This window comes from Solibacillus sp. FSL W7-1324, assembly GCF_038008025.1.
Classification (GTDB): domain Bacteria; phylum Bacillota; class Bacilli; order Bacillales_A; family Planococcaceae; genus Solibacillus.
This window is the reverse complement of record NZ_JBBOYH010000001.1, coordinates 2,141,868-2,372,553: the sequence shown is the minus strand read 5'-3', so window position 1 is coordinate 2,372,553 and position 230,686 is coordinate 2,141,868. Positions and strand designations below refer to the sequence as shown.

Annotated in this window: 235 protein-coding genes, 1 other RNA gene, 1 pseudogene, 2 riboswitches and 2 other annotated features (1 of these 241 running past the window's edge); of the genes and pseudogenes, 196 read left to right on the top strand and 41 right to left on the bottom strand. The window is 39.9% G+C overall.

The window, feature by feature from the left end; genetic code table 11:
* Positions 1-535 carry the 3' portion of a DUF421 domain-containing protein gene (locus MKY71_RS11765; protein ID WP_339172156.1) on the top strand. 113 nt of this gene lie to the left of the window's left edge, so 535 of the gene's 648 nt are visible here — the last part of the coding sequence; its start codon lies off the left edge, out of view; the stop codon is at positions 533-535.
* Here the strand turns inward: MKY71_RS11765 and MKY71_RS11760 are convergent.
* The gene (locus MKY71_RS11760) at positions 509-1,978 is read right to left on the bottom strand and encodes a putative polysaccharide biosynthesis protein (RefSeq protein WP_340732729.1); all 1,470 of its coding nucleotides are present in this window, start codon (positions 1,976-1,978) and stop codon (positions 509-511) included. The two genes, MKY71_RS11765 and MKY71_RS11760, sit on opposite strands and share 27 nt — an antisense overlap.
* 132 nt (positions 1,979-2,110) lie before the next feature.
* On the opposite strand from MKY71_RS11760, the gene MKY71_RS11755 reads away from it, so the two are divergent.
* From MKY71_RS11755 to MKY71_RS11715, 9 genes are all read left to right on the top strand, one after another.
* Positions 2,111-2,419, top strand: coding sequence for a post-transcriptional regulator (locus MKY71_RS11755; protein WP_339195118.1), 309 nt, complete (start codon positions 2,111-2,113; stop codon positions 2,417-2,419).
* 215 nt (positions 2,420-2,634) lie between these two features.
* A complete protein-coding gene (gene secDF / locus MKY71_RS11750; RefSeq protein WP_340732728.1) occupies positions 2,635-4,908 on the top strand; it encodes a protein translocase subunit SecDF in 2,274 nt (757 codons plus the stop codon).
* A 105-nt stretch (positions 4,909-5,013) separates the two neighbouring features.
* Complete coding sequence (locus MKY71_RS11745) at positions 5,014-5,379, top strand: LapA family protein (RefSeq protein ID WP_340732727.1); 366 nt, start codon at positions 5,014-5,016, stop codon at positions 5,377-5,379.
* 210 nt (positions 5,380-5,589) lie between these two features.
* On the top strand, positions 5,590-7,911 hold the full coding sequence (gene recJ / locus MKY71_RS11740) for a single-stranded-DNA-specific exonuclease RecJ (RefSeq protein ID WP_340732726.1): 2,322 nt from the start codon (positions 5,590-5,592) through the stop codon (positions 7,909-7,911).
* Positions 7,912-7,927: 16 nt separating this feature from the next.
* On the top strand, positions 7,928-8,440 hold the full coding sequence (locus MKY71_RS11735) for an adenine phosphoribosyltransferase (protein WP_008407673.1): 513 nt from the start codon (positions 7,928-7,930) through the stop codon (positions 8,438-8,440).
* A 196-nt stretch (positions 8,441-8,636) separates the two neighbouring features.
* On the top strand, positions 8,637-10,832 hold the full coding sequence (locus MKY71_RS11730; protein ID WP_340732724.1) for a RelA/SpoT family protein: 2,196 nt from the start codon (positions 8,637-8,639) through the stop codon (positions 10,830-10,832).
* Between the two features lie 18 nt (positions 10,833-10,850).
* Positions 10,851-11,297, top strand: a complete 447-nt coding sequence (gene dtd / locus MKY71_RS11725; protein WP_340732723.1) for a D-aminoacyl-tRNA deacylase — start codon at positions 10,851-10,853, stop codon at positions 11,295-11,297.
* 70 nt (positions 11,298-11,367) lie between these two features.
* Entirely contained in the window at positions 11,368-11,574 is a 207-nt protein-coding gene (locus MKY71_RS11720; protein WP_251689991.1) for a YuzF family protein, read from the top strand.
* A gap of 65 nt (positions 11,575-11,639) precedes the next feature.
* Positions 11,640-12,533 carry a manganese catalase family protein gene (locus MKY71_RS11715; protein WP_339195107.1) on the top strand — a complete coding sequence of 298 codons (894 nt, stop codon included), beginning with the start codon at positions 11,640-11,642 and terminating at the stop codon, positions 12,531-12,533.
* Positions 12,534-12,652: 119 nt separating this feature from the next.
* Here MKY71_RS11715 and hisA read toward each other — a convergent pair whose 3' ends face one another.
* Entirely contained in the window at positions 12,653-13,414 is a 762-nt protein-coding gene (gene hisA / locus MKY71_RS11710; protein ID WP_340732722.1) for a phosphoribosylformimino-5-aminoimidazole carboxamide ribotide isomerase, read from the bottom strand.
* A 160-nt stretch (positions 13,415-13,574) separates the two neighbouring features.
* On the opposite strand from hisA, the gene recD2 reads away from it, so the two are divergent.
* Together recD2 and MKY71_RS11700 are read left to right on the top strand one after the other, a co-directional pair.
* Positions 13,575-16,070 (top strand): SF1B family DNA helicase RecD2, encoded by a 2,496-nt coding sequence (gene recD2 / locus MKY71_RS11705; RefSeq protein ID WP_339172136.1) that lies wholly within the window; start codon positions 13,575-13,577, stop codon positions 16,068-16,070.
* Positions 16,071-16,402: 332 nt separating this feature from the next.
* Positions 16,403-17,614 (top strand): NupC/NupG family nucleoside CNT transporter, encoded by a 1,212-nt coding sequence (locus MKY71_RS11700; protein WP_339172134.1) that lies wholly within the window; start codon positions 16,403-16,405, stop codon positions 17,612-17,614.
* Between the two features lie 42 nt (positions 17,615-17,656).
* Here MKY71_RS11700 and yeiL read toward each other — a convergent pair whose 3' ends face one another.
* The gene (gene yeiL / locus MKY71_RS11695; protein WP_340732720.1) at positions 17,657-18,325 is read right to left on the bottom strand and encodes a transcriptional regulator YeiL; all 669 of its coding nucleotides are present in this window, start codon (positions 18,323-18,325) and stop codon (positions 17,657-17,659) included.
* A 103-nt stretch (positions 18,326-18,428) separates the two neighbouring features.
* Between yeiL and MKY71_RS11690 the strand changes: the two genes are divergently transcribed.
* The 14 genes from MKY71_RS11690 to mtnN all read left to right on the top strand — a co-directional run bounded on the left by MKY71_RS11690 (position 18,429) and on the right by mtnN (position 31,759).
* Entirely contained in the window at positions 18,429-19,577 is a 1,149-nt protein-coding gene (locus tag MKY71_RS11690; RefSeq protein ID WP_340732719.1) for an MFS transporter, read from the top strand.
* A 398-nt stretch (positions 19,578-19,975) separates the two neighbouring features.
* Positions 19,976-22,648, top strand: coding sequence for an alanine--tRNA ligase (gene alaS, locus MKY71_RS11685; protein WP_340732718.1), 2,673 nt, complete (start codon positions 19,976-19,978; stop codon positions 22,646-22,648).
* Between the two features lie 117 nt (positions 22,649-22,765).
* Complete coding sequence (locus MKY71_RS11680) at positions 22,766-23,038, top strand: IreB family regulatory phosphoprotein (protein ID WP_014823361.1); 273 nt, start codon at positions 22,766-22,768, stop codon at positions 23,036-23,038.
* Positions 23,035-23,451, top strand: a complete 417-nt coding sequence (gene ruvX, locus MKY71_RS11675; RefSeq protein ID WP_340732717.1) for a Holliday junction resolvase RuvX — start codon at positions 23,035-23,037, stop codon at positions 23,449-23,451. The genes MKY71_RS11680 and ruvX overlap by 4 nt, the downstream gene beginning before the upstream one ends.
* A 107-nt stretch (positions 23,452-23,558) precedes the next feature.
* A complete protein-coding gene (locus MKY71_RS11670; protein WP_014823362.1) occupies positions 23,559-23,849 on the top strand; it encodes a DUF1292 domain-containing protein in 291 nt (96 codons plus the stop codon).
* 73 nt (positions 23,850-23,922) lie between these two features.
* The gene (locus tag MKY71_RS11665) at positions 23,923-24,435 is read left to right on the top strand and encodes a DUF1292 domain-containing protein (protein ID WP_340732715.1); all 513 of its coding nucleotides are present in this window, start codon (positions 23,923-23,925) and stop codon (positions 24,433-24,435) included.
* A 188-nt stretch (positions 24,436-24,623) separates the two neighbouring features.
* Positions 24,624-25,742 (top strand): endolytic transglycosylase MltG, encoded by a 1,119-nt coding sequence (mltG, locus tag MKY71_RS11660; RefSeq protein ID WP_340732714.1) that lies wholly within the window; start codon positions 24,624-24,626, stop codon positions 25,740-25,742.
* 216 nt (positions 25,743-25,958) lie between these two features.
* Positions 25,959-26,591: an O-methyltransferase gene (locus tag MKY71_RS11655; RefSeq protein ID WP_339172120.1), complete on the top strand. Its 633-nt coding sequence runs from the start codon at positions 25,959-25,961 to the stop codon at positions 26,589-26,591.
* A 5-nt stretch (positions 26,592-26,596) separates the two neighbouring features.
* On the top strand, positions 26,597-27,529 hold the full coding sequence (locus MKY71_RS11650; RefSeq protein WP_339172118.1) for a peptidase U32 family protein: 933 nt from the start codon (positions 26,597-26,599) through the stop codon (positions 27,527-27,529).
* Between the two features lie 19 nt (positions 27,530-27,548).
* On the top strand, positions 27,549-28,826 hold the full coding sequence (locus MKY71_RS11645) for a peptidase U32 family protein (protein WP_339172115.1): 1,278 nt from the start codon (positions 27,549-27,551) through the stop codon (positions 28,824-28,826).
* Positions 28,827-29,462, top strand: coding sequence for a uridine kinase (udk, locus tag MKY71_RS11640; protein ID WP_339172113.1), 636 nt, complete (start codon positions 28,827-28,829; stop codon positions 29,460-29,462). It abuts the gene before it with no gap.
* A 268-nt stretch (positions 29,463-29,730) separates the two neighbouring features.
* The gene (greA, locus tag MKY71_RS11635; RefSeq protein ID WP_339172111.1) at positions 29,731-30,216 is read left to right on the top strand and encodes a transcription elongation factor GreA; all 486 of its coding nucleotides are present in this window, start codon (positions 29,731-29,733) and stop codon (positions 30,214-30,216) included.
* Between the two features lie 133 nt (positions 30,217-30,349).
* A complete protein-coding gene (locus MKY71_RS11630) occupies positions 30,350-31,030 on the top strand; it encodes a YrrS family protein (RefSeq protein ID WP_340732712.1) in 681 nt (226 codons plus the stop codon).
* Positions 31,031-31,066: 36 nt separating this feature from the next.
* Positions 31,067-31,759 carry a 5'-methylthioadenosine/S-adenosylhomocysteine nucleosidase gene (gene mtnN / locus MKY71_RS11625; protein WP_340732710.1) on the top strand — a complete coding sequence of 231 codons (693 nt, stop codon included), beginning with the start codon at positions 31,067-31,069 and terminating at the stop codon, positions 31,757-31,759.
* 89 nt (positions 31,760-31,848) lie between these two features.
* Here the strand turns inward: mtnN and sigK are convergent, their stop codons facing one another.
* Positions 31,849-32,550 carry an RNA polymerase sporulation sigma factor SigK gene (gene sigK / locus MKY71_RS11620; RefSeq protein WP_339172101.1) on the bottom strand — a complete coding sequence of 234 codons (702 nt, stop codon included), beginning with the start codon at positions 32,548-32,550 and terminating at the stop codon, positions 31,849-31,851.
* An 85-nt stretch (positions 32,551-32,635) separates the two neighbouring features.
* Complete coding sequence (gene pssA, locus MKY71_RS11615; protein ID WP_251686729.1) at positions 32,636-33,175, bottom strand: CDP-diacylglycerol--serine O-phosphatidyltransferase; 540 nt, start codon at positions 33,173-33,175, stop codon at positions 32,636-32,638.
* 207 nt (positions 33,176-33,382) lie between these two features.
* Between pssA and MKY71_RS11610 the strand changes: the two genes are divergently transcribed.
* From MKY71_RS11610 to MKY71_RS11555, 12 genes are all read left to right on the top strand, one after another.
* Entirely contained in the window at positions 33,383-34,165 is a 783-nt protein-coding gene (locus MKY71_RS11610) for a phosphatidylserine decarboxylase (protein WP_340732708.1), read from the top strand.
* Between the two features lie 34 nt (positions 34,166-34,199).
* Complete coding sequence (locus MKY71_RS11605; protein ID WP_008407628.1) at positions 34,200-34,715, top strand: YqeG family HAD IIIA-type phosphatase; 516 nt, start codon at positions 34,200-34,202, stop codon at positions 34,713-34,715.
* A gap of 57 nt (positions 34,716-34,772) precedes the next feature.
* Positions 34,773-35,876 carry a ribosome biogenesis GTPase YqeH gene (gene yqeH / locus MKY71_RS11600; RefSeq protein WP_340732706.1) on the top strand — a complete coding sequence of 368 codons (1,104 nt, stop codon included), beginning with the start codon at positions 34,773-34,775 and terminating at the stop codon, positions 35,874-35,876.
* A gap of 53 nt (positions 35,877-35,929) precedes the next feature.
* Entirely contained in the window at positions 35,930-36,772 is an 843-nt protein-coding gene (gene aroE, locus MKY71_RS11595; RefSeq protein WP_340732705.1) for a shikimate dehydrogenase, read from the top strand.
* Positions 36,759-37,064: a ribosome assembly RNA-binding protein YhbY gene (gene yhbY, locus MKY71_RS11590; RefSeq protein ID WP_339172088.1), complete on the top strand. Its 306-nt coding sequence runs from the start codon at positions 36,759-36,761 to the stop codon at positions 37,062-37,064. The genes aroE and yhbY overlap by 14 nt, the downstream gene beginning before the upstream one ends.
* 11 nt (positions 37,065-37,075) lie before the next feature.
* Positions 37,076-37,669, top strand: coding sequence for a nicotinate-nucleotide adenylyltransferase (locus MKY71_RS11585; RefSeq protein ID WP_340732704.1), 594 nt, complete (start codon positions 37,076-37,078; stop codon positions 37,667-37,669).
* Entirely contained in the window at positions 37,638-38,198 is a 561-nt protein-coding gene (gene yqeK, locus MKY71_RS11580; protein ID WP_339172083.1) for a bis(5'-nucleosyl)-tetraphosphatase (symmetrical) YqeK, read from the top strand. The genes MKY71_RS11585 and yqeK overlap by 32 nt, the downstream gene beginning before the upstream one ends.
* Positions 38,199-38,204: 6 nt before the next feature.
* The gene (rsfS, locus tag MKY71_RS11575) at positions 38,205-38,558 is read left to right on the top strand and encodes a ribosome silencing factor (RefSeq protein ID WP_339172082.1); all 354 of its coding nucleotides are present in this window, start codon (positions 38,205-38,207) and stop codon (positions 38,556-38,558) included.
* Positions 38,551-39,288 carry a class I SAM-dependent DNA methyltransferase gene (locus MKY71_RS11570; RefSeq protein WP_339172080.1) on the top strand — a complete coding sequence of 246 codons (738 nt, stop codon included), beginning with the start codon at positions 38,551-38,553 and terminating at the stop codon, positions 39,286-39,288. Before rsfS ends, MKY71_RS11570 begins: the two co-directional genes overlap by 8 nt.
* Before the next feature lie 123 nt (positions 39,289-39,411).
* Entirely contained in the window at positions 39,412-40,059 is a 648-nt protein-coding gene (locus tag MKY71_RS11565) for a helix-hairpin-helix domain-containing protein (RefSeq protein ID WP_340732701.1), read from the top strand.
* 85 nt (positions 40,060-40,144) lie between these two features.
* The gene (locus MKY71_RS11560) at positions 40,145-40,720 is read left to right on the top strand and encodes a ComE operon protein 2 (protein ID WP_340732699.1); all 576 of its coding nucleotides are present in this window, start codon (positions 40,145-40,147) and stop codon (positions 40,718-40,720) included.
* Positions 40,689-43,007 carry a DNA internalization-related competence protein ComEC/Rec2 gene (locus MKY71_RS11555; RefSeq protein WP_340732698.1) on the top strand — a complete coding sequence of 773 codons (2,319 nt, stop codon included), beginning with the start codon at positions 40,689-40,691 and terminating at the stop codon, positions 43,005-43,007. Before MKY71_RS11560 ends, MKY71_RS11555 begins: the two co-directional genes overlap by 32 nt.
* A gap of 51 nt (positions 43,008-43,058) precedes the next feature.
* Here the strand turns inward: MKY71_RS11555 and MKY71_RS11550 are convergent, their stop codons facing one another.
* Complete coding sequence (locus MKY71_RS11550; RefSeq protein WP_339172073.1) at positions 43,059-43,232, bottom strand: YqzM family protein; 174 nt, start codon at positions 43,230-43,232, stop codon at positions 43,059-43,061.
* Between the two features lie 245 nt (positions 43,233-43,477).
* Between MKY71_RS11550 and holA the strand changes: the two genes are divergently transcribed.
* Positions 43,478-44,488: a DNA polymerase III subunit delta gene (holA, locus tag MKY71_RS11545; protein ID WP_340732695.1), complete on the top strand. Its 1,011-nt coding sequence runs from the start codon at positions 43,478-43,480 to the stop codon at positions 44,486-44,488.
* A 70-nt stretch (positions 44,489-44,558) separates the two neighbouring features.
* Here holA and rpsT read toward each other — a convergent pair whose 3' ends face one another.
* Positions 44,559-44,807: a 30S ribosomal protein S20 gene (rpsT, locus tag MKY71_RS11540; RefSeq protein ID WP_251686766.1), complete on the bottom strand. Its 249-nt coding sequence runs from the start codon at positions 44,805-44,807 to the stop codon at positions 44,559-44,561.
* A gap of 164 nt (positions 44,808-44,971) precedes the next feature.
* On the opposite strand from rpsT, the gene gpr reads away from it, so the two are divergent.
* From gpr to MKY71_RS11465, 15 genes are all read left to right on the top strand, one after another.
* Positions 44,972-46,006, top strand: coding sequence for a GPR endopeptidase (gene gpr, locus MKY71_RS11535; protein ID WP_340732693.1), 1,035 nt, complete (start codon positions 44,972-44,974; stop codon positions 46,004-46,006).
* An 83-nt stretch (positions 46,007-46,089) separates the two neighbouring features.
* Positions 46,090-46,911 carry a stage II sporulation protein P gene (gene spoIIP, locus MKY71_RS11530; RefSeq protein ID WP_340732692.1) on the top strand — a complete coding sequence of 274 codons (822 nt, stop codon included), beginning with the start codon at positions 46,090-46,092 and terminating at the stop codon, positions 46,909-46,911.
* A gap of 35 nt (positions 46,912-46,946) precedes the next feature.
* Positions 46,947-47,081: a hypothetical protein gene (locus MKY71_RS11525; RefSeq protein ID WP_340732690.1), complete on the top strand. Its 135-nt coding sequence runs from the start codon at positions 46,947-46,949 to the stop codon at positions 47,079-47,081.
* A gap of 165 nt (positions 47,082-47,246) precedes the next feature.
* Positions 47,247-49,076, top strand: a complete 1,830-nt coding sequence (lepA, locus tag MKY71_RS11520) for a translation elongation factor 4 (RefSeq protein WP_340732689.1) — start codon at positions 47,247-47,249, stop codon at positions 49,074-49,076.
* Positions 49,077-49,167: 91 nt separating this feature from the next.
* Complete coding sequence (locus tag MKY71_RS11515; protein ID WP_340732688.1) at positions 49,168-49,512, top strand: hypothetical protein; 345 nt, start codon at positions 49,168-49,170, stop codon at positions 49,510-49,512.
* Between the two features lie 76 nt (positions 49,513-49,588).
* A complete protein-coding gene (gene miaB / locus MKY71_RS11510; RefSeq protein WP_340732687.1) occupies positions 49,589-51,124 on the top strand; it encodes a tRNA (N6-isopentenyl adenosine(37)-C2)-methylthiotransferase MiaB in 1,536 nt (511 codons plus the stop codon).
* Positions 51,121-51,558 (top strand): RicAFT regulatory complex protein RicA family protein, encoded by a 438-nt coding sequence (locus MKY71_RS11505; RefSeq protein WP_339172056.1) that lies wholly within the window; start codon positions 51,121-51,123, stop codon positions 51,556-51,558. Before miaB ends, MKY71_RS11505 begins: the two co-directional genes overlap by 4 nt.
* Positions 51,559-51,930: 372 nt before the next feature.
* Complete coding sequence (locus tag MKY71_RS11500; RefSeq protein WP_340732685.1) at positions 51,931-54,120, top strand: bifunctional diguanylate cyclase/phosphodiesterase; 2,190 nt, start codon at positions 51,931-51,933, stop codon at positions 54,118-54,120.
* A gap of 223 nt (positions 54,121-54,343) precedes the next feature.
* Positions 54,344-54,925: an outer spore coat protein CotE gene (gene cotE / locus MKY71_RS11495; RefSeq protein WP_340732684.1), complete on the top strand. Its 582-nt coding sequence runs from the start codon at positions 54,344-54,346 to the stop codon at positions 54,923-54,925.
* A gap of 179 nt (positions 54,926-55,104) precedes the next feature.
* On the top strand, positions 55,105-57,717 hold the full coding sequence (gene mutS, locus MKY71_RS11490) for a DNA mismatch repair protein MutS (protein ID WP_340732682.1): 2,613 nt from the start codon (positions 55,105-55,107) through the stop codon (positions 57,715-57,717).
* Positions 57,718-57,734: 17 nt separating this feature from the next.
* Complete coding sequence (gene mutL / locus MKY71_RS11485; protein WP_340732680.1) at positions 57,735-59,651, top strand: DNA mismatch repair endonuclease MutL; 1,917 nt, start codon at positions 57,735-57,737, stop codon at positions 59,649-59,651.
* Positions 59,652-59,674: 23 nt separating this feature from the next.
* Positions 59,675-60,592 carry an alpha/beta fold hydrolase gene (locus MKY71_RS11480; protein ID WP_340732679.1) on the top strand — a complete coding sequence of 306 codons (918 nt, stop codon included), beginning with the start codon at positions 59,675-59,677 and terminating at the stop codon, positions 60,590-60,592.
* Positions 60,585-61,493, top strand: a complete 909-nt coding sequence (miaA, locus tag MKY71_RS11475) for a tRNA (adenosine(37)-N6)-dimethylallyltransferase MiaA (protein WP_340732677.1) — start codon at positions 60,585-60,587, stop codon at positions 61,491-61,493. The genes MKY71_RS11480 and miaA overlap by 8 nt, the downstream gene beginning before the upstream one ends.
* A 77-nt stretch (positions 61,494-61,570) precedes the next feature.
* Positions 61,571-61,795 carry an RNA chaperone Hfq gene (hfq, locus tag MKY71_RS11470; RefSeq protein ID WP_079527893.1) on the top strand — a complete coding sequence of 75 codons (225 nt, stop codon included), beginning with the start codon at positions 61,571-61,573 and terminating at the stop codon, positions 61,793-61,795.
* A gap of 79 nt (positions 61,796-61,874) precedes the next feature.
* Entirely contained in the window at positions 61,875-62,177 is a 303-nt protein-coding gene (locus MKY71_RS11465) for a rhodanese-like domain-containing protein (protein WP_340732676.1), read from the top strand.
* 50 nt (positions 62,178-62,227) lie between these two features.
* On the opposite strand, the gene MKY71_RS11460 is transcribed toward MKY71_RS11465, so the two are convergent.
* Positions 62,228-62,836, bottom strand: coding sequence for a trimeric intracellular cation channel family protein (locus MKY71_RS11460; RefSeq protein WP_340732675.1), 609 nt, complete (start codon positions 62,834-62,836; stop codon positions 62,228-62,230).
* A gap of 117 nt (positions 62,837-62,953) precedes the next feature.
* Between MKY71_RS11460 and MKY71_RS11455 the strand changes: the two genes are divergently transcribed.
* The 3 genes from MKY71_RS11455 to glnA all read left to right on the top strand — a co-directional run bounded on the left by MKY71_RS11455 (position 62,954) and on the right by glnA (position 66,143).
* Positions 62,954-64,201 (top strand): methionine gamma-lyase family protein, encoded by a 1,248-nt coding sequence (locus MKY71_RS11455; protein WP_340732674.1) that lies wholly within the window; start codon positions 62,954-62,956, stop codon positions 64,199-64,201.
* Positions 64,202-64,365: 164 nt separating this feature from the next.
* A complete protein-coding gene (locus MKY71_RS11450) occupies positions 64,366-64,746 on the top strand; it encodes a MerR family transcriptional regulator (protein WP_340732672.1) in 381 nt (126 codons plus the stop codon).
* 62 nt (positions 64,747-64,808) lie between these two features.
* Entirely contained in the window at positions 64,809-66,143 is a 1,335-nt protein-coding gene (gene glnA / locus MKY71_RS11445; RefSeq protein ID WP_340732670.1) for a type I glutamate--ammonia ligase, read from the top strand.
* Positions 66,144-66,265: 122 nt separating this feature from the next.
* On the opposite strand, the gene MKY71_RS11440 is transcribed toward glnA, so the two are convergent.
* Positions 66,266-66,685, bottom strand: coding sequence for a gamma-type small acid-soluble spore protein (locus MKY71_RS11440; protein ID WP_340732669.1), 420 nt, complete (start codon positions 66,683-66,685; stop codon positions 66,266-66,268).
* A gap of 272 nt (positions 66,686-66,957) precedes the next feature.
* Here MKY71_RS11440 and MKY71_RS11435 point away from each other — a divergent pair, with 272 nt between their 5' ends.
* The 3 genes from MKY71_RS11435 to MKY71_RS11425 all read left to right on the top strand — a co-directional run bounded on the left by MKY71_RS11435 (position 66,958) and on the right by MKY71_RS11425 (position 69,100).
* Positions 66,958-67,665: a DNA alkylation repair protein gene (locus MKY71_RS11435; RefSeq protein WP_340732667.1), complete on the top strand. Its 708-nt coding sequence runs from the start codon at positions 66,958-66,960 to the stop codon at positions 67,663-67,665.
* 78 nt (positions 67,666-67,743) lie between these two features.
* Entirely contained in the window at positions 67,744-68,289 is a 546-nt protein-coding gene (locus tag MKY71_RS11430) for a 5' nucleotidase, NT5C type (protein WP_340732666.1), read from the top strand.
* Between the two features lie 115 nt (positions 68,290-68,404).
* Positions 68,405-69,100, top strand: coding sequence for a gamma-glutamyl-gamma-aminobutyrate hydrolase family protein (locus tag MKY71_RS11425; protein WP_340732665.1), 696 nt, complete (start codon positions 68,405-68,407; stop codon positions 69,098-69,100).
* 83 nt (positions 69,101-69,183) lie between these two features.
* Here the strand turns inward: MKY71_RS11425 and lexA are convergent, their stop codons facing one another.
* Positions 69,184-69,807: a transcriptional repressor LexA gene (gene lexA / locus MKY71_RS11420; protein WP_340732663.1), complete on the bottom strand. Its 624-nt coding sequence runs from the start codon at positions 69,805-69,807 to the stop codon at positions 69,184-69,186.
* A 161-nt stretch (positions 69,808-69,968) separates the two neighbouring features.
* Here lexA and yneA point away from each other — a divergent pair, with 161 nt between their 5' ends.
* The 6 genes from yneA (at position 69,969) to MKY71_RS11390 (ending at position 74,849) form a co-directional block, all read left to right on the top strand.
* Positions 69,969-70,316, top strand: a complete 348-nt coding sequence (gene yneA / locus MKY71_RS11415; RefSeq protein ID WP_340732662.1) for a cell division suppressor protein YneA — start codon at positions 69,969-69,971, stop codon at positions 70,314-70,316.
* Positions 70,303-70,959, top strand: a complete 657-nt coding sequence (locus tag MKY71_RS11410; RefSeq protein WP_340732661.1) for a YneB family resolvase-like protein — start codon at positions 70,303-70,305, stop codon at positions 70,957-70,959. The genes yneA and MKY71_RS11410 overlap by 14 nt, the downstream gene beginning before the upstream one ends.
* A 64-nt stretch (positions 70,960-71,023) precedes the next feature.
* A complete protein-coding gene (locus tag MKY71_RS11405) occupies positions 71,024-71,260 on the top strand; it encodes a DUF896 domain-containing protein (RefSeq protein WP_079527868.1) in 237 nt (78 codons plus the stop codon).
* Positions 71,261-71,399: 139 nt separating this feature from the next.
* Positions 71,400-73,394, top strand: a complete 1,995-nt coding sequence (tkt, locus tag MKY71_RS11400; protein ID WP_340732660.1) for a transketolase — start codon at positions 71,400-71,402, stop codon at positions 73,392-73,394.
* A 230-nt stretch (positions 73,395-73,624) separates the two neighbouring features.
* On the top strand, positions 73,625-74,188 hold the full coding sequence (locus tag MKY71_RS11395) for a DNA helicase (protein WP_340732659.1): 564 nt from the start codon (positions 73,625-73,627) through the stop codon (positions 74,186-74,188).
* A 13-nt stretch (positions 74,189-74,201) separates the two neighbouring features.
* On the top strand, positions 74,202-74,849 hold the full coding sequence (locus MKY71_RS11390) for an alpha/beta hydrolase (protein ID WP_340732658.1): 648 nt from the start codon (positions 74,202-74,204) through the stop codon (positions 74,847-74,849).
* A 23-nt stretch (positions 74,850-74,872) separates the two neighbouring features.
* Here the strand turns inward: MKY71_RS11390 and MKY71_RS11385 are convergent, their stop codons facing one another.
* The 3 genes from MKY71_RS11385 to MKY71_RS11375 form a co-directional block, all read right to left on the bottom strand.
* A complete protein-coding gene (locus MKY71_RS11385) occupies positions 74,873-77,056 on the bottom strand; it encodes a sensor domain-containing protein (protein ID WP_340732656.1) in 2,184 nt (727 codons plus the stop codon).
* Positions 77,057-77,257: 201 nt separating this feature from the next.
* A complete protein-coding gene (locus tag MKY71_RS11380; RefSeq protein WP_339172000.1) occupies positions 77,258-77,458 on the bottom strand; it encodes a CsbD family protein in 201 nt (66 codons plus the stop codon).
* 103 nt (positions 77,459-77,561) lie between these two features.
* Complete coding sequence (locus MKY71_RS11375) at positions 77,562-78,053, bottom strand: 23S rRNA methyltransferase (protein WP_340732655.1); 492 nt, start codon at positions 78,051-78,053, stop codon at positions 77,562-77,564.
* 526 nt (positions 78,054-78,579) lie between these two features.
* On the opposite strand from MKY71_RS11375, the gene MKY71_RS11370 reads away from it, so the two are divergent.
* The 11 genes from MKY71_RS11370 (at position 78,580) to MKY71_RS11320 (ending at position 90,325) form a co-directional block, all read left to right on the top strand.
* Complete coding sequence (locus MKY71_RS11370; RefSeq protein ID WP_340733642.1) at positions 78,580-79,626, top strand: P1 family peptidase; 1,047 nt, start codon at positions 78,580-78,582, stop codon at positions 79,624-79,626.
* A 307-nt stretch (positions 79,627-79,933) separates the two neighbouring features.
* Positions 79,934-80,728 carry a M55 family metallopeptidase gene (locus MKY71_RS11365; protein WP_340732654.1) on the top strand — a complete coding sequence of 265 codons (795 nt, stop codon included), beginning with the start codon at positions 79,934-79,936 and terminating at the stop codon, positions 80,726-80,728.
* 13 nt (positions 80,729-80,741) lie between these two features.
* Complete coding sequence (locus tag MKY71_RS11360) at positions 80,742-81,827, top strand: dipeptide epimerase (protein WP_340732653.1); 1,086 nt, start codon at positions 80,742-80,744, stop codon at positions 81,825-81,827.
* A 64-nt stretch (positions 81,828-81,891) separates the two neighbouring features.
* Positions 81,892-83,670, top strand: coding sequence for a peptide ABC transporter substrate-binding protein (locus MKY71_RS11355; protein ID WP_445683744.1), 1,779 nt, complete (start codon positions 81,892-81,894; stop codon positions 83,668-83,670).
* Positions 83,671-83,848: 178 nt separating this feature from the next.
* Positions 83,849-84,793: an ABC transporter permease gene (locus MKY71_RS11350; RefSeq protein ID WP_340732651.1), complete on the top strand. Its 945-nt coding sequence runs from the start codon at positions 83,849-83,851 to the stop codon at positions 84,791-84,793.
* Positions 84,793-85,779, top strand: coding sequence for an ABC transporter permease (locus tag MKY71_RS11345; RefSeq protein WP_339171986.1), 987 nt, complete (start codon positions 84,793-84,795; stop codon positions 85,777-85,779). Before MKY71_RS11350 ends, MKY71_RS11345 begins: the two co-directional genes overlap by 1 nt.
* 15 nt (positions 85,780-85,794) lie before the next feature.
* Positions 85,795-86,841, top strand: a complete 1,047-nt coding sequence (locus MKY71_RS11340) for an ABC transporter ATP-binding protein (RefSeq protein WP_339171983.1) — start codon at positions 85,795-85,797, stop codon at positions 86,839-86,841.
* Complete coding sequence (locus tag MKY71_RS11335; protein ID WP_339171980.1) at positions 86,834-87,784, top strand: oligopeptide/dipeptide ABC transporter ATP-binding protein; 951 nt, start codon at positions 86,834-86,836, stop codon at positions 87,782-87,784. The genes MKY71_RS11340 and MKY71_RS11335 overlap by 8 nt, the downstream gene beginning before the upstream one ends.
* A gap of 3 nt (positions 87,785-87,787) precedes the next feature.
* A complete protein-coding gene (locus MKY71_RS11330; protein ID WP_340732650.1) occupies positions 87,788-88,726 on the top strand; it encodes a S66 peptidase family protein in 939 nt (312 codons plus the stop codon).
* Positions 88,727-88,730: 4 nt separating this feature from the next.
* Entirely contained in the window at positions 88,731-89,516 is a 786-nt protein-coding gene (locus tag MKY71_RS11325) for a serine hydrolase (RefSeq protein WP_340732648.1), read from the top strand.
* On the top strand, positions 89,513-90,325 hold the full coding sequence (locus MKY71_RS11320) for a C40 family peptidase (RefSeq protein WP_340732646.1): 813 nt from the start codon (positions 89,513-89,515) through the stop codon (positions 90,323-90,325). The genes MKY71_RS11325 and MKY71_RS11320 overlap by 4 nt, the downstream gene beginning before the upstream one ends.
* Positions 90,326-90,404: 79 nt before the next feature.
* On the opposite strand, the gene MKY71_RS11315 is transcribed toward MKY71_RS11320, so the two are convergent.
* The 4 genes from MKY71_RS11315 to MKY71_RS11300 all read right to left on the bottom strand — a co-directional run bounded on the left by MKY71_RS11315 (position 90,405) and on the right by MKY71_RS11300 (position 93,158).
* Complete coding sequence (locus MKY71_RS11315; RefSeq protein ID WP_340732645.1) at positions 90,405-90,980, bottom strand: 5' nucleotidase, NT5C type; 576 nt, start codon at positions 90,978-90,980, stop codon at positions 90,405-90,407.
* 18 nt (positions 90,981-90,998) lie between these two features.
* Positions 90,999-92,114, bottom strand: coding sequence for a flavodoxin-dependent (E)-4-hydroxy-3-methylbut-2-enyl-diphosphate synthase (ispG, locus tag MKY71_RS11310; RefSeq protein ID WP_340732644.1), 1,116 nt, complete (start codon positions 92,112-92,114; stop codon positions 90,999-91,001).
* A gap of 128 nt (positions 92,115-92,242) precedes the next feature.
* A complete protein-coding gene (locus tag MKY71_RS11305) occupies positions 92,243-92,578 on the bottom strand; it encodes a hypothetical protein (protein WP_340732643.1) in 336 nt (111 codons plus the stop codon).
* A 73-nt stretch (positions 92,579-92,651) separates the two neighbouring features.
* Positions 92,652-93,158: a DUF1189 family protein gene (locus MKY71_RS11300; protein WP_340732642.1), complete on the bottom strand. Its 507-nt coding sequence runs from the start codon at positions 93,156-93,158 to the stop codon at positions 92,652-92,654.
* Between the two features lie 146 nt (positions 93,159-93,304).
* Here MKY71_RS11300 and MKY71_RS11295 point away from each other — a divergent pair, with 146 nt between their 5' ends.
* The 3 genes from MKY71_RS11295 (at position 93,305) to MKY71_RS11285 (ending at position 95,337) form a co-directional block, all read left to right on the top strand.
* A complete protein-coding gene (locus MKY71_RS11295; protein ID WP_339195022.1) occupies positions 93,305-93,784 on the top strand; it encodes a DUF456 domain-containing protein in 480 nt (159 codons plus the stop codon).
* 237 nt (positions 93,785-94,021) lie between these two features.
* Positions 94,022-94,627: a superoxide dismutase gene (locus tag MKY71_RS11290; RefSeq protein WP_079527822.1), complete on the top strand. Its 606-nt coding sequence runs from the start codon at positions 94,022-94,024 to the stop codon at positions 94,625-94,627.
* A 272-nt stretch (positions 94,628-94,899) separates the two neighbouring features.
* A complete protein-coding gene (locus MKY71_RS11285) occupies positions 94,900-95,337 on the top strand; it encodes a DUF1801 domain-containing protein (protein ID WP_339171958.1) in 438 nt (145 codons plus the stop codon).
* Between the two features lie 257 nt (positions 95,338-95,594).
* Here the strand turns inward: MKY71_RS11285 and MKY71_RS11280 are convergent, their stop codons facing one another.
* A complete protein-coding gene (locus MKY71_RS11280) occupies positions 95,595-96,167 on the bottom strand; it encodes a TetR/AcrR family transcriptional regulator (protein WP_340732641.1) in 573 nt (190 codons plus the stop codon).
* 151 nt (positions 96,168-96,318) lie between these two features.
* On the opposite strand from MKY71_RS11280, the gene MKY71_RS11275 reads away from it, so the two are divergent.
* The 14 genes from MKY71_RS11275 (at position 96,319) to MKY71_RS11210 (ending at position 109,051) form a co-directional block, all read left to right on the top strand.
* The gene (locus MKY71_RS11275; RefSeq protein WP_340732640.1) at positions 96,319-97,077 is read left to right on the top strand and encodes an SDR family oxidoreductase; all 759 of its coding nucleotides are present in this window, start codon (positions 96,319-96,321) and stop codon (positions 97,075-97,077) included.
* A gap of 132 nt (positions 97,078-97,209) precedes the next feature.
* On the top strand, positions 97,210-97,647 hold the full coding sequence (locus MKY71_RS11270; protein ID WP_340732639.1) for a universal stress protein: 438 nt from the start codon (positions 97,210-97,212) through the stop codon (positions 97,645-97,647).
* 190 nt (positions 97,648-97,837) lie between these two features.
* Positions 97,838-100,048, top strand: coding sequence for a peptidoglycan D,D-transpeptidase FtsI family protein (locus MKY71_RS11265; protein ID WP_339171949.1), 2,211 nt, complete (start codon positions 97,838-97,840; stop codon positions 100,046-100,048).
* 53 nt (positions 100,049-100,101) lie between these two features.
* On the top strand, positions 100,102-100,515 hold the full coding sequence (locus tag MKY71_RS11260) for a response regulator (protein WP_339195009.1): 414 nt from the start codon (positions 100,102-100,104) through the stop codon (positions 100,513-100,515).
* A 160-nt stretch (positions 100,516-100,675) separates the two neighbouring features.
* Positions 100,676-101,644 (top strand): PstS family phosphate ABC transporter substrate-binding protein, encoded by a 969-nt coding sequence (locus MKY71_RS11255; RefSeq protein ID WP_339171945.1) that lies wholly within the window; start codon positions 100,676-100,678, stop codon positions 101,642-101,644.
* A gap of 106 nt (positions 101,645-101,750) precedes the next feature.
* Complete coding sequence (pstC, locus tag MKY71_RS11250; RefSeq protein ID WP_340732638.1) at positions 101,751-102,695, top strand: phosphate ABC transporter permease subunit PstC; 945 nt, start codon at positions 101,751-101,753, stop codon at positions 102,693-102,695.
* Between the two features lies 1 nt (position 102,696).
* Positions 102,697-103,575: a phosphate ABC transporter permease PstA gene (gene pstA, locus MKY71_RS11245; RefSeq protein WP_340732637.1), complete on the top strand. Its 879-nt coding sequence runs from the start codon at positions 102,697-102,699 to the stop codon at positions 103,573-103,575.
* Between the two features lie 84 nt (positions 103,576-103,659).
* Positions 103,660-104,403 (top strand): phosphate ABC transporter ATP-binding protein PstB, encoded by a 744-nt coding sequence (gene pstB / locus MKY71_RS11240; RefSeq protein ID WP_340733641.1) that lies wholly within the window; start codon positions 103,660-103,662, stop codon positions 104,401-104,403.
* 22 nt (positions 104,404-104,425) lie between these two features.
* Entirely contained in the window at positions 104,426-105,079 is a 654-nt protein-coding gene (phoU, locus tag MKY71_RS11235) for a phosphate signaling complex protein PhoU (protein WP_340732636.1), read from the top strand.
* Between the two features lie 154 nt (positions 105,080-105,233).
* The gene (locus MKY71_RS11230) at positions 105,234-105,662 is read left to right on the top strand and encodes a GatB/YqeY domain-containing protein (protein ID WP_339171935.1); all 429 of its coding nucleotides are present in this window, start codon (positions 105,234-105,236) and stop codon (positions 105,660-105,662) included.
* A gap of 118 nt (positions 105,663-105,780) precedes the next feature.
* The gene (locus MKY71_RS11225) at positions 105,781-106,344 is read left to right on the top strand and encodes an NUDIX hydrolase (RefSeq protein WP_339171933.1); all 564 of its coding nucleotides are present in this window, start codon (positions 105,781-105,783) and stop codon (positions 106,342-106,344) included.
* Positions 106,345-106,537: 193 nt separating this feature from the next.
* Positions 106,538-106,759 (top strand): phosphate-starvation-inducible protein PsiE, encoded by a 222-nt coding sequence (locus MKY71_RS11220; protein WP_340732635.1) that lies wholly within the window; start codon positions 106,538-106,540, stop codon positions 106,757-106,759.
* A gap of 167 nt (positions 106,760-106,926) precedes the next feature.
* Positions 106,927-107,712 carry a vWA domain-containing protein gene (locus MKY71_RS11215; RefSeq protein ID WP_340732634.1) on the top strand — a complete coding sequence of 262 codons (786 nt, stop codon included), beginning with the start codon at positions 106,927-106,929 and terminating at the stop codon, positions 107,710-107,712.
* 139 nt (positions 107,713-107,851) lie between these two features.
* Positions 107,852-109,051: an iron-containing alcohol dehydrogenase gene (locus MKY71_RS11210; protein ID WP_340733640.1), complete on the top strand. Its 1,200-nt coding sequence runs from the start codon at positions 107,852-107,854 to the stop codon at positions 109,049-109,051.
* A 72-nt stretch (positions 109,052-109,123) separates the two neighbouring features.
* On the opposite strand, the gene MKY71_RS11205 is transcribed toward MKY71_RS11210, so the two are convergent.
* Positions 109,124-110,728: an N-acetylmuramoyl-L-alanine amidase gene (locus MKY71_RS11205; protein WP_340732633.1), complete on the bottom strand. Its 1,605-nt coding sequence runs from the start codon at positions 110,726-110,728 to the stop codon at positions 109,124-109,126.
* 149 nt (positions 110,729-110,877) lie between these two features.
* Positions 110,878-111,115 (top strand) — a binding site (T-box leader).
* 86 nt (positions 111,116-111,201) lie between these two features.
* On the opposite strand from MKY71_RS11205, the gene hisS reads away from it, so the two are divergent.
* From hisS to MKY71_RS11175, 6 genes are all read left to right on the top strand, one after another.
* Positions 111,202-112,470, top strand: coding sequence for a histidine--tRNA ligase (hisS, locus tag MKY71_RS11200; RefSeq protein ID WP_340732632.1), 1,269 nt, complete (start codon positions 111,202-111,204; stop codon positions 112,468-112,470).
* Positions 112,471-112,484: 14 nt separating this feature from the next.
* The gene (gene aspS, locus MKY71_RS11195; protein WP_339171923.1) at positions 112,485-114,257 is read left to right on the top strand and encodes an aspartate--tRNA ligase; all 1,773 of its coding nucleotides are present in this window, start codon (positions 112,485-112,487) and stop codon (positions 114,255-114,257) included.
* A gap of 160 nt (positions 114,258-114,417) precedes the next feature.
* Positions 114,418-114,615, top strand: a non-coding RNA gene (gene ssrS, locus MKY71_RS11190) — 6S RNA.
* Positions 114,616-114,809: 194 nt separating this feature from the next.
* Complete coding sequence (locus tag MKY71_RS11185) at positions 114,810-115,571, top strand: tRNA threonylcarbamoyladenosine dehydratase (RefSeq protein WP_079527771.1); 762 nt, start codon at positions 114,810-114,812, stop codon at positions 115,569-115,571.
* 314 nt (positions 115,572-115,885) lie between these two features.
* Entirely contained in the window at positions 115,886-116,290 is a 405-nt protein-coding gene (locus MKY71_RS11180) for an aminopeptidase (RefSeq protein ID WP_340732631.1), read from the top strand.
* Between the two features lie 144 nt (positions 116,291-116,434).
* A complete protein-coding gene (locus MKY71_RS11175; RefSeq protein ID WP_339171917.1) occupies positions 116,435-116,929 on the top strand; it encodes a GTPase in 495 nt (164 codons plus the stop codon).
* Positions 116,930-116,985: 56 nt separating this feature from the next.
* On the opposite strand, the gene MKY71_RS11170 is transcribed toward MKY71_RS11175, so the two are convergent.
* Positions 116,986-118,266: a replication-associated recombination protein A gene (locus MKY71_RS11170; RefSeq protein ID WP_339194975.1), complete on the bottom strand. Its 1,281-nt coding sequence runs from the start codon at positions 118,264-118,266 to the stop codon at positions 116,986-116,988.
* 132 nt (positions 118,267-118,398) lie between these two features.
* Here MKY71_RS11170 and cymR point away from each other — a divergent pair, with 132 nt between their 5' ends.
* The 11 genes from cymR to MKY71_RS11115 all read left to right on the top strand — a co-directional run bounded on the left by cymR (position 118,399) and on the right by MKY71_RS11115 (position 128,152).
* Positions 118,399-118,818 (top strand): cysteine metabolism transcriptional regulator CymR, encoded by a 420-nt coding sequence (gene cymR / locus MKY71_RS11165; protein ID WP_008408540.1) that lies wholly within the window; start codon positions 118,399-118,401, stop codon positions 118,816-118,818.
* A gap of 25 nt (positions 118,819-118,843) precedes the next feature.
* The gene (locus tag MKY71_RS11160; protein ID WP_340732630.1) at positions 118,844-119,989 is read left to right on the top strand and encodes a cysteine desulfurase family protein; all 1,146 of its coding nucleotides are present in this window, start codon (positions 118,844-118,846) and stop codon (positions 119,987-119,989) included.
* 59 nt (positions 119,990-120,048) lie between these two features.
* A complete protein-coding gene (gene mnmA, locus MKY71_RS11155) occupies positions 120,049-121,167 on the top strand; it encodes a tRNA 2-thiouridine(34) synthase MnmA (RefSeq protein ID WP_340732628.1) in 1,119 nt (372 codons plus the stop codon).
* Positions 121,168-121,224: 57 nt separating this feature from the next.
* Positions 121,225-121,890, top strand: coding sequence for a tetratricopeptide repeat protein (locus tag MKY71_RS11150; RefSeq protein WP_340732627.1), 666 nt, complete (start codon positions 121,225-121,227; stop codon positions 121,888-121,890).
* Positions 121,891-122,044: 154 nt separating this feature from the next.
* Positions 122,045-122,686: an ATPase gene (locus MKY71_RS11145; RefSeq protein ID WP_340732626.1), complete on the top strand. Its 642-nt coding sequence runs from the start codon at positions 122,045-122,047 to the stop codon at positions 122,684-122,686.
* Entirely contained in the window at positions 122,683-124,050 is a 1,368-nt protein-coding gene (locus MKY71_RS11140) for a hypothetical protein (protein WP_340732625.1), read from the top strand. The genes MKY71_RS11145 and MKY71_RS11140 overlap by 4 nt, the downstream gene beginning before the upstream one ends.
* Before the next feature lie 50 nt (positions 124,051-124,100).
* Positions 124,101-124,308: a binding site (T-box leader), on the top strand.
* Positions 124,309-124,362: 54 nt separating this feature from the next.
* Positions 124,363-125,751: an anthranilate synthase component I gene (trpE, locus tag MKY71_RS11135; protein ID WP_340732624.1), complete on the top strand. Its 1,389-nt coding sequence runs from the start codon at positions 124,363-124,365 to the stop codon at positions 125,749-125,751.
* Positions 125,748-126,329: an aminodeoxychorismate/anthranilate synthase component II gene (locus MKY71_RS11130; protein ID WP_340732623.1), complete on the top strand. Its 582-nt coding sequence runs from the start codon at positions 125,748-125,750 to the stop codon at positions 126,327-126,329. Before trpE ends, MKY71_RS11130 begins: the two co-directional genes overlap by 4 nt.
* Positions 126,326-126,697: a DUF5071 domain-containing protein gene (locus tag MKY71_RS11125; RefSeq protein ID WP_339171894.1), complete on the top strand. Its 372-nt coding sequence runs from the start codon at positions 126,326-126,328 to the stop codon at positions 126,695-126,697. The genes MKY71_RS11130 and MKY71_RS11125 overlap by 4 nt, the downstream gene beginning before the upstream one ends.
* A 107-nt stretch (positions 126,698-126,804) precedes the next feature.
* Positions 126,805-127,299: an RNA polymerase sigma factor gene (locus MKY71_RS11120; RefSeq protein WP_339171891.1), complete on the top strand. Its 495-nt coding sequence runs from the start codon at positions 126,805-126,807 to the stop codon at positions 127,297-127,299.
* Positions 127,292-128,152: a TIGR04104 family putative zinc finger protein gene (locus tag MKY71_RS11115; RefSeq protein WP_340732622.1), complete on the top strand. Its 861-nt coding sequence runs from the start codon at positions 127,292-127,294 to the stop codon at positions 128,150-128,152. The genes MKY71_RS11120 and MKY71_RS11115 overlap by 8 nt, the downstream gene beginning before the upstream one ends.
* A gap of 52 nt (positions 128,153-128,204) precedes the next feature.
* On the opposite strand, the gene MKY71_RS11110 is transcribed toward MKY71_RS11115, so the two are convergent.
* The 4 genes from MKY71_RS11110 to MKY71_RS11095 all read right to left on the bottom strand — a co-directional run bounded on the left by MKY71_RS11110 (position 128,205) and on the right by MKY71_RS11095 (position 131,336).
* Positions 128,205-128,675: a glutathione peroxidase gene (locus MKY71_RS11110; RefSeq protein ID WP_340732621.1), complete on the bottom strand. Its 471-nt coding sequence runs from the start codon at positions 128,673-128,675 to the stop codon at positions 128,205-128,207.
* A gap of 426 nt (positions 128,676-129,101) precedes the next feature.
* Positions 129,102-130,307 (bottom strand): MFS transporter, encoded by a 1,206-nt coding sequence (locus MKY71_RS11105; protein ID WP_340732620.1) that lies wholly within the window; start codon positions 130,305-130,307, stop codon positions 129,102-129,104.
* 76 nt (positions 130,308-130,383) lie between these two features.
* Positions 130,384-130,872, bottom strand: a complete 489-nt coding sequence (locus MKY71_RS11100) for a hypothetical protein (RefSeq protein WP_340732619.1) — start codon at positions 130,870-130,872, stop codon at positions 130,384-130,386.
* A complete protein-coding gene (locus tag MKY71_RS11095) occupies positions 130,872-131,336 on the bottom strand; it encodes a hypothetical protein (RefSeq protein ID WP_339171881.1) in 465 nt (154 codons plus the stop codon). The genes MKY71_RS11100 and MKY71_RS11095 overlap by 1 nt, the downstream gene beginning before the upstream one ends.
* Before the next feature lie 220 nt (positions 131,337-131,556).
* On the opposite strand from MKY71_RS11095, the gene rpmG reads away from it, so the two are divergent.
* The 4 genes from rpmG to MKY71_RS11075 all read left to right on the top strand — a co-directional run bounded on the left by rpmG (position 131,557) and on the right by MKY71_RS11075 (position 134,842).
* Entirely contained in the window at positions 131,557-131,706 is a 150-nt protein-coding gene (rpmG, locus tag MKY71_RS11090; protein WP_008408521.1) for a 50S ribosomal protein L33, read from the top strand.
* A 143-nt stretch (positions 131,707-131,849) separates the two neighbouring features.
* Positions 131,850-132,413 (top strand): 5-formyltetrahydrofolate cyclo-ligase, encoded by a 564-nt coding sequence (locus tag MKY71_RS11085; RefSeq protein WP_339171879.1) that lies wholly within the window; start codon positions 131,850-131,852, stop codon positions 132,411-132,413.
* A 17-nt stretch (positions 132,414-132,430) separates the two neighbouring features.
* Positions 132,431-132,631: a YqgQ family protein gene (locus tag MKY71_RS11080; protein WP_251686925.1), complete on the top strand. Its 201-nt coding sequence runs from the start codon at positions 132,431-132,433 to the stop codon at positions 132,629-132,631.
* A gap of 309 nt (positions 132,632-132,940) precedes the next feature.
* The gene (locus MKY71_RS11075) at positions 132,941-134,842 is read left to right on the top strand and encodes an LTA synthase family protein (protein WP_340732618.1); all 1,902 of its coding nucleotides are present in this window, start codon (positions 132,941-132,943) and stop codon (positions 134,840-134,842) included.
* Between the two features lie 89 nt (positions 134,843-134,931).
* Here the strand turns inward: MKY71_RS11075 and MKY71_RS11070 are convergent, their stop codons facing one another.
* Positions 134,932-135,108, bottom strand: a complete 177-nt coding sequence (locus tag MKY71_RS11070) for a DUF2759 domain-containing protein (RefSeq protein ID WP_008404364.1) — start codon at positions 135,106-135,108, stop codon at positions 134,932-134,934.
* A 173-nt stretch (positions 135,109-135,281) separates the two neighbouring features.
* Between MKY71_RS11070 and MKY71_RS11065 the strand changes: the two genes are divergently transcribed.
* Positions 135,282-135,926, top strand: a complete 645-nt coding sequence (locus MKY71_RS11065; protein ID WP_339171869.1) for an MBL fold metallo-hydrolase — start codon at positions 135,282-135,284, stop codon at positions 135,924-135,926.
* A gap of 54 nt (positions 135,927-135,980) precedes the next feature.
* Here the strand turns inward: MKY71_RS11065 and MKY71_RS11060 are convergent, their stop codons facing one another.
* The gene (locus MKY71_RS11060) at positions 135,981-136,223 is read right to left on the bottom strand and encodes a DUF2626 family protein (protein ID WP_008404362.1); all 243 of its coding nucleotides are present in this window, start codon (positions 136,221-136,223) and stop codon (positions 135,981-135,983) included.
* Positions 136,224-136,340: 117 nt separating this feature from the next.
* Positions 136,341-137,039, bottom strand: coding sequence for a helix-turn-helix transcriptional regulator (locus tag MKY71_RS11055; protein ID WP_340732617.1), 699 nt, complete (start codon positions 137,037-137,039; stop codon positions 136,341-136,343).
* A 184-nt stretch (positions 137,040-137,223) separates the two neighbouring features.
* Between MKY71_RS11055 and comGA the strand changes: the two genes are divergently transcribed.
* The 10 genes from comGA (at position 137,224) to gcvPB (ending at position 146,209) form a co-directional block, all read left to right on the top strand.
* Positions 137,224-138,240, top strand: a complete 1,017-nt coding sequence (comGA, locus tag MKY71_RS11050; RefSeq protein WP_339171864.1) for a competence type IV pilus ATPase ComGA — start codon at positions 137,224-137,226, stop codon at positions 138,238-138,240.
* Entirely contained in the window at positions 138,221-139,294 is a 1,074-nt protein-coding gene (gene comGB / locus MKY71_RS11045) for a competence type IV pilus assembly protein ComGB (protein ID WP_339171861.1), read from the top strand. The genes comGA and comGB overlap by 20 nt, the downstream gene beginning before the upstream one ends.
* A 15-nt stretch (positions 139,295-139,309) precedes the next feature.
* Positions 139,310-139,636 (top strand): competence type IV pilus major pilin ComGC, encoded by a 327-nt coding sequence (gene comGC, locus MKY71_RS11040; protein ID WP_339171858.1) that lies wholly within the window; start codon positions 139,310-139,312, stop codon positions 139,634-139,636.
* A 2-nt stretch (positions 139,637-139,638) separates the two neighbouring features.
* The gene (locus MKY71_RS11035) at positions 139,639-140,127 is read left to right on the top strand and encodes a prepilin-type N-terminal cleavage/methylation domain-containing protein (RefSeq protein WP_339194936.1); all 489 of its coding nucleotides are present in this window, start codon (positions 139,639-139,641) and stop codon (positions 140,125-140,127) included.
* The gene (locus MKY71_RS11030) at positions 140,099-140,392 is read left to right on the top strand and encodes a type II secretion system protein (protein WP_340732616.1); all 294 of its coding nucleotides are present in this window, start codon (positions 140,099-140,101) and stop codon (positions 140,390-140,392) included. The genes MKY71_RS11035 and MKY71_RS11030 overlap by 29 nt, the downstream gene beginning before the upstream one ends.
* Positions 140,389-140,844, top strand: a complete 456-nt coding sequence (comGF, locus tag MKY71_RS11025; RefSeq protein ID WP_339171852.1) for a competence type IV pilus minor pilin ComGF — start codon at positions 140,389-140,391, stop codon at positions 140,842-140,844. Before MKY71_RS11030 ends, comGF begins: the two co-directional genes overlap by 4 nt.
* A 304-nt stretch (positions 140,845-141,148) precedes the next feature.
* Positions 141,149-141,661 carry a shikimate kinase gene (locus MKY71_RS11020; RefSeq protein ID WP_340732615.1) on the top strand — a complete coding sequence of 171 codons (513 nt, stop codon included), beginning with the start codon at positions 141,149-141,151 and terminating at the stop codon, positions 141,659-141,661.
* 126 nt (positions 141,662-141,787) lie between these two features.
* A riboswitch (glycine riboswitch) is annotated at positions 141,788-141,880 on the top strand.
* Between the two features lie 3 nt (positions 141,881-141,883).
* A riboswitch (glycine riboswitch) is annotated at positions 141,884-141,992 on the top strand.
* A gap of 162 nt (positions 141,993-142,154) precedes the next feature.
* On the top strand, positions 142,155-143,264 hold the full coding sequence (gcvT, locus tag MKY71_RS11015; protein ID WP_340732613.1) for a glycine cleavage system aminomethyltransferase GcvT: 1,110 nt from the start codon (positions 142,155-142,157) through the stop codon (positions 143,262-143,264).
* 124 nt (positions 143,265-143,388) lie between these two features.
* Complete coding sequence (gcvPA, locus tag MKY71_RS11010; RefSeq protein WP_339171847.1) at positions 143,389-144,735, top strand: aminomethyl-transferring glycine dehydrogenase subunit GcvPA; 1,347 nt, start codon at positions 143,389-143,391, stop codon at positions 144,733-144,735.
* Positions 144,728-146,209, top strand: a complete 1,482-nt coding sequence (gene gcvPB / locus MKY71_RS11005; RefSeq protein ID WP_340732612.1) for an aminomethyl-transferring glycine dehydrogenase subunit GcvPB — start codon at positions 144,728-144,730, stop codon at positions 146,207-146,209. The genes gcvPA and gcvPB overlap by 8 nt, the downstream gene beginning before the upstream one ends.
* A 171-nt stretch (positions 146,210-146,380) precedes the next feature.
* Here gcvPB and MKY71_RS11000 read toward each other — a convergent pair whose 3' ends face one another.
* Positions 146,381-146,764 carry a rhodanese-like domain-containing protein gene (locus MKY71_RS11000; protein ID WP_079527702.1) on the bottom strand — a complete coding sequence of 128 codons (384 nt, stop codon included), beginning with the start codon at positions 146,762-146,764 and terminating at the stop codon, positions 146,381-146,383.
* Positions 146,765-146,917: 153 nt separating this feature from the next.
* Between MKY71_RS11000 and MKY71_RS10995 the strand changes: the two genes are divergently transcribed.
* From MKY71_RS10995 to ltrA (MKY71_RS10975), 5 genes and pseudogenes are all read left to right on the top strand, one after another.
* Complete coding sequence (locus tag MKY71_RS10995) at positions 146,918-147,697, top strand: lipoate--protein ligase family protein (RefSeq protein ID WP_340733638.1); 780 nt, start codon at positions 146,918-146,920, stop codon at positions 147,695-147,697.
* A gap of 263 nt (positions 147,698-147,960) precedes the next feature.
* Positions 147,961-149,907 (top strand): annotated as a pseudogene (locus tag MKY71_RS10990) (vitamin B12-dependent ribonucleotide reductase); the annotation flags it as partial.
* A 255-nt stretch (positions 149,908-150,162) separates the two neighbouring features.
* A complete protein-coding gene (locus tag MKY71_RS10985; RefSeq protein ID WP_340732611.1) occupies positions 150,163-150,990 on the top strand; it encodes an HNH endonuclease in 828 nt (275 codons plus the stop codon).
* Between the two features lie 65 nt (positions 150,991-151,055).
* A complete protein-coding gene (locus tag MKY71_RS10980; RefSeq protein ID WP_339171843.1) occupies positions 151,056-151,679 on the top strand; it encodes a response regulator SirA in 624 nt (207 codons plus the stop codon).
* A gap of 598 nt (positions 151,680-152,277) precedes the next feature.
* Positions 152,278-153,540 (top strand): group II intron reverse transcriptase/maturase, encoded by a 1,263-nt coding sequence (ltrA, locus tag MKY71_RS10975; protein ID WP_340733596.1) that lies wholly within the window; start codon positions 152,278-152,280, stop codon positions 153,538-153,540.
* A 90-nt stretch (positions 153,541-153,630) separates the two neighbouring features.
* Here ltrA (MKY71_RS10975) and MKY71_RS10970 read toward each other — a convergent pair whose 3' ends face one another.
* Both MKY71_RS10970 and MKY71_RS10965 read right to left on the bottom strand, forming a co-directional pair.
* Complete coding sequence (locus tag MKY71_RS10970; protein ID WP_340732610.1) at positions 153,631-154,407, bottom strand: YqjF family protein; 777 nt, start codon at positions 154,405-154,407, stop codon at positions 153,631-153,633.
* 55 nt (positions 154,408-154,462) lie between these two features.
* Positions 154,463-155,098 carry a 2OG-Fe(II) oxygenase gene (locus tag MKY71_RS10965; protein WP_340732609.1) on the bottom strand — a complete coding sequence of 212 codons (636 nt, stop codon included), beginning with the start codon at positions 155,096-155,098 and terminating at the stop codon, positions 154,463-154,465.
* A 302-nt stretch (positions 155,099-155,400) separates the two neighbouring features.
* Here MKY71_RS10965 and MKY71_RS10960 point away from each other — a divergent pair, with 302 nt between their 5' ends.
* Positions 155,401-155,763, top strand: coding sequence for a VOC family protein (locus MKY71_RS10960; protein ID WP_339171837.1), 363 nt, complete (start codon positions 155,401-155,403; stop codon positions 155,761-155,763).
* A 1-nt stretch (position 155,764) separates the two neighbouring features.
* On the opposite strand, the gene MKY71_RS10955 is transcribed toward MKY71_RS10960, so the two are convergent.
* On the bottom strand, positions 155,765-155,914 hold the full coding sequence (locus MKY71_RS10955; protein ID WP_339171835.1) for a hypothetical protein: 150 nt from the start codon (positions 155,912-155,914) through the stop codon (positions 155,765-155,767).
* Between the two features lie 183 nt (positions 155,915-156,097).
* Here MKY71_RS10955 and trhO point away from each other — a divergent pair, with 183 nt between their 5' ends.
* The 15 genes from trhO (at position 156,098) to MKY71_RS10880 (ending at position 170,195) form a co-directional block, all read left to right on the top strand.
* Positions 156,098-157,054, top strand: a complete 957-nt coding sequence (gene trhO, locus MKY71_RS10950) for an oxygen-dependent tRNA uridine(34) hydroxylase TrhO (RefSeq protein WP_339171834.1) — start codon at positions 156,098-156,100, stop codon at positions 157,052-157,054.
* A 417-nt stretch (positions 157,055-157,471) separates the two neighbouring features.
* A complete protein-coding gene (locus MKY71_RS10945; protein WP_339194923.1) occupies positions 157,472-158,302 on the top strand; it encodes a phosphate ABC transporter substrate-binding protein in 831 nt (276 codons plus the stop codon).
* Positions 158,303-158,323: 21 nt separating this feature from the next.
* On the top strand, positions 158,324-159,238 hold the full coding sequence (gene pstC, locus MKY71_RS10940; protein WP_340732608.1) for a phosphate ABC transporter permease subunit PstC: 915 nt from the start codon (positions 158,324-158,326) through the stop codon (positions 159,236-159,238).
* Between the two features lies 1 nt (position 159,239).
* A complete protein-coding gene (gene pstA / locus MKY71_RS10935; protein ID WP_339171828.1) occupies positions 159,240-160,064 on the top strand; it encodes a phosphate ABC transporter permease PstA in 825 nt (274 codons plus the stop codon).
* Between the two features lie 16 nt (positions 160,065-160,080).
* Entirely contained in the window at positions 160,081-160,893 is an 813-nt protein-coding gene (gene pstB, locus MKY71_RS10930; RefSeq protein ID WP_079527680.1) for a phosphate ABC transporter ATP-binding protein PstB, read from the top strand.
* 15 nt (positions 160,894-160,908) lie between these two features.
* Positions 160,909-161,562 (top strand): phosphate signaling complex protein PhoU, encoded by a 654-nt coding sequence (gene phoU / locus MKY71_RS10925; protein WP_340732607.1) that lies wholly within the window; start codon positions 160,909-160,911, stop codon positions 161,560-161,562.
* 129 nt (positions 161,563-161,691) lie between these two features.
* Positions 161,692-162,402 carry a response regulator transcription factor gene (locus MKY71_RS10920; protein WP_340732606.1) on the top strand — a complete coding sequence of 237 codons (711 nt, stop codon included), beginning with the start codon at positions 161,692-161,694 and terminating at the stop codon, positions 162,400-162,402.
* Between the two features lie 129 nt (positions 162,403-162,531).
* Positions 162,532-162,714: a hypothetical protein gene (locus MKY71_RS10915; RefSeq protein ID WP_008404313.1), complete on the top strand. Its 183-nt coding sequence runs from the start codon at positions 162,532-162,534 to the stop codon at positions 162,712-162,714.
* A gap of 105 nt (positions 162,715-162,819) precedes the next feature.
* Positions 162,820-163,296 carry an RNA polymerase sigma factor gene (locus tag MKY71_RS10910; RefSeq protein ID WP_339171822.1) on the top strand — a complete coding sequence of 159 codons (477 nt, stop codon included), beginning with the start codon at positions 162,820-162,822 and terminating at the stop codon, positions 163,294-163,296.
* Positions 163,289-164,170, top strand: coding sequence for a signal recognition particle (locus MKY71_RS10905; protein ID WP_339171820.1), 882 nt, complete (start codon positions 163,289-163,291; stop codon positions 164,168-164,170). The genes MKY71_RS10910 and MKY71_RS10905 overlap by 8 nt, the downstream gene beginning before the upstream one ends.
* A gap of 121 nt (positions 164,171-164,291) precedes the next feature.
* On the top strand, positions 164,292-165,551 hold the full coding sequence (gene kynU / locus MKY71_RS10900) for a kynureninase (RefSeq protein WP_340732605.1): 1,260 nt from the start codon (positions 164,292-164,294) through the stop codon (positions 165,549-165,551).
* Between the two features lie 11 nt (positions 165,552-165,562).
* Positions 165,563-166,423: a tryptophan 2,3-dioxygenase gene (gene kynA, locus MKY71_RS10895; RefSeq protein ID WP_340732604.1), complete on the top strand. Its 861-nt coding sequence runs from the start codon at positions 165,563-165,565 to the stop codon at positions 166,421-166,423.
* Positions 166,424-166,573: 150 nt separating this feature from the next.
* Positions 166,574-167,920, top strand: a complete 1,347-nt coding sequence (locus MKY71_RS10890; RefSeq protein WP_340732603.1) for a sodium-dependent transporter — start codon at positions 166,574-166,576, stop codon at positions 167,918-167,920.
* A 10-nt stretch (positions 167,921-167,930) separates the two neighbouring features.
* Entirely contained in the window at positions 167,931-168,551 is a 621-nt protein-coding gene (kynB, locus tag MKY71_RS10885; protein ID WP_340732602.1) for an arylformamidase, read from the top strand.
* 162 nt (positions 168,552-168,713) lie between these two features.
* Complete coding sequence (locus tag MKY71_RS10880) at positions 168,714-170,195, top strand: methyl-accepting chemotaxis protein (RefSeq protein WP_340732601.1); 1,482 nt, start codon at positions 168,714-168,716, stop codon at positions 170,193-170,195.
* A gap of 267 nt (positions 170,196-170,462) precedes the next feature.
* On the opposite strand, the gene MKY71_RS10875 is transcribed toward MKY71_RS10880, so the two are convergent.
* Both MKY71_RS10875 and MKY71_RS10870 read right to left on the bottom strand, forming a co-directional pair.
* Positions 170,463-170,912 (bottom strand): cAMP-binding protein, encoded by a 450-nt coding sequence (locus MKY71_RS10875; RefSeq protein WP_340732600.1) that lies wholly within the window; start codon positions 170,910-170,912, stop codon positions 170,463-170,465.
* A 14-nt stretch (positions 170,913-170,926) separates the two neighbouring features.
* Positions 170,927-171,559 carry a heat-shock protein gene (locus MKY71_RS10870; RefSeq protein WP_339171801.1) on the bottom strand — a complete coding sequence of 211 codons (633 nt, stop codon included), beginning with the start codon at positions 171,557-171,559 and terminating at the stop codon, positions 170,927-170,929.
* 229 nt (positions 171,560-171,788) lie between these two features.
* On the opposite strand from MKY71_RS10870, the gene MKY71_RS10865 reads away from it, so the two are divergent.
* On the top strand, positions 171,789-172,529 hold the full coding sequence (locus MKY71_RS10865) for a class I SAM-dependent DNA methyltransferase (protein WP_340732599.1): 741 nt from the start codon (positions 171,789-171,791) through the stop codon (positions 172,527-172,529).
* A 247-nt stretch (positions 172,530-172,776) separates the two neighbouring features.
* Positions 172,777-174,000: an IS110 family transposase gene (locus MKY71_RS10860; RefSeq protein WP_340732598.1), complete on the top strand. Its 1,224-nt coding sequence runs from the start codon at positions 172,777-172,779 to the stop codon at positions 173,998-174,000.
* Between the two features lie 472 nt (positions 174,001-174,472).
* Here the strand turns inward: MKY71_RS10860 and MKY71_RS10855 are convergent, their stop codons facing one another.
* From MKY71_RS10855 to MKY71_RS10840, 4 genes are all read right to left on the bottom strand, one after another.
* Positions 174,473-175,048, bottom strand: coding sequence for a PepSY domain-containing protein (locus MKY71_RS10855; RefSeq protein ID WP_340732596.1), 576 nt, complete (start codon positions 175,046-175,048; stop codon positions 174,473-174,475).
* Between the two features lie 90 nt (positions 175,049-175,138).
* Positions 175,139-175,669: a PepSY domain-containing protein gene (locus MKY71_RS10850; protein WP_340732595.1), complete on the bottom strand. Its 531-nt coding sequence runs from the start codon at positions 175,667-175,669 to the stop codon at positions 175,139-175,141.
* Positions 175,659-177,011 carry a sensor histidine kinase gene (locus MKY71_RS10845; protein ID WP_340732594.1) on the bottom strand — a complete coding sequence of 451 codons (1,353 nt, stop codon included), beginning with the start codon at positions 177,009-177,011 and terminating at the stop codon, positions 175,659-175,661. The genes MKY71_RS10850 and MKY71_RS10845 overlap by 11 nt, the downstream gene beginning before the upstream one ends.
* Positions 177,001-177,705, bottom strand: a complete 705-nt coding sequence (locus MKY71_RS10840; protein WP_340732593.1) for a response regulator transcription factor — start codon at positions 177,703-177,705, stop codon at positions 177,001-177,003. Before MKY71_RS10840 ends, MKY71_RS10845 begins: the two co-directional genes overlap by 11 nt.
* Before the next feature lie 161 nt (positions 177,706-177,866).
* Here MKY71_RS10840 and MKY71_RS10835 point away from each other — a divergent pair, with 161 nt between their 5' ends.
* Positions 177,867-178,739, top strand: coding sequence for a CPBP family intramembrane glutamic endopeptidase (locus MKY71_RS10835; RefSeq protein ID WP_340732592.1), 873 nt, complete (start codon positions 177,867-177,869; stop codon positions 178,737-178,739).
* Positions 178,740-178,812: 73 nt separating this feature from the next.
* Here the strand turns inward: MKY71_RS10835 and MKY71_RS10830 are convergent, their stop codons facing one another.
* From MKY71_RS10830 to MKY71_RS10820, 3 genes are all read right to left on the bottom strand, one after another.
* Positions 178,813-180,609 carry an ABC transporter ATP-binding protein gene (locus tag MKY71_RS10830; protein WP_340732590.1) on the bottom strand — a complete coding sequence of 599 codons (1,797 nt, stop codon included), beginning with the start codon at positions 180,607-180,609 and terminating at the stop codon, positions 178,813-178,815.
* Entirely contained in the window at positions 180,609-182,324 is a 1,716-nt protein-coding gene (locus MKY71_RS10825; RefSeq protein ID WP_340732588.1) for an ABC transporter ATP-binding protein, read from the bottom strand. Before MKY71_RS10825 ends, MKY71_RS10830 begins: the two co-directional genes overlap by 1 nt.
* Positions 182,325-182,490: 166 nt before the next feature.
* On the bottom strand, positions 182,491-183,429 hold the full coding sequence (locus MKY71_RS10820) for a DUF1385 domain-containing protein (RefSeq protein ID WP_339171780.1): 939 nt from the start codon (positions 183,427-183,429) through the stop codon (positions 182,491-182,493).
* Between the two features lie 178 nt (positions 183,430-183,607).
* On the opposite strand from MKY71_RS10820, the gene MKY71_RS10815 reads away from it, so the two are divergent.
* From MKY71_RS10815 to MKY71_RS10670, 30 genes are all read left to right on the top strand, one after another.
* Positions 183,608-184,015, top strand: a complete 408-nt coding sequence (locus MKY71_RS10815) for a DNA helicase (RefSeq protein ID WP_339171778.1) — start codon at positions 183,608-183,610, stop codon at positions 184,013-184,015.
* A gap of 239 nt (positions 184,016-184,254) precedes the next feature.
* The gene (locus tag MKY71_RS10810) at positions 184,255-185,313 is read left to right on the top strand and encodes a M24 family metallopeptidase (protein WP_339171776.1); all 1,059 of its coding nucleotides are present in this window, start codon (positions 184,255-184,257) and stop codon (positions 185,311-185,313) included.
* 17 nt (positions 185,314-185,330) lie between these two features.
* Positions 185,331-185,888: an elongation factor P gene (gene efp / locus MKY71_RS10805; protein WP_339171774.1), complete on the top strand. Its 558-nt coding sequence runs from the start codon at positions 185,331-185,333 to the stop codon at positions 185,886-185,888.
* A gap of 717 nt (positions 185,889-186,605) precedes the next feature.
* Positions 186,606-187,835, top strand: a complete 1,230-nt coding sequence (locus tag MKY71_RS10800; protein ID WP_340732587.1) for a M20 family metallopeptidase — start codon at positions 186,606-186,608, stop codon at positions 187,833-187,835.
* Positions 187,832-188,905, top strand: coding sequence for a tartrate dehydrogenase (locus MKY71_RS10795; RefSeq protein WP_340732586.1), 1,074 nt, complete (start codon positions 187,832-187,834; stop codon positions 188,903-188,905). The genes MKY71_RS10800 and MKY71_RS10795 overlap by 4 nt, the downstream gene beginning before the upstream one ends.
* A gap of 1 nt (position 188,906) precedes the next feature.
* Positions 188,907-189,623 (top strand): SDR family NAD(P)-dependent oxidoreductase, encoded by a 717-nt coding sequence (locus MKY71_RS10790; RefSeq protein ID WP_340732585.1) that lies wholly within the window; start codon positions 188,907-188,909, stop codon positions 189,621-189,623.
* A 15-nt stretch (positions 189,624-189,638) separates the two neighbouring features.
* The gene (locus MKY71_RS10785; RefSeq protein WP_340732584.1) at positions 189,639-191,084 is read left to right on the top strand and encodes an aldehyde dehydrogenase family protein; all 1,446 of its coding nucleotides are present in this window, start codon (positions 189,639-189,641) and stop codon (positions 191,082-191,084) included.
* On the top strand, positions 191,085-192,098 hold the full coding sequence (locus tag MKY71_RS10780) for an ABC transporter ATP-binding protein (RefSeq protein WP_340732582.1): 1,014 nt from the start codon (positions 191,085-191,087) through the stop codon (positions 192,096-192,098). It begins immediately after the preceding gene.
* A complete protein-coding gene (locus tag MKY71_RS10775; protein WP_340732581.1) occupies positions 192,088-193,074 on the top strand; it encodes an ABC transporter ATP-binding protein in 987 nt (328 codons plus the stop codon). The genes MKY71_RS10780 and MKY71_RS10775 overlap by 11 nt, the downstream gene beginning before the upstream one ends.
* Positions 193,067-194,029: a P1 family peptidase gene (locus MKY71_RS10770; RefSeq protein ID WP_340732580.1), complete on the top strand. Its 963-nt coding sequence runs from the start codon at positions 193,067-193,069 to the stop codon at positions 194,027-194,029. The genes MKY71_RS10775 and MKY71_RS10770 overlap by 8 nt, the downstream gene beginning before the upstream one ends.
* A 38-nt stretch (positions 194,030-194,067) precedes the next feature.
* Complete coding sequence (locus MKY71_RS10765) at positions 194,068-195,585, top strand: ABC transporter substrate-binding protein (RefSeq protein WP_340733637.1); 1,518 nt, start codon at positions 194,068-194,070, stop codon at positions 195,583-195,585.
* A 17-nt stretch (positions 195,586-195,602) separates the two neighbouring features.
* Positions 195,603-196,544, top strand: a complete 942-nt coding sequence (locus MKY71_RS10760; protein ID WP_340732579.1) for an ABC transporter permease — start codon at positions 195,603-195,605, stop codon at positions 196,542-196,544.
* A gap of 15 nt (positions 196,545-196,559) precedes the next feature.
* A complete protein-coding gene (locus MKY71_RS10755; protein ID WP_340732578.1) occupies positions 196,560-197,381 on the top strand; it encodes an ABC transporter permease in 822 nt (273 codons plus the stop codon).
* A gap of 67 nt (positions 197,382-197,448) precedes the next feature.
* On the top strand, positions 197,449-198,453 hold the full coding sequence (locus MKY71_RS10750) for an NAD(P)H-dependent flavin oxidoreductase (protein ID WP_340732576.1): 1,005 nt from the start codon (positions 197,449-197,451) through the stop codon (positions 198,451-198,453).
* A 105-nt stretch (positions 198,454-198,558) separates the two neighbouring features.
* Entirely contained in the window at positions 198,559-198,765 is a 207-nt protein-coding gene (locus MKY71_RS10745) for a hypothetical protein (protein ID WP_008404269.1), read from the top strand.
* A 4-nt stretch (positions 198,766-198,769) separates the two neighbouring features.
* A complete protein-coding gene (locus tag MKY71_RS10740) occupies positions 198,770-199,147 on the top strand; it encodes a pyruvate formate-lyase (RefSeq protein ID WP_340732575.1) in 378 nt (125 codons plus the stop codon).
* Positions 199,147-200,058, top strand: coding sequence for a stage III sporulation protein AE (locus MKY71_RS10735; RefSeq protein WP_340732573.1), 912 nt, complete (start codon positions 199,147-199,149; stop codon positions 200,056-200,058). The genes MKY71_RS10740 and MKY71_RS10735 overlap by 1 nt, the downstream gene beginning before the upstream one ends.
* Positions 200,055-200,189, top strand: coding sequence for a hypothetical protein (locus tag MKY71_RS10730; protein ID WP_340732572.1), 135 nt, complete (start codon positions 200,055-200,057; stop codon positions 200,187-200,189). Before MKY71_RS10735 ends, MKY71_RS10730 begins: the two co-directional genes overlap by 4 nt.
* A 66-nt stretch (positions 200,190-200,255) precedes the next feature.
* Positions 200,256-200,633: a hypothetical protein gene (locus MKY71_RS10725; RefSeq protein ID WP_339171766.1), complete on the top strand. Its 378-nt coding sequence runs from the start codon at positions 200,256-200,258 to the stop codon at positions 200,631-200,633.
* The gene (locus tag MKY71_RS10720) at positions 200,630-201,163 is read left to right on the top strand and encodes a SpoIIIAH-like family protein (protein WP_339171764.1); all 534 of its coding nucleotides are present in this window, start codon (positions 200,630-200,632) and stop codon (positions 201,161-201,163) included. The genes MKY71_RS10725 and MKY71_RS10720 overlap by 4 nt, the downstream gene beginning before the upstream one ends.
* A 193-nt stretch (positions 201,164-201,356) precedes the next feature.
* A complete protein-coding gene (gene accB, locus MKY71_RS10715; protein WP_339171762.1) occupies positions 201,357-201,860 on the top strand; it encodes an acetyl-CoA carboxylase biotin carboxyl carrier protein in 504 nt (167 codons plus the stop codon).
* 15 nt (positions 201,861-201,875) lie between these two features.
* The gene (accC, locus tag MKY71_RS10710; protein ID WP_339171759.1) at positions 201,876-203,240 is read left to right on the top strand and encodes an acetyl-CoA carboxylase biotin carboxylase subunit; all 1,365 of its coding nucleotides are present in this window, start codon (positions 201,876-201,878) and stop codon (positions 203,238-203,240) included.
* Positions 203,241-203,487: 247 nt separating this feature from the next.
* Positions 203,488-205,026, top strand: a complete 1,539-nt coding sequence (locus MKY71_RS10705; RefSeq protein WP_340732571.1) for an SH3 domain-containing protein — start codon at positions 203,488-203,490, stop codon at positions 205,024-205,026.
* A 267-nt stretch (positions 205,027-205,293) separates the two neighbouring features.
* A complete protein-coding gene (locus MKY71_RS10700) occupies positions 205,294-206,595 on the top strand; it encodes an NCS2 family permease (RefSeq protein WP_339171754.1) in 1,302 nt (433 codons plus the stop codon).
* A gap of 566 nt (positions 206,596-207,161) precedes the next feature.
* Complete coding sequence (gene ltrA / locus MKY71_RS10695) at positions 207,162-208,058, top strand: group II intron reverse transcriptase/maturase (RefSeq protein WP_339171590.1); 897 nt, start codon at positions 207,162-207,164, stop codon at positions 208,056-208,058.
* The gene (locus MKY71_RS10690; RefSeq protein ID WP_339171587.1) at positions 207,962-208,447 is read left to right on the top strand and encodes a group II intron maturase-specific domain-containing protein; all 486 of its coding nucleotides are present in this window, start codon (positions 207,962-207,964) and stop codon (positions 208,445-208,447) included. Before ltrA (MKY71_RS10695) ends, MKY71_RS10690 begins: the two co-directional genes overlap by 97 nt.
* Before the next feature lie 229 nt (positions 208,448-208,676).
* Positions 208,677-210,101, top strand: a complete 1,425-nt coding sequence (locus tag MKY71_RS10685; RefSeq protein ID WP_340732570.1) for a GntP family permease — start codon at positions 208,677-208,679, stop codon at positions 210,099-210,101.
* Between the two features lie 167 nt (positions 210,102-210,268).
* Positions 210,269-211,036, top strand: a complete 768-nt coding sequence (locus MKY71_RS10680; protein ID WP_340732569.1) for a polysaccharide deacetylase family protein — start codon at positions 210,269-210,271, stop codon at positions 211,034-211,036.
* On the top strand, positions 211,036-212,037 hold the full coding sequence (locus MKY71_RS10675) for a M23 family metallopeptidase (protein WP_340732568.1): 1,002 nt from the start codon (positions 211,036-211,038) through the stop codon (positions 212,035-212,037). The genes MKY71_RS10680 and MKY71_RS10675 overlap by 1 nt, the downstream gene beginning before the upstream one ends.
* Before the next feature lie 145 nt (positions 212,038-212,182).
* Positions 212,183-213,181 (top strand): VanW family protein, encoded by a 999-nt coding sequence (locus MKY71_RS10670; RefSeq protein WP_340732566.1) that lies wholly within the window; start codon positions 212,183-212,185, stop codon positions 213,179-213,181.
* A 29-nt stretch (positions 213,182-213,210) separates the two neighbouring features.
* On the opposite strand, the gene MKY71_RS10665 is transcribed toward MKY71_RS10670, so the two are convergent.
* Positions 213,211-213,555: a nuclear transport factor 2 family protein gene (locus tag MKY71_RS10665; protein WP_339171745.1), complete on the bottom strand. Its 345-nt coding sequence runs from the start codon at positions 213,553-213,555 to the stop codon at positions 213,211-213,213.
* Positions 213,556-213,670: 115 nt separating this feature from the next.
* On the opposite strand from MKY71_RS10665, the gene MKY71_RS10660 reads away from it, so the two are divergent.
* The 16 genes from MKY71_RS10660 to MKY71_RS10585 all read left to right on the top strand — a co-directional run bounded on the left by MKY71_RS10660 (position 213,671) and on the right by MKY71_RS10585 (position 230,365).
* Positions 213,671-214,744 (top strand): mechanosensitive ion channel family protein, encoded by a 1,074-nt coding sequence (locus MKY71_RS10660; RefSeq protein ID WP_339171744.1) that lies wholly within the window; start codon positions 213,671-213,673, stop codon positions 214,742-214,744.
* 132 nt (positions 214,745-214,876) lie between these two features.
* The gene (locus MKY71_RS10655) at positions 214,877-215,281 is read left to right on the top strand and encodes an Asp23/Gls24 family envelope stress response protein (protein ID WP_339171743.1); all 405 of its coding nucleotides are present in this window, start codon (positions 214,877-214,879) and stop codon (positions 215,279-215,281) included.
* 170 nt (positions 215,282-215,451) lie between these two features.
* Entirely contained in the window at positions 215,452-217,092 is a 1,641-nt protein-coding gene (locus MKY71_RS10650) for a glycerol-3-phosphate dehydrogenase/oxidase (protein ID WP_340732565.1), read from the top strand.
* A gap of 18 nt (positions 217,093-217,110) precedes the next feature.
* Positions 217,111-217,920, top strand: a complete 810-nt coding sequence (locus tag MKY71_RS10645) for an MIP/aquaporin family protein (RefSeq protein ID WP_339194839.1) — start codon at positions 217,111-217,113, stop codon at positions 217,918-217,920.
* On the top strand, positions 217,920-219,410 hold the full coding sequence (gene glpK / locus MKY71_RS10640; RefSeq protein WP_340732563.1) for a glycerol kinase GlpK: 1,491 nt from the start codon (positions 217,920-217,922) through the stop codon (positions 219,408-219,410). Before MKY71_RS10645 ends, glpK begins: the two co-directional genes overlap by 1 nt.
* Positions 219,411-219,520: 110 nt before the next feature.
* A complete protein-coding gene (locus MKY71_RS10635; RefSeq protein WP_340732561.1) occupies positions 219,521-219,787 on the top strand; it encodes an aminopeptidase in 267 nt (88 codons plus the stop codon).
* A 191-nt stretch (positions 219,788-219,978) separates the two neighbouring features.
* Entirely contained in the window at positions 219,979-220,365 is a 387-nt protein-coding gene (gene nusB / locus MKY71_RS10630; protein ID WP_339171735.1) for a transcription antitermination factor NusB, read from the top strand.
* Positions 220,366-220,482: 117 nt separating this feature from the next.
* On the top strand, positions 220,483-221,346 hold the full coding sequence (folD, locus tag MKY71_RS10625) for a bifunctional methylenetetrahydrofolate dehydrogenase/methenyltetrahydrofolate cyclohydrolase FolD (protein WP_339171732.1): 864 nt from the start codon (positions 220,483-220,485) through the stop codon (positions 221,344-221,346).
* Positions 221,347-221,540: 194 nt separating this feature from the next.
* Positions 221,541-222,899: an exodeoxyribonuclease VII large subunit gene (xseA, locus tag MKY71_RS10620; protein ID WP_340732560.1), complete on the top strand. Its 1,359-nt coding sequence runs from the start codon at positions 221,541-221,543 to the stop codon at positions 222,897-222,899.
* Positions 222,896-223,123, top strand: a complete 228-nt coding sequence (gene xseB / locus MKY71_RS10615; RefSeq protein WP_008404237.1) for an exodeoxyribonuclease VII small subunit — start codon at positions 222,896-222,898, stop codon at positions 223,121-223,123. The genes xseA and xseB overlap by 4 nt, the downstream gene beginning before the upstream one ends.
* Positions 223,124-223,126: 3 nt before the next feature.
* Positions 223,127-224,011, top strand: a complete 885-nt coding sequence (locus tag MKY71_RS10610) for a polyprenyl synthetase family protein (RefSeq protein WP_340732559.1) — start codon at positions 223,127-223,129, stop codon at positions 224,009-224,011.
* 89 nt (positions 224,012-224,100) lie between these two features.
* On the top strand, positions 224,101-225,996 hold the full coding sequence (dxs, locus tag MKY71_RS10605) for a 1-deoxy-D-xylulose-5-phosphate synthase (RefSeq protein ID WP_339194822.1): 1,896 nt from the start codon (positions 224,101-224,103) through the stop codon (positions 225,994-225,996).
* Positions 225,997-226,002: 6 nt separating this feature from the next.
* Positions 226,003-226,821 carry a TlyA family RNA methyltransferase gene (locus tag MKY71_RS10600; RefSeq protein ID WP_339194821.1) on the top strand — a complete coding sequence of 273 codons (819 nt, stop codon included), beginning with the start codon at positions 226,003-226,005 and terminating at the stop codon, positions 226,819-226,821.
* A gap of 271 nt (positions 226,822-227,092) precedes the next feature.
* Positions 227,093-227,542, top strand: coding sequence for a transcriptional regulator AhrC/ArgR (gene ahrC / locus MKY71_RS10595; RefSeq protein ID WP_079527588.1), 450 nt, complete (start codon positions 227,093-227,095; stop codon positions 227,540-227,542).
* A 16-nt stretch (positions 227,543-227,558) separates the two neighbouring features.
* A complete protein-coding gene (gene recN, locus MKY71_RS10590; RefSeq protein WP_340732558.1) occupies positions 227,559-229,250 on the top strand; it encodes a DNA repair protein RecN in 1,692 nt (563 codons plus the stop codon).
* 191 nt (positions 229,251-229,441) lie between these two features.
* Positions 229,442-230,365, top strand: a complete 924-nt coding sequence (locus tag MKY71_RS10585) for a SpoIVB peptidase S55 domain-containing protein (protein ID WP_339171713.1) — start codon at positions 229,442-229,444, stop codon at positions 230,363-230,365.
* Positions 230,366-230,686: the final 321 nt, after the last annotated feature.

Sequence of the window (230,686 nt, the reverse complement as noted above, 5' to 3'; positions counted from 1 at the left end):
GGCGATATTCGTGTTGATGGGTGAAATAGCTGCAATTGCTTTGGACGACTATGATCGACAGTTCTTTAAAGCCGTTTTGCCTATAATTTTATTGTTTTTAATTCAATACTTAAACTCATGGCTCATATTAAAAAATAAAAAATTACGTGACTTTATTGAAGGCGATCCCTCTCTTGTTATCCGCGATGGATTCATATGTGAAGTAGAAATGAAAAAGCAACGCTACAATCTTGATGACCTACTCCAGCAATTACGTGAACAAGGAGTTTGTTCTGTTCAGGATGTTGCCTACGCTTTTTTGGAACAATCCGGAAAGCTATCGATTTATCAAAAAAATTCTGGCGGGTTTATATTGCCCCTCATAATGGATGGCTATGTTGACAAAAGACACTTGAGAATTATTGGTAAGGATGAAGAATGGCTCGTTCGCGAATTACTGGTTAATGGCTATCCGAATATACGGGATATTTTTTACTGCAGCTATGAAGACGGAAAGTGGTTTGTCCAATTACGAGCGCGAAAAAATGGAACGTAGATACTGGAAATCATTGAAACGAATTTGTTTTGTAATGAAAAGTAACAGCAAGACAAACCCGATTGTAATTGCAACGCTGATCATAAGCGGCATTCCGGCAGCAATGATCGGCTGTACAAACGACGTGAGGATAAAAATTCCGTATGGCAGAACGAAAAATCTGAAACCGACATTGATTTTCTTTTGCTGTTTAATTGAAGCGATGTGTAAAAAGGATGTGATAAGAACACCAAAGCCGATTGCAATAATCGCGCCTTTTTCCTGAATGGCTGGTTGTGAGGCAAGGAAGAACAGTAAAAACAGTTTTCCTATACCACCATAAATAGAATTCATCATGGCAGCCTGGGCTTCATCCAATGCTTGTAAAATGGAGTGAAGCGGACTTTGAATATAGTAAAAATAAAAAATAGGTGCCAATATTTTCATATACCCACGATTTTCCTCTAGGTGAAACAGCACCATTGTCAACTCATCGCCGTGTATGAAAAACACAGTAGCGGCCATACAGCCGATTAATGAAGATAACCGTAATGAATGGGTGATTCGTTTATTCAGCAATGTGTAATTATTGCTCGCCAGTGCGCTACTTACTGCAGGAATCAGTACGATTGCCAATGCAGCAGGTATGAAAGCCGGGAACAGCAGTAATGGTATATGCACCCCGGAAATAATTCCATACAATGTAGTAGCGGCTCCTGCAGCCAAACCTGAAACCGTCAGTGCTTTTAAGAAAATGATCGGTTCCAAAAACCATGTAAAGGTCCCGAACAACTTACTGCCGGCTGAAGGCAATGCAATGTTAAAAATCGGTTTTGTAAAGGAAGTGCCTGTCGACCCCTTTTTGAACATTCTACTCGAACGTTTATAAAAAATCGCCAAAAACAGTAACGAGAAAACCTCACCAATTGCTGTTATTCCCATAGCGGCTGCGGCAGTCATTGCAGGCGATTCCGAAATGAAATAAGGCAATAAGACGACAATGAGGCCAATCCGTACAAGTTGCTCAAGAAGTTGTGCCCATGCAGTAGGGGCAATTTTTGCTAAACCTTGCAAATATGCTTTTATTAAGCTTGAAAAGATTACGATTGGAATTGTGAAAAGGCTAATATAAAGTGTGAAAATAAGGTTTTCATTATGTAAAAGCACTTTTGCAATATAAGGAATTGCAAAATAAATGAATGGACTAAATAAAATAATGGAAATGGCCGAAATTTTGATTGCTGTTTTCATTACGGATGTAACATGTTCTGTTTTTCGTTTCGCATGGTATTCTGCAATCAGCTTCGAGATCGCAATCGGAATACCTAATTGAATAAGCGAAATGAAAAATATAAATGTCGGATAAGCCGTCATATAGAGTCCGACCGCTTCCTCCCCGGCAATACGCATAAACTGCATTCGATACAAAAACCCAAGACATTTTGAAATAAATATGACAAACATTAAAAATAATGTTCCTTTTAGAAATGAGCCCAAATAACTTCTACATTCTCCCTTCTCAATTTAATTTCATTCATATACAATAAAGTATGCAGTAGTAATCGCAGTTAAAACCTAAGTTCAGGAGTGATCGACATGCAAATTCCATTTTTCGGCCTTTACGAAAAGGTCCAGCTTATATTGACGAACAAAATCGAGGAATTTCATTACTATGGATATGATTCGATAACAGAACAGGATTTATGGAAATATTGCATCGATAAGGCGTGGCGCAAAAAAGATGTGCAAAATATGCGGTTGCATGAGCTGACAGCAGGCATTTTCGGTGCAACGGCTTCGGAAGTGCTGAGCTATATGCAAATAAGGGATTTTAAGCGGAATGAATTAAACTTAAAACTTTCTAATGAAGAGCTCCAAAGTTTATTTCAACCGCTTAAGGAATAGGGAAAAATAAGAATTCTATAATAAATTATCTAGTAATAATTTGACAGTTTCCACTAGCTGTTTCATAATGAGAGTGTTGTGCTTTTCAAACTATCGGATTGTTATTTTTGAAAAGTAATTCAGAAAATTATTGAAATGAATACATAGTTTGTGGAAGGTAATTTTTACGTTTTACATCACACCGCTTTTAGTGTGATATTGAGGAGGATTTTTTAATGAAATTAGCAAACCGTATCATTACGTTCGTTCTTGTCGTAGCATTGCTATTTACAGGAATGGGCACAACGGTAGAGAAGGTTTTAAACGATGTAAAACTTGGATTGGACCTTCAAGGTGGATTTGAAGTACTTTATGAAGTGGAATCACTTGTTGATGGACAAGCGATTACCCAGAGTGTACTGGCGGATACAACGACGGCATTAAACAATCGTATAAATGCATTCGGTGTTAGTGAGCCAAGCATTCAAATAGAAGGGGAAGACCGAATTCGTGTCCAGCTTGCCGGCTTGGCGGATCAGGACTCTGCTCGTGAGCTATTATCGAGTACAGCGAATTTAACTTTCCGTGACGTAAATGACAATATTTTATTGGATGGTACAGATTTAAAGGAAGGTGGCGCAGCAGCGTCATTTGACCAACAGAACCAGCCAATCGTAACTTTAACATTGAAAGACGCGGCTAAATTTGCGGAAGTGACGCAAAAAGTTATGAGCATGGGTGCACCGAATAACTTATTAGTTGTTTGGTTGGATTTTGAAGAAGGCGTAGATTCATACGCTAAAGAAAAAGAAAAGCCACCTGCAGAACAGAAATTCCAGTCAGCTGCTTCTGTAACACAAGTTTTAAATACAACAGATGTTATGATTTCGGGTAACTTCACAGTAGAAGAAACGAAAAACTTTGCATCTGTATTAAATGCAGGTTCTTTACCTGTTAAGTTAACGGAAATCTATTCAACATCGGTTGGAGCACAATTCGGTAAAGATGCATTGAATGATACAGTATTTGCAGGGGTAGTCGGCGTACTGCTAATCTTCCTGTTCATGCTGATCTACTACCGTTTACCGGGCTTTATCTCAATCATTACATTATCGGTATTCACATATTTAGTATTAATCGTCTTTAATGGTATTAATGCTGTATTAACATTACCAGGTATTGCGGCGATTGTTTTAGGGATCGGGATGGCCGTTGATGCGAACATTTTAACTGCTGAGCGTATTCGCGAAGAATTACGTGTTGGCCATACTGTAAAAGATGCATTCAAATTAGGTTCTAAGCAATCTTTATCAGCAATTATTGATGCACAATTAACAACTTTACTTGCAGCTGCCGTATTGTTCTATTATGGTACAAGTTCAGTTAAAGGTTTTGCTACGACATTAATTATTTCGATTTTACTATCATTTGTAACAGCTGTATGGGGATCTCGTATGTTACAGGGATTACTTGTAAACAGTGGCTACTTCAATAATCCGGCATGGTTCGGAATCAGCAGATCGAAACAGCATTCACTTGATGAAGGAATTACTTCACTTGACTTAACAACGAAATTCGATAAATTGGATTTTGTTGGAAACCGTAAAAAATTCTATGCAATATCGACTTTTATTTTAGTTGCAGGGATTATTGTACTGGGTGTATTCAAACTGAACCTTGGAATCGATTTTTCACAAGGTACACGGGTGGAAATTAAATCCGATACGGAGCTAGTGCAAGAAGAAGTGGAAAATTATCTTGTTGAAATCGGTTTTGCAAATGATGATGTCGTAATTTCAGGCGACGATCACAATATTGCTGTAATGCGTTATAAAGATGACTTCTCTCAACAAGAAGTACTTGATTTTTCTGCGCAAGTAAAAGAAACATACGGTCATGAGCCAAGTTTGAGTACTGTATCAGCTACAGTCGGAAAAGAACTGGCGAAAAATGCAATCTATGCATTGGCATTGGCAGCACTAGGCATTATTATTTACGTAGCGATTCGCTTCGAATGGCGTATGGGTCTAGGTGCAATTGTTTCATTACTGCATGACGTATTCTTTATCATTGTGATTTTCAGTATGTTGCGTTTAGAGGTAGATATTACATTTATCGCTGCGGTGTTAACGATTGTCGGGTACTCGATAAACGATACAATTGTTACGTTTGACCGTATTCGTGAAAATATTGACCGTCAAGAAAAAATTACATCGAAAGAAGAGTTGGCTACGATCGTCAACAAATCGCTTCGTCAGACAATGGGACGTTCTGTTAATACAGTATTGACGGTTATTGTAGTAGTTATAGCATTGATTTTCTTAGGTGCTCCTTCTATTCAAAACTTCTCAATCGCTCTATTAATCGGATTAATTACAGGGATTTACTCTTCTATCTGTATTGCGGCACAAGTTTGGTATTCACTAAAATGCCGTGAAATGGACAAAAAAGGTACATCTGTTGTGAAAAAAGAGAAAAAACAATGGGGTTCAGACGAGCCACAAGTTTAAAACATATGAACCGCGTAATTGCATTTTGCAAATTACGCGGTTTTTGTTTACCCTTATTCAAAAAAAGGAATAAATTTCTTATATTATGTATGAGAGGAGACGAATATGAAAATTCAATGGACATTTGCAGTAGGACTCATTTTTGCTATTATCATTGCCATTTTTGCCACAGTAAATGTGGATAGCGTGCAAGTGAATTATGTCTTTGGTGAAGCGCGCTGGCCATTAATATTAATCATTTTAGGATCGGTACTCATCGGATTTATCATCAGCTTTTGCTTTTCAGCATTCCGTATGTACGGGGGAAAAAGGCAAACGAAAGCGATTCAGAAAGAACTGGATGCAGCACATGTATTGATTAACGAAAAGGATACAGAGATTGTCCGTTTAAAAAATGAACTCCACGAACTAGGTGCTTCCGCATTTGTGACAGAAGAAATACCGGATAATAACGAAATGCCGAAAAAATAGTGAAAACAGAAGATGACTAACTGAAGCAATTTTGAAACAGGAATACGTTTCAAATTGCTTTTTTATTTTCAGTAAAGAATTGCATATTATCTCATTTTTTCAAACTGTCTTCCTGAAATTACATATCAACTTTTCTATTAATATCAGAAGAAACTTTGGGAAACAAGATAGATTTCCGTTATAATGAACTGCGTGAGGAAGTGAATAGATATGATACAGTCACAAAAATTATGGACAATAACACAGCAAGATGAGCAACTTGTAAAACAATTTAGTGAACAACTGAATATATCAACGATCACAGCAAAAATTTTAATTGCCCGTGGCTGCACTTCGGTAGAACAGGCAAAGCCGTTACTGAAAATTGATGAAACCCAATATCATGATCCGTTTCTAATGGCTGGGATGGAAGATGCAGTGATGCGTATTGAGCAGGCATTGGATAATGGCGAAAAGATTCTCGTATACGGTGATTATGACGCCGATGGTATTACAAGTACAACTGTGCTGCTTAATGCTTTACTTGATTTGGGTGCTGATGTCAGCTTTGTTATTCCGGATCGGTTTATTCATGGATATGGACCGAATGAAGAACTTTTCAAAAAAGCATATGAAGATGGCGTAAATTTAATTATTACGGTCGATAATGGGATAAGTGGAATCGAACAAGTAAAAGTTGCAAGAGAGCTTGGAATGGATGTCATTATTACCGATCACCATGAGGCGGGGGATGTATTGCCTGATGCCAATGTGATTATTCACCCACGTGTGCCCGAAGGCCATTACCCGTTTGGTGAGCTTGCCGGAGTAGGTGTTGCTTTCAAATTGGCGCATGCATTATACGGTGAGTTGCCGGACCATTTGTTTGAATATGTGGCAGTGGGAACTATCGCCGATTTAGTACCGCTCGTTGGCGAAAACCGTTATTTAGTTCAGCGGGGTTTGCAGGCATTGAAACAGTCTCCGAATCCTTGGGTTAAGGCTCTTTGTGATGCTTCAGGGGCAAACCAAAGAGATATCAATGAAGAAACTGTCGGTTTTTATTTTGGCCCTCGTCTTAATGCAATCGGCCGTTTAGGAAGTGCCGAGCCTGGAGTGCATTTTTTAATGAGTGAAGATCCGCAACAGGCAAATGCATTGGCAACCCAACTAAATGATAAAAATACAGAACGAAAAAAAATAGTAGAAGACATTACCAATGAAGCAATGGCAATGATTGAAAATGACGTTACCTTAAAAGATTCCCTCGTATTAGTCGTAGCAGGTGAAGGCTGGAATCCGGGTGTTGTCGGAATTGTTGCATCGCGATTAGTCGAAAAGTATTACCGACCGACAATTGTTCTATCACTTAATCCGGAAAAAGCGATCGCAAAAGGATCCGCGAGAAGTATTGAAGGGTTCCATCTGTATAATGAGTTGGCGAAAAACCGGGATATTTTACCGCATTTCGGTGGACATCCGATGGCAGCCGGGATGACATTGCCGATTGAACATGTCGATTCATTGCGTACACGTTTAAATGAACAAGCTAGACTTTGTTTAACTGAAGAACAGCTCGTACAGAAGATGCAGATTGATGTGCCGATTGAGCTAAGTGAAATTACCGTTGATGCGATTGAAGAGCTGCGGCAGTTGGCTCCATTTGGCACAGAGTTTCCGAAGCCGGTCTTTGGCATCCAGGATGTAAAGGTAAAATCGATGCGCAAAATCGGTTCAGGCGAAAATCACCTTAAAATGGAACTGGAAGATCCGTACCGTTCTCTTGATGCAATAGGGTTCAATAAAGGTTTTTTACACGATGAAATTTCGTATGGTGTTGCGTTGTCGTTAGTAGGAGATTTGCAGGTTAATGAATGGCAGGGCAATAAAAAACCGCAGTTCATGATCCAGGATGTCCGGGTGAATGAATGGCAGCTATATGATTACCGCGGAAAAAGCAAGACGGCAAACTGGCTTGCAAAAATTAATGTGGAAAAAACCGATTTTATTGCTTTTTCAGAACAGACAAAGCTGCATTTTGAACAGGAGATACCGAAAGAAATAGTACATTTCACTGTTGGAACTGAAGCTGAAGAATTGTATAAAAATATCGTCTTGCTCGATTTGCCTGAAAATGTAGCCACATTGGAAAAATTACTGCAGGATGTTCAAATTGAACGAATCTATGCACATTTATATACCGATCAATCCGCCTATTTTAATGGTATGCCGACACGGGAACATTTTAAATGGTACTACGGATTTCTGAAAAAACGTCCGAATTTTAACCTGAAACAACATATTCGACAATTATCCGAACATATCGGACTAAATATAGAAGTAATTAAATTTATGACAAAAGTGTTTTTTGAGCTAGGATTTGTTACAATAGAGAATGGTTTGACGACCGTAAACGAAAATGCACCGAAAACAGCATTATCCGAAGCACCGTCATATAAATTGCGTTCACAACAAATTGAACTTGAGCAGAAACTGTTATATGCAACATACAGTGAACTGAAGCAATGGTTTAATGAACGATTGAGTTCTTGAGGAGGACATAGGAAGAATGGATTTAAAACAGTACGTAACAACAGTTGAAAATTGGCCGAAAGAGGGCATCAGCTTTAAAGATATTACAACGATCATGGACAATGGTCCGGCATATAAATATGCGACTGATGAAATTGTAAAATATGCAAAAGAAGTTGGCGCTGAAATTATCGTAGGTCCTGAAGCACGCGGATTTATTATTGGATGTCCAGTAGCCTATGCATTGGAAATCGGTTTCGCTCCAGTTCGTAAACCAGGAAAGCTTCCACGTGAAGTCATTTCTGCAGATTATGGATTAGAATATGGTACAGATACTTTAACAATGCACAAAGATGCAGTTAAACCAGGTCAGAAAGTTTTAATCTGTGATGACTTGCTTGCAACAGGCGGTACAGTAGAAGCGACTGTTCGCTTAATCGAACAATTAGGCGGCGAAGTAGTGGGTGCAGCATTCATTATCGAGCTTACAGAATTGAATGGCCGCAACAAAATCAACAATATTCCAATTAAAACGTTAATTCAATATTAATCCATAAAACTATCCCGTATAAACTTTGCGGGATAGTTTTTTTTCAATGAATTATCTTGTATAAGCTGTTCAATAATTCTACAAATTTCGACTTTCTGCAAAACTAAATGCCCGCGTGCCTTTACATTTAGTAGGCATTTTTTATACAATTGAACTTATACTTAAAGCGAAAATAGAAAGAACAGGTGGACTCATAATGGCGAAAGAACAAATATTGGCGCCCGAAGATGTTTTCGAGCTCGTCAAATCTTATATGAACGATGAACATGTTACCTTTGTTGTTAAAGCATATGAGGTAGCGAAAGAAGCACATAAAGAGCAGTTCCGCAGCTCCGGAGAACCATATATAATTCACCCGGTACAGGTAGCGGGTATTTTGGCTGAACTGCAAATGGATCCTGAAACGGTAGCCGCTGGATTTTTGCATGATGTCGTGGAAGACACGGAAGTGACACGCGAAGATCTAGTAAATGAATTTAGTGAAGAAGTAGCCAAGCTTGTGGATGGGGTAACGAAGCTCGGGAAAATTAAATATATGTCAAAAGAAGAGCAGCAGGCCGAAAACCACCGGAAAATGTTCGTCGCAATGGCTCAGGATATCCGCGTGATTTTGATTAAGCTGGCAGACCGTCTGCACAATATGCGGACTTTAAAGCACTTACCGGCTGAAAAACAACGTCGTATTTCTCAGGAAACACTTGAAATCTTCGCTCCGTTAGCGCACAGATTAGGGATTTCAAAAGTGAAATGGGAGCTGGAGGATACGGCATTACGCTATTTAAATCCGCAGCAGTATTACCGGATCGTCAGCTTGATGAAGAAAAAGCGTGATGAACGTGAAGCTTATTTGGATAACGTAATGGACGAGATCAATTCCCAGCTGAAAGAAGTGGAAATTGAAGCGGATATTTTTGGCCGCCCGAAACATTTATATAGTATTTACCGGAAAATGGTGCTTCAAAAAAAGCAGTTTAATGAAATTTACGATTTACTGGCAGTGCGTATTTTAGTTGATAGTATTAAAGATTGCTACGCCGTAATCGGGATTATCCATACTTTATGGAAGCCGATGCCGGGGCGCTTTAAAGACTATATTGCGATGCCAAAGCAAAACCTGTACCAATCCCTACATACAACTGTTATCGGGCCATATGGGGATCCGCTTGAGGTGCAGATCCGTACGAAGGACATGCATAAAATCGCAGAGTTCGGTATCGCGGCGCACTGGGCCTATAAAGAAGGTAAAACGGTTGAACAAAATGCCGAAACAATTGACCAGAAACTGACTTGGTTCCGTGAAATTCTTGAATTCCAAAATGAATCGTCGAATGCTGCGGAGTTTATGGAATCATTGAAATTCGATTTGTTTTCGGACATGGTCTATGTATTCTCGCCTAAAGGGGACGTTATTGAGCTTCCATCCGGTTCTGTGCCGATTGATTTTGCTTACCGCGTACACTCGGAAGTCGGGAACAAAACAATTGGTGCAAAAGTTAACGGGAAAATGGTACCGCTGGATACCCCGTTAAAAACAGGGGATATCGTTGAAGTACTAACATCGAAACAATCATTCGGTCCGAGCCGTGACTGGATAAAGATTGCACAAAGTTCGCAGGCAAAAAATAAAATCAAGCAATTTTTCAAAAAGCATGTGCGTGAAGAAAGTGTTGTTAAAGGAAAAGAACTCGTTGAAAAAGAAATTAAAGCACAAGAGTTTGATATGAAGGAAGTCTTAACAACAGAAAATATAAAACGTGTGATTGAAAAATATAACTATACTCATGAAGATGATTTATATGCGGCTGTCGGTGTCGGCGGGATTACAGCTCAGCAAATCGTCAATCGTCTTGCCGAAAAAATGCGTAAAGAGCGTGAGCAGGAAGAAGCACTCGAAAAAATCGTTAAAAGCATGAACAATCCGACACCGAAAAAGCGTACGGAATCGGGCGTTATTGTAAAAGGGATCGATAATTTACTAATTCGTTTATCCCGTTGCTGTACACCGGTACCGGGTGATGAAATTGTCGGCTTTATTACAAAAGGACGTGGTGTTTCGGTACACCGTGCAGATTGTCCGAACATTCAGGAAGACGGAAATTTGGAGCGTCTTATTGAAGTGGAATGGGAAAATGATGGCACACAGATCCGTAAAGACTACCCTGTGGATATCGAAATTTCGGCATATGACCGTCCAGGCATTTTAAATGATGTCATGCATGCGGTCAGTGAAGCGAAAACAAATATTTTGGCGGTTACAGGTCGTGCGGATCGTGAAAAAATTGCCACGATTCATTTAACGATTGCCATTTCGAATATTTCAGGATTGCATCGTGTTGTCGAAAAAATTAAACAGCTTCCGGATATATACTCCGTTCAGCGTGTAATTAATTAATAGATAGTAGGGGAAAAGATGCGCGTAATATTACAACGTTCAAAACAGGCTTCTGTTACAGTCGATGGACAAGTAACAGGTGCGATTCAAAAAGGCTATGTGCTGCTTGTCGGCATTACACATAGTGATACAGAAGAAGATATTAAATATGTAGCGAAAAAAATTACCGACTTGCGTATTTGGGAAGATGAGGACGGCAAGATGAATCGTTCCATTATTGATGCAGGCGGGGATATTTTATCAATTTCACAATTTACGCTTTATGCGGATACGCGTAAAGGGAAGCGGCCTAGTTTTGTGGAAGCAGCAAGACCGGAACAGGCAAAACCGATATGGGAAGCTTTCAATGAACAACTGAAGGCAAATGGGCTGCATGTTGAAACAGGTGTATTCGGGGCAATGATGGATGTTGCGCTGATTAATGATGGTCCTGTAACGATTACAATAGAGTCTAAAGGCAAATAATCAATGAACGAATCACTCCTTTTTCGCATATTGTACAGTATGCATACAAAGGAGTGATTTTTTGGTTCAAATGAACACATATCCAAACGCGTATTGGCTTGAAGCGATCCAAAACTATTTAGGGCAGATGGTTGCTGTCCAGCAAGAGGGGAATCGTGTTCAGCAAGGGATATTGGCCGCAATCTGTCCGGACTATATTGTCCTTGATGTGTGCCAGACACCGTTCTATATCCGTATCGACAAAATAGTTTGGATTATGCCATTTTTAAAAAAATGAAATGAATGTGGTCTACGCACCTTCTAATCGTCATAAGCTTACTATGACAATTAGGGGGTGCTTTATTGTTTCAACGCGTCAATCGATTACTTATTGATTTACCACAGGTAGAATATGGAGACGCAAATGCTGCGAGTGCGGTACAGGAATTATTAGGCGGAAAGTTTGGCGAAATGTCGACTTTGAATAACTATATGTATCAGTCATTCAATTTCCGCGGAAAAAAGAAACTAAAGCCTTTTTATGATTTAGTTGCGAGTATTACTGCCGAAGAATTTGGACATGTGGAACTCGTAGCGACGACAATCAATTTACTCGGCAAAGATACGACGTTTTCCGGAAACCCGAATCTGGGACCGATGATGAATGCGAAAAACATGCGCAATACGCAGAGTTTTATCGCTTCTGCACAGACCGCTTTACCTGTCGATTCGATGGGAAAACCGTGGAATGGGGAATATGTTTTTTCCAGTGGGAATTTAGTACTCGATTTGCTGCATAATTTCTTCTTGGAATGTGGGGCGCGGACACATAAAATGCGTGTGTATGAAATGACGGACCATCCGACTGCCCGAGAAATGATCGGCTATTTACTAGTGCGCGGCGGAACGCATGTTGTTGCCTATGCTAAAGCACTTGAAATGGCAACGGGCGTTGATGTAACGCGGATGCTTCCAATACCTAGTCTTGATAACCATGTATTTGACCACGCGAGAAAATATGAAGAGCGTGGTTATGGAAATGTATTATTTACGTGGAATTACGTAGGGGATTATCAGGATATAAATAAAATCTGGAAAGGGCCTCATCCGACAACGAATGCACCGCTCATCGTAGAAGAGGGGATGCCAAAAGGGGCAAAAATGCCGGATCTTGATGAATTGCCGGAAGAGTTTGCACCGGGAATCGGTCCGGAAGAGTTCCAGATGATTGCGAAACGTCTTATGTTTAATATGTAAGAGCATAATAAAAATTAAAAACCCATTTTTCGCTGAATGAAAAATGGGTTTTTGATGTTGCTAGCTACAGTAAGTATTGAGGTTCTATATTCCAACTGTCCAAGTAATTAAAAGACAAGCTATTCAATACCTTCGCAGTAATTCACCACTGTTTGGAAGTCCAGGTCACCACCGAAGATGGAAAGGGCACTGCCAATAGTGACATGTAATTTACCGTCTGAAAGTGATTCGAATTTTTTCAGGTCCTCAATTGAACGTACACCGCCTGCATACGTTGTAGGAATTGTTGTCCATTCCGCCAAATCACGAACTAAATCCTCCTGCATGCCACTGCGCTTTCCTTCCACATCGACTGCATGTATGAGCAGTTCGTCACAATAGGCTTCAATTTCCTTAATTGATTCCGCATTCACTTCGAAGTCGCTGAATTTTGTCCATTTATCTGTTACGACATACCATTTCCCATCACGTTTTCGGCAGCTTAGATCAAGGACAAGTTTTTCTTTGCCGATGTTTTTTACTAGTTGCTGCAGCCGGTCCATATCAAGCTGCCCGTCATGAAAAATATAGGAAGTCACAATGACATGTGAAGCGCCTGCATCGATATATTTCTGTGCATTGTCGGCAGTGATTCCGCCGCCTATTTGCAGACCGTTCGGGTAAGCTTTCAATGCAGAAATCGCCGCTTCCTCATTACCGGGACCAAGCATAATCACATGTCCGCCAGTCAGTTTATTTTGCAGAAATAATGAAGCGTAATACGAGGCATCCTGGTCAGATGTAAAATTTTCAACCACTTCTTTATTGTCATAGCCGAGAGTACTCCCGACAATTTGCTTCACTTTCCCATCGTGTAAATCAATACAAGGTCTAAAATTCATGTTCTTCACTACTTTCTCTTACATTCTATACGTATCATAACATTTCAGCGTGCTAAATTAATAGAAAAATCAGACGTGTAATCTATTGTTATATTGTAGGACAGGTTATTTCGGGTATGATAAAATAGGCATACTATTAATTAGAAAGCGTGGCATGGAAATGGCGGAAAATCTAAACTTGTTTGACATAAATAAGCTCTTTATTTTAGGTCGACCAATTGTAACAATTTTTCATAATGCAACGAATATGTACTCCATTGTTCGTGTCAAAATTCAAGAAACCAATATACAGCATGACGAAAAAGAAATTATCATCGTTGGTTATTTTCCTCAATTAGTAACTGATGAACTATACCGTTTTACAGGGCAGCTAAAAAGTCATCCGAAATACGGGATGCAGTTTCAAATTGATACATTTGAAAAAGAAGTGCCGACAACAGAGCAGGGAATTGTCCATTATTTATCAAGTGACCTATTTACAGGGGTCGGGAGAAAAACAGCAGAGACAATCGTAGAAAAGCTCGGAATGGATGCCCTCACGAAAATATTGGAGGATCCGTCAGCACTTGATGCAGTTCCCCGACTATCTGCTGAAAAGAAATTACATATTCGCCAAACAATCGAAGAAAATCTTGGTTTGGAACGGGTGATGGTACGCCTGAATGACTGGGGCTTTGGACCACAGCTCGGGATGAAAATTTATCAGGCTTACCGGGAAGAAACCATTCCGCTGCTGACAGAAAATCCTTATCGTTTAATTGAGGAAGTCGAAGGGGTCGGATTTATACGTGCGGATGAACTCGGTTCGAAGCTGGGGATCACGGGAAATCACCCGGACCGAATTAAAGCAGCCATTTTTCATGTGCTGACAAATGCAGCATTATCTGAAGGCCATGTTTATTTGGATGCGGAAATGGTGCTTCCGATGGTGAAAGATATACTTGAACAAAGTCAGCGCATTGAAATTCCGTATGAAGCGATTTCGAAAGCGGCAATCGAAATGCGAGAGGATTCGAAAATATGCGGTGAAGAAACACGCATGTACTTGCCTTCACTTTATTTTAGTGAAGTGGGCATTGCCAGTAAGATTAATGAACTGAAAGAAAAAAATAAAATGGCTGAAAGTTTTTCGAAAGATGAAATCCGAAAAGCGATTGGCGATATTGAAGAGCAGTATGATGTGACCTATGCGCCGACACAGGCACAGGCGATTGAAACGGCGATTAATTCCGCGGTAATGATTTTAACAGGCGGACCGGGAACTGGGAAAACAACGGTTGTCCGGGGTTTGGTCGAAGTATATGCTGAGCTTCACGGATTATCACTGAACCCGAAAACGTACGCGGAAAAAGAAGAACCGTTTCCGATTGTACTAGCTGCACCTACAGGACGTGCAGCGAAAAGGCTTGCGGAATCTACGGGATTGCCTGCAATGACCATACACCGCTTATTAGGATTTAATGGGCAGGAAAAGGATGAAGAAACGGAGCGTGAAGTTGTAGGGCGGCTCATCATTATCGATGAGATGTCAATGGTGGATACATGGCTCGCACATCAGCTTTTAAAAGCGCTGCATGAAGATGTACAAGTCGTTTTTGTAGGTGACCAGGATCAGTTACCGCCTGTCGGACCGGGGCAAGTATTAAAGGATTTGCTTGCATCGAAGCAAATTCCAACCGTTGAATTGACGGATATTTATCGTCAGGCTGAAGGGTCTACAATTATCGAAATGGCCCACCAAATTAAAAAAGGCAAAGTTCCGGATACGCTGACTGCCAAAACAACGGACCGTTCGTTTATCCAGGCAGGAGCCGGACAAGTGACAAGCGTTGTCACACAAATCGTAAAAGGGGCACTTGCAAAAGGACAGGCGATACGGGATATTCAAGTATTGGCGCCGATGTACAAAGGTCCTGCAGGCATCGACAATTTAAATAAAGAAATTCAGCAGCTTGTCAATCCGAATGACGGGTCGAGAAAAGAACTTGTTTTCGGTGATACGATTTACCGAATCGGGGACAAAGTGCTGCAGCTGGTAAATCAGCCGGATAATAATGTATTCAACGGAGATATGGGCGAAGTGATTTCCATCATCCGTGCAAAGGAAACAGTGGAAAAGCAGGATCTGCTTATTGTCAGCTACGATGGGATTGAAGTAACATACCAGCGTGCAGACTTAAACCAGATAACTTTGGCCTATTGCTGTTCAATTCATAAATCACAAGGTTCGGAATTTCAAACGGTCATTATGCCGATTGTTCGTGGCTATTCAAAAATGCTTCGCAGAAATTTACTGTATACAGGGATTACACGTGCTAAAAACTTTTTGATTTTATGTGGAGAGCCGGATGTATTAGCGAACGGATTAGCGAAAACAGATGATCTAACTCGATTGACAACCTTAAAGGCACGATTAAATCCGGAATTTATCACTGCAGAAAAGATGAAAGAATTACCGGAAACAGAAGAAAAACAAGTGGCTGTTAAGGAAGAGAAACAAAATCCTTCCACAGAACAGCTTGGTCTGTTGAATGTCTCGGATTCGCATAAGATCGGTGAATCACTGCCAAATCACTTAACAGCTGAAACAGCACCATATATTCATCCATTAATTGGTATGGCAAATATTTCGCCATACGACTTCAATGAAGAATAGAACTAGCCATTTTCGTTCATGTTTGAATGGGAATGGCTAGTTTTTTATGTACATAGAAATGTACTATTTTGGACAAATTTATTAAATGATGTGTTTACGTTCAAAGGGAGAGGGAAAATGTTTTAAATATAATAAAAAGTTGAAACAAGTAGGATTATAATGGAAAATAATAATTTTTTGCGGAAAAAATCAGAAATTTTAAAAGAAACTATTAATTAATATTAATTGTCCAGATATGTTAGTATGAAAAAAACTTATATGACGTCCGAAGTTTGATGTCAAATATTACAAAATGAAAAGGTTTTCAAAACTAAAAAAGAAGGTGCACATACATGGATTTCGTATGGGGAATCATAGGTATTCTGGGAATCGTACTGATTGCCATCGGGTTATCTAATAACCGTAAAGCAATTCAATGGAGAATTATTATTTCAGGATTAGTTGTCCAACTGATTTTTGCATTTATCGTATTGAAGTGGTCTTTCGGCCGCGAGAAGCTTATGCAACTTTCAGAAGGTGTTCAGAAGCTGATTGGTTATGCCAATGAGGGGATTAACTTCGTATTCGGCGGTTTAGCAAATCCGGATAATGTTGGTTTTGTATTCGCGATGAGTGTATTAACTATTATTATTTTCTTCTCATCTTTAATCTCTGTGCTTTACTACTTAGGTATTATGCAATTTATCATTAAGATTATTGGTGGTTTCTTATCAAAAGTATTAGGTACAACAAAAGCGGAATCGGTAAATGCTGCTGCCAATATTTTCGTTGGACAAACAGAAGCACCGCTTGTAATTCGTCCATTTTTAAATAAAATGACGAAATCGCAAATGTTCGCTGTTATGACAGGTGGACTTGCATCGGTTTCAGGTTCGGTCTTAATCGGTTATTCAGTATTAGGTGTTCCTCTTGAATACCTACTGGCGGCTAGTTTCATGGCTGCTCCAGCAGGATTGGTTATGGCGAAATTAATGATTCCTGAAACAGAAGAAGTAAATGAAGATGACTTTAAATTAGAACGTAATTCTGAAGCGACAAACGTTATTGATGCAGCTGCATCAGGTGCATCTGACGGTTTGAAATTAGCTGTAAACGTTGGTGCAATGCTATTAAGTTTCATCGCATTAATTGCGTTATTAAATGGTATTTTAGGTGGCATTACAGGATTATTCGGTTTTGATAATGTAACGCTTGAAGGTTTATTGGGCTATGTCTTTGCGCCATTAGCATTTTTAATTGGTGTTCCTTGGGATGAAGCAGTACGTGCAGGTTCATTTATCGGTCAAAAATTAATTTTAAATGAATTTGTTGCATATTCTAACTTTGGTCCGGTTATCGGCGAACTTTCTGACAAAACAGCCATTATCATTTCGTTTGCACTTTGTGGTTTTGCAAACTTAAGTTCAATGGGTATTTTAATCGGTGGTTTAGGTGGTATGGCACCGGATAAACGTCCAATCATTGCAAAACTTGCGATTAAAGCAGTAGCTGCAGGAACATTGGCATCTTTATTATCAGCTGCAATTGCTGGTATGTTTATATAATATCTTTCAAAGACTGTGCTAAAAATTTAGCGCAGTCTTTTTTTAGTACGTAATTTCTGCAGCAAGCTTTTCCAGTTCAGAACGATTTGTCAGAACGTATCCGCGGTTTTGCTTCGTTATATAGCCTGCTTCACTGAATTGTGCAAGAACAAATAACAGGTGGCGATAAGATACCCCTAAGTAATCACATACTTCTGTATGTTTTTCTTTATAGAATTGCTGATCCGAAGATAGTAAAATGAATGAGGCTAACCGGTTTTCAAGTGGATAAGCCTGATTTTGCGTATATTTCGCCGTTGCTGTCGTTGCTTTATGACTTAAAAAAATACAAAGCATTTTCAGAAACACAGGATCTGCCAATAATTTTTCTTTCACTTCCTGAATCGAAATCGCAAAACATACGGACTTGGATAAAGTTTGAATGCCTTTTGAGTAACGTTCAGCATTTAATAATTCCATTTCCCCCATAAATGTAGGCGCTGTAATAAAATCAATGAGCGAAATTTTACCGTTTTTATGGGTAATATACAATTTAGCTTTTCCCTCAACCATGTAATACAAATAATCGGGGAATGAATGCTCATGAAAAATAAATTCGCCTTTATCGAATTCATACACGTGGATAAATGGAACAATATCAAACGAAAAATACTGGGAAATCGGGTATTGTTCGATATATTTGAGACTTTCATCTATTGGTAACTTTCTCAAAGTATAAAGCAACTCCTTCCAATAAAATATGAGATTTCTCACATTATTGTAGTATTTCTCGTGTTAATATTCAAATTAATAAAAATGAAAAAGGATGAAGACAATGAATAATCAGCGCTGGCTCGCGAAAAATTTCTTTATGTTCTTTATTACATGGGGGATTTTTCTTCCATATTGGACAGGTTGGCTTATCAACGATAAAGGGCTTACGGTATCAGAAGCAAGCATTATAATGGGCTTTGGGCTAGTTGCACGGGCTGCCTCAACGATGTTTATCTTCCCGTTTGTGTCAAAAGTAATGAGCAACAAAAATGTGCTGATCTTTTTTACGGCAAGTTCATTAATTGTGACACTGCTGTACATACCGATTAATTCATTTGCCGGCTTATTTTTAATGACATTGCTGTTCAGTGCTTTTTACCCGGCATTGTTACCGGCTGTTGAGAGCAGTGCCTCCACACTAATGCAACATGGATCCATCCATTACGGGAGAGCTCGTTCTTTCGGGTCGTTCGGATTTGTCGTCGCAGTATTAATCATCAGTATGATCAGCGGAATGTACGGGGAGCGAATGATTTTATGGATGATGATTTTAGGTTTAACGTCATTACTCATTATTCAGTTCATGCCTGCGCCTCAAGTATTAAATATCGTGACGGTTAAAGAGGAGCGAAAAACGCTCTCCATGAAGGGTCTCTTTGAAGTAAAGAGCTTTATCATCGTATTGTTTGTCGTCATTCTGCTTCAGGGGGCGCATGCATCGTACTATAACTACGGATATATTTATCTGCAGGATCTGAATGTCAATCCGTTTTATATCGGAATGATTTTAAATGTTGCAGTAATTTTTGAAGTTCTTTATTTTTATAAGGCCGATACAATTTTAACAAAATGGAAGCCGTCTTCTTTATTGCTTATCGCGGCAATTGGTTCGACCGTTCGATGGATACTTGTATATGCATTTCCGAATATGCCGATGTTTATCTTCTCTCAGGCACTTCATGCACTGTCGTTTGCGATGGCACATTATGCCTTTATACGCTATATTTCCAAAGCTTTACCGCAGGAGCAGATTCCAAATGCACAAGGGATCTATTCAGCACTAGCGATGAGTTTAAGTGCAGCGGTTCTAACATTATTAGGTGGTGCACTTTATGAAATCGAGCCAGGTTTGGCGTTCTTAGGAATGATTATATGTACAGTACCTGCAATCCTTTTAATTTTACTGACGAAAAAACGTTTCAATTATTAAGGAATGCCGATTGACAGCGCGATGTCTATTTTTTATAATGAAGAGCATAATAAAATGAAAACGATGATGGAACAAGTACGTATGGACTTCGTGAGCAGAAAGAGATTTCCCGGCTGAAAAAATCTCCCCGAATAAATACTGAAAGCTACTCCAGAGTGCAGCTAATCCCTGCCGTCTGCTTACGTTACAAGCACTTGAGATATAATGCATAGCGCATTATAAATTAGGGTGGTACCACGAGATAATAGTCTTCGTCCCTTTACCGGGATGAGGGCTTTTTTTGTTTTCTTCAGCGAATTATTAATATAACCGGTGAAAGAATCAATTATTTACGTGCAGCTGTTATTAAGATGTACCAAAACTCATCGACTTCAACAAAAATTAGGAGGAAAAAAATCATGACAACAAAAATTATGACAGGTTCTGAAATTCGTCGTCTTTATTTGAATTTCTTTAAAGAAAAAGGGCATCATATTGAACCATCAGCACCATTAGTTCCAATCAATGACCCATCACTATTATGGATCAACTCGGGAGTAGCTACATTAAAACCATATTTTGACGGACGTATCATTCCCGATAACCCGCGCATTACGAACGCACAAAAATCAATTCGTACAAACGATATCGAAAATGTAGGGAAAACAGCGCGTCACCATACATTCTTTGAAATGTTAGGGAACTTCTCAATCGGGGATTACTTTAAAAAAGAATCAATTCATTACGCTTGGGAATTTTTAACGGATCCAAAATGGATGGGCTTCGATCCTGAAAAGTTATCGGTAACAATCCACCCTGAAGACCAGGAAGCATATGACGTATGGCACAATGAAATCGGAGTGCCGAAAGAGCGTCTAATCCGACTTGAAGGCAACTTCTGGGATATCGGTGAAGGTCCATCTGGTCCAAACTCTGAAATCTTCTATGACCGCGGTGAAGAGTACGGTGTTGGTGCGCCGGCGGAAGAAATGTATACAGGCGGGGAAAACGAACGTTATCTTGAAATTTGGAACCTTGTATTTTCTCAATTCAACCACAATCCGGATGGCACATATACACCACTTCCAAAGCAAAATATCGATACAGGTATGGGTCTTGAACGTATCGTTTCTGTAGTACAAAATGTACCGACAAACTTTGATACAGATCTTTTCATGCCAATCATCGAAAAAACAGAAACGTTTGCAAACCGTACGTACAAACGTCCGCATGAAGTGGATTTAAATGAAATTTTCGGATCAACTGAAGATGTGAATACTCCATTCAAAGTAATTGCCGACCATATCCGTACAGTAGCGTTTGCTATCGGTGACGGTGCATTACCATCAAATGAAGGCCGTGGCTATGTATTACGCCGTTTATTACGTCGTGCTGTCCGCTATGCGAAAAAAATCGGCATCGAAAAGCCGTTCATGTTCGAATTAGTGCCGACTGTCGGAGAGATTATGGAAGATTTCTATCCGCAAGTAAAAGAGAAGGAAGCATTTATTCAACGTGTTATCAAAAATGAAGAAGTGCGTTTCCATGAAACACTTGATGGCGGTTTAGCAATTTTCAATGAAGTAGCAGAAAACCAAAAAGCTAAAGGCGAAACAGTGATTCCTGGTGCTGACGCATTCAGACTATATGATACATTCGGTTTCCCGATTGAGTTAACGGAAGAATATGCTGAAGAAGTTGGCATGACAGTTGACCATGAAGGTTTTGAAGCTTCTATGGAGCAACAGCGTGAACGTGCACGTAATGCACGTGCTGATGTGGATTCAATGCAAGTGCAAAATGAAGTGCTTTCAAACTTAACTCAGCAATCGACATTTATTTATGATGCATTTGAAGCTTCTGCAAAAGTTGCTGCAATAGTTGTCGATGGACAAGAAACGTCAACTGCTTCTGAAGGTGAAGAAGCGTTAGTTATTCTAACTGAAACACCGTTCTATGCTGAAATGGGTGGACAAATTGCCGATACAGGTATCATTCAAGCAGACGGATTTACGGCGATCGTAAAAGATGTTCAAAAAGCACCAAATGGTCAGCCACTGCACACAGTAGTAGTGGAATCAGGTGAAATGAACGTCGGCGATGCAGCTACAGCAAAAGTAGATGAAGCAAAACGTAAATTGATCCTTAAAAACCATACAGCAACACACTTAATGCACCGTGCCTTAAAAGACGTATTAGGTGACCATGTAGCACAAGCGGGATCTTATGTAGGTCCAGACCGTTTACGCTTTGACTTCTCTCATTTTGGTGCTGCAACGAAAGAAGAGCTTGCACAAGTTGAGCGTGCAGTGAACGAAAAAATTTGGGAAGATATCGAAGTTGTTATTCAGGAAATGGATATCGATTCTGCAAAAGCGATGGGCGCAATGGCATTGTTCGGTGAAAAATATGGTGATGTTGTCCGGGTTGTAGCCGTTTCAGATTACTCGATTGAACTTTGCGGTGGACTGCATGTCAGCCGTTCATCTGAAATCGGTATTTTCAAAATCGTATCCGAAAGCGGAATCGGTGCAGGTACACGCCGTATCGAGGCTGTTACAGGTAAGGCGGCATATGAAGCGATTAAAGAGGAAGAAGCTATCTTAAATGAAGCAGCCGGCCTTTTAAAAGCGAATGCTAAAGATGTAGCAACTCGTGTGGCAACACTTCAAGCGGACTACAAAGAACTGCAACGCGAAAATGATTCATTGTCTCAAAAAATTGCAAATGCACAAGCGGGTGCTGTATTGGATGCTGCCCAAAAAATCGGTGATGTAACAGTACTTGCAACGCGTGTAGAAGCAAAAGACAACAATCAATTACGCCAAATGATGGATGATTTAAAAGAAAAAATGGAATCAGCTGTTATTGTTCTTGGTGCAGTCGATGGCGAGAAAGTCATGCTGTGTGCAGGTGTGACGAAAGATATCGTAGGTGGAAACTATCACGCCGGGAACATCGTGAAGCAAGTTGCTGAAGCTTGCGGCGGTAAAGGCGGCGGTCGTCCGGATATGGCAATGGCTGGTGCAAAAGATGCTGCAAAACTTGAAGAAGCATTAAATGCTGTTTACGAACATGTAAAATCTTTCTAAACATCTAAAATTTACTACTGGCATATTTGAAGTGCTTACAGGAATAAGTTATAATGATATAAATGGAGATGGAAGAGTGTGCTTCATCTCCTCATTGCTGAAAGCGAGGTGCTGGTCTTGAGTTCTTTCGATAAAACAATGAAATTCAGTTTTCCAGAAGAATCCATGGAACAAGAAGTAAAGCAAGTGATGCTGAAGGTGTATACGGCTTTAGAGGAAAAAGGGTATAATCCAACAAATCAAATTGTAGGGTATTTATTATCTGGCGACCCGGCATACATCCCTCGCCACCAGGACGCACGTAATTTAATCCGCAAGCTTGAACGTGACGAGATTTTAGAAGAACTCGTTAGATTTTATATTAGAAAGAATACTGAGGCGGATAAATGAGAATTATGGGTTTAGACGTCGGCTCGAAAACAGTCGGCGTTGCAATTAGTGATGCGCTAGGGTGGACAGCGCAAGGTATCGAGACGGTTAAAATCAATGAAGCGGTAGGCGAATTTGGTATTGAGCGTATTAAAGAGCTTGTGAAGGAACACAATGTAACTGAATTTGTTGTAGGCTACCCAAAAAACATGAATAATACAATCGGCCCTCGAGGTGAAGCTTCCGAAAGTTACAAGAAGTTGCTGGAAGATACATTCGGTTTTCCTGTTAAGCTTTGGGACGAGCGTATGACAACGATGGCTGCTGAGCGTATGCTGATCGAGGCAGACGTAAGCCGTAAAAAAAGAAAGCAAGTTATTGATAAAATGGCTGCTGTCATGATTTTACAAGGCTATTTAGATAGTAAAAACTAAAGTTGCTCCATATAAGGCTTTTTTGTACTTATCCGAAAAGGCTTTATGTATAATGAATTGAGCAGCAACAGGCACCAATGCCTAAATATTATGAAGAGGTGACGATCATGTCAGAACAACAAAATCACATTACAGTAGTCGATGAAAACGGCAACGAACAACTTTGCGAAATTTTACACACTTTCGATTCAGAAGAGTTCGGTAAATCATACGTATTATATTCTTTAGTAGGTGCAGAAGAAGATGAAGATGGCGCAGTTGAAATCTTTGCCTCTGCATTCGTTCCTGCTGAAAATGGTGAAGATGGCGAATTAACGCCAATCGAAACAGAAGCAGAATGGGATTTAATCGAAGAAGTATTAAACCAGATTGAAGACGAATTAGGCGAAGAAGAATAATTCATTTGACACGATAAAAACAGAGCAGGTGATTTGCCTGCTCTGTTTTATTCATTCAACGGGAGGCAACAGTATGGAAGAAAATATTTTTATTTTACAAAAAGAAGACGGCGGAGAGCAGCAATGCCGCGTTGTATTTACATTTGATTCGGAAGAGCATTCTTATGTCTTATTCTCGTTAATCGGTGATGAAGAAGCAGGTATTTCTGCACTTCGCTATGTACTCGATGAAAACGGCGAAATGAGCGGCTTTTCGGATATTGAAACTGATGATGAATGGGCAATGGTTGAAGAAGTTATGAATACCGTTCTTGCTGAATTTGGCACAGATCAGACAAATTACTTCACAATCACAAATGAAGATGATGAAGAAATTATGTGCCAAATATTACACCGCTTCGAAAACAACGGCAAAAATTATCTGTTCTATGCAATTATGGAAGACGATGAGCCTGTATTGGAGGAAGTATATGCTTCAGCCTACATCGCTGGCGATAACGGTGAAGTAACGGACTTGCTTCCTATCGAAACAGACGAAGAGTGGGAAATGGTAGAACAAGCTTTAAACTCACTAGCACAAAATTAATTACAAGGACCTTACTGACGATGTAATACGACAGTAAGGTTTTTTTATTGTTCAAAAATAGACAAAAACGAACATTTTATTTTATAAAACGTCGCAAATAGTGAGAAATTACATACCTTTCGTGGCTCTATATTGTGTCGAAAGAGATTTTTATGTATCATTATGGAAGAGAAAAAGGGGGGACTCCCGTGCTAGACGAAAATAAGAAGCAAGAAATGTTCAATAAGATGAAAGAGCGTAAAGGAGAAGTTAAAACGGTGCGTAAAATTGTGGGAATCATCGCGCTTGTCGCTCTTCTTATTATTGCCATTGTCGGTTTCGCAGGATACAACTACGTGACATCGGCATTAAAACCAATGGACCCGGAGTCGAATGAACAAGTTGAAGTCGAAATTCCGATGGGCTCAGGGATTACCTTAATATCAACTATTCTAGAAGATAAGGGTATTGTAAAGAATGCAAAGATTTTTAAATATTATACTAAATTTAAAAATGAATCGGAATTCCAAGCCGGCAGTTATTCTTTAACGAAATCCATGACACTTGACGAAATTATTGAAAGTTTAAAGACAGGGCGAGTATATCGTGAGCCTGTATTTACAATGACGGTGCCAGAAGGATTAACACTCGAGCAAGTAGCTGATGTTGTACAGAAAAATACTTCGCACAAAGCAGAGGACTTTATGAAAAAAGTGACGGATGCTGCTTATGTGGAGCAATTGATCACTGAATATCCTGATCTATTATCAGAAGATATCTTAAAGGAAAATATACGTCATCCGTTGGAAGGCTATTTATATCCTGCAACCTATCCGTTCTTTGAGGATAACCCATCGATTGAGGAAATTATCAGTACAATGCTAACTGCGATGAATACAATTGTTTCTGAATATACGCCAATATTGGAAGAACGTAATACATCGGTTCATGAATTGCTGACATTTGCTTCATTGCTTGAAGAAGAGGCAACTGCGCAAACGGACCGTGAAACAATTGCGAGTGTATTCTATAACCGTATCGAAATTGATATGCCTTTACAGACAGACCCAACAGTACTGTATGCATTAGGATCGCATAAGGACCGTGTACTGTATGAGGATCTGGAAGTAGACAATCCGTATAATACGTACCAAAATGTCGGATTGCCGCCTGGACCAATCGCAGGAGCCGGCAAGACATCAATCGAAGCTGCGCTGAACCCTTCGCAAACTGATTATTTATACTTCCTGGCAGATAAAGATGGCACAAACCATTTTGCCAAAACGTATGATGAGCACTTAGCGAACATCGAAAAGTATTTACGATAAGAAAGATAAGTTGTAGAAAAGGAATCGAATGGCTTGAAATTTCCGTTTTAAGACGGAATTCATTAAATTGTTCGCATTCCTTTTCTTTTCATGCTATTATAAATTGTGATTTTTTGTCCTTATATAACAATTTTGTAGGCGCAAACAACTTCGTTTCGTCTTTTTTCTTGTGAAAGAAAGATGTGCGCAAACAACCAGGTAAAGGGAGAATGACAAATGGAATTATCAGACGCTTATATTGCTTCCTTCATTCCTGAACGTGATGAATTATTAATGGAAATGGAACGCTTCGCAGAACAGAATCATGTCCCGATCATGCAGCTGGCGGGGATTGAGTCATTGAATCAAATTTTGCGTATTCAAAATCCAAAATCAATTTTAGAAATTGGCACGGCAATTGGCTATTCTGCGATACGAATGGCGCAAGCGCTGCCACAAAGTCATATTGTGACGATAGAACGCGATGTATCGCGAGTTCAGTATGCCAAGGAATTCATTGCAAGGTCAGAGGTGGCAAACCGCATACAAGTAATTGAGGGCGATGCGTTAGAGGTAGACATGGAAACACTTCCTACTACTTTTGATGCTGTTTTTATTGATGCGGCAAAAGGGCAATACATGAAGTTTTTCGAAAAGTACGCATCACTCGTTCCTTCGGGTGGCGTTTTATACATCGATAATATGTATATGCACGGACTATCGGATTTAGATATAAAAGAAGTACCTAGAAGAAAAAGAACGATGATCCGCAACTTAAAAACATTTTCAGACTGGATCATGGCACATCCGGATTATTCGAGTGCCTTTTTCCCTGTCGGTGATGGTTTGTTAATTTGTTTGAAGAGGTGATTAGTGTGAAAAAACCAGAATTATTAGTAACACCACAATCTATTGAGCATATTACAGCACTACTTGAGGCGGGTGCAGATGCTTTTGTGATCGGTGAACAGAAATTTGGCTTGCGCTTAGCTGGAGATTTTACAGTAGCACAGGTAGAAGAAGCAACTAAGCTGATTCATGCTGCAGGTAAAAAAGTTTATGTAGCGGTCAATGCACTATTCCATAACGATCGTTTAGACGCATTGGATGACTATTTAGTGCAGATGCAACGTATTGGCGTAGATGCATTATTGTTTGGGGACCCTGCAGTCATTATTGCTGTACGTGAAAACAATGTTACGATACCGTTGCATTGGAATCCGGAAACGACGGCAACAAACTTCTTCCAAGTGAACTATTGGGGTGAACGCGGAAGTAAGCGTGCAGTACTGGCTCGTGAACTTTCAGTCGATGAAGTGATTGAAATAAAAGAAAATACAAAGCATGAAATCGAAGTGCAAGTACATGGAATGACGTGTATGTTCCAATCTAAGCGTTCACTTTTAGGAAACTACTTCCTGTACCGTGATGAAGCGATGGAAATCGAAAATCGTAAAGAAAACAAAAATATGTTCCTTCACGATAAAGAGCGTAAAAATAAATATCCGATCTATGAGGATATGAACGGTACACATATTTTCTCACCGAATGATATGTGCATTATCGAAGAGTTAAATGAGCTGTTTGAGGCAGGTATCGATTCATTGAAAATTGATGGTGTTCTTCAAACGTTTGATTATACGGTAACTGTTACAAAACTTTACCGTCAAGCAATTGATGTGTATTTCGATCAAGGCGAAGATGCGTACGATGACATTAAATCCGAGTTATTCGAGCAAATCGAAGCGATTCAGCCAGCGTTACGTCCACTGGATACTGGCTTCATCTACAAGGAAACAGTTTACTAGGAAGGAGAACGAACGCAGTATGCTACAATTAATTCAAAATGAAAAAATCCGTCAAACAGTTAACGGAAAGACAGTAATTACGAAAAAACCGGAGCTTTTGGCGCCAGCTGGAAGTCTTGAAAAGTTAAAAGTAGCTGTCCATTACGGTGCTGATGCAGTATTTATCGGTGGTCAGGAATTTGGTTTACGTTCAAACGCAGGTAACTTCACAATTGAAGAAATGAAGGAAGGCGTTGAATTTGCAAACAAATACGGAGCCGTTGTCTATGTCACAACAAATATTTTCGCGCATAATGAAAATATGGATGGTTTGGAAGAATACTTGCAGGCAATCGAAGGCGCAGGCGTAAAAGGGATTATCGTTGCAGACCCGTTAATCATTGAAACATGTAAAAAGTGTGCACCATCTCTGGAAATCCATCTTTCTACACAACAGTCACTATCCAACTGGAAAGCGGTAAAGTACTGGAAAGAAGAAGGTTTGGAACGTGTTGTATTGGCACGTGAAGTAGGCGGAGAAGAAATGCGCAAAATGAAAGAAGAGGTAGACATTGAAATCGAGGCATTCGTACACGGTGCAATGTGTATCGCTTATTCAGGACGCTGTACACTTTCAAACCATATGACGGCCCGTGATTCAAACCGTGGCGGCTGCTGTCAGTCTTGCCGTTGGGATTATGATTTATATGAAAATAACGACGGTGAAGAAGTAGCATTGTTTAACGAAGGTGAAGCACCGTTTGCAATGAGCCCGAAAGACTTGAAATTAATCGAATCCATTCCTCACATGATTGAGCTGGGGATTGATTCATTGAAAGTCGAAGGACGCATGAAGTCTATTCACTATATTGCAACAGTTATTTCCGTTTATCGTAAAGTAATTGATGCATACTGTGCAGATCCGGAGAACTTTACATTCGAAAAAGAATGGCTGGAAGAATTGGCACGCTGTGCAAACCGTGCAACTGCTTCGTCATTCTTTGAAGGTGAGCCAAGCTATAAACAACAGATGTTTGGTTTCCATTCACATAAAATGAAGTGGGATTTTGCCGGATTTGTGATGGATTATGATGCCGAAACGCAAATGGTCACATTGGAACAGCGTAACTATTTCAAGACAGGCGATACGGTTGAATTTTTCGGCCCGAATATGGATACATTCAAAATGACGGTTGGCCAGCTTTGGGATGAAAAAGGCAATGAACTTGATGTTGCCCGCCACCCACTACAAATCGTTAAATTTAAAGTTGATCGCTCATTATCACATTTTGATATGATGCGAAAGGAGAATAATTAAATGTCAAACCGTCCAGTTGTAATCGGAATTGCCGGTGGATCATGCTCAGGTAAAACGAGTGTGACACGTTCTATATACGATGTGTTCCGTGAACATTCAGTAGTTGTTATCGAACAGGATTATTATTATAAGGATCAAAGCCATATGACGTTTGAACAGCGTCTGGAAACGAACTATGATCATCCGCTTGCATTTGACAATGATCTACTGATCGAGCATATCCATAGTTTACTTGCCTACAAATCAGTGGAAAAACCGGTCTATGATTATGTGCAGCATACACGTTCAGACGAGGTAATTCACGTAGAACCGAAAGAGGTAATCATTGTCGAAGGAATTTTAGTGCTGGAGGACGAGCGTCTGCGTGATTTAATGGATATTAAATTATTCGTGGATACAGACTCTGACTTACGTATTATCCGACGCATTCAACGTGACATTAAAGAGCGTGGCCGTACAGCTGATTCGGTAATCGAACAGTATTTAACAGCAGTGCGTCCAATGCACAATATGTTTATCGAACCGACTAAGCGATACGCTGATGTCATCATCCCTGAAGGCGGGGAAAATAACGTTGCAATTGACTTAATGGTAACGAAAATAAAAACAATTCTTGAAACTGAATCGAACTTGTAATATGATGATGTAGTATTTACATTAATTACATTTTAAATTGATAGAACAACATAAATAATTAATCATAAAATTCGGCTGCCCGTATTACGGTGTAAACTTCTTCTAAAAGAAGGGATTTACACATACCGTAAACTAGTAGCCGGGTTTTCTGTTATTTATGAACAAAATACGTGAGAATAACTTTTAAATTTATCCGTATTTTTTTAGAAATAGAAATAGAAAACGCCAAAAGTAAACGTTTTCAAGTTAATATTAAGGAGTGGGAATAATGTCAAATGAAAAACAATATCCAATGACACTTGATGGAAAACAAAAATTAGAAGAAGAATTAAACACATTAAAGACAGTAAAGCGTCCGGAAGTAGTAGAGCGTATCAAAATAGCTCGCAGCTTCGGTGACCTATCTGAAAACTCTGAGTATGATTCAGCAAAAGAAGAGCAAGGATTTGTGGAAGGTCGTATTTCATTGATCGAGCAAATGCTGCGCAATGCTGTCATTATTACAGAAGATGAAACATCAAATACAATCTCTTTAGGGAAAACTGTTACATTTGATGAGCTGATCAATGGTAAACGTGCAAACTTTGAAGAATCTTACACAATTGTTGGTTCTGCTGAAGCAGATCCGATGGAAGGTAAAATTTCAAATGACTCTCCGATTGCGAAAGCATTAATGGGCAAGCATGTAGATGATGTTGTTAAACTGACAACACCAGGCGGAGAAATGGAAGTAATAATTTTAGAAGTAAAATAATTTTAGGAGCAGTTAGCATCGATTGCTAGCTGCTTTTATTATGTTAATAAATTTGGAAGAGCTTCCAATGTTCGATTTTCGTGCAACCATTGCGGTTCTAATGCTAAAATAGGTGTGCATAGGAGGAATTGAAATGGACCGAAAAAGACGATTTCAAACACGACAACAGTATGCTGAACAAAAAACAAAACAGACGAAATTTCAAAAAGCGGACAAAAGATTAAATTATCTAATCGCTATTGTCGCTGTGTTAATTGTGGCAACATTAATTTTTATAATTACTCAAGAGCCAGAGCCGAAAAACGAGGCAGAGCAGGAAGATTCAGCTGAAGAAGTAGCAACGGATGTCCAGGATGAAGATAATGGACAAGAATCGGAAGAAAATGAAACAGAAACTAATGTACCGGAAGAAGTAGAAGAGGAAGATAACTCTACGGATGAATCCGAACAGCCAACTTCCGAATCAGGTGAAATCGTAAGTCCTTCCGACGATCCGTCAGTAAAAGAAGTCATTACAAATCCGAATTGGCCGGCCTATCCGACGGCACAAACAGGTAATCATGTGTCGACATATGAAAAAGGACATATTGATTACGAAGAAAAACTAAAAGCAATTTTTAGTGTGATTGATTTACAGCAGGAAAACAGTATTGTGCTGCGCGTGAATAATAATGGCAGTGCGGAAAGTGCAATTGCCGTTGTCACATCGATGGACAAAGAACAAAAATATCGAGTGAGTATAGAATGGGTTGACAATGAAGGCTGGAAACCGGTCCAAGTGGAAGTTTTATCGACATTGGAAGGTTCCCGGTAAAAAATAGTTATCAAGATTAATTGGAGGAATAAATAAATGACTATAGCAGTAATCGGTGCAATGGAGCAGGAAGTGGAGTTATTACGCGGTGCTCTGCAAAATACGAAAACAGAAACAATCGCAAACAGTGAATACACAACAGGTACATATGAAGGCAAAGAAGTTGTACTGTTAAAAAGCGGGATCGGTAAAGTAAACGCGGCAATGTCTACGACGATCCTATTGGAAAAGTATAATCCGAAAGTTGTCATCAATACAGGATCTGCAGGCGGTTTTGATGCTGTATTAAAGGTTGGGGATATCGTTATTTCGGATGAAGTACGTCACCATGATGTGGATGTTACGGCTTTTGGCTATGAAATCGGTCAAATGGCAGGAATGCCGGCCGCCTATAAATCGGACGAAAAATTAATGGAAGTTGCGAAACAGGCTGTTGAAGAAGTGGGAGAGCATAATTACAGTGTCGGTCTTATTTGTTCGGGCGATGTATTTATGAGCAACCCTGAGCGTGTCGAGGCAGTGCGAAAAGATTTCCCTACAATGAAGGCCGTTGAAATGGAAGCGGCTGCTGTAGCGCAAGTATGCCACCAATTCAACACACCATTTGTTGTAATTCGTGCACTATCAGACATTGCAGGTCAAGAATCGAGCATGTCATTTGATGAATTTTTACCGGTTGCAGCGAAACACTCAACAGAAATCGTATTAAACGCAATTACAAAATTATAATTTAAATCACCATAGAAATGCCCAATCACTAAAAGGATTGGGCATTTTACTTTTGGGATGTGGAGAACAGGTTTACCTTTCTAACTGGTTTATTCTTTCTCGCCATGCTTAAACTGCTGATATAGCTTAATAAGGGCCCGTTTCTCAATGCGTGAAACATAGCTTCGTGAAATATTGAGCCTTTTGGCAATTTCTTTTTGGGTATGCGGATCAAAGTTTTGAAGCCCATAACGGTAGGAAATAATTTCGAGCTCTCGTGGATCTAAAGTATCCAAATAGCGATACAGCTGGGCAAAATCCTCCTGTCGTTCGATTTTTTCAATTGTTGAAGGTTCGTCAAGCTGCAGTAAATCACGGATTTGAAGAGACTGCCCATCTTTATCGACACCAATCGGCTCAAATAAAGAAACATCTTTTTGCACTTTTTTTTGTGCACGGAGATGCATCAGAATTTCATTTTCGATACATCGGGCGGCGTAAGTGGCAAGACGGGTCTTTTTTTCTGGTGTGAAGCTGCTGACGGCTTTCATCAGACCGATCGTGCCAATTGAGATATAATCATCAAGTAAATCATGGGAGGGATGGAATTTCTTAACAACGTGCGCAACTAAACGCATATTTCGCTCGATTAATTCAATACGAGCACTTTCATCCCCCTTGATAAAACGATTGATGACTTCTTCTTCTTCCTCGCGTGATAACGGTTTATAAAACGTCTGCCCTTTTAAATAGCCTAATAATGCGGGAAGCTCAAGCCAAAGTTGAACCAAAGCTGTTACGAAACCGCTCAAGCAATTAACATCCTTTCATCTTTTCGACAGTATATGATGAATTTTGCGCAGAAATGAAAAAAGTGTAAGAGCGATATTTCTGCTCTTACACTTTTTTTAATGTAAACGTACTTACCATCAATAATGCCAATACCGGGAAAAGAATTAAATAAAACGTTTCCGATAGCATGTTTGTAAAGAAATAAGAAAAAGTGAGTAATGTACCCGCCGCTGTAATCGGCAGTCCTACGAAATAACCTGTTGAATCCATCACATTGAATCGTGCTAGACGTAACGCCCCAGCAGCGATAAATAATACGGGCATCATCATCCCTGTAAATCCTGCATTCATTAATGCCATTTCATACATTAACAAGGCAGGTGCTACACCGAAAGAAATTATATCTGCCATGGAATCGAGCTGTTTTCCCAATTCGGATTCCTGATTGAATTTACGGGCAACCTTACCATCATACCGATCTAAAAAAGCAGCGATAAAAATTAATAATACACTGTAGCTATGATACTCATTCAGTGTAGCCATAATTGCAGCCCCACCAAACGACATATTTGTAATTGTAATAATATTAGCAGCATTTGCTTTTATTTTTTTAAACGTTGAATCAACTTTTTGAAGTAGAAACATTGGAAAACACTCCCTTGCACATCGGCTATATTCTATTATACTTGTTCTATTAAAAAAAGGTAATAGTTAATTCATATTAAGACCTATCTTTGTATGGCCAGTCATTATATAATTTACTTTTATCCTGCATTTGCAGGTGATCATTAATCTGCTTCCAGAGCGTAGCAGCAAAAGCTTCAATATTTAATCAAAACCGGAGGACCTAGAATGAAGGAAAAATTATACCGGAATATGATAGAACTATCAAATGGTAAGATCTCTTCGAAAATTTTACAACAAATTGCACAATCCCGTTTAAGTAAAAATTTTATTCGTAGCTATAGTCAAATATACGGAATTAACATACAAGAAGTTTCAAAATCTCCCAAAGAATTTACGAGCCTGCATGATTTTTTTGTTCGCCAGTTAAAAGAAGAAGTACGTCCTGTCGATATTCGTGAAAATATATTTACCAGTCCTGTTGACGCAAAAATAGAAGCATTCGGCAATATTGAGGATCAGAAAATGTTTACTGTGAAAAATAAACCGTATTCGTTAAATGATTTAATGGGAAATGAAACACAGGCAAAGAGGTATAATAATGGCAAATATATTGTTTTCTACTTGAGTCCTGCAGATTATCACCGAATTCATAGTCCGATCGATGGTATTGTGAAGAGACAGTACATACTTGGACAAAAATCGTATCCAGTAAATCAGATGGGCTTACAATACGGAAAAAAACCGATCAGTCATAATTATCGTATGATTAGCGAAATTAACTATGAAAAACAACATTATACAGCATTCATTAAAGTAGGAGCGACATTTGTAAATTCAATTGAGCTTACAAACACGTCAACACAGTGGAAAAAAGGGGAGGAAGTCGGCTATTTTGCTTTCGGCTCAACCGTTGTCATGTTATTTGAACAAAATGCAATTGAATTTACCGAGAATGTTACAAATGGGGCGAAGATAAAAATGGGAGAAGCCTTTGCTACTATGGTATAATGAATAAATAAATTTTGAGTTAGGGGTTACGGCTTTGTACAACTTTTTATTACCAGATGAATTTATTCGCAGTGTATATGAAATTACACCGGAAAAATTAAAGGATTTAGGCATTAAAGGGATCATAACAGATTTAGATAATACGCTTGTTGAATGGGACCGTGCTGATGCGACGGAAGAGCTTGTACAATGGTTTGAAATGATGCGTGAAGCAGGGATAAAAATTATCATTGCCTCAAACAATCATGAAGCGCGGGTGCGCCAGTTTGCGGAACCGCATGGCATACCGTTTATTTTCCGTGCCAAAAAACCATTAGGTGCAGCATATTATGCGGCCCTTGTTCAGCTGCGTCTACGTCGCCATGAAGTTGCGATGCTGGGTGATCAGCTATTAACAGATGTGATGGGTGCAAAACGTCAAAAACTTTATACGTTTTTAGTTCGTCCTGTAGCTGACTCTGATGGACTCGTTACAAAATTTAACCGCTTCGTAGAACGTCGTGTATACAACGATTTAAAGCGAAAAGGAAAGTATCCTTGGGAAGACTAATAAGCGACCCGAGTTTTTTTGCATGAATGTGCAATAGTAGTTAGGAGGAAATAGTGAATGAATGAAATGCCACAATGTATTGGCTGTGGAACAGTGATTCAAACTGAAGATAAAAATGGATTAGGGTATGCACCTGCATCCTCGCTTGAAAAGGAAATGATTATTTGTCAACGTTGTTTCCGTTTAAAAAACTATAATGAAATCCAACCTGTTAGCTTAACGGATGATGATTTTTTACGTATTTTAAACGGTCTTGGACAACAGCAAGGTCTGATCGTGAAAATCGTGGATATTTTCGATTTCAATGGCAGCTGGTTACCAGGTTTACACCGATTCGTTGGAAATAATCCGGTTCTTTTAGTAGCAAATAAAGCAGACCTTTTACCAAAATCGGTAAAAGAAAAGAAAGTGATCAACTGGTTAAAACGAGAAGCGAAAGCACTTGGATTAAAGCCGGTTGATGTGAAGCTTGTTTCGGCACATAAAGGAATGGGCATGCAGGAAGTCGTGGAAGCGATTGAAGAATACCGTAACGGCAAAGATGTATATGTCGTAGGTTGTACAAATGTCGGCAAATCGACGTTTATTAACCGTATTATTAAGCAAGCTACAGGTGAGGGCGAAATTATTACAACTTCCCATTTCCCTGGAACTACGCTTGATATGATTGGCATTCCGCTTGATGACGGATCATCTTTATACGATACGCCTGGTATTATCAATCACCACCAAATGGCACACCATATCGATTCGAGTGAACTAAAATATATTATGCCTAAAAAAGAAATTAAACCAAAAGTGTATCAGCAAAATCCTGGACAAACACTATTTATCGGTGCTCTTGCCCGTTTTGATTTCATTCAAGGTGAACGTTCGGCATTTACAGTACATGTTGCAAATGAATTACCGATCCACCGTACGAAGCTGGAACGTGCGGATCAATTATATGAAGAACATAAAGGCGAGTTACTGGCACCTCCAACGTCTAAACATATCGATCAATTACCGCCATTAGTGCGTCATGAGTTCTCGATTAAAGAGCCGAAAACGGATGTAGTTATTTCAGGATTGGGCTGGATTACAGTACAGCATGCCAATGTTGTCGTAGCAGCACACGCACCTAAAGGCGTAGAAGTATTCATTCGTCCATCACTGATTTAACGGAATCGTTATTTTGAAGTGAATGCGCGGTAGCAGGAAAGAGGGAAATATTGATGAAAAAGTGGTTTGCGGTTATTGGGGATCCGATTGCACAGTCAAAATCTCCGGAAATGCACAATGCATGGTATGAAGAAGCGAATGTGGATGCAACGTATATCCCAATCCACGTGAAACCCGAACATCTACAACAAGCTGTTGCATCATTCAAACTGTTAGGGACAAGCGGCTGGAATGTAACGATACCACATAAACAATCGATCATTCCGTTCCTCGACGAGCTGGACGAGCTTGCCGAAAAAATGGGAGCGGTCAATACGGTCGTGCGCACTGCAGAGGGGAAATTAAAGGGCTATAATACGGATGGTCCTGGTTTTGTGAAGTCACTCGAGCATGTAATCGGTACAGAGAAACGCGAGGCACCGGTATTACTGATCGGAGCAGGCGGCGCAGCTCGCGGAATTGCATTTGCCCTTCAAATGGCAGGTTATACGAATATAACAATAGCCAACCGGACAGTTGAAAAAGCACAGCAGATTATTAATGAACTACATGCCGGCCAAGCTGTTTCGATGCAAGAAGCAGAACAAAGTCTGGCGAATTATAAGATTTTTATTCAAACAACACCAGCTGGAATGACTACGGGCGACTTTGCATTACCATTTTCGCTTGAAAAGTTCCCGGCAGGCGCAATTGCTGCAGATATTGTGTATAATCCATTAATGACGCCATTTTTGCAAGCGGCTGAGCAAAAAGGGGCGACGATTGTCAATGGGTTAGGCATGTTCGTGCATCAAGGTGCGATTGCCTACGAACACTGGTTAGGTCATTATCCAAATACAAATGCAATGATTGCCCGTTTAACGGCGCAATTAGGAGGAAATTATGTTAACAGGTAAACAAAAACGTTTTTTACGTGCTGAGGCACATCACTTAGATCCAATTTTCCAAGTTGGGAAAGGTGGCGTAAATGATGCAATGATTGCACAATTACGCGATGTATTGGAAGCACGTGAACTTATTAAAGTACGCATTTTAGACAACTGTGAAGAAGACAAAAATGTCGTGGCGGAAGAACTGGCTGAAGGTACACGTGCCGAGCTTGTTCAACTGATCGGATTGACTGTTGTTTTATATAAAGAGTCACGCAATAACAAAAAAATCGTGTTACCAAAAGTAGCTACGAAATAAGGTGAATTGTAATGAAGAAAGTCGGTCTTTTTGGCGGAACTTTTAATCCACCGCATATTGGACATTTGATGATGGCCAATGAAGTATATGCAGCACTTGATTTGACGGAAGTGCGCTTTATGCCGAACGCAAAACCGCCGCATAAGGATCTTGCCCGCTCAGCTACAAATGCGCAGCGTCTGCGGATGGTTGAGCTGGCGATCGAGGACATTCCTTATTTTCAAGTGGAAACATATGAACTTGAACGCGGAGGGGTATCCTATACTTTCGACACAATGAAAGCATTGTGTGAACGTGAACCACAAACACAGTTTTATTTTATTATCGGCGGGGACATGATCGATTCATTGCATACATGGCACCGTATCGATGAATTAATGGAACTTGTCACATTTGTTGGAGTGAAGCGCCCGGGCAGTGAAGCGAAATCTTCCTACGACGTGTGTATGGTGGAAGCTCCGCAAATTGACCTTTCTTCAACATATATTCGAAACCGACTACAGCAAACGAAGGCACCGTTACAGTTTCTATTGCCTGCTGCAGTTGAACAGTATATTCGAAAGGAAGGTTTGTATGGAACGTCAAACGATGCTGGCAGCGATTAAGGATCGAATGCCTGAAAAAAGGTATATTCATACAATCGGTGTAATGGAAACAGCGATCCGTTTAGCTCATCAATATGGTGAAAATCCACAAAAAGCAGAGATAGCGGCTATCTTTCATGATATCGCTAAATATGCGGACGTTGACTGGATGAAACAAGTCGTGATTGATCAGCAGTTGGATGCACGTCTGCTTGACTGGAATGCAGAAATATTGCATGGTCCTGTCGGGGCCTGGATTGTCGAGACGGAATTCCAAATTCATGATGAAGCCATCTTAAATGCAATACGTTACCATACTACCGGACGTGCGAATATGACAACTTTTGAGAAAATTATTTATGTAGCAGATATGATTGAACCAAATCGTAAGTTTCAGGGTGTTGAGGAATTAAGAACGCTGGCAGACAGCAGTTTAGAGGATGCATTCCGAGCATGTGTGACACACACGCTCAGTTTCTTAGTTTCGTCACAGCAGGCAATTTACCCTGTTTCAATTGAATGCTACAACAGCTTACTAAGAGAGGAATAAACATACATGAATGAAACGTTATTAAATATTACGTACAAAGCAATCGATGACAAGCGAGGAGAGGATATCGTTGCATTAAATATGCAGGGGATTTCACTTTTAGCTGATTATTTCATTATTGCTGAAGGTAGCTCAGAGCGCCAAGTGCAGGCAATTGCACGTGAAATTAAAGAAAAAGCAGAAGAAGCGGGCTACACAGTACGTAAGCTTGAAGGCTTTGATACTGCACGATGGATTTTAGTCGATATGGGTGATGTGGTTGCACATATTTTCCATAAAGATGAGCGTGCTTATTATAACCTAGAGCGTCTATGGGGAGATGCACCACAATTAGACGCGCCACAAATGGAAAATGAATAGTTATGATCGATTTGCGGAAGTTTATGATGAATTGATGACAGATATCCCTTACGCGGAATATGTGGAATGGATTCAAACATATGCACCTGCACAGAACTATAAAAATCTGCTCGATATCGGCTGTGGGACAGGAACGCTGGCATTAATGCTGCATAAAGCGGGTTACGCTGTATCAGGTATTGACTTATCCGAAGAAATGCTTGCCATTGCAAGTGCCCGTATGGAGGATGAAAAAGTTTCAATGCCTCTATATGCGATGTCAATGGACGAACTGGACGGTTTTAGCGAGTTGGATGTTGCGATTATTCCAATTGACTCGATCAATTATGTAAAAGAACAGCAAAATGTCTTGGAAACATTGAAACGGGTATTTGACAGTCTTCGTGAAGGCGGACAACTATTCTTTGATGTACATTCGTTATTTAAAATGGACGATATTTTTCTGGATGGTCCATTTACCTATGACGACGGCGAAACTTCATATGTCTGGCATACGGAGCCGGGTGAAGAACCCCATTCTGTATACCATCAGATGACGTTTTTTGTACTAACAGAAAGCGGTCTGTATGAACGTTTTGATGAAGAACATTATCAGCGCACATTTGCGTATGAGCAATATGTGACATGGCTGAAAGAAATCGGTTTTTCTCATGTTGAAGTGACGGCAGACTGGATGCCAACACAACCTGCCGATGAGAGCGAACGAATTTTTATTCGGGCGGTTAAATAAAATAGCTGAAAAAGTAAGTTTCGGCAGTTTTGATGGAAATACCTTTTCATAAAGAAGCGGAATTTGTATAGTGGATGTAAGCTCCATATATAAAACCTTCTTTATGAAAGGGTGTTTTTTATTTTGCAGCCATTTCTGGAGAAGTATAAAAAGCAACTCGCCATCCTGGGCGGAGTCGTTGCTGTAGTATTAATCTATTTCCTATTCCTCAATGATTCCCCGCATAGTGCATCCATTGAAACAATCGACCAAATGACAATTCCTGCTATTGATGAACATTCCACAAATCCTGAAACAGAAATCGAAACTGAATATAACCGAATAATGGTTGATATAAAGGGAGCGGTAAAATATCCGGGTGTGTACACATTATCGGAAGAGCAACGGATTGTCGATGCCGTCGAAGCAGCAGGAGGCTACACAGACGATGCCAATCCGGTGCTCATTAACCATGCTCAAAGGCTTCAGGATGAAATGGTCATCTATATACCTAAAACGGGTGAAGAGCCGGCAGAAGTAATGGAACAGGTGTTACAGGGCAGTCCGTCAACCGGCTCAGGCAGTGGAAGTACATCCGGGAAGATTAATATAAATAAAGCGGAGGAAGCAGAGTTAACCCAGCTTCCGGGAATTGGTCCATCCAAAGCGGGGGCAATTATTCAGCATCGATCTGAACACGGGAATTTTCAAGTCATTGATGATTTAAAAAAGGTAACGGGAATCGGTGATAAAACATTTGAGCAGTTAAAGGGCTTAATCGATGTAAAATAAGCCGAAATTTCTGAACGATCTTATATTGCGAATGTCAGGAACTACGTATAAACTGATAGGTGACAAAACATTTGGGGGTTATCATATGGAGCGAATTACTTGGGATCAATTTTTTATGGCACAAAGTCATTTACTCGCATTAAGAAGCACGTGCAGCCGTCTTGCGGTAGGTGCGACAATTGTACGGGAAAAGCGCATTATTGCCGGCGGATATAATGGATCGATTTCAGGTGACGAACACTGTATCGAAGAAGGGTGCTATGTTGTGGACAACCATTGTGTCCGCACAGTGCATGCAGAAACGAATGCTTTATTGCAATGTGCGAAATATGGTACGCCATCAAATGGAGCGGATCTGTATGTCACGCATTTCCCATGCTTGCCATGCACAAAAACAATCATTCAGGCCGGCATCAAAAATGTGTACTATGCAAAAGATTATAAAAATAATTTATACGCAATGGAACTGTTTAAAAAAGCAGGTGTCCATGTTGCACATATTCCATTTGATGAAGCGAAAATCGACTTTCTGCAGGACGAAAAGTTCGCATTGACAGCTGAAATGCTCGAAAAGCTTCGTGAGTTAGGTGCAAGCCGCGATCAGTTGCTCCCATTAGAGGAGAAGATGCATGCTTTATTTGGTAAACTTATTCAAGCATAAGTGGATATTTTACGCCTTGTCGATTTGCATCAGTGCACTTGCTGCATTTGAATCGGGAAGGCTTCTTTTTCTGATTGCGTTATTGTTGATATTTAGTCTTTATAAACGATTGGCAAACATACATCTGTTGTGTATAGTAATTGTTGGCATTGGGAGTTACAGCTATTTTTCCTTTGAAGTCAATAAGCTTTCAAGACCTGTTGAACTGCCGGCATTGTTAACATGGACCTATGAGTACAATATCAATGGTGTGATGTTGAGAGGGTTCATGCATGATGATTCCGGCGACAAAGTATATGTCACCTATGAATTGAAAAATGAAAACGAAAAGCAGCGTTTCGAGGCTCAGCAGCTTGCTGGTACAAGTTTTCTTGTGACCGGGGAGCAAGTATCCCCATCAATCCCTTCACACCGCTATGGCTTTTCTATGGCCCGCTATTTGCAAAGCAAAAATGCAAGAGGGATCATTGAAATTCATCAACTCCAATATTTAAGGCAAAATAAAAACTTTATGCAACCAATCTATGAACAACGCTTTCGGTTAAAAAGACATATTGAAAAAACTTTTCCACCCGCACTTTCAGCAGAAGCACAAGCCCTTTTAATCGGTTACCAGGACAATGTCGATGAACAATTAAATCGCGCTTATCAAAAACTTGGGATTACCCATTTATTCGCGATTTCGGGATTGCATGTTGCGCTTGTTTCATTTCTGTTTTTCCAGATATTGTTCCGCTTAACGATACGTAGAGAAATCGCGACAATACTTTTGCTTATACTATTGCCTCTCTATGCAATTTTAGCAGGAGGAGCACCGTCTATTTGGCGCGCAGTTAGTGTCGTTGAATTTGTTTTACTTGCACAGTATGTTCGTTGGAGAATACCGATGGATGATGCATTATCGCTCAGCTTTATTGTATTTGTCTTATTAGAGCCTGGTGCAGTATTTCAAGTCGGCTTTCAGCTATCCTATTTGGCCACTTACAGCTTAGTTTATTCGAACCGCATTTTAGCCCGCTATTCAAATTTTTGGGTGCAGTCTTTTTACATTACATTTGTATGCCAAATCCTCGTTTATCCTTTATTACTGTTCCACTTTTACGAAATTAGCCTTTCCTCTTTTATCGCGAATATTATTTTTGTCCCTCTTTTTTCCTTTATTATTTTACCAGTCAATCTATTTGTTCTTGTTCTTACTTTTTTGCCATTCCCGGTTGATACCACTCTCTTTTTTATTTATGAGCCGCTACGTACAGCACTGACAAACTTCATACTCTACATTCAGCAGCCGATTGTTCAAATGTGGAATCCCGGTAAACCTTCAATTACGTGGCTTATTCTTTTATATAGTTCGGTTTTATTTGCTTTTTACTTACTTGACCAGCAAGCGCGTTTAAAGAAAGTAATCTTTGTTTTAGTACTGCCGGCATTAATATTCCATGGACAGCCATTTTTGAACAGTGATCTGAAAATTGCTTTTGTCAACGTCGGACAAGGGGACTGCATTGTCATTGAATTGCCGCGCAGAAAATCGGTCATTGTCATCGATGCAGGAGGCTTGCTGCGATTTGAACAGGAAAAGTGGAAAGAGCGAAAAACGCCCTATGAAATCGGGCGTCAAGTTGTCGTTCCTTATTTAAAAGGGCGAGGGATACAGACAATTGACACATTTGTACTGTCACATGCGGATGCCGATCATGTTGAGGGGGCTGAAGAGGTGTTGCGGGAAGTAATTGTAAACGAGGTGCATGTGACACCAGGTTCGTTCGGTAAGCCGGTTATGAATGATTTTTTGCAGGAACTTGAGAAAACGAATACAAAACTAATGGAGAAGATGGCTGGTCATAAGTGGCAAATCGGGGAAACCTCTTTGGAATATTTATGGCCATTGGATATCGAATATGAAGGCAATAATGATTCGCTCGTTCTATTTTTAAAGCACGGGGCATTCAGAGCATTATTTACAGGGGATTTGGAGCAGGAAGGCGAGAGAGAGCTCATTCGGCTTTATAACGGGAAATTACGTAATATCGATCTATTGAAGGCGGGGCATCATGGCAGTAGAACTTCAAGCTCTGAAGAATTTTTAGCCGTAACAAATCCTGAATTTGTTGTGTTTATGGCAGGCGAAAATAACCGCTATAATCATCCGCATACAGATGTTGTCAATCGATTTGAAGAGAAAAATATCCCATACGCGATAACAGGATTAGATGGGACAGTAGAAGTTTCCGTTTCACAAAGTCAAATGTACATTGAAAAATCGAATTCTATTTTTATGAAATAAAAAAGGGGATGGTTTCTAATTTTAACTAGAAACCATCCCGCTTTTAAGGAATTACATACGTGTAGCTGCTTCTACGATTGTTGCAATAATAAACAATACGATGAAGAAACCGCCACCAATGGCGAAACCGTAACCTGCATCCGGAAAGTCATTGCTTTTCATCGCACGGCCACGACCTTCAAATGGGTTTTCAGCTACATAGTTTGGATCTTGATGTCCTGCCATAAGTATCCCTCCTAATCTCCAATAATTATAGAATATTCTAACTTAAAATGCTATATGAAATGCTAATTATTCCTTTTATTGGTTTATGGAGTTGGGTTGAATTTCAAAAAAAATCCATAATTAAATATACAGGAGATAGAAACAATAAATACGAGTTTGAGGCATAAGGAGATATGAAACTGGACATCCTCAGTAACGTAAAAAATGGTATACTTAGAACTACGAAAGTAAAGGAGGTTCCCAGTATGATAACAAAAGTATGGCAAGATTTTAAAAAGGGGAATTTCGCACCGGTTTACTTGCTTGTAGGAGAAGAATCCTATTTTGTGGACGAAACAATTAAGCAGTTGAAGGCAGCTCTTCAAAAAAATGAGGAAGCGGAAATTATGACCTTTGACTTAAATGAACAGCCGATTGATTATGTTATTGATGAAGCGGATACGATTCCGTTTTTCTCGGAACGTAAATTAATAATAGCTAAAAATGCATCATTTTTAAAAGCGACTGAAAAAGGCAAAGAAAAGATAGACCATGATTTGAAGCGCCTTGAAAACTGGTTGCAGCATCCTACTGATACAGCCATCACGATATTTATCGCCCCGTATGAAAAGTTGGATGAGCGTAAAAAAGTTACAAAGCTTATGAAAGAAAAATGTACAGTAATCGCAGCAGAAACCCCGCAGAACAATGATTTGAATGTATGGGTGAAAAACGAAGCAGAGCAGCATGGAAAAGCGATTACCGATGAGGCAGTCGGCAAACTGCTTGAAATGGTCGGTCCGAATATGCTCCAGCTTCAGATGGAAATAGAGAAGATGGCCTTGTATTTAGGGGAAGATCATGAGATTACACGTGATCATGTAGAAGATTTAGTAGCGAAAACGCTTGAGCATGATGCATTTAAAATGCTGAATGCCTATTTGGACCACAATCAGGAAGAGGCGCTCAAAATCTACCATGATCTATTACGTCAAAAAGAAGAACCAATTAAACTTGTAGGTCTCTTGGCAAATAATATCCGAACGATGACAAATATTTTTTATTTGCAAAAAAAAGGATACCATCAGCAACAGATTGCAAAACAGCTTAAAATCCATCCTTATCGGGTGCAAGTTATTTCTGGCCAAAGAAACCGCCCATCCGACCAGCGTTTGCTTCAGGCCCTCTACAGTTTGGCGGAAGTGGATCTTCAGCTGAAAACAACGGGCGGAAACCGTGAACGCCACCTCGAGCTATTTTTAATGAAGAAACTATAGAAAATTTTATTCTAGGAAACAATGAAAAAAGCCAACTGTGCAGATGCACAGTTGGCTTTATAAGTTACAATTAAGCTTTTTTCGCTAAACGAGACTTTTTACGAGAAGCCGCGTTTTTGTGAATAAGACCTTTAGAAGCAGCTTTATCTAATGCTTTAGAAGCAGCAACTACTAATTCTTGTGCGTTTTCAGCACCTGTTGCGATCGCTTGCTCAGCTTTTTTAACTGTAGTACGCATAGCAGATTTTGCTTGTACGTTAGCAGCGTTAGCTTTTTCGTTAACTTTTACACGTTTGATAGCAGATTTAATGTTTGGCATTTCTTTCACCTCCTAGATTTAGGTACGAGATGAGTATTTTCTCACTTATTTCATGTGTCAATACAACAAAAATCATTCTACCAAAGGATTGAAGGAATTGCAATACATAAATGCAAAGAATATTTACTTGACAGTTTGAGCAAACTGAATTGTGGAGGTGCAATATGAAAAAAATTGACTGGAATCGAACAGATTTAATTGATGAAACAGCAGAAGTCGTCCAACATCAAACAAAAGAGCAAAAGGAAACATTGGAACATGAACGTGGCATTCACATGGAAGAATCTCAACAAAATCGTGTCAAAATCACAAAAGTAGAAGTGAATGCTGCGGGGGAAGAAAGAATAAGTAAAAAACAGGGCACGTATATAACGTTGTCGATCCCTACATTAACATCAGAAGACCGCCATGGTTTTGAACAAATGCAGGAGTCTCTGATCCATTACCTGCACGATCTGCACAAAGATATAAAAATTACGGCGGATTCAAAAATTTTAGTGATTGGCTTAGGGAACAAGACGATTACCCCGGATGCGATCGGTCCTTATACAATCGATGCCATGCATAAAAAACAGTCGGAACTGGATTCACCAAAGTTTATTTTGTATGCGCCGGGTGTTACCGGCCAAACAGGATTTGAAACAAGTGATTATATTCATGCATTGGCAGAAAGGATTAAACCTGCGCTCGTCATTATTATCGATGCGCTTGCAACAAGCGGAAGTGCCCGATTATGCCGTACTATCCAGCTTACTGATACAGGTATCCATCCAGGAGGGGGCGTCGGCAACCATCGCAAAGAAGTATCCAAGGAAGTGCTCGGTGTTCCGGTAACTGCAATCGGAGTTCCGACCGTTGTGGAAGCCCCGATTTTAATCGCTGATGCAATTGATGTTGCATTCAGATCAATTGCGGCTAAAATCCAGGAAAGAGGGAAACCGTCCGGCAAGCTTTCCGTAACAAGCTGGACACCTGTAAACGAAGAGGTCGATTTAACGACAGTCGAACCGATTTTCGGTCAGTGGGCGACATGGCCGACTGAAGACCGAAGACAATTATTTGAAGAAGTTTTCAGCACCCATCCCGAGCGATTGATGGTTACACCGAAAGAAGTCGACTTCTGGCTTAGTCAATATGCATTTCTACTAGGTGAAAGCTTGTTTACATGGCTTGATGAAAAACAAAAAGCCGGAAATTAGCCGGCAATTTTTTTCTGAACAATAAAAACTAGTTATACGTTCTAAGTTTTACTCTTTTCCCATATTGTATTGGAGAAAGGGTGATGTGTTTGCGGAAACTAAAACGCTTCTCATTATTGTTCTTATTTTTATTTTCACTGCCTATTATTATTGGGCAATTCCCTTTTCCAAATAATGAAATGACTACACAAAAAATTAAAAGTGAACGTCCGCACGTTGTTTATGCGGCGACAGAGCCAATAGACACAGTACCTGAAGAACCTAAAGTCGATCCATTCGATGTACTGCTGATGTTCACACATTCACACGAGTCCTATAAGCCGATCGTCAAGAAAACAAAAGGGATGCAGGCAGTTTATGATGAAGAAATGAATATCTTTTCACTTCAGGAAATGATGCAGCACTATCTTGAATTAAACGGTTTAACACCGCATATTGTTGATTTTGATGTTATGACCGAAATGAAACAGGTTGATGCGACATTTCACCAGGCATACAAAGTGGCGCGACCTGTATTGGCTGAGTATTTGGAAGGAAGCAAATATGATCTTGTCATCGATTTCCATCGGGATTCAGCACCTAAAAAAGTGACGACGCTTACAGCAAATAATGAACAATATGCAAAAATTGCTTTTGTCGTCGGTGCGGAACACCCTGCATATGAAGCGAATTTAGCTTATGCAACAATGCTAAGCGAGCAAGTGAATCGAATTGTGCCAGGCGTTTCACGCGGAATTATGAAAAAGTCGGGAACTGGTGTTGACGGTGTTTACAATCAGGATCTTGCGACAAATGTATTGCTGATTGAACTTGGAGGCATAGACAATACCGAAGAAGAGCTTCAACGTACGATGGCGATTTTAGCGCAGGCGATTCGGGTTGCTTTTGTTGAATCAGCAGCTTAAGTATTATTTGTAATACAAAATAGCAGGCGGGTAGTGTGAAGATGATGAGCCATATCAGTACGGCTGCCCGCTCGAATATGAAAAACCGCATTTCGCAAAAGTTTGGGGCGAAATGCGGTTTTCCTATTGCAGGTGAAGGTTCGCTGTTGTCGTTTCACTACAATTCATAGTATAATTTAAAATACGTTATGCCTCTATTGTTCCATTACTTCAAATTATGGAGAATAGAGGCTGTATTTTAGTAGAAAAGTAAATGGATGAATAACCTACATATGTAGTGACACCAAACCCTAAATGGGCTCAGGTGTTTTTTCTAATTAGGAGAGGAATTATACATGAACCGAGAACAACGTTTAAAACGACAAGAAAATATCCGAAATTTCTCGATTATTGCACATATCGACCACGGGAAATCAACACTTGCTGACCGTTTATTGGAAAAGACGCAAACTGTTACACAACGAGAAATGAAGTCACAGCTTTTGGATTCGATGGATCTGGAGCGTGAGCGCGGAATTACAATTAAATTAAATGCCGTACAATTAAAATATAATGCTAAAAATGGCGAAATCTATACTTTTCATCTGATCGACACACCGGGTCACGTCGATTTCACATATGAAGTATCACGTTCATTAGCGGCATGTGAAGGTGCCATTTTAGTAGTCGATGCCGCACAGGGAATTGAAGCGCAAACGCTTGCGAACGTATATTTGGCTCTGGACAATGACCTTGAAATTTTACCGGTTATCAATAAAATCGACTTGCCTGCTGCAGACCCGGAACGTGTCCGCGGAGAAGTGGAAGATGTAATTGGACTGGATGCTTCTGAAGCAGTGCTTGCATCAGCAAAAGCCGGAATTGGGATCGAGGATATTTTGGAACAGGTCGTTGAAAAAGTACCTGCCCCACAAGGTGATCCTGATGCTCCATTACAAGCATTAATTTTTGACTCTGTGTATGATGCCTATAAAGGTGTTATTATCTCGATCCGTATTGTAAATGGTACTGTGAAAGCCGGAGATACAATTAAAATGATGGCAACAGGTGCAGAATTTGAAGTAATCGAAGTAGGAATCCATACACCGAAAGCAATACCGCAAGCTGAACTGACAGTTGGGGATGTAGGTTATTTAACAGCATCCATCAAAAATGTTCAGGACACACGTGTAGGTGATACTGTAACTTTCGCGGGTAGCCGTGCCGCTACAGAACCGCTTCCGGGTTACCGTAAATTAAATCCGATGGTATATTGCGGTCTTTATCCGATTGATACTGCCAAATACAACGATTTACGTGAAGCACTTGAAAAACTGGAATTAAACGATTCTGCCCTACAATATGAGGCAGAAACTTCTCAGGCATTAGGCTTCGGTTTCCGATGCGGATTCTTAGGGCTATTGCACATGGAAATTATTCAGGAGCGTATTGAGCGTGAGTTCAACATTGATTTAATCACGACTGCGCCTTCTGTAATTTATGAAGTGACAAAAACTGATGGTTCGGTATTAAAAGTCGATAACCCGTCAATGATGCCGGATCCGCAAAAAATCGACCGCATTGAAGAGCCGTACGTAAAAGCAACAATTATGGTACCAAACGATTATGTAGGTGCTGTAATGGAACTATGCCAGAAAAAACGCGGTAACTTCTCAGGGATGGACTACATCGATGACTCGCGTGTAAAAATCGTTTATGAAATGCCTTTAGCGGAAATCGTATATGACTTCTTTGATTTCTTGAAATCGAATACGAAAGGCTATGCGTCGTTCGATTATGAATTAATCGGATACCAGCCTTCTAAATTAAGCAAAATGGATATTCTATTGAACGGTGAACAAGTCGATGCGTTAAGCTTTATCGTACACAAAGATTTTGCATATGAACGCGGAAAAGTAATTGTAGAGAAATTAAAAGAGCTGATTCCACGTCAACAATTCGAAGTACCGGTACAAGCAGCAATCGGACAAAAAATCATTGCCCGCTCGACAATTAAATCAATGGGTAAAAACGTACTTGCCAAATGTTACGGCGGTGACATTTCACGTAAACGTAAATTACTTGAAAAGCAAAAAGCCGGTAAAAAACGTATGAAACAAGTAGGTTCAGTAGAAGTTCCACAAGAAGCATTCATGGCCGTACTGAAAATGGATGACAGTAAATAATATTTGTAAAGGCAGATAGAGCAATCTTTCTGCCTTTTATTTTTAGAAGGACAAGTTTACTGAAATGTTTTTTGAAAATGAGGTAGAAATAATGACCGATATTTTAAATTTTTTGCAATATAAAAATGAAAAACTGGAAAGTGAATTGAATAGATTGTTTGAACGTGCCAACTCTCCGGGGGGCCGTGTAGATGCACTGCTGGAAAACAAAGCGGTGAAGCTGGAGGACCACAAGCTGTTTTTGGCATTTTTAGCGTATTTAGCACAGCAGAACATTGAAGCGAAACGACTGTTTCAGGATGTTCTGCGCCTGCCAAAGCATCTATTTGAAGCGAAATATGAAATGAACTGGGCACAGGTAATCAAGTTGAGTGTCACATTTTTTACAATTTTACGTGATAATGACCTCAATAGTTATAAACAATTTATCGACTAGCTTGTAACAACCGGCAACAGTTCGCTATAATGATGAAATGAGTTAAGGTAATAAATGATAGGGGGGCAAGTAGTCGATGAATGAAGAACAACGACTAGCTAGTCAGCAGATTAAACAACCTAAGGAAGAAAAAGACTATAGTAAATATTTCGAAAAAGTATTTACAGCTCCTTCACTAAAAGACGCGAAAAAACGCGGTAAAGAAGAAGTGAAATATCATAAAGATTTTGATATTGAAGAAAAATTTCTAGGAATGGGACAGAATCGTAAGTTTTATATTCGAACATACGGCTGTCAAATGAATGAGCACGATACGGAAGTAATGGCTGGTATTTTCATGCAGCTTGGCTATACACCGACTGAAATGATTGAAGAAGCGGATGTTGTTTTACTAAACACGTGCGCAATCCGTGAAAATGCGGAAAATAAAGTATTCGGTGAGCTGGGCTTCCTGTTAAAATATAAACGTAAAAATCCGGAAATGCTGATCGGCGTCTGCGGATGCATGTCGCAAGAAGAGTCTGTTGTGAACAAAATATTAAAACAGTATCAGCATGTTGATATGGTGTTCGGGACACATAATATCCACCGATTACCGAATATTTTACACGATGCCTATATGTCTAAGGAAATGGTTGTTGAAGTATGGTCAAAAGAAGGCGATGTCATCGAAAACCTTCCGAAAAAACGTATTGGCTCGATTAAAGCTTGGGTGAATATTATGTACGGCTGCGACAAGTTCTGTACATATTGTATCGTTCCATATACACGGGGCAAGGAACGTTCACGTCGACCTGAAGAAATTATCCAGGAAGTGCGTGAATTGGCAGCACAAGGCTATAAAGAAATTATGCTTTTAGGCCAAAACGTCAATGCATACGGGAAAGACTTTGATGATATCGAATATCGACTGGGTGATTTAATGGACGAACTACGTAAAATCGATATCCCGCGAATTCGCTTTACAACAAGTCATCCGCGCGACTTTGATGATCATTTAATCGAAGTCTTGGCAAAAGGCGGAAATCTCGTTGATCATATTCATTTACCGGTACAATCGGGTTCAAATGAAATTTTAAAAATTATGGCTCGTAAATATACACGTGAGCATTTCCTGCAATTAGTCGATAAGATTAAAGCGGCTATTCCAGGCGTAACATTGACAACTGATATCATTGTAGGCTATCCGAATGAAACAGAAGAGCAATTCCAGGAAACGCTTGATTTGTATCGACAAGTTGGCTTTGATATGGCGTTCACATATATTTATTCGCCTCGTGAAGGAACACCGGCTGCTAAAATGGTCGATAATGTAACAGAAGAAGAAAAGAAAGACCGTCTGCACCGTTTGAATGCGATTGTCGGGGAGTATTCTGCAAAAGCACTCAAAGACTTGGAAGGTCAAACAGTAGAAGTTTTAGTTGAAGGCAGCAGTAAAAGACGCGATGATGTGTTAGCTGGCTATACGCGCAAAAACCGTCTTGTTAACTTTAAGGCTGATCCAAAATATATTGGAAAGCTTGTAAATGTAAAAATTTTAGAAGCAAAATCATACTCATTAATGGGTGAATTTGTAGAAGAAGTGATAAAAGAGGGGGAGTTCGTAAGATGACAACAAAATTATATACAAAAGATGAGATTGTAGAAAAAGCAAAAGAAATTGCCCATATGATTGCGAATACCGAAGAAGTTGAATTTTTCAAAAAAGCAGAAGAACAAATCAATGAAAACCAATTTGTACGCGAAAAAATTGCCTCATTGAAAGCACTTCAAAAACAGGCAGTTAACTTTCAGCACTTAGGGAAAGAAAAAGCACTTAAAATGATTGAAGGCAAGATTACAGGAATTGAAACAGAAATCGACGAACTACCAGTCGTTCAACAATTTAAACAATCGCAGACAGAAGTAAATGAACTGTTACAATTAGTATCAAATGCCATAGCGAACAATGTTACAGATGAAGTCATTGCTTCGACTGGCGGAGATTTACTAAAAGGCGAAACAGGCTCAAAGGTACGTAATAGTACACCAGGCTCATGCTCTTAAAATGATTTTAAGAGGCTGGGACATAAGTATAATTATTGCTAAATAAAAGGAAAGCCTTTATTAAGAAATGGATATATTGCAAAATTGATTGGAATGGAGGGCGACTCCTGCGGGAATAGCGTGACGCCTGAGACTACAGGCTCAGGCCACGCCCGCGGAAAGCGTCCCGGAATGGAAATCAATTTTAACGCTCAGCAAAAAAATGCTATTTTTCTTTCAGAGAAAAATAGCATTTTTGGGTTATGTCCCAACCTCTTTTTTAAATTTAATATTCTAAAACCTTAACAGTATGTGTAAATAATGATGTCGATATTCCTACTTTCTTTTGTTATAATTTAAGTTAGTTAGAACTATATGGGAAGGACTTTGCCTATGTACGAATATGACGATCTAAATGTAAGTGATGAAGGAATGTACGTTTGGTTATGTCAGATGGCCAGGCAGATAGATGCGGCAGTAGCAATTATCAACCCCAATAAAGGTTATACAATTGATTTTACCAATCAGCTCTTTCTGCAAACAACAGGGTACGATGAAGCTGATGTAATCGGGTCGACATTTTCATTACTGCAAGGGCCTCTTACAGATATGGTAAATGAAAATTCAATTCGGGAAAGTATTGAAAATGGACTCACTTTTAAAACTTCATCCTTTCATTACCGTAAAGATGGTTATGCATTCTGGAATGAAGTCCGTCATTTGCCAATGTTCAATCAGCAGGGAATACTCCAATATTGTGTCATCATTATGAAAGATGTAACAGACTCCATGAACATCGAATCATTGATTGAGTTGGAACGTGAAGTGTACTTCAGTCTGGAAACAGGACATCCAATCGAAAATGTCTTACGCAATATTTGCAGAACGGTTGAAATAACTTTCGGAAAGAAATGTCACTGCTCCATCGTACTTGTTGATGATAATGACCGGATGATTAATATTTACGGTGAAATGTGGAGAGATTTGAAAGAGCTCGATGAAAATATTTTATTATTAGATCTCAAAGACAAAAGAAAAAACAATAAACCGCTTATTATTAAAGATTTGGAGCAATCGGTCTATCATGAAGCATATCAGCCGATTATTGAAAAGTATCATTTAGTTTCAATGTGGAGCCAGCCAATTTTAAACTCGGAAGAAAAAACAATCGGCTTATTTACAATGTACTTTGAGCAACGGGCAGAACCAAAAGCGATTGAAATAAAATTTATGAATCGAATTGCACCCATTGTCACACTCGCATTAAAATATTTTGATCAGAAAAGTGCAATTCACCGTCTTGCTTTTCAGGATGTAGCATCCGGATTGAATAATTATGAGTGCTTTAAAATCGTATTAAAAGAGTTTGCTGCGGATCACCCAAATGGGCATTTATATATTATTGAACCGGGAGAATACCAAAATATAATTGATTTATATGGCCGCCAAGGCGGGGATGACGTGCTGCGTCAGCTTGCCAAACGAATTCAGAATATCTCGACATTCGGGGATTCAATCATTGCGAGATACACACATTCATCAATTATTGTAGCGACGTCACTGTCATTAAGGGAAATGAATATCCCACCCGTCGAAGCGGATCATGTTTTATCGGAGCCGTATTATATTGATGGAAAAGAAGTGTATTTAACTTTAAAAATAGGAACTTCATCTTTTAGTTCCAGTACTAACTACATAGAAGCAGTCCGCCAGGCGGATAATGCATTATCAAGTGCGCTGAAAGTAACGGGCAGTGCTATTAAAAGCTTTAATATGGGATTAATTGAGTCGGTCGAACAAGAGATGAAAATACTGGCCCATTTTACACGTGGTCTAAAAAACAGCGAATTTTTCCCGATGCTCCAACCGAAAGTGAACTTGATGACAGGGGAAATTGAAAGTTTTGAAGCATTGGCACGCTGGAATTCGGCCGAATTAGGTTTTGTTTCTCCAACGTTGTTTATTCCGGTTGCCGAAAATACCGGCAATATTTATAAGGTAGACCTCGAAATTTTCAAAAAGGTACTCCAATGGCAAAAACAGCGTCATGATGCGGGAATGAAATTGTATCAAGTATCGATCAATATATCACCGAGTCATTTTTATAATCCGGCATTTGTGGAAAGTTCCGTTGCCCTTATTGAAAGCTATAAAATCGATCCCAAATTCATAAAATTTGAAATTACCGAAAGTGTCGAACTGGAAGATGTATTACGGGCAAAAAAAATTATCGATGAGCTGCAACAGCTTGGTATTGAAACATCGATTGATGATTTTGGTGTTGGCTATTCCTCACTGAGTTATTTGCAGGAACTGCCGTTTAAAGAAATAAAAATTGATAAAAGTTTCGTCGATGATTTAGCGAATCCTCGGATGAATGCCGTTATAAAAACGATTATTCAGCTTTCGGATAATTTGAGCATGGTCTCGGTGGCAGAAGGAATCGAAACTGAAGAACAGCACCTTGAATTAAAGCGATTAGGCTGTCAGGTGGGCCAAGGATATTATTACTATAAACCGATGCCCATTAAACAAATTAATGAACTGCTTGATAACGAGATAAAAATTTCTTTCAACAAATAAAACTCTCAGTGGGACAAAAATATGGGCGAAACAACAAAAGGCTATGTAGGCCATATCCCGCAATAAATACAATCTACAAAAGAGACATTTGAGCGAAGGAATAGGAAAAGCGCTACTACAATTAAGGTTTGTAGTAGTTTTTTCTTTTCTAAAAACTCATTTCACCCTTTAGGCACCTGCCGCATACAATAAGTCGAGCAGTTGAAGAAAGGAGAGATGTTCGGTGAAGCGTTTACGTCAAATTGTGACGAAAGCAGTTATTGCGAAAGGGAAGAAGCGTACCGAATGTGTAGAAACGCTCTGTCCACCGAATGCGCCAACGAGCATATTAGGTTGCTGGGTGATTAATCATCATTATCAGGCAAAACGTAATGGTAAATTTGTTGAGGTGACAGGGAAGTTTGATGTGAATGTATGGTATGCATATAACAATCATTCAAAAACGGCAGTGCATACAGAGACGATTTCCTATAAGGATCGTGTCAAACTGTCATTCCGTGACGGTGAAGAAGTAGATTCGAATGATGTGAAAGTCCGTGTATTACAAGCGCCGAATTGTATTGAGGCAATTATTACAAAGCAAGGCGACAAAATTCAGGTAACGGTTGAACGTGAATTTTTAGTGGAAATTATTGGGGAAACGACGATTGTCATTAATGTACACCCGCTTGATTTTGAGGATGAATGGTCGTTTGAAGAAAGTTCACAACAGCCATCCAGCAGTTCATCATCTTCGTCATCATCGTCGTCCGATTCCGGCGGCAAAGATTTTGGCAAAGATTTTGATTCCTCATCTTTCTCATAAAAGAATCTATCGTTTAACAGCAAATGTTTCGTCATAAAAAATTGTAAAATCTATCGTAAACAGTTGGGAATTGTTTGAAGATTACTTTCAGACAATTCCTTTTCTTTGCGTTTGCAAGGCAAAATGCGAGTCAAATGGTATAATACTTGTACAAGTTTTAGCAAGTGAGGGAAATAAACATGACTACATATACACCGATGATGCAACAATATTTGCTCGTAAAACAAGATTACAAAGATGCTTTTTTATTTTACCGTCTAGGCGATTTTTATGAATTGTTTTTTGATGATGCCATTAAAGCGTCACAGCTGCTGGAAATTACATTAACAGCACGCGCGGGGAATACCGATAATCCAATACCGATGTGTGGGGTCCCGCATCATTCTGCACAAGGCTATATTGAAACACTTGTGGCAAAAGGTTTTAAAGTGGCCGTATGTGAACAGACGGAAGATCCAAAGCATGCAAAAGGTGTTGTAAAACGTGAAGTCGTACAAGTAATTACACCGGGAACGATTACAGAAGGGAAAGCACTCGACGGGAAATCAAATCATTTTATTGCAGCGGCTGAAAGTAATGAAGATGATGAGATCGTATTCGCCTATTTGGACGTATCGACAGGTGAAGCAAACTGTTCGGTTATTGAAGGAAGTGCAAAACAATTAATTCAGCAAGTCCAGGCCTATGCAATAAAAGAACTGATTGTGACCGAACAGCTGCAGTTACTGCTTGCCGATTATGCGGAAGCGGGAGGCATCGTCCTGTCACTTGAAACAGAAGAAATGGATACAGATAAGGCGGACCAGTATGTTGCACACTTGCCGGTTCAGCTGCAAGGTGTGGCAAAGCGATTATTACAATACGTTGAGCGGACGCAAATGCGTTCATTATCGCATATTCAGCCGTTTGCCTATACGGAAGCGGATAATTTCCTTCGCATCGATACGAATTCCAAACGTAATTTGGAGCTGATTCAGTCCATACGCGGCGGAGATTCTAAAGGGACATTGCTGTGGCTTTTAGACGAAACAGTAACAGCAATGGGCGGCCGAAAACTGAAACAGTGGATGCATCAGCCGCTCGCAAAGAAAAATGCGATTGAGGCGAGACAGGCGATTGTTACGGAATTGCTTGAAGACTTCTTTTTACGCGATGAATTAACGACACTGCTGAAAAATGTCTATGATTTGGAACGTCTGGCAGGGCGTGTAGCATTTGGTTCTGTTGGTGGACGCGATCTGGCACAGCTGCGCGAATCGCTACGACAAGTACCAATGATCCAGCAAATGCTTGTAAACAGCGGGTTGGAAAAGTGTATGGTACTTGGTCAAAAGCTGGACGTGTGCGCAGATATTGAACAATTGCTGGCAGAAGCGATTACCGAACATCCGCCCATTTCGATCAAAGAAGGCGATGTCATTCGCGACGGGTACAATGCACAGCTCGATGAATATCGTGATGCATCCCGCAATGGGAAGGACTGGATTGCCCAGCTTGAGCAGAAAGAACGCGAACTGACAGGGATAAAAAATCTGAAAATCGGCTATAACCGCGTGTTCGGCTATTATATCGAAATTACAAAATCCCATTTGAATAATGCGGACCTGGCACGCTTTGAACGAAAACAAACTTTGGCGAATGCTGAACGTTTTATTACCGAAGAATTAAAAGAAAAAGAGGCACTGATCTTGAACGCTGAGGAGCAGAGCCTTGCATTGGAATATGATTTATTTGTAGCATTGCGAGAACAGTTAAAAGGATATATACCACGTGTTCAGGCATTGGCTGCCCAGATCAGTGAGCTTGATGTACTGATGAGCTTTGCGACGGTAACAGACAAATACCGTTTTACAAAGCCGGTATTCCATGAAGGGCGTGCCTTGAAAATTATTGAAGGAAGACACCCGGTTGTTGAAAAAATGCTCAATAAACAAAGCTATGTCCCAAATGATTGTGTGCTGACAGATGAAAAAAATATGATGCTGATTACCGGTCCGAACATGTCGGGTAAAAGTACGTATATGCGCCAAGTGGCACTGATCGTCGTTTTGGCACAAATGGGGTGCTATGTACCGGCTGATGAAGCAATCCTGCCGATTACCGACCAGATTTTCACGCGCATCGGTGCAGCTGATGACCTGGCGGCAGGTCAATCGACATTTATGGTGGAAATGCTTGAATCACAGCATGCCATTACACATGCAACAAAAAACAGTTTGCTGTTATTTGATGAAATCGGACGCGGTACTTCAACATATGACGGAATGAGTCTGGCGCAGGCAATGATGGAATACATTCATGATGAAATCGGTGCGAACACATTATTTTCAACTCATTATCACGAACTGACTGATTTGGAAAACGAGCTGGCAAGGCTGCAAAATGTTCATGTCAGTGCAACCGAGCAGGACGGCCGAGTGGTATTTTTGCATAAAGTGAAAAAAGGTGCTGCGGATAAAAGCTACGGTGTGCATGTGGCAGAACTTGCGGAAATGCCGGAAACGATTTTACAGCGTGCCCGTATATTACTGGAGCAGTTTGAAGCTACGAATGCTGAAAAGCCGCAAGCGATCCATTACGAACAACAACCACCACAAAGTCCGCAAATAGCGGAACAGGTGGCAGAGGACGATTTGCAGCTTTCATTATTTTCAATAGAGGAAGAACCAGCAATCGCACCAGAACAACAAGAAGTGCTCGATGCATTGAAAAAACTGAATGTGATGGGGACAACACCAATGCAGGCGATGACATTATTGCATGAACTGCAGCAAAAATTATTAGGAAATTAATAAAGGAGGGAACGGCTTTGGGAAAAATTCAAATAATGGATGAGTGGCTATCGAATAAAATTGCAGCCGGTGAAGTAGTAGAACGCCCTTCATCTGTTGTAAAAGAGCTAGTAGAAAATGCAATCGATGCAGGCAGTACGTCAATCGAAATTTTCCTGGAAGAAGCTGGCCTTCAATCGATACAAGTCATTGACAACGGAAGTGGTATGGACGAAGAGGACGCACTTAAATCCTTTTCACGCCACGCCACATCAAAAATAGAAAAAGAACAGGATCTGTTCCGGATTCGAACACTTGGTTTCCGTGGTGAAGCATTGGCATCGATTGCTTCGGTTTCCAAGTTAACTTTACGTACATCGGACGGGAATGGAGGTGTGCACCTGTATATGGAAGGCGGTCATTTGAAGGAACATCAGCCGACCGCCCTACGCAGGGGGACTGATATTACGGTTGCCCAGCTGTTCTTCAATACACCGGCGCGCCTAAAATATTTAAAAACGATTCAGACCGAGCTTGGACACACAATCGATTTTGTGAACCGGATTGCACTTGGCTATCCAACAATTGCGGTTAAACTTGTGCATAATGGGCAAACATTATTGCAAACGAACGGGCGCGGTCAGGTCCAGCAAGTTTTGGCAGCTATTTACGGTGCCCATAATGCGAAGAAAATGCTGCCATTTGAAGGTCAAAATCAAGATTATAAAATTCACGGTTATGCAAGCTTGCCTGAGGTGACGCGTGCTTCGAAAAACTATATGTCGCTGTTCGTCAATGGACGCTGGGTCAAACATTTCGTGATTCAGAAGGCGATTACAGATGCATACCATACGTATTTACCGATTGAGCGATATCCGATCGTACTTTTGTATGTTGAGGGTGATCCGCAATTAACCGATGTCAATGTGCATCCGGCGAAACATCAGGTGCGCTTAAGTAAAGAACCGGAACTGCTGAAGCTTATTGAAGATACGATCCGTACTGCGATCCGCGATGTGATCCGCATACCACTCGCTGAAAAAAAAGAAAAGCCGGTTCGAACACCGACAGAGCAGATGAATATTTGGAATCCTGCCCCGGCATCCTCACAGCAGCCGACATTCAATGAAGATAAGCTGTCGACTATTGTTGAGCGATTATCAAGTGAAGCTTCTGTTGTAAAAGAGCCGTATGCTCCGGTTCCGACTTCGACTAAACAACAACCGGCCGTAGAGATTGATTCAACATCTATAACGGAAAGCGGTGAACAGCATAATCGGTCCGATTTCAATGAGCTTCCATCTGTTGAAGAGGAAATCTATCAACCTTATCCGGAAGAAACACCAATCGAAGAAACCGAATCAAAAAAGCATTTCCCACAAGTTGAAATTGTCGGTCAGATTCACGGAACGTATATTGTAGCCCAAATGGAAGACGGATTTTATTTAATTGACCAGCATGCAGCCCAGGAGCGGATCAAGTATGAGTATTTCCGGGATAAAGTCGGAGAAGTGAATGCAAATGAACGTCAGACACTCCTTATGCCGTTAACATTCCATTATGCGGCAGATGAAGCATTGCGTCTGATGGAGTCGAAGGAAGCACTTGAAGAAGTAGGGGTTTTCTTGGAAGAATTCGGGCTTTCTTCATTTGTTGTACGGGAATACCCAACATGGTTCCCGCAAGGCGAGGAACAGGAAATTATCGAGGAATTAATCGAACAAGTGTTAAGTGCAAGGAAAACGGATATAAAGAAATTACGGGAAGATGCGGCGATTATGATGAGCTGCAAAAAATCGATTAAAGCGAACCACTATTTAAACAAAGAACAGATGGAAAGACTGATCAATGATTTACGAAATGCCGACAATCCGTTTACATGTCCGCATGGTAGACCTGTACTGATTCATTTCACGTCATATGAAGTGGAGAAAATGTTTAAACGCGTAATGTAATTCATACACAAGGGGATGGTTTTATGGAGCAAAGGTCATTTTTTGTCACCATGTCAGACGGGCATGATATTTTCATCCGTACGTATGCACCGAGTAAAAAGCGTATTGGACATATTCATATTTTGCACGGGATGTCGGAACATAGCGGGCGTTATGAAAATTTCGCTGAAAAGCTTTGTGACGAAGGATATTTTGTAACTGCTCATGATCATCGGGGACATGGTTTTACAGCGCAAAAAAACGGCATGTTCGGTGATTTCGGACCTGAAAAGGGTTTTGAACGTGTTGTTGAAGATGTTGTAGAGGTGCTCTCCTATTTAAAGAAAGAAACAACAGAGCAGCCTATTTTATTCGGTCACAGTATGGGCTCGTTCATAGCCCGCCGTTTTATTCAACAATATAGCGATAAAATTGAACGGTTGATTTTATCGGGGACGGGATCACCGACATTGCTTCATAAGGCAGGACATATTATCGCGAAGCAGCTTGTAAACATGCAGGGGGCACAAATACAGAGTGACCTTATGAATGATCTTAGTTTTAGCAGTTTTAATCGAAAAATTAAGAATGCGAAAACAAACTTCGACTGGCTTACTACCGATGAAGAAGAGGTACAAAAATATATTGCCGATCCATTTTGCGGTGTAATCCCGACGAATCAATTTTTCGTTGATTTAACGGGAGGCATGCTGAAGATGGAAGATGAACAGGCTAATGCGCGTATCCGGCCTGACTTAAAAATACTCGTTGCAAACGGGACATACGATCCGATTGCAGGTCCTGAAGCAGAAGGAGCGTTTCGAGTCGGAAAGCTGTTTGCACGGGCAGGTGTAGAGCATGTGAAGGTGCATATATTTGAAGGAATGCGCCATGAAATCCTTAATGAAAAAAAGAAGGAACTAGTAAAAGAAATAATTGTACGGTGGTTAAAAGATGAATAATAAAATCGATGTCGTGGCCATTATCGGTCCTACAGCATCCGGAAAAACAGCGCTAAGTATCCGCTTGGCAAAAGAGATTGACGGTGAAATAATAAACGGGGATTCCATGCAGATCTATCGCCATATGGATATCGGAACGGCCAAAATTACCGAAGCCGAAATGGAAGGTGTGCCGCATCACTTACTCGATATTAAAGAACCGACGGAAGGATTTTCGGTTGCGGAATATCAGCAGCTAGTTCGCGGTAAAATCGAAGAGATCCAAGCCCGAGGAAAAATGCCGATCATTGTCGGAGGAACGGGGCTATACGTACAATCTGTGCTGTATGATTTTCAATTTGCCAAACAGGAAGTGGATGAAGCAGCACGCGAAAACTATTATAAAGAGCTTGAAGAACTAGGTCCTGAAGCGATGCATGCAAAACTTATGCAAATGGACCCGGCTGCTGCCGTATCCATTCATCCAAATAATACAAGACGTGTTATTCGGGCACTGGAAATGGCAGAACTGGCAGGGGTTTCTCGAGCGGAAGAGCAATTCAACCGGGGAGATATTCCGTTATATAACCATTTAATTATCGGGTTGGATATGGATCGTGAAAAGTTATATGAGAGAATTAATTTACGTGTGGATCTGATGATGGAAGCAGGTCTTGTTAAAGAAGTAAGGGCATTATATGATGCGGGAATTCGTGATGTCCAGGCGATTAAAGCGATTGGCTATAAAGAATTGTACGCGCATTTCGATGGACTTATTTCACTTGATGAAGCAGTGGAGCAGATTAAACAAAACTCCAGACGCTATGCGAAGCGCCAGCTTACCTATTTCCGAAACAAAATGGATATTGCGTGGATCGGAAATGATTGGAATAAAATAAAAAGTTTGTTTGAAACTCATTAAAAATAAAGGGAAATTTTGTCCGCATAACGAATAGGTAACTATTGCATGTATTTTATGGTAAGGGAGATTGAACAACGATGAAATCGATTAATTTGCAAGATACTTTTTTAAACAATTTACGTAAAAATAATGTTTTTGTAACGGTATTTTTGTTAAACGGCTTCCAATTAAAAGGACTTATAAAATCATATGATAATTTTACCGTACTATTGGAATCGGAAGGAAAACAGCAGCTTATCTATAAGCATGCAATTTCTACTTTTGTCCCGTCCAAAAATGTAGCATTATCGGAAGAAGAGTAACGACACAGCCAAACTTGTAGCGAATTTTGGTTTGATTGATTATAATGACTAAGACGCTATAAGTATTGGAGGATTTTTGATGAAAACGATGACAACAGATGAACTGATCAACTTACTCGATGCAAATGAAGATTTAAATGTGATCGATGTTCGTGAAGATTTTGAAGTGGAACACGGAATGATTCCAGGTGCTGTACATATTCCACTTGGCTCAATCCCTGAACGTACTAATGAATTGGATAATTCAAAATCCTATATTGTCGTATGTAAAGGCGGCGTACGCAGTGCAAATGCATGCGAATATCTGGCAGAACAAGGTTTTGATGTAACGAATTTAGATGGCGGAATGATGGTCTATGATGGAGAATTGGAATTTAAATAATCTCCAAGAGAAAGGGAGTGTCGAGAGATTCGACACTCCCTAAATTTATGCTACTTTGTATAATGGATTTTTTTCGATGGCAGGCTCCATCCTTTTGTGTAGGAACATATGCGCAGGAAGGTAATGATAACAAATAATATATATAAAAACAGATCGCCCGTAAAAATTTCAAGGCCGATTAAAAGTCCTGCACTGGCTGCCCAAACTCCATAAATTTCATGCCGTAATATAATGGGCCTTCTACCTGCCAGCAAGTCGCGAACAACCCCTCCTCCGGCACCTGTCAACACAGCCGCGACAATTACGGCCACAATCGGTAAATCCTGATGGACCGCGTGCATTGCCCCTTGAATGGCAAATGCTGATAAGCCGATTGCATCGGTCACATTTCCCCAACGATTCCAATGTTTAATCAAATGATGCGGAATTAAAAAGAAAATCGTAATCGCCAAAAGAGCCATTTGAAACAAAAACTCCTGATTCCATAATGTCGAGACAGGGAGGCCAATCAAAATATTCCGAATGGCCCCACCACCAAAAGCTGTGACTATCCCTAATATGTACACCCCAAATAAATCATACTCTTCTTCCATTGCCACAATGGCCCCGGAAACGGCAAAGGCAATCGTTCCGATCAAACTAAATACTTCCCAAGCCATAAACATCTCTCCCTTAATGTCCTTTCGACCATGACGATAGCAGTTTTTCAAACATTCGTCAAAACTATTTTTTTTCATGTATAATGGATACAGTTTGAACAGAATGGAGTAGTAAAAATGGCATTTCAATCAATATTAACAGCTGAAACATTAACGCTTGCAGCAAAAGTGGAAGAAAAAGTCCGCACTTATCATCAGGAAGTGGATGAACGTGCGTTTTATAATCAGCAAAAGGTGCTGGCAGCTTTTCGTGAAAATCAAGTAAGTGACTTTCATCTGCATCCTTCGACAGGGTATGGCTATGATGATGAAGGTCGTGATAATTTAGAGCGTGTGTATGCGCAAACTTTCGGGGCAGAAGCAGCTATCGTACGCCCACAGATCATTTCGGGTACACATGCAATTACATTAAGTTTATTCGGTGTATTACGTCCCGGTGATGAACTTGTCTATATTACAGGCAAGCCGTATGACACACTTCAATCGATTGTTGACGGGGGAGAAAAGGATACAGGTTCTTTGAAAGACTATAAAATCGGCTATTCCCATGTAGATTTAATCGAAAACAAGGAAATCGATTGGGAAGGTGTGAAAAAAGCAGTAAACGAAAATACAAAAATGATTGCGATTCAGCGTTCAAAAGGATATGCGACACGTCCATCATTTACGATTGACCAAATTGCCGAAATGGTTGAAAAAATACGGGCAATCGCACCCGAAGCTGTTATTTTTGTCGATAACTGCTACGGTGAATTTGTAGAGTTGCTAGAACCTACAGAAGTTGGTGCTGACTTAATGGCAGGTTCATTAATCAAAAATCCGGGTGGGGGCTTTGCAAAAATTGGTGGCTATATTGCAGGACGCACCGATTTAGTGGAAAAATGCGCATATCGTATGACGTCACCGGGAATCGGTGCAGAAGCAGGGGCTTCGTTAAATACGTTAGCAGATTTTTACCAAGGTTTCTTCATGGCACCACATATTGTTGCACAAAGTTTAAAGGGGGCAATTTTTACCTCGGCCATGCTTGAAGAAATCGGTATGACGACATCTCCGCATTACACGGATGTCCGCACAGATCTCATTCAATCAGTCTCTTTCCAAACGGCTGAACAAATGGTAGCATTTTGCCGTGAAATCCAGGCTGCTTCACCTATTAACGCCCACTTTGCGCCGGAGCCTGCCTATATGCCGGGCTATGAGGATGATGTCATTATGGCAGCAGGTACGTTTGTCCAAGGATCAAGTATTGAATTAACGGCAGACGGTCCGATCCGCCCTCCCTTTACGGCATTTATCCAAGGCGGTTTAACATATGAACATGTAAAATATGCCATTTGTTCTGCAGTCCAAAAACTGAAGTAATACTTAAGGAATCGTCCATTTAATGGGCGATTTTATTTATGTATAAAATTCGCTTTATTCTGTCAATTATCTGCTCATTTACAAAAGTTATGTTAGTTTTTCTGACATACATTTGACATTGTAAATAACAAGTCGTAATATAGCGGTAAGGGAGGTGAATTAAATTGAGTAGTGAAATTCGACGTTCAATGCCACTATTATCGATAAGTATCGTCATGCAATTAACGGATCTGACAGCAAGACAAATCCGTTATTATGAAGAGCATGATTTAATTCAGCCACACCGGACAGAAGGAAATCGACGCATGTTTTCTTTGAATGATGTCGATACTTTACTGGAAATTAAAGATATGCTTGAACAGGGTATTAATATGGCGGGAATCAAAAAAGTATTTGCTTTAAAAAACGATCCGGCAGCCCAGCAAGCGAACAAAGAAATTTCAGATTCGGACTTACGCAAAATATTACGTGAAGAAATGCGACAGGCACAGCGCATGCAAAAAACATCTATTCGACAAGGGGATTTATCACGCTTTTATCAATAGTGTGTAAATTATAAAAGATCGAGTAAAATCGGTACTGAACAAATTTAGGAGTGTGGAATTTAGTGGGCAAATATACAAAAGACGATATTAAACGTCTAGTAGAAGAACAACAAGTAAAATTCATTCGTTTACAGTTTACAGATATTTTAGGAACAATTAAAAACGTAGAAATTCCTGTAAGCCAACTAGATAAAGCATTGGACAATAAAATGATGTTTGATGGTTCATCAATCGAAGGTTTCGTACGTATTGAAGAATCAGATATGTACTTATATCCGGATTATGATTCATTCATGATTTTCCCATGGACAGCTGAAAAAGGGAAGGTAGCACGTTTCATCTGTGATATTTATAATCCGAACGGCACACCATTTGCAGGCGATCCACGTAACAACTTGAAACGTGTATTAAAGGAAATGGAAGAGCTGGGATTCACAGATTTCAACTTAGGGCCAGAACCGGAGTTTTTCCTGTTTAAACTGGATGCAAAAGGCGAGCCTAGCCTGGAAGTAAATGACCACGGCGGATATTTCGACTTGGCACCGACAGATTTAGGTGAAAACTGCCGTCGCGATATCGTATTGGAACTGGAAGAAATGGGCTTTGAAATTGAAGCTTCTCACCATGAAGTAGCACCGGGACAACACGAAATCGACTTTAAATATGCAGATGCGATTACAGCTTGCGACAATATCCAAACATTTAAATTAGTTGTTAAAACAATTGCACGTAAACACGGTTTACACGCAACATTCATGCCAAAACCTTTATTCGGTGAAGCCGGTTCGGGAATGCACTTCAACGTTTCATTATTTAAAGGAAAAGAAAATGCCTTTTATGATGAGTCTACCGAGTTAGGTCTTTCTGAAACAGCGATGCAGTTCATGGCAGGTGTACTTGACCATGTTCAAGGCTTTACGGCAATTACAAACCCGACTGTAAACTCTTATAAACGTTTAGTACCAGGTTATGAAGCACCATGTTACGTAGCATGGTCTGCACAAAACCGTTCACCATTAATCCGTATTCCATCTTCTCGCGGAGTTTCGACACGTGTAGAAGTTCGTTCGGTCGACCCATCAGCAAATCCATATTTGGCGATGGCGGTAATTTTAGAGGCTGGTCTGGAAGGAATTCGCAAAAAGTCAACGCCTCCACCAGCAATTAACCGCAACATTTATGTAATGAGCGAAGAAGAGCGTAAAGCGAACGGCATCGATAACTTGCCACCAGCTTTAGATGACGCATTAAACCTGCTTGCAAAAGATGAAGTTGTGCAACGAGCATTAGGCAACCACATCTATGCTAACTTTAAAGAAGCCAAAGAAATCGAGTTCGATATGTACCGTTCAACTGTCCATCAGTGGGAACGCGACCAATATATGAAAATGTATTAATAGAAAGCGCTGGGGTTTAAAATTCCAGCGCTTTTTTATCTGTATACATATTATTTAAAATTTTAACCAATATAATTGTTGAACTGAAAAAACCGGCAATAAAAATTGCCGGTGCGATATTTTTATTTATTGCCGTTTTGGAATTTGTTTTTACCAAATTGACCTGATGCTTGTTGTTTTTTAGCTTCAGCCTGTTGGTTTTGTTGTTTCACATGGTTAACATCTGTTTCCATGCCAAACTCAGCGCTCATTGAAGAAAGCTTCTTCTGTAAACCGCTGTTTGCGAACAAACCGGAAGACTGTTGCTTTTTAGATTCAGCTTGCTGGTTTTGTCGCTTCACTTGGTTAACGTTTGTTTCCATCCCGAATTCGGCATTCAGGGAAGTTGATTGCTTCTGTAAACCGCTGTTTGCAAACGCACCGGAAGCTTGCTGCTTTTTAGCTTCAGCTTTTTGGTTTTGCTGCATTACTTGATTAACGTCCGTTTCCATTCCGAATTCGACGTTTTTATTATTATTGATGTTGTTCTTATTTTTTGACATCAATATCACCTCCTGAGATTATTCTGTTCAGAGGCTGTTTTATTATTCGGTTAAATAATTTGCCAATTTTTTTAATCAGCTAAAAAGAGCAGCACATTAATAAGGGTACATTGTAGATTGAATATTTGTCGCAGTATACATCCCGTAAATACTATTTAAAATGAAATATATACTAGCAAGCTCATTATTGAGAAGAACGCTAGGTAAGACGGGCGTTTTAATCATATAATAGTAAGTGAAATGTAATTTTAATATCTTAAAAGGAGGAAATTATGGAACTCGATACAATGATGCAAGAGTTAGAAGCCCTCGGGAAAGAGCGTACAAAAAAGATTTATATGTCCAATGGGGCAAAGGAGCCGGTGTTCGGTGTAACGGTTGGCTCGATGAAACCGTATGTAAAACAAATAAAAATTGATCAGGAACTGGCTGAACAGCTCTATGCTACAGGCAACTATGATGCCATGTATTTTGCAGGAATTATTGCGGATCCGAAAGCTATGACTGAAGAAGATTATGACCGCTGGATGGAACAGGCCTATTTCTATATGATTTCCGATTATGTGGTTGCCGTAACATTGGCGGAATCCGATATTGCGCAAGAAGTGAGCGATAAATGGATCAATAGTAGTGAGGACCTGAAAATGTCGGCAGGGTGGCATTGTTACTGCTGGCTGCTCGGAAATCGTAAAGACGAGGAATTCTCAAAGGAAAAGTTAGTGGATATGCTTGAGTATGTAAAACAAAATATCCATCAGGCACCGCAGCGTACTCAAGTAGCAATGAACAATTTTGTCATGACAGTCGGTGTTTCATTTAAACCTTTACATGAGAAGGCCATGCAGATTGCTAATGAAATCGGACCGATTAAAACAAAACGTGAAGGGAAAAAACCGGGTGAGCTCCATGCATATGCGGAAATTGAAAAACAGGTGGAAAAAGGGCGAATCGGTTTTAAACGTAAATATGTACGTTGCTGATTGTAAAGAGTTAAACCTTGTTTTTTCACAATGAAATTGTATAAACTAAAATCAGGAAATTTCAAGGAGGCTTATTACATGAAAAAAAGTATTGCTATCGATATGGACCAGGTGCTAGCTGACTTTTATTCGAAATTACGTGTTACTTATAACGATAATTTTGGAACAAAATTTACAGACGAAGAATTTCTTCTGACGACACAGCGTGATTTGCCTCGAGAAGATGCGAAAAAATTATTTGCATTATTAAATGAGCCTGACTATTTCAGAGATTTAAAAGTACTGGATAACGATGCAATTGAAGTTATTCAAGATCTGCAGGAGCATTATGAAATTTATATTGCGACTGCTGCAATGGATGTACCGGGTTCATTTACAGCGAAATACGATTGGCTAATGGAGCATTTACCATTTATTAAAACACAGAACATTGTGTTTTGCGGAAATAAAGCGGTGATACATACCGATTATTTAATTGATGACAGCCCGCGTCAACTCGCAGCATTCAAAGGTACAGGTATATTATATTCCATGCCTTACAATCGATCTGAAGAAGGTTTCATGCGTGTTCATAACTGGAAAGAAATAAAACAGTATTTTATAAAACAAATGGAAATTGTATAAAGGTTAAAGGGTTGCGATTGGGCAATCCTTTTTTATTTTTGTAGTCATTTAGTGTAACGAAATAGTATAATTTAAATTGTTGGAATTATCTATAAATTATAAGGGGATAACAAGAATGAAACCGATTATTGGATTAACAATGTATGATTTTGACAAGAAATTGGATATTAACAACGGATATTTAACTTCAATCGAACAAGCGGGAGGCATTCCAATTTGTATACCGAATGCTACAGAAGAAAACATAGAGGCGTTATTAAACCTCATTGATGGTCTCGTATTAATTGGGGGAGCCGATATAGATCCGTTGCTGTTTGATGAAGAACCGCACCGACATATTGGAAGTGTTGTAAGAAAACGTGATGACAGCGATCTTTTATTAATGAAAGAAGCTTATAAAAGACAAATGCCTGTTCTCGGTATTTGCCGCGGACAACAGATTATGAATGTTGCATTTGGAGGGACGATCATTCAGGATATACCATCACAAGTAGAAAATACCATTTTACATAAACAACCTTCAAAGCGCGGGGAATTGGCACATACTGTTGAAGTAAAGACACCAAAGTTTCAAGAAATTTTTAAAGAGGACTTATTCCGTGTTAATACATTTCACCACCAATCGGTCGGAAAGCTCGGGGAAGGGCTCGTCGTTTCGGCAGCCGCTAAAGATGGTATCATTGAAGGGATTGAACATGAATCACATCCGTATTGTGTTGCGGTACAATGGCATCCGGAAGAATTGGCACCGAACGGGGATGTATATGCACAGCGCTTGTTTAATAGCTTTGTAGAAGCATGCAATAAATAATGAAAATCTCAGTCGTTCGCGGCTGGGCTTTTTATTCTGAAAATAAAAAACTTGCCGATTCTATGAGAATGGCAAGTTTATGATTAATGGATATTTCGATAGAGGCCGACTACTTTACCTAAAATAGAAACCTGGTTGACAATGATCGGCTCCATCGAACTGTTCTCAGGCTGCAGGCGGAAATGAGTTTTTTCTTTATAAAAGCGCTTGACAGTCGCTTCATCGTCTTCAGTCATGGCTACAACAATCTCTCCATTGTTCGCAGTGGACGTCTTTTTGACGATCACATAATCCCCATTTAATATCCCGGCTTCAATCATGGATTCGCCCATAATTTCAAGCATAAACAATTCCTCTTCCGGTGAGCCGTATGTATCGGGCAACGGAAAATATTCCTGAATATCCTCAATTGCGGAAATAGGCAGACCAGCTGTAACTTTACCGATCAACGGTACATGAATGACACCTTGTTTCGCGATGTTCAGTTCTTCCTGGTCCAATATTTCAATGGCACGCGGCTTTGTAGGATCACGGCGGATAAGCCCTTTACTTTCTAAACGAGCTAAATGCCCGTGGACAGTTGAACTGGAAGCTAAACCTACTGCTTCTCCAATTTCGCGAACTGATGGCGGATAGCCTTTAGCACGAACTTCCTCTTTTATAAAAGTTAGAATAGCTTGCTGCCGTTTTGAAATTTTTTGTGTCAACTAACTCACCTCTTTATCATGCTATTTTTCTTAAAGGTAAGTATAGCAGTATGCGAACATGAATGCAAACATAAGTTCGAAAAAACGGTTGACAAAAACATATGTTCGTATTATTATGAGAACAAATATTCCGAACATATATTCGAAAGAGGGTTTTTCTAATGAAAAAATTCAAATTAAACGGCTTCACATCAATGTTTCTACTATTCTCTGTACTTATGATGGCTTTATTTATGATGCAGGACGATAAAATTGAATTATACGAACACGTAAGCATAGAGCATGGCGATACTTTATGGTCGTTGGCAGAACAATATCGTGGTAAAATGGCTAAGCATGATTGGATCAATGAAGTAAAAAAAGAAAACGGAATGCTGGATGAAAAAGTTGCTTTAGGACAAGTATTGGTTGTACCTGTAGAAAAAGATTCACAATACATTGCCCAGCTGAATGAATCCTCCGATATGCAATCGATTAAAGTAGCGAGAGGGAACAATGATAAAAACTAAAGCAGTTATTTATTGCCGTGTCAGTACGGATAAAAATACACAAGAAACATCACTGGTGCGTCAGCAGGAGGAGCTGACGAAATATGCAAAATCATTCGGCTATAAAGAAGTAGAGATTTTCATGGATCAGCATAGCGGATATGATGTCGACCGGGACGGATTGCTCGACATGCTTGACTATATGAAAGAGTACGGCATTAAAGCACTATTTGTACAGGATGAGACCCGTTTAGGGCGTGGGAATGCCCGGATGGCAGTGCTCCACCTGCTGCAAAAATATGAAGCGACGGTATATACATTGAATGATGCAGGTCCAGTTGTATTAAACGAAATGGATACAATGCTGCTCGAAATCTTAGCGATTGTCGAAGAGTATCAGCGTCGTATGCATAACGCGAAAATCCGCCGGGGAATGCGCCGCGCTGTAGAAAATGGCTACCAGCCGCAAAATAATCTAAAAAATCGCGGCAATATTGAAGGGCGCGAACGAAAAGAAGTGCCAGTCGAAGAAATTGTTCAGCTGCGCCAGAAAGGCTTAACATTTGCGGAAATTGCGACAACTTTGTCGGGCTTGGGCATTTCTATCAGTAAAGCGACCGTACATAGAAGATATATTGAATATATGGAGCGACTTGAAGAGTAAACACTTGTTTTCAAGTCGTTTTTTTTATACCTTTGTAATAGGTAGGAAGAAAGGTGAGATTCAAATGTTATCAAAAGAAAAATTAGCTCGCATTAATGAGCTTTCTAAATTAGCGAGAGAAGGTAAATTGACGGAAGAGCAGGCAAAGGAACGTACAGCGCTGCGCAAAGAATATTTAGATACTTTCCGTACAACAATGCGCGATACAATCGAACATGTGAAAGTAATTGATGAAGAAGGCAATGATGTGACACCTGAAAAATTAAAACAAATTAAATCACAGAAAAAATTCTTAAACTAATAACTTTTCATTAATATGTCACATTTAATATAAAGTATGTCATATTTTTCGGGACGTTTTTAGAATTTATTGTTTTCTTGTGAAAATTTGTCTACACTATAAAATGTATAAATATCGTACGAGGAAAGGATGTCACATAATGACACAACAGTTGGATCAGTTAGCAATTAACGCAATCCGTACACTATCAATCGACGCAGTAGAAAAAGCAAATTCAGGTCACCCGGGTTTACCAATGGGTGCTGCACCTATGGCCTATACTTTGTGGACGAAGCAATTACGCCATAACCCGCAAAACCCTAATTGGTATAATCGCGACCGTTTTGTATTATCAGCTGGACATGGTTCCATGCTTTTATATAGTTTATTGCATCTTGGTGGCTACGGTTTAGAGATGGAAGAGATCAAAAACTTCCGTCAATGGAACTCAAAAACACCGGGACATCCTGAATATGGTCATACAGTTGGTGTAGAAGCGACAACTGGTCCATTAGGGCAAGGTATTGCAATGTCAGTAGGTATGGCTATGGCTGAACGCCACTTGGCAGCAACATACAATAAGCCAGGTAAAGACATCGTTGACCACTATACATTTGCATTATGTGGTGATGGAGATTTAATGGAAGGTGTTGCAGCAGAAGCAATTTCTCTTGCAGGCCACTTGAAATTGGATAAATTAATTGTACTATATGATTCAAATGACATTTCACTTGATGGTGATCTGGAAAAGTCATTCTCGGAAAACATCCAAAAACGTTTCGAATCATACGGATGGAACTATTTAAAAGTTACAGACGGTACAGACATTGTAGAAATTAATTCAGCAATTGAAAAAGCGAAACAAAATACTGGCGGTCCAACTGTAATTGAAGTGAAAACTGTTATCGGTTTTGGTTCTCCCAACAAATCCGGGAAAGCAGATTCACATGGTGCGCCATTAGGAATTGATGAAGTTACTTTAACAAAAGCGGCCTATGCTTGGGAGCATGAGCCATTCTTCGTTCCAACTGAAGTATATGATACATTCAAAGCGGCAAGCGAAGTGCAAGGTGTACAAGCAGAAGCGGCATGGAATGAATTATTCGAAAGCTACAAAAACGAATATCCGGAACTGGCAGCACAATTTGTCAACGCAATGGAAAACAAATTACCGGAGAACTTTGCTTCTGAATTACCTGTATATGAGGCAGGTACAGCAGTAGCTACTCGTTCATCTTCTGGTGATGCCATCAATGCAATTGCTAAAACAACACCATCATTCTTCGGCGGTTCTGCTGACTTAGCAGGTTCAAACAAAACGACTATTAAAGGAGCCGGCGATTTCTTTGCCGAAACTCCGGAAGGCCGTAACATTTGGTTTGGTGTTCGTGAATTTGCAATGGGTGCTGCGCTGAACGGTATGGCACTGCATGGCGGCTTAAACGTATTTGGCGGTACTTTCTTTGTATTCTCCGACTATGTACGTCCAGCAATTCGTCTATCTGCATTAATGGGATTGCCTGTAACATATGTGTTTACACATGACTCAATTGCAGTAGGGGAAGATGGTCCTACACACGAGCCTGTCGAACATTTAGCATCATTACGTGCAATGCCGAATCTTTCAGTAATCCGTCCTGCAGATGCAAATGAATCTGTAGCAGCATGGAAACTGGCTGTAGAGAGCAAGTCAACACCAACTATTTTAGTGTTATCCCGTCAGAACTTGCCGGTATTGGATGTTGCAACAGAAACAGTATATGAAGGTGTTGAAAAAGGCGCTTATGTTGTTTCAGCTTCATCTAAAGAAACTCCGGATGCCCTGTTAATTGCCACAGGTTCTGAAGTTGGCTTGGCAGTAGAAGCGAAAAAAGCATTGCTTGCAGAAGGAATTGACGCATCTGTTGTATCAATGCCATCAATGGACCGTTTTGAAAAACAGTCGAAGGAATACAAAGAATCGGTATTACCAAAAGCTGTGACAAAACGTTTGGCGATTGAAATGGGTGCATCACTTGGCTGGCATAAATATGTCGGCTTTGAAGGCGATGTTTTGGCAATCGATAAATTTGGTGCATCAGCTCCAGAGAAAATTGTGTTAAAAGAATACGGCTTCACAGTAGAAAATGTAGTTGCGAAAGTAAAAGCACTTTAATTCGAAGCTCAAAATGTCACTTGTCTACTATGGCAAGTGGCATTTTTTCATTTCTATACCCGTCAAGACACCGGTAAAATGTTTAGAGTGAAAAGAAAAAAGCTTTGGCAAAAGGGATAATTTCAGATACAATATGCCGTAGAAATAATTGGATAACGTGCGATTTTACTGAAGGAATGGTACGATAATAAAGAAATATGGAAGTATCAGATGAAGGATGTGGATGAATCATGACAGCAGAAAGTAAGCAAAAAGAAATTACTACATATATCGAACAGACACTTTATTTACTATCGAATAAAGCGGACCTTGAAAAATTCCAAACAATGCTTCAAAAAAATATTGATGAAAAAAGAGCTTCCTCCACGTCGACGACTGATTTTTATGATCGATTAATGTTAAATATTGCGTATTATGTGGAAAATAAAATGGCATGGACAGATCTTGTTCGGGAAACGTTCAGTTCAGGAAATGTACCAACCGTTTCTTATATCGAAAATGAACTAATGGCACAGCAAATGCAAATCCGCAATAGTGTCGGAGAGAAAATGGACGATTATAAGAAGGCATTCCATCAGCAGTATGAAGCATTAAAGGTAGAAGATGAAGATGTGATATACGATTATGCCTATGCATCCGTGGAGCATGCATACCGTATTGATTTTTTAACAGTTGCCTGTGCTAAAAATGCAAATATTTTAACAGAAGGCGATATCGAGGAAACAATCAAAATGCTGGATGGCTATATGGCTTACTACACAGACCAGCTTGTCAATAAAATGACGCTTTCTTAAAAGGAGACATAAAATGAACACACCATTTATTTATTTACACAAAGCACCTAAAGTAGATGCAGATAAACAACCTGCAATTTTCCTGCTGCATGGATTAGGGAGCGATGAAAACGATTTACTGCAACTTGTTGATTCGTTTTCAACAAATTGTCATATTTTTAGTTTGCAAGGTCCGATTAAACATCGTCCCGGCTATGCATTTTATACGTTTGAAGAAGAGGGTAAGCCGAATCGTGCCATTTTTGATAAAGTGCTGAAAGGTATTGAATTATTTATTAAAGAAGCTATTTGGGAATTCAATTTGGATGAACAGCAAATTTATGTTGTTGGCTTCAATCAAGGGGCAGCGATGGCACAGTCTATTGCAATGGTGATGGGCAATGCCATTCGGGGAACCGCAGCATTAAGCGGTTATTTACCGGAATTCGCTGCGCTTGAATACAGTAAAAAAACGATGGATAAATCGAAAATCTTTATTTCTCACGGGGAATATGATTATGATTTTCCGATTGAATGGGCAGAGCATGCCGTCCGTTTTTTCAATGACTATGGCACGGACGTAACATTCAGAACCTATCCGGTAGGCCATGGAGTGAGCGAACAAAATCTGCATGATTTAATCGCATTCATATCGAAAGATTTACCAAACACGATAAACTAAGAAAACAGCTGACGGAAGGTGAATTACTTCCCGTCAGCTGTTTTTTTTGTGTCCAGCAATTGTTCTGCTTCGGTAATAGACATCGGTTTGTAAAAATAATAGCCTTGACCGGCAGGACAGCCAAGTTGCTGAAGCATCGCCAATTGTTCTTCTGTTTCAATTCCTTCGGCAATGGGACGCATTTGAATGTTTTTCGCCAATTGGATGATCGTCTGTACAATGGCATACATCCCGGGTTCATTCATTGCGCTGACAAAGCTTCGGTCGATTTTGATTTCGGAAAAGGGTAACTGCGGCAAATAACTTAACGAAGAAAAGCCGATTCCAAAATCATCGATTGAGCACTCAATCCCCATACGTCTTAATTGATTCAGAATTTCTTTTGCTTTTTTGAAATCCACCAATTCGATGCTTTCCGTTACTTCCAGTTTTATATAATGTGGCGGGACATTATATTTGTAAAAGATGTCACTTATATTTTGCAGGAAATCCGGATCGTAGAAATGGTCCGGAGAAATATTGAGTGCAATCGGTAATATTCTTTTGTTCTCATTGATTCGATTTTGAAGCCAAATAAGGATCTGCTTGAAATTCAGTAAATCAATCGCTTTTATCTTACCGGTTTGTTCGGCAATCGGAATATATTTTACCGGTGAAATAAAACCAAGTTTGCTTGAGTTCCAGCGAGATAGTGCTTCAAAACCCTCCACTTCAATCGTTTGGAAGTTGATTTTAGGCTGCAGATAAACTTCGAACTCTTCATGTAAAAGCCCATAAGCCAATTGATTGAGAATATCCATTTCTTCCGTCAATTCTTTCGTACTATTATCTTCATAAATGGAATAGCTTGTCCCAGTACGTTTCTGTGCATTGGATAAGGCAATATCAGCCTGGTGAATGCTCTGTTCGACTGTCATCGACTGATTGAAAACCGTATAACCGATTTTTAAAGTAATATAGATTTCTTTACCGTCAATGATATAAGGTAATTGAGTGATCGATTCAAGATGCTGATTGTACGTAATGAAGCAATCCTTTTCGTCAACTATCCCTAAAATAAGCGAATTTGAAAATCGCGAAATCAGTGAATCATTTTCCGGAAAATAGATTTGCATTCGATCTGCCACTTGACGGAGTAAATCGGCTCCTGCGTTTCTGCCATACAAATCAACCACCTTATTAAATTCCGTAGGGTGCAGGATCGCGACTATTCCCGAATTACCATCATTAATCCATTCAGATAATTCTGACTTAAAATAATGGAGGTTCGGTAAATTTGTTTCGACATCAAAGAAGGCGAGTCTGCTAAGCTCAATTTTTTGTTCAGCATATTTAATTGCTAATTGGATCAGCAAGGCCAATCGGTTTAAGTAATTGATATCTATTTGCTTTAACTCTGTTGCATCCTGATTGAACAGTGTCAAAATGCCGCTTACTTCATTTTGAGGTGTCAAAATAGGCTTTGTCCATGAACCATGAACAACATTAAGGTCCCACTGTGTAAAAAGATCGATCTGTTGCTCTTCTTGTGCAAAGTCCTTTAAATAAACCGCATTCGAATTCAGATTCGTATTAGGGGTAATTTCTAATATGTCTAGTTGACTGAGAATCCTCTGTGGCAATGAATATGTACCTAACGATTTAATTTCTCCATGTTCATTAAAAATATGAATGGCACAATAGACATCACGAATGTAAAAAAGTTCAATCTTCTCGGTAATTAAATTTAAAATCGATTGCAGGTTATCCTCATGATCGATCGCTTCATACACTTCATGTTCCAATTTATAGACCATTTTATTTAACTCTGCTTCAGTCGTATCTTCGCAAGTTAGCAAAATATATTGAATGATATTATCTTCATTTCGAATCGGATGCAGTGTAATCGAGTTCCAAAAAGCGGATCCCTTTTTTGTATAATGCAAAATCGTGAATTTTTTTGCGACACCTGATTTTAAATGTAAATTTAATTCTTCAATAGATGTTTGATTCGTTCTGTGTCCATTAAAAATACTGATATTTTGATGCAATAATTCCTTCATTTCGAATGATGTAAACTTAAGAAACTGTGAATTAGCATGTAAAATAGATAAATTTTCATCATTTATATCAATGATGAGCGATCCTTTCGAAAGCTGGTTACTTAAGGTCTTTAGCCAATTAAATAAGCGGTCTTTAGATAGGGGTATAAATTGATCAATGGTCATTCTAACTTCCCCTTTAAAAAGTAGTGTGTATTTTAAAGTAAGTATAACAAAATTCCTATAAAATGAAAGTGGTATTATATTAATATAAAAAAATCCCTTTTATATAAGCCAAAAGTACTTATCATAAAATGGAGTATATTAACTATTTTAACGCAAAAAAAAGAAACTAGTAAATATAAAAATTACTAGTTTCTGTAAAAGCTATTTTCGATATTCATCGATTTTTGTTGTGATTTTATCTTTCACATCAGCAACTCTTTCCTGAGCTTCCCCTTTTAGCTGATCGCGTTGACCTTCCACTTGTAAAGATGGGTCATTAGTATTTTTGCCGATTTCTTCTTTTACTTCGCCTTTAATTTTGTTTCCTGCGCCTTTTAGTTTATCTGTAAATCCGTTTGACATAATATGACCTCCTAAATGTTTAGATGGTATATATATTCCCGCATATATTATTGCTAAACAAAATGGATAGAAAGGTCGGATTTAAGCAAAATAACCAATATATTTATTTTATGTAGATTTTATAAAAGTGATGAAGGGTTTCCTGACCTGCTTCTTTTATCAATGGCTGTCCATCCATGTTCAATGTTGCTTGTGTTTTTGTTTCATCAATTTTGTAATTGTTAAATGAAAGTATTACTTCAACTTTTCCATGTTCTTTTAGCCGTTCTTTTTGGTCGGCAGAAAATGAGTGCTGTGCAAATAATCCATTTTCTTGCCAAGTACCTGAGATTTTCAACAGTTTGGTTTTCCCGCTGTCGTCATATTCCCATTGGACATCGCGTAATATAGACTTAAATAAATCGTTAATTGTAAAAGTTTGATTGTCGAATTTGATTTCTGTAGCTCGAACGGAATGAACATCGATTGAAATTGCAGAAGCTGCTTCATTCGCTTTTGAATTAATCCCTGCTGCCGCCTCTTTTAAATCTGCTACCATATCACCACATCCAGCCAATAAAATAGAAGTAATTAATACTACGAAAAATCTTCTCATTAGAGTCCCTCCAATGTCGTCATTTCATTCATCTTACTAAATTGTGGTGAAAGATTCGTACTGATTTTTAAACAGTTTGTGAAAAAATTGTAACAGTTCGTTAAACAGAATTCCTTTTTTCGAAAATGTTTGTTTTTCTGTTCATGAATAACGTTTGCAACTGTGGGTATGATTAGAAATAGATACGTATCGCTTGGTACTGAAAAGTCCATCATCTAAATAATCGAAAGTGAGTGATTTTAATGCGGATTAATGATGAATTGCTAGACAAACTTGGAATTTACTTTGTTTATCATGAAGTGTATAACAAATACGGCATTACTTTTGAAAGCTTTGTTGATCGTTGGACAAGAGGAATATTGGAAATATAATTTAGCATGATTGAAAAGTAGAAATGGAAAACAAAATCGGTTCAAATAATGATAAAGATGCGGCCTTGGTAGTAGGACGTATCTTTTTTTCTGTTTTCTTTTTGGAAAAAGTTGTTTACGATGAAACGGAATACATAAATAAAGGAGAATCGACAATGAAAGTACGTGAACTGGGTATAACGATTGGAAAATTGTCTCCAGGGGATAAAAATTGCATAACGGATATTAAAGGTGTAAGCGTCGGGCATGTGACATTGGATTATCCGTTAAATGATGCAGGTGATGCAGCCTGTACCGGAGTAACCGCTATATTACCGCATTCAGGTAATCTGTTCCGGGAAAAGGTGACAGCGGCGAGCTATGTATTGAACGGTTTCGGAAAAACAACAGGTCTTGTTCAAGTGGACGAACTAGGTGTAATCGAGTCGCCGATAATGCTTACGAATACATTTGGAGTACCGAATGTAGCGCAAGGGACACTCGAGTATTTACTTGAACAGAATGAAGAAATAGGTATTTCAACCGGTACGGTTAATATCGTTGTCGGTGAATGCAATGATAGCCATTTAAACTCAATCCGTCATTTTCCTGTAAAACCTGAACATGCTGTTGAAGCGATACAGCGAGCAAAAACGGATGCTGTGGAAGAAGGAGCTGTCGGAGCAGGAAAAGGTATGGTTTGTTTCGGCTATAAAGGAGGAATTGGCAGCTCATCACGCATTGTTGAAGATAAGACTGGTCAAACATATACGGTTGGGTGCCTCGTACTTAGTAACTTTGGAAAGGCGAGCGAATTTTCAACAGACCGGTATAAGGTGACAGCTGACAACGGTGAATCGACAATTAGTCCAACAGACGGCTCTATTATAATTGTAATGGCGACAGATGCCCCATTAAGCAGCCGCCAATTGAAACGAGTTATAAAACGTTGTGGAATAGGTTTGGGGAGAACAGGCAGCCACTTTTCCCATGGAAGCGGAGACATTGTCATCGGTTTTACAACAGCTCGTACAGTACAGCATCAATTCGATGGAGAACTGGAAAATCGACAGCAAATTAGGGAAGATCATGACGTGATGAATGCATTGTTTATGGCAGCTGCTGAAGCGACAGAAGAAGCCATCTTGAATTCGTTGTCGCAAGCTACTACGACAACGGGCAGAAATAATAACAAAGTCGAAAATTATAATTTTGTCGAATAATGTATTTTTTTCATAAAGAAGTTTAGTGGGTCTTTTACACCATATCAGTGTAAAAGGCTTTTTCTTATGAAAATATAATACTATGGGGATAATATGTTTTGAATCTATTGTAGAAGATTGCTATTTATCAAGGTTTTAGCGCGATGAAAAATTAAAGTTTTATTTAGAAAACTATTAGAAAAAACTTCCACAATCGAAATAAGTATGGTATTTTATAGATTATAAATAAAAGACTGAAAAATCTAAATCTTTGAAATTATTATTCTAGACTGATGAACAAATAGCAATGAAAGGAGAATCGTTATAAATGAAAGTGTATATAAGTGCAGACATCGAGGGGATAACCGGCACAACGGTATGGAGTGAAACGGAACTGAACGCTCCGGATTACGCCCAGTTTCAAAAACAAATGACAAAAGAAGTGCTTGCCGCCATTGAAGGGGCATTTGCAGGTGGCGCTACGGAAATCCTTTTGAAAGATGCGCATGATTCCGGCCGAAATATTTTGATTGAAAATCTGCCTGAGAATGTAAAAATTATTCGTGGCTGGACGCAAGATCCGATGTGTATGGTTGCGGGGTTGGACAGCAGTTTTGACAGGGCAATTTTTATCGGCTATCACAGTGAAGGCGGCAGTGAAAAGAATCCTTTGGCCCATACACTAAGTTTATTGGCCGATGTCAAAATAAACGGCGAATATGCCAGTGAGTTTTTAATAAATACATATGCAGCAGCCCTCCATGATGTACCGGTTGCTTTTGTCAGCGGAGATCAGGCGTTGGCGGAACATATCGCCCGATATAATGACCAAATCGTCACCTTCGCAACAAAAGAGGGAATCGGTCATGCAACAATCAATGTAAGCCCGCAAACAACATTAAAACAGACGAAACAGCTTGTAGAACGGGCAATGAAGATCGAACGTACAAAGCTTCAAATAGAGTTGCCGAAACACTTTACAGTGGAAATTATTTATAAAGATCATATTAAAGCCTACCGGAATTCATTTTATCCAGGTGCAACATTTAAACCGCATAATACAGTCCATTTCGAAACGAACGATTATTTTGAAGTGTTGAGACTGTTACAATTTTTAACTTGAAGCAGGTGAATTTATGAAAATAACAAAGGTTGAAGTGGGGATTGTCGAGGCTCCTCTTATTACCCCATTTAAAACAGCTTTACGCACAGTACATAGTATACGAAATATTGCCGTATTCATTTATACCGACAACGGGCTGATCGGTATTGGCGAAGCTGCGCCGACCCATGTCATTACAGGGGAGACCCTTTCTTCAATCCGTTATGCAATAGAAGAAGTGATTGCACCATCAATTATTGGAATTGAAATTGATGAAATTGCACTGCTTTGTCAAAAGGTCGATGCGTGTCTCTACCAGAATACGAGTGCTAAAGCGGCGGTCGAAATTGCGCTTTATGATTTATGGGCGAAACAATACAATGCTCCCCTTTATAAATTGTTAGGGGGGTACCGAAAAAACATTACAACGGACATTACGATTAGTGTAAATGGAACGGATGAAATGGTGAAGGATAGTTTAGCGGCTGTTAAACGGGGCTTTTCCATTTTAAAAGTGAAGGTCGGAAAAAATCCGGTAGAAGATGTTGAACGGGTCATGGCAATTCGAAAAGCAGTAGGACCTGATATTACATTAAGGGTTGACGCCAACCAAGGATGGACAGCAAAAGAAGCTGTAAAAATTATTGGACAGCTTGAGGATAAAGGCGCGGCTATCGAACTCGTTGAGCAGCCTGTCCATTATAGTGATATAAAGGGCATGCAATATATTACAAACAACACGTATACAAATATTTTGGCAGACGAAAGTGTATTTTCTCCAAAGCAAGCGATCGAGGTCATTGAAAAGCGGGCCGCGGATTTAATAAATATTAAGCTGATGAAAACAGGGGGCATTTCTAAAGCGCAGCAAATTAACCACATTGCAGAGGCAAATGGTATCTCTTGTATGATTGGCTGTATGCTTGAAACAAAAATCAGTGTCAGTGCAGCTGCCCATTTTGCTGCAGCAAGCAAAAATGTCACAATGGTTGATTTAGATGGACCAAGTTTGTGCAGTGAAGATCCAATTGAAGGGGGGCCGATTTTCGAAGGGGAAAACATTCAAATGACCGATGCTCCCGGTATCGGGTTATTCATAGAGGCTTATTTAGCCAAATAGAAAAAGATAGAAAAGAGAAATGGGGGAAATGACTTTGAAAAAATCTTTGTTAGCATTACTTTGTATGTTCGTACTCGTACTCGCAGCTTGTGGTGATTCATCGGATTCTGGTGAAACATCGGAATATCGAACAGTGTACTCAGGTGAAATTAAAACACTGAACTATTTAAAAACAGCAGAAACAAATGAATTTGCATTATCGGCGAATTTAGTAGAAGGATTAATAGAATATGATGAATATGGCGTTGTTAAGCCAGGATTAGCAGAAAGCTGGGAATCCAATGAAGATGCAACTGTATGGACATTCAAACTTCGTGATGACGTAAAGTGGGTAGACCATGAAGGAAAAGATGTAGAAAATGTTGTAGCACAGGACTTTGTAGATGGCTTAAATTATGTGCTTGATGCGAAGAACGAATCTTCGACAGCGTGGATTGCAACAGTCGTGAAAAATGGTGATGCTTTTTACAATGGCGAAGTAACGGATTTCTCGCAAGTAGGTATTAAAGCGATTGATGAAACAACGCTTGAATATACATTGGAAGCTCCGACACCATACTTTTTATCGATGCTGAACTACGTATGTTTCTTCCCTGTAAACGGCGAGTTCTTAGCTGAAAAAGGCGAGGCATTCGGAACGACTCGTGAGAATATTTTATATAACGGCGCATATATTTTAGATAAATTCGAACCTCAAAATGAGCGTGTACTTGTGAAAAACGATGCTTACTGGGATAAAGAAACAGTGAAAATCGATCGTATCCGCTATAAGTATAATAAAGAAGCCGCAACAGTTGCACCTGAACTGTTCCTACGTGATGAGATTGACGGGGCATTAATCCCGACGTCAATTTTGGATGAATGGTTAAACAGTGATGACAAAAAAGATTTAGTACGCCAAAACACAAATAACTTCTACACATACTTCTATGCATTAAACTTTGATCCGCAATATGATGCAGAGTATGAGCCTGAAAACTGGAAAGTAGCAGTAAATAATAAAGATTTCCGTAAATCGCTTTATCATGCACTTGATCGTGTATCGGCAATGTTAACGATTGAGCCTTACAACCCGCAAGATTTACTGTCTAATACAATTACACCGAAAAACTTCGTGGATGTTGAAGGTGTAGATTACACAATGCTTGAGCCATTAAAAGAGATTACAGAAACAGATTCATTCAACAAAGATCTGGCGCTTGAGCATAAAGAAGCGGCAATGGCTGCATTAGCCGGGAAAGCTACATTCCCAGTCAAGGTATTATTACCTTACAACTCTGGTTCACCGGAATGGGCTAACCGTTCACAAGTAGTGGAACAACAGCTTGAAAATCTTTTAGGTACTGATTATATCGATGTGGAACTGTATGCAGGTCCTGCGACAGGATTCCTTAGTGAAGTACGTCGCCCTGGTAAGTTCTCGATGCTTGAAGCAAACTGGGGTCCGGACTTTGCTGACCCGTCAACGTATACAGATCCATTTTCAGAAGGCGGAACATATAACAAGCCGGAAATGGCTGAAGGCTATAACAGTGAATATAACAAGCTAGTTGAAGCTGCAAAAGCAGAAGTAGATCCGGCTGTTCGTTATGAATTGTTTGCAAAGGCAGAGGCATTTTTAATTGAGGAAGCATTTGTTATCCCGTACGCTGTAGGCGGCGGCGGTTATACTGCTTCAAAATTAAATCCATTTGAATCACAATATTCGCCATTTGGTGTTACATCCGAGAAGTTTAAAGGTCAGTCTATCCTAGAGAAGCCAATGAGTAATGAAGAATTCAAGTCTGCTAAAGAAGCATGGGAAAAAGAACGTGCGGAAGCATTAGCAAACACTTCTAATTAATACGAGGGCATTTTAAATGGAGGTAGATTAGGAGATGACAGGATGTTTCTGCATCTCCTTTCTGCTTTTATAAACTTTATTCGACCGATGTTACGGATTTATTAAGGAGTAATTGGCGCTTGAGACCAACAATCACCGGACGTCATTACACCGAGGAACTACTGAGGAGGGAACGTGTTTGTTAAAGTATATTGCGAAACGATTCGCGCAATCGATATTGACGTTATTTATCATCGTGACAATAGTTTTCTCCCTGTTACGATTAATGCCTGATGAAGGCTATTTAGGCGCAGCAGCAGAAAAAATGTCGCCGGAACAGCAGGAAATTTATTTAACGAATCTGGGCTTACGGGATCCGTTATTAGTCCAACTTAAAAACTTCTACATCAATCTTATTCAAGGCGATCTAGGAAAATCGATTACATACCGTACAGATGTACCAGTACTTGACATTATTCAGGATAAAATGATGTATTCTATATTGTTCGGATTAGGAGCTGTAGCACTATCCTTATTAGTCGGTGTACCGCTGGGCATTTTGATGGCTCAGTTTAAAGGGCGCTGGCTCGACAGGCTGGGCACAGGCTATATCGTAATAGTAGTAGCAGTACCGGCGATGGTATATTTCCTTATGATTCAAATGTATATTTCGGAGTTGTTCAACTTGCCGATGCTGTTTGATGAATACAATCCGCGGAGTTTTATTTTACCGTTAATCTGTTTGGCACTTGGACCGATTGCTTCCTATGCAATGTGGATGCGACGCTATATGGTGGATGAGCTAAATAAGGATTATATTAAGCTGGCACGGGCAAAAGGTGTGACAGAACGTACGATTATGTTCCGCCATGTGATGAGAAATGCGTTCATCCCGATGGCGCAATATTTACCTGCAACGATTTTATTTACGATTACCGGTTCGATTTATATTGAATCATTATTTTCAATTCCAGGTATGGGTGGATTGCTCGTAGATGCGATCCAGCGCCAGGATAACAATGTCGTACAAGGTTTAGTGCTTGTATTTTCTTCACTAGGGATCATTGGTTTAATTTTAGGGGACTTACTGATGGCAATTGTTGACCCTCGAATTAAACTAGGGAAAGGGGACAGTGTACGCTAATGGGAATTTTTACGAAAGAGATTCAGAATATTTCGGAAAAATCAACAGAGCAGCTGCATGATCACATGTTTGACTTTGCCGCTGTCGATGATGCAAAAGCGGAAGAAACAGCTTATTCCAATTACTCTTATTGGCGTTCGACCTTCCGCTCCTTCAGGAAAAATAAAATTGCTGTATTTTTACTTGTCTTTGTCATCGTCTTGATTGCATTTACATTTGTCCAACCTTATTTGCCAGATCAAAAATCACCCACACAAATTTATTTGAATCCGGACACTGGAATGCAGGACCGGAATGTTGCTCCTAATGATGAATATATCTTTGGAACAAACTCCATCGGTCAGGATTTATGGTCCCGAATTTGGGAAGGAACAAGAACTTCTTTATTTATCGGTTTTGCTGTAGCGATTATTGAAGTTCTGATCGGTTTTACAGTTGGGGCATTATGGGGTTACTCGCGGAAACTCGAGGCACCGATTACCCAGCTGTACAATATCGTGGATAATATTCCGACAACGATTGTACTCATTTTAATGGCGTATATTTTGCGACCTGGCATATCGACGATCATTATCGCCATGTGTATAACGGGATGGGTTGAAATGGCGAGGTTCCTGAGAAATCAGATCGTCATACTGCGTGACCGTGAATATAATCTGGCATCCAAAACTTTAGGAACACCCGGCTATAAAATCATCTTGAAAAACCTGCTCCCATATTTAATTTCAGTCATTATGCTGCGAATGAGTTTAGCGGTCCCGGCTGCAATTGGTGCAGAAGTATTTTTAACATATATCGGACTCGGATTGCCGGTAAGTGAGCCATCATTAGGTAACTTGATCAATGAAGGACGCGTACTGATGATGTCACCGGATTTACGTTATCAGCTTATTTTCCCAAGTATCGTGCTGAGTGTCATTACGATCGCCTTTTATATTATCGGGAATGCATTTGCTGATGCGGCAGATCCGAAAAATCACGTTTAAAGAGGAGGGCGTTATATGGAACAGGAAAAAATATTATCCATCGAAAATCTAGTCATAAAATTTAAACTGCGTGGACAAACCTTGACGGCTATCCGTGATATTTCGCTCGATCTATATAAAGGGGAAAGCCTTGCAATCGTGGGGGAATCAGGTTCAGGAAAATCCGTATTAGTAAAATCAATCATGGGTCTCCTTGATAAAAACGGCTATATTGCAAATGGACAAATTCACTTTGACGGCCATGATTTATCGAAATTTAAAACAGAGGCAGACTGGCTGAAGGTCCGCGGCAAAAAAATTGCCATGGTGACACAAGACCCGATGACATCGCTGAATCCGCTGAAAACAATCGGCAAACAGATCGAAGAAAGTGTCGTACTGCACCAAGGATTAAAAGGGAAAGAAGCATATGAAAAAACATTGCAGCTGCTGCGTGATGTTGGAATCCATGATGTGGCGCGCCGCTATAAGCAATACCCGCATGAATTTTCCGGTGGGATGCGTCAGCGGATCGTAATTGCGATTGCAGTTGCCTGCAATCCGCAAATCCTGATTTGTGACGAACCGACAACCGCCTTGGATGTAACGATCCAGGCACAAATCCTGCAGCTTTTAACGAATTTGCAGGAGAAGTATTTGCTGACGACGATTTATATTACGCATGATTTAGGGGTTGTTGCGAAAGTCGCGGACAGAATTGCAGTTATGTATGCAGGGGATATTATCGAAGTTGGACAAACAGAGGAAGTATTTTTCGATGCGAAACATCCGTACACATGGGCTTTGATTTCGTCACTTCCACAATTGGGCAATAAAGGCGAAGAACTGTATTCAATCAAAGGCACACCACCGAATTTATTTAAAGAGATTAAAGGGGATGCGTTTGCACCTCGGAATCAATATGCACTCAAAATCGACTTTGTTGAACGTCCACCTTTTTTCAAAGTTACCGATACCCACTATGCCCGCACATGGCTGCTTGATCCGAAGGCACCGAAAGTAGAGCCTCCTGAAGTGTTGCAAGCCTTTTTCGCAGAAGGGAGACAATATGCAAATGACTAATCTAAATAAAGAAAAACTGATTGAAGTAAAAAATATTGATATCGTTTTTGGACAAGGCAAAAAACAGTTCAAGGCGGTAGACAACGTGAGCTTCGATATATATAAAGGGGAAACATTCGGACTTGTAGGGGAGTCGGGTTCAGGAAAAACGACAATCGGCCGTGCGATTATGCGCATTAATCCGATAACAAACGGAGAAATCCTATTCCATGGAAAACCGATCAATGGCCGTATATCCAGTGCATGGGACCGTGAAATTACACAAAAGATCCAAATGATTTTCCAGGACCCGGGTGCTTCTTTAAATGAACGGGCAAAGGTTGATTATATTGTTTCAGAAGGTCTGATCAATAATAAAAGGTACGGCAATGAGCAGGAGCGGATCGATAAAGTAAAAAAAGCTTTACTGGAAGTCGGACTGCTGCCGGAATTTGCTTCACGTTTCCCGCATGAATTTTCGGGCGGGCAGCGTCAACGGATCGGTATTGCCAGAGCACTAGTCATGGAACCGGAGTTTATTGTAGCGGATGAACCGATATCTGCGCTGGACGTTTCCATCCGTGCCCAAGTATTGAACTTATTGTCCAGCTTACAGGAACATCGTGAGTTAACGTATTTATTTATTGCCCATGACCTGTCGATTGTGCGCTTCATAACAGATCGTACGGCGGTGATATACAAGGGGAAAATCGTTGAACTGGGTGAAACGGAAAAGCTGTTCAACAATCCGTTGCATCCTTACACGAAAGCATTACTGGCTGCTGTTCCGGAACCGAATCCGTTAAAAGAACGCAGAAAAAAACTGCAAGTGTATGATCCGACTGTCCATCAGTATGAAATGGATCCACCTGAATTTGTTGAAATTGAAGAAGGACATTTCGTATTGGCCAATCAAGAAGAGCAGGCACAATATCGGGCGGTGCTTGCCGGAAGTGGAGTGTAGACGATGGCAATGATAATCCCAAAATCTTTGAAAAAAGGCGATACTGTCGCATTGATCAGCGCATCGGGAGCAACACCTGAACACCGTATCGAACGGGCGATCCAGGCAGTGGAGCAGCTTGGTTTTCATGTAGTTGTAGGAGAAACGTGCAGAGCGCGACACGGGTATTTTGGGGGCAGTGATGAGCTGCGTGCCAAAGAATTGAATGCTATGTTCCGAAATCCAGAAATCGACGGTATCTTTTGTATTCGCGGAGGTTATGGCGCGACACGGATTTTACCGATGCTTGATCTGGAGATGATTAAGGAAAACCCGAAAGTATTTGCAGGCTATAGTGATGTGACGGCACTGCACATTGTATTCAATCAGCAATGCGGCTTTGTAACGTACCATACTCCGATGCCGTCGACTGAATTTATCCGTCCAGAAATGGATGACTATACATGGGAGTATTTCATCAGCAGTGTGACAAATACCGGGTGGAATGATTATTTCCTGGAAAATGCAAAAGGCCAGGATATGAACATGGTTGTTCCCGGGACGGCTACAGGTGAATTAGCTGGAGGCAACTTAACCCTTGTTGCAGCATCTTTAGGCACACCGTATGAGATTGATTTAAAAGGTAAAATTCTCTTTTTGGAAGACATCGATGAAAATGTGCAACGAATCGACCGAATGCTGACACAGCTGTCATTGTCGGGGAAACTGCAGCAACTTTCGGGAATTTTGCTCGGTGCTTGGACGGATTGCGGACCAATGGATTTAAAAAATACAGAAAATAATTTAAGTTTGGATACAGTATTTGAAGAGATTTTAGTGCCGTTGAATATTCCAATCATAAAAGATGTAACATGTGGTCATGTACTGCCGACGATGTCATTGCCGCTTGGTAAAACCGTAACAATCGATGCGACAAATAAATCTATTCGGGTTGTAGGTTAAGCTGATGCATAAACAACTGGATCGTATTATTGCACAGTGTCCATATAAAGTGCATGGCATTGTAGAAGATTACAATACTAATGAGATTGTATGGGAAAATCGGAACGAGGAAATTTTCAGCAGTGCCAGTATTATTAAAGTGCCGATACTGATCGCTATTTTGGCTCATCTGCAAAAAACGAACGGCAATTTGAATCGCAATTACGAAATCACACCGGATAACATGGTAGATTTCAGTGTTCTAACCGAGCAGAGACAAACGCAGGCTACACTGCACGAGCTGTTACTTTGGATGATCATTACGAGTGACAATACAGCCACAAACGTATGTATTGATCTTTTAGGCATGGATGCATTTAATGATTATTTTAAAGAAATCGGTTTACATAATACTCGGGTCCAGCGAAAGATGATGGATTTTGAACGTCAAAAGCTGGGCCTTGATAATGAAACGACAGCACAGGATATGCAGCACCTTTTCGGGCAAATATATAGAGGTACACTCCTTACAAAAGAGTGGAATGCAGTTGCACTCGATATTTTAAGCAGGCAGCGCAGTCACGAATCGCTCAAACGCTATATTGTAGATGACGTTAAAATGGCGCTTAAAACAGGCGGTCTCGATACGGTCGACCATGATGCTGGCATTGTATTTACAAGAAATCGAGATTATTTTATCGGGGTTTTCATTACAGAAGTGACCGATAACGACAAAGCAAGACAAACGATCGGCACGATTTCTAAAATCGTCTATGATCATTTTACAAAACAGGAGGAGGGAATCGATTGAATGCCGTTGTGAAAACACAGATTGCGAATTTACATGCAGCACCAGACCGACATTCTGAATTAATCGATGAGGCGTTGTACGGAATGCCGGTCGAAGTTCTAGAAGAAATTGATGAAAATTGGGTCAAAATCCTAACCTTTTACCGTTACGAAGGCTATACATTAAAATCCAATTTGCAAGTTGGAAGTGAACCTACTGTAAACTGGGTATATGAAGCAAATGATGTCGTTATTCAAAGCTTTGCGGATGTCCTTAAAGCACCAAAAATACAAAGCGAAAATATCCTGACATTGACACGGGGCGCTTTTATCAAAGTTGTTCTGGAGGCCGGGCTTGATCCAACTTGGGCAAAAGTACAGCTTGTAACAGGTGAAGAAGGGTATGTACGGTCGGCCTGGATTCAGGATCGTGTAAAAGTGTATACGACAAATGAAGAAGCATTCCGCAAGCAAGTCGTGGAAACTGCTTTTCGTTATTTAGGAACACCATACCGATGGGGCGGGAAAACACCTTTAGGCATTGACTGTTCAGGTCTTGTATCAATGGCGTATATGCTAAACGGTGCTTTTATTTACCGGGATGCGAAAATAGAGGTAGGTTTCCCGTTAAGGAAAATAGAAGGCGACAACTTAAAGCCGGGTGATCTGATTTTCTTCCCTGGCCATGTAGCAATGTATATTGGGAATGATGAGTATATCCATTCCTCGCTGGGTGGAAATGAGGTTAATGTAAACAGTCTGAACTTGCAGCATGACCATTACCGTGAAGATTTGGCGACAACGATTACGGAGTACGGCAGTATTTTTTAATTCAATAACAAATAAAAGGTCAACTCAGCAAGAAATCTGAGTTGACCTTTTTAGTTACATGAAAATTGGTTTCGTTCAATTAAAAGTTTTTAAGAATCCAATCGTTCGCTTCTACCCAATTATTAACGCGAATGACGTTATTCGGTACAGGCATTTGATTGTACGGCGTATCAAATAAAATAACAGGGATTTTTAGCTCTTCTGCAATTTCCACTGCATTATCATGTTTGTCTTCGAAAAAAGCTTCCACTGCATGCTTTTTAGCGATGGCAATTTTGTTGTGACTGCCGATACATTCGATATGATCGTAAGGAACTTTAAATTGATCAAACCAGTTTTTCGTAATATCGAAAACATTTTCTCCACGCGCAGAAATATAATAAAGCTCATACTGGTTTTGCCAGGCAGTTAAAATGCGGTGCGCGTCTGCAGCAAGCTCACTTACTTCATACATTCGTAGCTCGTTTTCTTTAAACCAGGCCTGAAACTGTGCGCGGTCTACAGGATGAGGAAAACCACTTAAAAAATCATATTCCGTTACATCTTGTAGCGTCATATTAATATTGTATTGTTTATTAATATGTGGAATCAATGTGGCAGGACATGTAACGGTCCCGTCAATATCGATGCCGAACCGATGTTTTAAGTTTGTCATTTCCATTACCTCTTTTCTTTACACAGTTGCATTTGCTTGTGCTTCTGCTTCACGCTTTGCTACCATTTCAGCAGCTAATTTATCGATTTCTTTCTTCAGTTCTTCCACCATTGTTTCTTCCGGAACTTTACGAACTGTTTTACCTTTCATGAATAAAAGCCCTTCACCACGTGCACCCGCAATACCGATATCTGCTTCACGTGCTTCACCAGGACCGTTTACCGCACAGCCTAAAACAGCTACTTTTAACGGAACATTCAATTTTGAAATGTATTCTTCTACTTCGTTGGCAATTGAAATTAAATCAATTTCGATACGGCCGCATGTCGGGCAAGAAATTAATGTCGCCATGTTAGATGCCAAGCCGAATGATTTTAATAATTCACGGGCTACTTTAATTTCTTCAACTGGATCTGCAGATAATGAAATACGTAAAGTATTACCGATCCCTTTAGATAAAATCGCGCCTAAACCGGCAGCTGATTTAACAGTACCGGCAAATAATGTACCTGATTCTGTAATACCTAAATGCAGCGGGTAATCGAATGCTTTTGATGCTTTTTCATAGGCTTCGATTGCCAGGTTTACGTCTGATGCTTTCATCGAAACAATAATGTCATGGAAATCCAAGTCTTCTAGAATTTTAATATGATGCAATGCAGATTCTACCATTCCATCTGCAGTAGGGTAACCGTACTTTTCAAGAATATGACGCTCTAAAGAACCGGCGTTAACACCGATTCGGATTGGTATACCTTTTGCTTTTGCCGCATTTACAACTGCTTCTACTTTTTCGCGGCGCCCGATGTTACCCGGGTTGATACGTACTTTATCGATGCCACCTTCAATGGCTTTTAATGCTAATTTGTAATCAAAGTGAATATCCGCTACTAACGGGATATTAATTTGTCTTTTTATTTCAGCTATTGCATTTGCAGCACGCTCATCCGGTACTGCAATACGTACGATTTGACAACCTGCCTCTTCTAAACGTTTAATTTCGGCAACCGTTGCTTCTACATCATGTGTTTTCGTCGTACACATACTTTGGATTACGACTTCGTTATTACCACCTATTGTTAAGTTACCGACACGCACAGGACGTGTTTTCGTACGGTGAACGATTTCACTCATGAAAAATTCTCTCCTTTTCAGGCTTTTGATGTGTTATATCTCCTAAAAGATATAACGATATGTAAGCCGTCACTGTTCCTTATTTTATCAGTGTATTTAAAGAAGAACAAGGAAGAAACATTATGAAATCAATTTAGACAGTTTTCCTTCGCGTTCGAGATGATTGGGATGAGAACAGTGTCTCCTGGTACAAGCGGCTGTAAATTTAAATGCGGATTAAGTTGGTAAAATTGTGCAAGTCTTTCTGGGAATGTGGTTTTAATAGGTGAGGGAGTTGCTGAAAATAGACTGTAAATGGTATCGTCCGGCTGGATTTTTACGACAACATAGTTTCCTTGTTCACCTTCCTGACATGATTGCGGATCAGTATAAAAGGATGCTAATGGGAGCGTACCTTCCTGTAAATCAACTTTAATGACAAATGCAAACAACAAAAGAACGATGGAAGCTATTAAAAAGCGCAAAAAAATCCTCCTTCTCTCTACAATTTAACTCGTTAATAGATTGTTAAACTATATGATTCAGAAGGAGAATTTATTATTTTTGTACGGGATATTTTGTTAAGGCAATAATTATAAAGAACATTGTGATAAAAATACTGATAAGGGTTATAACAGTTTGTGAGATTATAAACAGATTTCCGAAAATCATCAATAATGTTCCCCACGTGCTTGCAAAAACAGCTGTACGCCATATTTGTCTGTATTCGCCGCGTCGTTTCATCGGTTTAATGAAAAACAGACCTGCAAGCGCATATAAACTTACTTTAATAAAATAGATGGATGTATTCAGTACGAATAAAAAAACAATGGCGATCGGATAAACAATCCACTGTATATTTTGTGCATACTGTTCAATCTCCGAATAGCCGAAAATTTCGGCTGTTCCGGCATTAATAAATTGGCCGAATGAAAAAGCAGTAATGAGGGTAATCATTAAAAAGGCATACTGCATCACTTTACCGATGGATAGAATCCGGTATGCCCCCAGCTTTTTGGGACTGGTTAAACTATGTATGAATAACTGCATATGTGAAATTTTCATAATATTCGAATGCTCCTTTACAAAAGTAGTGTAACATGAAAAAAATTCGAATTGAACTCGGAAAATTAAATTGAATCTTTTCCTCGTACATTACGTATAATTTGTGAAAACATTATAGGAAGAAGATTAGAAAGGATGTGAAATGAATGGATATTATTGCATGGATACTTATTATCGCACTTTTTATTATTGCGTTTATCGGCTTAGTATATCCAATTATCCCATCCGTCTTATTTTTGCTCGGCGGGTTTATCGTTTATGGGCTATTTTATAGTTTTACCGATTTGCCATGGTGGTTCTGGGTAATTGAGCTATTATTTGTTGCGCTGTTATTTGTGGCAGATACAATCTCGAATATAATCGGAGTAAAAAAATTCGGCGGATCAAAAGCCGGGATGTGGGGAAGCACGATTGGTTTATTGATTGGACCATTTGTTATACCATTTGCAGGTATTATTGCGGGTCCGTTTATCGGTGCAATTATAGGTGAATTAATTGTGACGCGAAGTAATTTGAAGCAGGCAATTAAAGTCGGTGTTGGTTCAGTTGTAGGATTTTTAACATCGGTCGTCACTAAAGGGATTATTCAAGCAGTAATGATTATCATATTTTTTATGGCTATCTAGTTTCAAATTAAGTGCTATGAAATTATTGAAGAGCAAATATTTGTAAAATCAAATCATTATCGCTTACACTAGTAATGGAAAGATTACATACAACAGGTAAGACAAGTAATCCGAAGCCTTTCCGTCAAAAGACTGAAATGCAAATATTACGGTTTTTTTCATTGAATGAGGAATCATTTTTTGATAACCTAGTACTGTAATCAACATTAATTACTTGTTCCAGGGAGGAATATTATCATGGCATTCAAATTACCAGAATTAACTTACGCTTACGACGCATTGGAACCACATATCGATGCAAAAACAATGGAAATTCACCACACTAAACACCACAATACTTACGTAACAAACTTAAACGCAGCAGTAGAAGGTACTGAATACGCTGACAAAGACATCAACGAGTTAATCTCTAACATCGATGCATTACCAGCTGACAAACAAACTGCTGTACGCAACAACGGTGGCGGACATGCTAACCACACATTATTCTGGGAATTAATCGCTCCAGGCGGTTCTAACACTCCAGTAGGTGAAGTAGCTGCTGCAATCGATGCGAAATTTGGTTCATTTGACGCATTCAAAGAAGAATTCGCAAAAGCTGCTACAACTCGTTTCGGTTCAGGTTGGGCATGGTTAATCGTTGATGGTGACGGTGTAGCTGTTACTTCAACTCCAAACCAAGACTCTCCAGTAATGGAAGGTAAAACACCAATCCTAGGCTTAGACGTTTGGGAGCACGCTTATTACTTAAACTACCAAAACCGTCGTCCAGACTACATCGGTGCATTCTGGAACGTAGTGAACTGGGACGTAGTAGAAGCTAAGTTTCAAGCTGCAAAATAATAGCGCGAAGAATTAACTATATTCTAAACGGATACCAGTTTGCGACGAAAGCGAAGCGGCAGGAGCACTTCTGGGACGTAGTAGAAGCTAAATTCCAAGCTGCAAAATAATTGAAAATTAAAGCTAAACTGTACTGAAAGCAACGCGGCAGGTACAAAATACTTTAAACGTAAAACGCATGAGAAGTTTCATTACTTCCATGCGTTTTTTTATGTATTTTTTTCCAGTTATCTGCTACGCTCAAAATAATAAACAGAATTGGGGTGTAGTAGATGATTGATGAATTTGTCGCACAGATTGATGATAAGTGGCACGGGGCCTATATTAAATTAATGGAGACGATTGATGAAAACTTGCCGCCTGGATTTGAAAAGTCAATTGACCGGAATATGATCGTATATAATGTCCCATTAACAACTTATCCGAAAGGGTATCATGTCACCCCGAATACACCATTACCGTTTTTAGCACTTGCTCCACAAAAGCGCCATATTGGGCTATATCATATGGGGATTTACAGTGATCCGAAACTTCTGAAGTGGTTTCAGGAAGCCTATGCCGAAGCGGTGCCGACAAAGCTGAATATGGGAAAAAGCTGTATTCGCTGGACCTCGACAAAACATATCCCTTATGACCTGATAGGGGAACTGAGCAAAAAAATGACGGTAGAGCAGTGGATCGCTACTTATGAAAGTGAAGTACAGAGATAAAATAATAGGTTATATCACATAAAAAAATACCGGTGGATAAGAATAAAACTCTTTTTAGAAACGGGTATTTTGTAAAATTGATTGGAATGGAGGGTGACTCCAGCGGGAATAGCGTGACGCCTGAGACTACAGGCTCAGGCCACGCCCGCGGAAAGCGTCCCGGAATGGAAATCAATTTTTAACGCTCAGCAAAAAAAGCTATTTTTTTCTAAGGGAAAAATAGCTTTTTCGGTTATAACCACTCCTTATGTCATAAATTAAATCTTCTTTTTCAAAGTTTCATTCAAGCGATAAAAATCATAAATATATTTGTTTAATGTCTCGGGTGCAAGTACATAATCTTCCTTATGCCACTGAATAAGAATGCCCATAATCGAGTTCGCTGTATAGCTTGCCAAATATTCAAGCTGTTGATCGGATATATGTTCGGTTTCTTCTAAATGCGACTCCAATATAAAGGAACGAATCGTCTCTAATAATTTGTGATAATAAAGCATCGGTGTTTTTTCATCAAAAACAATCCTGTAAAAGGCTTCATGCTTTTTGACATGGTGAAAAATTTGAATCATTTCAGGTGTTAGCATGGATAAATTATCTTTCGTCACATCGTATGGAAAATCGTACGAAAACTTTAAATCTTTCACGATGTCATTGAAATAACGCTCAAATACTCCGTGGACATTTTTATAATGCAAATAAAATGTGCCCCGGTTAATTTGTGCAATGCGGCAAATTTCTGCTATCGTAATATTCTCCAAAGATTTCTCGTTCAATAAGACAAGAAGCGCTCTTTGCAGGCTGTCATGTGTCTTCTTTACACGTAAGTCCATAAATTTTCTCCTTTAATGAACAGAATATTAAAAAGTGTTGGATATTGTACAGAATTCCAAATAGCTGTTGTTTGTACAATAATTTGCTCTCAATTATAATTTTTATTGAACAGATGTACAATAACTTCTATTACAAAAGGAGAGATTTAAAATGAAATTACAGGATAAAGTAACAATCGTAACAGGTGCCGCTTCTGGTATGGGAAAAGCTATTGCGGAAGCTTATGCAAAAGAAGGAGCAAAAGTAGTTGTTTCGGATTTAAATGAAGAGGGCGCAAAAGCTGTTGCAAATGAAATTACTGCAAACGGTGGTACAGCATTTGCAATGGCAACGAATGTTACAAAAGATGAAGACTTGCAAAAATTATTTGATGCCACTATTGAAAACTACGGTCAGCTAGATATTTTAGTAAACAATGCTGGCATTATGGATGGATTCGAGCCTGTTAATGAAATTACAGATGCACGCTGGGATATGATTTTCGCTGTTAATACTACTTCAGTTATGAAGTCCATGCGTATCGCAACAGATATGTTCTTAAAACAAGGTCATGGAGTTATTGTAAATAATATTTCAGCTGGCGGTTTAAACGGTGGTCGTGCAGGTGCCGCATATACCGCTTCGAAACATGCTGTTGTCGGTTTAACAAAAAATACCGCATTCATGTTCTCTCAATCTGGTATTCGCGTAAACGGAATCGCACCAGGAGCTGTAATGACAAATATTCAACAGTCGATGCAAAATATTAGCCAATACGGTGCCGGCCAACAGCAAAAAGGTTCGGGACTGATTCCACGTGTTGGAAACCCGGATGAAATCGCGAAACTGGCTGTATTTTTAGGTTCGGAAGACTCAAGTTTCATCAATGGTCAAATTATTACAGCGGATGCTGGTTGGACAGCTTATTAAGTATATTTAGAGGCTTTGTAACTTCGGTTGCAGAGCCTTTTTTGCATATTTTATTCTCCTCCATCTAGTCGTAAGTACACCTAAACGAAGCTGCTTATGAATAAAGTATAAAGAGGTGAGGAATAAATGAGCATGACGTACAAAAATATACTAGTTGCCGTTGATGAAACAAATGAGTCGCTGGTTGCTTTTAGAAGAGCTGTGCAAGTGGCACTGAATAATGTCGGAAGTAGGCTGTATATTGTTCATGTAATTGATACTCGTTCCTTTGCATTTTCAGAAAGCTATAACTTTGAGATGGCGGAAAAGTTTACGAATAATAAAAAGGATCTTTTAGATTCTTTAGAGAAAAAAGCGCAGCAGTCCGGGTTAACAAATATCAAAAAAATTATTGAATATGGGACACCCAAACACGTTATCGCACGAGATATCCCTCAGCAAGAAGAAGTGGATTTAATAATTTGCGGTGTAAAAAGAAAAGGAGAGTTAGCCCGTTTTTTCCTAGGATCCGTATCAGAAGGGATTTTAAGAAATGCCCGCTGTGACGTCCTTGTTGTAAGAAATACTTAATAAAATGTCGAAGCTCCACAGAAATTTTCGTGAAGCTTCTTTTTTATGAAACTTTATAAAAGCACAGCCGTCTAAAAGATGAATAATTAAAATCTGGACTCTTTTTTCATAGAGTTTTCAGTGTTATACTAAAAGCTATGACTATACATTCATGTACTCGCTACATAAAGTAAGGAAGGGGAAGTGTTCTTTGCGCAAAATTACGCAAAATCGTCAGCAAAATCCGAAGGCAAAGCAACGGGCAAGTTTAACTTTTCGGATGAATGTCCTTTTCTTTTCAATATTTGTTTTGTTCTCATTACTAATTTTTCGTCTAGGATATATACAAATTGTAAAAGGCGAAGATTATGTGCGCGAATTGGAGCGTACAGAAGAAGTACGGGTGAATACAAGTGTACCCCGTGGCCGTATTTTTGACCGCTATGGTCGTATTTTAGTGGATAATCAGCCTGAAAATGCGATTACTTATACAAAAATGCAAACGACAAAATCTGCTGAAATGCTTGAAATTGCAGAAAAACTTGCACATCTCATCGAGCAGCCGACAGAAAAAGTAACGCAACGGGATAAACTGGATTTCTGGATTTTACGAAATCCGGAAAAAGCAAAAGAAAAAGTTACACAAAAGGAAATGACGAAATTCCAACTTGAAAATGAAGAGTTAGAAACGAAAGAAATCAATAAAGAGTATGATCGACGAATCCGTGATCGTATTACAGATGAAGAACTGGAACAGCTTTCCGATTTTGATTTGGAAGTTCTGGCAATTTACCGCGAAATGATGACAGGCTATAGTTTATCGCCGCAAATTATTAAAGGTGAAAATGTTTCACCAGAAGAGTTTGCCCGAGTTTCAGAACAATTGGCAGACCTGCCTGGCGTAAATACGACAACCGATTGGAAGCGGGTGCGCTTGTCTCCATTGGCGATTTTAGGTCGTACAACGGTACCAAGCAAAGGTGTACCAAAGTCAAAACTGGACTATTATTTAGCACGTGATTATTCTCGTAATGACCGTGTTGGAGAAAGTTATTTTGAAGCACAGTACGAGGAAATTTTGCAGGGTGAAAAATCGGTCGTTAAAAATATTACGAATAAAAAAGGTCAAGTCGTTGAAACGATGACGACTTTTGCAGGGGAGCCCGGCAAAGATTTAGTAACAACAATCGATGTGGAACTACAGCAAAAAGCCGATGAAATTTTGGAAAAGTATTTATTAGAACTGAAAGCGAAAAGTGGTTCCCAATTACTGGACCGTGGCTTTTTAGTTGCGATGAATCCCAAAACCGGCGAACTTTTATCGGTAGTCGGTAAAAAAATAGAAAAAGATAAAGACACGGGCAAACCTTATATTGTTGACTATTCATACGGTACGTTTACATCAGCCTATGAAGCAGGTTCTACTGTAAAAGCAGCAACCGTCCTAATGGGATACAATGAAGGCGTTATTAAGCCCGGAACGGTCATGCTCGATTCACCGATGCGAATCGGGAATATTACATTAAATACATTATTCAATAAGACAGGTAGTGTCATGCTGAATGATTTGACGGCATTAGAACGTTCATCCAACGTCTATATGTTCAAAATTGCGATGGGTATCGGTGGTCGTACGTATTCACCTGGTATGCGATTTAGTTTAAAGTCAGGTACATTGCAGACAATGCGAAATGAATATGCACAGTTCGGACTAGGTGTACCAACTGGTGTCGACCTTCCTGGCGAATCTACCGGATATCAGGCTGACCCGGATACCGATGTAAAACTATTAAACTTGGCAATCGGACAGTTTGATACGTATACAACGATGCAATTGGCACAATATATTTCAACAATTGCTAACGGCGGATACCGCATCCAACCGAGAATGCTAAAGGAAATTCGCAACCCTTCTAAAGATGGAGAATATTTAGGGCAAGTTGTGGAAGAAGTAACACCTAAAATTTTAAACAAAATCGAAAACAGCCAACAGGAAATTGATCATGTTAAAGAAGGTCTGCGCCGCGTATACTTTGGTGCAAATGGTTCTGCAAAACGTCAATTTGAAACAGCAGATTATACCGGAGCTGGTAAAACAGGTACAGCCGAGGTAGTTTACTATGGACCGCAGCGTGATAAGTGGAAAACAAACACAATCAACATTGTCCATGTAGGTTTTGCTCCATATGATGACCCGGAGATTGCCTATGCAGTCATTTATCCTTGGGCTACGACAATCTTTAACAATAACTATTTACCACAGGCGAACTTGACGGCCCGTGAATTAGTAGATTCGTATTTTGAGCTGAAAAACAAATATGCGGAAGAAGGCTTATCTACAAGTAAAGTAGAAAAACCAATCATTAAGCATTCTGATGAAAAACTGGATGAGGACGAAGAAGTCGAAACAGTAAATGAATAAAATAATGATCCCGTAGTTTCTGGCTACGGGATTTTTTTTAAGGGGAACATTTAATGCGAAAGAAAATCTTACATATTGTCGTCATAATCGGTGCTTTAAGTAATGCGGCAATTTTAGCTTTTATGGACATGCCGGTATGGCTCATCATTTTAATGTCGGTTATATATATCATAATGTTTGAAGGACTCCTGCTCATACTGGAACCACGCTTAGTCCGTGCTGAACGCGAACGGAATGTTAAAGCGTTTCCTTTTTTACGGGAACTGGTCGATGCCAAAAAAGCGACGGTTACTTTACGGGATGGTACGGTGTTATATAATGCGACGTTTGAAGGCTATGCCCACCCGAAAGATGCAAAAACGATTTTACTTTATGTACATAAAGTAAAGACAAAAAAGGAAAAGCCGACATTTACAGAACATTCTATTAAACTTATTAACATAAAAAGTGTAAAAAAGATTCAATAAGAAGAAAATGAGACAATTTGCAGGGGTTTCCTGTAAATTGTCTTTTTTATTTACAAAGCTTTACATTCAATTAACGGCTGAATTATATATGCTTAATAAATTGTCACTATAGTTGGAATTGTAAGAAAAAACATCTATTAAACAAGCGGAGGAATTACAAATGAAAAAGTGGCAGTACTTAACATCAACAGCTTTACTAGGTTCGGCAATTGTTTTAGGAGCATGCGGCGGAGAAGAAAATAATGATGAAACAGCTACATCTGCACAAACAACAGAACAAGCCGAAGCTGGCAGCGCACAGTTAACAGGTAATGTAGTAGGCGATGGTTCGTCAACAGTTGCTCCAATTACAGAAGCATTAGTTGAAGAATACGCGGGGGTACAAAAAGATGTACGCGTCGCAGTTGGTGTATCTGGTACAGGCGGCGGTTTCGAAAAATTCATCAATGGTGAAACAGATTTCTCAAACGCTTCTCGTCCAATCAAAGATAATGAAGTGGAAGAGCTGAAAAATGCAGGAGTAGAATATACAGAATTTGAACTTGCTTATGATGGTTTATCGGTAGTAGTACACCCTGAAAATACTTGGGCAAAAGATCTGACAGTGGATCAGTTAAAACAGATTTGGATTGAAGACGGGACCACAAAAAAATGGTCTGATATCGATCCATCATGGCCGGAAGAAGAAATCGTGTTCTATTCACCAGGTTCTGACTCAGGAACGTATGACTATTTCGATGAAATCATTTTAGATGGTGAAGACATCGTCAAATCGGCAACATTATCTGAAGATGACAACGTGTTAGTACAAGGGGTAACAGCTGACAAAAATGCAATCGGCTATTTCGGCTACGCGTATTACCTGGAAAACAAAGATAAATTACAAGTTGTAACTGTGGATGGAGTGGAACCAACTAACGAAACAATTGAATCAGGGGAATATTCTCCATTGTCCCGTCCACTATTCGTTTATGTAAATAATAGTGCAGTTAAAGATAATGAAGCAACATATGACTTCATGAAATTTACACTTGAAAACGCAGGGGAGATGGCAGAAGTCGTAGGATATGTTAGCTTGCCGGATGAAAAGTATGAAGAAGCTTTAAAAGAGTTGGAAGCACTGAAATAATTTCGATGTTTAATAGTGTGGGGTGGCTCTCATGCCCCCCGCACATTTTTTAATGTGAAAAATTTTGATCGTTTTATCTAGATGACACTGGAAGGAGTTTTCGCACATGGCTCTTAAACAACAGGAGCAGGTAAATGTCCAACAACTAATCGAGCGTTCGCGCAATCGCAAAGGAAAGAAGGTAATCGAAAAAATCGTGCCGTTCGGGTTATTTCTAGCAGCGGCGATTTCGGTACTTACGACGTTTGGGATCGTATTTACACTGATATTCGAGACATTTGAATTTTTTACGCGCGTGTCGATTACAGATTATTTATTTGGTACAGAATGGCTGCCATTCTCTAGTAAGGAGCCGTTGTATGGAATATTACCATTAGTATTCGGGACATTTAAAATAACGCTGATTGCGATTATTGTAGCCGTGCCATTCGGTTTAGGTGCGGCCATTTATCTCAGTGAATATGCGTCAGAACGTGTACGAAAAATCATTAAGCCGATTTTAGAAGTGCTTGCAGGTGTACCGACGATTATATACGGATTCTTTGCCTTGTCATTCATTACTCCGATATTACAGACGGTTATTCCCGATTTAAAAATTTTCAACGCGATCAGCCCAGGAATCGTTGTGGGTGTCATGATAATCCCCATGATCACGTCGATGTCAGAAGATGCAATGAGCTCGGTTCCGAGGTCGATTCGTGAAGGAGCGTTAGGGTTGGGTGCAACAAAATTCGAAGTGGCCGTTAAAGTTGTTCTGCCAGCTGCTTTATCAGGAATTGTCGCTTCTGTCGTATTAGGTATTTCCCGGGCAATAGGTGAGACGATGATAGTTTCCTTGGCAGGAGGCTCTACACCAAAATTCGACTTCGGATTTACCGATTCGATTCAAACGATGACTGCCTATATTGTGCAAGTGACGACAGGTGATGCCGGTTACGGTACAACAATCTACTATTCTATTTATGCTGTCGGATTCACATTGTTTATTTTCACGTTAGCGATGAACTTACTCGCAACCTATATTTCAAAACGCTTCCGAGAGGAGTATTAATATGCGCTATATTCAAGAAGAATTAGTAATGAAGCGAATGAATAAACGCCTCATTTCAAATAAATTGTGGAAATTCATTTTTATTGTTGCTACAAGTTTTGCGCTTGTTTCATTAGGCATGCTACTTTATCGAATTTTGACGCAGGGACTTGGTTTTTTAGATATCAATTTCATTACAAACTTTGCGTCGCGTATTCCTGAAAATGCAGGGATTAAAGCCGCATTGGTAGGATCTTTATGGCTGATGAGCGTAGTTGCACCTGTCTCGATTATTTTAGGGGTAAGTACAGCACTATATTTGGAAGAATACGCAAAACAAAATAAATTGAACGACTTTATCCGTATCAATATTTCTAACCTGGCAGGAGTACCTTCGATTGTTTTCGGTTTGCTGGGATTAACAATTTTCGTCCGGTTGTTCGGCTTCGATAAAAGTATTTTAGCTGCTGGTTTGACGATGAGTTTACTTATATTGCCGGTTATTATCGTAGCGGCACAAGAAGCGATCCGCGCGGTACCTAATGAACAGCGTGAGGCTTCATACGGGATGGGCGCGACGAAATGGCAAACGATTGTCCGTGTCGTGCTGCCGGCTGCGATTCCAGGAATATTGACAGGCAGTATTTTGGCGTTATCCCGAGCAATTGGTGAAACAGCGCCATTAGTCGTAATTGGTATTCCGGTAATATTGCAATTTTTACCAACAGGTTATCTCGATACATTTACCGCATTGCCGATGCAGATTTTCGACTGGGCAAAACGTCCACAAGAAGCATTCCAGCATGTGGCATCTGCAGGAATCATTGTACTGATGGTTTTCCTACTGACGATGAATTCCATTGCAATCTTTATCCGAAATAAATTCCAAAAACGATATTAGGAGGTAAATGGAATGGTACAACTATTAACGAAACATGAAGTGCGTCAATCTGCAAGGGGCATCGAAACAAATCAAGCGAATATCATGCAGTCTCATAACTTTAATTTATGGTATGGGGATCACCATGCTTTAAAAGATATCAATCTGGAAATGAAAGAGAACGAGGTAACCGCAATTATCGGTCCTTCTGGCTGCGGGAAATCGACCTATATAAAAGCATTGAATCGCATGGTGGAGCTTGTGCCGATCGTACGTACATCAGGACAGATCAATTACCGCGGCCGCAATATATTTTCGAACGGCTATGAAGTGGAGGAGCTTCGCACGAAAGTAGGTATGGTGTTCCAAAAACCGAACCCGTTTCCAAAGTCGATTTATGACAATATCGCATACGGACCACGTATTCACGGAATAAAAAATAAGAAAATCCTCGATGAAATTGTGGAAAAGTCACTGCGTGGTGCAGCAATATGGGATGAAGTGAAAGACCGTTTAAACCAAAATGCCTATAGTCTATCAGGTGGTCAACAGCAACGTATTTGTATCGCTCGCTGCCTGGCTATCGAACCGGATGTCATTTTAATGGATGAGCCGACATCAGCGCTTGATCCGATTTCTACATTAAAGGTTGAAGAGCTTGTACAGCAGATGAAAGCACAGTATTCAATCGTCATCGTGACACATAATATGCAGCAGGCGGCGCGAATTTCCGACAAAACAGCTTTCTTCCTGAATGGGGAAGTAGTAGAGTTTGATAAGACGGATATTATTTTCTCGACTCCATCAGATCAGCGCACCGAAGACTATATTTCCGGTCGTTTTGGATAATGGGAAAAGGAGAATGATACCGATGATTCGTGAACGTTTTGAACATGATTTAATGGCCGTACAACAAGATTTAATGGAACTTTGTGATTTGAGTATTCATTCTTTACAGGAGTCTTTCAAAGCTTTTTTGAAAAAGGATATCGATTTAGCATTACAAGTAATTGATACCGATCCGAAGATTAATCGGCTTGAAGAAATCATCAATGACCGCGTAATTTTACTGATTGCTAAACAGCAGCCTGTTGCGACTGATTTGCGTCGATTGATCGTTGTCATCAAAGCGGCCTCGGATATGGAGCGAATCGGGGATCATGCGGTCAATATTGCAAAGGAATCGATTCGTATTGGAAAAGTGCCATTTGTTACGAGTGTGGAGCCGATTGAGGAAATGTTTCATAAAACAATCTTAATGCTGCGCCAAATTGTCGACGCCTTTATAGAGGAAAATACGACAAAGGCAAAAGAAATTGCAAACCTGGATGATGAGGTCGACGAATTAACAGGTAATACGCTCAGTAACTTAATGAAGCTCTCTGTTTCCAACGAGCATGTTGCACAAGTGACGAGTTTATCTTACGTTTGCCGCTGTATCGAACGCGCGGCAGACCACGCAACAAATATTGCCGAGCATTTGTTCTACCTCGTAAAAGGAAAGCATTATGAACTGAATAATTAAATGATTAAAGTATAGGGGGAAACTTCCTATACTTTTTTGAAATTTTATTTAAACAATTTATTAATGAATAATTTATGAAATGAAGGGGTACATGGTACAATATAGGTAATTCAAATAAGTTGCGTACTTATTTAGATGTAAAGGGGTAGACAGCATGTTAAAAACTATTGTATTTGACCAATTAAAGCAAGCGATGAAAAACAAGGATGTATTAGCTAAAGGAGTGTTAACTTTAGTGAAGTCCGCTTTGGATGCTGCAGAAAAAGAAAAGGGCGCGGAATTGACGCCACAGGAAGAAACTGCTGTCATTAATCGTGAAATTAAGCAGACAAACCAGTCATTGGAAGGTGCTAAGCAAGCGGACCGTTCAGACTTAATTGAAAAGGAAGAAGCAAAACTAGTTATTTTGAAAAGCTTTTTACCAAAACAGTTAACAGAGGAAGAAATTTCAGCCGAGCTTCAGGCAGCTGGTATTACTTCAGGAATGAATATGGGAGACGCAATGAAAATTGCGAAACCATTATTAGATGGAAAAGCAGATGGCGCAACCATTTCAAAAGTTGTTAAAACGCTCATTTCCTAAATTTTAAGACTTAGAAAAGGAGGTGTGCCGCATTTATTTGGCGGTCACGTCCTTTTCGCTATATTTCTAAAACGAATCTATTGGCAATTCAAAAGGAATTAGAATAGGGAGGATTAAAATGACCTTACATGAACAGATTAATCTGTATGTACCATACAACGAACAGGAAGCGAAGGATCGGGACATCATTTTACGTGCAATGGCTACGTTATCAGATGTCCTGACACGTAATAATGAAGTTTTGCATTTTACTGCTTCTGCTTTTGTGTTCAACCCGGATCGTACACGTGTATTAATGGCGCATCATAATATTTATAATTCATGGGGCTGGATGGGTGGTCATGCAGACGGAGACCCTGATTTATTTAATGTAGCAAAAAAAGAGCTGATGGAAGAATCGGGTATTACGGAAGCAAAAGCAATTCAAGAAGATATTATATCACTGGATATCCTGCCGGTAATCGGTCATATGAAAAACGGGAAATATGTGGCTGCACATTTACATTTTAATGTGACGTATATATTTGAAGTCGAAGATGAAGCTACATTCCAAGCGAAGCTCGACGAAAATAGTGAAGTCGGATGGATCGGAATGGACGAAGTTGCCGTAAAATGTACGGAAGCGCATATGATTCCGATCTATGAGAAAATTATTGAGAAGGTCAAAAAAATTGGTTGTTAAAATGTTATTAAACAACACAGCTTTTCAAAACTTCATGCCAGCGGATGAAGTTTTTTCTTACGTAGATTTTCTGGATTCAACTGGCTGATGTACAGAAAAACACAAACGATTGCTGAAAATGAAATAATTTCACAAAACTAAACAGCCGTGTGCTAAAATAACGATGTATAAACAAAAGGGAGGCTATTTTCAAATGGCAAAAAAAGTAAAAGAATATAAAGTTAACCCAGACCGAGTGGAAGAAGCATTATTAATTCAAAATCGTATGCTTATCGAATTATTCGTTCAAGTTTTACATGAACAATTAGTAATCGAACGTCCTGTCTTACACGAACGTTTAGAAAACTTAATCGAGCTTTCAGATAACGATCGTGATTTGAAAGATACTTTACACGCTTTAACTCAAAAATTATAATTACATACATTTATGTGTGGTGCGGTATCCTAGAGATACCGCTTTTTTTATGCAAAAAAACGCAAATAGAAAGTCAGTTATTCACACGCAGTTTAAATTACTACTTTTTAATTTTGATTTTCGCTATACTATCGGTATTGATTTGAAAACAGATGGAGGGGTTTCACATGACAAATGAATATAAGACTGTTTTAACCGATGAAATTCTTCATTTTTTATATCGTAATGCATCTTTTCAAGCTTTGGATGAAAACCAGCAGCAACAGTTTCTTAAGAAATTTGGTCAGCAACCATTATTCATAGAGGTCATCGAAATTGCAATCGCACTTGAAGAAATGATTGCAGAAGTGGAAGCAACGATGCCAAAAATACAGGATAAAGATTATTTATTCCCGATTGAGCAACAAAAGCAATTGTTGAAAGAACGTACGGTTAGCGATGGCAATGTATTGTATGTCCCGTTTGAAGAGATGAAAAATCTTTATTCACCAATGGTTGTCATCATACAGCAATCTGGCGCCATGCAGGAGTATGAAGCCTTTACAAAAGGGACGATATTGCCGCTATTTAACTTATGTGCTGTCCAGAAGAGGGATTTAATCATCCTGCCATTTAGCAACATACCGTCTCCACCGCTTCTTTTTAAAAATGGAATAATGGATATTGAAATGTTTGATCAATTTTTGCAGCAGTACGAAATAGGAGACGCTCAGATTATGCCGGCGATTGACAAGGCAATTGAAATGTTTACGAAGGACAAAATTGATAATCAGCGGGATCTCATGATTATTACAGACAATCGATTTACCGATTTTTCTAAATTGAATCAACAAGTGATGGCAGGGAAAATGCAGGAGCTTGATATCGATCTGTCCGTTATTGCAATGAGCGAAAATGATTTTGAAAAACAGCCGATTGCGTTTGCCGACAAAGTATTTTTTGCAAACGATTAATAAAGTTTTCTAACGAATCCGTGACGGGTTCGTTTTTTTGTTGGCCGGATATTTAGTTATGGACAAGGAATTTTAAAAGGCTATGCGGAATATTTAAAGTAAGGATACATAATTAGAGAGAAATGGAGTGTTTCGATTAATGTATACAGCCTATTGCAGAACTGTCCAAAGTTCAATGCGTGTCGGTATGAAGCTTATGAACTGGAGAAAACCGGAATTACTCCAAGGTGAAAACAGCCTGGAAAAATTGCCGGATCTTGTGAAAAGTTTAGATTTAAATATGCTCTTAGTGATAACCGATGAAGGAATTCACAAGTTGGGGCTTATGGATACGTTATTAGAGGGCTTACAGCAGCAAAATATTGCATTTGTTGTCTATGATAAAACGGTTCCAAACCCGACTTTCACCAATATTGAAGAAGCGCTGGAATTGTATGATGCACATCAATGTGATGGCATTATAGCATTTGGCGGAGGATCACCGATGGATTGTGCAAAAGCGGTTGCAGCAAGAATCGCACGCCCTGAAAAATCATTGGCTGATTTAAAGGGTTTATTTAAAGTACGAAAAGAAATGCCGCCGTTTTTTGCAATCCCGACAACTGCCGGTACTGGGAGCGAAGGGACGATTGCCGCCGTCGTATCTAATAGTGAAACACATGAGAAATTCGCCATTATGGATCCGGTACTTGTACCGCACTATGCTGTACTGGACCCGGTACTGACAATTAATTTGCCACCACATATTACATCTACAACGGGAATGGATGCATTGACACATGCCGTTGAAGCATATATCGGTAAAAGCAATACGGAGGAGACGAGAAAATATGCCCGAGAGGCTGTTATTCTTATTTTTAAGTATTTAGTACGCGCCTATGAAGATGGAACAGATATGAAAGCGAGGACAGAAATGCAACGCGCGTCGTATTTGGCAGGGCTGGCGTTCACACGGGCATATGTAGGCTATGTTCATGCCATTGCTCATACACTCGGCGGATTTTATCAAGTTCCGCACGGTTTTGCCAATGCGGTAATTCTTCCGCATGTACTACGGTTTTATGGTGAGAGCGCGGCCAAACCGTTAGCAGAACTGGCGACAATTGTAGGAATCGGAAAAATAACAGATAGTGATGAAAAAAAGGCGGAATTGTTCATCGAAGCAATTGAAGAACTGAATAACAAAATGGAGATTCCACGCAAAATAACAGGAATCGTCAACCGTGATGTGCCGTTAATGGTGGAGCGCGCACTACAAGAAGCGAACCCGCTGTATCCGGTACCCCGCATTGTAAATAAAGATGAAATGTTTTATTTATATCAAATTATTCAGGAATAGTGGATAAGGATTTTAATCAAGTAAACCCCGATTTTCTATAGAAAATCGGGGTTTATGATTGGGTATATGTTATTAATCAAGCTGATCGTCGAAGTAGTTTAATAAGCCTTGATAGATGCCGAGTGTTGCTTGTTCCCGGTAATAATCTGTAGTAATGGCCCGTTCTTCAGAAGCGTTGCTTAAATAGCCAAGCTCCAGCAATATAGCATTTTGACGGTTTTCACGCAATACTAAATAGTTGCCGAAGCGTGGTCCGCGGTCTTTCAAGTTTACTTTCGATGCCAGGCCGTCATGTACATATTCGGCAAGCTTTTTCTGATAACCGTTTGTATAATAGGTCGTAAATCCGCTCACCGAGCTATCTTCGTTTGCATCATAGTGAATACTGATAAACGCATCCGCACCAGCCTGATGGGATACGGCAACACGTTTTCGTAAGTCGACAAAAACATCGGATTCACGTGTCATGACAACATTTGCACCGGCTGCCTGTAATTTGGAGCGGAGCAGTTCAGCTGTAAGAATATTAATATCTTTTTCGTCTGTTCCACGGACACCCGTAGTCCCGCGGTCGTTACCGCCATGACCGGCATCCAGTACGATTGTTAAGCCTTTTAATGTCCCTTTTTTACGTTCGGCTGCCTCGCTTGTATTGTTTTTTTTGGCTGTTGTTCCTTGTGAATTGTTTTCACTTACAACCCAGTTTGCGACGTATGCCGTTTGGCGATCGTTTACTGCAACTTTAAACCAGTCGCCTTCACTTTCCACTATCGGATATGTATGACCAGCATCTGCAATGACAACAACATTTGAAGAGGTCGAAGGGGATTCCCTTAAATTTGTTCCGTTATAAATAATCGTCACAAAGTTTTTCGTATCTTCTTTTTCAGATGAAGGATTTTGTTTCAATTGTTTTGTAAACGTTCCGTAAAAACTGTAGATCCAACCTTTTTTGCCTTTTTCATATTCAATTTCGACCCAATTATGATCTCGGCTGACTACTTTAAATTGTTGGCCTTCAGTGGCAAGCCCTAATTTTTTGGCTGTTAAATCCGGTTTTTTTCGGATATTGACAGCATTGACGTTAACAGTAAATGTATTTGGATCAATTTGTTGTAATGGTTCATTGGACTGATCCTGCTGTCCGTTATCGGAAGGGGCAGCCGGCACTTCTGTCTTCGCTTCTTTCACTGTGACGTATTCCGCAAATACCCAGCCTGTCATCTCGCCGAACTGAATTTGAATCCAGTCCTGTTCCTGTTTTAAAAATTTGCTTTCCGTCCCGGAAGAGATTTTCGTCAAAACAGAAGCTGATAGTGATGGTGCTACACGCACATTTAAAGCGTTTACCTGTGAAATGACTGTTTTTTCAATTGATGAATCTGATTGTCCATTGGCTGTTTTCACAAGCCATGCCGCAACCCATCCTTCCTGCTGACCGACTTGAACATGGTGCCAATCCCCTTGTTTTTCAATTGACATAATTTCGGTACCTTCTTTTAACGTATCGAGGATCGGATAGGAAAGACCTGGACCTTCACGCAAATATAATATTTCCGCGTTTACATACAACGGTTCACCATTGGCCAGTGCAGGGCGAGCGGAAAAATAATACGGAACAATTGCCGTGAATAATAATAAAAACGATAAACCTATTATTATTTTATTTTTTTTCATAGTTTCCTCCTTTTAATTTAGTTAAATGACCTTTCACTATATACTCCTATATTATAAAAGTATTTATGACAAAAAATATAGCGTTTTTTTGAAAATGGTTGACAACTTGTCACGACATCATTAAGATTAATGTTAATTTAACAAAAGTAACATTGCCAATGACCAAACAAGTAGCGGTTGCCAATGCTGAAAAGAGAGGGAAAGACTTAGGCTGTAATCTTTCCTGCAGTATGTAACATGTGAACAACAGTTGAGAGGCGTTTCCTCGAAAAAAATTTTTTTCTAGTAGGGGAAAACGGAGTCGGCCGTTATCCGAATTCGAGAGGATGTAGTCATACATCAATTAGGGTGGAACCGCGGAAGATTATACAAGCTTTCGTCCCTTGCAGTATTTGCAAGGGGCGGGGGCTTTTTTTATTTTCTTCTTAAATAGCACGCGAAAAGTTTGGTCAACTAAGAGAGGAGTGCTTTTTATGAATTTTAAAGTACCTAAAGGAACACAGGATATTTTACCGGGTCAATCCGAGAAATGGCAGTATGTAGAACGTGTCATTCGTGATTTATGTGATAAATATCGCTATAACGAAATTCGCACACCAATGTTTGAGTCAACAGAGCTATTCCAACGTGGTGTAGGCGATACAACAGATATCGTACAAAAAGAAATGTACACATTTACGGACAAAGGAAATCGTTCATTAACATTACGTCCAGAGGGAACAGCTTCAGCGGTTCGTGCATATGTGGAGCATAAAATGTTCGGTCAGGCAGATCAGCCAGTCAAACTTTATTACACAGGTCCAATGTTCCGTTATGAACGCCAACAGGCAGGCCGCTACCGACAATTCGTTCAGTTTGGTGTAGAAGCTATCGGTTCAGCCGATCCGGCGATTGACGCGGAAGTAATGGCACTAGCAATGGATGTGTATACAACACTTGGCTTGACGGACTTAAAATTAGTCATTAACTCATTAGGTGATAAAGAGACACGTGATGCTCACCGCAGCGCGCTAATCGAGCATTTCACACCGGTCATTGGTGAGCTTTGCAGCGATTGTCAAAGCCGTCTGGAGAAAAATCCATTACGTATTTTGGATTGTAAAGTGGATGCGAAACACCCGGCAATGGCAACTGCACCGGCTCTAACAAATTATTTAACGGATTCTTCAGCGGAATACTTCACGAAAGTAAAACAATATTTAGATGTACTCGGCATCTCTTACGAAGTCGACCCTAACTTAGTACGAGGACTTGATTACTACAACCATACAGCATTTGAAATTATGATTACAGGTGACGGATTCGGCTCAATTACGACACTTTGCGGCGGCGGTCGCTATAATGGTTTAGTTGAAGATATTGGCGGACCGGAATCACCGGGTATCGGATTTGCCTTATCGATTGAACGATTATTATTAGCACTGGAAGCAAAAAATATTGAGCTTGCGACAGGTAATGATCTCGAAATGTATGTTGTGGCAATGGGTGAAGAGGCAAAACTAAAAGCAGTGGAGCTTGTAAGTTCATTCCGTGCAAAGGGTATTTCAGCAGATATGGATTATTTGGACCGTAAAATGAAGGGACAAATGAAAGCTGCCGACCGTGCTAACGCTAAATTTGTCATTGTACTAGGTGAGTCAGAATTAGAAGAGCAAGCAGTAAACGTCAAAACAATGGAGACAGGCGATCAGACAAAAGTGGAATTCGGTCAGCTTGTCCAATACGTTTTAGAAAACAAATAGTGGAGGAATAAACAATGGCGCAAAGAACACACGCATGCGGTTTAGTAACAGCTGCAGAAGCGGGACAAGAAGTTGTATTAAAAGGTTGGGTACAAAAACGTCGTGACTTAGGCGGATTAATTTTCGTAGATATGCGTGACCGCGAAGGGATCGTACAAGTAGTTTTCGGAGATCAGGCGAAAGATGCTTTAGAACTAGCAAATAAAATTCGCAGTGAGTTTGTCATTGAAGTAAAAGGTAAAGTAGTTTTACGTGATGCAGCTCAAATAAATAAAAATATGAAAACAGGCGAAATTGAAGTGGCAGCTTCGGAACTGACAATTATTAATGAAGCTAAAAACCCGCCATTCGCAATCGATAACAATGTCGAAGTATCGGAAGAATTACGTTTAAAATACCGTTATTTAGATTTACGTCGTCCTGTAATGTATGACACATTTAAAATGCGCTCTGATGTAACACGTACAATCCGTAATTTTTTACAAAACGAAGGCTTCCTGGAAGTTGAAACACCAATTTTAACGAAATCAACACCAGAAGGCGCACGTGACTACTTGGTTCCATCACGTGTACATGACGGCGAATTCTATGCATTGCCGCAATCTCCACAGTTATTTAAACAGCTTCTAATGGTAGGTGGCTTTGAGAAGTATTTCCAAATTGCTCGATGCTTCCGTGATGAAGATTTACGTGCAGACCGTCAGCCGGAATTCACACAAGTGGATATTGAAACTTCATTCTTATCAATGGATGAAATTATCGAAATGAATGAGCGCCTTCTGACTCAAGTTATGAAAGATGTCAAAGGTATTGATGTCGTAACTCCATTCCCACGCATGAGCTATAAAGAAGCAATGGATCGTTTCGGTTCAGATAAACCGGATGTACGTTTCGGACTGGAATTAAAACAGCTTTCAGATATCGTGAAAGAATCTGCTTTCGGAGTATTTGCAAACGCAGTAGCAAATGGCGGCGAAGTGAAAGCAATTAATGTAAAAGGCGCGGCAGCAAACTATTCTCGTAAAGATATTGATGCTTTAGGCGAATTTGCGGGCCGTTACGGAGCAAAAGGTTTAGCTTGGTTAAAAGTAACAGAAGAAGGCTTGAATGGCCCAATCGCGAAGTTCTTTGAAGGAGAAGCAGCGGACGGCATCATCCAAGCAACAGAAGCACAAGCTGGTGACTTATTATTATTCGTTGCAGACAAATCTTCTGTAGTTGCAGATGCACTTGGCGCATTACGCTTAAAATTAGGAAAAGAGCTAGGCTTAATCGATGAGTCGAAATTCGAATTCTTATGGATCGTTGATTGGCCATTATTCGAATATGATGAGGCGGAAGGTCGTTATTATGCGGCTCACCATCCATTCACTCGTCCATTCGATGAAGACTTGGAGTTAATGAATACAAACCCTAAAGAAGTTCGTGCTCAAGCCTACGATATCGTATTAAATGGTTACGAGCTTGGCGGCGGTTCTCTTCGTATTTATGAGCCGGATTTACAAGCGAAAATGTTTGAACTGCTAGGATTCAGTGAAGAAGAAGCACGTGCACAGTTCGGTTTCCTACTAGAAGCGTTTGACTATGGCGTTCCTCCACATGGCGGATTAGCAATGGGTCTTGACCGATTAGTAATGCTTCTTGCAGGCCGTACAAACTTACGCGATACAATTGCATTCCCGAAAACGGCAACGGCAAGCTGTTTATTAACAGATGCACCATCACCAGTTTCCGATGCACAGCTTGAAGAGTTAAGCTTACGTATTGCAGCAACAGCAAAAAAATAAATCATAAAGGTATTTCTTCTCTCGGGAAGAAGTACCTTTTTTTATATTAAGTAAAATGGAACCATATATTTCTAAAAAGTTAGTACAATAATAATAATTTATGAGAATGCGATGTTTTCGATTGAATAATCAGAATATTGGTGTTAATATATCATTAATACGAATCCTGAAGTGTTCGTCGCTATATTTGTTACTAAACACTTTTGACCGAACAATAAATCGTTGGGAGCTACTATTACCGTAGAAGCAAACATGCCCCATTTGGAGCGGGAAGTTTAACGCTGCGATTAGTGCACCCCCTTGCTATAGACGCGGGATCAAAACGATGTTGTAGCAAGACGGCATATTTGGGATTCGTCAATTTTCTAATTTTACTCTTCTACTTTCATGTAGAAGAGTATTTTTATTTTGCCTTCATAACTGGAATGGAAGCATTTATAAAGTAAAAAATATTGCAAATGCTATTTTCTGTCATTATATTGTTGCTTGCATCTCGTAATTGATGTCGATATAATGCCTAGTAGAATGATAAAGATTGAGGGGTAAAATTAGATGTTACATCAATTTTCACGAAACGAATTAGCTATTGGAACAGAAGGCTTAGAAAAGCTTAAAGAAACGACAGTCGCAATTTTAGGTGTAGGCGGGGTAGGCTCGTTTGCTGCAGAAGCATGTGCACGCAGCGGGATTGGCCGAATCATATTAGTAGATAAAGATAATGTGGATATTACGAATGTTAATCGTCAATTAGTTGCCTATTTATCAACGGTCGGAAAATCAAAATCTGCTGTTATGAAAGAACGGATTGCAGATATCAACCCTGAATGTGAAGTAATCGATATGCATATGTTCTACACAGAAGAAACATATGAACAGTTTTTCGCACAAGGAATCGATTATGTCATTGATGCATCCGATACTGTAATGTACAAAATCCACATTATGAAAGAATGTTTAAAACGCAATATCCCAATTATCTCAAGCATGGGTGCTGCAAACAAAATGGATCCTACACGTTTCCAAATTGCTGATATTTCAAAAACGCATACAGATCCACTGGCAAAAGTAATTCGTACAAAACTTCGCAAAGAAGGCATTAAAAAAGGTGTAACTGTTGTATTTTCAGATGAATCCCCGATTGTCGTGCGTCCTGACGTTGCACAATATGTCGGAAAACCTGAAGCAGAAATCCGCAAAGCACAATTACCGCCTTCATCAAATGCATTCGTACCATCTGTAGCTGGCTTAATAGCTGCAAGCTGGGTAATAAATACGATTTTAAAAGATGTCCAAATTAACCGCGTTCAAGGTTAAATGAAGATTTCTTTAAATAAAAAGATGTGTAAAGAGGAGGTTCGTCTCTTTTTTACACATCTTTTTTAATGGATAATTGCTATAGATTGAAAAGTAATCTACACTACCTGGCCATATGGAATTTTCTGAGTAGACTGTTTTAGAATTAGAATAACCATTCCATCAATCAAATAGCGCCTAATAAATTACATAATTTAATTAGTTATACAATAATTCCCTTAAAATAGCTTAATTATGAATATCCATTCATTTATCTGAATAAGTAGTTATTATTGTGATAAAATAATAAATATGTTTTGGAAGGGAGTTTAAAGATGGTCATTCAACAATTGGAGTACAGGGGCTTGAATTTACATGATGTCATCGGGTCGGTTGAAATTGCAATTGATGCCAATTTAAATACGATCCACATTTATGATATTGATCATATTGTTGAACCCGAATATGATTTTTTAACGAAAAACTTCAAGTTAAGTGAAGGTTTCTGGAAAATGGCGGGTGTTATAAAAGGAAAGCAATTATTTTTGAACAATGATGAAAAAAGTCTAGATAGATGGATCGAATCATTTAAATGGATTTTTTACAGTTCTGGCCAATCCATTAAAATTTATTATCAAGGTGTAATGGTCGTTTATAAAACCGGTTCTATTGAAAATGAGAAGTTATTATATGAAAAATACTTTTCTCGTCTGACAGATGAATCTTTGAATAGCAAATGACATAATATTCTATAAAGAGATTAATTATGGCAAAAATATGGCAGGATTTTAATGATTTTTTCGTTTTTGCAGAAAAATTCCTTTTTTTTGCTATAGTTAATAAAGTATTGATAATATGCATGGGGATGCAAGGAGGACGATAGAATGACAATTGAAATGAAAAATGATTTATTGAATTTGCCGAGTCTACAGTTGAAAATGGATAGAATCGTTTTTGAAAATATCGATACGAAACCAAATTGGTCGAAAGCTTTTGAGCAGCTTGATGAATTATTGCATAAAGTAGCGAATAATTTTAATGAATACATCGCGAAAAATAACGGGGAACTGCCATCAAGCAATACTTATTGGATCCTATATATGGATATTACTTCAAAACTTTTATACTTTACAGGTTTAGCGCATGCTAATTTAATAGCAGAAAATGATGCAGATGCACGTGACCATGTCATCAAGCTATATGAATTAAGTGCGAGCTGTATTCCAAACGCACATACTGAGAGTAATGAAGAATTGCTATCGGAAATTCAAAAAAGTATTCATCAGTTAAATGGTGAAGAAGTTAAACTATCAGTTGCCGACAATGTGGAACAATGCATTAAAGCATTTAAGCAATTTGCTGAGTCATACGAAAAGTAATAGATAAAAGAGTCATTTTCACGAATGTGAAAATGACTCTTTTTGTGTAAAACCGCTTATTTCTTAAAAGATTTCAGTTTTTCATAGATGGCGGCCATTCTTTTTTCTTCCCCTGCAATGACGGGCTTGTAAAATTCCGTACCTGCAAGTTCATCCGGTAAATATTGCTGAGGGACCCAGCCGCCGAATGTTCCAATAGGGGAGTCATGCGGGTATTGATATCCGACATGGCCTAAAGTTGCCGCACCGGCATAGTGAGCATCTTTTAGGTGGTTCGGAATATCACCGGTTTTCCCTTCATGAATTGCTGCGATCGCCGCATCCAAAGCTTTATAGGCTGAATTTGATTTGTCCGATAAACACATTTCCACGACTGCTGTTGCGAGCGGGATGCGCGCTTCCGGCAACCCAAGTTTTACGGCTGCTTCTGTTGCTGCCTGTACATGTGCCCCGACACTTGGATTGGCAAGACCTATATCTTCATATGCCATGACGAGCAGTCTTCGACATACCGCAACCAGGTCACCATTTTCGAGTAAATGTGCCAAGTAATACAGCGCAGCATTCGGATCGCTGCCGCGTACCGACTTTTGGAGCGCCGACAATAGGTTGTAGAAATGGGAGCCGCCCTTATCCCCAAAAACCCCGATTCTTTTTGCAAGGGCATCGATCGCATTATCATTAATGATCGTGATCCCGTCTTTTTCATCTGAAGCATAATAAACCGATTCCAATAGAGTTAATGCTTTTCGGGCATCGCCATTTGAGGCATTCGCAATTTTTTCTATTTGCTGTTCCGTAATATCGATTTCCAAATGGCCAAGGCCGCGTTCTTTATCTGACATTGCCTGGTTAAGCAACTGGACGATATCATCGCCTGTTAAGCGTTCTAGCTGTAAGATTTCCCCGCAGCGTGAACGGATGGCAGGGTTTACATCATGGAATGGATTTTCCGTTGTTGCCCCGATCAAGACGATTGAACCGTTTTCGACATGCGGCAGTAAAGTATCTTGCTGCAGTTTGTTGAAACGGTGTATTTCGTCCAAGAACAAGAGGACTTTACCGCTCATTCGGGCATCCATCACGATTTGCTCGATATCCTTTTTTCCGGCATGTGTAGCGTTTAATGCAAAGAAAGGAAGTTTTGAACTACCGGCAATCGCATTTGCAATCGAAGTTTTTCCTACCCCGGGAGGCCCGTACAGCAGCATCGAAGGTACATGTCCTTTTTCAATCATTTTAAATAAGGGTGTTGCCGGTCCAATAATATGCTGCTGACCAACAACTTCACGAATAGTGCGAGGTCTCATTTTATAGGCGAGCGGTTCATTTTGCATAATTTTTCGCTCCTTTTCTTTTCAGTTGAATAAAATGGTTTTGTTAATAATCATAAAGTATTTCCGAGTGGTTTAAAAGGAGTTGTGTTATAATGAAGTATATTAAAGGACTAGAAAATAAGAGGTGTAACGATGAAAATATCGACTAAAGGACGTTACGGTTTAACGATTATGATTGAATTGGCGAAGCATTATGGTGAAGGACCGATTCCGCTTCGACAAATTGCTGCAGATAAAGATTTATCTGAAGCATATTTAGAGCAGTTAGTGTCACCATTGCGAAATGCAGGACTTGTCAAAAGTGTCCGCGGTGCATATGGCGGATATATGTTAGCACACAAGCCAAATGAAATTTCAGCAGCTGATGTTATCCGTGTATTGGAAGGGCCGATTCAGCCGGTTGAAGGAATTGAAAATGAAGAAGCGCCACAACGTGAATTATGGATGCGTATTCGCGATGCAGTAAAAAATGTATTGGATACAACGACGATTGACGATTTGGCTAAATATACGAATAATGAAGTATCTGACGGCTATATGTTTTACATTTAGTGTTATTTAAAGGAGTTAGTTTGTTTTGAAAAATACAATTTATCTTGATCATGCCGCAACTTCACCCATTGCACCGGAAGTAATCGATGTAATGGCACGTGCAATGGCCGAGGAAAGCGGTAATGCATCAAGTATTCACACAGTTGGACGCAGTGCACGTAAAGCACTGGATGATGCTCGGGCAAGTTTAGCAGCAAAGGTAAATGCGAAACCCTCTGAAATTATTTTTACAAGCGGTGGAACAGAAGCCGATAATATGGCTATTTTTGGAACAGCGTATGCGCGCCAAAAAGAAGGCAAACATATTATTACAACAGCAATTGAACACCATGCCGTTTTACATGCGTGTGAAAAGCTTGAAAAAGAAGGTTTTACGGTGACGTATTTACCTGTGGATAAAACAGGGCGAATCAGTGCTGAACAGGTGAAAGAGGCATTACGTGATGATACGATTTTAGTTACGATTATGTATGGTAACAATGAAGTCGGCACAATCCAGCCTATCGCCGAAATTGGAGCGATTTTAAAAGAACATTCCGCAACATTCCATATAGATGCCGTCCAAGCATTCGGACTGGAAAAAATGGATGTAGAAGCTCTTCAAGTTGATTTGCTCAGTGTTTCTGCCCATAAAATTAATGGTCCTAAAGGGATTGGTTTTTTATATGCAAAAACAGGAGTTAAATTAACCAATATCCTATATGGCGGTTCCCAGGAGAAAAAACGCCGTGCAGGAACGGAAAATGTACCGGCGATTATTGCATTTGCAAAAGCTGCCGAGTTAGCTGGACAATCTGCACTTGAGCGTATCGAGCAGTACAACGGATTCAAAAATATTTTAATCGAACAGTTCCAGCTGGCAGGTGTTAAGTTTCATCTGAATGGTCATCAAAAGAGCGTGTTACCGCATGTATTGAATGTCACTTTCCCAGGAACGGATGTTGAATCATTTTTAATCAATCTGGACATGGCAGGTGTACTTGTATCAAGCGGTTCTGCTTGTACGGCTGGTTCGATTGACCCGTCCCATGTACTTGTTGCGATGTATGGACAGAATGCGCCTGAGCTTCGTAGTTCCATTCGCTTCAGTTTTGGGTTAGGATTAACAGATGAGTTAGTACAGGAAGCAGGAAAGCGTACTGCTGAAATTGTGAAACGACTAACTTCGTAAATTTATAAGAAAGACTTCGCGCCTTTTACGCGATTTGTCTAAGAAAAGGTGAATAGTAAATGGTAGAAACAAGAGATCCATCTCAAATTCGAGTAGTTATTGGAATGAGTGGAGGCGTAGATTCATCAGTAGCGGCATATTTATTGAAACAGCAAGGCTATGATGTAATCGGTATTTTCATGAAAAACTGGGATGACACGGATGAGTTTGGTGTATGTACAGCGACAGAAGATTATGATGATGTTATCGCAGTATGCAACCAAATCGGCATTCCGTATTATGCTGTCAACTTTGAAAAACAATATTGGGACAAAGTATTTACGTACTTCCTGGAAGAATATAAAGCAGGTCGTACACCGAACCCGGATGTTATGTGCAATAAAGAAATTAAATTTAAAGCCTTCCTGGAGCATGCACTGGCACTTGGCGCAGATTATTTAGCGACAGGCCATTATGCACGAGTAGCACATGATGAAAATGGTGTGAAAATGCTTCGAGGCATTGATAATAATAAAGACCAAACATACTTCCTGAATCAGTTAACTTCTGAACAACTCGAAAAAGTCATGTTCCCGATCGGTCATTTACCGAAGCCGGAAGTTCGCAAAATTGCGGAAGAAGCAGGTTTGGCTACAGCGAAGAAAAGAGATTCAACGGGAATCTGTTTCATCGGTGAACGTAATTTCAAAGAATTTTTAAGCCAGTACCTTCCAGCACAGCCAGGCAACATGGAAACATTTGATGGTGAAGTAAAAGGTACGCACGACGGTCTAATGTATTATACATTAGGGCAGCGCCACGGCTTAGGAATCGGCGGAGACGGTGAACCTTGGTTTGTGGTCGGGAAAGATCTAAAACGAAATGTATTATATGTAGGCCAAGGCTTCCATCACGATGCACTGTACTCGGATGCATTGACTGCGGTAAAAATGAGCTTTACAGGAGAAGCCAGAACAGGCACATTTAACTGCACGGCAAAATTCCGCTATCGTCAGGAAGACTCGCCGGTAACAGTGACAATGCGTGAGGACGGTACAGCATATATCGAATTTGCAGAGCCGGTTCGAGCAATCACACCTGGACAAGCGGTTGTTCTGTATGATGGTGAAGAGTGTCTGGGCGGCGGCACGATCGATGGTGTATTTAAAAATAGCGAACAGTTAACATATGTAGGGTAATAGACGATAGACGTTCATTATAAATGAGCGTCTATACATATTTTTAGAGGTGAAAAAATGGATACAAACTATAACGAAATCGGAATTAAAGCATTTCAGGAAAAGCGTTATGAAGAGGCTGCACAAGCTTTCACACAGGCAATTGAAGGACAGCCGAATGATGCAATCGGCTATGTAAACTTCGGTACATTGCTTGCGGCAATGGGTGATATCGAACGTGCCGAACGCTTTTTCCAAAAGGCGATTACAGTAGATGAAAAAGCTGCTACTGCATATTACGGATTGGCGAATTTATATTATGAAGCAGAGCGCTATACAGAAGCCGCAAAACTTTATCAAAAATCAATTGATTACGGTATCGAAGGGGCAGATGCCTATTACATGCTGGCAAAATCATTTGAACGCGAGCAGCAATTCAAATTGGCGCTGCCATTTATGCAACGTGCAGCAGAGCTTGCGCCAAAAGATCTGCAAATACGTTTATCATACGGCATCTTGCTTTGCTCTTTGGAAATGTTCGATTTTGCGAAGCCGGAGCTGGAATTTGTTATTGAAGAAGACTGGAACAATGCGGATGCACATTATAATTTAGGTGTATTATACGCAGTCTCCACTTCAGATACCGATAAAGCAAAATATCATTTAAAACAAGCTTACACATTGCAGCCTGAATTCGATCAGGCGAAGTATTTATATGATATGATTTGCCAACGTTCAAATTAATTGAATTGAAGAAAATATAGAGTGATGTGTTGAAAAGAGAATTTTCAGCCATCACTTTTTTATGTTTAAATGATACTAAAATGAAATACTTCAAAACAGTAAGTTTATGATATGATGGATGAAACTGACATTTAGTTGAGGTGAGATATGCAGCATGCACGCTAAAATAGATAAAGCAGATTGTATGTTTTTAATTTCTGACGAGACAATGTACCAATTTCAGCAGTTGATTGAGGAACTTAATTTATTTACATTAATACTTCCGTTCAGTGAAGAGTCTTACCAACGCACAGTCATCATATTTGATATTTGGTATTTATTATCTACTGAAGAAATCGATCGTATTTCCAATCCGGAAAATACGATGATCTACCCAATACGGAAATTTTTATTGGATAAAATTAAAAGCTTTCAAATAAAACGTTATATTCAGCTTGCTTTATATGAAAACAAAAAGCTGGCTTTTATTTGTGCAATATATGTCTATTTAAAGCAGGAGCAGTTCCTTAATGAGAAATTAGGGGAAAAAGAGGAAATGGCGGCGAACTTTCAGGCACTAAAAAGTTTCAGCAGTAAAAGTTTACGACCATACTATGATGCGAAATATATTGAAGTTGAAAATTACCCGCAACAGCTCGCTTTATTGCAAAGTACGATATTAAAAGAATTGCAGGTGCTAGTAATTGATTTCGAACAGTCCCTCCTTCACCACTATGAACAGGCAATTGCTGAGGCAAGTGAAATTTATGAAGCGGTTTTTGGATTAATCAACGACTGGGGTGGACGTGTAACATGAAAATTTCAAACCAGATTGAACATTTGCGAAACCTTTTCAACGAGTTGCGCTATATGGAAGTGATTCAATTCAGCACGATTACATTGCCGATTGCACTTGAAGAAAAAAGGTATGAAGAAGCACTTCTTTGCTATGAGTTTTTAGCCTCAACCTATTTTGAAATAGGAAGCTATCAAAACTTCCATGCGGTCATGGATGATTATGAAAAGCTTTGTTTAACTTATGGCAAAGATGAAAATAAAATGGTTTATTTCTATTTATATAGTCTTGAACATATCTTTACAAAACATCATGATCAATCGATTGAAGCCGCAAAAAAATCACTTAAATATGCGCATCTTCTGCAGTGCGATGAGCTTATTATCATTAATTATTGCAATCTGGCAGCACAGTACCGTTATAAAAACGAACCGGAAAATGCGCATATCGCCATAAAATTGGCGGAGTATTATAAACAGAAAGCCAGTACTGTCAATGCAACTGTTGTGAGAGGTTATTTAGGTGCCCTTTATTATTATGCTTCAACAAGCAGTGACAAGGAATTTAATCAGATAAAGCAAGATCTTTTGCAGCATCTGGAAGGCAAATATCCTTACTATGCCGGGAATATACTATTTGCGGAAGCGATTTTAAACTATAGGATTGGTCATGGGCATGAAAGCTTGGAAATGTTTGAACAGGCATTTTTTCAATTGGAGAAACAACAGAATATTGTTTTAATGTCTGTAGTTGAGAGATACTTACAACGTTTTAAGCTAATCGATCAATTCCGTTATAAAAATGAACTGCAGCAGCTGATCAATTTGCATAAAAATGAGCCGGCCAATGTCCGTAAAGAGCGAAACATCCACACCGACTTATTTTTCGAAGAGGAAACGACTGCGCTCGCAATCAAATTCCCGCATGTTGTTTCAAAGGAAAGCACGATCAGCTTTGTAGAAAATGCGCTTACGAACAAGGAGGCAATTTACTGTATCCACTGGTGTTTTATCACCGACAAAATTGAAGAGCTGTTTGGTAGCTTATTTAATGAGCAATTGTTATTTACTTTATTCGAATCAATTTATCAAAATATTTTCGAGTATGAGGCAAAAGTAAATGTATTATCGAAAAGCGCAGGAGAAGCGTTTATAAAAAATATTTCCGAAAGCGACTTTTTTAAGTTGTTGATGAAGCTGGAGGAAAAACTTCGAACAACTGCTGTTCATACGACATCAGGTATTGTAGAAATCCCGATTCATTTCGGATTTATCCATTCGGATCAATTGAAGAAAGAAGAAGTATCGTATGAACAATTAGCGGCTTTTGCCGATGCAAGTCTGTACTATGCAAAATCACACGGACAACTTTACATTTACAGTTAATTTAAAATAGTTTGTAAAATTCGGGTTGAAACGATACAATAGCTAGTATAGTAAAAGCGATGATGAAAAAAGAGTAGTAAAGCGGCGTTTTTTAGAGAGCTGACGGTTGGTGGAAGTCAGTAAACGTACTTTATGAATGGACTTTCTAGCTGCACAGAGGAAATGCTGTGCCGTAGTGCTCACGTTACGAGTTTTGAGTGGACTAAATAGATTTTATTTAGTCAATAAAGGTGGCACCACGGCTCTTTCGTCCTTTAAAAAGCGAAAGGGCCTTTTTGTGTTCCCAAATAGAAAAGCTGAGGAGAGATGAGCATGGTAGTAAAGACAGACAAGTATGTAATAAAGCAGGTAAATGGCGATACATATACGCCAATTTCGATTTTTGAATCAATTGTCGGAACAAAGAAGGTATTATTCGAATCCAATGCAAAATTTAAGCAAAATGGACGCTATTCCTTCATCGCCTTTAATCCGGTCGGTGAGTTAAAAGGAAATGCGGAATCCAGTTCTTATTCGATTCATAATCGGGAGCTGACGACTGAACAGAAACCGGTATTAACTTTATTGAAAGAGCTGTTGCCGATCCAAATAGAAGATGCTCCTTTTGCTTTTTTCGGTGGGGCAATCGGTTATTTTGGCTATGAAACAGCCTACCATTTTGAACAGATTGGGGAAATTGTAGGCGATGTATACAATATGCCCGATGTACATGTTTATTTTTATGAAACGTTCATCGTGATCGATCATTTGTTGCAGCAAGTTTCCATTGTGGCAATGGATTTGTTTCAGACGGGTCATACGATGGAGTTAATGGAGCAAAAAGTGGATGATATTGCACAAATGATGATGTCATCTTTAGCCTATAAGCACACAACAGAAATAGATGTACAGTTCGTACCGACTATAAAAAAAGAACGCTTTATTGAAATGGTTGAAACAGCAAAAGAGCATATTCGTAATGGTGATATTTTTCAAGTCGTTTTGTCTCAAACATTTGAAGCCGATTTCCGGGAAAATCCTTTGACGCTTTACCGGAAATTACGGACATCAAATGCTTCGCCGTATATGTTCTATATGGAATTCGGGGATTATACGGTTCTTGGTACATCGCCGGAAAGTCTTGTGAAAGTTCAAAAAGGCCTTGTCACGACAAATCCGATTGCAGGAACGAAGCCGCGAGGACGGAATGCACAGGAAGATGAAGCGATTGCAAATGCATTGCTGCAAGATGAAAAGGAAATTGCCGAACATAAAATGCTTGTTGATTTAGGGCGGAATGATGTTGGTCGTGTTGCGCAGGTTGGAACAGTCGCTGTGACAAAATATATGGAAATTGAAAAGTATAAATATGTGATGCATATCGTTTCGGAAGTTACAGGGAAGTTGCGCGATGATGCACATTTAGTCGATGTCATTGCATCAAGCCTGCCAGCCGGTACGGTTTCGGGGGCGCCGAAAATTCGAGCGATGCAGATTATTAATGAGCTGGAACAGAGAAAGCGTGGGATCTATGCGGGTGCCATTGGTTACTTATCGGCATCAGGGGATATGGATTTAGCACTGGCAATCCGTACAATGGTCATTAAAGATGAAAAAGCATATGTTCAGGCGGGTGCAGGGATTGTTTATGATTCAGTCCCTGAAATGGAATATGAAGAAACATTAAATAAAGCAAAAGCATTGCTGGAGGTGCGCAAATGATTTTACTTATTGATAACTATGATTCATTTACGTATAATCTGTTTCATCAAATCGCCCAGTTTGGCGAAGAGGTAAAAATTGTCCGAAATGATGTGATGACCGTTGAGGAAATCCGCAAATTGCAGCCGAAAGCGATTGTTATTTCTCCAGGACCCGGGGAACCGAAAGATGCGGGGATTGTCATTGATATGATTCGCGAGCTTTATAAAGAGATTCCGATATTAGGTATATGTCTCGGCCATCAGTCGATTGGCGAAGCGTTCGGTGCAACGGTGAGCCGTGCCCGAAATATTATGCATGGAAAAACAAGCACCCTTCAATATGAAAAAACGGGTTTGTTTACACAGTTCGACGGGGAAGTAGAAGTGATGCGCTATCATTCGCTTATTATTGAAAAGCCAACATTGCATGAAGATTTCCGGGTTGTTGCTGCAAGTTCAGACGATGGGGAAATTATGGCCATTCAACATGTTCAATATCCGGTTTATGGACTGCAGTTTCATCCGGAGTCCATCGGAACAGAACTCGGTACAGCTATGATCAGCGAGTTTTTAAAGAAGGTGGAGGTATTGGCATGATCCCGAAAGATAAACATGACATTGCTGCAGTGGAATTTCTGAAAGCCGCGGATACAGAAGTGGTCATTCCTTTATTGCCGGAGCTCCTTGAGTGGGTGCAGGATATGAACTGGCCTGTCGCGGAGCCAATGGTTGAACTATTATTACAATATCCGAATGAACTGACACCACTTGTTGATGAAGTGCTGCGCGGGGACGATGACATGTGGATTTACTGGTGTCTTGTGGAAATCGTACCAAAGCTGCCGTTTTATTCGAAGCTCGTATTGGCAGACGCCGTCGAACAAATTGCCGCAATGGAGAAAACATCCTTCAATGAAGATAATGTTGAAGCTGCTCAAGAAGCCTTAATCAGTTTTCAGCCGTAATAGATTCGCCTAATCGTATAGCGGTTAGGCGATTTTTTAATAATATTTAAAAATATGCGTCCAAATTGAATTTGTTTCCGTCTATAAGGGTGAAAGGAGGGCGGCTAGTGGATATTGAGAAATTAATTGATACATACAGTGATTATTTGTACCGCATTGCCTTTATATATACAAAGGATCGTTTAACAGCTGAAGAAGTTGTCCAAGACGTCTTTATAAACTACTATCAAAAATCAGAACAATTTGAACAGAAAGCCTCGATTAAAACTTATTTAGTAAAGATGACAATCAACCGCAGCTACGATTATTTGCGTAGCTGGAAAAGCAGGAAATTCGCATTGACTCAGTTTTTTCAGCAACATGAAAAAGGTGCCGAACAGATTTATGTCGAGAAGGAATTACAGGGGGAAGTAACCGCCGCTGTTCTTGCATTACCGGTAAAAGACCGGGAAGTGTTATTACTCTACTATTATGAGGAAATGACGGTTTTTGAAATCGCGGAACTGTTGGAATTGGCGGTATCGACTGTTAAATCTCGTTTACAGCGAGCTCGAGCGAAATTAAAGCCAAAATTAAGCATGGAGGTGATGGAGGATGATTAAGGAAAAATGGCAGCAAGAGTTAAGCAAACTGCAGTTAACGGATCAACAGAAGTCAAAATTAATGCAAACAATCGATCAGTCCAAACGCCCGAAACGACAAATGAATTGGACCATTGTTATTGCCCCGATATTTGTTTTTACAGCAGTATTTTTCCTGTATTTATTCGCTAATGGTGGAATCGTATCGCCTCCGAATCAGGCATCAAGCCCGGTAGTGGAAAACTTTGAACAAGATCAATTGGCCGAAGTTGCGAGAAGAGGGAAGTATGTTGCCATCATCAGTTTATTGCTGATTGTGAATGGAGTTTTCACCACAATCGTTTTCTTTAAAATGAAAAGATGGCAAAATCCGAAAACACGTAAACTTCGTAAAACAGTTTATAAATTACGCTATTTGCTCATTACACTCTCGCCATTTGTCGTCTATGCAATCGGGAGCGCTATCCAAATGTTCGAAGTGGACATTCAGTGGCTGAAACTTAGCATTTTCTTGCTTGTCCTTCTTATGCAAGTTGTAATTTTATTATATTTTGCCCGTAATACAACAGGAGAGGTATGCTGTCCGCATTGCCACTATTCGTATTCACATAAAGAACAAATAAAGATCGTTTGTAAATTAAAAATGGAATTGCGTTGTCCAAAATGCAGTGAAAAAATATATTATACTAAAAAGTACCGTCAAATCATCGGTGTACTAACGATGCTTACATCACCAACAATTATTTTCTCGTCATATTTTGATTTACCAGTATCTTTAACCATTCTGTGCCTGTTATTTTATGTACTGGCAATATTTTTAGTAGTGATGCCTTTATATTTGGAACTAACTGATGAAGAAGTATTTTTATATTAAAAAGAGCAGCCGGATTCATCTTTGGCTGCTCTCTTCTATTATAAAGTATACTCTACAGTAATTTTGCAATATCATTTTCTGCTTTTGTCGGTGAATCCTTTGGGGCATAACGTTTAATAACATTGCCATCACGGTCAACTAAAAACTTCGTGAAATTCCACTTTACTGATTGGCCCAGAAGACCTTTTGCTTCGGAAGTTAAGTGTTTAAATAAAGGATGGGCTTCAGAACCGTTTACTTTCACCATTTCGTGCATCGGGAACGTAACACCATAATCTAAACGACAGAACTCAGCAGCTTCCTCACTCGAAGACAACTCTTGTTTAAATTGGTCGGAAGGGAAGCCGAGTACGACAAAACCTTCCTCTTTATACTTATCATATAATTCTTCCAGCTCTGTAAACTGATTAGTAAATCCGCACTTGCTTGCCGTATTGACAATCATCATTACCTGACCTTTATAACGGTCTAATTCATATTGCTCGCCTTTTTCAGTCTTAACAGGAATATCATAAATATTCATGCCCCGTTCCTCCTCGAAACTATTAATATCATCTTTTGTATTTTTATCGTACGTAAAAAAAGGGTGTATGTAAAATAATCGCTCTCACTTAAAAATCAAAATAAAACACGAATCTTGTCGGAATAATGTCGGCTCTAATACTTATCCATTCTAATTTACAGGGGTCACTGTACCATTCCTATGTTTGCGCTTACATTCTTGGGAGACATAAAACTTTAACACCAAGGAGTTTTACAATGAATAGAAGTTGCGATTATTCACTGCAATAATAAAACAGGAGCTATCGGGTGGAGAAAGCAATTATTGAAGGACTGTCCATCGATTCAATTTAGACCGACGCCACTTTCTGCCTGTGTAGGCGTCCTTGCAGGAGAAGGAACATTAGGTTTAACATGGGTACGGGAATAAAAAATGCAGAGCTCCTTTCTAGATGCTCTGCATTTTTTCGTATTTAGATTGAAAGTATTGAATGAATCCAGCAAAAATAAAGGTAACGATGAGTGCTGACCCAATGAAGAGCACAACACCTTTCCAACCGTAGCTCATCCAGAAAATACCGCCGAGCGTTCCTCCGATACTTGATCCCATATAATAGGCGAACAGATATAAAGAGGAGGCCTGGGCTTTATCGACTTTGGCTAAATGGCTGACCCATCCGCTTGCGATGGAGTGGGCGCCGAAAAACCCAAATGTAAATATAACGAGTCCGCTTATTTTTAAAGGTAAACTTACGGGGAATGTAAGAACCGCACCTAAGAGCATAATGACAATGCCGCTATATAGAACATTTTGCCTTCCATATCGATCAGACAAGCTTCCGAACCATGTAGAGCTCCACGTTCCTACTAAATAAACAACAAATAGCCAGCTTACAAAAGTCATGCTTAAATTATAGGGAGACTCGACCAACTTGAAACCGATATAATTATACATGGTCACAAAGCTGCCCATTAATGTAAATCCAATCCCGAATAATAATACAAGTCGTCTATCTTTTATATGCTGGAATAGTGTTTTAGTCAGTAATCGGAACTGTAGTGGGCGTGGTGTGAAATGTTTGGATTCAGGTAATGCCCATACGAAGTAACAGCTGATAATAATGCTTAAAACCCCGAGTACAATCATTCCAATTTGCCAGCTGAATAAATCAGTCATCGTGCCGATTATTATACGGCCCGATAAACCGCCAATCGCATTTCCGCTTATGTAAAGACCCATTGCCACTCCTAAGCTTGAAGGTTCCATTTCTTCTCCTAAATAAGCCATCGCAATGGCAGGCACTCCGGCAAATACAATTCCTTGAATGATTCGCAATGCGAGTATCGTTTCAAAGTTAGGGGCAAACGCAAGTGCCAGTGTTAAAACCGACGCCGCAAATATTGAAGCGGTCATCAATTTTTTTCGTCCCCATGCTTCCGATAATGAACCAAAAAGTAAAAGGCTAAATGCCAAAACGGATGTAGCAGCAGAGAGTGATAAACTGGCTATTGCAGGCGAAACATTGTAATCATTTGAAAACTGGGGCATCAATGGCTGCGTTATATAAAGGTTGGCAAAGGTGATGAAACCTGCAGCAAATAACGCGATATTCGTCATTGTAAAAGCTTTTGTTCCTCTTTTTATATAGTCCATATAATCCCTTCAATCTTGATAACTTTTGAATAATCGCTCGTTTGGATAGCTTGCTATCTGTTATTTATCATTACAATTATTCAGTTGGTTGCCCTGTCAGTACTTGGGCGATTTCTTCGATCGTCATATCAGAGCGGAGATCAAATGCGCCTTTTTGAATAGAACGCGCAAATTCCGGTTTGGACAAATAAAGCTCAAGCTCGCGTCCATTTGTGACAATACCTAGATCTTCCGCTTGTTGTCCGATTGTATAAATGGATACATTTTCGTATATATAAATGGTCTCTTCCACTACATCTGATTTGTTTTGTTCCTCTGTGGCAGCAGATTTCTTTTCAGTTGTACGGGTTGTTTGCTCATCCGTTTTATTAGAAGTGTCACTATCAGGCTTTTGCTCGTTTAACTGTTTTTTCAATTCGGCGATCTGTTTTTCATAGTCGTCTAATTGCTTTTCATAAGCCGTGTTATCTTTCTGACTGGAATCTGAAGACAAATTGTCGAACAACGCCATGCTTGCACCTGCCAAAAAAAGACCGATACCAAATGCTCGCAATGATGATTTCATTATTGACCTCCATTTGCTAAAATCGATTGGATTTGAGCATGTGATAATGTCGAGCGCTTACTGATTTCCTCAATCGATAAGCCTTGGTTATTAAGCGCAAGTACTTGACTAACTAAAATGCCGTTAATCGGCTTTGCATTATTTTGCGGAGTCGCCTTAGGAGATGCTCCATAGCTTTGAGCTGCTTTTACTTGGGCTGCTACTTCCTGAAAAGAGGAGAAAGCCGCTTGTTGTTCTGAATTTTGCTGTTGGACAGAAGAAGGTTTGCGTACTTGAAAATTTGGTTCGACAAGCAGTTCCTCTTCCAAAGCTTTTACGCGTCGTTTTAAAGCATTCGTTTCCTGATAAATATTGATCGATAAATCTTCAACATCTCTTTCAACTTTTGCTGATTTGTCTTTAAATAATAGGGATATAATAATGACAGCAATACCAGCAATCATTAATATTGAAGAAAGTCCCATATGAAGTCCTCCGTTTCTTTTGATCTATAGCATTGTCTTGACAGTAAACTTGCATTTGAAGTGGTTAATTGTTTTCTTACTGCAGATTCCCTTTATTTTAACATAGTAAAACTTATTAAGAAATCATACTAGATTTTTTAAAACAGTGTGTTATAATAGGTAAGTCGTATAAATCATGCTCAAATAAATTTATTCTTAATTTAGAGTGGGAGGGTTAATGATGCGCGTAAACATTACTTTAGCTTGCACAGACTGCGGCGAACGTAACTACATTTCAAAAAAGAACAAGCGTAACAATCCAGAGCGTCTTGAACTTAAAAAATATTGCTCTCGCGAGAAGAAGTACACTCTTCACCGTGAAACAAAGTAATAATCGCTCATTTAGCCAAAACCACTCGTTGGTTTTGGCTTTTTACTTGATACCCTATTAAATTTTCCTATGATCATTCAACGAATTTGATTGATGATAGGAAAGTTTAACTTAAAACAGCTTGATTGAAAGTGGGGATTTGTTTGGAGAAAAGAGACTATCGTATAAACGTGCAGGAAAAGTTGTCCAATATGACCGATCAGGAATATCGTGAACGTTCAATGGAAATCGCTCGGCAATTATTACAGGAACCATCTATTCAAAAAGCAAATTTAATCGCAATTACTTTATCAAATCAGCCGGAAGTGGATACGACGTTTATTATTGAAGAATTATGGAAATTAAATAAATATGTTGCAGTTCCGAAATGTAATCCGAAAGATCGCTCGATGCAGTTTTACAAAATTAACAGTTTTGAGGAAACCGAACGAGCATATAAAAATATATTAGAACCGATACGAGAAAGAACGGAACTGATTGAAAAAGAACGGATTGATGTTATGGTCGTGCCAGGGGTAGTCTTCGATCGTCACGGGTACCGAATCGGTTTTGGCGGGGGTTATTATGACCGTTATTTAGTTGGATTTAATGGAATGCGTATATCCCTTGCATTTGAGGAGCAGCTGTTGAACGAAATACCGAGAGAATCACATGATCTTCCGGTACATATACTACTTACAGACAAAAATCGCATAGTCTGCGAATAATTGGTGGAGGAACGACAATGAAGTCAATGTTGGATGTGCTTGGCATCTTAAAACAATACGGTATTTACATTTATACAAAGGACCGTATTGGAGATCTATACTTAATGGAAGACGAAATCAAGGAATTATATAAATCGAAATTTATTGATACAAAAGATTTTCAGATGGCTCTGTTAATCCTGCGTCAGGAAGAGCAAAGGCTTAAAGCAGGAAAATAACCGTCATTTAACGTATAATAGTAGGGATCATAGAGAGATATGCTTGTTTACTTAGGGTTTTAACTTTTTGGCGAACATATCCCGAGTAAAACAGCGGCAGTAACCGCTGTTTTCGTATTTAACGAAACCTTTTCAAGTTTAATACGTACTAAATAATAGTGCTATTTTATGAATGTAACTGTTTAAACGAAATAATGTTGCGGATTTGTTTGAAAAGCTTTAACATAGATTTTGTTTGAATGAGGATTTTACACAAATAAAATAATGTAATTAAAAAAATCGAATATGTAAAGAGAGGATGTATAGGATATGAAAGATTTTAAATGGCCTAAACATTCGATATTAGCGATTGCCGTAATAGCAACCTGGATTAAAACTGTAATTGTTTATGAAACTAGCTTTGATATGAAGATAGAAAATGCAATGCAATTGTTAATTTTGTTTATCAATCCATTAAGCTTCTTATTATTCTTCTATGGATTGTCATTATTCTTGAAATCACAAAAAGCGCGAAATCGCTATATTATCGGCAGTAGTATTTTACTGGCCTTAGTAGTATACGGAAATGTTGCCTTTTACCGTTTCTACAATGACTTTGTAACATTGCCTGTTTTATTCCAAACGAGTAATTTTGGAGAACTAGGTACATCAGCTGCAGCAATTATCAGCTGGATGGATCTCTTCTATTTTGTGGATGTATTACTGATTATGTTAACCGTAAAGCTTTTACCGAAAAAAGAAGAATCGTTACTGCCTATACGTAAAGATGCACGTAAAGCATACTTTGTCATGACGGCAGCTATTTTATTTTTAAACTTAGGTTTAGCAGAAACTGAACGTCCCCAACTATTGACACGAGCATTTGACCGTGAATTATTAGTAAAAAATATCGGAACTTACAACTACCATCTATACGATGTATATGTGCAATCGAAATCGTCTGCACAGCGTGCGTTGGCAGATGGCAGTGAGCTAGTAGAAGTAAGTAACTATGTACGCGCAAATCAGGCTGAACCTAATGTCGAAATGTTCGGCAAGTACGAAGGGCGAAATGTAATTGCAGTTTCACTTGAATCTTTGCAGTCATTTGTGATTAATGAAGAAATGAATGGGGAAGTAGTCACACCATTCCTGAATTCATTGACAAATGATAAAGATACGTATTACTTCAGTGATTTTTACCACCAGACGGGATTAGGGAAAACTTCGGATTCTGAGTTTATTTTCGAAAACTCGTTATATGGTTTAGGCCGAGGTGCTGTATTCTTCACACATGGTGAAAATACGTATAACTCCTTTGCAGAGCGTTTAGGTGAAAATGGATATTTCACAAATGTTATGCATGCGAACAACAAATCATTCTGGAACCGTGATATGATTTATAAATCATTTAAATTAGACCAATTTTATGATATTGAATCATACGAAGTAACGGAAGAAACATCTGTAAACTGGGGATTAAAGGATATTCCATTCTTTGAACAATCCGCATCATTGATGAAAGAAATGCCACAGCCATTTTACAGCCGTCTCATTACTTTAACAAACCATTATCCGTTCTATTTGGATCCGGAAGATATGATGATTCCTGAATACGATTCAAATTCAGGTACGTTAAACCGTTATTTCCAAACGGTTCGCTATTTGGATGAATCGGTGAAGGAATTCTTCGATGATTTAAAGGAACAGGGTTTATATGAAAATTCGATTATTGTGATGTACGGAGACCACTACGGAATTTCCGAAAATCATAATAAAGCGATGGCTAAATATTTAAATAAAGAAGAAATCACACCATATGACAGTGCGCTTTTACAGGCTGTCCCATTATATATCCACATCCCTGGTTCAAATGATGGACAAGTGATGGATAATGTAGCAGGTCAGTTGGATATTCGTCCGACATTACTGCATCTGTTAGGTATTGAAACTTCAAAAGATATGCAATTAGGTGCTGACCTATTCTCGGAAGAACATGAGGATTTCGTTATTTTCCGTGATGGTCGATTTGTAACAGATCAGTATGTGTATGCTGGTGAAGTATGCTACGACCGTGAAACGGGAGAAGCGATTGATACGGAACCGTGTCAGCCATTCATTGACCGTGCAACACAAGAACTGGAATACTCGGATCAGATTATTAATGGTGACCTGTTGCGTTTTTATGATACAGAAACGGGTAACCTGCTGATTGATAAGGATTATAAATAATTAAAGCTGCCCCCGGAGAAATTCGGGAGCAGCTTTTTTCTCATATAAAAAACGTATTGCTTCTACAGCAATACGTTTTTTTGTTGCAATTAATGAGTTGGTGGATAGCCCTGATTTAATACCGTCATAATGACGAACCAACCGAAAACACCTGCAGCTAAAGCATTGAAGGCAGCAGCTAATAGGTTTTTCTCTTTGATTGATTGGAATATGCCAATTACGCCAAAAATTGCAACTAAACCGAAAATAACCATTAATAAGTTCATAAAAAATTGACACTCCTTTCAACATTCCAAAAAATGTCTCAACAATATTCCTCTTTTATTGTAAAGGTTTCCAAATCGTTTGTCGAGCACTTTAAAATGGCGTTTGTTTGAACGATATCTTTCACTAGGAGATCGATAGAAAAAATGTATAATGGAAACTGAGGTGATGATTGATGTTAAATGTTAGAAAATATAGTCTTGGACCGATTCAAACGAATTGCTATATTGTAAGCAATAAAGAAAAAGACTGCTTAATTTTTGATCCAGGTGAAGAAGGGGCACGCATTGTAAATGAATTACGAAAAAATGGCTTAAATCCATTAGCAATTTTATTAACCCATACACATTTTGATCATATCGGTGGAGTGGATGCGGTACGGGCAATATACAATATCCCGCTGTATGTCCATGAAAAAGAAGTGGACTGGCTTGCGGACCCGATGAAAAATGGTTCAGGCAAATATGCGGAATTGCCAAATTATATTGTCAAAAAACCTGAGGAAGAACATATTATCCGAAAAGAAGGGGAAATGACAATCGGTGCATTTACCTTTACGGTAGCCCATACACCAGGGCATTCTCCTGGAAGCGTATCTTTTATTTTTAAAGACGATGCGTTTGCGATTGTGGGCGATACATTATTTGAACAAAGCATCGGACGCACAGATCTGATTGGCGGTTCGATGAATGTCTTGTTGAAATCGATTCATGATAAGCTTTTATCATTACCGGAAGATACAATTATTTATCCAGGGCATGGCGACTATACGACACCAGCTGCAGAAATGGATTCCAATCCTTTCTTAAATGGCTTTTAACCATACTTATGTAAATAAAAAACGACCGCTCTCTATTGAAGAGCGTGTCGTTTTTTAATGTCCGCCACCTGGAGTGTGTATGAATGTTGTGTAATAGGTGAAACCGGCGAAGAAAACAGTCAAGTATGCGCCAAAAATGTACATGTACATGCGTTCTGAAAGATTTAAGAAGCCTAATAATAAAAATAAACCTGTATTACCTACGAATAATAGCGAAACCTCGTTCATACCACCAAGGTAGAACATAACGGCGAAAATAGCAGTCCAGAATGCCATAACTTTATACATATTGCTCATCAAATATCCCTCCTTTTCTAAAAAAATAGAATAGTCTCTCATTCATTATAAATCAAGTTTCTGGATAATGTAAACTGTGAGATATAGAAGAGTTGTGACAAATGCATGTTTTTTCCATTAATTGTGTACGGAAATTTTGTATTTACAAAAGTCACAGTCGTTAACCATGCTTTCCATTTTCGTAACTTCATGCCGGTCAAACAGTACATCAACTTGTCCATACAAATAGGATTCGTGGAGCTGACAAACGATTTCTCCGTAGTTCGATATCTGTTCTTGGAAGGGGCAGTTGAAAAGAGAGAATATGATGGTTTTGGATTGGTCATGTTCAATTACTTCAGGAATATAACCGATTAATGTGGCACTTTTCGTAATCATGGCCAATTTCTCGTCAAAAGTAAATGGAGATTTTCGTTTTATAGACTTCATTTGTTCAAGCATCGATTGTTTTCCGTCGCGGTAGCTGATTTCCTGTGCTTTGCTCAACGCTGCTTCACCAAGTTCTTGAATCAGTTCAAGTGACCATTTAATTAATGAAGATGTATCACGTCTAGGGATGCTTAAATTGATTCCTTCCTGTTTTGCTTTATATACTCTACCAGGTCGTCCGCCTTTTCCGGTTTTTAAATGTTCGGAGGAAATAGCGCCAATTTCTGCAAGTTTCGTTAAATGCAGACGTGCTACATTGGAATGGATTTTAAATTGCTCTGCAATATCCTGAACGGATAAAAATTGCTTTTGCTGCAACATAAACTCATAAATTGAAAACCTGGTTTCATCTGCAAAAGTGCTGGAAATTTTAATCGGATGTATCATAAGTAGACCCCCAATACGGTAAAAATTTAAAAAATGCTAACTTTATTATTATTCTACATGAAATATTAGCAAATTTGTTAATATTGAAAGAAAATTCCTATTAAAAAGAAATTTTATCTGTTTTTATAGGAAAGAGTGGACATTCCATTTATAATGGAGTCACATCTAACGAATTGGTGAAGGGGTGATTACCATAAAACAATTATCGATCATTGAACAAAAATGTTTGGAGCTTTTATCTAAGGCCGCACAACTTCATGTTACAGACATCCATTTACTCCCTAGAGAAGGGTGCTATGATCTGTTGATGAGAAAATACGGTCGCTTTGAAAAGGAGGATGAACTCCCTACAGAGCTTGCTACCCGAATGATTTCCTATTTTAAATTTCTTTCTTCGCTTGATATTAGTGAAAAGCGAAAGCCTCAAAGCGGTTCCTTCCAAAAATTTATCGACCAGTCGATGTATGCCTTCCGGATTTCCACATTACCTTCCAGCTTCTTTAAAGAAAGTTTAGCAGTTCGAATATTACGACAGAACTACACCGTCCCGCTGCAAACATTATGTCACTTTCGGGAAAGTGTTGAACAGTTGTATAGACTGGCCAGACTGGAAAGCGGGTTAATATTACTTAGCGGTGCGACGGGAACCGGTAAAACGACCACGTTATATTCATTGCTCCACTATTGTTCACAGCATTTATCTCGACACGTCATTTCTTTGGAAGATCCAGTAGAAAGCAGGCAAGAGCAGCTGTTGCAAATTCAAGTGAATGAGCGAGCCGGAATGACATATTCGGCAGGTTTAAAAGCAATTTTGAGACATTCGCCTGAAGTGATAATGCTCGGGGAAATCCGGGACAGGGAAACAGCAAAGGTTGCCATAGAGGCGGCATTTTCCGGACACCTTGTTATTTCAACGATTCATGCAAAGGATACGGTGAACTGTATTTACCGGCTTCATGATTTGTCGGTTTCATTTGAAGAAATGCGGCAGATGCTAAGAGCGGTTGTTTCGCAGCGTCTAATCCAGACAGAGGAAAACGGTTATAAAGCTATTTTTGAATTTTTAACCGATGAACAATTGGAGCTTGCCTTTGAATCGATTATTCAGGAAAAATACTTTACATTACCTTATGAGCAAACATTGGCAGGTCAAATTGCAAAGCTTCAAGGAGACTACTATGAATACACCACTCCTTAAAAGGGCCACATCTGTTACTTTATTAAAAAAACCTGCCATAAAATCCTCGGAGCTCCCTACATTACTCCAACGAATTTCCACACTGTTAAATGAAGGTTATACATTTGGTCATAGTATCGAAATGCTGTTGCCCTATCATATAAAACAATATGAACCTGTCCAACAGGAAATATCATCAATATTGCGTGGTGGTGGCAGTGCAACGCAAGTTTTCCAGCTGCTTCGTCTAGATAGACAATATTTAGTCTCAATTGAGTTGGCAGAAGTGACGGGTAAGTTGAGCGAAGCAATTGCTCTTGTTGCAAAACAGCTCGTTTTCCAACAGCAGGCGAAAACAAAACTATTAAAAATAATATCGTATCCGCTCATTTTATTTTCATTTTTAATCGTATTATTTATCGGCTTCCGAACGTATTTTCTTCCTAACATGTCCACTGTTATTACATCCCGTGTTCATAGCGAATCGTCCGCGAGCATTCAGTGGTCGACGTTTTTCCTCCATATGCCGGACTACATTATAGCAGTCGGCATCGTTCTAAGTATTGTACTCTCCTTGGTAGTTTACCAAATTCGAAAAAAACGAATTGATCTCCAGCTTCATCTTCTGTTTAGAATCCCGTTAATCGGACTTTTTTGGCGCCTGTTTCTGACAAGGCAGTTTGCCCGCCATTTAGGAAATCTGCTATTAGCGGGGTTCTCGCTTCAAAAGGCATTCGACCATTTAAAAACACAGCAGCACCAGAAACAGATTGCCTATATTGCCGGTACCCTCCAAGAACGCATTCTTATTGGCGATTCATTGGAGCGGGCAGTGGAAATTGTCGGCTTTTTCTATCCGAAATTTGAACATTTTATAGCACATGGTGAAGCGAGCGGTTTGCTGGGACGGGAGCTGATTTTATATTGTGAACTTTTGGATGAAAAGCTTCAGAAAATTATTGAACGAATGCTGGCGATTATTCAGCCCCTGCTTTTTGTGATTATTGCCATTTGTGTCATTGCTGCGTATTTAAGTATTTTAATCCCGATGTATGATGTTATTGATTTTATATAAGAAGAGGTGGAACAGATGAAAAATGAAAAAGGATTTACATTAGTTGAAATGCTTGTGGTCTTATTGATTATCTCTGTTTTGATACTCGTAACTATTCCAAATATATCCAAACACTTCACATCGATCGATGAAAAAGGTTGTGATGCCTATATACTGATGCTTCAAGGACAAGTCGAGGCGTATAAGCTTCATAATAATGAATATCCCGCTTCAGTCTCAGATTTAATTACGAAGGGTTATATTATGAAAAAAGAAAATGAAGAGGATAAGGATTTGAAATGTCCGGATAATACGAAAATCGATATTGTAGAGGGTAAAGTTGTATTGGTAAAAGGAACGTAGTGATGAAGCAGAAAATTAAATCAGCTGTAACGGATGAAAAAGGTTTTACATTAATGGAAATGCTTATTGTTCTCTTTATTTTTTTAGTAATCAGTTCAATGATTCTCTATTTTTCACAAAAACCGTTGATGGTCTACACAGAAAAGCAGGTGATGGACCAAAATGAGATGTTAATTCGCATGACACAATTATTATCCATTGAGAAAGGAACACCTCATAGTTTTGAAATTCTTAACTGTCAGTGGATTCGAATAAAGGAGCGCAATACTGCTGACATTGTTTATGATCAGAAAATAGCGCGGCCTATCGATATGTTTTTATCTACACCTTATAACCGGCTCATATTCAATACCCAGGGGAACGTCCAGGCGTTTGGTCGTCTTACGTATCACTTTGAGGATACAAGCTATCAGTACTCCGTCAATATCGGGAAAGCGAGAATTTTTGAAAAGGAGGTTTTTCATGAGCCAGGAAGGACTAACACTTGTTGAAACACTGTTAGCGGTCGTCATTTTATTTTTCCTTTCGTTGACAATCATTCCGCTCACATTTAATATGAAACAGCAAATTGCCATTCAAAAAGTTCAAACACATGCAGCGGAAGCAGCTTTTATAGGAGCGATGAAATATAAACGGTATGGACAAACATCCGGGATGCAGCAAATTGACGATGTACAGTTTCAATGGCATTATGACGGGCGCCAAGTATGTGTGCATTATGATCTTAATAATAAGAATGAGGAACTGTGTGTATGAGGGAGAGGCGAATATTAAATGAGCGGGGTTTTACATTACTGGAGAGCTTATTTCAGTTAACCGTGTTTGTACTTTTTAGTTCGATTACCCTGCTAATTCTTTTATGGGTTCGGGATCTTCGACAGATTGAAATGATGAAAGATGAAGTGAACTGGGAATTGTTCGTATATGATCTTCATCAATACAATATGAATTCCGCATCCGGTAAAGTGCTCAGTTCGAGTATGCTGCAACTTGAAATATTAAATGATCCCGAGGAACGGTTATTTGTCTTCGATAAATCTGCAGAGCATTTACGTAAAAGGTCGAATAAAGGAGGAAATGAAATTATGCTGCCTTTTGTTGAGAACTGGGAGCTTGCGATTATCGGAAATGAATTGAACATGAAGGTAGTGATGAAAGATGGAACAAAACGAGAAAGGGACCTCGTATTACCATTACCTCCAAAATGACAAAGGTACACTATTTCTCTTGGCAGTATTTTTATTATTCATCGTTTCCGGAGCTGCCGTTTTCTATACAAATGCATATTTTGCGCAAATAAAAGTATATAATTCATTGGAATCTATTTACGTTCGTGCTACGATAAATATACTAAATTTACCTTAAAGTTCGACTTCTTTTTGCAAAGTCGAAAAAATGTCACATTATGCGATATGATTGACAAAAACAATTGGATGAACAACGCAAAATGAGAACGATAAAGGTGAAGGTGTAATGAATTAAGTAGTCCGTAATTAGAAGAAGGTGAACAGCATGCGTAAAATTTATTTAGTTGGATTTATGGGGTGCGGAAAAAGTGCGATAGGCAGACGTTTAAGTTTTTTCTTGAAAATGCCGTATTACGATATGGATCATGAAATTGTAAGACAGCAGGGTATGACGATCCCAGAAATTTTCGAGAAATACGGCGAAGCACACTTCCGAAAAATCGAGACGGAATTTTTAAAGAATTTCCGTGATGAAGCATGCATTATCGCTACAGGCGGTGGGGTAGCCGTGAATGAAGAAAACAGGAGAATTATGCGCCAAACAGGGCTTGTATTTTTTCTGGATGCAAAATTTGAAGATATTTATAAGCGTATTCGGAATGATAAGAACCGTCCCATTGTTCAATCGACAACGGAGCAAGAATTGGAAAACCTGTATCACCAACGAAGAAAGAGTTATCGACTAGCTGGTCATATACAAGTACTGACAGCCGGGAGAACATTAAGACAGATTGTTGAGTACATCGGCTTTCAAGTAAAACGTCTTAAAGGCGAATGATATATCAATATTGATTTTTAATGTTCGTGTTTTGAATAAAATTAAAAAAAGATTGCGTTTGCATTATATTCAATGTTAGGATATTGCTAAGAAGAGCAATAACATGAAGTAAATAATCTAACGCGGATGATGGTACGGGGAGAGAACGTGATGTCACGTCGCCGAAGGAGCAAATAGCGATGCTATGAATCTCTCAGGCAAAAAGACTCGTATTGGACGCAACTCTGGAGAGTGCTGTAATAGCAAATGTTGCAAACAGCCACCAAAGGGGAAAGCCTGTATTGTGATAGTGGATCAAATTCAGGTGTAACTTTCAGGTGCAAGGACAGAGAATCTCGGTAAAGGGGATTCGTCTGTCTTTTTTTTATGGAGAAATCAGCTCTGAAATATTCTGATGATTCTAATAAAAAGATAGATTTACATTTCAATCGTGTAATGTTGCTTCCCCTTTGCAAGATAAAACGAACCTACATAACTAAAGGAGGAAATGAACATGACAAATGAAGTAATGCTAAAGCGCACACCACTTTTTGACGAATACGCAAAGTATGGTGGGAAAACAGTTGATTTTGGCGGCTGGGAATTACCGGTACAATTTTCTTCAATTAAAGAGGAGCATGATGCGGTACGTAACCGTGCAGGGCTTTTTGATGTATCCCATATGGGAGAAATTATCGTAGAAGGTCCGGATGCACTTGCTTATTTACAAAAGATGCTATCTAACGATATTTCCAAGATTGCAGTTGGCGGTGCCCAATATAGTGCCCTTTGCTACGAAGATGGCGGTGTTGTGGACGATTTACTGACATACCGTTTGGAAGAGAACCGTTATCTTCTTTGTGTAAATGCAGCAAATATTGAAAAGGACTTCGAATGGTTACAGCAGCATGTTGAAGAGAATGTCAAAGTGACAAATCTGTCAAATGACTATGCTCAAATCGCCCTGCAAGGACCATTATCTCAAGAAGTGCTCCAAACATTAACAGCAACAGACTTATCGGGAATCAAATATTTTAAATTCCAGGATAATGTGGATGTAGCAGGTCATTCGGTTCTTGTGTCCCGCTCTGGTTATACAGGGGAAGACGGATTCGAAATCTACGGTGCACCAGCAGCGATTGTTGATCTTTGGAACAAAATTTTGGAAGCAGGAAAAGACAAAGGGGTAGTAGCTGCCGGTTTAGGGGCACGTGATACACTTCGTTTTGAAGCTTGCCTGCCATTATATGGCCAAGAAATTTCAAAAGACATTTCACCACTGGAAGCGGGCATTGGCTTTGCAGTAAAATTGGCGAAAGATCCGCAATTTATTGGTCAGCAAGCATTAATTGACCAAAAAGAAAATGGCCTGACACGTAAATCTGTAGGTATCGAAATGATTGATAAAGGTATTCCTCGTCACGGCTATAAAGTATTTAAGGATGGCGAAGAGATCGGCTTTGTAACTACAGGAACTCAGTCACCAATGACAAAGCGCAATATCGGTTTAGCTTTAATTGACGCAAAATTCACAGAAGTTGGAACTGAACTAGAAATCGAAGTACGAAAAAATAGAGCAAAAGCTGTGGTGGTAGAAACGCCATTTTACAAGCGTGCAAAATAAAGGAGAACTTCAATCCGCGGGGATTCTCCCCCTTGATTGATAGTTGAACCAATCTCCTGCATTTCGAGGAAGATAAATAACTACCCGTGATTGCGGGATAAAACTTTTGAAAAGAGGGTTAACAATGAAACATCGTTATTTACCAATGACGGAACAAGATAAACAAGAAATGTTAGACCGTATCGGGGTTGCGACAATTGATGAGCTTTTCGAGGATATTCCTGAGAAAGTTCGCTTCCAAGGAAGCTACAATATTAAGCCTGCGAAGTCAGAAGCCGCTTTAATGAAGGAACTTGCACAACTTGCAGCAAAAAATAAAGATACAGCGAGCAATGTTTCGTTTTTAGGTGCAGGTGTCTACAATCACTATAAACCGGTAATTGTTGATCACGTGATTTCACGTTCGGAGTTCTATACAGCATACACACCATACCAGCCGGAAATTTCTCAAGGTGAACTTCAAGCAATTTTTGAGTTCCAGACGATGATCGCAGAACTGACAGGCATGGATATTGCAAACTCTTCTATGTATGATGGCGGTACGGCATTGGCAGAAGCAGGTATGCTTGCTGCAGGACATACACGTCGCGGTAAATTACTTGTTTCAGGAGCTGTTCATCCGGAATATCAAGATGTTGTAAAAATGTATGCGACAGGACAATCAATTGAAGTCGTGACAATTCCGACAAAAGACGGTGTGACAGATATCGAAGCACTTAAAGGCCTTATTGATGATCAAACAGCCGGTGTAATCGTTCAATATCCGAACTTCTTTGGTCAAGTTGAAAATCTGCAGCCGCTTGCTGATATTACACATGATGCAAAAGGATTGTTTATCGTATCTGCTAACCCGTTAGCTCTTGGCGTTTTAACACCACCAGGAAAATTAGGCGCAGATATTACAGTTGGGGATGCACAAGTATTCGGAATTGCAGAAGCATTCGGTGGTCCACACTGTGGTTATTTCGCGGTAACGAATAAATTAATGCGTAAAGTACCTGGCCGCCTTGTTGGGGAAACAGTAGACCAGGATGGACGTCGTGGTTATGTATTAACATTACAGGCACGTGAGCAGCATATCCGTCGTGATAAAGCGACATCTAATATTTGTTCAAACCAGGCATTGCTGGCACTTGCTTCTTCAGTTGCAATGACAGCTCTTGGAAAACAAGGGATGCAGGAGATGGCGAAACAAAATATCGTGAAGACACGCTTTGCTAAAAATGCATTTGAAGCAGCTGGCTTTGAAGTGATCTACCAGGGCGCACACTTCAATGAAATCGTAGTAAATACAAAGCATAATGTAACAGAACTAAACAAAGCATTAATCGAAAAAGGCATTATCGGCGGCTTTGACTTAGGTCGTGTTTATCCGGAATTAGAAAATCATGCACTCATTGCTGTTACGGAAATCCGTACAAAAGAAGAAATCGAGCAATTAGTTGCAGAAATGGGGGCTTACAATGCATAACGAAAACCAATCACTCATTTTCGAAATTACAAAACCAGGTCGTGTCGGCTATAACTTAGAGCCATTGGATGTTCCTGATTTTGATCTAGAAGAACTTCTGCCAAAAGAGTTAGTACGTCAGGAAGCGGCTGAACTGCCGGAAGTTGCAGAATTAGATATTATGCGTCACTATACAGCACTTTCAAAACGTAATCATGGTGTGGATTCAGGGTTCTACCCACTTGGTTCATGTACGATGAAATATAATCCGAAAATCAATGAAACGGTTGCACGCTATGCTGGTTTTGCCAATGTTCACCCATTACAAGATGAGTCGACAGTGCAAGGTGCAATGGAATTATTATATGACCTGCAAACATCTCTTCAGGAAATTACAGGTATGGATGAAGTAACATTACAACCGGCAGCAGGCGCACATGGTGAATGGACAGCATTAATGATGATCCGTGCATTCCATGAGGCAAATGGTGAAGGACACCGTAACAAAGTAATCGTACCGGACTCAGCACACGGTACAAACCCGGCTTCTGCTACAGTTGCAGGTTTTGAAACAATTACAATTAAATCAGGTGAAGACGGCTTAGTTGATCTAGAAGATTTACGTCGTGTTGTCGGTTCTGATACAGCAGCACTTATGCTGACAAATCCGAACACGTTAGGCTTATTCGAAGAAAACATTTTAGAAATGGCTGAAATCGTACACGGAGTCGGCGGTAAAGTTTACTATGACGGCGCAAACTTAAACGCTGTTATGAGTAAAGCACGCCCTGGCGATATGGGCTTTGACTGTGTTCACTTAAACTTACACAAAACGTTTACAGGTCCACATGGTGGCGGTGGTCCTGGTTCAGGTCCAGTAGGGGTAAAAGCGGATTTAATCCCATTCCTGCCTAAACCAGTATTAGTGAAAAAAGAAGATGGTACATTCCACTTCGATTATAACCGTCCACAATCAATCGGTCGTGTGAAACCTTACTACGGAAACTTTGGCATTAATGTCCGTGCCTATACGTATATCCGTTCAATGGGTCCGGATGGCTTAAAGGCTGTAACTGAATATGCAGTATTAAACGCAAACTACATGATGCGCCGTTTGGAAGAGCACTTTGATTTACCGTACGACCGTCACTGTAAGCATGAATTCGTGCTATCAGGCCGCCGTCAGAAAAAATTAGGTGTTCGTACATTGGATATCGCAAAACGCCTTCTTGACTTTGGCTACCATCCACCAACAGTTTACTTCCCGTTAAACGTGGAAGAGGGGATCATGATCGAGCCAACAGAAACAGAATCAAAAGAAACATTGGATGCATTCTGTGATGCAATGATTCAAATTGCTCAAGAAACGATCGAAAACCCGTCAATCGTACAAGAAGCACCACATACGACAGTAATCAGCCGTTTAGATGAAACGCGTGCTGCACGTACACCTGTATTGCGTTATGCAAAAAAAGAAGAAGTCACAATTTCATAAATTGTGGCAAAAAGGTCAGAGCAATTTTCTGACCTTTTTTCTATGAGTAAGGTTAGACTTCTTACGTGCTACTATATAATAGTAGAAACTACTGATAATCAGGCAATTTGGAATCGTAGTGCAAATGAATAAAAATTAAAAAGCCCTCTACAATGTAGAGAACTTTTAAAATTAGTTTTTCGATTTAACTTTACCTGTCCAAGTTTTAAAGCCACCTTGTAATTGGAACAGTTGGCTATAGCCTTTTTTCTTTAATGTCAAGGCTGCTCGTGCACTACGACCAGAGTTTTGGCAGTAAAGGTATACAGGCAGGTCCGGACGAATTTCTTTATGACGTGTATTAAGCTGCGTCATCGGTATGTTTCGAGCACCTAAAATGTGTCCGGCTTCAAATTCTTTAGGTTCGCGTAAATCGATTAATTGTGCTTTACGGTAGCCTTCGATAAATTGCTCCTGTGTTAAATTTGTTACGGATTTTTTTAAGCGCATAGAGTTGATTACTACGTAAGCAACGATTACTACTAAAATTACTAGTATCGTATATAAAATTGTCACTGCGATATTGCCCCTTTCTTTCTGTACTATCTATTATAAGAGATGAACTAGAGTTAGTCGAGCGAGTTTGTTAAAATGAATTGGTGGAGGCGAGAAATTGTGAAAAAACAATGGTATTTTATAAATTCGGGTCCGTGCAGCCCTGCCTATAACATGGCACTGGATGAAGCATTGCTGGACTGGCATAGCCAAGGGGAAATTCCTCCGGTTATTCGTTTTTACGAGTGGAACCCTGCTACATTATCAATCGGTTATTTCCAGCAAGTACATAAAGATATTAATTTAGAAGCTATAAAAAAGCAAAACTTAGGTTTCATCCGTCGACCTACAGGCGGACGTGCCGTTTTACATGACCAGGAGCTTACATATTCGGTCATTGTAACAGAGAGCTACCCAAATATGCCCGAGACCGTTACAGAGGCGTATCGTGTCATTAGCGAAGGAATTTTACAAGGGTTCCGTCTATTAGGACTGGATGCTTATTTTAGTGTGCCGGAGACGAAGGAACAACTGGATGATCTGAAGAAACCGAAAAGCGCGGTATGTTTTGATGCACCGAGCTGGTATGAGCTGGTGGTTGAAGGGAAAAAGGTAGCGGGCAGTGCGCAAACACGTCAAAAAGGTGTTATTTTGCAGCATGGCGCTATTTTACTGGATCTGAACGAAGAACTGCTGCTATCGGTATTTAATTTTGCTACGGAAGAGGCAAAAGAACGTATGCGTAAAAAGTTACCGGAAAAAGCGGTTGCGATGAATCAGTTTGTCGACACACCATTTACAATCGAACAATGTGTGAATGCATTTTCCAAAGGATTTGAAGTAGCTTTGGACATAGAACTAATTCCTTATGAATTAACAGAGCAGCAAACACAATATGTAGAACAATTGATGCAAAATAAATATTTAACAGATGAATGGAATTTCAAAAAATAGTTTACGAACGTGTGTTTTTATTTTTTGTAAAAAAATTTTTATACCCGAAACGTTGATATAGATGGATTTAACAAAAAGAAAAAAAAATCAACCCCTTGTTTGAAAAAAAGATTTATTGTAATCTTTTTTAAGTGTAATTATATAACCCAACATATAGAATGATATTTAAGAAATTAGCACAATATATGGTATAAAATGTGTTTAGTTTACATTCTTGAAGGGAACCTTAAAATTATTAAATCGTTCAAAGGGGGGCTTACACGGTGGCAAGTGTTTTAGAACAATCCATCCAAGTCAATCAGTTAAATCAAGATATTGAGCAATTTCCTCAAGTGCACCCGATCACACCGGATATGCATATTACGCATAAAGGTGTATCTCGTCTTGTAATGATTGACCGTTATTCTTTTAAAGATACGGAAAAGAAAACATTAAAAACAGGGGATTTTGTTGTTTTGACAGTAAAACAAGATCCGAAGTTCCCGGCGCGTGGACTTGGCATTATTCATTCCATTAATCAGGAAAAGAAAACCGCTCTTATTAAAATTGATGAAGATTACCGTCACGTATTAGAAGGCGACGAACAAGAAACAGGCATTATCGAACGGTCTTTGGATATTATTGAAAAGCCGCTCGAGATTTTTTATGAGCAAATTGCGAAACGCAATGCGACAGGCTTAGCCTCAGTTGAAAAAACAGAAGAAAAGCGCAAGGAATGGTTTGGGAAGTTTTACGAAGAACTTGTATCGATGAACTTTATTCCTGCAGGCCGTGTAATTTATGGGGCAGGTTCTGAAACAGAAGTAACCTTCTTCAACTGTTATGTAATGCCATTTGTAGCCGATTCCCGTGAAGGCATCAGTGATCACCGCAAGCAAGTAATGGAAATTATGAGCCGTGGTGGTGGTGTTGGTACGAACGGTTCGACACTTCGCCCCCGGAATACATTGGCGCGCGGTGTAAACGGTAAATCAAGTGGATCGGTAAGCTGGCTTGATGATATTGCCAAGCTGACACATCTTGTTGAGCAAGGTGGAAGTCGCAGAGGCGCTCAAATGATTATGCTGGCAGACTGGCATCCGGATATTGTGGAATTTATCATTTCAAAAATGCAAAATCCGCGTATTCTGCGCTATTTGATCGAAAATACAGCAGATGAATCTATTATCCGCCTGGCAAAAGAAAAATTAAAATTCAAGCCTTTAACACAGCAGGAAGATGCGATGTATCAAGGCATTGTGAACTATAAAAATATTGAAGGTTTTGGCGGTTTTAACGAAGCGATTATTCGTGACGCTGAAACGAAACTTCGTGATGGCGGAACATATTCAGTCCATAATCCGGATTTCCTGACAGGCGCCAACATTTCGGTTACTTTAACGAAAGAGTTTATGGATGCTGTAGAAAACGATCTGGACTTCGAATTACGTTTCCCGGACGTAGAGAACTACACTCCGGCTCAAATGCTGGATTACAACGAAAAATGGCATGAAGTTGGCGATGTTCGCGAATGGGAGAAACTTGGTTATCCGGTTCGTACGTATCGTACAATCAAAGCAAAAGAATTGTGGAATCTAATTAATGTCTGCGCAACCTATGCAGCAGAACCTGGTATTTTCTTCATTGATAACGCAAACGACATGACAAACGCAAAAGCGTACGGTCAGAAAGTTGTTGCGACAAATCCGTGTGGAGAACAACCACTCGCACCATATTCAGTTTGTAACTTGGCTGCTGTTAACTTGGCGAAGTTTGCAAACAAAGAAACAAAAACAGTTGATTTTGACGCGTTACGCAAAACGGTAAAAGTTGGCGTACGTATGCAGGATAATGTAATTGATGCAACACCGTACTTCCTGGAAGATAACAAAAAGCAGGCACTAGGTGAGCGCCGAGTTGGTCTTGGTGTAATGGGACTTGCCGACTTGTTGATCTACTGTGAAAAAGAGTACGGCTCTGAAGAAGGCAATGCACTTGTTGATGAAATCTTCAAGACAATTGCGGTTGCAGCGTATGAAGAGTCAGTTGAGCTGGCAACAGAGCGCGGCAGCTTCCCATTCCTTGAAGGGCAGACAGAAGCTGAAACAGCACGTTTGCGTGAAGCCTTCATCAACACAGGCTTCATGAAAAAAATGCCACAGCACATTCGCGAAAATATTGTGGCAAACGGTATTCGTAACTCGCATTTATTGACGGTTGCACCTACGGGTAAACAAGTTGCCCCGTACATTTGTAAAAATGTAGCGTAAACTTGGCTGTATGCGGGAAACCCTGGCGTATCTTTTACTACCTAGCTTTGCCAGCATTAAAAAGGTAAAAATGTAAAAGTGTTGATAAGAAATTATCTACCAGACAATCCGCAGGGAAGTCGTGGCTGACCCCTCAACGACTACACGCCGAGCACCATTGTTTTACGAACTCCTGTTCTTGTTTTATAATTGATAAAACAGGTGAAGGGTGATTCGATGAAAAAGAATTGTCTTAATTGTGGAAAAGAAATTAATGTAAAACCAAGTCAATTTGAACGGAAAAAATATTGTTCTAGAATCTGTAAAACAGAATATCAAAAAAACAATCCCCCTCAATTTTGGAGTGAAATGTCAAAAAAAGAATTGATTTCATGTACTTATTGTAAACAACAAATATTGAGGAAACCTTCTAACATTAATAAAACAAATTTTTGCAATATAAATTGCAAAAAACTATATCAAATACAAAATGGTCATTTATTTAATCAGCATTTAAGAAAAGATGTTGAAGTTAAATGTCTAACCTGTCATCAATTGTTTACTGTACCTAGAAATCGTGAGCATACAGCAAAGTTTTGTTCTAAAGGATGTTTGGGAAAAGCTAATGGTAACAGAGGAAAGGAACAATATCGTAAGCGGATTGTTGTTTCTTGCAGTAATTGTCATACTGAGTTTGAAAAAACTCCCTCTTCTATTAGAAAATTAAACTTTTGTACTGGAACATGTATGTCCAACTATTATGTCGAGAAAGAACTGTTTTCTGGTGCTAACAGTGGTACATGGGCAGGTGGTAGGGTATCATATTATGGGCCTAATTGGTATAGCCAACGGAGGAAGGTTAGAGCAAGAGATGAGTATACTTGCCAGGATTGCGGAATTACAGAAGCAGAATATGTACAGGAGCTTTCCGTACATCACATTATTCCTTTTAAACAATTTAACGGGGACTGGAAGAAAGTGAATCAGCTTTCAAATTTAATTTCTTTATGTGAATTCCCGTGTCATCGTAAGAGACATTCTAAAATGGTTGATGATATAGTCTGACCCATATGGCGACATATGGAGCGGGTAATAATAATCCCGCCCTCTAAAATTAGAGAGTAACAAAAGTGAGTACAGGTACAATGGTCGGAGTTGCAACAGGGCTTGAACCATACTTCAGCTTCACTTACTACCGTTCAGGTCGTCTAGGGAAGTTTATTGAAGTAAAAGCTGAAATTGTAAAAGAGTATTTAGATGCGAACCCGGATGTAGATGAAAATAACTTACCGGACTGGTTCAAATCATCAATGGAGCTTTCTGCTGAAGCGCATGCAGATGTTCAATGCATTATTCAAAACTGGATTGATTCATCGATTTCGAAAACAGTAAATGCTCCAAAAGGCTATGGCGTAGAGCAAGTACAAAAAGTGTATGAGCGTCTATACCGCGGCGGTGCTAAAGGCGGTACAGTGTATGTCGATGGATCTCGTGATACACAAGTACTGACGTTAAAAGCTGAAGAAGCCAATTCAGATGAACAATTAGAGTTTGAAGAATTAAAACAATCGGAAGACCAAGTGAAACGTCAAGTAGTGTTAGTAGATACAATCAAACCGTTAACAGATACAGACGTGACAATTGGTTCGGAAGTAGGCAATACATGCCCGGTTTGCCGTCAAGGTACGGTAGAGGAAATGGGCGGCTGCAACACATGTACAAACTGTGGTGCACAGCTGAAATGCGGTTTATAAACTAAAGAAAACGCAACTCATATAATATGGGTTGCGTTTTTTTGGTGCGCCCGGCATGTGCATGAACTATAGGGTGAAAGTCCCGAACCCCGAAGACAGAAGTAGAGGTTAGCCAAGAGCAAGGGTGTCCGTGGTGATGCGGAATCTGAAGGAAGCTGGAGGCAAAGCACCGGTCCGAGGAACACGAATCTCATATAAGGCTAGATATGATTGGATGAGTTTGCCAAACAAAACAAAATCCTTTCTGTCGAAGGTCATATCGAGTAAATGAGGCGGATAGATGGTGTGAAAGTGCATGTTCTTACCCGGGGAGGTCTGATAGAAACGTGAAGTACTCTTCATAACCTACTTGGTGACAAGTAATTGAACTGTCAGAAGTCAGCAGAGGTCATAGTACAAGTAAGTCTAGAATTACTTGGAAGGACTGAACGATTAAGAGAGAATAGCCCTTGGCTTTCCAACTTGGATGAATGAACACAGAAAACAGAAGTAACCTCACGCTTAGAAAGAAGTGGTGAATTCCACGAGGGTATTTGCGGAGGGTGTAGTCTAGTTGGGCAAAAGAAGAAAAAAGCTATTCACGGAAAGGAACGAAATGGTGATGTTGAATCAAATTCTGGAACGGCAAAACATGATACAAGCCTTAAAGCGAGTAGAAGCGAATAAAGGAAGCCATGGAGTAGACATGATGCCCGTAAAAACCTTACGACAGCACATTCACGAAAATTGGGATACCATTAAATCGCAGATTTTGACTGGAACCTATGAACCGCAGCCGGTACGCCGGGTCGAAATCCCGAAACCGGACGGTGGCGTGCGACTATTAGGCATACCAACCGTGACTGACCGTTTGATTCAGCAAGCCATCTCGCAGATTTTATCAAAAGAATATGACCTAACATTCTCGGACCACAGCTATGGATTCCGTCCAAATCGGAGTGCTCATGATGCGGTGAGAAAGGCAAAAGGCTATTTAAAAGAGGGATACCGATGGGTAATTGATATGGATTTAGAGAAATTCTTTGATAAGGTTAATCATGACCGCCTAATGGCAACATTAGCAAAACGAATTTCGGATAAACCGTTAATAAAACTTATTCGTAAATATCTCCAAGCGGGTGTCATGATAAATGGAGTAATTTCAAGTACAGAAGAAGGGACCCCTCAAGGTGGTCCTTTAAGTCCGCTACTTTCTAATATCGTCTTAGATGAACTTGATAAAGAGCTAGAGAAACGAGGACATAAATTCGTTCGCTACGCAGATGATTGCAATATTTATGTGAAAACCGAACGTGCTGGATTACGGGTTATGGCAAGTGTACAGCGATTCATCGAGGGTAAACTTCGTTTAAAAGTAAATGAAAAGAAATCAGCAGTAGACCGCCCATGGAATCGTAAATTCCTTGGTTTTAGTTTTACGAATCATAAAGAACCGAAAGTTCGCATTGCGAAATCAAGTCTCGTACGAATGAAGAAGAAAATACGGGAAATTACCTCAAGAAAGATGCCTTATTCCATAGAATACCGAATTGAAAAGTTGAACCAATATCTGATAGGGTGGTGTGGATATTTCGCTTTAGCGGATACTCCTTCAATATTTAAAGCGTTAGATGGATGGATTAAACGGAGATTACGTATGTGTCTATGGAAGAATTGGAAGAACCCCCGAACAAGAGTCAGAAATCTTATTCGTTTAAAAGTACCTTATGGGAAAGCATACGAATGGGGAAACACCCGAAAAGGGTACTGGCGCATTTCAAAAAGCCCCATATTACACAGAACCCTCGGCAATTCCTATTGGGAAAGCCAAGGGCTGAAAAGTCTGCAAGTTCGTTATGAAACTTTGCGTTATTCATCTTAATTGAACCGCCGTATACGGATCCGTACGTACGGTGGTGTGAGAGGTCGGGAGTTAATCACTCCCTCCTACTCGATTAATAACTTAATCACTCTAAAAGCGTAATTTGCCGGTAGCAGGACTTACTAAGGGCCAAGCGCGGACATCGATTTTTTTGGAGAAATGCAGGATCGGCCGGTCATTATCCACAATAATCCCTTGCTTGGACAGCATTGTATTTAAGGTGATTTCACCTTCTGCTTGTTGTAAAATCCATGGGTGGTGCAAAATATCACAGCGCACCGGGACACCTGAAGCATTTATTGTGTAGAAACAGTAACGCTCGGACATCCATTCTTCAAAGCTCCCTTTTACCGCAAGAGATGGTTCAGAGACCGGTTTATAACGGGCTGCGAAAACAATGTCTGTTTGATCACGTCTTTTGCTTTCAAACAGCACAGTATCCCCGAAATTTTTAATATCCATCTTGGCGTAATGATACGGTAAATGGAAAAATGTCCGGGCACCTTTTACAGCCGGCCAATTATCCGCATCCAAACTGAAAAAATATACGCCCGGTTTTCCGTCAATCATTACATAGGTACGCACATTAAGTTCCGGAAATTCATCGGTACCGGGAACTGGTGGCAATCCGCGTAGCCTTACACCGGACATGCGAAACGGAACGACCCCGATCCAGCACACACCGTCATAGGAATCTAATTCAAGTCCTTCCGGTACTAACTTCCGTAACACATCATATTGAATCGGGTAATGGGCGAATAAAAGATCTCCCCACGTTTGTTTCATCCCCCAAGGGTAATTTGGCAGCGGCCAGGGACGATGACTGTCATCCCATTTATTTTCTTGTATGTTTAGGAGTTCCACCATCGTTCGTCACTTCCTTCACATCTATCGTATTTTATATAAATCCTTTTGAAAAGAATTAAAACCGTTCGCGGACTTGTTTTTTCCGCATCCATTGGGTAGCAACCCATTTTTCGCCTCGTATAACGGGCTCACCGCTATGAAGGGTAAGTTCATTTAATTTCTGGTCGTTGTAGAAATATTCAAAGTAAACTGCTGAACCTCTCTTAGGTACAGTTACGATACCCAAATTAGGAAACGTTGTTACGCCTCCTTCTTCCACATCATTTAAGTAGACTACTAACGTGCTAATGCGATTATTACTGCTTGAAGGGTGATTTGGACCGAAAAAATCGAAATGCGCCTTAAATTCCTGGCCCGGTTCGTAATGCAAAACTTGCAGACCCTCGGCATGTTCAACCGGAAGATGCATCAACTTGCTAATCCGTATTTCTAGTTCTGAAATAAGCGGATTTTCATTTTCCTCAAAAAACATGCCACTACTTGTACGAATCGGACTAATTTCTTTTTTTGCCAGTTTGGATCTTTCCAAACGTGAAGAAGCACAATCGATTAAATTCTGACATTCCTCATCACTTAAAACATTCGAAAACTTTACAATGAGAGGTTCTTCATGTAGAACCTCTGCAGTTATCATACGATCGTCAATTGAATAAACAGATTGAATAGGTAAAATTGAAACTTCTGTAATCATATGTTATATCCTTCCGCAAATGCTTATAAGTTAGTACAAAAACATTACTCTCACTCTTTTATGTAGGACAAGAATGTATTTCTACTCCAATACATATAATACCATTTAATTGAATTTAATGGTATTTAAGTAATAGAATAATAATAGAATAATTTTTTGGATAATCCCTAAGTGCTAGTATTTGCATAGTAATTAATACGGATAAGGAAAAGTTATCGATTTATATAATTTACCTGTTATTTTATTTATGGATTATTTAAAGTAAGATATTGGAAGAAGAAATTGTAAAGGAGGAAAAGCAAATGATTATTGGATTACACCATGCGCAAATAACCATTCCTAAAGGGACTGAGGAAGCAGGGAAAGAGTTTTATTGCAGCGTATTAGGTTTAAAGGAAATATTAAAACCTTCTGCACTCCAGGGGAGAGGGGGATTTTGGCTGCAAGTAGGGAACCAGGAAGTTCATGTAGGGACAGAAGAAGGCTTTAATCGGTACACAACTAAAGCACATCTGGCCTACAAAGTTGAAGATATCTCCTATTGGCGAAAAGTATTGATAGAAAATAAAATTGAGATTTTGGACTCCGTACCCATTCCAAATTACGAACGGTTTGAATTTAGAGATCCTTTTGGGAATCGAGTAGAGATGATTCAACAGCTCTAACTTATTGCAGTCGATTATCCTCGTCCACAACATTTTTGGATAATAGCTCAATGATTTCTTTGTTCTGTGAACGTATGTCTTTTAAAATTCTTTCAATTGCCAATGCGGTAAAAGTAATAATGACGAGTAAAATAAAGCCCAATAAGCCCATAATAAATCCTCCATTCTCCTATTATTTCACCTATTATACTAATATTAAAAAGAATAGTTAATTATTTCTAAAAACCTCCGCCTAATTAATGATGGCAATTTTAGTGTAAATCACGTATCATTGTAAGGTAGTTTTAAACTATCAGGTATATCCTGCAAATATATTGAATGATAGGTGAAAAAAATGAATTATCAAGTATTATTGTATTATCATTACACAACGATTGAAGATCCAGCTGCTTTTTCAGAAGAGCATTTAGCTGCATGTAAGGAAATTGGATTAAAAGGACGTATTTTAGTTGCCCGTGAAGGGATTAACGGTACGGTATCCGGTACGATTGAACAAACAGAAAGCTATATCGAAATGATGGAAGCACATCCATTATTCAAAGGGATTGTTTTCAAAATCGATCCAGCAGAAGGCCATGCTTTCAAAAAAATGCATGTACGTCCACGTCCAGAGCTTGTAAATTTAGGTTTAGAAGAAGATGTGAACCCGCATGAATTAACAGGCCGCTATTTATCTCCGGAGCAATTCCTGGAAGAAATGCAAGACGAAAATACAGTCGTACTAGATGTACGTAACACATATGAATATGATGTCGGTCACTTCCGCGGCGCAATCCGTCCAGAAGTTAAGAACTTCCGTGATACACCGCAATGGGTACGTGAAAACCGTGAATTATTTGAAGGTAAAAATGTATTAACATATTGCACAGGCGGTATCCGCTGTGAAAAATTCTCAGGTTGGATGAAGCGTGAAGGTTTCGGTGATGTTGGTCAATTACATGGCGGCGTTGCAACATACGGAAAAGATCCGGTTGCTAAAGGTCAGCTGTGGGATGGTCAAATGTACGTATTCGATGAGCGTTTGACAGTGCCAATCAATCAAGTGGAACATGTGATTGTTGGACGTGACCACTTTGATGGAACACCATGTGAACGTTACATTAATTGTGCTAACCCTGAATGCAATGAGCAAATCATTGCATCAGAGGAGAACGAAGCGAAGCATTTAGGTGGCTGTACAATCGAATGTACGAAACATGAACGCAATCGTTATATCGTCCGTCATAACCTAACGGAAGAACAAGTACAACAAGCGATTGAATTACTAGAAGCGGAAGCGGCAGTAAAATAGATTTTAAATGCATCTCTTAATAGAGGTGCATTTTTCTTTTTTGTAAACAAAACAGCCTTTTGTAAAGGCAGTGTAAACAGATTTTTCTAAATATTCATTGCAAACTGTCTCTTTTCTAATTTAATTACATGTTTATTTTAATGTTTGAACATATTATCGACAAATTTGCTTTTCCCTACTAAATTTCTTTTTAATTTCCTCATTAAAAATCCCCCTTACTTGTTAAAGAATCTCATAAATATTTACAATTTCAGCCTATTATTTTAAATTTTCAGATTTAACTGAACAATTTTACATAACAAAAAAACCATTTCTTCATAATTTACATAAGGTTTACAAGTTTAATACATGCCATTAATTTTGTGAATGTATTGTTAAAGCAGGTAGAAAACATTCATGTTGATGGAGGAGTGAAGTATGTTGAAAAAAACATGTTACTTCATTGGGTTAACAATTCTAATGGTAGTATTAGCAGCCTGCAGTAATGAAGATTCAGCAGAGTCATCATCGGGCGGCGGAGACTTAGTAACGATTTCAGGTTCTACATCTGTCGGGCCTTTAGCAGAGAAGCTAGCAGCAAAATATGAAGAAACAGAAGACGTAAAAATTGAAATAAACCAAATCGGTTCATCAGCAGGAATTACAAATGCAATTAATGATGTCTCGCAAATCGGGATGTCATCACGTGATCTGAAGCAGGAGGAAATCGATTCCGGAATCCAGGAGTTGGTCATTGCTTATGACGGGATTGTAGTTGTTGCACATCCATCAAACCCAGTCAAAGATTTAACGATGGATCAAGTGAAACAAATCTTCACAGGTGAAATCACAAACTGGAAAGATATTGGCGGTAAGGATATGGAAATCGTCGTTGTTTCACGCGAAGACGGATCGGGTTCACGTGATGCATTCCAGGAAATCGTCGGCTACGAATCAGGACAACTGATACGTAATGCCATCGTAGCAAGCGGAAATGGAAATATTAAAACAACGGTCGCAATGAACAAGCATGCGATTGGATTCATCTCATTCGAATATATCGATGAAACGGTATCAGCGATGGACATTAATGGCGTAAAAGCAGAAGCGGGCAATGTATTGGAAGGTAAATATAAATTATCTCGTCCATTCCTGTTTGTTTATAAAGAGAATGTACCGGAAGCAGCAACAAAGTTTATGGAATACATTTTAACTGCAGATGGACAAAAGATTGTGGAAGAAGCCGGAGCGATTCCATTAACGAAATAATCAGTGCTGGAGGACAAATTTGTGAACATACAAAACAGAAATGAAGTAGAACAGCAAATAAGCAAAGGCAATAAGCGTAAATACTTTTTGGAAAGCTTATCATCGAAAATATTTTTAGCATGTGCGCTTCTATCAGTAGTGAGCTTGCTGCTAATCGTAGGATTCGTATTTTATAAAGGTGCCAACCCTTTCGTAACAGGCGGCTATAGCTTCTTCGACTTCCTTTTTGGCAGTGATTGGGTCCCATCGGAAGATAAATTCGGTATTTTCCCGATGGTTGTTGCATCCATTTACGCAACGATCGGAGCACTTGTCATCGGGGTACCAATCGGATTGTTAACGGCGATCTTTTTGGCGGAAATTGCCCCGAAATCAGTAGCTAAAATCGTATCACCGGCAATTCAGCTATTGGCAGGTATTCCGTCAGTATTGTACGGGGTATTCGGGTTAGCGATTATCGTTCCGTTTTTACAGGACAATCTCGGATTGGCACGTGGACAAAGTTTAATCGCCGTCATTTTAGTACTGGCGATTATGATGTTACCGACAATTGTAACAGTTGCCGAAACAGCGATTCGTGCAGTGCCGAAAACATATCGTGAAGGTTCACTTGCTCTAGGTGTTTCACAAATCGGGACAATCTTTAAAGTTGTAGTACCGGCCGCGAAATCAGGTATTATGGCAGCGATCGTTCTTGGATTGGGCCGCGCATTAGGTGAAACGATGGCCGTCATTTTAGTTGCAGGTAACTCACTCATCATCCCGACTAGCCTGACAGACAGTGTGCGTCCATTGACGACAAATATTGCACTTGAAATGGGCTATGCAGCAGGAACACATCAGGAAATGCTGTTTGCAACAGGGATTGTATTATTCTCGTTCATCTTGATTTTAAACTTTGTACTAGCACGTATTACAGCGAAGGGGGCTCAGTAACATGCGACAATTTAAAGATAATATGTTTCGCGGCTTACTATGGGGTTCCGCATTCGTTTCAGTAGCCGTATTGGTTGTCATCGTTGGCTATATTTTCTATAAAGGTTTTTCATATATCAGTTTTGATTTCATTTTCGGTGATTATTCGCCAACAGGTGGCGGCGGGATTTTCCCGATGATTGTCACTACAATTTTAACGATTGTTATTTCTCTATTAATCGCAACACCAATCGGAATTCTGGCAGCTGTTTATTTACACGAGTATGCAAAGCAGGGGCGTCTTGTACGCGTCATTCGTTATGCGACAGAAAGTTTAACAGGGATTCCGTCGATTATTTATGGTCTATTCGGTGCTGTATTCTTCGTAGCGATATTAAAGCTGGGGATGTCGATTATCGCAGCATCCTTAACATTAACGATTATCGTATTACCGGTCATCATCCGTACGACAGAAGAAGCATTGAAAACAGTGCCGGCAACATATCGTGAAGGGTCGCTGGCATTAGGAACGACAAAATTACAGACATTAATTAAAGTGATTTTGCCAAGTGCCATGCCGGGAATTTTATCGGGGATTATTTTATCGATCGGCCGTATTGTCGGTGAATCGGCAGCGATTTTCCTGACTGCAGGGACAGTTGCAGCAATGCCATCAAGTATTTTCTCTTCTGCCCGTACTTTGACGGTTCACTCGTATTTAGTAACACAGGAAGCCGGAGATATCGGACTTGCAGCAGCTATTGGAATTGTGTTGATCGTCATTATTTTAGTACTGAATCTAACGGCAACATATATCTCGAAAAAATTAAACAAAGCGGACTATTAAAAGGAGCGAAACCTATATGACTATGACTATTTCTGAAGCATCAATTTTCAAATCTACGACGACTTCTACTGGCGCTTTACCAACAAAAATTAAAGTAAATGATTTAAACCTGTATTATGGTGAAAAACAAGCGTTGTTCAATGTCAATCTGGATATTAAAGAAAAAGAAGTAACGGCATTAATCGGTCCTTCAGGCTGCGGTAAATCAACATTTTTACGCACATTAAACCGTATGAACGACCTTATTGACGGAGTACGTGTAATCGGGAATATTCATATCGATGGTGAAAATGTATATGAATCAAGTGACGTTATAAAGTTGCGTACTAGAGTCGGAATGGTTTTTCAAAAGTCGAACCTGTTCCCAATGAGCATCTATGATAATGTAGCCTATGGTCCGCGCATGCAGGGAATTAAAAATAAGAAAATCCTGAATGAAATTGTGGAAGAGTCTTTACGCGGTGCAGCGATCTGGGATGAAGTAAAAGATCGTCTAAAATCATCAGCATTAGGTCTTTCTGGTGGTCAGCAGCAACGTATTTGTATCGCACGAGCAATCGCCATGAAGCCGGATGTTATTTTAATGGATGAGCCGACTTCGGCACTTGACCCGATTTCTACATTGAAAGTAGAAGAACTGATTACACAAATGAAAAAAGATTACACAATTGTGATTGTAACGCACAACATGCAACAAGCAGCACGTATTAGCGATAAGACGGCATTCTTCTTAAACGGGGAAGTCATCGAATATGACGATACAAATGTCATTTTTTCAACGCCTAAAGATGAGCGTACAGAAGATTACGTAACAGGACGATTCGGATAAAAGGGGGATTTGGGAATGATTCGCGAAAATTTTGAAAAGAACATGCTTGAACTGCAAGACAAAATGGGTGAAATGGTCGACATGACAGTTACTGCAATGGAAAAGGCATTCAAAGCCCTTCAGGAGCAGGATATGGTGTTGGCGCTGGATGTCATTGAAGAGGATAACTACATTGATGATCTTGAAAATGAAATCAATCAAATGGCAATCTGGCTGATGGCGAAAGAGCAGCCGGTAGCCCGTGACATGCGCCGTATTATCAGTGTTATTAAAATGTCGTCTGATATAGAGCGAATTGCCGACTTTGCGGTTAATACAGCAAAAGCTACGATTCGCATTAGCAAAGCCGATACAATTTTAGAAAGAACATCATTAGTTGCAATGAAAAATGACGCGATGGATATGCTGAAAAAATCAATGAAGGCATTTATCGATGCAGATATCGCATTAGCTAAAGAAGTAGGGGAACTTGATGATATTGTGGATCGCAATAATCATGAAAACTATACACTTTTAACGGAGTATTTAAAAGAAAGCCCGCAAGAGATCGAGCAAACATTGCAATTGTTATTCATTAACCGCTTTGTTGAACGAGCAGCGGATCATATTACCAATATGGCGGAATCAACAGCTTACTTTATTAAAGGACAGCTATTTGATCTAAACTAAGATTTCCATCGGGTTTTCACATGGCTTGCTGAAAGAAGTTAATGCCTCTGGCGCATGTCACAGATCGCAAAACGGATCTGGACACAGTTATACCGAGGCGTAATTGATGAGAGAAGCGGGGAATCATTCATGACGAAAAAGATATTAGTCGTTGAAGATGACGAAAATTTAGTGAATTTACTGCAAATTTATTTAGTAAAGGACAGCTACGAAGTCCACAGTGTCCGGACAGGTAAAGAGGCATTGGCTGCAATCCCTATATTTGAACCGGATGCGATGCTGCTTGATTGGATGCTTCCGGATATGGAAGGAATCGAGATTTGCCGTCAAGTCCGCTTCAAGTATGATTTTCCGATTATTATGATCAGTGCGCGTACGGATGAGTTGGATATTGTTTTGGCGCTTGAAATGGGGGCGACGGAGTATATCCGTAAACCGTTTGGCTTCCGGGAAATGCTGACACGCCTACGGATTCATTTAAAACGCTACGAAAAAGAACAACAGCAGCAAGCGCGTGTTTCCCAAATGCTGATCGGTCCGTTTCGTGTTGATTTAATCATGTTCAAAGTATATAAAGACGAAGTAGAAATTCCTTTGACAAAGCGCGAGTTTAAATTGCTGCTTCATTTGCTGGAACAGCCGGGCACTATTAAATCCCGTGAAGAAATTATTGATATACTGGACTTTACAAAAGGGGATCGCCGTACAGTCGATGTACATATACGCAGGCTCCGTGAAAAGATAGAAGAAGAACCAAGTGCACCGAAGTGGATTAAAACTAAAAGTGGGTTAGGCTATTATTTTAATCTTTCATCACAGGAAGTGACGTACAGTTCATAAATGAAAAAACATTTTGGAGCGATTGAAAGTTTCAGAATGTTTTTTTATGCTGTAATTTACACATTTCTTTTACAAATGCAGCGGCATCGGATTATACTTAGAAAAGTAGATTGATGAGGAGGTCTGAATATGTCTGAACAAAATGAAAAAAAGAAATTAAGCCTGCAGGAATTAGTGAAGCAACAGCTGGAAGCGAAGAAAAACAATGCAGCCGGCAACAAAGGGAATTTAAAAGGTGATACATCAACGAAAAAGATGAAAAGCCAACAAACAAAGAAAACGAGCAATACCCGTCGTAAAATGGGTGTGTAATGATGAGAACCTGGGCAAAGAAAAAATTTGTCCGGGTTTTTTTTTTGTCAAAGTGATTCCAAATAATCGCTCGATCGTCTTTAAGGTAGAAGGGGGGCTGTAAGGTTGAGACGCGAAGTTTTTGATATGCATTACGACGCTGTTTATAAATATATACGCTATTTAACGAATGATACAGAATCAACACATGATTTACTGCAAGAAACTTTTTACCGTTTTTATCAAAAAAATTATACCGAACATGAACGGACTTATTTATTAAAAATTGCCAGAAACCTTGTATATGACCATTTTCGAAGAAAAAAGATTATTGGTTTTTTTCAGTTGAAAACCGAGCCGGTAGCAGTGGCAGATTTGCCGGAAGTAGTTGTCGAGCGAAATGCGGAAAATGAAAAACTGTATGACGCCCTCCAGCAAATTAAATGGAATTACCGTGAAGTAATCGTGCTGCGCTACATAGAAGAGTATTCGGTAAAAGAGACGGCAATGATCTTAAACTGCAGTGAAGTGAAAGTGAAAAATAATACAGCACGCGGTTTAAAAGCATTACGGGAACTGTTAGGAGGGGAAGAGGATGTTTGAAGAAGAAAAATTAAGTCAGCTCAAAAAGATTCAAGTCGATTCGGAGAAAAAAGAGGAGGACTTCAATAAAATTCAGCAGCGCCTCAATTCAAAACCTTTTCATTGGCAAATCCCGGCCGTAATGATTGCCATTGCATGCATCACGCTGTTTTTAGTCGGTACATTTCCGCAAAATCAGCAAACGACTTCTGAGAATTTGGATAGCAGTGCATTGCAAGCCGTTTATTATATGGATTGGGAAGGGGATCCCAAATCCACACTGCAGGCAGGTGTTAAAAAAGTAAAAAGTGAAGAAACCTTAATAGCGGTGGAAACTTTATTGGAACAGCTACAGAAAACCGACATTATTATAGAAAAACCCTCTATTGATAAAAGCTATCGATTGGAGTTTGAAGATAGCACGGTCATGCGCCTCCAAGAATACCATGGAAGCGAAGCAACGTATTACCGGGAGATAGGGACAGGTCAGAGATATCTATTAGAGGATCAAACTTTGCGTGGAATGATCGAATTACATGAACCGGCTGACGGTAAAATTTCTTCCATCATTAATGTAGTAGTTTTTATTCTATTGATTTTGGCAATGAATCGGGTGAGCAAAAAGCTGAGGGACCCTGAAGATCCGAAACGCCATCTACCGACACATTCTACATATTGGCAAAGTGTAGTGGAGATTTTTACTTTTTTAATTCTTGTTTTGTTTGTTTCGGTTCCTCAACTCCATTTGTTTCAGTTGATCGCATTTTTATTGTTGTCAGCACTGATAAATATTCTTTTAGAAGCAAAATACGGAAAGAATAAGTGGCGAATGGTGCAATTTATAATAAGTAAATTATTTTTCTTAATAATAATGTACGGATTATTATGGGGATGATTTCTATAGCTTACCTTATTATGAAAGGTAGGCTTTTTTTATTTGATTATCTTTCAGAATACTTTGACAACCGCTACTATCCCCCGTACGATATTAATAAGTTACTAGAAGGGGTGGAAGCATGACGACGTTGGAAAAAGCAAAACAACTCGATGAATTGGATGGTTTGCAGAAGTATGCAGATGAATTTTATAAAAAAGAGGGACAAATATACTTGGATGGCAATTCGCTTGGGTTGCTGTCAAAGCGTGCGGAACAGTCGGTGCATACACTGCTTAACTCGTGGAAAGATTACGGGATCGACGGTTGGACAAATGGGGAGCATCCCTGGTTTTATTTCTCGGAGAAGCTATCTGTGATGTGCGCTCCTTTAATAGGTGCCAAAAGTGAAGAAGTAATGCTGACGGGTTCGACAACAACAAACTTGCACCAGCTGTTGGCTACGTTTTTCAAACCGACTGCGGAACGCTATAAAATTTTAGCAGACGAACTGAATTTCCCGTCAGACTTATATGCAATTGCCAGTCAAATTGCTTTGCACAATTTGCCGGAAAGCAGTATGCAGCTCGTAAAAAGTGAAGACGGGCAAACAATTACGACAGAAGCCATCATCGAAGCGATGACCGAGGATGTGGCGGTTGCGGTTCTGCCGGCTGTCTTATACCGCAGTGGCCAAGTATTGGATCTGCAGGCAATTACGGAAGCAGCACATGAACGTGGCATATTGGTCGGATTTGATCTATGCCATTCAATCGGTTCTGTTCCGCATCATCTTCATGAAATCGGCGCGGATTTTGCTTTTTGGTGCAATTATAAGCATTTGAACGGTGGTCCGGGTTCCGTTGCAGGATTGTTCGTTCATGAAAAGCACTTTGGTACAGCACCTGGTTTGGCCGGCTGGTTTGGCTCAGCTAAGGAAAAACAGTTTGATTTAGATGTAACAATAACTGCTGCACCGCATGCAGGAGCTTACCAGATCGGTACACCCCATATATTGAGCCTGGCACCGATTGAAGGCGCACTGTCGCTGTTTGAAGAGGCAGGCATCGAAGCGGTTCGTGAAAAGTCTCTTGCCTTAACACAATTTATGATGGATTGTATTGAACAGGAGATGCCAAATACGTTTACATTCGGTAATCCGATTGATGACACACGTGGCGGTCATCTGTTTTTAGTCCATGAAGAGGCGGCAAGAATTTGTAAAACATTAAAAGAAAATGGGGTTGTGCCTGATTTCCGTGCCCCAAATGGTATCCGCCTGGCACCGGTAGCACTATACAATTCCTTTGAGGAAGTATGGCAGGCAGTGCAGATTTTAAAAGACATTGTCACAAACAAAACTTATGAGAAGTACGAAAATAAACGAGACATCATTGCATAAGGAGTGGTTTAGTGGATAAGCGATCAATTTCAGAATTGCAGCACAAGCTAAAGGATGAAAAGGGAATTCATACGGATTTCCGTGAAGATATGACGTACAGCGATTATTTGAGCCTGGATCCCCTTTTAAACAGCCAAAACCGTCTTTCCGACCATCATGATGAGATGTTGTTTATTATTATTCACCAAGTGAGTGAGCTTTGGATGAAGCTCATCATTCATGAGATGCGCGGTGCAATACAGGCAATTGAAAAAGGGGAAATGCAGCCTGCGTTTAAAATGCTTGCCCGTGTATCGAAAATTCAAATGCAGATCATTCAGGCATGGGACGTGTTGGCAACGATGACACCGGCGGAATATTTGCAGTTTCGGGATGATCTTGGGAAAGCTTCGGGATTCCAAAGCTATCAGTATCGCCTGATCGAGTTTGCGCTTGGCTATAAAACGCCTTATATCCTAAAAATCTATGAAAAAGAACCGGATACTTTAGCGGTTCTGAAAGAGGCATATGATGCGCCAAGTATATATGATGTGGCGATTCAGGCATTGGCAAAAGCAGGATTGCCAATAACTGAAGCTTTGCTAAACCGTGATTTTTCGGTAGTATATAGTGGTGACGATTCTGTTGCCGCCGCTTGGAAAACCGTCTATGAAAATATCGATACGTACTGGGATTTATACCAGCTTGGTGAAAAGCTTGTCGATATTGAAGATTCCTTGCAGCAGTGGCGTTTCCGTCATATGAAAACGGTCGAGCGCATTATTGGCTTTAAAGTGGGTACAGGTGGCTCATCAGGGGTCAATTATTTGCGAAAAGTGCTCGATCACCGCTTTTTCCCGGAACTTTGGGATTTGCGGACAGTATTATCTTGATTCAGCATTCCAGCTGAATCAAAATAATACCTCTGGTAGATGTCACAGATTTTTTAAGGAAACTTTTTGAGTAAACTCAAAAAAATCTGGACACAATTCCGCAGGGCGGAATTGATAGCTTAGGTTAGACAGATGAGTGGAGTGAGACAGATGGAGAAGAGTAAAGGACAGTGGTCAAGTAAGTTAGGATTTGTATTAGCGTCAGCGGGCGCAGCGATTGGACTTGGGGCAATATGGAAAATGCCTTATGTAGCCGGTCAAAGTGGAGGCGGCGCATTCTTCCTGATTTTTGTGCTGCTGACATTAATTATCGGGCTGCCAATGCTTTTATCGGAATATATTATCGGGCGTGCCACACAGAAAGAGGCGGTTACTGCCTATAAAGTATTGGCGCCGAATACGAAGGCATGGGCTTGGATCGGCAAGCTCGGCATTATTGGCTGTTTCTTATTATTATCGTTTTACAGTGTAGTCGGCGGCTGGATTTTTGTTTACAGCGGGGTTTCGGTTGTGGGCGAAGTTATCGCGCCAACTATGGATCCAGGAGCATTTTTCGGACAAGTAACAGGCACACCTTGGATTGCTTTACTCGGTTTAGGTTTGTTTACATTGGCGAATGTTGTGATCATTGCGCTTGGTGTTCAAAACGGGATAGAAAAAGCAAATAAATTCATGATGCCGTTACTGTTTATCATGTTCTTTATTTTAGTAGTAAGAGCCGTAACATTGGACGGAGCAATGGAAGGAATCAAGTTCTTCCTGTATCCGGATTTTTCGAACATTACCGGTGAATCAATTTTATATGCGTTAGGGCAATCATTTTTTGCACTGGCTGTTGGATTCTCATGTTTAGTTACATATAGTTCTTATTTAAAGAAAGATGTGAGCTTACCGAATTCAGCGGGTTCTGTTGTAGGATTGAGCATTTTCGTATCGTTCTTGGCGGGACTGGCGATCTTCCCGGTTGTCTTTGCCTTTGATATGGAAGTGGCGAGCGGACCACCATTACTATTCATGGTATTGCCTGCAGCGTTTTCACAAATGCCGTTTGGTGAACTGTTTTTAGCGCTGTTTTTAATTCTGTTTTTATTTGCAACATTAACGTCAGCGTTTAGTATGTATGAAATTATCGTTGCTGCTATTATAGAAAAATGGAAAATCAGCCGCGCAAAAATTACAGTCATTATCGGTATCTTTGTATTTATCGCATCGATTCCTTCGACATTAACGTACAGTACATTAGGTGATGTTTCGATTTTTGGACGTAATATTTTTGATTTCACCGACTTTGTAGTGTCCAACATTATTTTACCAGTCGGCAACTTGCTTATCGCGATTTTCATCATGCATATTATGGATAAAAACCTCGTGAAAAGCGAACTGTTGCAAGGAAGTAAACTAGGTGAAGGCTTTTACAAAACATATCGCTTTTTAATGACCTTTGTTGTACCGACAGTCATTGTCGTAGTCTTAGCATATTTAGTCATTCAATATTAGGGGTGAAGCCATGTGGATTGATATTACACAAACGATGAAAAACGGGATGCCGAATTGGCCGGGGGATACACCGTTTTCTTTTGAAGTTGGGTTTACGAAACAACAGACGGGCTCTGTCAATATCGGGCGGATTACCACTTCACTGCATACAGGTACTCACGCGGATGCACCGTTTCATTTTAACAGTGAAGCTGAGACTATCGAGCAATTGGATGTAAATGTGTATATCGGTGACTGTGTAATCGTAGATTGTGTTGGGCATGAAGTCATTTCGACCCAATTGCTGTCATCGATTGATTTTCACAGTGTAAAGCGGGTACTGCTTAAAACAGTTGAGCAGCTGAGTGAAGTGTTTCCGGAAACGATTCCAGTCATTCATCCGGATGTCGCACCGTTTTTAAAGGAGCGCGGTGTAATATTGCTTGGCATTGACAATCCTTCCGTTGATCCTTTGGACAGCAAGGAAGTATTGGCACATCACAAGTTATACGAACATGGTATTCATATACTGGAAGGGCTCGATTTAAGGCATGTTCAGCAAGGTCTTTATGAACTGATCGCACTGCCATTAAAAATAGCAGGTGCTGACGGTGCACCTGTTCGTGCGGTCGTTCGTAAAAAAGTTGAATAAAACATCATGAAAAGAAGCTTACGATTTAACATCGTGAGCTTCTTTTATTTGTAAATTTTTCCTTCTCAATCCAAAAGTCCATTGTATTGTCTACAAAAGGGTTGTAATATATACCTATAAACTATAATGGAAATAATCAATTGTTCCTAGGAGGAAGGCATCTTGAAGAAACGCAACGGAAAAATTAATTGGATTCATCAATTAAATCTAATTATTACAATCGTATTGGCAATTTTAATTGTTTCACCACTTGTTATTGCAAATGGTTTTAGTAACTCCATCTCGTACATAATTGCAGGGGGCATTGTCATTTTGTTATCGACAGCCAATTATTTCCTGAATATATCCAACTTCGCCAAAGGGTTAATTTTTGTACTCATTCCGGCATTTGTCGTCTTCTTATTATTTTACCTTGATGGCTATTCGATCAATAAACATTACATGCTGCTTGTAACTTTTATTATGTGCGCCATGTATTTTAATGAACGGATGATTAAAATATTTTTACTGATAGCCAGTATTTCTTATATTTTCTTATACATTGCAGTGCCGGAAAATTTATTAGGGGTAAATGCGAATCTCCCTGTATTTATTACGATCTTTGTCAGTATGACAGGCTGTAACTTTCTGCTATACCGTTTGACACAATCGGGTAACAAACTAATAAAGGATGCCCAGGAAAAAGAGCGTGAAGCAAAGGAACTGCTGGAAAATTTATCATCGATTTTAAATAAGGTTGAAGAAGGTTCAATTCAGCTTGCGTCCAGCATTACACATGTCAATGAGAATGTCGGTACATTGAATCTTGCGAGCGAGACGATATTACAGTCATCAAATCAGATGGCATCAGCCATTCATAATGAAGCGGAGATGATTCAGCAGATTAATGAACAGATGATTTTATCACATGACAATATGGTGAAAACGAAAGAGTTCTCTGAATCGACTGTAAATGACTCGGATGAAGTGCAGGAAGCGATTGAACAGAGCTGGAAGCAGGTACATGATGTGACAGCTGATATGGAAACGTTAAGCGACTCGATTGATTTAACAACAACGACGATCGACAATATGCAAGAAAGCCTTGCCAATGTAAATAACTTGTTAAATGGGATAAAAGCAATTGCCGACCAAACGAATTTGCTGTCTTTAAATGCTTCAATTGAAGCGGCTAGAGCAGGAGAGCACGGGAAAGGGTTTGCTGTTGTAGCAGAAGAAGTGAAAAAACTGGCGGAAGAAAGCGCAAATATCGCGACGAGTATTACCGTTGTTACACAGCAGCTGCTGGAGCGTGCAACAACTGCCCAATTAAAAGCATACGAAGGGAAAGAAGCAGTCCATTCAAGTGTTGGTACATTGAATGAAATTACCGATTCATTTGATAGCATTAAGCAATCATTCAATGGAATCCAAGGAAAGCTTCATCAAAACATGTCGACGATTACGCATACGAATGAACTTGTTGGAGAAGTAATGAATCAAATTGAAAACTTGTCCGCAATTTCCGAAGAGAATGCCGCAATGACGGAAGAAATCGCGAGCTCGATCCATGAAGAACATGTCATGATGAAATCGATTGCAGATGCGAGTAATGAACTTCAGCAACTGCAAAGCGAATTGGCAGAAATTACGAAACGACAATAATCGGAAAAAGTAAAAAGAGGCCGGGACATAAGTAGAATTATTGCTAAATAAAAGGAAAGCCTTTATTAAGAAATGGATATATTGCAAAATTGATTGGAATGGAGGGCGACTCCTGCGGGAATAGCGTGACGCCTGAGACTACAGGCTCAGGCCACGCCCGCGGAAAGCGTCCCGGAATGGAAATCAATTTTAACGCTCAGCAAAAAAAAGCTATTTTTCTCTCAGAGAAAAATAGCTTTTTTGGGTTATGTCCCAGCCCCTTTTTAGTTACTCTATTTCTATCGCAATGCTGTCTGTAACATCTCCGTTGCTAAAGCGCGCCATACTGGAAATAATATACTTCCCTTTTTCCGTTGGGGCCGTAAAGCGTGTCGATGTGGCAATTTCCTTATAATCGTAATCTTCTATCCATTGCTGAATGGATACACTCGTTACATTCTGACTATATTGAAACTCCAGTACTTCCCCTGGCTGTACTTTTACGAAAGGAGTATTTTGTGTACTGATCATTTCATGCGGTGCAGCCGTATCAACACACTCTGCTTCACCTGCTGAATGCCAGCAATAGCTTCCGCGAACCGTATCAATCGTTATTTCACTCGTTACAGCTGTTACATCAGGAATTTCTGTTACTTCATTTTGTGCCATAAAATAGCGGCCTATTATCACAAGAATAATGATGGCGATAATAAGAAATAATCGGTTTACATTTTTCATCTGGATGCTTCCCCTCAATGTAGTTTATATGTAGTTTGTTGTTCCTGTTGTCTTCGGATAACGATATAAAACGCAATAAGTACCGTGAAATATAGAATAAGTCCAAAAACGGCCCAATAATTGTGATCAACCAATGTTCCGATCACGAGGAAAAGGAAAGTCACACTGAAAAATCCTAAATAGATTTTTTTCGTAATCGTAAATTGTAACCTGCTGGAGATGATAACTAGAATACTATGTAATATAAATAGGTAGACCCATTCCCATTGTATAAAAAATTCTATATGTACGAGCAGGTTCATTACACAAAAACCAATCGCAGCGAGAATGGCATCTTTAGACTTTTTAAAGCAGAAAACAAGAAATATAAGGATTCCGATCGTAAACCCAATCGTATAAAAATCAGGAAGGGCCAAATAGAAGATTGAATTAATATCGGTCAATGCTAAGATTGTTGCGAGTGTAATGACGATTGGTCTTAGTTTAAGCTTGAAAACAAGCATAATAAATAAAATAAATATCGCGAAAGTAACGAGCGCTAAAGGCAACTCCAGATCTTCTATGCGTTGAGAAATGACGTAGACGACACTGGTGTTTATAGTGAATAGTAAAAAGAGTAGAATGCTTTTCAAATTATTATTTTTCATAAGTTTTCCTCAGTTCCAAGAGAGTATGAAGAAGGCGTAAAAACAAAAACTATGCAAATCGCTAAGGAATTTGCATAGTTTTTGTAAAAAAGTTGAATTAGTAAAACTAGACATGCCTCTATCTACATGTTACTAAATTTTGAAATATAAGTCTATTTAAAATTTTTCTGCCATGTGATAATAAAGTTGCGCAAAGAAGTCATAACGTTATGGTGAAACGAGGAGAAAAATGAAGCAAAATATTTATGATAATGCCTTATTTTTTAAAGGTTATGAAGAAATTCGTAACCGGAAATTCAATTACAATAATTTACTGGAGCGGCCCAATTTTTTAGCATTAATGCCGGATGTAAAAGGGAAAATGATATTAGATTTAGGTTGTGGAAAAGGGGAGTTTGCAAATGACTGTGTGTTAAACGGGGCACAGCATGTCGATGCGATTGATATTTCAGGCAATATGATTACTGCAGCAAAAGAACTTTATAAAAGTGATTGCCTTTACTTTGAGCAAATTTCAATGGAAGACATTCAATTGGAGAAATCAAAGTACCATTTAATAACAGGTGCATTGGCTCTACATTATGTGTCGGATTTTGAAGGGGTCATAGAAAAGGTGAGTCATGCATTAAGTCCGGAAGGGGTATTCCTGTTTTCTGTTGAGCATCCAATCTCGACAGCTAATAAAGGGGAGGAACAGTGGATTTTGGATGAGGAAGGCTCTATCTCCCATTTTGCGGTTGCCCATTACCAGGAAGAAGGGAAACGAACAAAAAATTGGCTCGTAAATCATGTGGTGATGTATCATCGCACGATGGAAACAATTTTGAATACATTAATCACGAATGGCCTGCAAATCGAGAAAATAGTGGAACCAATGCCGACAGAAGAAGCAATGGAACTACTTCCAAACTTACAAAAAGAAAAGCATCGTCCTTCCTTTCTAATTGTAAAGGCGAGAAAAACGATATAAAAAACATACTAACATTAGTAGTACAAACCAAGGCCATGGTTTGTGCTACTATTTTTTTATAGTAGAAGTGAAGAAAAGCCGACCAGCCTCTGGGACCATTTGTGAGTCCGTATAAAAAACCGGCTAACTTCACGCCCTTATATGAATCAGTTTAGTATGTTGGGTCCAAAGAGATCGTGTATAAGAAAGTGGAATCGATAAGGTATTGTGAAGGCTTCTATGACTGGCTAAAAAGGAGAATGAAATCATGAAACATGTCATTGCGTTAGATGTTAGTAAAGGCAAAAGTTCGGTCGTTATTTATGATCGGTATCGAAAATGTGAGTTTGAAGGCGAATTAAATCACACACGAATTGACTTTGAGCGATTACACGAGCGTATCGAAGAAATGAAGAAACTAGATGGACAAGCTCCTGAAATTGTATTTGAAGCAACAGGCGTCTATTCCAAATCAGTAGAAGCGTTTTTCAAAAATCATGGCTATACATATAGTCGGATGAATCCACTTGAAGCGAATTTACAGATGGCGAAAATGCGACGCCATAAAACGGATGTAAGTGACGCACATGAACTAGCCAAAACGCATTTTAGATTGGAACGTGAAGCGACTTACGTTCAAGATGATTATTATGAACAGATGCGTGCACTTACACGCTATTATGATGAAATCGATGAGGAAATGATTTTACTAAAGAGTCGGATGCATGCGATTTTACATATGAGTTTTCCAGAGCTTGAAAAACTCATTACGCCAAGTTCCGCATTATTTTTAAATATCGTACAGCTTTACCCACACCCTACCCTTGTTTTGTCTCATTCAAAAACCGTCATAAAAAATCGGTTGAAGGCGAATACGAAAAAGAACCTTTCCCTTACTCGTGCAGAGAAAAAAGCCGTTGAACTAATGGAAGCAGCTCAAAATAGTTATCCGGCCATTAAGCCGACAGATGTAAGGTGTGATCAAGTAAAGGATTACGCAACTCGTATTGCAGAACTGAAGGAAAAGAAAGAGGCGCTTGTCCAACAGATGACGGAGCTATCAAAAGAACGTCAAGAATATATTGTATTACGCTCCATTCCTGGTGTGGGTGAAACAACAGCTTGTCGCTTGATTGGTGAAATCGGTGATATTCGCCGCTTCCGAAATGCAAAACAATTAAACGCCTACGCAGGGATCGATATCATGCGCTATCAATCCGGGAACACACAATATCGGGATCGTATCAATAAGCGTGGGAATAAACATTTGCGGAAAATTTTATATTTCATGATGCAAGGGATGCTTATGTTAAAAGAGAAACCAAATCATTTTGCGGATTACTATTATAAATTAAAAACGCAACCTCAGAGAAAGCCTCATAAGGTTGCGATCATCGCCTGTGTTAATAAGTTTCTGAAAGTGACATTTCAGTTATTAACACGAGGCATCCTTTACGATTATGAGTCCGCACTACCAGCTCAGAAATCGTAATAAAACGTAACTCCACTATATCATACAGACCTCTCGAAAAAAATAAAAATCGTTAGGTCTTTTTGGCATATAAAAATATAAGTGTAAAATAAAGAGAGAAACTATGCCCCTACACTTAAATCTAAAATAGCTACTAAAGTTGTAGAATACACTTGACTAATCGTAAGAATAGAGACTGGGACATAACCCCAAAAACGCTATTTTTCTCTGAGAAAAATAGCGTTTTTTTGCTGAGAGTTAAAATTGATCTCCATTCCGGGACGCTTTCCGCGGGCGTGGCCTGAGCCTGTAGTCTCAGGCGTCACGCTATTCCCGCAGGAAGCTTCGCTTGTAGCGAAAGGCGTAGCCGTCAGCTACACTCGCCCTCCATTCCAATCAATTTTGCAATATATCCGTTTCTTAATAAAGGGTTTCCTCTTATTTAACAATAATTCTACTTATGTCCCTGCCTATTATTTTACTTTTCATCAAATTAATCTTCAAACCGGTCGTCGTCTAAATCTTCTTCGTACTTAATAATGTCGCCAGTTTTTGCATCGATTTCAAAATCATATTCCATTTTACCGTTTCGGATCTCGATTTCATAAATGAGCCGGTTATCATCTTCATCCAGTTCAATGTCTGTCACTGTTCCTTTTGCTTTTGCCTGAGCAATTTCAATTGCCTGCTCTTCAGTAATTATAGAAGAATTGTTCGCTGAATCTGTTGCTTTTTCAGTACCATCTGTTTTTACCGGGTTTTCTGTTGTAATCGTACGAATGTTTTCACGTTCCGTGACAACCGCTTTTCCTGTATCTGCATCCACTTTAACTTCGATTTTTTCATTATCTTTCACAATATCGATTTCATAATGTGGTGTACGGTCATCTGCATCAAATTCAAAACTGATAATTTCACCGTCTAATTGTTTTAACGCAATTTTCTTTGCTTCACCAGCTGAAATACTTGGGTTGTTTACGGCTTGCACAAATAAATCAGATTGTGCAAATACAGCACCTCCACCAATTGCTATTAGTAATGCCGGGATTGCTATAAATTTTTTATTCATATTCACTCGCTCCTTTATTTGTTTGTAATGTTAGTATAGCCAGCGAATATGAAAACAGTCTGAGAGCATTATTAGAAATTGATGAGAAAACTAATCATCATATTTAATCACAATAATCTCGCCGGTAATGGCATGTACTTGCACAGTTACATCATCTTCCTGTTCTATTTCCACAAAATAAATGCCACCTTGTGCCGTTTTTACAAACTCTACGGAATCGACTTCACCGGGCACTTCCTTTAACGCAATGTCTACTGCTTGCTCTTTTGAAAGCAATGGCTTTGTAGCATTTTCAGCTGCCTGATTTTCATTTGATGTATCAGGATTTGTTTGTTCATCCTGTTTACTTTCATTTTTATAAATAAGCTTCAAATCGGAAAATTGACCTGTTACGGCATTTACATTCACTTCAAAAATCGAACCATCTTTATCGAAGGAAGCGACATAATAATTTTTTTGTTTGATCAATGTTTGGACTTCCGCATTATAAATATCTTTAATTTTCATTTCCAGTTCATTCGTGTTCAGTTCATGCGGTGTTGATAACTGCTTGACTGTCAGTGTAATGAAAAAACCGATGAGGAGAACGGCGATGCATAGTAAAATCCATTTAGCTTTCATGCTGTGCACCTCCTGAAAGTGGAACAATGAGTAAAATTGTCGTTCCTTTTCCTAGTTCACTGTCGATCGATATTTTGGCATTCAACCGATCGGCAAGTTCCTTAGCGATGGAGAGGCCAATGCCGGTGCCACCTGTTTTCCGGTTCCGGTCTTTATCAACCCGGTAAAAACGATGGAACAAATTCGGAAGATCTTCTTCAGGTATTCCCACGCCGCAATCCTGAATAGTGATATGCAAATCATTTTTCACAGAGGCGTGGATTTTAATGATATCGTCACTGTATTTTCGTGCATTATCGAGAAATATAAAGAGCAGCTGTTTTAATTTTGCTTCATCCGTTGTAATTTCAACATTAGGGATGTCCACGAGAATTTCCCGATGATAGGCAGTAATAATACTCTGCTCAATCTGCTCGATAAAAGGCTGTAATGGAAATGTTGATAAATTGATTTTCGTCATTTCATTCGTCTTAGCCAATGCGAGCATTTGTTCAATCATCGCTTTCATGTTGGTAGTTTCTTTTAATATTGCTTCCAATGCTTCTTCGGTAATTTGCGCGTCTTGGGTACCTCGGCGTTTTAACAGTTTCGTATAGCTTTCGATGACGGTTAACGGTGTTTTCAGTTCATGTGAAGCGTTGCCGACAAATTGCTGCTGTTTGTCATGAACATCTTCCAACTGTGCCATTAAATGATTGTACGTTAAGGCCATTTGCGCAATTTCATCGTTTGATTGCTTGCGGACCGGGATTTGCTCATAGCTGGACTGCTGAATATTTTTTTCCATCGTCGTTGTCAGCTGCTGAACCGGTTTTACGATCAGCCGAACAAACAATTGGCTCGCCAAATAAATCGGAATGAGTGCAACAAGGGTCATCAGGACTAATATTATAAGCAACCGGTTCATATTTTCGGTAATTGTCGGCAACGGCTGGATCAGCTTTGCCTCGACAATTTCATCATTCGGCAAAATGAGTGGTGTAACCAGCGCAATATGGGGGATGTCACGTATTGTTTTTTCTGTATAATGCTTTGACGGATCAAGTTTATAATCGATTTGCTCGGATGTTTTCTGAAGCCTTTTTATTGGATTTCCTGCGCTATCATAAACGATGATTGCTCCGTCAGTCGGGAGATAGGCGCCGTAAATCGAATCGATTCCATCAATTGTGTCCAGTGCGCTAATGGCAGTCGTCAATTCATTTGCCCGTGCCTGTAATTGTTCAGCCTCAGTTGAAAAGGCAAACTCTTGATACAAATAATAAATACCTGTAAAGCTGCCGATTAATATAACCGAAGTCAATAACATCGAAAACAGATTTACTTTCGTATTAAGTTTCATTTGTCGCTTCCTTTAACACATAGCCGACACCGCGAACAGTATGTAGGAGTGACGGTAGATTCAGATTTACTTCTAGTTTCTGACGCAAATAACGTACGTATACGTCAACTACATTTGTATCCCCGTAATAGTCAAATCCCCAAACCGCATTCAGCAGCTGTTCACGAGACTGCACAAGCTTTGCATGTTTCATAAAATGCAGCAGCAAGTCAAACTCACGTGGAGTCAGATCGATGTGCTGTTTGTTCCTTGTCACTTCCCGTGTTTGCTCATTTAATGATAGATCCTGAAATGTGTGGACAGACGATGAAGCTGGCTCTGGAACAGATTTATGTGAAAATCTTAAAGCCACACGAATACGTGCTAGCAGTTCATCGAATTCAAAAGGTTTAGTTATATAGTCATTTGCCCCGTAATCAAGCCCTGTAACTTTATCTTCAATATTACTTTTCGCGGTCAGTAAAAGGACCGGAACCGTTTCGTTATGTTTGCGGATTCGTTTCAGTACTTCCAGGCCGTTCAGCTCTGGAAGCATTACATCAAGCAGCACCAGATCATATTCGTCTTCATGGAATTTCAGTAAACCGTCCGTACCCGTATGGGCGATAGCTGTTTCATAGCCTTCAAATCCAAGCTCCAGCTGCAATACACGTGCAATCTGCTGTTCATCTTCCACGATTAAAATTTTCGACATACAAACACCTACTTCTATCTGTTTTGTCTTCATCGTATTGTAAAGGAGAGGGTATTGGCAATGGAGAAATGCTATTTGTAGAAAAATGATCGAAAAGGGGTAGCGATGCTTGGGATAAAACTTCCTTTTCATGTTAATCTAATTACAGGGGGTGTAAAATAATGGATTATATCGAATTGAAGAATTTTAAGCTGCGCTATTTTATACTTTTTGGGATTGTTATATTCATCGTAAGTTTTATCTTGTTTTTTATTACCGATAATCCGGCCAGTGAAGAGTGGATTACATTTTTAGTTTCGGTCAGCTTTTTATTGTACTTGATGTATCAAACAAAAAAATGGAACTTCATATATAATGAACAGCCGATGCATACGACGATGACAAAAGGGCGCTGGGCAAAATATTTATCGATTACAGCATGCTTCCAACTGATCACCGTTGTGTTTACAGCAATTTTGTTAACGATTGTCTATCTTGTTTTCGAAGAGCATATACGGGAACTGTTTTCCTTCTTTCCGATGACGGATGTGGAAGATGTGCGACCATCATTACTCGTTTACATCCTGTTTTTTATTAATATTTGCATCCTTGCGCCGATTTATGAGGAAATGTTATTCAGAGGGATCTTGCTTCGCCGTTTCACATTGAGATGGAGTCCGCAAAAGAGTATTATTGTTTCTTCTATTATATTTGGGATTATTCACCTCAACCCGATCAATGCCGTTTTTGCTTTTGCGTTAGGCTGTGTGCTTGGCTATGCGTACCTTAAGACTAAAAATATTGTGATACCGATCTTATTACATAGTTTTAATAATTTCCTGGCATATCTCCAGTTTGTATATACAAATCAAACGACCGAAATGGATTTACCGACAACAGAAGCAGCCAGACAAGGGTTATTGTTAAATGTGGCGTTCTTTTTCATACTGACGGCTGTCATTATTTTCTTATTCGTGAAATACTACAAAAACTTCCGTCAGTTAAAAAATCCGCCACCGAAGTTGGAGGAGTCTGCGGATGTCGATACAGTTTAACAGGTAAATAAAAAATCGCTCATCTTGCTGTAATAAGCAAAATGGGCGATTTTTATTTTCTCGTTATATTAATTTACACGTTAAGCATTTGTCCGAATACGCCTTGGCTTTCTATTAGGTCTTGGCGTTTTCCTTGTTCGATGATTTTCCCTTGATTTAGGACAATGACATAGTCGACTTTGCGGATTGTATTCAAACGATGGGCGATGATGAAACTTGTACGGTCCTCCATCAGCTTTTCAAGTGCTTCCTGAATATGCAGCTCTGTCACCGTGTCGATACTGCTTGTCGCTTCATCCAATAATAAAATTTTCGGGTCTGCCACAAAGGCACGGGCGATCGATAACAGCTGCTTTTGTCCTTGGGAGATCTGGCTGCCGTCAGCACTCAAGATTGTGTCATATTTATCAGGCAGCTTATCGATAAATGTATGGGCATTCGCTTTTTTCGCGGCCTCATAGATTTCCTCATCTGTTGCATCGAGCTTACCGTAGCGGATATTTTCTTTAATCGACATTTCAAATAGGAACGGGTCCTGCAGGACGAATGCCATTTGACTGCGCAGGCTCGCCTTTGAAATTTCTTCTATTTCCATATCATCAAATACAATTTTCCCGTCCGTTTTTTCATAAAGTCCTGTCAACAACTGCATGATCGTTGTTTTCCCGGCACCGGTTTGACCAATCAGTGCAACCGACTGCCCCGATTTCACTTCAAAGGATACGTTCGACAGGGTAGGGGAGGAAGCTTGTGTATCATACTGGAATGAAACATTTTGGAAACGGACATTGCCAAGCAGTTCCACATTTTCTCCGTCAATTTCATCTTCTTTTTCATCCATAATCAAGAAAACACGTTCCGCTCCGGCCAATGCGGATAGGACGGTATTGAACTGGTTCGCCAAATCATTTAGCGGACGGGTAAACTGTCGTGCATACTCCGTGAAAATAATAATCGTCCCGATTGAAATGTGACCGTAATAGGCAAATATACCACCGGCCAGCGCAACAATTGCGAAACTTAAACTGTTTAGTGTGTTCATTACTTTCGGTATGAATCCTGAATACGTTAACGCCCAGAAACCGACTGTGCGGATACGGGAATTTTTCTCGTCGAATTGACGCAGCATTTCCGTTTCCTGTGAAAAGGCCTTAACGACATGCTGACCGGTAATGGATTCTTCGATTAAACCATTCATTTCACCGATCGCGGCCTGCTGCTGTTTGAATAACAGGCTAGTGCGTTTTGTAATCCAGCGCATTCCGTAGAACATAAGTGGGACGATCAGCATTGTAATCAGTGTCAATAACGGGCTGAGCCAAAGCATAACGGCAACCGTACCTGTTAATGTCAAAATACTTGAGACAACTTGGATAAAGGCACTGTTTAATGTCGAGCTGATTGTTTCGATATCGTTCGTCGCACGGCTCATTAATTCCCCGTGTTTTCGTTTATCGAAAAAGCGGAGAGGGAGCTTGAAAAAGTGACCGTATAGCTGAGTGCGAATTCGAAATACAGTTTGCTGGGCGATGCCGACCATCCAATAGTTCTGGAAGTAGCTTGACAAACTGTAAAGTAAATAGACGACCGCAAGCACGTATAGCCAATATGAAAGCTGGCTAAGTGAACTGCCATCAATAAACTGGTCGATCATCCTTCCGATGATGAATGGTCCGATCAACGCGAACGCTGAGCTTAACACGACAAGCAGCAGAACGATAAACAGGAGCATTTTCTGTTCGGCTACAAAATCGAAAATACGCTTCAATGTATATGTCCAGTTTTGGGCGCGTTCACCTTTTTTCTTCTTGCCGCTTGTGTTTTTGATTTGTTCTTTTGTGATGATCGGTTCATAGTTGAAAAACTTCATTAGGCAAGCACCTCCTGCTGTGAAGCAACAATTTTCGCATACAGATCGTTCGTTGCCATTAATTGTTCATGTGTGCCAAACCCATGCAGTCGGCCTTCATCAATTAGTAATATACGATCGGCCGTTTGTGCCGTCTGAATTTTTTGGGTTACAACGAGCATTGTAATGGCCTCCTGATCGAGTGCCTCCCATAATTTCTGCTCTGTGGCGACATCGAGCGCTGAAGTACTGTCATCTAATATGAGCAATGATGCCGGTTTTAGCAGGGCGCGGGCAATCGCAAGACGCTGTTTTTGACCACCGGACAAGTTAATGCCGCGCTGTCCAATCGTCGTCTCATACTGTTCATCAAAGCTCTCGATCGAGTGATGAATTTGTGCTTTTTTCGTCGCGTCTATAATTTGCGCTAGTGATGCATCATTTTGACCCCAGCGTAAATTGTCCACAATCGTTCCTGAAAACAGAAGGGATTGCTGCGGAACATAGGAAATCGATTTGCGCAATTGCTGCAGCGGGATATCCTTTATATTTTGATCATTTATAAATATTTCACCGCTATTCGGTTCGTAAAAATGTTCAACCAATTGTAAAATAGTCGATTTTCCTGAACCGGTTGCCCCCATAATGGCAATTTTTTCACCACTTTCAATTGAAAATGACAAGTTTTGAAGGGTATACTGCTCCGTTGTCGGATAACGGAATGACACATTGTCAAAACGAATGGAGAAGTTTTCAAGGACAGGCGCTTTATTTTTCTGCACTTCCTCTAAGCCTTCTTCGACATTTAAAATCTCTTCGATACGCTCAGCAGACGCTTTCGCGCGGGCATAAGCAATAATGATAAATGAAAAAATAGAAAATGATGCCGTCATACGGAATGCATAGTTAATAATCGCGGCCAAGTCTCCGGCAAGAATATCATTGTCCCGAATCGCATCTGCACCGACCCAAATGACGATCAGCAAACTAATATTCATAACAAACTGAAGAACAGGCAATGCAATTTCCATGACACGTGTCGCTTTGATCGTATCGAATTTTAAGTTTTCCGCAACGGATAAAAAGCGGCTTTCTTCGTATTGACCACGCATGTAGGCTTTTATCAATCGGACAGCCTGCAGTCCTTCCTGAAGCTGTCGGTTTACAAAATCAAGCCGTTGCTGTACTTGTGCGAACAGCTTGATACCGACTGATACCATCCATACTAGGAAGATAAGGAGAAACGGAAAGCTGACACATAAAATAAGCGCAAGTTTCGCATTAATGACAAATGCCATGATAAGCGAACCAATCGTCATTAACGGTGCTTTCATCGCAATCCGCAGCATCATAAAGACAATGTTCATCGTTTGGGTAACATCGCTTGTCAGGCGCGTAATAAGCCCGGAAGTAGGGAACGTCAGATAGGTCGCCATTGTCAGCGATTGTATTTTGCTGTACAAAGCTTTGCGCAGATCAAAACCGAAGCTATGGGCGACATGCGCAGAGAAGAAGGAGTTGAGTACCCCGCTTATGAAAGAGAATAGGGCTAGGGCAAATAAACAGCCACCCCAAAACGCAACATTATGTAAATTTTCTTCAAGCAGTCCTTCATTGATCATCCTTGCCATGAAGAGCGGCTGTATTAAATCGCTCGCCAGTTCCAATAGCATTAGGAAAAAGGCGATTGCTGCAGGCCATTTATAGCGCCTGATAAATTGAAAAATCGTTTTCATTTGTTAACTCCTTATAATCAATTCACTGAATTTTAACTCTATTATGCCATTTCATCTATCGGAACTCAACGAAAATATTTCGAGACTCTAAATATATTTCGGACACTAAAAAGGAGAGTCATCGTAAAAGTAAATTCTCTTTTACGATAACTCCCCAAGTCTTTAATTAATCATGAACTAATGTTTGTGCAATAGCCGGATTTTTCTCGACTTCATGCAGTTTGTTGAAAGATGCGATTGCTACTTCCACCATCTCATCTTTTGGCTCTTTTGTTGTTAACAGTTGCAGCCACAATCCAGGATAACCTAGGAAACGTAAGCCTGGAATTTCTCGAACGGCATTTGTCGCCTGCAATACTTCAAATGAAATACCGATGACAACCGGGATTAATAAAATACGGCTGACAAGACGAACCCAAAGCGGATCAACAGGTACGAAGAAATATGTAAACATTCCTACAATTACAGTGAATAAAATAAAGCTTGAACCGCAACGATAATGAAGTCGTGATTGTTTTTGAACATTTTCGACCGTTAAGTCAAGACCTGCTTCATAGCAGTTAATTACTTTATGTTCGGCACCATGATACTGGAATACCCGTTTAATCAATGGCGTCATTGAAATAATTTGCAAATAGGCAAGAAGTAAAATTAATTTAAAGCCTGTTTCGATCAAAATCTGAACCGTTTTACCAGGGAACCAAGGTTTTAAAAATTCTGCCAAAAACATCGGCACCAATGTGAAGACAAACTTACCGAATAAAAACGACAGCACACCAATGACAGCTACACCTAAAATCATCATTAACTTCGATGGCTCTTCACCACTGTTTTCCTCTTCCTCACCCGGTGTAACATCATAGCGGTCAGAAGCAAATTGCAGATGGCGCGAACCAAAGCCTGCCGATTCGATTAATGCCACAACCCCACGTACGAAAGGAATTTTCTTCAGCTTCTGGAAAATAGGCTTTTTCTCTTTTTTTACATGAAAATAATCGATGGAATCGTCATTTCGACGGATTGCCGTTACCATATGATCTTGACCAGTGAACATAACACCTTCTAGAAGCGCTTGCCCACCATATACTGGCGCATTATTACTCACTTGCTCGACACCACTCTCTTATAAAATTTCAATCTATTTTTAGGAAGGAGCATGGAATCTATCCATCTCTTTTCTTTGTTATACCATCATATTGTACTAAATTTTGGAGAAAAGCACTATCCATTCGAATAGTTTTTTTACAATAGGTCATACTGAGTCAAAAAAAGGAGTTTTTGTCATGCATTTGTTTGTCACGGCATTATTTACATCATTTATTGTAACTGTAAGCTTAAAAGGCTTGCATTTATTTGATTTTATTAATTGGCATCCGGTTTCATTTCTGAAAAAATTGGAATGGTTCGAATGGACGGCTTTCGAACGATGGGTCATTTTATTTTTAATTATAGCCATTGTTGTATATTTATTGTTGATGGTAACACAGCTGCTCGTAATGGTACCGCCGTTCTTACTTTCACTTATTTTAGGAATTGTCCTTGCAGCGATATTGGAATGGCAAATTTTAAACCTTCCTATTGAATGGTCGTCATTCAAAAAATTCTCCATCCCATTTTTTGTTGTAGTTGTAACGTCGATGCGCTTAATCGTTGAAACAGCACGTTACCGTACAATGACATTATTTCGTTAGTCGAAAGTATTGATGTCTGAAAAGTCTGTGATAAAATAGGGACAGTATAAAAAGAAGCGTTCACAATGAAGCGGCTTTAAGTAAAGGTCCCTTTTTAACACATCCCAAAGTGATTAAAGGTCCTTAAAAATAGGAGTATTGCTTCGTGTGCCGCTAAAGATGCAGGACAAATTTGCAGATACGGCAATTAAATGACAAGCTGCAAGTTTTTACTACAAACAAAAGGGGAATGAAAACAAATGAAACTTACTAAATTACGTCAAGCACTAATCGAGAACAATGTCGAAGCAATACTCATTACGAATGAATACAACCGCCGTTATATGACAGGCTTCACTGGCTCATCAGGTGTTGCAGTTGTTTCACAGCAGGATGCGGTTTTTATCACAGATTTCCGCTATACAGAACAAGCATCAGAGCAAGTAAAGGAATTCCGTGTAGTTCAGCATAGCGGTCCAATCCATGAAGAAGTGGCAAAACAAGTGGCGGCAATGGGTGTAAAATCATTGGCATTCGAAAAAGATGCTATGCAATATGGTACATATGAAGTATACAATTCGGCAGTGAATGTTGATTTCGTGCCAGTTTCAGGTTTAATTGAAAAAATTCGCTTGATTAAGACCGAAGAAGAGATTAATATTATTAAGGTTGCATGTGAAATTGCAGACAATGCATTTACACATATTTTAAATTTCATCAAGCCAGGCATTACAGAGCTTGACGTATCGAATGAATTAGAATTTTTCATGCGTAAACAAGGTGCTACAAGTTCATCGTTCGATATTATTGTTGCAAGCGGATTACGCTCTGCATTGCCACACGGTGTTGCGACAAACAAGATTATTGAAACGGGCGATTTTGTAACACTTGATTTTGGTGCTTACTATAATGGTTACATTTCGGACATTACACGTACAATCGCTGTAGGCCAACCATCAGAGAAGTTGGTAGAAATGTACAATGCTGTGCTCGAGTCTCAGCTTCTTGCGCTTGAAAAAGTTGGTCCGGGTATGACAGGGATCGAAGCGGATGCTGTAGCACGAGATTATTTAAAATCAAAAGGCTTAGGCGAAGCATTCGGTCACTCGACTGGTCACGGTATCGGCCTTGAAGTACATGAAGGACCTGGGTTATCATTCCGTTCCAATACAGTGCTGGAGCCTAATATGGTTGTAACAATTGAACCGGGAGTATACCTTCCTGGAATTGGTGGCGTTCGAATTGAGGACGATATTTTAATCACAAAAACGGGTAATGAAGTACTAACACATTCGACTAAAGAATTAATCATTTTATAATTTGGAGGAAATAACTCATGATCTCAGTAAACGATTTCCGTACAGGTTTAACAATTATCGTTGACGGTAACTTATTCCGCGTACTAGAATTCCAACACGTAAAACCAGGTAAAGGTGCTGCATTCGTACGTTCTAAATTACGTAACCTACGTAACGGCAACGTAACAGAAAAAACTTTCCGTGCTGGTGAAAAAGTAGAAAAAGCAATGATCGAAAACCGCAAAATGCAATATTTATATGCACAAGGTGACGAGCACGTATTCATGGACTTAGAGTCATATGACCAAACAACATTAGCTGCTGCTCAAATCGAAGACGAACTTTACTACTTATTAGAGAACATGGAAGTTCATATCCAAACATATGCAGGTGAAATGTTAGGTCTTGAATTACCAAACACAGTAACATTAGAAGTTGCTGAAACAGAACCAGGCATCAAAGGCGATACAGCATCAGGCGGTTCAAAACCAGCTAAAATGGAAACAGGATTAATGGTAAACGTACCATTCTTCGTTAACCAAGGCGACAAATTAATCATCAACACAACTGAAGGTACTTACGTTTCACGCGCATAATCTTCAAAGAAAAATAAAAACATGCTGGGGCAATCCGCTTCAGCATGTTTTTTTGCGTTCAAATGTCAGGAAGTATAGGTTCTATATTATGAAGGTTGTATATCACAATAATATAGAACGAAATAGGCTCATCACCAAAACATGGGGCTGCCCTTTCGAATCCAGTTTTACTTGTTTGATGGGCGCACTACGGCAAAACAGGGATAAAGCCACATGATACGTGTCTTTATCCCTGTCTTTGTTGCCGTTTGCAAGGCGCCCCAATCGAAAAGTATTGTTCTCGTAATAGGGTGAGTCACTGAAACAATTACTTCAGCGAATATAGTTGTACGGAGCGCAGGGGCGGACTCCCTGGCGATTAAGCGTGCGCGGAAAATCCACTTTTGATGCCGCCGTCAGAGGCATCAAAAGTTAGTTGGAGCCACGCCGTCCGGAAAGCCTGCCCCGGAGCGCAGTACAACGGACCTTTACTTCATACCAACTCTCTTCAAATCGTATAAACCCGTAGCAGAGCAGAACGGACTCCATTAGAAAAGCGTTTGATCTTGCCATACCCAACTTATGGTTATGATTTATGGAATGTATATTTACCATTTTATAGAAAATGCCCTTTTTAAAAAGGAATAATTATAGGAATGTCAAATATAAAAGAGATAAGCAAGACTTATAGAAGTCTGCTCTTAGATTTCAGAAAATTCGGAAAAGAGGGGTGTTTGTATGGTGGATATGAAACAAACTTCAACGTATATCCGGGATAGAGAAACAGTTATTGCGTTGACGCAAAAGCTAGTCCAAATTGAAAGTGTTTATCGAAATGATGGCAAAGGCAATGAACAGGCAGTAGCCAATTACGTTGCCGAGTATTTACGGAATTTAAATTTGGGCATTGAAGTACACATGGAAGAAGTAGTACCAGGAAGACCGAATGTCATCGGCATTATTGATTCAAAGAAACCCGGGAAAACCCTTTTGTTTGAAGGTCATACCGATGTTGTTACAGAAGGGAACCGCGATGCCTGGGCATATGACCCATTCGGTGCTGAAATCGTGGATGGGCGCATGTATGGTCGCGGGACGAATGATACAAAAGGGAATTTGGCGTGCATGATTACGGCTGTTCAGTCCATATTGCTAGATCAGGAGAGCTTTACAGGAAAAATTATTTTATGCATTCCATGTGATGAGGAAGGGCTTATGCTTGGTATAAAACATTTTATCGCACAGGGCTGGGCAGATGGTGTAGATGGGGCAATTATTTGTGAGCCAGAGGAAAATCAAGTATGCATTGCACAGCGTGGAGCAATCCGCCTGCGTGTTGATATTTATGGAAGGATGGCGCATGGCGCGATTTCATGGAGCGGCATTAATCCAAACTGGCGCATGGCACGCTTTATTACAGAAATGGAGAAATTGGAAAAGGAAGAGCAGGAGCGTTTGGGGGAAGATCCGTTTTTGAAATGGCCTTCGATTACTCCGACAATTCTACAAGCACCTGTTATTGGCGATGCTCAGATTAATGTAATACCGGATCAATGTATGACGACGCTTGATATCCGCACGGTTCCTGCACAAAATCATGATGAGCTTCTGGCCAAAATCGAAGCGATCATTACCCGTATGAAGGAGTCCGACCCTGATTTCAAAGTGGAACTGACTGTACTTGATAATCGGCCAGCCACCTATACAGAACGTACAAATCCTATTGTAGAAGCAGTGCATCATGCAGTAGAACATGTACTTGAAAAAGAGCCGATCTATAATGGTGTACCTGGAGCGACGGATGGAACATTTTTACATGTACATGGGATTCCGATTGTCACTATCGGTGCAGGTGACAGAGACATACCCCATCAAATAAATGAATATGTAGATATAGAGGAGTTGGCGGAAACAACTGCAATCTACAGAAAAGCTGCATTGTTATTTTTGGCAGGTGTTGACCTATGAAAATTGCTGTAATTCCTGGAGATGGCATTGGGCCGGAAGTGATGGAGCAGGCGTTAAGAGTACTGGAAACTTTGCAGGAACTTGACCATGCACTTGAAGTTGAGACAATGACGTTCCAATGGAATTCCGACTACTATTTACAAACAGGGCGAATGATGCCGGAAGATGGACTTGAAACGCTGGCCCAATATGATGCAATCCTGTTTGGTGCCATTGGGGATGCGCGTGTACCGGATGATGTGACCGTTTGGGAGCTGATTATGCCTATCCGTAAACAATTTCAGCAATATGTCAATTTTCGGCCAGTGAAATCGCTGCCAGGAATTGCTTCACCGCTTGCAGCAAAAGAAGCGATTGATTTCGTGATTTTCCGAGAAAATACGGAAGGTGAATATTCTAATAGCGGCGGCAGGTTATACGGTGGTACAGAGCATGAACTGGCCATACAAAATACGGTGATGACGAAAGCAGGCATTGATAATATTGTGAGTGCGGCATGCGATTATGCGCTGAAATATAAAAAATCGGCGGTAACTAGTGCAACAAAATCGAACGCAGTCATTCATACAATGAAATTCTGGGATGCGATCGTTAATGAAACGATGAGCCGCTACCCGCAGTTGCAACTAAAAAGCTATTATATCGATGCGCTGGTTGCTTACTTCATAGAGCGACCAGAGGAATTTGAGGTAGTGGTAGCTTCTAATCTGTTTGGTGATATTTTATCTGATTTAGGATCGGCCATTATCGGAGGGCTGGGACTTTCACCATCAGGCAATATTAATCCGAATCGAGACTATCCCTCAATGTTCGAACCTGTTCACGGTTCAGCTCCGGATATTGCCGGGCGCGGCATCGCGAATCCGATTGCCCAAATCTGGTCGCTTGCATTACTTCTCGGGCACACTGGACGACCTGATTTAGAACAGCTGATCGTGCAGGCGATTGAGCAAGTATTGGCGAAAGGCGAAGTGAAGACAGCGGATATTGGAGGAACTGCAACGACAGAGGAAATGGGTGGGGCAATTTGCAACGCATTAAAAAGCTGTTATGAAATGAGAGGTGTATAACATGAAAACGGTAATTGTAACAGGTGCTGCCGGGGGTATGGGACAGAAAATTGTTCAACAGCTGTTAGAGGAGAATTATGTAGTTGTCGGACTTGACTTAGCGGCAGATCATCCACTTGAATATCCTTATTTTCAATATCATCAATGCGATGTAACAGATGAGCGGATGATTGAACCAATTGTTGAATCACATTCAAATGTGTACGGCCTGATTAATGTACATGGGTTAGCACAAGCCGCTACCCCGATTGAAGAGGTAACAGCCGATTATTGGGATAAGCTGATGAACGTAAATGTTAAAAGCTTATTTTTACTAGCAAAAGCGGTAGTTCCAAAAATGAAGAGCGCGAACGATGGCGTCATTATAAATATTGCTTCGATTTCTGCTGTACGCCCGAGACCGGGGCTTCAGGCATATATTGCTTCAAAAGGTGCGGCGGAAAGCTTTTCCAGAGCGATGGCCATCGAATTAGCTCCGTATAATGTACGCGTCAATACAATTCATCCAGGACCGGCCAACACGTCGATGCTTGGACAATTCGCGGCAGCGGATTCTGATGTAGAGCAGGCGAAGGCGCAAATTTTCGCTTCCTCCGTTCCGCTCGGCCGATTAATCGAACCGCAAGATATTGCGAATGCGGTACGTTTTTTATTGCAGGAGCAGTCGAGCATTATTACGGGAACGACGCTTCATGTCGATGGCGGGCGCGGCTTATAGAAAGGTGGACAAACGATGGAACATATTCCGATGTGTATTAATGGTGAATGGATCGAGGGAGAGGACAAAATTACGGTGTATAACCCATCTACCGGGAAGCCGCTTGTAACAGTTGCCAATGCAACGAATGAACAAGTAGATTATGCTGTCCGTCATGCAAATGCAGCATTTGAAAGTGAGGAATGGCGTAAAGTAAAGCCATTTGAACGGGGTCAACTATTAGTGGAACTTGCTCAATTTATTCGTCAAAACGCTGAACATTTAGCGGAATTGGAAAGTTTGGACGTCGGGAAACCAATACAACAAGCTCGTGGCGATGTTGAAGCAGCGGCACGTTACTTTGAGTTTTATGGTGGTGCTGCAGATAAAATGATGGGTGACACGATTCCGATAGAGGACGGTATTTTTAATGCGGTCGTATTGGAGCCCATTGGAGTGACGGTACATATTGTGCCTTGGAATTATCCGATTCAAATTACGTCACGCAGTGTGGCAGCAGCAATCGCGACAGGTAACGCGGTAATAATAAAGAGCGCGGAAGATACACCATTAACGACACACGAACTGGTGAAATGGCTAAATGCGCGTCTTCCGAAAGGTATTGTTCAGCATGTGACCGGGCTTGGTAAAGATGTAGGGGCTTATTTATCAAGTCATCCGGGCATTCACCAAATAACATTTACCGGTTCTGTACCTACAGGCATTAGTGTCATGCAGGCAGCTGCAAAAAATATAGTACCTGTAACGTTGGAACTTGGTGGAAAATCCCCGAATATTGTTTTTGCAGATGCAGATGAGGAACTTGCACTTGAAGGGGTTATGCGTGCGATTATTCAAAATGCAGGGCAAACATGTTCTGCAGGTGCACGCTTATTGATTGAAAAATCATATAAAGATACATTTTGTGCGAAACTTGTTGAACGCTTCAAACAGATCCGTGTTGGGGCAGGTGAGCAGAATTTAGACATGGGGCCTTTGTTAAATGCAAACCAATTTCAAAAAATCACGGGTTTGCTGAAACTTGCCCAGCGTGACGGTGAAGTGTTAATTGGCGGCAACCCTTTACGTGTAGAAAATTATGAGGACGGTTATTATGTGGAGCCGACAATTGTAGACGGGCTTGATGTAACACATCCGCTCGCTGTTGAAGAAATTTTTGGGCCTGTATTAACTGTTTTTACATTCGAAACAGTAGAGAATGCGATACAGCTCGCCAACAGTACAGATTACGGGCTCGTTGCCGGTGTATGGACACGCGATATTGACGTCGCGCATTTTATGGCCAGCCGTATAAAGGCCGGTCAAGTATTTATCAATAATTACGGTGCGGCGGGCGGTATCCAAATGCCGTTCGGCGGCTATAAAAAGAGCGGAATCGGAAGAGAAAAAGGATTGGTAGCAATGCGTAACTATACGCAAATGAAAAATATTGCGATTCGCTACAACGTTCAGGGGAGGTAATTGCTGATGACCGAGGAAAAAAAGGCTGTATTGCAAGTCGATAATTTATCGATAGCGTTTGATATGGCAGATGGTAAGCAAACGAATGTTGTCGAAGCGGTCAGCTTTCAAGTGTTCGAGGGGGAGACGCTCGCACTTGTAGGTGAATCCGGCAGTGGGAAAAGTGTGACATCGCTTGCGATAATGCGCCTTTTACAGATGCCGCCAGCCTGTATTACATCCGGAAAAATTTTATTGAACGGTAAAGATTTACTGCAAATGAAGCTGGATGATATGAGCAGTGTTCGCGGGAATGAAATGTCGATGATTTTTCAGGAACCGATGACGTCTCTGGACCCGGTCTTCAAAATCAGTAATCAATTAATTGAGGGAATCCGCCGCCATCAGCCACTGGATAAAAAGCAGGCATTTGCTATTGCGCTCTCGATGCTGAAGGAAGTCGGCATAGCGAATGCCGAAAAAGTTATACATGAATACCCGCACCAGTTATCAGGCGGGATGAGGCAGCGCGTTATGATTGCGATGGCAATGGCCAACAATCCGAAACTTCTGTTGGCGGATGAACCGACAACTGCACTCGATGTAACAGTCCAGGCGCAAATTTTACAGTTAATGTTGAAAATGAAAGAAGAACACGGCTCATCCATTTTATTTATTACACATGATATGGGCGTAGTAGCAGAAACAGCAGATCGGGTGATGGTCATGTATGCAGGTCAAATTGTTGAATCGGGACCTGTAGAACAAATATTTACTGATCCGAAACATCCGTATACGAAAGCACTGCTGCAAACGATGCCATCACTTGCAACAAATGAGCGAAGATTACCTACTATTCCAGGCACCGTCCCGTCTCCTTCAAACTTCTCGGCAGGCTGTCGCTTTAGCCCTCGTTGCCAGCATGCGATGGATATTTGTGATCGCACAATACCAGCTGAAAGCAGTTTTGAATCCGGTCAGATCGTTCGCTGTCATTTATATAAAGAAAAGGAGGTTGCTGCGCATGACACGTGAAATATTAATAGAAGTGAAAAATTTAAAAACACATTTTAGTGTAAAACGAAAAACATTGAAGGAGAAGAAAAAGGTAGTAAAGGCTGTTGATAATATTTCACTTGTTATTTATAAAGGGGAGACGCTCGGTGTAGTAGGGGAATCCGGCTCCGGTAAATCGACTCTTGGGCGCACAATTTTAAAGTTGACAGAGCCGACGAGCGGTGAAATTTATTTTCGCGATATCCCTATTACAAAGCTAAAAGGTAGTGAGTTACAAAAACACCGAAATGCAATGCAGATGGTATTCCAAGATCCGTTTTCATCTCTTAATCCACGTATGCGTATCGGTGATATTTTGCAGGAGCCGATGAAGCTTCAATTATCCATGTCAAAGGAGGAGCGTCAAACGCGTGTTCTGACATTGCTTGAAAAAGTGGGGCTGCGTGCAGATGCGGTGAATAAGTTTCCGCATGAATTTTCGGGCGGACAGCGCCAACGTATTGGAATTGCGAGAGCTCTTGCGATTAATCCGGCTTTTATTATCGGGGATGAACCTGTTTCGGCGCTCGATGTATCGGTCCAGTCACAAGTACTGAACCTGATGATGGATTTACAGGAAGAGTTTAATCTCACCTATTTATTTATTTCTCATGACCTGAGTGTTGTTAAGCATATAAGTGACCGGGTAGCAGTGATGTATTTGGGGAATATCGTTGAAATCGGCGAAAAGGAAAATATATTTGCTGCACCAAGGCATCCTTATACGCAGGCGTTGCTCCAAGCAATACCAGTCGTAGATTTCACCAAAAAACGAGAGGTGATTCCGTTAAAGGGAGATCTGCCGAATCCGATGAATCCGCCCGTCGGCTGTGTGTTTCATACACGATGTCCACATGTAATGCCTCAATGCCGGGAAAAAAAGCCGCTTCTTAAAGGTACAGATGCGCAGCAAGTCGCTTGTTTCTTATACGAGGAGGAGATAACGAATGCATAACAATATAACGGATGTAGCCGGAATTACAGTAGGGCACGCCGTTGATGTACACGGTGTGACGGGCTGCACGGTTATTGTAGCAAAGGATGGGGCGGTATGTGGTGTGGATGTGCGTGGTTCTGCACCGGGTACACGTGAGACCGATGCGCTTGATCCGATTAATGGAGTAGAAAAAGTACATGCCATTACATTGGCTGGCGGTAGCGCATTCGGATTGGAAGCCGCTTCAGGTGTAATGAACTATTTGGCGGAGCAGCAAATTGGTTTATTTGTGGAGGTCGCTACTGTACCGATTGTGCCAGGCGCGGTTATTTTTGACCTATTGATTGGGAGCCCGGCTGCATATGCGACAAAAGAAATGGGCTATGAAGCGGCACGCAATGCGGTGGCTGGTCCTTTTGAAAACGGCAATGTCGGTGTCGGCTATGGAGCGACCGTCGGGAAAGTGGCAGGTATCGAACACTTTATGAAGGGGGGACTTGGCTCAAGCTCTATACAAGGTACGGAAGATTTAGTTGTAGGTGCAATTGTCGCAGTGAATGCGGTCGGTGATGTGAGGGAGCCTGCAACACATGAAATCCTAGCAGGCAGTCGGAATCATGCGACAGGTGAGTGGCTGGATAGCTGCGCTTTAATAAAGCAATATGCAAATGTCCATACAACGCCAGGTGCCAATACGACAATTGGTGCAATTGCCATCAATGCGAAACTGACGAAAGCTGAAGCGAAAAAGCTGGCGCAGCTGACGCATAATGCACTTGCGCATACGATTTATCCAGTGCATACAATGTTTGATGGCGACACAATTTTTGTACTCGGTACAGGGGAAAAGCGTTATCAGCTTGATTATTTAGGACAGCTTGCAATAGAAGCAATGGAGCAGGCGATTGTTCTTGCGGTAAAAGATGCGAAGCGTTTGGCGAATGTTGAAAGTTATGAAAGTATCCGAAAATAGGGGGAGTTCTATTGATAAAGTATGCTCGATTGTTATTAATGGCATTGGTCGTTGTTTTACTGGCAGCTTGTTCGGAAGATTCAGGCTCTAGTTCTTCAAATGAAACAAATAATAGCTCATCAGGGGACGCGGCGCAAGAAATTATCGTACGTGTAAATGATGATCCGGATTTTTTAGATCCGCATAAAGCGACTGCTTCGATTTCATTCCAGATGATTTTAAACATGTTCGAAGGATTGATGGCTCCAAATACGGATGGTTCATTACGCGAGGCATTAGGAGAAAAATATGAAGTATCGGATGATGGCTTAGAATATATATTTACGATCCGTCAAGGTGTAAAATTCCATGACGGTTCAGATTTAACGGTGGACGATGTTAAATATACGTTCGACCGTTTAATGGGGACAAATGGCGGCGAAAAAATGAAAAATAATTTTGATAATGTTCTTTCGACAGAAGTTGTGGACGATAAGACATTTAAATTTACATTAAAAGAGCCGAATTCAAACTTCTTATATGCATTAACCGCATTAACTTCAGGAATTGTACCGGCAGCAAACGACGGCAAGCATAATGAAAACCCAATCGGTACAGGGCCATTCGCATACGAAAAATACTCACCGGGTACGAATTTAGTGCTGAAGAAAAACGACAACTACTGGAGAGATGGTTTACCGTATTTAAATAAAGTAACGTTCAATTTCCAGTCGGATGATCAGGCGGCTATTATGGCGCTGCTTGCAAATGAAGTTGATTTAACAAGTATACCTTGGGCACGTATTGATGAAGTAACCGATGAATTTAATACAATGCAACAGCAGAATAACTCATCGTTAGTTGTTACTTTTAATGAAGAGAAAGAACCTTTTAACAATGTGAAAGTGCGTCAGGCGATCGCAATGGCGATTAATAAGGACGACATTATCAGCTCTGTATTTAACGGGTATGCGGAGAAACTTGGCTCCAATATGAGTCCGGCGATGGGGAAATACCATGATGATTCTCTTGTGGATGTTTGGCCATTCGATGTTGAAAAGGCTAAATCTCTTCTTGAAGAAGCAGGATATCCGGATGGCTTCTCTACAAAAATTACGGTTTCATCTCATAACGGAATTTACGGGAATATTGCACAAATCGTTGTTGAGAATTTGAAGGCAATCGGTATTGACGTTGAAATTGAAGTCGTGGAATGGGGGATTTGGCTGGAGCGTGTTTACTTTGGCCGTGATTATGAAATGACGGCAATCGATTTAACAGGGCGCCCATCTGCCTATGAAGTGTTAAATGATTACGTTTCAACGAACGATGGAGAAAACTTTTTCCGATTCAACAATGCTGACTTTGATAAGGTGATGAGTGAAGTGCTGCTTGAAACAGATCAGGAAAAGCAAGTGGACTACTTCAAACAGGCACAAAGTATTTTAACTGAGGAAGCAGCGGCAGTGTATATTGCAGACTATCAAGTGATCTGGGGCTCAGATAAAGCGGTATCCGGTTTGAAGTCGTATCCATTCTGGTACCATGATATGTCGGAAGTGAAAATGTCAAATTAAGAAAGGGTTGAAGCGTAATGCTGTATTTACTACGCCGCTTCGTCCTCTTAATTGTTACTGTTATTTTTGTATCATTTATTACATTTGGCGTGTTTCAAATTTTGCCTGGAGACCCCGTGCTGACCATGCTTGGTACAGAGGCGGATCCTGCACAGATTGAAAATTTGAGGTCTGAGCTTGGCTTGGACCTCCCGCTATATGTACAATATTTTGACTGGATAACAGGACTTTTTACAGGGGATTTAGGAAATTCTATTCGATTTTCAATGCCGGTCATGGATTTAATGCTCGATCGCCTGCCAGTCACTCTTTCATTAGCAGCAATTACGCTTTTCATCGTTTGTGCAGTGTCGTTACCGCTTGGCATGTTTGCCGCACGACGTCAAAATAAATTAAGTGACTTAACGCTGTCAACGGCAACACAAATCGGGATGGCTATTCCATCATTTTGGCTGGGGATGATGCTGATTATTTATGTTGCTATGAATGTTGATTTTTTCAGAATTAGTGGCTACATACCTTGGTCCACAAGTGTTACAGGGGCATTTAGTACATTGTTATTACCGGCGATAACGATTGCCATTCCGCAAATAGCGATTAATTTCCGCTATGTCCGTACGGCGATTCTTGAGCAGATTCGCCTTGATTATGTTCGGACAATTCGCAGTAAAGGTATTGTTGAACGCATCGTCATGTACAAGCATGTACTAAAAAATGCATTGATCCCGATTTTAACTGTTTTCGGATTGATATCAGCAGAAGTAATGGCAGGAACAATTATTGTTGAGCAAGTATTTTCGATTCCAGGTGTAGGGCAGTTATTAGTGACGGCAATCAACAACCGGGATTTTCCGCTTGTACAGGGAATCGTCATGTATATTACGATTGCAGTAGTATCGATTAACTTTATCATTGATATTTTATACTCCATTATAGATCCACGAATTCGAATTCGCTAAAGGGGGTGAGCAAGGTTGACATCTAAACTTCTGAAAAACTTCAATTTGCTCATCGGCTTGTTTATTGTTGGTGGGTTATTACTGATTATGATAATAAGCTTTTTTTACACGCCGCATGATGTAACGGCAATGAATATTGCACAAAAACTGCTGGCACCAAACGGCACCAATTGGTTCGGGACAGATGAATTCGGCCGCGATATTTTTAGTCGGATTATGAAAGGGACACAAACAGCCTTTTTAGTTGGGGTAATCACAGTTTTTATTGGAGTTGTATTTGGTGTGCTCATTGGAGGCATTGCCGGTTATTTCGGCGGTTGGACGGACGAAATATTAAGCCGTTTTCTAGATGCGCTTATGGCGTTTCCGGGCATCATTTTAGCGTTAATGCTCGTGGCCATTTTTGGTCCGGGTATTGTGAATACATCCATCGCTTTGGGAGTCATTGCAATACCAGGCATTGCCCGCATTGTAAGGAGTGGTTTCGTCCAGCAGCGTGAAGCGGAATACGTGTTGGCGGCAAAGCTCATTGGCGCTAATGCACCGCGTATTATGTTTCGGCATATTTTCCCGAACATTTCCTCACAAATTATTGTTGCGGCAACGATTACATTTGCTACGGCGATGCTGGCAGAAGCGGCTCTTAGCTATTTAGGACTGGGTGTGCAGCCACCTGACCCTAGTTGGGGAAGGATGCTGAAAGATTCACAGTCTTATTTGACGAGTGCCCCCTGGTATGTCTATGCGCCTGGGATTGCGATAACAATAATGGTATTAGGGCTATATATGCTAAGTAATGCTGTGCGGGATTTGTTGGACCCGAGATCAAAGCAATAATTGTTCAGTGATTTCAAAAAGGACAGTGCTGAAAAAATAATCCAAATATAATAAAGGCAGGAATAGTATGACAACAGATTACACATTACCGTATAAAATAATACAAGCACCAATGGCCGGAATTACGACGCCTAAATTTGTCGAAGCTTGCTGTGAGGCAGGCATGTTAGGGTCAATAGGGGCAGGTTACTTAAATGGTGAAGAAACACGGATATTTATTCAACAAGTTAAGCACCTGACGAAGAAACCTTTTAGTGTGAATTTATTCGTACCGGAAGAATCGGGAATCGATAATGCGATTATTCAAAAGGCGTGCAAGGAATTGCAGCCTTTTTATGAAAATTTAGGTATTTCCAGTACACCATCTGTCGTGCCTGCAGAAGTTTTTCTCGACCAAATCCAGGCGATTATCGAGGAAGAAGTAAATATCGTATCGTTTACGTTTGGTATTCCTGATGTACACATAATAAAAAAATTAAAAGAACGCGGTATCTATTTAATCGGCACGGCCACAACTGCAGAGGAAGCGATTGCCGTTGAAAAAGCGGGTCTTGATGCCGTAGTTGTTCAAGGAAAAGAAGCAGGCGGGCATCGCGGGTCGTTTACTGAGCCTCTTCAATTAATAGCGACTAGTAATCTTTTAGCGGATGTACGTGAACTAATATCCATTCCGCTCATCGCTGCGGGTGGAATTATGACGGCCGAGCATGTCAGGGAAATGTTGCAGCAAGGGGCGACGTCTGTTCAAGTGGGTACGGCTCTCTTAACTGCATATGAATGCGAGTCATCGAAAATCCATAAACAGGCGATTTTAACTTCCGGTATTCATGCGACAACTTTGACGAAAGCCTTTACCGGCAAATATGCGCGCGGCTTGAAAAACAGATTTACCGAGCAATTAAAAGAAGCGACTACCGCTCCATATCCGGTCCAGCATTATTTGACACAACCGATCCGAAAAGAAAGCGCCCGCCAAAACAACCGTGAATATATGTCTCTTTGGATGGGGGAAAATAGCTATTTGGCTAAAGAGGCATCTGTTAAAGAGATTATCGAAACTCTCTTACCGTAAAATTTTTTATACCGACGACAAAGGATAAAAACTTTGTCGTCGGTGTTTTTTTGTGCTTATTTGTTTGGATAATGCATATAGTTTCGTTAAGGAAGGAGGGCTTTATTGGAATTACAAGATGTGCTTCGTGTTGCAGGGATTGGGTTGATTATTGCACTTCTTCATTTATTCTTCGAGCATTTAGGAAAAAAAGAGTTTTCATTTTTCCTGTTTTTCATTGCGTACCTATACATGACGATTGAATTAATTCGATTTTTGCGCTTGTTCTTTCAAGAAATTGTCGTATTTTTTCAATGGTTGACGGCCGTCTAGCGAAATGATTGCGCTATTTGCAAGTGTCATTTATTTAGTTCTGTTTTTATTTTTAAAACAGACGATGGACAAGCTGCATTCAATCATTGTCGTCATCGCTTTCTTTATTTTTTTCCAGTTTGTTATCCGCGAACAACTCATCCCGCTTTGGCAGCGACTCGCAGTTATTTTCAATAATGTTCCATACAGTAAGGGACTGCTTTTCACGGCATTGCTCTTTTTGCTGAATGAATTAATCTGTCAGCTATTAGATCAATTTGAATATGAAGCTTTTGCGACATTAGTCACGTTGTCCATTCGCATGACCGCAGTTTTATATTGGATCAATCTGCTACAACCGAAATTTCAGCTATTAATCCAATTATTAGAAAGGCTACAGTAATGCAGACAATTTATTCGATTTTTTCAGAGCCTATTCAATCGTTAGTGTATTCTTTGCTGCTTGTAGCGATCTATATTTTGATGTATTTACTGCTACTTGCTTTAGTCCCGAAAGAAACCGTGTTAATCGAACAGTTATTTATTATTTTGTTTATCGTAGTATTTGCACAAAATGTTGTCGATGCCTTTGTGGTGCTGTATGAGCTCATTGCCATACTGCAAAATTTCTTTATGGCGATTTTGCCGATTATGTCATTTATGCTGTTGACAATTCAAACCGTGTTTACGGCGATCGCATGGAACCCGATTATCATTCTTTTTGTCCAAATCATTTTATTTGTCAGCACAAACGTAACGATACCAGCTCTTGTCCTCGCATTGATATTTGATGTATGCACAAAAATATATCCGGCCATTTCCTTTTCAAAAGCTGCAGATTTTATCCGTTCTTCCATTTTAAGCGTCATGATTGCGTCGGTTGTTGCATTGACCTCGATTTTGACGCTTTCGGGTGCCGCCTTTATTCAGCTGAATGATGCATTAAAATCACCTATAAAAAAATTGATCGAGCAGAATATTCCGTTAATCGGCAACTTGATTGTAGAAGGGCTTTCCTTTTTCCAAAAAACCCAGTCAACGGTTTCCACCTTTGTCGGACTGTCCTTTTTGACAATTATCTGGGGTGCGGCTTTTTATCCGGCAACGGTCCTTTTAATGCACGCACTGCTGTTTAAAATTATTGGCGCCATTATTGAACCGTTTACAAATATGCGTATGAGCGGTCTGTTTGATGATGTTGGAAAGACGATGTTTGTTTTATGTGCGGTGGCCTTTTTACTTGGCTTCGCAATTATGTTTATCGTGCTGTTATTTATTTTCTTTATGCAGATGTCAATGGGGGGAAAAACATGATTCAATTATTTCTTTTTATTTTACTGGGCAGCAGTCTTCTCCTTTTTGCCGATGAGCGGCAATGGCAAGTATATGTAAAGCTCGCATTGTATTTATTCGTGACAAGCACAATTCTTTCATTGTTTGCATAACCGGTTTGTTTCGTTCATACATTATGTTGAAATCTAGTAGAGAAGGGGGCGTATACGCTTAATAATGTGGAAAAGAAACAAGCGAATCGTCCTGTCTTATTAATTGTCATTGCCGCAGTATTTATTATTTTTGTATTCATGTTTCTATCACAATCGGAGAAAGGGGAAAGTTATAGCTCAAATGAGGAACAGCTTGCCAGATTATTAAGTGAAATTCAGTCAGTCGGACAAGTCCAGGTTTATTTTCACTATGATCAACATAGTGAACAGCAATTTCTGTCTGTATCACAACAGCAAAAGCTATCCGGTGTCATCATTGTGGCACAAGGAGCGAATAACACCGACGTGAAAACCATGCTAAAGGAAACAGTTGGGCATGTTCTGCAAATTCCGTCGCATCGTATTCAAGTAGTGCCAATGCAAATTAAGGGGGAAAACAAGTGAAAGTGAAAAAGCGAACAGTTTGGTTCTTAACAGTAGTAAGTTTAGCTGCGGTAATTTCTGTATTTTATATTTTTGAAGACAATACGCCGAATATTTTAACAATCTTCTCTGATGAAACGATTGATGAAACAGATATTTTAGGGGTCAATCAAAACCTGACACAACCAGTTAACTCAGAAAGCGACTTATTCCAAGAAGTACGTTTAGAGTTGGCAAACAAACGCAGCCAGCAAAAAGAACAGCTGACACAAAAGATTGCTGCGGATGAATTTACAGCAGAAGAAAAGAATGAGGCATTCAATGAAATGGATGAACTGATCAAATTGGAATCATCAGAAGCGATGCTGGAAATGCTTATTAAATCAATCGGCTATTCTGATGCCCTTGTCCGTATTGATGGAGATAAAGTAGCTGTACGAGTTATGTCAGATGAAGTATCCGAGAAATTAGCAGATGAAATTTTATATGTGGTGCGCTCTGAATTTAAGGATTATGTAAATGTTAGTGTAGAATTCGAACCTTTTAATTAAGAGAGCGTCATATTATAGTAAAGCAGTAAATGTGTTATATAGCAGTTTGAAATATGTTTCTTTGTCTTAATATAAGATTGTTCTGCTTTATGCCTATTTTTGAGCTATTTAAAATTATTTGTTTCAAAATAGTCCGAAAAATTATAAAATAGGGTTTGTATTGTTATTACTTTTTTTTAAGGGAGAGTTAAAGATGTTCAAAGTTCAAGAAATCCGAGAAATTATTAAATTAGTAGATGCTTCATCAATCGACGAGTTTGTATATGAAGCGGACGGCGCAAAGGTTAAACTAAAGAAAAACAACGGTGTTACGGAAGTAGCAGCTCCTAAAAAAGTACAAGAAGCAGCACCGGTTGCAGCAGTAGCAGCACCAGCAGCTCCAGTACAAGTGGAAGCGGCACCAGCACCAGCTCCAAAAGCAGAAGCACCAGCAACACCAGTAGAAAACACGGCTGATTTACATAAAATCACGTCTCCAATGGTTGGAACATTCTACCAAGCTCCAAACCCGGAATCACCGGCATATGTAAAAGTAGGCGATAAAGTAGGCGAAGAGTCAATCGTTTGTATCGTAGAAGCGATGAAGTTATTCAACGAAATCGAAGCTGAAGTTAAAGGTGAAATCGTAGAAATCTTAGTTCAAGATGGCCAGTTAGTAGAATACGGTCAACCATTATTTTTAGTAAAAGCTGAATAAGGAGCGTATATACAAATGAAAAAAGTATTAATCGCAAACCGAGGCGAAATTGCAGTACGTATTATTCGTGCATGTAAAGAGCTAGGTATTCAAACGGTCGCAGTATATTCTGAAGCAGATGCGGATGCATTGCATGTGAAACTTGCGGATGAAGCATATTGTATCGGACCAAAGTTATCGAAAGATTCGTATTTAAGTTTCCCAGCAGTTTTAGGGGTAGCACAAAAAACAGGTGCTGACGGGATCCACCCAGGATATGGTTTCTTGGCGGAAAACGCAGCATTTGCTGAAGCTTGTGAAAACGCGGGTATTAAATTTATCGGTCCTTCTTCGGATGCGATTAAAATCATGGGAATTAAAGACGTTGCACGTGACACAATGGAAGCGGCAAACGTTCCGTTAGTTCCTGGTACAGGCATTGTACCGAATATCGAAACAGGTAAAGAATGGGCTGCGAAAATCGGTTACCCAGTCATCATTAAAGCAACTGCTGGTGGTGGCGGTAAAGGGATCCGTGTTGCACGCACAGAAGAAGATCTTGTAAAAGGAATCGAAATTACTCAAAAAGAAGCAGCGGCTGCATTCGGCAACCCTGGTGTTTACTTAGAGAAATTCATCGAGTATTTCCGTCACTGCGAGATTCAAGTATTAGCGGACAGCCATGGTAATGTTGTACACCTTGGTGAGCGTGACTGTACAGTACAGCGCCGCATGCAAAAGCTTGTAGAAGAAGCGCCGTCTCCGGCACTATCTGAAGAGCGTCGCGCAGAAATGGGCGAAGCCGCTGTAAAAGCAGCATTAGCTTGTAACTATGAAGGTGCTGGTACAATCGAGTTCATCTACGATTACCAGGAAGATCGCTTCTACTTCATGGAAATGAACACACGTATTCAAGTTGAGCACCCTGTAACAGAAATGATCACAGGTGTTGACTTAGTACAACAACAATTAAAAATTGCTTCTGGCCAAGAACTTCCGTTCAAGCAAGAAGACATCAAAATCAACGGCTGGGCAATTGAATGCCGTATTAACGCCGAAAATGCATACAAAAACTTCATGCCTTCAGCAGGTACGGTAGATACGTATGTAGTACCAGGCGGCTATGGTGTCCGTATCGATTCTGCAGTTTATGCAGGTTATACGATCCCACCATATTACGATTCAATGGTTGCAAAACTAATTGTTCATGCGGACACTCGTGAAGAAGCAATTGCAAAAATGAACCGCGCGTTATCAGAATTTGAAGTAGCTGGACCTGGAATTAACACAACAATTCCATTCCACCAGGCTTTAATGAACAACGACGTATTCAAATCAGCGAAATTCAACACGAAGTTCCTTGAAGAAAATGATATTTTAGGCGTGAATGTAAAGGCTTAATCGGCTTTTACTCACGTTTCGACCCTCTAATTTTAAATTAGAGGGTTTTTTCATTTTATTTGAAACTATTTTTCAGTTTGTCCGTCTGTACGTGGGATAGCATTTACATGAATAGGGAAGGGGGCAGAGATTAAGAGGGGAGACAGAGTTACCGAAATGTTACCCTATCTGAAAAGATTGGAATATGTTAACATATATCTGAATCTTTAAATTTTAGAAAATATAAAAGGAAGTGTTATAGGTACATATGAAGAAAATATTTAAACCATTGATCGGTGCAATTGCGATTGGTGCCATTACTCTATCTATCAATACTGATAACAATGTATTCGCGAATGATATAGCAACTGCATGTGATTTTGATGCATCCTCAAATGTAAACCCGGATTATGCCACTACGAACTGCCTGTTAACTGAAACAGCACTGAATTATAATGTCCCGCCTGAAATTGTGAAAGCAATTGCAGAAGGGGAAAGTGGGAATTGGCGTCATTTCGATAGCAACGGCCAAGCAATCGTAACAGCCGATAATGGGATTGGCCTCATGCAAATTACGAATCAGGCAGGGTATGATGAAGCAAGACTAAAAAGCGATCTTGTCTACAATATTGAATCTGGCGTAAAAATTCTAGACAAAATGTTTGATCGATCGGACTTACCTAAAATTAACGGTGGTCAACGAGATGTCCTGGAATCTTGGTACTTCGCAATCATGGCTTATAATGGTACGAAGCCGGTAAATAGTCCAGTTGAGCAAGCAACTGGTGAAAGAAATGCAAATGCCTATCAGGAAAAGATTCTTGGATTTGTTGAGAAGTATGAATTAATCGACTTACAAGTGCTGCCTTTTACAAGTGAAGATTTCCAATATGACTCTAACAGCAGAGATAATATTAAGTTTTTAAAGATGAACTATAACTTTGATTTACCATTAACAAAATCAAAGTATTCTTTTGAAAAAGGTCAAAAAGTAAGTGCTACAACGAATGTAACGGTTAGAACAAGACCTACTACGGATAGCCCTTCTAAGGGGACTTTAAATAAAGGTGAAACGGTTACTATTTCAGGTCCTTTTGAATATGAAGAAGTAGCTTCCAAGAAAAATCACTTTGTCTGGTATCCGGTGAAAAGAAACGACGGGTCAGAGGGTTATGTAGCATCGAGTTATTTGGATTTCGTAGATTCAACAGCAACACCTGAACCTACACCAACACCTGTACCACCAGTAGATTCTAAACCGGATTATTCTTCTTATATTAAACAGTATGCTGATTTCAGCACGACAGCTTGGTGGAAAGATGATATGATCTGGGCAATTGACAAAGGGTACATTCAAGGCGACAGCACAATTCGAAATGCAAAAACAAACAAATTGGAAACACATTTGTTACCGAACAAACAATTAACAGAAGCGCACTTCCTGACTATCTTCTTCCGTTATGCGGAAAAAGATGCTTTAGCGAATGCAAAGAGCACATCATCTTGGGGCAGAAGCGGCGTGTATAACTTGGCGAAAAAGTATAATATGCCGGTATTGGCAAGCGAAAAAACAAAAGCCTCAAGAGATATAGCGGAGAAAGGTATTAGACGCGGGAAATTGGCACAGTTGATGGTTTCGTATTACTATGGGAAAACAGTAAGCGAAAATACAGCAATTCAATTTTTCATCAAGAATGGGCTTACTACACAGTCAATCAAAGAATTCAAACCTAACGATATTTTAACGCGTGCGCACATATCTGCATTCATACAGCGCTATGATTCATTTGTACAAAAGCAAAAATAATTGAAAATACTAAAACGGTTGCGTCCTCGGCAACCGTTTTTCTCATTTTAAAGCTGTAAAATATTTTATTTGGGGTAAAGTATGAATGAAGAAATAAACTGATCGCAGGCATGAAATATTAAAGGAATATTACTCTCGTGATTATTCTGAAAATAACCAATTTTCCCTATTTAAAAAAATGCTCATAATGCATTGCATTTTACTATAATAACGAATATTATATATAAGTTCTTAAAAATTGTTCGTGTTTTGAAAAGAGGAATGCAAATGTTTCAGTTAAAAGAAAATGGGACGACAGTTAAGCGTGAATTATTTGCGGGATTAACAACATTTTTAACGATGGCTTATGTCATCATTGTTAACCCGATTATTTTATCAGGTGCTGGGGTTCCGGTTGATCAAGTATTTATGGCTACAATTATTGCAGCAGTTATCGGTACAGGCTGGATGGCGCTATGTGCGAACTATCCGATCGCCGTAGCACCGGGTATGGGATTAAACGCGTATTTTACTTATACTGTTGTATTAGCTTCAAATGGAGAGATTACGTATACTACTGCTTTTTCAGCGGTGTTTATTGCAGGTATTTTATTTATTATTATTAGTTTAACGCCATTCCGTGAAAAGCTCATTACAGCGATTCCGGAAAACTTAAAATTGGCGATTACTGCAGGGATCGGATTATTTATCGCGTTCATCGGACTGCGTATGTCAAAAATCGTTGTAGCGGATGAATCCAATTTAGTGAAGTTTGGTGATATTTCAGATCCTGCACCGTTATTGACATTTATCGGACTGTTCATTACAGTCGCATTAATGGCACGTAAAGTGAACGGTGCAATTTTTATCGGTATGATCGTGACGGCAATTATTGCCATGTTCACAGGACAGCTTACAATCGATAAAGTAGTGGCGCTTCCGCATTTACCGGAAGGCATCATTGTACTTAATCCAATCACTGCGATTTCTGAAGTAATCGAATACGGTTTATATGGTGTTATTTTTTCATTCATATTAGTTACATTATTTGATACGACAGGGACGCTAATCGGTGTATCAAAGCAGGCAGGATTATTGAAGGACGGAAAACTGCCGCGCGCTCGTAAAGCACTTGTTTCCGATTCACTTGCAACAACAGCGGGTGCGATATTCGGAACAAGCCCATCTACAGCATATTTGGAATCAGGTTCTGGTGTTGCAGTAGGTGGCCGTACAGGTTTAACAGCATTAACGGTTGCTGTACTGTTCATCGTTGCTTCATTTTTCGGACCGCTTGTCGGTTCATTATCAGGTGTGGCGGCTATTACTTCACCTGCATTAATCATCGTTGGTAGTTTAATGATCGGTGTCGTTAAAAATATGAAGTGGGATGAAATTGAAGAGTCGTTCCCGGCATTTTTAGTCATTTTATCAATGCCGCTTACTTCAAGTATTTCTACAGGGATTGCACTAGGTTTTATTAGCTATCCATTAATTATGCTTATAAAAGGCCGTGGACGCGAAGTACATCCGCTAGTATATATTTTCGCCGTTCTGTTTGTTTTACAGTTAATCTATTTACCGCATTAATCAAAGTGCTGCTTCTTATTGAAGCGGCACTTTTTTTAGTGTGCCCGGCATGCACAACAGCCTGGTGGTGAAAGTCCACTACAGGCTTGGCAGTAGGAACTGTTAGCGAAAGACAAGGGTGTCCATGGTGACGTGGAATCTGAAGGAAGTCGGACGCAAACTCTCGAACTGACGAACAGAAATCAGATAAAAGGCTGACTTGGGACGGATGAGCTTGCTAAACAAAGCGAAGTCCAATACTGCCCAAATCCCATACAGTAAATCTGGCAGTTACATGAGAGGAAGGCGGTTGTGCTTACCCGGGGAGGTCTCTTGAGGGTTATTCAATTAACAATTTGTTTAGTGATAAATGGATGAATCAAGAGAAGTCAGCAGAAGCCATAGTAGTCTTCGACCGAAGATGAAGGGCCGAACAATCTTTTAAATCTTGAAAGAAACAAGGAGGTGGAGACATCCCGCCAAAACACAGAAAACATCAAGGTATAGACCGAATAGATGGCTACTTATAGAGGGATAAGCTGGAAGCGAAAGAGTATATAAGAGCGTGTAGGGATGTAAACATGGAAATGAAGAAACAAGAAAGTATCAATTTAATTGACAGAATTGCGTCCCATAGAAACCTATGGAATGCATATAAGAAAGTAAAAGGAAATGGAGGAGCACCTGGAATCGACGGTATCACGGTTGATGGACTGAAGGCGCATTTAATAAAATATGAGGAACCATTGAAAAGGAAATTAAAAGATGGTTCCTACCAACCTCAACCAGTGAAACGAGTAGCTATCCCAAAAGCGAATGGCTCCAAACGATATCTAGGTATACCATGTGTATTGGACAGAGTTGTTCAACAAGCCATTCTACAAGTCATCCAACCAATAATTGATCCACACTTTTCAGACAAAAGTTTTGGCTTTCGAAAAGGTCGAAACCAACACCAGGCAATTGCCCTCGCTAAGAAATATTACGAGGAAGGTTATCGAACAGTGGTGGACTGTGACTTGAAAAGTTACTTCGATACGATTCATCACCAGCGACTACGAGCTTATTTGGAAGAATTCATAACAGATAAAATAGTACTTAAGCTAATATGGAAATTCTTACGCTCAGGCATATTGGACAAGGACATCCTCATTGAAACGACAGAAGGTACACCCCAAGGGGGTCCACTCTCTCCAATTCTAGCAAACGTGTATTTAAACAAGCTAGATAGAGAGTTAGAAAAACGAGGACACCGATTCATTCGCTATGCGGATGATTTTGTGATTTATGTAAAGTCACCAAGAGCAGGTGAACGCGTCATGACCAGTGTCAAGAATTTTATCGAAGATGAACTGGGTCTCACAATCAATGAGCAGAAAAGTAAAGTATGTGGCGCAACAGCAGCTACATTCTTAGGGTTTCATCTACAAAATCTGTCGGGAAAGTGGGATACCGACCAATCAAGTCCGCCAAGAAACGACTAAAAGATAAGCTAAGAATACTGACGAGTCGTAAACGAACAGGGACATTTAGTGAGATTGTGAAAAGAATCAATCAAACAACGGTTGGTTGGATTAATTACTACGGAGTTTCCAACATGAAAACTTTCATCCAAGAATTACAGGGATGGTTAAACCATCGCTTACGTCAATTAATATGGAAACGGTGGAAGCTACCACGAACTAAATATGTGAAATTACGCCAATACGGAATCCAACATGATGAAGCGATGAAAACGGCGCATTCAAGAAAAGGGTACTGGCGAATATCACGAAGCGAGGTTCTACACCAAGCCATTCCAAATAAAAGGCTCGTAAAATGGGGACTGAAAGACCTGTCCCAATTTTACGAGCAAAGATACTCAAAAGATTGAACCGCCGTATACGGAACCGTACGTACGGTGGTGTGAGAGGTCGGCTAGCCAATTAATGGCTAGCCTCCTACTCGATTATCAACATCCTGTTCTATAAGGATATTTTTGGGTATGAAAAAAAGGAATGTCTACTATGATTTTTAACTATTGTACACATGATAATCGTACGATATAGTAGGTTCCGTCATAAATACTCTTCATCCTAATCATATAGACATGAGGTTATATAATGGATTTAATTATTATTTTATTTGCTTTAGGGCTGTTAATGTTTGCGGCTTTTAGAGGATTTTCGGTTATTATCGTTGCGCCAATATGTGCACTGTTAGCGGTATTTCTCATTGAGCCTGCCAATATATTACCGTTCTTTTCGGGCATTTATATGGAAAAGATGGTCAGCTTCATTAAAAATTATTTCCCGGTCTTTCTGCTAGGTGCGATTTTCGGGAAAGTTATTGAGATGTCTGGTATTGCGGAATCGATCGCAAAAACGATTGTAAAACTGATCGGTGCCAAACAGACGCTATTAACAATCGTATTATTTGGGGCCATTTTAACTTATAGCGGTGTCAGTTCGTTTGTCGCTGTTTTTGCGATATATCCTTTTGCCGTTCAATTATTCAAAAAGGCGGATATCCCGAAACGACTCATGCCGGCTACAATTGCACTCGGGGCATTTACATTTACAATGGATGCTTTACCGGGAAGTCCGCAAATTCAAAATGTGATACCGACAACGTTTTTCGGGACTAATATATACGCAGCACCTGTATTAGGGATTATCGGTGCCATCATTATATTAGGAACCGGATTATCGTATTTGGAATGGCGAAAGCGTTCGGCTAAAAAAGCTGGGGAAGGCTATTATGGCTTGAATGGTGAAATCAAAGAAAATGATGACAACAGCAAAGCGCTGCAACCTACGAATGATATGGATCAGTCGATTTTACGGAAAGTTTTAGCTTTTGTACCGCTCATTTTAGTGGCGGTAATGAACAATTACTTAATTACAGCCATTCCTAGATGGTATCCGAATGGATTTGACTTTGCGGCGATCGGTCTCTCTGACTATTCGATTGATGTTGCTGCAAATGCCTCTATTTGGGCGATTGAAATTGCGGTCATCGTCGGCATTGTTTCGGCATTCGCCTATAACTTTAAACGTGTTATCCGACAAGTGAAAGAAGGATTAAATAAAACGATCGGCGGTGCTTTACTGGCTGTAATGAACACAGGTTCCGAATACGGATTTGGTGGAGTTATCGCTGTATTGCCCGGTTTTTCGACGATTAGCAGTGGAATATCGGGCACCTTTACAAACCCGCTTGTAAATGGTGCAGTAACGACGAGTGTGTTAGCAGGTGTCACAGGATCTGCTTCGGGTGGAATGGGAATTGCGCTAGGTGCAATGGGTGACCAGTTTAACAGAGCGATTGCAGCTGCCAATATTTCACCGGAAGTTATGCACCGCGTTGTAGCAATGGCATCAGGTGGAATGGATACATTGCCGCATAATGGTGCAGTCATTACACTTCTGGCTGTAACGGGATTAACGCATAAACAGTCGTACGGAGATATTTTTGCTATTACGCTAATTAAAACAGCAGCTGTATTTGCCGTCATTGCACTGTATACGTGGTTTGGAATTATTTAAGTAAGAGAAGATTGAATTTTTATTGAGTAGAGCCGGAGATCAAATTGAGTCTCCAGCTCTTTTTTATTTAAAAAAACAAATGGTTTATTTTCACTTTAAAATAAATACATCTTTTTAGCTTTTTTCTAAATACTAATGCAGAGGAAATTTATTAAGGAAGTGATAAAATGCAAAGAAAAAAATGGAAAAGAATTGCTTTTATTTTATTTTTAGTCCTTTTATTTATATTTGCAGCTATGTACGTTTTCAATAGTCTCGGTGAAGCAAAAGGACGGGACTATTATGAAGAAACAGGTCAAATTATTTGGGATATTCAAACGGACGAAAAGGTAGTGGCCCTGACATTTGATGATGGGCCACATCCGAAATATACTAGCCAAATACTTGATTTACTTGAACAATATGAGGCAAAAGCAACGTTTTTTATCGTGGGGCAATTGGCTGAAAAAAGCCCCGAACTCGTTTTGCGAATGCATGAAAGTGGACATGAGATCGCCAATCATACGTACACACATCCCTTTACAAAATCAGTTTCTCCCATTATGGAAGAGGTTAATCAAACATCCGATACAATTTTCAGCATTACAGGGGTGAAACCGAATTTATTTCGGCCGGTCGAGGGACATTATACAGATGAACTCGTAAAAGAATCCGTTAAAAACGGCTATAAAATTGTTATGTGGTCATGGCATCAGGATACTGAAGACTGGAAAGATCCAGGTGTAAATAAAATAGTAAATACCGTATTGAACGGTCTTGGAAATGGAAATGTTGTGCTTTTCCATGATGGAGGGGGCAATCGGGAGCAGACGGTTCAAGCGTTGGAGAAAATTTTGCCCAAGCTGAAAGAGCAGGGCTACCGGTTTATTACAATTTCACAAATGATCCGATTACAAAATGATACGAAACAACATATCGTAGAGGAGGAGAAGTGATGAAATACAGAATTGCATTGATGATGACAGCCATTTTCATCCTAGCATTTATCCCGGTTGCCGATGCATCAGCTGAAGAGGCCACCACCTTGACAAAGGAACAGCTAATGCAAAAAAGGATGGACTATTATATACAGCATGAAAATATATTATTGCCCTGGTATTATCTGGCTGCTGTCGATCAATTTGAACGCAATATCCAGGAAGTGCGAACGGATATACCAAAACGGGAAAGTGTCATAGCTATTCAATTTTCGGATGAATTTTGGTCCGGTATTTTAAATCCGGCGGGCGATGATACATCCCCGGTTTCGATTGCCTATTTTAATGGGAACGGTAAGGACGGCAATGGAGATGGTGTGGCAGACCGGTCCGATGATGCCGATGCATTATATACATTAGCGAGCTATTTAAGACAGTATGGATATGGTGAGGATAATTTTAAATTGGCCTTATGGGATTATTATCAAAATGAACTTTCGGTCAATCAAATACTTGTAATTGCAAAATTATATGAGAAATTCGGAACAATCAATTTAGATGATCATACATTTCCGTTATCCACTCATGCCGACTACAGCTATAGAGGAACATGGGGAGCAAATCGCGGCTGGGGTGGACGTAGAATCCATGAAGGTACAGATATTTTTGCACCTTACAACACACCGGTCTATTCAACATCATACGGTGTAATTGAAGTGATGGGCTGGAATCAGTTTGGCGGCTGGCGTGTCGGTATCCGTGATAACCATAACTCGTACCATTATTATGCACACCTCGCTTATTTCCAGAAAGGGCTTAAAGAAGGCGATATAGTCGAGGCAGGACAAATTATCGGCTATGTTGGAAGTACAGGGTACGGAAAAGAAGGAACAGCCGGAAAATTCCCGCCGCATCTTCATTACGGAATCTATAAATTTAACGGCCGTACAGAGTGGGCTTTTGATCCGTATCCAGCTTTGGCAAGATGGGAAAAAGAAGCGAAGCAAAGAAAACAATAATGAGGTATTCATTCTCGCTGTCTATAAAAGTGACGGTATCCCATATTCAATCCAAGTGGGCTTTTAGTGACATTGCTTCTGTTAACAGAAGTTAAATTTCTGAATAAGCTATGAGAACTTTGCTTTTATAGATAGGAGAAATAACATGAAAACAAACTTCAATTTTTTAGTATTGATCTGCCTTTTTTTACTTACAGGCTGTGAAAAAGAGTCGTATTCTGAGGCTCCCGATACGGTGGAAGAACAAGAACCGCAAATTGAAACTTCGACTACAGCACCTTCGGAGAGTGAAGCGATTGTCGGAGAATATCCGCTTATTTATCCAGCTGTCATAACATTGCTCGATCCGAGAACAATGGAAATCGTGAAATCGTTCACACCGCAATTATTAGGTTATGGAACGGATAACGGACTGTACGAGGCTAACGTAAAAAAAATAGCAAGGGAACTGGCAAGAGGGACTGAAAAAAGGACCGGCTATGATCAAACAATGGTTCTTCATAAAGTCGGGGATAATGGGGATCTTATTGAAGGGATTCCCGGAATCGTATTAAAGGAAAGTGAATTGGTTGAAAAAATTTTAGCAGCTTCACCTAAAGGAGATCATATATTTTTGCCTCTGTATATTTTGGAAACCAATCTGGATATAGATATTCCTTCACTGGATGATGTGACCATTGCATCGTTTACGACTTATTTTAATGCATCAAAAACCGGAAGAAGCGAAAATATCCAGCTTTCCTCTAAGGCAATTCATAATATTTTAGTGGGGGATGGCGATTACTTTTCTTTTAACACAATGGTTGGAGAGCGGACAGTGGAAAAAGGATATCAACCGGCACCTGAAATTATTAATAAGGAACTAGTAATGGGAATCGGCGGTGGAATTTGCCAAACCTCCTCGACATTGTTCAATGCTGTTGATCAGTTAGGAATTCGCATTACCGAAAGGCATCACCACTCATTGAATATCGGGTATGTACCAACAGGCAGAGACGCCACGGTTTCTTATGATTCGCTCGATTTCAAATTCCAAAATACGAGCGGGGCTCCGTTTTTAATTAAATCGTATTACAGTAAAGGTGCGCTGACAATCGCCATCACGACATCGCATCAATATAAAGATCTATTTAAAAAGCAATGACTAACTGCTCTTTATAAAAGGGCGGTTTTTTACTTTGCTGGTGTACCTTGATGGAAGAAAATACGCCATGTACCGTTTTCATTGCGCCAAAGGGAGCTGCGGTTTTGCTTGTTGCCATTTGTGCGATTTGTCGTAACGAATCGTGTTTGCACAATCTGATCTGCAATTGCAATTGCCTGGAAGTCCGTAACGGTAAATAAGGATTCTTCAATGCCTTGTTCTGTTATCTCATTCAGTAGGAAAGATTTATCCATTTTGCCTCCGGAAGACCCGTATTCCAGAAAATCCTCGCTCAAGAGGCGGATAAAGTCTTCCTTTTTGTAATACATGAGTTGCTGTTCAAGAAGCAGAAATTGATTGTTGAGTGCTGTCATAAATTATCCCCCATTCGAATTGACTATCAGTGGAACGATTTTCAATGTAAATCGTTTCTTTACATGGTATGATTTTGTCTTGTAGTTGTAAAGAAGGTTTAAGAAGGTGATTGTTATGTGGGAATCGATAAAATGGTTAATTCCGTCTGTTACCGCACCAACTGTAGCAGATGGTCTGGCGGCTGCAGCAATAATCGTCGCCGGTTTACTCATCATTCGATTCGTAATACGGCCGCTGTTATTTAAAATCGCGGACTTGTTCAATAAAAAAAATCATCCCGTTTTTGGAGACATAACGAAAAGTGTGTATCCATCAATACGTAACGCCATTATTTTCAGCCTTATTGTGATGGCGGTTTCTCTATTAATCGAAGTATGGCTGTTTGATAATACGAAACTTGGTATTTATATCGATTCGGTGTATGTATTTTTTGCGTTTAAAGCGCTGTATGATGTACTCGGTTTTTATTTGAAAAATCCCCACCGATTTGAAACAGGGAAAGATCAGGATATTTTAACACCGTTTTTCCTAAGGATGAGTAAAGTTGCAGTAATGGTCATTGCGATGTTTACAATTGCGTCACTGTGGAACTTTAATTTAAACGGGTTTTTAACTGCGATTGGACTAACAGGTGTTGCGCTCGCATTTGGTATACGTGACACGCTCGCCCATATATTCGGCGGTATGAGTGTTGCCTTGGATAAACCATTCCAAATCGGGGATTGGGTTATGTCGGGAGATGAAAAAATTGACGGCACGATTCAGGATATAAATTTGCGCAGTACGGTCATTCAAACTTCCGATAAAGGAACGGTTTATGTACCGAACTCGTATTTGGTCAACCGACCGATTTATAATTTGTCGACACGGATCGAAAGAAAAGTGGAGCATTTCCTCCATATTTCAAATGAAAATACTGAGGAAAGCATTGTAAAGTTTTTGGAATCGGTACGAGAGCAAATTTCATTGCATCCGAAAATCTCGAAAAAAATCATCCATGTGGCAATGGATGAGCTGATGCCGACAAGCTGTCGTATTCTTATACGATATTTTGTTGAAACAAATGATACGGGCATTATGCTGGAGGTTCGTCAGGAAATATTATTTGTGGCAAAACATTACTGTGAAGTGTATGACATTAAACTTGTTGATCCGAATGACGGTCAGTATGCATGGAATAATGGATGACCGTCGCCAAATTTAGAAAATATGGCGTAACGGTTCTACATCCAACGCGTAATTGTAGTATACTGAACATAAGGATTTAAAGTAACAAGCGTTAGAAATCCATTAGTTTACATAAGAGAGGATGTATCGCAAATGGCTGAGAAACAACAAGTAGCATTCGTACAACCAACACCGGTTGGTAAAGAAGAATTAGGAAAGATTGAAGTCGCGCCAGAAGTAATTGAAGTTATCGCAGGTATCGCTGCAACAGAGGTGGATGGAATCGCTGCAACACGCGGAAATTTCGCATCAGGTGTTGCCGAACGTTTCGGTAAAAAAGTTCATTCGAAAGGCATCAAGTCAGCAATGTCTGAAGAAGGCAATATTGTCATTGATGTATTTTGCACAGTGAAATATGGTTATGCCATTCCAAAAGTGGCGAAAGAAGTACAAACAACGATTCGACAAGCCATTTTAAATATGACAGCCATTGAAACAAGCGAAGTGAACATCCACATTACAGGGATTCAGTTCGAAACTTCAAAAGACGCAGAATAACTGTATAAACAGGAACCGAGTTCATTTAATTGATGCTCGGTTTTTTTGTTTTCTTAAAAATAAAGGATTTAATTTAGAATGTTTTTTCATATTTTTGTGAATTTTAGGATATGAACAAGGTGAAAATAGGGTATAGATTAAAAGCTTCATTTGGTAAGGAGGAAAACGGTATGGGAAACTTTTCTGCAAATGCAAGAGAGCGACTGAAAGAAACATTAATAAAAGACACCTTTGATCTGTTTGTTATAGGTGGTGGGATTACAGGTGCTGGGATTGCGCTTGATGCCGCCACACGAGGATTAAAAGTAGGGCTGGCAGAAATGCAGGATTTTGCGGAAGGCACAAGTAGCCGATCGACAAAACTTGTACACGGCGGCCTCCGTTACTTAAAACAATTCGAAATAAAAGAGGTTGCGGAGCTTGGTCGAGAGCGGGCAATCGTTTATGAAAACGGACCACATGTAACAACTCCTGTATGGATGTTGCTTCCCTTCCATAAAGGAGGGACATTTGGTTCGTTTTCGACAGCGCTTGGATTGAAAGTATACGATATTTTAGCGAATGTTAAAAAGGATGAAAGACGTTTTATGCTGTCCGCAGATGAAACGATTGCCCGGGAACCGCTTATTAAAAAGGACGGTTTGCTTGGCGGCGGTGTTTATGTGGAATACCGTACAGATGATGCACGTCTGACAATCGAAGTAATGAAGGCAGCTGTTGCCAACGGGGCAATCGCAATGAATCACTTGAAAGTTGTCGGGATTGAGGCAAATAACGTGGCCTTTTCTAAAGTGACGGTGGAAGATCAGCTCACTGGTGAACAATATGAGATCCGAGCGAAGAAAGTCGTCAATGCTGCAGGTCCATGGGTTGATGATGTGCGCAAATTGGATGGGGAACTTAGTAACAAGCATCTTATTTTATCGAAAGGTGTGCATCTCGTTTTCGACGAAGATGATTTCCCGTTGCAGCAGGCGATCTATTTTGATACCGAAAAAGATGGACGGATGATTTTTGCGATTCCGCGGGATGGCAAAGCGTATGTAGGGACAACAGATACTTTTTATGAGGGGGATCCTGCAGACATAAAGGTAACGAAAGAGGATCGACAATATATTATGGATGCGATTCATTACATGTTCCCTCAACTTCAGCTGACAGATGATAAAATCGAGTCGGCATGGGCAGGGGTGAGACCGCTTATCCATGAAGAAGGTAAGGGACCGTCGGAAATTTCACGTAAAGATGAAATTTGGCAATCGGATAGTGGCCTTATTACGATTGCTGGCGGGAAACTGACTGGCTACCGTAAAATGGCGGAAAAAATTGTCGACCTTGTCGTAAAACAATTAAACGATGAATACCAGCTGAAATACGGGAAATCGATTACAAAAAATCTTCCTATTTCGGGTGGGGAAACGAGCGGCTCGAAGTTTTTTGAATCGTTTGTTGAAAAACGTACGGTGAAAGGCCAGGACCTTGGTTTAACAGAAGAGCAAAGCCGTTATTTAGCGAAATTTTACGGTACAAATGTTGATAAAGTATTCGATTATATTAAACAGGCGAAAGGTAACTTGCCGCCGATTGTTTACGGTCAGCTGTACTATGCGATCAACGAGGAATCTGCATGTACGCCGAGTGACTTTTTCGTTCGTCGTACCGGTGCGCTATTATTTAATATCCACCTGGTAAAACAATATAAACAGCATGTAATTGATGAAATGAGCGACTACCTCAACTGGACTGCTGAAGAAAAGCAGCAGCATACAGATCAACTAGAACAGGAACTACAAAACGTAACAATGACTTAGTGAAAAGAGGCGAAGGGAATGTCAACATTTTTAGCAGAATTAGTAGGAACAATGATCTTAATTGTATTAGGTGGCGGGGTTGTTGCTGGTTCCTTGCTGAAATTTTCCAAAGCGGAAAATAGCGGCTGGGTCGTTATTACGATCGCCTGGGGTTTTGCCGTAGCAATCGCGGCATATACTGTAGGCGGAATCAGTGGTGCGCATCTAAACCCTGCATTGACAATAGCATTTGCAACAATTGGTGACTTCCCGTGGGCGGATGTTCCGATGTATATTATTGCACAAATTTTAGGGGCAATTATTGGCGCAATCATCGTATATATTGCCTATTTGCCGCACTGGTCTCAAACGAAAGACCAAGATGCAAAACTGGCTGTATTTGCTACAATTCCTGCCATTCGTCATCCATTGGCGAACATGGTAACAGAAATGATCGGTACTTTTATATTATTATTAGGGATTTTGGCATTAGGCGGTAATTCATTGGCGGACGGTATTAATCCGTTGCTTGTCGGTATTATCGTTATTGCGATTGGGATGAGTTTAGGTGGACCAACAGGGTATGCCATCAACCCTGCCCGTGATTTAGGACCCCGTATCGCGCATTTCTTCTTACCGATACCAGGTAAACGTGATTCGGACTGGTCTTATGCCTTTGTACCGATTGTCGGACCGATTATTGGTGGCGTAACAGGGGCATTATTTTACAAACAATTCTTTTTAAATGAAAATTCCGTGGCATTTTGGCTCTTTACAACGTTATTTGTTGTCATTTGTGTCGTTGCATTTATTACACAATCCAAAGCCGCTAAAAAGGAGATCGTATAATGGAAAAATATATTATGGCGTTAGATCAGGGTACGACAAGTTCACGTGCCATTTTATTCAATAAAAAAGGGGATATTGTTCATATAGCACAGCAGGAATTTAAACAATATTTTCCGAAATCGGGCTGGGTTGAACATAACGCAAAAGAAATTTGGAGTTCGATTTTATCCGTAATTGCCAAAGTATTATCGGAAAATAATATCCAGGCGTCACAAATCGAAGGGATCGGGATTACAAACCAACGTGAGACAACGGTTGTGTGGGATAAAAATACGGGGGAACCTGTATATAATGCGATTGTTTGGCAATCACGTCAAACTGCGGATATTTGCGACTCTTTAAAAGAAGCAGGGCATAATGAGCTGTTCCGCAATAAAACAGGTTTGCTTATCGATGCTTATTTCTCCGGGACGAAAGTAAAATGGATTTTGGATAATGTTGAAGGAACGCGTGAAAAGGCGGAAGCGGGTGACCTGTTATTCGGAACGATTGATACATGGATTATTTGGAAGCTGACAGAAGGGGCTGTTCATGTAACGGACTATTCGAATGCATCGAGAACATTAATGTATAATATTTACGATTTAAAATGGGATGAGGAATTGCTGGACATTTTAGGTGTTCCTGCATCCATGCTTCCGGAAGTGAAACCGTCCTCTGAAATATATGGTGAAATCGCAGGTAATCACTTCTTTGGTCATCGGGTACCAATCGCTGGTATAGCCGGAGACCAGCAGGCGGCATTATTCGGTCAGGCTTGCTATGAAAAAGGGATGGTAAAAAATACTTACGGTACCGGTTGTTTCATGCTGATGAATACAGGTGAGGAAGCGGTAAAATCCGAGCACGGTCTACTTACTACAATCGCTTGGGGCTATGACGGAAAAGTGACCTATGCACTTGAAGGGAGTATATTTGTAGCTGGTTCAGCGATTCAATGGCTTCGAGACGGGCTACGTATGTTTAGGAAATCTTCCGAAAGTGAAGCCTATGCAGCTCGTGTAAAAGATACAGAAGGTGTGTACGTTGTCCCGGCATTTGTCGGATTAGGGACACCGTACTGGGATAGTGAGGTGCGTGGTTCGGTATTTGGTTTAACACGCGGCACATCGAAAGAACACTTTATCCGTGCGACATTGGAGTCGCTAGCCTATCAAACACGCGATGTACTGTCAGCGATGGAAACGGATTCTGGCATCGATTTAAAAACACTGCGCGTTGACGGTGGTGCGGTTATGAACGACTTTTTAATGCAGTTCCAGTCGGATATTTTAAACGTTCCTGTTGAACGTGCATCAATCAATGAAACAACGGCACTCGGAGCAGCCTATTTAGCTGGACTTGCTGTCGGCTTCTGGGAGAATCTAGACGAAGTGCAAAAGCATTGGCAACTTGATCGTCAATTTGAGCCGGAAATGGATGAAGAACAACGTGAATCATTGTTCGCTGGATGGCACAAAGCCGTTAAAGCTGCACAGGCATTTAAGTAATAAATTTTACTAGAAAATCAATGATCTAAAAATCGTTTGGTAGCAGATTCCTAATCACTAATTGAATTATGCTATAATAGGTCATTATCTAGTTGAGGAGTTAAAATGATATGAGCAATGATTATATTCGTATAGCAAATGAAGAAGATTTAACGTTGATTAGCGCTTACTTTAAGCAAGCATTGTCACACTATGAAGAAGTCGGAGAGCTGATGGCGATGCAAGACATCCGTTATTTCCTGGAAAATATGGAGCATTTCCAGTTCTACGTACTAAAAGAAACAGCTGAACAAATTACGTACCTATTTGAGTTCCCTGAATCAGGAAACGAAAAGCGCGAAACAGGTACGTTGATGATACCGTTACAGAATAATTAGAGCCAAAAAGTATAAAGACGACATGTTGATTTATCTCAAACATGTCGTTTTTTTATCGCAAATTTCACCATTTTAAGGAAGAATACAAAAATCTCTTTTTACAGCTAAAATTTTTCTGTCAAACTGTGCGATGCCTTGCAAAATATGCTATGATAACAAGTAATGCTACTTATGAAGGAGAGCTATTATTTATGAAACGAACAGAGGCGCGTCAAAAAGCGTTACAAGCTTTGTTTCAGTTAGACAGCACAGAATTAACAATAGAAGAGGCGATCGGCCATGTTCTTGAAGAAGAGCAAAAATCGAATGCCTTTTTGGAGCAATTAGTTCGTGGGACAACTGAAAATCTCGAAGCAATTGATGCAGCGCTAGAAAAAAACCTAGAAAAATGGACGATCAGTCGTCTGCCAAAAATTGAAAGAACAATTTTGCGTTTAGCGGTATATGAATTATTATATGCAGAAGAAACGCCAAACAAAGTTATTATGAACGAAGCAATCGAGCTTTCAAAAACATTCGGTGACGACAAATCAAGCAAGTTCGTCAATGGTGTACTTTCGAAATTTACTGAGCAATAAATCAATAAATGTATTCAATTCTATAAAGATTAATATATCAAGATTTAACTGGTAGGTTGTCATAGCAAGCAGCAGGCAGCCTTTCCGATTGTCGTAATCACTGGAAGGAGCAACAACATGTCAAGCGTAATAATTAATGGTAAAGAGATCGGTCAAGAAATTCGAACAGGGGTCGCTACTCGAGTACAAGCGCTAAAAGATAAAGGGATCACTCCCGGTTTAGCTGTTATTTTAGTAGGAGACAACCCTGCATCCAAAACATATGTCGCAAACAAACAAAAGTCTTGTGAGCAAATAGGGATGTATTCGGAACTTGTCAAACTACCTGAAGAAATTTCAGAACAGGCTTTACTAGAAAAAATTCGTGAATTAAACGAACGTGCTTCGATTCACGGTATTCTCGTTCAGCTTCCATTACCAAAACATATCAACGAGGATAAAGTCATCCAAACGATCTCTCCGGAGAAAGACGTGGATGGATTCTCACCGATTAGTGTAGGAAAAATGATGCTTGGACAGGATACATACTTGCCATGTACTCCTTATGGGGTTATGAAAATGCTCGAACATGCGGGAATAGATGTTGCAGGAAAGCATGCAGTCATCGTAGGACGCAGCCATATCGTCGGGAAACCGATGGGACAACTATTGTTGCAAAAAGACGCTACCGTAACGTATACACACTCTAAAACACCGGATTTACCTTCCTTTACGAAACAGGCCGATATTTTAATCGCGGCTGTTGGTCGTGCAAACTTTATTACAAGCGAGCATATTAAAGAAGGCGCGGTTGTTATTGATGTAGGGATTAACCGTAACCAGGACAATCGTTTATGCGGTGATGTCGACTTTGACGATGTACAAGGAATCGCATCACATATTACACCTGTTCCGGGTGGAGTTGGTCCAATGACGATTACGATGTTACTGGAAAACACAGTACAAGCAGCTGAAAAAGAGTTAGAACGTCAAGAGAATTAATCTAACTTCAAAAATCACGATTTTGATGTAGATCAAAATCGTGATTTTTAGCTTATAGGGTACAATAAGGGAAGCTTAAATTTAAATATACTACTTTTTTCGCCTTACTTTAGGAACAACCAACTGTTAAATCTGTTGGTCTTACCAAAACTACATATACGAAAAAAGATCTACCGTAAAGGAGCAATACGTTTATGACATCGAATTCTTATTTATCCGTAAAAGCATTAACAAAATATATTAAACGAAAATTTGATGCCGATCCGCATTTACGTGATGTGTACGTAACGGGAGAGCTTTCAAATGTAAAAGTACATAGTTCAGGACATATTTATTTTACGCTGAAAGATGACAGTTCGCGGATAAACGCGACGATGTTCCGTTCACAGGCTTCGAAACTTTCTTTTAAACCTGAAGAAGGGATGAAAGTTTTTATACGAGGCGATGTGAATGTTTATGAAGCAAGCGGCGCATATCAGCTTTATGCCCAGACAATGGAGCCGGACGGGATTGGCGGATTGTTTGTCGCATTTAATCAGTTGAAGGAACGTCTGCAAAAAGAAGGCCTATTCAATCCGAATTTTAAGCAGCCGATTCCGCAATTTCCGAAAACAATCGGTGTGTTAACTGCGACGACTGGTGCCGCTATTCGTGATATTTGCACAACGATTACCCGACGCTATCCACAGGCTGAAATTTTAATTTATCCGACGCTCGTACAAGGCGCAGGCGCAGCACCAAATATTACTGAAAATATATATTTAGCGAACCGCCACGGATTTTGTGATGTACTCATTGTTGGACGCGGTGGCGGATCGATTGAAGATTTATGGGCATTCAATGAAGAGATTGTTGCACGGGCTATTTTTGAAAGCCGTATTCCGGTCATTAGTGCTGTCGGCCATGAAACCGATACGACGATTGCGGACTTTGTTGCCGATTTGCGTGCACCGACACCAACTGCTGCGGCAGAACTGGCTGTTCCGAACCAGCAGCAGCTGTATCAGCAAATCCTTCATCATCAGTCGATTCTTCATCAAATGATGACATCAAAGCTTAATTTCGAACGCAATCGCTTAACTAAACTGCAAAATTCCTATCCGATTGCAACACCTGAGCGATTATATCGTCCTTTTATTGAAAGACTTGTTCAGGTGGATTTATCACTGCAAAATGCAACGAAACTTTATATGTTGAATGAAAAATCAAAACTGCAGTCAATAGACAGCAAGATGAAACTGTATTCGCCGGTACATCAGTTAACTGCCGCTAAACAGCAGCTTGAACACCGTACGCAAACATTAACGAATCGAATGCAGCAACAGCTCGCACAAAATAAGGTTGCTTTTACTAATCAGCTGCGTATGCTGGAGGCGTTAAATCCGCTCGCATTAATGAGTAAAGGCTTTAGCGTGGCATATAAAGAGGAAAACGTAGTAAAATCAGTTCACGAGCTGGAAAAAGGCGACGTGATCCAAGTGACGTTTCAGGATGGATCTGCAGAAGCGAAAATTGAGAAAAAGCATGTGCAAAAGGAAGGGGAAGCAAAGTGACAAAACCGACATTTGCGACAGCAATGACAGAATTAGAAGAAGTTGTACGTAAGCTTGAACAAGGAGATGTTCCACTGGAAGAAGCAATTGACCTTTACAAAAAGGGCATGGAACTATCAAAACTTTGTCATGATACACTGCAAAATGCAGAACAGCAATTAATTTCAATCGTTGGAGAAGATGGTGAAAAGAAAGCTTTCCAACAAGGAAATGGAGAAGACTAACTGATGGAAAACACGTTAAAGCAGTTTATTGATCTTAATATACCGCAGCTCGAAACGACAATGTACGAACTCGTTGAATCGATACAAGCACCGGCACATTTAAAAGAATCGATGCTGTATTCATTAAAAGCAGGAGGCAAACGAATTCGTCCATTATTTGTTGTGGCGGTTTGCGAAATGTACAATCAGTCTCTTGAAGCAAGTTATTCACTAGGCGCTGCTGTTGAAATGATCCATACGTATTCATTAATCCATGATGACCTGCCTAGTATGGATGATGATGAATTGCGCCGCGGCAAGCCAACAAACCATGTTGTATACGGTGAAGCATTGGCCACTTTGGCGGGAGACGCATTAAACACATTGGCATTTGGTGTCATCGCACGATTAAATAATCTATCTGCAGAAAAGCGCATTGAACTTGTCAATCTGTTAAGTATTGCGGCAGGTGCTGAAGGAATGGTCGGCGGACAAGTACTAGATATGGACGGAGAAAAGCGTCTATTAAATTTACAGGAGCTTGAAACGGTTCATGTAAATAAAACAGGTGCATTGCTTCGTTTTAGTATTGAAGCAGGTGCCGTGCTGGCAAATGCAAGTAGTTCTGACCGAAAAGCATTAGTGGAATATGCGCACCATATCGGTTTAGCCTTCCAAATCCAAGATGATATTTTAGATATTGAGGGAACTTCGGAACAGCTAGGGAAAACAGCAGGAAAAGACGTAGCAAGCGAAAAAAGTACATACCCTGCTTTACTTACATTAGACGGTGCAAAGCAAAAGCTGAATGAACATTATGAGCTGGCGATTGATGCATTGCAAAAAATCGACATCGATACGACATTACTTCGACAATTTGCACAGTATATTGTGAGACGTAGTAACTAAAATGTGTTAAACTTTTGTCTTGTGTTGTACATTGATATAATAGAAAAATCACAACGGTGAATAAACTGATGAAAAGGTGTGTGGATGAGATGGATTTAACTAAAATTTCTAGTCCATCCTTTTTGAAAGACTTGAATAAAAAGCAACTAGAAGCGCTGGCTGGAGAAATTCGCGCTTTTCTGATCGAAAAATGTTCAATTACGGGTGGTCATATTGGCCCGAATTTAGGTGTCGTTGAGCTGACGATTGCACTGCATAAAGCTTTTAACAGTCCAAAGGATAAATTTTTATGGGATGTCGGGCATCAAGCATATGTCCACAAAATTTTAACAGGCCGGGCAAGTCAATTTGACACATTGCGTCAATTTAAAGGACTTTGCGGTTTCCCGAAGCTTGTCGAAAGTGAACACGATATGTGGGAAACAGGGCATAGTTCCACTTCTTTATCTGCAGCTATGGGTATGGCTGCGGCGAGAGATATTAAAGGGGACAAAAACTTTGTTGTACCGATTATCGGTGATGGTGCACTGACAGGCGGTATGGCACTGGAAGCATTGAACCATATTGGTCATGAAAAAACGAATATGATCGTTATCTTAAATGATAACGAAATGTCGATTGCGCCGAACGTTGGGGCATTGCATGACGTTTTAGGACGTCTGCGCACGGCAAAAGAATATTCACGTGCAAAAGAAGATTTGGAATCATTAATTCACAAAATTCCAATGGTTGGCGACAAACTTGCCGCTACTGCTGAACGTGTAAAAGACAGCCTAAAGTATTTAGTTGTATCAGGTGTATTCTTTGAGGAATTAGGATTCAAATATTTAGGTCCGATTGACGGACATGATTTTGAAGCACTGGAAAAAACATTGGAATATGCGAAAAAAGTACAGGGTCCTGTGCTTGTCCATGTATTGACGAAAAAAGGCAAAGGCTACAAACCTGCCGAAGACGATACAATCGGTACTTGGCATGGTACGGGTCCATATAAAATGGAAACTGGTGCTTTCGTAAAATCTTCAACAAAAGGTCCTGCGTGGAGCAGCCTAGTCGCAGAATCGGTTCGTAAGTGCATGAAGGAAGATAACCGGATTGTAACGATTACACCGGCAATGCCTGTCGGTTCAAAACTGGAAGGCATTCAAAAAGACTTCCCGAATCGCTTCTTTGATGTAGGGATTGCCGAACAGCATGCAACTACAATGGCGGCAGGTCTTGCAACACAACAAATGAAACCGTTTTTATCAATTTATTCGACGTTTTTACAACGTGCGTATGACCAGGTGCTGCATGATATTGCACGCCCGAACTTGAATGTATTCATCGGTATTGACCGTGCTGGCCTTGTTGGCGCGGACGGCGAAACACACCAAGGCGTATTTGATGTATCGTTTTTACGTCATATTCCGAATATCGTATTGATGATGCCTAAAGATGAAAATGAAGGTCAGCATATGGTAAAAACTGCACTTGAATATAATGATGGTCCAATCGCGCTTCGTTACCCTCGCGGCAATGGCTTAGGTGTTGAAATGGATGCGGAAATGAAAGCATTGCCGATCGGTTCATGGGAAGTGCTGCGTGAAGGTACGGATGCAGTGATTCTGACATTCGGTACAACGATTCCAATGGCATTGAAGGCAGCGGAACAGTTGGCTTATCAAGGTATTGATGTACGCGTTGTGAATGCACGTTTCATCAAACCGATGGATGAAGGGATGCTGCATGAAATTATGCAGGAAAACCTGCCGATTTTAACAATTGAAGAATCATTGCTGCAAGGCGGATTTGGTAGTGCGGTGCTGGAATTTGCAATCGATAAGAAATACCGTAATGTTCAAATTGAGCGTATCGGGATTCCGGATGAATTTATCGAGCATGGTGAAGTTGATTTATTATTGGAAGAAATAAACGTGACAGCTGAAGAAGCGGTAAAACGTATTACACAGCTTGTACCGAAAAAACAGTCGGATAGGGTTTAATAAAGAATGACAAAGCAAAAAAAAGAACGAGTAGATATAATGCTTGTAGAACGCGGTTTATGTGAGACGCGTGAAAAGGCAAAACGCTCGATTATGGCTGGTCTCGTGTTCTCAAACGAAATCCGCATAGATAAAGCAGGGGAAAAAATCGAAATCGATGCACCGCTGCAAGTAAAAGGCTCTCAGCTAAAATATGTGTCACGAGGCGGACTGAAGCTGGAAAAGGCACTTGAAATTTTTGATCTATCTGTAGAAGGTAAGCTAATGCTTGATATCGGCTCTTCTACAGGCGGATTTACGGATTGTGCACTGCAAAACGGTGCGCGCCATTGCTATGCACTGGATGTCGGATCGAACCAGCTTGCATGGAAAATCCGTTCGGATGAGCGTGTAACGGTTATGGAAAAAACCAATTTCCGATATACAAAGCCGGAAGATTTAGTAGAAGGTTTACCAAGTTTCGCGACTATCGATGTTTCATTTATTTCGCTATCGTTGATTCTGCCTGTATTAAAAACGGTTTTAATGCCTGGTGGCGATGTGATGGCACTCGTAAAACCGCAATTTGAAGCAGGTCGTGAAAATGTAGGGAAAAAAGGAATTGTCCGTGAACCGAAAGTCCATTTAGCCGTTTTGGAAGAAACAGCTAAAATGGCAACGGAAATCGGGTTTGTTGTCAAGGATGCTTCGTTTTCACCGATAACGGGCGGGGAAGGGAATATTGAATTTTTATTCCACTTGTATAATCCGCATGACGGTGAAGAGGTAGAAGCCTTCACAAACTTCGAGCAAGTCGTAAAAGAAGCGCATATGCAGCTGAAATAAAGAAAAGCACAAAACAGATTCTTTTGGATTTGTTTTGTGCTTTTTTGATTAAGTTGCGACGGTCTAATGAAGCATTGTAAATTGAATTTTTATTTATACTAATGACCAAGTTTTATACGAAAATTGAAGTTGATTACATTCTTTTTTATGGAGAAAATAGTCGAAAAAAACGGATTTTTGAACATATGTACGGTTTTTTCTTGTTTTTCCTTTATGCAAATGGTAGTGTAAATATACATATATTCCTATACATTTTAATGAGGTGACTTTTGTGAACAAAGGACAGCGCCATATACGCATCCGTGATATTATTACAAATAACGAAATCGAGACACAGGACGATTTAGTCGACCAGCTGAAAAATGCCGGCTACAATGTCACTCAAGCAACGGTTTCACGTGATATTAAAGAATTGCATTTAGTAAAAGTACCGTTACAGGACGGTCGTTATAAATATAGCTTACCAGCAGACCAACGCTTCAACCCAATTCAAAAATTGCATCGTTCGTTGGCAGATGCTTTCGTTTCGATTGATGGAGCGTCACATTTTTTAGTAATGAAAACATTGCCGGGGAATGCCAATGCAATCGGATCATTGTTGGACCATCTGGACTGGTCTGAAATATTAGGAACGATTTGTGGGGACGATACGATTTTAATCATGTGTCGAACAGAGGACGAACGTGAAGAAATAAAAAATCGCTTATTAGATATGCTGTAAACCGAGGTGGAATGGTTTGTTAAGAGAATTAAGCATTCGAAATTTTGCTATTATTGATGATTTAACCGTTAGTTTTTTCGGAGGTCTGACTGTTTTGACAGGTGAAACAGGTGCCGGAAAATCGATCATTATTGATGCGGTTAATATATTGGCTGGCGGACGAGGGTCTACCGAGTTTATCCGCCATGGAGAAAAAAAAGCGGAACTGGGCGGCTTATTCCATGTGGATAATAGTCAGCATCCGATTTTTGCGAAACTCGAAGAACATGGGATAGAATCAGAGGAAGATACGATTATTTTAAGACGTGATTTGCATGATTCAGGAAAGAGTGTTTGCAGGGTGAACGGCAAACTTGTTCCATTATCGGTTTTACGGGATATTGGCGGCAGTTTAATCGATATTCATGGGCAGCATGAAAATCAGGAGCTGATGGATGAAAAATTCCATATCAATTTACTGGATCATTATGCACATCATGAGCTTCAGCCGGTGAAAGCGAAGTACGATGAAGCGTATGAAGCGTACCGCCAATTGAAAAGAGAAGTGGCCGAGCTGAGTATGGACGAGCAGCGGATGGCACAGCGCATCGATTTATATCAATTCCAAATACAGGAGCTGGAACAGGCCGGTTTGAAAATTGATGAAGAAGAGGCACTGGATGAAGAACGTCTTCGTTTGATGAATTTCCATAAAATATTTGAACGTGCGAACATTGCGTATTCAGCCATTTCCGATGATGGAACAGGACTGGATTTCATCGGGAATGCGATGAATGCTCTGGAAGACATTGTCGCGCTTGATTCGAATTTCAAAGAGGCTTCTGAAGCGGTTACTTCGAGCTTTTATGCATTGCAGGATGCGGCATATCAAGTGAAAAATGTGCTTGATGATTTAGAGTATGATGCGGAACGCTTGAACGAGGTCGAGCAGCGTCTTGCTTTATACCAAACTATGAAACGTAAATATGGTACGACAGTTGAAGAGATTTTAACGTATCATGAAAAAATCGAAGAAGAGTTAAGCCAGCTTATGAACCGTGATGAAACATTGCAGAAAAATGAACAATTGCTGGCGAAGATGGAAGCCGATCTTAATAAAATTGCAGATCAGTTGACGACGATCCGTAAAGAGAATGCCATTAAGCTAAGTGATGCCATAATGAATGAGCTGCGGATGCTGCATATGGAAAAAGCGCAGTTTATCGTTAAATTCGAGCCGCTTAATCAACTGGATGCAAACGGCAAGGATTTTGTCGCATTCTACATTTCAACAAATGTTGGGGAACCACCGAAGTCGCTGCCTAAAGTTGCTTCAGGCGGGGAACTTTCGCGGATGATGCTGGCGCTTAAAACGATTTTCTCGTCATCAAATGGCATTACATCGATTATTTTCGATGAGGTCGATACGGGTGTAAGCGGACGTGTCGCTCAGGCAATTGCAGAAAAAATTGCTGCTATTTCAGTCAATTCGCAAGTATTATGTATTTCTCACTTGCCGCAAGTTGCCGCAATGGCGGATCATCACTACTATATTAAAAAGCAAGTAGAGCATAATCGCACATTTACGTCGATTACGGAAATGGAAGAAAAAGAACGCATTGTGGAAATCAGTCGCATGATGAGCGGGGCCGAAATTACAGACCTGACATTACAACATGCTTCCGAATTAATCCATATGGCCAATGAACGTAAAGAAACGATGAATTAAATAGACAAAAAAACCGTTGAAAATAAAAAAATTTTCGACGGTTTTTTATTTTTTGTAACGTATATTTTTCAAGGTCGCGAAGCAACAAGGATTACAGAGGATACATTCTAATTTTTCCTCATATCAACAAAATTTTTCCGTTCATAACTCCGTCAAATTTTCACATAGTAAGCGCATAGAGGAGGTGAATGATGATTAAAAAATGGTCGATACTCGTTGCATTGCTTTTTATGTTATCACCAATAGAAGTATTGGGGAAATCATTAATTCCAATGGGCCATTCAATTGGCGTTCAGTTGGAGATGCCTTATGTAATGGTTGCACAGGACGTATTATTGGAAAATAGTGAGTGGTTGAAAAAGGGAGAACATATTTTAGAACTTAATGGTGAAAAAGTGAGCCAGTTAGAAGACATTGCCGGCAAAGGCGAATCATTTACACTGACCGTTGAAAATGGGAAGCAACAACGAGAGATCAACGTATCAGCTCATGAACTGGTGCATTTAAAACCATTTTTAAAAAGTGAAACAGATGGAATTGGAACGTTAACGTATATCGATCCTGAAACGATGGAGTACGGAGCGCTTGGACATCAAATTGTAGACTCTACAATGAAGCAACCTCCGAAATTCAATGATGGTGCAATCTTTGAAGCATCTATCTCACAAGTGAAGAAAAGTACGCCTGGACAGCCAGGGTACAAAATTTCAGTTGTAGATAAATCGCAAACGCCACTCGGTTCAGTAAAAAGCAATGATGTATACGGAATTTTTGGTAATTGGAAACAATCATTACATGACAGTTTGCATCCTCCGCTGGAAATTATACATGCAAATGAGTTAAAAAAGGGAAAAGCACAAATCTTAACGGCAATCGACGGGGAAGAGGTCAATTTGTTCGATATCGAAATTGACAAACAAACGGATAATACGTTTACTTTCAATGTCGTCGATGACCGTCTAATAAAGAAAACGGGCGGCATTGTTCAAGGGATGAGCGGAAGTCCTATTATACAGAATAACCAGTTCGTTGGTGCGGTAACACATATGTTTATCGAAGAACCAACAAAAGGTGCCGGTATTCTTGTTATTGAAATGCTGAAAAAGAGCCCGTAATAAAAATACTTTAGACTATACTTTTTAATAAAGTGTAGTCTTTTTTTGCTTTTTTCATTACAATAGTACATGATGATTAATCGACAAATGATGAACCATATATTTCCTTGTCGATAAACAGAGAAAAGGTACTACTTGTTACTTATTTTTTATGAAAGAAAAGGAAATTTAGTAATTCTGTCGAAACTTCTCTAAAAGACAATGCAAAATAAGAGAGAACGAAAGACAACTGTCGCTCATTTTTGTTACAATTGTATTACACAAGAAGTTTGGACATTTGTAAGAAAGCTCATACAATTTGCCATTGTAATGAATATATAA

What these genes read in the sequence shown, in the direction of transcription:
- MKY71_RS10645 (WP_339194839.1), top strand. Translation starts at nt 217,111, where the DNA reads ATGTCAACATTTTTAGCAGAATTAGTAGGAACAATGATCTTAATTGTA.
- MKY71_RS11175 (WP_339171917.1), top strand. Translation starts at nt 116,435, where the DNA reads ATGACAATTGAAATGAAAAATGATTTATTGAATTTGCCGAGTCTACAG.
- MKY71_RS11285 (WP_339171958.1), top strand. Translation starts at nt 94,900, where the DNA reads ATGATTGATGAATTTGTCGCACAGATTGATGATAAGTGGCACGGGGCC.
- MKY71_RS10920 (WP_340732606.1), top strand. Translation starts at nt 161,692, where the DNA reads ATGACGAAAAAGATATTAGTCGTTGAAGATGACGAAAATTTAGTGAAT.
- MKY71_RS11270 (WP_340732639.1), top strand. Translation starts at nt 97,210, where the DNA reads ATGACGTACAAAAATATACTAGTTGCCGTTGATGAAACAAATGAGTCG.
- MKY71_RS11460 (WP_340732675.1), bottom strand. Translation starts at nt 62,836, where the DNA reads ATGGCTTGGGAAGTATTTAGTTTGATCGGAACGATTGCCTTTGCCGTT.
- MKY71_RS10740 (WP_340732575.1), top strand. Translation starts at nt 198,770, where the DNA reads ATGATTGCGCTATTTGCAAGTGTCATTTATTTAGTTCTGTTTTTATTT.
- MKY71_RS10875 (WP_340732600.1), bottom strand. Translation starts at nt 170,912, where the DNA reads ATGAAAAATGTAAACCGATTATTTCTTATTATCGCCATCATTATTCTT.
- MKY71_RS11210 (WP_340733640.1), top strand. Translation starts at nt 107,852, where the DNA reads ATGTATACAGCCTATTGCAGAACTGTCCAAAGTTCAATGCGTGTCGGT.
- yqeK (WP_339172083.1), top strand. Translation starts at nt 37,638, where the DNA reads ATGGAACGTCAAACGATGCTGGCAGCGATTAAGGATCGAATGCCTGAA.
- MKY71_RS11340 (WP_339171983.1), top strand. Translation starts at nt 85,795, where the DNA reads ATGGAACAGGAAAAAATATTATCCATCGAAAATCTAGTCATAAAATTT.
- phoU (WP_340732636.1), top strand. Translation starts at nt 104,426, where the DNA reads ATGATTCGTGAACGTTTTGAACATGATTTAATGGCCGTACAACAAGAT.
- MKY71_RS10860 (WP_340732598.1), top strand. Translation starts at nt 172,777, where the DNA reads ATGAAACATGTCATTGCGTTAGATGTTAGTAAAGGCAAAAGTTCGGTC.
- recJ (WP_340732726.1), top strand. Translation starts at nt 5,590, where the DNA reads ATGATACAGTCACAAAAATTATGGACAATAACACAGCAAGATGAGCAA.
- MKY71_RS11205 (WP_340732633.1), bottom strand. Translation starts at nt 110,728, where the DNA reads ATGAAAAAAAATAAAATAATAATAGGTTTATCGTTTTTATTATTATTC.
- MKY71_RS11385 (WP_340732656.1), bottom strand. Translation starts at nt 77,056, where the DNA reads ATGACCATTGATCAATTTATACCCCTATCTAAAGACCGCTTATTTAAT.
- MKY71_RS11645 (WP_339172115.1), top strand. Translation starts at nt 27,549, where the DNA reads ATGCTACAATTAATTCAAAATGAAAAAATCCGTCAAACAGTTAACGGA.
- udk (WP_339172113.1), top strand. Translation starts at nt 28,827, where the DNA reads ATGTCAAACCGTCCAGTTGTAATCGGAATTGCCGGTGGATCATGCTCA.
- MKY71_RS11730 (WP_340732724.1), top strand. Translation starts at nt 8,637, where the DNA reads ATGGCGAAAGAACAAATATTGGCGCCCGAAGATGTTTTCGAGCTCGTC.
- MKY71_RS10665 (WP_339171745.1), bottom strand. Translation starts at nt 213,555, where the DNA reads ATGACAGCACTCAACAATCAATTTCTGCTTCTTGAACAGCAACTCATG.
- miaB (WP_340732687.1), top strand. Translation starts at nt 49,589, where the DNA reads ATGAATGAAGAACAACGACTAGCTAGTCAGCAGATTAAACAACCTAAG.
- pstC (WP_340732638.1), top strand. Translation starts at nt 101,751, where the DNA reads ATGGCTCTTAAACAACAGGAGCAGGTAAATGTCCAACAACTAATCGAG.
- MKY71_RS11330 (WP_340732650.1), top strand. Translation starts at nt 87,788, where the DNA reads ATGGCAATGATAATCCCAAAATCTTTGAAAAAAGGCGATACTGTCGCA.
- MKY71_RS11585 (WP_340732704.1), top strand. Translation starts at nt 37,076, where the DNA reads ATGAAGAAAGTCGGTCTTTTTGGCGGAACTTTTAATCCACCGCATATT.
- MKY71_RS11480 (WP_340732679.1), top strand. Translation starts at nt 59,675, where the DNA reads ATGGAGCAAAGGTCATTTTTTGTCACCATGTCAGACGGGCATGATATT.
- comGC (WP_339171858.1), top strand. Translation starts at nt 139,310, where the DNA reads ATGAAAAATGAAAAAGGATTTACATTAGTTGAAATGCTTGTGGTCTTA.
- MKY71_RS10830 (WP_340732590.1), bottom strand. Translation starts at nt 180,609, where the DNA reads ATGAAGTTTTTCAACTATGAACCGATCATCACAAAAGAACAAATCAAA.
- trpE (WP_340732624.1), top strand. Translation starts at nt 124,363, where the DNA reads ATGGTAGTAAAGACAGACAAGTATGTAATAAAGCAGGTAAATGGCGAT.
- MKY71_RS10865 (WP_340732599.1), top strand. Translation starts at nt 171,789, where the DNA reads ATGAAGCAAAATATTTATGATAATGCCTTATTTTTTAAAGGTTATGAA.
- ruvX (WP_340732717.1), top strand. Translation starts at nt 23,035, where the DNA reads ATGAGAATTATGGGTTTAGACGTCGGCTCGAAAACAGTCGGCGTTGCA.
- MKY71_RS11020 (WP_340732615.1), top strand. Translation starts at nt 141,149, where the DNA reads ATGCGTAAAATTTATTTAGTTGGATTTATGGGGTGCGGAAAAAGTGCG.
- MKY71_RS10840 (WP_340732593.1), bottom strand. Translation starts at nt 177,705, where the DNA reads ATGTCGAAAATTTTAATCGTGGAAGATGAACAGCAGATTGCACGTGTA.
- MKY71_RS11315 (WP_340732645.1), bottom strand. Translation starts at nt 90,980, where the DNA reads ATGACAAACTTAAAACATCGGTTCGGCATCGATATTGACGGGACCGTT.
- MKY71_RS11280 (WP_340732641.1), bottom strand. Translation starts at nt 96,167, where the DNA reads ATGGACTTACGTGTAAAGAAGACACATGACAGCCTGCAAAGAGCGCTT.
- MKY71_RS10850 (WP_340732595.1), bottom strand. Translation starts at nt 175,669, where the DNA reads ATGAAAGCTAAATGGATTTTACTATGCATCGCCGTTCTCCTCATCGGT.
- MKY71_RS10635 (WP_340732561.1), top strand. Translation starts at nt 219,521, where the DNA reads ATGAGCAATGATTATATTCGTATAGCAAATGAAGAAGATTTAACGTTG.
- MKY71_RS10825 (WP_340732588.1), bottom strand. Translation starts at nt 182,324, where the DNA reads ATGAAAACGATTTTTCAATTTATCAGGCGCTATAAATGGCCTGCAGCA.
- MKY71_RS11140 (WP_340732625.1), top strand. Translation starts at nt 122,683, where the DNA reads ATGAAAATTTCAAACCAGATTGAACATTTGCGAAACCTTTTCAACGAG.
- alaS (WP_340732718.1), top strand. Translation starts at nt 19,976, where the DNA reads ATGACAACAAAAATTATGACAGGTTCTGAAATTCGTCGTCTTTATTTG.
- MKY71_RS11755 (WP_339195118.1), top strand. Translation starts at nt 2,111, where the DNA reads ATGCAAATTCCATTTTTCGGCCTTTACGAAAAGGTCCAGCTTATATTG.
- MKY71_RS10655 (WP_339171743.1), top strand. Translation starts at nt 214,877, where the DNA reads ATGGCTGAGAAACAACAAGTAGCATTCGTACAACCAACACCGGTTGGT.
- MKY71_RS11110 (WP_340732621.1), bottom strand. Translation starts at nt 128,675, where the DNA reads ATGAATATTTATGATATTCCTGTTAAGACTGAAAAAGGCGAGCAATAT.
- MKY71_RS11180 (WP_340732631.1), top strand. Translation starts at nt 115,886, where the DNA reads ATGGTCATTCAACAATTGGAGTACAGGGGCTTGAATTTACATGATGTC.
- MKY71_RS10670 (WP_340732566.1), top strand. Translation starts at nt 212,183, where the DNA reads ATGAAAACAAACTTCAATTTTTTAGTATTGATCTGCCTTTTTTTACTT.
- MKY71_RS11365 (WP_340732654.1), top strand. Translation starts at nt 79,934, where the DNA reads ATGAAAGTGTATATAAGTGCAGACATCGAGGGGATAACCGGCACAACG.
- MKY71_RS10855 (WP_340732596.1), bottom strand. Translation starts at nt 175,048, where the DNA reads ATGAATAAAAAATTTATAGCAATCCCGGCATTACTAATAGCAATTGGT.
- MKY71_RS11125 (WP_339171894.1), top strand. Translation starts at nt 126,326, where the DNA reads ATGATCCCGAAAGATAAACATGACATTGCTGCAGTGGAATTTCTGAAA.
- MKY71_RS11355 (WP_445683744.1), top strand. Translation starts at nt 81,892, where the DNA reads ATGTTCGTACTCGTACTCGCAGCTTGTGGTGATTCATCGGATTCTGGT.
- MKY71_RS10705 (WP_340732571.1), top strand. Translation starts at nt 203,488, where the DNA reads ATGAAGAAAATATTTAAACCATTGATCGGTGCAATTGCGATTGGTGCC.
- efp (WP_339171774.1), top strand. Translation starts at nt 185,331, where the DNA reads ATGATCTCAGTAAACGATTTCCGTACAGGTTTAACAATTATCGTTGAC.
- MKY71_RS10700 (WP_339171754.1), top strand. Translation starts at nt 205,294, where the DNA reads ATGTTTCAGTTAAAAGAAAATGGGACGACAGTTAAGCGTGAATTATTT.
- MKY71_RS11295 (WP_339195022.1), top strand. Translation starts at nt 93,305, where the DNA reads ATGGATATTATTGCATGGATACTTATTATCGCACTTTTTATTATTGCG.
- MKY71_RS11325 (WP_340732648.1), top strand. Translation starts at nt 88,731, where the DNA reads ATGCATAAACAACTGGATCGTATTATTGCACAGTGTCCATATAAAGTG.
- MKY71_RS10765 (WP_340733637.1), top strand. Translation starts at nt 194,068, where the DNA reads ATGGCATTGGTCGTTGTTTTACTGGCAGCTTGTTCGGAAGATTCAGGC.
- rpsT (WP_251686766.1), bottom strand. Translation starts at nt 44,807, where the DNA reads ATGCCAAACATTAAATCTGCTATCAAACGTGTAAAAGTTAACGAAAAA.
- pstA (WP_340732637.1), top strand. Translation starts at nt 102,697, where the DNA reads ATGCGCTATATTCAAGAAGAATTAGTAATGAAGCGAATGAATAAACGC.
- gcvPA (WP_339171847.1), top strand. Translation starts at nt 143,389, where the DNA reads ATGAAACATCGTTATTTACCAATGACGGAACAAGATAAACAAGAAATG.
- trhO (WP_339171834.1), top strand. Translation starts at nt 156,098, where the DNA reads ATGAATTATCAAGTATTATTGTATTATCATTACACAACGATTGAAGAT.
- MKY71_RS11220 (WP_340732635.1), top strand. Translation starts at nt 106,538, where the DNA reads ATGGCAAAAAAAGTAAAAGAATATAAAGTTAACCCAGACCGAGTGGAA.
- MKY71_RS10890 (WP_340732603.1), top strand. Translation starts at nt 166,574, where the DNA reads ATGGAGAAGAGTAAAGGACAGTGGTCAAGTAAGTTAGGATTTGTATTA.
- MKY71_RS11170 (WP_339194975.1), bottom strand. Translation starts at nt 118,266, where the DNA reads ATGCAAAATGAACCGCTCGCCTATAAAATGAGACCTCGCACTATTCGT.
- MKY71_RS10610 (WP_340732559.1), top strand. Translation starts at nt 223,127, where the DNA reads ATGGAAAACACGTTAAAGCAGTTTATTGATCTTAATATACCGCAGCTC.
- MKY71_RS10690 (WP_339171587.1), top strand. Translation starts at nt 207,962, where the DNA reads ATGTGGCGCAACAGCAGCTACATTCTTAGGGTTTCATCTACAAAATCT.
- dtd (WP_340732723.1), top strand. Translation starts at nt 10,851, where the DNA reads ATGCGCGTAATATTACAACGTTCAAAACAGGCTTCTGTTACAGTCGAT.
- miaA (WP_340732677.1), top strand. Translation starts at nt 60,585, where the DNA reads ATGAATAATAAAATCGATGTCGTGGCCATTATCGGTCCTACAGCATCC.
- MKY71_RS11440 (WP_340732669.1), bottom strand. Translation starts at nt 66,685, where the DNA reads ATGTCAAAAAATAAGAACAACATCAATAATAATAAAAACGTCGAATTC.
- MKY71_RS11505 (WP_339172056.1), top strand. Translation starts at nt 51,121, where the DNA reads ATGACAACAAAATTATATACAAAAGATGAGATTGTAGAAAAAGCAAAA.
- MKY71_RS11425 (WP_340732665.1), top strand. Translation starts at nt 68,405, where the DNA reads ATGAAACCGATTATTGGATTAACAATGTATGATTTTGACAAGAAATTG.
- MKY71_RS11720 (WP_251689991.1), top strand. Translation starts at nt 11,368, where the DNA reads ATGAACACATATCCAAACGCGTATTGGCTTGAAGCGATCCAAAACTAT.
- pstB (WP_340733641.1), top strand. Translation starts at nt 103,660, where the DNA reads ATGCAGTCTCATAACTTTAATTTATGGTATGGGGATCACCATGCTTTA.
- MKY71_RS11630 (WP_340732712.1), top strand. Translation starts at nt 30,350, where the DNA reads ATGGACCGAAAAAGACGATTTCAAACACGACAACAGTATGCTGAACAA.
- hisA (WP_340732722.1), bottom strand. Translation starts at nt 13,414, where the DNA reads ATGAATTTTAGACCTTGTATTGATTTACACGATGGGAAAGTGAAGCAA.
- MKY71_RS10960 (WP_339171837.1), top strand. Translation starts at nt 155,401, where the DNA reads ATGATTATTGGATTACACCATGCGCAAATAACCATTCCTAAAGGGACT.
- MKY71_RS11375 (WP_340732655.1), bottom strand. Translation starts at nt 78,053, where the DNA reads ATGAGAAGATTTTTCGTAGTATTAATTACTTCTATTTTATTGGCTGGA.
- MKY71_RS11095 (WP_339171881.1), bottom strand. Translation starts at nt 131,336, where the DNA reads ATGGGACTTTCTTCAATATTAATGATTGCTGGTATTGCTGTCATTATT.
- folD (WP_339171732.1), top strand. Translation starts at nt 220,483, where the DNA reads ATGTCAAGCGTAATAATTAATGGTAAAGAGATCGGTCAAGAAATTCGA.
- MKY71_RS11055 (WP_340732617.1), bottom strand. Translation starts at nt 137,039, where the DNA reads ATGATACATCCGATTAAAATTTCCAGCACTTTTGCAGATGAAACCAGG.
- MKY71_RS11100 (WP_340732619.1), bottom strand. Translation starts at nt 130,872, where the DNA reads ATGAAATCATCATTGCGAGCATTTGGTATCGGTCTTTTTTTGGCAGGT.
- MKY71_RS11030 (WP_340732616.1), top strand. Translation starts at nt 140,099, where the DNA reads ATGAGCCAGGAAGGACTAACACTTGTTGAAACACTGTTAGCGGTCGTC.
- MKY71_RS11690 (WP_340732719.1), top strand. Translation starts at nt 18,429, where the DNA reads ATGAATAATCAGCGCTGGCTCGCGAAAAATTTCTTTATGTTCTTTATT.
- MKY71_RS11395 (WP_340732659.1), top strand. Translation starts at nt 73,625, where the DNA reads ATGACAGCAGAAAGTAAGCAAAAAGAAATTACTACATATATCGAACAG.
- MKY71_RS10905 (WP_339171820.1), top strand. Translation starts at nt 163,289, where the DNA reads ATGTTTGAAGAAGAAAAATTAAGTCAGCTCAAAAAGATTCAAGTCGAT.
- MKY71_RS10870 (WP_339171801.1), bottom strand. Translation starts at nt 171,559, where the DNA reads ATGAAAAATAATAATTTGAAAAGCATTCTACTCTTTTTACTATTCACT.
- pstB (WP_079527680.1), top strand. Translation starts at nt 160,081, where the DNA reads ATGACTATGACTATTTCTGAAGCATCAATTTTCAAATCTACGACGACT.
- MKY71_RS11060 (WP_008404362.1), bottom strand. Translation starts at nt 136,223, where the DNA reads ATGAGCAATATGTATAAAGTTATGGCATTCTGGACTGCTATTTTCGCC.
- MKY71_RS11145 (WP_340732626.1), top strand. Translation starts at nt 122,045, where the DNA reads ATGCACGCTAAAATAGATAAAGCAGATTGTATGTTTTTAATTTCTGAC.
- MKY71_RS11335 (WP_339171980.1), top strand. Translation starts at nt 86,834, where the DNA reads ATGACTAATCTAAATAAAGAAAAACTGATTGAAGTAAAAAATATTGAT.
- MKY71_RS11225 (WP_339171933.1), top strand. Translation starts at nt 105,781, where the DNA reads ATGACCTTACATGAACAGATTAATCTGTATGTACCATACAACGAACAG.
- MKY71_RS10995 (WP_340733638.1), top strand. Translation starts at nt 146,918, where the DNA reads ATGGCACTGGATGAAGCATTGCTGGACTGGCATAGCCAAGGGGAAATT.
- MKY71_RS10815 (WP_339171778.1), top strand. Translation starts at nt 183,608, where the DNA reads ATGCATTTGTTTGTCACGGCATTATTTACATCATTTATTGTAACTGTA.
- MKY71_RS10835 (WP_340732592.1), top strand. Translation starts at nt 177,867, where the DNA reads ATGGATTATATCGAATTGAAGAATTTTAAGCTGCGCTATTTTATACTT.
- comGB (WP_339171861.1), top strand. Translation starts at nt 138,221, where the DNA reads ATGAATACACCACTCCTTAAAAGGGCCACATCTGTTACTTTATTAAAA.
- MKY71_RS11290 (WP_079527822.1), top strand. Translation starts at nt 94,022, where the DNA reads ATGGCATTCAAATTACCAGAATTAACTTACGCTTACGACGCATTGGAA.
- MKY71_RS10985 (WP_340732611.1), top strand. Translation starts at nt 150,163, where the DNA reads ATGAAAAAGAATTGTCTTAATTGTGGAAAAGAAATTAATGTAAAACCA.
- kynB (WP_340732602.1), top strand. Translation starts at nt 167,931, where the DNA reads ATGTGGATTGATATTACACAAACGATGAAAAACGGGATGCCGAATTGG.
- MKY71_RS10785 (WP_340732584.1), top strand. Translation starts at nt 189,639, where the DNA reads ATGGAACATATTCCGATGTGTATTAATGGTGAATGGATCGAGGGAGAG.
- MKY71_RS11610 (WP_340732708.1), top strand. Translation starts at nt 33,383, where the DNA reads ATGAAGGAAAAATTATACCGGAATATGATAGAACTATCAAATGGTAAG.
- MKY71_RS10585 (WP_339171713.1), top strand. Translation starts at nt 229,442, where the DNA reads ATGATTAAAAAATGGTCGATACTCGTTGCATTGCTTTTTATGTTATCA.
- MKY71_RS11065 (WP_339171869.1), top strand. Translation starts at nt 135,282, where the DNA reads ATGTTAAATGTTAGAAAATATAGTCTTGGACCGATTCAAACGAATTGC.
- MKY71_RS10680 (WP_340732569.1), top strand. Translation starts at nt 210,269, where the DNA reads ATGCAAAGAAAAAAATGGAAAAGAATTGCTTTTATTTTATTTTTAGTC.
- spoIIP (WP_340732692.1), top strand. Translation starts at nt 46,090, where the DNA reads ATGTGTTTGCGGAAACTAAAACGCTTCTCATTATTGTTCTTATTTTTA.
- accC (WP_339171759.1), top strand. Translation starts at nt 201,876, where the DNA reads ATGAAAAAAGTATTAATCGCAAACCGAGGCGAAATTGCAGTACGTATT.
- MKY71_RS10955 (WP_339171835.1), bottom strand. Translation starts at nt 155,914, where the DNA reads ATGGGCTTATTGGGCTTTATTTTACTCGTCATTATTACTTTTACCGCA.
- greA (WP_339172111.1), top strand. Translation starts at nt 29,731, where the DNA reads ATGTCAAATGAAAAACAATATCCAATGACACTTGATGGAAAACAAAAA.
- mnmA (WP_340732628.1), top strand. Translation starts at nt 120,049, where the DNA reads ATGGTAGAAACAAGAGATCCATCTCAAATTCGAGTAGTTATTGGAATG.
- pssA (WP_251686729.1), bottom strand. Translation starts at nt 33,175, where the DNA reads ATGTTTCTACTTCAAAAAGTTGATTCAACGTTTAAAAAAATAAAAGCA.
- MKY71_RS11360 (WP_340732653.1), top strand. Translation starts at nt 80,742, where the DNA reads ATGAAAATAACAAAGGTTGAAGTGGGGATTGTCGAGGCTCCTCTTATT.
- cymR (WP_008408540.1), top strand. Translation starts at nt 118,399, where the DNA reads ATGAAAATATCGACTAAAGGACGTTACGGTTTAACGATTATGATTGAA.
- accB (WP_339171762.1), top strand. Translation starts at nt 201,357, where the DNA reads ATGTTCAAAGTTCAAGAAATCCGAGAAATTATTAAATTAGTAGATGCT.
- ltrA (WP_339171590.1), top strand. Translation starts at nt 207,162, where the DNA reads ATGAAGAAACAAGAAAGTATCAATTTAATTGACAGAATTGCGTCCCAT.
- comGF (WP_339171852.1), top strand. Translation starts at nt 140,389, where the DNA reads ATGAGGGAGAGGCGAATATTAAATGAGCGGGGTTTTACATTACTGGAG.
- gcvT (WP_340732613.1), top strand. Translation starts at nt 142,155, where the DNA reads ATGACAAATGAAGTAATGCTAAAGCGCACACCACTTTTTGACGAATAC.
- MKY71_RS10685 (WP_340732570.1), top strand. Translation starts at nt 208,677, where the DNA reads ATGGATTTAATTATTATTTTATTTGCTTTAGGGCTGTTAATGTTTGCG.
- MKY71_RS11150 (WP_340732627.1), top strand. Translation starts at nt 121,225, where the DNA reads ATGGATACAAACTATAACGAAATCGGAATTAAAGCATTTCAGGAAAAG.
- xseA (WP_340732560.1), top strand. Translation starts at nt 221,541, where the DNA reads ATGACATCGAATTCTTATTTATCCGTAAAAGCATTAACAAAATATATT.
- MKY71_RS11430 (WP_340732666.1), top strand. Translation starts at nt 67,744, where the DNA reads ATGAAAAAAAGTATTGCTATCGATATGGACCAGGTGCTAGCTGACTTT.
- lepA (WP_340732689.1), top strand. Translation starts at nt 47,247, where the DNA reads ATGAACCGAGAACAACGTTTAAAACGACAAGAAAATATCCGAAATTTC.
- yqeH (WP_340732706.1), top strand. Translation starts at nt 34,773, where the DNA reads ATGAATGAAATGCCACAATGTATTGGCTGTGGAACAGTGATTCAAACT.
- MKY71_RS10945 (WP_339194923.1), top strand. Translation starts at nt 157,472, where the DNA reads ATGTTGAAAAAAACATGTTACTTCATTGGGTTAACAATTCTAATGGTA.
- MKY71_RS11390 (WP_340732658.1), top strand. Translation starts at nt 74,202, where the DNA reads ATGAACACACCATTTATTTATTTACACAAAGCACCTAAAGTAGATGCA.
- MKY71_RS11255 (WP_339171945.1), top strand. Translation starts at nt 100,676, where the DNA reads ATGAAAAAGTGGCAGTACTTAACATCAACAGCTTTACTAGGTTCGGCA.
- MKY71_RS11550 (WP_339172073.1), bottom strand. Translation starts at nt 43,232, where the DNA reads ATGGCAGGACATCAAGATCCAAACTATGTAGCTGAAAACCCATTTGAA.
- secDF (WP_340732728.1), top strand. Translation starts at nt 2,635, where the DNA reads ATGAAATTAGCAAACCGTATCATTACGTTCGTTCTTGTCGTAGCATTG.
- MKY71_RS11670 (WP_014823362.1), top strand. Translation starts at nt 23,559, where the DNA reads ATGTCAGAACAACAAAATCACATTACAGTAGTCGATGAAAACGGCAAC.
- pstA (WP_339171828.1), top strand. Translation starts at nt 159,240, where the DNA reads ATGCGACAATTTAAAGATAATATGTTTCGCGGCTTACTATGGGGTTCC.
- MKY71_RS11070 (WP_008404364.1), bottom strand. Translation starts at nt 135,108, where the DNA reads ATGAACTTATTAATGGTTATTTTCGGTTTAGTTGCAATTTTTGGCGTA.
- MKY71_RS11555 (WP_340732698.1), top strand. Translation starts at nt 40,689, where the DNA reads ATGCTTTATTTGGTAAACTTATTCAAGCATAAGTGGATATTTTACGCC.
- yhbY (WP_339172088.1), top strand. Translation starts at nt 36,759, where the DNA reads ATGTTAACAGGTAAACAAAAACGTTTTTTACGTGCTGAGGCACATCAC.
- MKY71_RS11345 (WP_339171986.1), top strand. Translation starts at nt 84,793, where the DNA reads ATGGGAATTTTTACGAAAGAGATTCAGAATATTTCGGAAAAATCAACA.
- MKY71_RS11570 (WP_339172080.1), top strand. Translation starts at nt 38,551, where the DNA reads ATGAATAGTTATGATCGATTTGCGGAAGTTTATGATGAATTGATGACA.
- MKY71_RS11665 (WP_340732715.1), top strand. Translation starts at nt 23,923, where the DNA reads ATGGAAGAAAATATTTTTATTTTACAAAAAGAAGACGGCGGAGAGCAG.
- MKY71_RS10760 (WP_340732579.1), top strand. Translation starts at nt 195,603, where the DNA reads ATGCTGTATTTACTACGCCGCTTCGTCCTCTTAATTGTTACTGTTATT.
- MKY71_RS11080 (WP_251686925.1), top strand. Translation starts at nt 132,431, where the DNA reads ATGAAGTCAATGTTGGATGTGCTTGGCATCTTAAAACAATACGGTATT.
- MKY71_RS10800 (WP_340732587.1), top strand. Translation starts at nt 186,606, where the DNA reads ATGGTGGATATGAAACAAACTTCAACGTATATCCGGGATAGAGAAACA.
- MKY71_RS11745 (WP_340732727.1), top strand. Translation starts at nt 5,014, where the DNA reads ATGAAAATTCAATGGACATTTGCAGTAGGACTCATTTTTGCTATTATC.
- MKY71_RS11515 (WP_340732688.1), top strand. Translation starts at nt 49,168, where the DNA reads ATGACCGATATTTTAAATTTTTTGCAATATAAAAATGAAAAACTGGAA.
- gpr (WP_340732693.1), top strand. Translation starts at nt 44,972, where the DNA reads ATGAAAAAAATTGACTGGAATCGAACAGATTTAATTGATGAAACAGCA.
- MKY71_RS10650 (WP_340732565.1), top strand. Translation starts at nt 215,452, where the DNA reads ATGGGAAACTTTTCTGCAAATGCAAGAGAGCGACTGAAAGAAACATTA.
- glpK (WP_340732563.1), top strand. Translation starts at nt 217,920, where the DNA reads ATGGAAAAATATATTATGGCGTTAGATCAGGGTACGACAAGTTCACGT.
- phoU (WP_340732607.1), top strand. Translation starts at nt 160,909, where the DNA reads ATGATTCGCGAAAATTTTGAAAAGAACATGCTTGAACTGCAAGACAAA.
- MKY71_RS11380 (WP_339172000.1), bottom strand. Translation starts at nt 77,458, where the DNA reads ATGTCAAACGGATTTACAGATAAACTAAAAGGCGCAGGAAACAAAATT.
- rpmG (WP_008408521.1), top strand. Translation starts at nt 131,557, where the DNA reads ATGCGCGTAAACATTACTTTAGCTTGCACAGACTGCGGCGAACGTAAC.
- MKY71_RS11115 (WP_340732622.1), top strand. Translation starts at nt 127,292, where the DNA reads ATGATTAAGGAAAAATGGCAGCAAGAGTTAAGCAAACTGCAGTTAACG.
- hisS (WP_340732632.1), top strand. Translation starts at nt 111,202, where the DNA reads ATGAATTTTAAAGTACCTAAAGGAACACAGGATATTTTACCGGGTCAA.
- aroE (WP_340732705.1), top strand. Translation starts at nt 35,930, where the DNA reads ATGAAAAAGTGGTTTGCGGTTATTGGGGATCCGATTGCACAGTCAAAA.
- MKY71_RS11760 (WP_340732729.1), bottom strand. Translation starts at nt 1,978, where the DNA reads ATGTTTGTCATATTTATTTCAAAATGTCTTGGGTTTTTGTATCGAATG.
- holA (WP_340732695.1), top strand. Translation starts at nt 43,478, where the DNA reads ATGATAACAAAAGTATGGCAAGATTTTAAAAAGGGGAATTTCGCACCG.
- MKY71_RS11500 (WP_340732685.1), top strand. Translation starts at nt 51,931, where the DNA reads ATGTACGAATATGACGATCTAAATGTAAGTGATGAAGGAATGTACGTT.
- MKY71_RS10845 (WP_340732594.1), bottom strand. Translation starts at nt 177,011, where the DNA reads ATGAAACTTAATACGAAAGTAAATCTGTTTTCGATGTTATTGACTTCG.
- MKY71_RS10970 (WP_340732610.1), bottom strand. Translation starts at nt 154,407, where the DNA reads ATGGTGGAACTCCTAAACATACAAGAAAATAAATGGGATGACAGTCAT.
- MKY71_RS11130 (WP_340732623.1), top strand. Translation starts at nt 125,748, where the DNA reads ATGATTTTACTTATTGATAACTATGATTCATTTACGTATAATCTGTTT.
- MKY71_RS11435 (WP_340732667.1), top strand. Translation starts at nt 66,958, where the DNA reads ATGGAACTCGATACAATGATGCAAGAGTTAGAAGCCCTCGGGAAAGAG.
- MKY71_RS11700 (WP_339172134.1), top strand. Translation starts at nt 16,403, where the DNA reads ATGGATTTCGTATGGGGAATCATAGGTATTCTGGGAATCGTACTGATT.
- MKY71_RS11370 (WP_340733642.1), top strand. Translation starts at nt 78,580, where the DNA reads ATGAAAGTACGTGAACTGGGTATAACGATTGGAAAATTGTCTCCAGGG.
- MKY71_RS11655 (WP_339172120.1), top strand. Translation starts at nt 25,959, where the DNA reads ATGGAATTATCAGACGCTTATATTGCTTCCTTCATTCCTGAACGTGAT.
- MKY71_RS11735 (WP_008407673.1), top strand. Translation starts at nt 7,928, where the DNA reads ATGGATTTAAAACAGTACGTAACAACAGTTGAAAATTGGCCGAAAGAG.
- MKY71_RS10675 (WP_340732568.1), top strand. Translation starts at nt 211,036, where the DNA reads ATGAAATACAGAATTGCATTGATGATGACAGCCATTTTCATCCTAGCA.
- aspS (WP_339171923.1), top strand. Translation starts at nt 112,485, where the DNA reads ATGGCGCAAAGAACACACGCATGCGGTTTAGTAACAGCTGCAGAAGCG.
- mutS (WP_340732682.1), top strand. Translation starts at nt 55,105, where the DNA reads ATGACTACATATACACCGATGATGCAACAATATTTGCTCGTAAAACAA.
- MKY71_RS11405 (WP_079527868.1), top strand. Translation starts at nt 71,024, where the DNA reads ATGTTATCAAAAGAAAAATTAGCTCGCATTAATGAGCTTTCTAAATTA.
- MKY71_RS10790 (WP_340732585.1), top strand. Translation starts at nt 188,907, where the DNA reads ATGAAAACGGTAATTGTAACAGGTGCTGCCGGGGGTATGGGACAGAAA.
- tkt (WP_340732660.1), top strand. Translation starts at nt 71,400, where the DNA reads ATGACACAACAGTTGGATCAGTTAGCAATTAACGCAATCCGTACACTA.
- MKY71_RS11275 (WP_340732640.1), top strand. Translation starts at nt 96,319, where the DNA reads ATGAAATTACAGGATAAAGTAACAATCGTAACAGGTGCCGCTTCTGGT.
- MKY71_RS11560 (WP_340732699.1), top strand. Translation starts at nt 40,145, where the DNA reads ATGGAGCGAATTACTTGGGATCAATTTTTTATGGCACAAAGTCATTTA.
- MKY71_RS11105 (WP_340732620.1), bottom strand. Translation starts at nt 130,307, where the DNA reads ATGGACTATATAAAAAGAGGAACAAAAGCTTTTACAATGACGAATATC.
- MKY71_RS11300 (WP_340732642.1), bottom strand. Translation starts at nt 93,158, where the DNA reads ATGAAAATTTCACATATGCAGTTATTCATACATAGTTTAACCAGTCCC.
- MKY71_RS11215 (WP_340732634.1), top strand. Translation starts at nt 106,927, where the DNA reads ATGACAAATGAATATAAGACTGTTTTAACCGATGAAATTCTTCATTTT.
- MKY71_RS10730 (WP_340732572.1), top strand. Translation starts at nt 200,055, where the DNA reads ATGATTCAATTATTTCTTTTTATTTTACTGGGCAGCAGTCTTCTCCTT.
- MKY71_RS10770 (WP_340732580.1), top strand. Translation starts at nt 193,067, where the DNA reads ATGCATAACAATATAACGGATGTAGCCGGAATTACAGTAGGGCACGCC.
- MKY71_RS11230 (WP_339171935.1), top strand. Translation starts at nt 105,234, where the DNA reads ATGTTAAAAACTATTGTATTTGACCAATTAAAGCAAGCGATGAAAAAC.
- MKY71_RS11465 (WP_340732676.1), top strand. Translation starts at nt 61,875, where the DNA reads ATGAAAACGATGACAACAGATGAACTGATCAACTTACTCGATGCAAAT.
- mtnN (WP_340732710.1), top strand. Translation starts at nt 31,067, where the DNA reads ATGACTATAGCAGTAATCGGTGCAATGGAGCAGGAAGTGGAGTTATTA.
- gcvPB (WP_340732612.1), top strand. Translation starts at nt 144,728, where the DNA reads ATGCATAACGAAAACCAATCACTCATTTTCGAAATTACAAAACCAGGT.
- ispG (WP_340732644.1), bottom strand. Translation starts at nt 92,114, where the DNA reads ATGAGTGAAATCGTTCACCGTACGAAAACACGTCCTGTGCGTGTCGGT.
- MKY71_RS10915 (WP_008404313.1), top strand. Translation starts at nt 162,532, where the DNA reads ATGTCTGAACAAAATGAAAAAAAGAAATTAAGCCTGCAGGAATTAGTG.
- MKY71_RS10600 (WP_339194821.1), top strand. Translation starts at nt 226,003, where the DNA reads ATGACAAAGCAAAAAAAAGAACGAGTAGATATAATGCTTGTAGAACGC.
- kynU (WP_340732605.1), top strand. Translation starts at nt 164,292, where the DNA reads ATGACGACGTTGGAAAAAGCAAAACAACTCGATGAATTGGATGGTTTG.
- dxs (WP_339194822.1), top strand. Translation starts at nt 224,101, where the DNA reads ATGGATTTAACTAAAATTTCTAGTCCATCCTTTTTGAAAGACTTGAAT.
- MKY71_RS11185 (WP_079527771.1), top strand. Translation starts at nt 114,810, where the DNA reads ATGTTACATCAATTTTCACGAAACGAATTAGCTATTGGAACAGAAGGC.
- MKY71_RS10810 (WP_339171776.1), top strand. Translation starts at nt 184,255, where the DNA reads ATGAAACTTACTAAATTACGTCAAGCACTAATCGAGAACAATGTCGAA.
- MKY71_RS11260 (WP_339195009.1), top strand. Translation starts at nt 100,102, where the DNA reads ATGCGAAAGAAAATCTTACATATTGTCGTCATAATCGGTGCTTTAAGT.
- MKY71_RS11410 (WP_340732661.1), top strand. Translation starts at nt 70,303, where the DNA reads ATGATAAAAACTAAAGCAGTTATTTATTGCCGTGTCAGTACGGATAAA.
- MKY71_RS10750 (WP_340732576.1), top strand. Translation starts at nt 197,449, where the DNA reads ATGACAACAGATTACACATTACCGTATAAAATAATACAAGCACCAATG.
- MKY71_RS10965 (WP_340732609.1), bottom strand. Translation starts at nt 155,098, where the DNA reads ATGATTACAGAAGTTTCAATTTTACCTATTCAATCTGTTTATTCAATT.
- MKY71_RS10775 (WP_340732581.1), top strand. Translation starts at nt 192,088, where the DNA reads ATGACACGTGAAATATTAATAGAAGTGAAAAATTTAAAAACACATTTT.
- rsfS (WP_339172082.1), top strand. Translation starts at nt 38,205, where the DNA reads ATGAATGAAACGTTATTAAATATTACGTACAAAGCAATCGATGACAAG.
- MKY71_RS11035 (WP_339194936.1), top strand. Translation starts at nt 139,639, where the DNA reads ATGAAGCAGAAAATTAAATCAGCTGTAACGGATGAAAAAGGTTTTACA.
- MKY71_RS10660 (WP_339171744.1), top strand. Translation starts at nt 213,671, where the DNA reads ATGTGGGAATCGATAAAATGGTTAATTCCGTCTGTTACCGCACCAACT.
- nusB (WP_339171735.1), top strand. Translation starts at nt 219,979, where the DNA reads ATGAAACGAACAGAGGCGCGTCAAAAAGCGTTACAAGCTTTGTTTCAG.
- MKY71_RS10795 (WP_340732586.1), top strand. Translation starts at nt 187,832, where the DNA reads ATGAAAATTGCTGTAATTCCTGGAGATGGCATTGGGCCGGAAGTGATG.
- MKY71_RS11075 (WP_340732618.1), top strand. Translation starts at nt 132,941, where the DNA reads ATGAAAGATTTTAAATGGCCTAAACATTCGATATTAGCGATTGCCGTA.
- MKY71_RS11455 (WP_340732674.1), top strand. Translation starts at nt 62,954, where the DNA reads ATGGCATTTCAATCAATATTAACAGCTGAAACATTAACGCTTGCAGCA.
- yneA (WP_340732662.1), top strand. Translation starts at nt 69,969, where the DNA reads ATGAAAAAATTCAAATTAAACGGCTTCACATCAATGTTTCTACTATTC.
- recD2 (WP_339172136.1), top strand. Translation starts at nt 13,575, where the DNA reads ATGGCGGAAAATCTAAACTTGTTTGACATAAATAAGCTCTTTATTTTA.
- MKY71_RS10735 (WP_340732573.1), top strand. Translation starts at nt 199,147, where the DNA reads ATGCAGACAATTTATTCGATTTTTTCAGAGCCTATTCAATCGTTAGTG.
- hfq (WP_079527893.1), top strand. Translation starts at nt 61,571, where the DNA reads ATGAAATCGATTAATTTGCAAGATACTTTTTTAAACAATTTACGTAAA.